The following is a 226226-nucleotide window of genomic DNA, read 5'->3' on the forward strand; positions in this document are numbered from 1 at the left end:
CCGCGGGCGGTGAAGAACGCCGTCGAGCTTCGTGGTTCGGCGGACGCGCATGTGCAGGATGGCGTGGCCATGGTGCGCTTCCTCTCCTGGCTGGATGGCCAGCAGCCCGGGACTGTCAGCGAGATTTCCGCCGTCAAGGCCCTGGAGGCCTGCCGCGCGCGGGTTGGCGAGAGCCTGCAGAACCCGCTGAAGGACATTTCCTTCGACACGATTTCCGGTGCCGGAGAGCATGGCGCCATCATGCATTACCGGGTGACGACCGAGACCGATCGCATGCTGTTGCCGGGCGAACTGTTCCTGATCGATTCCGGCGCGCAATACGTCAACGGAACGACGGACATCACCCGCACGGTTGCCATCGGCAGCGTCCCGGAGGAGCAGAAGCGTTTCTTCACGCTGGTGCTGAAGGGCATGATCGCGATCTCCGTCGCCCGCTTCCCGAAGGGCACGCGCGGCTGCGACCTCGATCCGCTGGCGCGCATTGCGCTCTGGAAGGCGGGCGCGGATTTCGCCCATGGCACGGGCCACGGCGTCGGCTCCTACCTCTCGGTTCATGAGGGGCCGCAGCGGATCGCGCGCCTATCGACGCAGGAATTCCTGCCCGGCATGATCCTCTCCAACGAACCCGGCTATTATCGCCCCGGCTCCTTCGGCATCCGCATCGAGAACCTCGTCTACGTGACCGAGCTTGCGATGATCGAGGGCGGTGACCTGCCGATGATGGGCTTCGAGACGCTGACCTGGTGCCCGCTCGACCGCCGGCTGATCGTGAAGGATCTTCTGACCGCCGAGGAACTGGCCTGGGTCGATGCCTATCATGCGACGGTCTTCAAGAAGCTCTCGCCGCTGATCTCCGAACCCGATGTACAAGGCTGGCTGGAGCGGGCGACGCAGCCGCTCTGAGGCGGTTTCAGGCGAAAGGCAGGTGGCGCAGCAGCAGGGCTGCGCCCCAACCGGCTGCGATCAACAGCAGGCCGGGATGCTTGAGCCCGACCAGAAGGGCAACGATCATCGCGACCTTGACGTCCCAGCCGCCATCGAAGAAGGCGGGTGCGACGAGCGTGGTCAGGACGGCCGCCGGCACGGCGTTGAGCGCCGTTTCCATCCGCGGCGGAATGCGCGACATGCGGGTGACGAGCACGTAACCGGCAATACGGGTGACGTAGGTCGCAAGCCCCGCGGCAAAGATGATGAGCGTGGTGTGCAGATCCATCATGGCTGATCCTCGCTCCTTACCGCATTGGTCGGCGTGTCGCGGTGGAAGAGGATCGCCGCCAGCACGCCCGCCAGCGCGCCGATGCTGACATGCCAGGGCGAGCCGACGGTGTGGGCGGCGAGGATCGAGGCGGCGGCACTGACCGGCACGACCAGCAGGAAGAGCGGCCGTTTGCGGAAACCGAGCACCAGGCCGAGGAAATAGACCGGCAGCAGCACATCCATGCCAAGCGCCGTCGGATCGCCGATCAGGCTGCCGAAAGCCGCGCCCAGCGCCGACGCGGCGACCCAGATGACATAGATGGTGAGCGCCATGCCGAGGTAGAAGCGCGGCTCCAGTTCTCCCTGCTGGTCCACCCGGCGTGCGGATTCGGCAAACTGCGGATCGGTGAGGAAAAACAGGCTGACATAGCGGGTGATCGGCGAGAAATGCCGGATATGCGGGGCAAGGGCTGCCGAATAGAGGATGTGGCGGAAGTTGACGGCAAAGACCGACAGGATGATCAGCCAGGCGGGCACATGGCTGCCGAACATCTGCACGCCGACCAATTGGCTGGCGCCGGCAAAGATGATGCCGCTCATCAGGGTGGCATGAAGGGGTGTCACGCCTCCATCCACAGCCACGGCCCCGAACAGGAGGCCGAACGGGCTGGTCGAAAGGCCGATCACGAGCCCCTTGCGGGCGCCCTTCCAGGATATGGTGTCCAGCATGGGCTGTCCTTGTTCGGTGAACCCGGCTCGTAACGCCGCAGAGATGCGACCACAAGTCAGCAAAGCTGATGGAACGATGAGGGAAATTGAAACGGGCTCTGTCAGTCCGCCAGAATCTCGTCGCTATGGACAATCGCAACGCCTGCCTGACGCATCTCGGCGATCGCCGCCTTCACGCCGTCGGCCGCAATGCCGCGGCTGGCATCCTCGATGAATCGGACTTTTACGTCCGGCAGCATGGCGCGGGCATCCAGCGCCGAAAACTTGACGCAGTAATCGGTGGCAAGGCCGCAGACATCCAGTTCCGTCACCTGCTGGGCGCGCAGATAACCGGCAAGACCGGTGATGGCCGCCTGGTCGTTGTCGCGGAAAGCGGAATAGCTGTCGACGGCGGGGTTCTCGCCCTTCTGCTGGATATAGTCGAAGGCGTTCGTGTTGAGATCGGCGTGGAAGTCTGCGTCCGGCGTGCCCTGCACACAATGATCCGGCCACATCACCTGCGGCTGGCCGGAGAGCGTGCCCATGTCGAAGGGTTTGGCGCCGGCATGCTGCGAGGCGAAGCTGCCGTGATTGGCCGGGTGCCAGTCCTGCGAGGCGGTGATCAGGTCATAGGCGCCGTCCTCGATCAGCCGGTTGATGATCGTCACGATCGTGTCCCCCTCCGGCACCGGCAGGTTGCCGCCCGGGCAAAAACCGTTCTGGACATCGATGATCAGCAGGGCCTTCATGGTTGTCTCCAATTCTCCACTTGAGCACCATGCCAAGCAGGACGCGCGCAATCAAGCCGCCGTTGCCGCTGCGCGTCATCCTCCTCGCATCAGGCAAACTATTCCGGCAATCGCCGGTAACATTGGTAAGGCATGCTTCGAAGTGGAGGGCATGGCGACCTATCTTCGGCTCAGTCCTTTCAGGAGATTTCATCATGGCTTTTGCACAGACTTCGCCCGCCGGGCGGGCGTCGAACCTTCCGCCACTCGGTGCGCCCGGCCTGGTCGCGCTGGTGGTGCTGGTCGTCGGCACACTTTGGCTTGGCGCTGCGTATGGAACCGCGCAAGGCGCGCTCTTCCTCATCGGCGGCGGTCTCGGGATTGCGCTTTATCACGCCGCCTTCGGTTTCACCTCCGCCTGGCGGGTGTTCATCGCCGAGGGCAGGGGGCGCGGCCTGCGCGTCCAGATGCTGCTGCTCGCGCTCGCGGTCATCCTGTTTTTCCCCGCGCTCTCCAGTGGAACGCTGTTCGGCCATGAGGTGCGCGGCAATATCTCTCCGGCCGGTATTGGCGTGATTGCCGGCGCCTTCATGTTCGGCATCGGCATGCAGCTTGGTGGCGGTTGCGCGTCTGGCACGCTGTTTACCGCCGGCGGCGGCAATGCGCGCATGCTGGTGACGCTGTTCTTTTTCATCGTCGGGTCGCTCTTCGGCACGATCCACTTCGACTGGTGGGCAAGCCTGCCATCGCTCAAGCCCGTCTCGCTCTACCAGCCGTTCGGTGCGCTCGGCGGCATTGCGGTCTCGCTCCTCATCTTCGCCGCTATCGCCGCGCTGACCATCTATGTCGAACGCCGCCGGCATGGCAGCCTTGAGCAGGAGGCGCCATCACCCCGTCAGGGCCTGCAGCGCTACCTGCGTGGCCCCTGGCCGCTGGTGGCGGGTGCCATTGCGCTCGTCACCCTCAACTTTCTGACGCTCGCCATTGCCGGCCGCCCCTGGGGTATCACTTCGGCCTTCGCGCTCTGGGGGGCGAAGGGCGCGCAACTCATCGGCATCGACCCGACGCAGTGGGCCTACTGGCAGACGCTGGGCAATGCCAAGGCGCTGGCGGCCAGCGTGTTCGCCGACATCACCTCCGTCATGGATTTCGGCATCATTGCCGGGGCCATGCTGGCGGCGGCGCTGGCGGGGCGGTTCGCACCCTCCTTCGACATTCCGCTACGCTCGGTGCTGGCGGCGGTCGCGGGCGGCCTGCTCCTTGGTTATGGCGCCCGTATTGCCTATGGCTGCAACATCGGCGCCTATTTCTCCGGCATCGCCTCGGGGAGCCTGCACGGTTATCTCTGGGCGGTCGCGGCCTTTGCCGGCAACGTCATCGGCGTGCGTCTGAGGCCCTGGTTCTTCTTCGAACGCAGCGTGCCGCGCCGGGCGGATGGCTGAAAAAGCCCTCAAATTGACAAAAGTGAAGCGAAGCTGCGGCATTTTCGACATCCTGCCGCGGCTTTGCCGCATTCACATTAAAGTTTAGCCCCATCGAACATATATCGCGTGAAAGGGACACACAGGGGCGCTTGTAAACACATTGGTTACCATAATCCGTCATTGTTTCAGCTTGTCAGCACACGAAGCTCGCTCTGTTCAGCGGGCGGTGAAGTGGTGCCGACAGCAGAGTTCCGGTCCGTTCGTGCCGGGTGTTTGTATGACGGGTAAAGGGTAACGCGTATCATGGCATTGGCTTTTGCAGCGGCGCAGGCCGCATCTCCATCCCGCCGCCCATCCGTTTCCCGATCGAAACCCCCGTTGCAGTCCGGGCTCCTCAAGGCGACCGCTGCGCTCGGGTTGACCCTTGCCGTTGGTGGCTGGATGATCGGCGCCCTTGCCACCGTGCAGAGTGTCGCCTCGGTCAAGCCGCACGGATTTTCCTACGACCTGCGTGCATCGCTCGATCTGAAGCCGATCCTGGCACCGATGTCCGCTGAACAGCGGGCGCTGAAGATCGCCAAGTTCTCCCGCCTCTCGACACTGGCCGCGCCGAAGGGCGCGCGCCTGGAGGGGGCACATCTCGCGCATCTCGAAGCCCAGCGCCCGTCGGAAAGCACCGTCAAGGATACGCTGTCGCTCGCCTTCGCCCGTGAGCAGGCGGAAAAGCAATTTGCGGCACTCGCCGAAAAGCGGCCGGCGGATTCCGAAGTGAAGGGCGTGCTGGCCGCCGCCCTGCAGGATACGGTTCTGGTGGCGCCGCCGAGCGAGACCGCCTGGGACGCCAATCCGCCCGGCAATGCCGATGATGGCCAGGTGGAGGTTGCCGACCTGCAGAGCCCGGCGGAACTGGCCGTGGCCGAAGCAACCGGACCCATCGAAGACAACAGCCTGCCCATGGCCGGGCCGCTTCCGGTCGGACGTCCGCCGGCAAACGCACTGGCCATGGCAATCGCCCCGTCTGCCGCAAAACCGGCAGCCCGTGCGCCGGTCGTCGCAGCGGACGAAGACGAGGAAGAGGCGCCGAAGGCGCTCGCCTTCGCCAAGCCGGAAAACCCGATGAAGAGCACGGCACGCTCCGTTCCGTGGCCGGATCAGGGCACCAAGATCGCCGTCTACGACATCACGGCGGGCAAGGTCTACATGCCGAGCGGTGCCGTCCTGGAAGCCCATTCCGGCATCGGCCCGATGCGCGACAACCCGAAATTCACCCATGTGAAGATGCGCGGACCGACACCGCCCGGCACCTATAAGCTGTCGATGCGCGAAAAGCCGTTTCACGGGGTTGCCGCCATCCGCCTGACGCCGACCGATGGCATTGCGCCCCTCGGCCGCACAGGGCTTCTGGCGCATACCTACCTGCTGCGCAGCGCGCCCGGCGATTCGCACGGCTGCGTCGCGTTTGCCCAGTACGACAAGTTCCTGAAGGCCTATCAGCGCGGTGAAGTCACCCACATGATCATCGTGCCGCGGCATGACGGATCGATCCCGATGGCGGCGCTGCGCAAGATCAACCCGCGCGCCAGCACGTCGTCCAACGTCGCGGCAACGCCGGTTTCGTCGGACGGCGACAACCGCCGTACGCTGATGGATTATCTGAAGAACGACGGCTGAGGTGCTGCCTCAGCCGAGCAGGTCCTCGGCGATCCGCAGGAAGATGCGCGAACCGATCTCAATCAGCGCATCCGGGAAGTCATAATCGGGATTGTGCAGGGCCGGGTGGTTTTCGCCGGAGCCTAAAAAGAACATCGCGGATTTCGAGACCGTGCCGAATCGGCCGAAATCCTCCGAGGCGCGAAACGCCTTGCCGTCCTCGAACGGCAATTCTTCCGCCGCGATCGCCCGGCGGATCATGGCGGCGGCCTCCGCATCATTGCGGCAATGGCCGAACTCATCGTGATAACGGAACGTGACGCCGAGGCCATGCGCCTCCGCCGCCTCGCGCGCCAAGCCCTCGGCCTTCTCCTTGAGTGCCGCCATCTGATCGTCGGACACGGTGCGCAAGGTCACCCAGATCTCGCCGTCGCCCGGTGCAATCCCGAAGGCCGCTTCGCCGATCGTGACATGGGTGACGGTCGCGAGCGTCAGGTCGCCGTCGTCGAGTGTACCCTTTGCCAGTGTGGCAAAGGCTGGAATGAGGGCGGCAATCGCGGGGCCGGGCGAAATCCCGGTCTCCGGCATCGAGGCATGCGCCGTCTTGCCGGTCAGACGGATCATCAAGCCGGAGGAGGCACAGTTCGCCGGTCCGTCCTTGATCCAGCTTCTGCCGAGCGCAATGCCCGGCATGTTGTGCCACGCAAAGGAAAAATCCGGCGTCAGCGGCTTGAACTTGGCATCCGCGAGCACGGCCGCCGCGCCCGCGCCGTTTTCCTCCGCCGGCTGGAACAGCAGCACCACGCGGCCGCGTGCCGGACGTTTGCGCTGGAAGGCGAGGGCGAGGGCGCCGAGCGTTGCCATATGCCCGTCATGGCCGCACATATGCCCCTTGCCCGCGATCCGCGACCGATAGGGCAGGTCGGAGATTTCGGCGATGGGCAGCCCATCGAGTTCGGCGCGGAACATGACGGTCGGACCCGGCGCGTGGCCGCTGAACACCGCCGCAACCCCGGTGCCGCCAAGGCCGGTGACGATCATATCCGGCTCTGTCGTCTCCAGGAAACGCACGACCTCCGCCGCCGTCTGATGCTCCTCGCCGGAGACCTCCGGCATCGTGTGGAGATGGCGGCGCCAGGAGGTGAGGTCGGCGAGATCGGAGGCGGTGAGGGTCATCCGACTTTCTCCACAAACCCGTCCAGCACGCGTTTTTGCCCCGCGCGGTCGAAATCGATGGTCAGCTTGTTGCCTTCCACGGTCACCACATTGCCATTGCCGAACTTGATGTGGAACACGCGGTCGCCGACCGCGAACTTCGACGGCTGGTCGGCGACGGACTTGGCGATGAGTTCTCCCTCGATCGTCTTCGTGCGCGGTCCGCTTTCGCCGTAGCCGATGCGCTCCACCGCGTGGCCGGAGCGGCTGCCCCAGTTGTCGCGCGTCGCATCGCTTTTGTTGGCCTGGGCGCGTTTCCAGCCGGGCGTCGAATAGGAATTGGCAAAGGGATCGGCCTTGTCGAAGCGCGATTGGCCGTAACCGCCGCGGCCATAGCCGCCATATCCGCTGTCGGCTTCTGCCACATCGACATGGGCCGGCGGCAGTTCGTCGAGGAAGCGCGAGGGCATGGTGGATTGCCAGAGGCCGTGGATGCGCCGGTTGGAGACGAACCAGATATGGCAGCGGCGTTTGGCGCGTGTGAGGCCGACATAGGCGAGGCGGCGTTCTTCCTCCAGCCCGGAGCGGCCACCTTCGTCGAGCGCCCGCTGGTGCGGAAACAGGCCTTCCTCCCAGCCGGGCAGGAAGACGGTATCGAACTCCAGCCCCTTGGCCGAATGCAGCGTCATGATTGAGACGGCATCCATCTCCTCGTTCTGCTCGGCATCCATGACCAGCGAGACGTGTTCGAGGAAGCCGCGCAGGCTCTCGAAGGCCTCCATCGAGCGGATGAGTTCCTTCAGGTTTTCGAGCCTTCCCGGTGCTTCCGCCGACTTGTCGTTCTTCCACATGTCGGTGTAACCCGACTCGTCGAGGATCTGCTCGGCCAGCTCCGTATGGGGCGTTGTTTCAAGCAGTTCCGACCAGCGCTTGAAACTTTGAATCACGTCGAACAGCGCCTTGCGCGCTTTCGGTTTCAGTTCGTCGGTCTCGATCATGTCGCTGGCAGCCGCCAGCATCGGAATGTCGCGGGCGCGGGCGTAATCATGCAGCGCGCGCACCGTCGTGTCGCCCAGGCCACGCTTCGGCGTGTTGACGATCCGCTCGAAGGCAAGATCGTCCGCCGGCTGGCAGACCATGCGGAAATAGGCCATCGCATCGCGGATTTCGAGTCGCTCGTAGAAGCGCGGGCCGCCGATGACGCGGTAATTCAGGCCAAGCGTGACGAACCGGTCTTCGAATTCGCGCATCTGGAAGGAAGCACGCACCAGGATCGCCATGTCGTTCAGATTGTGCTTCTTGCCGGAGGCATCGCCGCGCTGCAGCTGCTCGATCGTTTCACCGACGGCGCGCGCCTCTTCTTCCGAGTCCCAGGCGGCGTGCACCACCACCTTTTCGTCGTCCGGTTCGGAGCGTTCGGTGAACAGCGTCTTGCCGAGCCGTCCTTCGTTATGGGCGATCAGATGGCCGGCGGCGCCGAGGATGTGTTCGGTGGAGCGGTAGTTGCGCTCCAGCCGGATGACCTTGGCGCCCGGAAAATCCTTTTCGAAGCGCAGGATGTTGTCGACTTCCGCGCCGCGCCAGCCATAGATCGACTGGTCGTCGTCGCCGACGCAGCAGACGTTCTGGGCGACATCCTTCGGCCGCTGGGCAAGCAGCCTCAGCCACATATATTGAGCGGTGTTGGTGTCCTGGTACTCGTCCACCAGGATATAACGGAAGCGCTGGTGGTATTCCTTCAGGATATCCGGGTTGCGGCGGAAAAGATCGATCGGATGCAGCAAAAGGTCGCCGAAATCGCAGGCGTTCAGCGTCTTCAGCCGCGCCTGGTAGGCGGCGTAGAGCTCGCGGCCTTTGCCATTGCCGAAGGCGCGGGCATCGCCCTCCGGAATGTCCTTCGGTGTCAGGCCCTTGTTCTTCCAGCCGTCGATCATGCCGGCAAACTGGCGGGCCGGCCAGCGTTTGTCGTCGAGGCCTTCCGCCTGGATCAGCTGCTTGACGAGGCGGATGACGTCGTCGGTGTCGAGAATGGTGAAATCGGAGCGCAGGCCGGCCAGTTCCGCATGCCGGCGCAGCAGTTTCACGCCGATCGAGTGGAAGGTGCCGAGCCAGGGCATGCCTTCGACCGCACCGCCGACGAGGACGCCGATGCGCTCCTTCATCTCGCGCGCCGCCTTGTTGGTGAAGGTCACGGCCAGGATCTGGCTCGGGAAGGCGCGGCCGGTGGCGAGGATATGGGCGATGCGGGTGGTCAGAACCCGTGTCTTGCCGGTGCCGGCGCCGGCGAGCACCAGAACGGGACCGTCAAGGCTTTCCACCGCTTCGCGCTGTTCCGGGTTGAGGCCGGAGAGATAGTCCGGTGCCCGGTTCTGGTCGCGGGCGGCCATGGCGCGCGCGGCAATGCCAAGGCCGCCGGTGGCCGGCGGTTGCGGGGCAGGGGACTGGCCGGGCTTGTGGCGCGGGGCGTGATCCGGCTCTTCATCGAAGAACGGAATGTCATCGAAACTGTTCGTCATCAGGCCAATCTAATGATTCCGGAAGAACATGGCCATAGAGCATGTTCTGGTTTTATTCCAGCATGCGTCCGCAAGAGGCGCAAAATACGGCAGAACCAGCCGATCAAGCGGCAGGATTAAGGCCGCTAACGATGATTTCACGCCAGCGTGATGGTTTTCAGATTACAATTCGGCAAGGTTGCTCATCCAAGCATTGCCGAACAACCGTAGAGACATGATACTTCGCCCGAAAATTGTTCTCCCCTCGGAGTTGTGAATGCGAATCTGGAAGCAAGTGCTCCTCAGTCTTGCCGTGCTGTTTGCCGGTCTCTGTCTCTGGCTGTTCGTTCGGCCTGATGCGGCATCCACGCTTGTCAGGGTCGGGGTGCCGCAGTCGCTCATTTCGATGATCCAGCCTGGCGCAGGGGAGAGTGCCGGCAATAACCGTTCTGCGCAAAGCGGTGCGGGTCAGGGGGCACAGGGTGCCGGGCAAGGGAACGGCCCGCGGGCCGGTCAGGGAACGGGCCCCGGCAGCGGTGCACCGCGTGGCGCGCTTGTGGTGGTCGAGGCGGCCGATATGGGAACGGTCAACGACCGGCTGGCGGCGATCGGCGACGGCCGGGCGATCCAGACGGTTGTTGTCATGCCGCAGGTCAGCGGTACCATCACCGAAATCAACGTGTCCTCCGGCCAGCGGGTCAAGAAGGGCGACGTGCTGGCCCGGCTCGACAATGACGAGCAACTGATCGAGCGCGACAAGGCGCAGGTGGCATTGCGCAGCGCCCAGGAGAAATCGCAGTCCTACAAGAACCTGCAGAGCGTCCCGCGCCTTGACGTGCTGGACGCGCAGATTGCCGAGGAATCGGCGAAGCTTGCGCTCTCCACTGCTGAACTCAACCTGCGCCGGCGCGATATCGTGGCGCCGATCGATGGTGTCGCCGGCATCGTGGCCGTCAATGTGGGCGACAATGTCACCACGCAGACGAGCGTCGTGACGCTGGATGACCGCTCGAAGATCCTGGTGGACTTCTGGGCGCCGGAGCGGTTCGTTGCGCAGTTGCAGCCCGGCCAGCCGGTTGAGGCGCATGCGGTCAGCCGTCCCGGCGATTCCTGCAACGGCGAGATCGAATCGATCGACAACCGCGTCGATTCGGCCAGCCGCACCATTCGTGTGCGGGCGAAGATCGACAATGCCAAGGACCTGTTACGCGCGGGCATGTCCTTCAACGTTACCATGCGGTTTTCCGGTGAACCCTATCCGGCGGTCGATCCGCTTGCCGTCCAGTGGGACGCGGAAGGCGCCTATGTCTGGAAGGTGGCGAACGAAAAGGCCGAGAAGGTGCGCGTGCGCATCATCCAGCGGAATTCCGACCGGGTCCTCGTCGATGCCGCGCTGAACGCGGACGACATGATCGTGATCGAGGGCCTGCAACGGGTACGCCAGGGCCAGCCGGTGCGGATCCAGGGGGCGCCTGCGCCGAAGGTGGCGGAGGCGGCGCGCACATGAGCGAGAACACCGAGATTTCCACCGACAAAGCCAAGAGCACGTTCACCGCGCTGTTCGTCCGCCGACCGATCCTCGCCGCCGTCATCAACACGCTGCTGGTGGTTGCCGGCCTTGCCGCCTTCGTGGGTGTGGAGGTGCGCGAACTGCCGGATGTGGACCAGCCGGTCATCACCGTGCGCACCACCTATGACGGCGCCTCGCCGCAGACGATCGACCAGGAACTGACGCAGGTCATCGAAGGTGCAGTTGCCCGCGTCAGCGGCCTGAAGGCGCTCTCGTCGGAATCGCAGTTCGGCTCCAGCCGGGTCACGATGGAATTCTCCGACAATGTCGATCTCGCGGAAGCGGCGAACGATGTGCGTGATGCGATCGGCCGTGTGACCGGCCAGCTGCCGGACGATGCCGACGACCCGCGCATCGTCAAGGCGGATTCCGATTCGCAGCCAATCATGCGTGTCGCCGTGACCTCGCAGACCATGTCCATGGACGACCTGACGCAGCTGGTCGATAACGAGATCGTCGACCGGCTGGCGGCCGTCGAAGGGGTGGCGGATGTCGAAACTTACGGCGACCAGGAAAAGATCTTCCGGGTCGATATCAATCAGGCGGCGCTGGCGAGCCGCGGCCTGACGATCGCGGACGTCTCCAGCGCGCTGGCAACGGCAGCGCTGGACGTTCCGGCTGGTTCTCTCACCAGCCGCACGCAGGATATCGTGGTGCGGGCGACGGCAAATTTGTCCACGCCGGAGGATTTCGGCAATGTGCTGGTGAAGGACAATATTCGCCTGCGCGACGTGGCGAACGTCCTGCTTGGCGCCGATGACGGCACGACGACGCTGCGCTCCAACGGCGTCCAGGGCATCGGGCTCGGTATCATCCGCCAGGCGCAGTCGAACACGCTCAACATCTCCACGGGCGTGAAGGCGGTCGTGGATGAGTTGCAGAAGGCGATGCCGGAAGGCACACGCGTCTTCGTCACCAGCGATGACGCCGTCTTCATCCGGGGCGCCCTGCACGAGGTGGAACTGGCACTCGGCCTCTCGGCGCTTATCGTCGTTGTAGTGCTTTATCTCTTCCTGCGCGATTGGCGCGCCACCCTCATTCCGGCGCTCACCATGCCAGTGGCGCTGATCGGCACGCTGACCGCGATCTATCTCGTCGGTTTTTCGATCAATATCCTGACGCTTCTCGCCATCGTGCTGGCGACCGGCCTCGTCGTCGATGATGCCATCGTTGTGCTGGAAAATATCGTGCGGCGGCGCACGGAAGGCATGGGGCCACGGGCGGCGGCGGTGCTTGGCACGCAGGAAGTCTTCTTCGCGGTGCTGGCGACCACGGCGACGCTGGCTGCGGTCTTCATTCCGCTCTCCTTCCTGCCGGGTCAGCTGGGTGGCCTGTTCCGCGAATTCGGCTTCGTGCTGGCCTTCGCGGTGGCGCTCTCCTCGATCACCGCGCTCACGCTCTGCCCGATGCTCGCTTCCCGCATGCTGACGCGGCCGATGAGTGAGCCGAAGGGCCTGCTGCCGTCCTTCGGTGCCCTGTTTGCGCACGTCTATGCCTCCAGCCTGCGCTTTTGCCTGAACGCGCCGCTGGTGGTGATTGCCGGCTCGCTGCTGTTTGCCTTTGCCGCCTTCGTCACCTTCGGCACGATCAAGAGCGAGTTGACGCCGCAGGAAGATCGCTCCGCGGTGCTTTTGCGGTTGAGCGCGCCAGAAGGCGTCAGCCTGGCCTACACGCAGGACCAGTTGAAGCGCATCGAGGAAAATCTGCAGCCGCTCGTGCAGTCCGGTGAGATCCGCAACGTCTTTTCGATCTCCGGCATGGGGGGCTCCACCAATAGCGGCTTCATGGTGCTGACGCTGGCGCCGTGGGAAGAGCGCAGCCGCAGCCAGAATGCCATCGCGAGCGACGTGAATGCAGCGGCTGCCCGTGTGCCGGCGCTGCGCGGTTTTGCGATCCAGACCAACAGTCTGCGCATCCGCGGTGCCGGCAGTGGCCTCCAGGTGGCGCTCGTCGGGGCCGATCACACCCGTCTGACGGATGCCGCGATCAAGCTCGTGCAGGCCATGGAGCAGAGCCCGTCCTTCGAGACGCCGCGTCTCGACAATGAGCCGACGCAGGTGCAGCTGTCAGTGTCGATCGACCGCGAGCGGGCCTCCGATCTGGGGATCGACATCACCGGCCTCTCCACCGCCATGCAGGCGCTTCTCGAAGGCCGCTCGATCGTCGATGTCTTCGTCGATGGCGAGGCGATCCCGGTGAAGCTCACCTCCAGCATGCAGCCGGTCGATGATCCCACGGATCTCGAAAACATCTTCCTGCGCACCGGCGACGGGCGCGTGGTGCCGATGTCGACGATCGCGACGCTGAAGGAAGGGGCTGTTGCGCCGGAACTCAACCGCGAACAGCAGCTGGCCGCCGTGTCGCTCTCCTCCGGCTTGAAAAATGGTGTTCCGCTCGGTCAGGCGCTCGAGGAGGTGATCAAGCTGGCAGAGCCTCTGCTGCCGGAAGGCGCCCGCGTGATGCCGCTCGCGGAAGCAAAGACGCTCGGCGAAAATTCGAACGCCATGGCGATCACCTTCGGTTTTGCGATTGCCATCATCTTCCTCGTTCTCGCCGCCCAGTTCGAAAGCGTGCTGTCCTCGATCATCATCATGACGACGGTGCCGCTCGGCCTTGCCTGCGCCGTCTTCGCCCTGGTGCTGACCGGCTCGACGCTCAACGTCTACAGCCAGATCGGCCTCGTGCTGCTCGTCGGCGTCATGGCGAAGAACGGCATCCTGATCGTCGAATTCGCCAACCAGCTCCGCGACCAGGGGGCAGGGGTGCGTGAGGCAATCGAGCGGGCGTGCCGCCTGCGTCTGAGGCCCGTGATGATGACGATGATCGCCACCATTCTCGGTGGTGTACCGCTGGTTCTCGCCCAGGGTGCCGGCGCGGAAGCCCGTATCGCCCTCGGCTGGGTCATCGTCGGCGGCCTGGGGCTTGCGACGCTGGTGACGCTGTTCATCACACCGGTCGCCTATCTGCTGCTCGCCCGCTTTGCCAAGCCGAACGCGCATGAGGAGCAGCGGCTGCATGACGAGCTGGAACGGGCGCAGAACCGCGCCGCCAACGAGGAGAAGAAGGCGCCGCTCTTGGCGGCGGAGTGAGCGGGTGCCTGGGGCATTGACGGTCAGCTTCACGGTCGTCACTGTCTTTCAAGGCTGAACGCCGGGAGAACAGCATGGGATTGGTCACAATCGGAGTTCCGGAAGAGACGGCTGCGGAGCTTGAGGAGCTATCAAAACGCCTTGAGCGGACGCAGCCGGAAATCATTGCCCTTGCTGTCGCGGAACTGATGGCGCGGGAGCGATCGGATCTGGCGGAAATCGAAGCAGCACTTGCGGAGGCGGACGCCGGCGAATTCGCCAGCGAGGAGGACGTCAGGGCCTTGCTGGCCAAGTATCGCGAACCTCTTTGATGGCGAGCGGCAGGCGCGGTCTTCGCTGGACGAAACGGGCCTTGCGTCGGATTGACGACATCGGCCAGACGATCGCCATCGAGAATCCGTCTGCGTCAGCTATAGTGGTGCAACGCATCATCTCCGTCGTTTACGGGTTGGAAGAGCATCCATTCCGAGGAAGACCGGGCCGAGTGGTTGGAACGCGTGAACTCGTCGTCCCAGGTCTGCCCTACATCATTGCCTATCGGGTCACGGATCAACACATCTCCATTCTCACGGTGCTGCACGCAGCCCGCCGCTGGCCTCGCAGGCTGTAAGCTCCACCCATTCGCGTATGGACAAGCTCCGGCGTCTCGCTTACCAAACGTTGCAGAGACTGTCGGCCCTGGCGGGCCGGATCTGGAGATAGCATTATGGTTATGAGAGACGTGCAACCCGGCCCGCGCAACGAGGAGGGGATTGCCACCGTCCTCGCGATCTTGAAACAGCAGCTGGGAGAGCGTCTGCAGACCGGCCAGGCGTTTCGCGAACAGCATGCCCATACCACCACCTATCTGCCGCGCCAGATTCCGGATGGCGTCGTGTTTGCCGAAAGCGTCGAGGATGTGAAGGCCGTCGTGAAGGCCTGTGCGGCGCATCGGGTGCCCGTCATTCCCTTTGGCACAGGCTCGTCGCTCGAAGGCCAGGTGAACGCGCCATCGGGTGGAATTTCCATCGATTTTTCGCGCATGGACAAGGTGCTCCGGGTCTCGCCGGAGGATCTCGACGTGACGGTTCAGCCGGGTGTGACGCGCGAGGCGCTCAACACCTATCTGCGCGATACCGGCCTGTTCTTCCCGATCGATCCCGGCGCCAATGCCTCGATCGGCGGCATGACGGCAACCCGGGCGTCCGGTACCAATGCCGTGCGCTATGGAACGATGAAGGACAATGTGCTGTCGCTGACGGTGGTGACGGCGGATGGCGAGGAAATCACCACCGGCACGCGGGCGAAAAAATCCTCCGCCGGCTACGATCTCACCCGGCTTTTCGTCGGTTCCGAAGGCACGCTTGGCGTGATCACTTCGATCACCCTCAAGTTGCAGGGCATTCCGGAAAAGATCGGCGGTGGCGTCTGCGCCTTTCCCAGCGTCAAGGCGGCCTGCGACGCGGTGATCATGACCATCCAGATGGGGATCCCCGTCGCCCGCATCGAACTGCTCGATGCCGTGCAGATGAAGGCCTGCAATGCCTATTCCGGCCTTGCCTATGCGGAGAAGCCGACGCTCTTCCTCGAGTTCCACGGTACCGAGGATACGGTGCGCATGCAGTCGGAGCAGTTCGCGATGATCGCGGCCGAATGCGGCGGCGAGGAGTTCCAGTGGACGGGCGATGCCGCCTCGCGCGCAAAACTGTGGAAGGCGCGCCATGACGCCTATTGGGCCGCCCGGGCGCTTGCCCCGCATCTCGGTGCGCTTTCGACGGATGTCTGCGTGCCGATTTCCAGGCTCGCCGATTGCGTGGCCGAAACCCAGGCGGATATCGTCGAAAACAACTTTCTCGCCCCGATCGTCGGCCATGCCGGCGATGGCAACTTCCACCTGCTTTTGCTGTTCGACGAGAAGGACCCGGCGGATATTGCGCGAACGGAAGCCTTCGTGGAGCGTCTCAACCGGCGCGCCCTCTCCATGGATGGCACCTGCACCGGCGAACACGGGATCGGACAGGGCAAGATGAGCTTCCTGGAACAGGAAGCGGGCGGGGCGCTTAGCCTGATGGCGACCATCAAACAGGCGCTCGATCCGCACAATATCTTCAATCCGGGCAAGATCTTGCGCCCGAAGCATGATGGTGTGTGATAGGATCTTGCCGCAGGGAGAGGTCGCATTGAACTCCTCGCCCTGACCCAAGGAGAATGGTGCGGTGCTCGGACGGATATTGCTGGTGATCAGCGGCCTGGTGGTCGTCGCCTTGTTCACGGCCCTGTTGGCGCCCTTTTTCGTGGACTGGTCGAGCTTCCGTCGCGATTTCGAAACCCAGGCGAGCCGTATCCTTGGCAAGAAAGTCACCGTCAACGGCACGGTCGATGCGCGGCTCCTGCCGTTCCCGTCGGTGACGATGACCGATGTACGGGTGGGGCAGGATACAGACGGCACGCCGATTGTGCAGGTCGCCGCCTTTTCCATGGACATGGAACTGGCGCCTTTCCTCTCCGGCGAAGCCCGCATCTTCGACATGCGCCTCGATCGGCCCAAGGCGCGCATCCGTGTGCTGAAGGACGGCAAGCTGGACTGGATGCGCGGCAGCCGGCCCGAACTTCCGGCGCGCAATGTTGTGCTCGAAGACGTGCATGTCACGGGCGCCGAGATCGAATTCATCGACGAAGCCACGGGTCGCACACGCCGGGTGACCGGGCTGACGGCTGAAATGTCGGCGACCTCGCTCGCCGGTCCCTGGCGCGCCGAGGGCAACGCGACGCTGGACGGGTATGAGGCGAAATTTTCGCTGGCGAGCGGCGAGCCCGAAGCCGCAACGGCCAGTGTTCCGCTGCGCATGAAGGTCTGGCCCGATGTCCAGCCGGTCGAAGTGCAACTGGATGGTGCGCTTGCTCTCACCGAGGCAAGGCCCGAATATAAAGGCGACTTCAGCCTTTCCTTCCTCGACCAGCCGATCAACCCGGTCTTGCCGCAGACGACGGAAAAGCCGGTGCCGCCACCGCGCACCAAGGGCAAGTTCGAACTCACCAATGACCGTATCCGCATTGCCGAATACCGGACCGAAATCGGCGGGCTGGACAATCCATACGTGGTGACCGGCGAGGCGACGCTCGATACCGGCGACAAGCCGGAATTCCTGCTGACCGCCGAGGGTCAGCAGGTGGATGTGAATCGGCTGACCGCGGATCTGGTGAAGGGCAAGACGGCGCGCAATCCGCATGTCTCCGGCCAGCAACGGCTGAATGCGCTGATCGCGATCGCCGCGCGCGTTCCCATTCCGCAGGTGCCGGGCAAGGCGACGATCCGCCTGCCCGCGATCGTGGCGGACGGCACGACGATCCGCGACGTGCGGCTGGACATGCGCCCGGCCGGCAAGGGGTGGAAGGTCGAGAATGCCGTGGCGACGCTGCCGGGCCGCACGCAGGTGGAGGTGCAAGGCGCACTGAGGCTGGATGGTGCGGCCTCGTTCACCGGCCGCATGCTGCTTGCTTCCAACCAGCCCTCCGGCCTGTCCGACTGGCTGACCGGCAAGGTGGATCCCGCCATCCGACAATTGAAGGCGGCGGGTTTTTCCGCCACCGTCAACCTCACGCCGACGCTGCAGCGGTTCGACAATCTGGAACTGGCTGTCGGGGCGGCGACCCTGAAGGGCCGGGTGGAACGCGAATCGCCCGCCGAGGCGACGCCGACGCTTTCGATCAATCTGACCGGCGACGAGGTGGATCTCGATGCCTTGCGGGCGCTCGCCTCGCTGATGACCGGCGACGATGCCGGCGAAGACGTGCTCGACCACCGTCTGGCCGCCCAGATCAAGGCCGGCCGTCTCACCGCCTTCGGGATCGCTGCCGAGAAGGTCGAGACGGTGCTGGAACTCGGGGCCGGCAAGCTGTCGCTGCAGAAGCTGACGATCGGCAATGTGGCCGGCGCCAGCATTACGGCCAAGGGCACGGCGGAGGGGTCGTTCCTCTCCTATTCCGGCAGCGGTTCGCTGACTTTCAACGCCTTTGATCCGACGCCGTTCATCACCATGCTGCACCAGAAGCTGCCGCGCCATCCGCTGCTCGACAGGCTGGTGCGCAATGCCGCCTGGTATGCCGATACGAATCTCTCCGCCAATGTCACGCTGCAGGATGGGGCTCTGGCTGCCAGGATCGGTGGCCGCAGCAATGGCAGCGAGGTGAGCGCCGACCTCGACCTGCCGAACCTCTTCGATATCACCGCCGACACGAAGCTGGACCTGACGGCCAAGCTTGCCAACCCGCAGGCGGGCACGCTGCTTGGCCAGATGGGGCTCGATTCGCTGCCCTTTGACGGCGACAGCGACGCGTCGCTCTCGCTCGACCTGCATCAGGATGGCAGCAAGCCGGCACGTCTCAATGTCGCCTATGCGACCGACCGCACCCGTCTCTCTGCGGATGGCACGGCAAACCTGTCGGCCGATGCCTTCGGCCAGGGGCAGTTCGACATGACGTTGAAAAGCGAGGATCTGGAACCGACGCTGCTGACGGCCGGCATCGGCCTGCCGCAGTTCGGGCTCGGCCTGCCGGTGGATCTGTCCGCTTCGCTTGTCCTACAGCCACAGGCGGCGCGCTTCGACGCGATCCGCGGCGCGATCGGCGGCAATGGCGTCAGCGGTCAGGTGACCCTGGATCGGACGGCAAGCCTGACCAAGGCGAGCGGCGAGGTGACGCTTGATCTCGTTGATCTGGGCTGGCTGGGCGAGGCGGTCTACGGACCTCTGACGGACGGAGAAACGGGAGACCTCTCGGACAAATCCTTCGCCCTGCCAATGTTTGCTGGCACCGATCTGGCCTTCACCCTGCATGCCCGCAGCCTGAAGGGTTTCGGCCTTCCGCCGGCGGAGGAGGTTTCCGCGCGACTCATCAGCCGGGCCGGTGGCGTAACGATCGAGGAGGCGAAGGGCCGCTGGCTGGGCGGTCAGATTGCCGGGCGTGTTGCCCTGTCGAACAGCGAGGGAGTCGGCCTGTTCCAGACCCGGCTCAGCGTCGAGAATGCCGATCTGGCGTCGCTTGTCTGGCAATCGCAGGGCAAGCCGGTGGCGACCGGCCGAACCTCCTTCGCATTGGCCGCCGAGGCAACCGCCAAGACACCGGCAGGCCTGCTGGCGGCTGCGAGCGGATCCGGTGCCGTCCACCTGACGGATCTGACGCTCACCCGCCTCAACCCGGACCTGTTGCCGTCGCTGCTGCCGCAGGCCGATGGCATTCAGGGCGAGGTGACCGAGGCGAAGGTTGATCCCCTGCTGGAAGCGCTTGTGCACGAAGGCTCCGCCACGCTCGGCCGCGTCGATATCCCCTTCACCATGACCGGCGGGCAGGTGCGCGCGCAAAACATCACGGCGAAGGCTGGGGAGACGAATCTCGGGGCAGATCTCAGGATCGATCTCGTCGAGGATGCGCTGGAGGCTTCCCTGCAGGTCTCCTATGCGCCTGGCGAGGAAGCGGTTGCCGGTGGTGATGCGGCCTTCAAGCTTCTCTATTCCGGCGCCCTGTCAGCGCCGTCCGAGACGCTGGATGCCGGCGCGATCACCAACTATCTGTCGCTGCGGGCCTTCGAGCGGGAACGGCGGCGTGTCGAGACGCTGCAGGCGAGCGTGCTGGAGAAACAGCGCCTGCGCCGTGAGGTGGCGCTCTACAATTTCGAGGACAATCGGCGCCGCATCCTGCGCGAGAAGGCGGAAGCCGAAGCGAAGGTGAGGGCGGCGGAGGAAGCACGCCTTGCGGCGGAAGCCGAGGCGCGGGCTCGTGCTGCCGAGGAACAGCGCCGTCGCGAGGCGGACAGCATCCCGCAATTGACGGTTCCGCCGACGGGTGACGTGTTCCGCCAGAACGGTTTTGCGCCGGGCGCTGCGCGAGATTGAGCGGTCTGTCCAGCCCTCGTCAGGTCGTGGGCGCCTGCTGCTTCAGCCAAGCAAGAACATACAGCCTCAGCGCCGAGGAGAGGTTGCTGTCTGCCGGGCGGGCGTCGTCGATTTCGGCAATCAGCGCGGCGATGCTCAGCCTGCGGGCGCTGGCGATGGTCTTCAACTCGTCCCAGAAGGCATCTTCGAGCGAAAAGCTCGTGCGATGTCCGTGCAGCGTGGTGGAGTGTTTGCGGATCATCACGGGGCCTGCGACCTGACCAGTGGATATGATCGTTTGAAGTGCCGGCCGGCCGACGGCAGACCTAGCGGTCTGTCTCGTCGGAGGGGCCGGTCCGTTCGAGCCGGCCCTGATCCAGTTGTTTTTCTGCCTTGTCGTTCAGCGCTTTCGTCAGCGTCTTTTCCTGCTTCGTCCGGCCGAAGGTAATGCGGTTCTGCTCCGCCTGACGCTCCTTGTCGGACCGTGCCTTGGCTTTGCGGGCCAGTCGAAGATTGACGATCTCGGCGCTCATCGGAGCCTCGTGTCAGTGCTTCTTGCGGAAGGAATCGAGCGAGACGACGGACCCCGCCTTCTTTTCCTCGTCGGACTTTTCCTCATCCTCGGCGCTGGCTGGCTTGGCGGCGGCGACGGCTTCCACCGGATAGGCGGTGATTTCCGCCGACTGATCGTCTTCCTCGATAAGCGGCACTTCGAATTCGAGTTCGAAATTGACCGATGGGTCATAGAAGCCGCGAATCGCGTTGAACGGGATCGAGAGCCGCTCCGGTGTGTCGGAGAAGGACAGGCCCACTTCGAAATGCGTGTCGTGGATCTTCAGGTCCCAGAACTGGTGCTGGATGACGATCGTCATCTGTTCGGCATATTTCGACTTCAGGTGCGGCGAAATGCGAACACCCGGAGCGCCGGTGAGGAATGTGATGAAGAAATGATGATCACCCGGAAGACGGCCGGTTGCTGCCACTTCGGACAGAACCTTGCGGATAACGCCGCGCAGAGCGTCCTGCGCCAAGATATCGTAACGGATGTGATCCTGCCCCATAGGTGCTTTCTTCCAATCAATTTGCGTGTGTCACAGGCGATTTGTCCGCCCGTTATACGGCAGGTCCCGTCCTCGCGGAAGACCTTGACATATCATCAGGCCATCATAACCAAAATCCGATGAAGGGAGAAGGTGAAGGCTTCTGTTGCCAGGTGCCTTCGGACCCCGCCTCAAGGGGCTAACCAAGAGGACTTAGAGCGGAATTCCCGCACCGCCATTAGGCAGCGAGAGCGTATTCCTTAGCGTTGTTGTCGTTTGCAACTACACTTGTGACCCGATAACGGCGGTATCATGCCGAGCAAAAGTTCGATCTTTACGCCCTTGTCGATCCTATTTCGCCCCCATCAAAAGCCGGTCTGACCCTTTGCAGGAAGACCGACCGGTTTTTGGTGGAGGCGCCGGGTACCGCCCCCGGGTCCAATAGGTTTATTACACCGACCGTTTATTGCCATAGCCGGAGCAAGCCCCGGCACGAGTGATATAAGTCTTTCGCAGGCCGATGAAAAGGGGCAAGCGATGAGATGTTCGGCATTCCGTTTCGGGAGCGGGTTTGGCGCGGCGTCACTGTCTGCGGTCAGAGCCGCTTGCCCGTTGCAATCCCTTGCAGGCTTTTATGGCACGCGCGGGATATGCTGAGGCGGTCGGCCCTGGTGCGGCCTGATCAGAGGGAGACCTCTCCGGAAATGACGCTGCGGCAGTGCCCGCCGAGCCAGATGTCGGCGTCATGCCGGGTGATGAAGAGGCGGGCCGACCGGCCGATCATGGTTCCCTGAGCAGCGACGTAGCGGTGCGGCGCATGGCCAGCTTCGGTCAGCCAGAGGGCAAGCCCGGCGTTCAGGCTGCCGGTCGCGGCGTCCTCGAAGCCGGCGGCGGTAAAGCCGCGCACCTCGAAATCGCAGTCCGTGTCCTCGCCCTTCTCCGATGGCCCGATGATCCCGACCCGCATGCCCTTGAGGCGGGCAAAATCGGGCTTGATGGCCAGCACCTGCGCTCTCGATCGCAGCAGAAATCCCATCCAGCCCGGACCGTTGTCGACCCAGGCCGAATCGACCACATCCGCCGGCGTGAGGCCGGTCCCGGCGAGCGCCTTTGCCCGTAAATCCGGCTCGATCGCCCCGGAGCGGACCAGCGGGGGCCCCTTGAAGGCGAGCCGCTCGCCTTCGCGGCGTACCTCGATCAGGCCGGCGGCACATTGCTGCACCACCCGCTCGCCTGCCGCCTGTCCGCCAGCTTCCAGCCAGGCATGGCACGAGCCGAGCGTCGGGTGGCCGGCAAAGGGCAGTTCCTGCAGCGGCGTGAAGATCCGCACCCGGTAGTCGGCCCCCTCCAGCGTCGGTTTCAGCAGGAAAGTCGTTTCGCTGAGATTCGTCCAGCGGGCAAAAGCGGCCATCTGCTCGTCCGTCAGGCGATCCGCGTCATGCACGACGGCAAGCGCATTGCCGCGCGTCGGACAGGCCGAAAAGACATCGACCTGGGTGAAACGGGTGGACATGGCATTTCCTTCATCTGTCGGCGCGTGGCCCGGCCGCAACCAAGCGGCATCGATTGCATGGGGACGGGGAATTGGAGAGGCTGTCGTTTCCGGGCGCACGCGCCTATATTACGCGGCGAGCAGAATCGGCAGGACCCAATGAAACAGTATCATGATCTTCTTCGCCACGTGATGGAGACTGGCAGCGACCGCGGTGACCGCACGGGTACCGGTACGCGCTCCGTCTTCGGCTATCAGATGCGCTTTGATCTGGCCGAGGGTTTTCCGGTTCTGACGACGAAGAAGCTGCACCTTCGCTCGATCATCCATGAACTCCTTTGGTTCCTGAAGGGCGAAACGAACATCGCCTACCTCAAGGACAACGGCGTTTCGATCTGGGACGAGTGGGCCGACGAAAAGGGCGAACTCGGTCCCGTCTACGGTTACCAGTGGCGCTCCTGGCCGAAGCCGGACGGCGGTCATGTCGACCAGATCGCCAATTTGATCGAGAGCCTGAAGACCAATCCCAATTCGCGCCGGCATATCGTCTCGGCCTGGAACCCGGCGCAGGTGGATGACATGGCGCTGCCGCCCTGCCACTGCCTGTTCCAGTTCTATGTCTCGGACGGAAAGCTCTCCTGCCAGCTCTACCAGCGCTCGGCGGACATCTTTCTCGGCGTACCCTTCAACATCGCCTCCTATGCGCTGTTGACGATGATGGTGGCGCAGGTGACGGGCCTGAAGCCCGGCGATTTCGTCCACACGCTGGGCGATGCGCATATCTATGCCAACCACTTCGAACAGGCCGAACTGCTTCTGACGCGCACGCCAAAAAAGCTGCCGGTGATGGAGATCAATCCCAAGGTCAAGGATATCTTCGGCTTCACCTTCGAGGATTTCTCGCTCGTCGGCTACGAGGCAGACCCGCATATCAAGGCGCCGGTGGCGGTATGAGTTCGGTTCACGTTCCGGTCGTCCTGATTTCCGCCGTGTCGGAGAACAACGTGATCGGCCGCGATGGCGACATGCCGTGGAAGCTCTCGACCGATCTCAAGCGCTTCAAGCAGATGACGCTCGGCAAGCCGGTGATCGTCGGGCGCAAAACGCTCGACAGTTTCGGCGGCAAGCCGCTGCCCGGTCGTCCGCATGTGGTGGTGACGCGTGATCCGTCTCGTGTCGTCGAAGGTTGCCGGATGGCGGCTTCGGTCGATGAGGCCTTGGAGATCGCCCGGCAGATCGCATCGGAGAGCGGGGCGCCCGAGATCTGCGTGATCGGCGGCGGCGAGATCTATGCCCAGGCGATCGGCGGCGCGGATGCGCTCTTGATCACCCATGTCGAGACCGTCATCGACGATGGCGATACCTTCTTCCCTGTGATCGATCCGGACGTCTTCGAGACGGTGGAGGAGGTTGCGGTGCCGGCGGGCGAAAAGGACAGTTTTCCCACCCGTTTCACCAGCTATCGACGCCGGACTGCGGCAAACTGAAACATTTCGTTACCTAACACCGGGAAGTGACGCCATCGCGCGTTGAAAGCGGCCGTGCGCATACCTATAACGGGGCATGACCCGATTGCCGCAGTCGTGACGCGGCGCGTCGAGGGGTGGGAGTAGCTCGAACAAAGAGGTTTTGATGCCCTGGAGCAATCAGAATGGCGGCGGCCCCTGGGGGGGCGGCGGCAATAATCAGGGGCCATGGGGCCAAGGGCCGAATCGCCCGCGCGGTGGCGGTGGCGGCAATGGCGGTGGTGGCAACGGAGGGCCGCCGGATCTCGAGGACATCATTCGCCGCAGCCAGGACCGGCTGCGCGGCGTGGTGCCCGGCGGATTCAACGGCGGCGTCTTCGCGATCATCCTGGTCGTGATCGCCGCATTTTTCGTCTTCCAGTCGATCTACACCGTCCAGCCGGACGAGCGCGGTGTCGAGTTGCGCTTCGGAAAGCCCAAGGACGAGATTTCCGGCCCGGGCCTTCACTTCCATTTCTGGCCGTTTGAAACGGTCGAGATCGTCAAGGTCACGGAACAGCAGATCAACATCGGTGCGCGCGGCAACGCCAATTCCACCGAAGGCCTGATGCTCTCGGGCGACCAGAACATCGTCAACGTGCAGTTCTCGCTTCTGTTCACCGTGACGGATCCACGCGCCTATCTGTTCAACCTCGAAACGCCGAACGCCACGCTGCAGCAGGTCGCCGAAAGCGCCATGCGCGAAGTGGTCGGTCGCCGTCCGGCGCAGGATGTCTTCCGCGACAACCGCGAAGGCATTTCGACCCAGGTGCGCGACATCATCCAGGGCACGATGGATACCTATGGTGCCGGCGTTGCCATCAATGCCGTGCCGATCGAGGATGCAGCGCCGCCGCGTGAAGTGGCCGATGCCTTCGAAGAAGTGCAGCGCGCCGAGCAGGACGAAGACCGCTTCGTCGAGGAAGCCAACCAGTACGCCAACCAGAAGCTCGGTCAGGCCCGTGGTCAGGCGGCCCAGGTTCGCGAAGAAGCCTCCGCTTACAAGGATCGCGTCGTCAATGAGGCGACCGGTGAGGCACAGCGCTTCGTCTCCATCTACGATGCCTACAAGGTCGCGCCCGACGTGACGCGTGAGCGCATCTTCCTGGAAACCATGGAGCAGGTCCTGAAGAATTCCAACAAGATCATCCTTGATGACAAGCAGCAGGGGGTCGTTCCCTACCTGCCGCTCAACGAGATGCTGCGTCAGAACCCTGCGCAGTCCGGTGCGGCAGCGAACCGGGGAGGCAATCCATGAACTCGAACCGTCTCCCCGTTCTCCTGATCGGCCTCGGCCTCGTTCTCTTTCTTGTTTATTCCTCGGTTTTCGTGGTGAACGAGAAGCAGCAGGCGATCGTTCTTCGCTTCGGCCAGATCCAGGACGTCAAGACCGAGCCCGGCCTCTACTTCAAGCTGCCCTTCGCCTTCATGGATGCCGACCGCGTCCAGTATGTCGAAGACCGGGCCCTGCGCCTCGACCTCGACAACATCCGTGTCCAGGTCCGTGGCGGCGCCTTCTATGAAGTCGATGCCTTCGTCGTCTATTCGATCACCGATGCCCGCCGGTTCCGCGAAACGGTCTCGGGTGACCAGGATTCGGCCGAAAGCCGCTTGCGCACCCGTCTCGATGCGGCGCTTCGCCGGGTCTACGGTCTGCGCGATTTCAGCGCAGCACTTTCCGACGAACGGTCCTCGATGATGCAGGAGGTCCGCAACGACCTGCAGGCGGCGGCCGAATCGCTCGGCCTCACCGTTCGTGACGTGCGCATCCGCAGAACCGATCTCACGCGCGAGGTCTCGCAACAGACCTACCAGCGCATGAAGGCGGAACGTCTGGCGGAAGCGGAACTGATCCGCGCCCGCGGTAACGAAGAGGGCCAGCGTCGCCGGGCGATCGCCGACCGCCAGGTGGTCGAGATTGTCTCGGAAGCCCAGCGCGATTCGGAAATCCTGCGAGGCGAGGGCGATGCCGAGCGCAACCGCATCTTCGGCGAGGCCTTCTCGCGCGATCCGGGCTTCTTCGAGTTCTACCGCTCGATGCGGGCCTATGTCGCGGCCCTGTCCAACACGGGAACCACCATGGTTCTGAGCCCCGATTCGCAGTTCTTCCGTTACTTCAACCAGAGTGCGGGTTCGAACGCTGCCGGGGCGACGGCGCCCGCGACACCCGCGGCACCCGCAGCACCGGCGGCCCCCGCCGCGGCGCCCCAGGCAACACAGCCCTGAGGCGACAGAGAACACGGGTGAGGGCGGCGAAAGCCGCCCTTTTCCATTGGAGGCCCCGAAGCTTCGCCTGCGATCTTCTGGGGGTCTCACGAAAAGGTAATTTCCACCGTCTTCATTCCGCCTTATGCTTGTCAAAAGGTGCCGTCTTTTCAACCGAGGATGCCTGATGGTGAACTCCCTTCGATTGTCGTATCGACATTCCCTGGCAACCGTGATGGCGCTGACGCTGCTCGGAAGCACTGCCGCTCCCGCCTTCTCCCAGGGCGCCAAGCCTGCGCCTGCGCCCATTCCTTCAGCGCCATCCTCCATGTCGTCCGGACCGGCGTCCGTGGCCGATCTGGCGGAGGGGCTGCTCGATGCGGTCGTCAACATCTCGACCTCGCAGAGCGTCAAGTCGAATGGCAGCGGGCCAAAGCCCGTGGTTCCGGAAGGGGCGCCCTTCCAGGAATTTTTTGACGATTTCTTCGACGGCGACAACAATCAGCAGGGCAACCGCAAGGTCAATTCGCTGGGCTCCGGCTTCGTCATCGATCCGTCCGGTTACGTGGTGACGAACAACCACGTCATCGAAGGCGCCGATGACATCGAGGTGATCTTCCCGAACGGCAACAAGCTGAAGGCAAAGCTCGTCGGTACCGACACGAAGACTGACCTTTCAGTGCTGAAGGTCGAGCCGAAGGCGCCGCTGAAGGCCGTCAAGTTCGGCGATTCGAAGATCATGCGCATCGGCGACTGGGTCATGGCGATCGGCAACCCGTTCGGGCTTGGCGGTTCAGTGACGGTCGGCATCATTTCGGCGCGCGGCCGTAACATCAATGCCGGACCCTATGACAACTTCATCCAGACGGATGCGGCGATCAACAAGGGCAATTCCGGCGGTCCGCTCTTCAACATGAAGGGCGAGGTGATCGGCATCAACACGGCGATCATCTCGCCGAGCGGTGGTTCGATCGGTATCGGCTTTTCGGTCCCGACGGAGCTTGCGCAGAACATCGTCCAGCAGCTGATCGAGTTCGGCGAAACCCGCCGCGGCTGGCTCGGCGTACGCATCCAGCCGGTCACCGATGATATCTCCGCCAGCCTCGGCATGACGACGGCGCGCGGCGCGCTCGTCTCCGGCGTCATCAAGGGCGGTCCCGTCGATAACGGCGTCATCAAGTCCGGCGACGTGATCCTGACCTTCGACGGCAAGCCGGTGAAGGAAATGCGCGACCTGCCGCTGGCCGTTGCCGAAAGCCCGGTCGGCAAGGAAGTCGATGTCGTCATTCTGCGTGACGGCAAGGAGCAGACCGTCAAGGTAACGCTCGGCCGGCTGGAAGACAGCGCCGATGCGGCGACCGAAGGCGAGGACCCGGCGCTGGCCGAAGGCGATCAGCAGAAGGACCAGACCGAGCAGGATCAGGCCAAGGCCGAAGCACCGGCGGAAACCTTCGGCATGAAGGTGGAAATGCTGAGTGACGAAAAGCACAAGAGCCTCGGCATCGCCGACAGCGTCGAAGGCGTCGTCATCACCGCCGTCACCCCCGGTTCACCCGCCGCAGACAAGGGCCTGAAGGCTGGCGAGGTGATTGTCGAGATCGGCCAGGACTTCATGGAAACGCCCGGCGACGTCGTGGCGCGTTTCGAAGAGCTGAAGGGCGAGGGCCGCCGCAACGCGCATATCATGGTGGCGAACCCGGCAGGCGAATTGCGTTTCGTTGCGCTGCCGCTGGAATAGGCGTCGGATCACTCTCGAAGAGCGGGCCGCTCAGGCCTGCTCTTCGGCCACCTTCGGGTTGACGATGGCATAGGTCACATGCCGTTTCAGGTGCGGATGGGTGTCCGGCACCTTGGGGCTGTCGAAATCCATGTCCGGGCAGGCGAACATGCCGATCCGTTTCATCACGGCAGTCGAGCGATGGTTGGTCTCGACCGCAAATGAGACGACGGCGTCGAGCTTCAGGTCGTTAAATGCATAGGCGAGCAGCGCGTTCGCCGCTTCCGTGACGTAGCCATGACCCCAGAAGCGGGTCGCCAGCCGCCAGCCGATCTCGATCGTTTCCGGCGGGAAGATCCCCGGCATGTTGGCGGGAGCCAGTCCGCAAAAGCCGACGGCCTCACCGAGCGCCTTCACCTCGACGGCATAGAAGCCGAGGCCATCTTCGCGGATCATCGCATTGACGCGATCAAACAGCAGATCCGCCTCTGCGTAGGTGCGGCGGAACGGAAAGAACTCCATCACCTTCGGATCGGCGTTGATCTCGCGAAACAGGTTGCGGTCGGCTTCCGTCCAGCTGCGCAGCCTGAGCCGGTCCGTTTCGAGGATGATGCGGGGTTCCGGCTGTTCGGTCACGGTGTCACGATATCCGTCTTGCGATAGCCCTGGATATAGAGAAGGGCGGTCAGATCGCCATGGTCGATGCGCATTTTTGCCTGTGCCGCCACCGTCGGCTTGGCATGCAGCGCGACACCCGATCCGGCAAGCCCGATCATGCCGAGATCATTGGCGCCGTCGCCGACCGCCATCGCGTCGTCGGGCTGAATGCCGAGGCCGGCTGCAATCTCCTCCAGCGCATCCACCTTGGCCTGCTTGCCGAGGATTGGCTCGGCCACTTCGCCGGTCAGGATGCCGTCCTTTTCGATCAGGATATTGGCGCGGTTCTCATGGAAGCCCAGCATGTCGGCAATCCGGCTGGTGAAGACCGTGAAGCCGCCGGACACGAGAGCGGTGTGAAATCCCTTGGCGCGCATGGTGGCGATCAGCGCCGGGCCGCCGGAGGTCAGCGTGATGCGCTTGGCGATCACTTCGTCGACCACGGTGATCGGCAGACCCTTCAGAAGCGCCACGCGTTCCCGCAGCGCCGGTTCGAAGGCGATCTCGCCGTTCATGGCGCGTGCGGTGATGGCGGAGACCTTCTCCTTCAGACCCACCACGTCGGCCAGTTCATCGATGCATTCCTGGCCGATCATGGTGGAATCCATGTCGGCGATCAAAAGCTTCTTGCGTCGCGTGTCGGCGTCCTGCACCACGAGATCGATCGGCAGGCTGCCGATGACGGCGCGCAGCGTGTCCTCGACGGTCTTCGCATCGGTGCCGTCGCGCAGCGCGATGTCGCAGGCAACGCCATCCGCCAGCCAGTAGAGGCCGGCTGCCCTTGCGGCGTCTGCCGCCTTTTCTCCCAGCTTTCCATCGAGCACGGGGTTTGACGGATGGGCGATGAGCGTGGCAACCAGAGCCATGATGAAAAACCTTCGGACACATTGCGAGGCCATCCTGATAACCGGGCCAACGGCAAGCGGCAAGTCGGCGCTTGCGCTGGAGCTTGCGGATCGGCACGGCGGCGTGGTGGTGAATGCCGACAGCATGCAGGTTTATGACACGCTGCGGGTGCTGACGGCCCGCCCGTCCGACGCGGAGATGGCCGGCATCCCGCACCGGCTCTATGGCCATGTGCCGGCCACCACGTCCTATTCCACCGGGGACTGGCTGCGCGATGTAGCCTTGCTCCTCGGCGAGCTTCGACAGGACGGGCGCCTGCCGGTCTTCGTCGGCGGCACCGGGCTCTACTTCAAGGCGCTCACCGGTGGTTTGTCCGACATGCCGGCGATCCCGGAGGACATTCGCGAGCGTCTGCGCCAGCGATTGATCGAGGAGGGGCCGGCGCTTCTCTATCGCGACCTTGCCGTCCGCGATCCGACGGCCGCCCAGCGCCTGCAGCCCAGTGACGGGCAACGGATCGTACGGGCCCTCGAAGTCATGGAGGCGACCGGCCAATCCATCCTCACCTTCCAGGAACGGCGCGGCCCCATGCTGATCGATCCGGAGCGGGCGGAGAAGATCGTCGTCCTGCCGGACCGGGCGCGTCTGCATCAGCGGATCGACCGACGTTTCGAGATCATGCTGGAGACGGGCGCGATCGCGGAGGTGGCGGCGCTTCAGGCACTTTCACCCGCACCGGAGATGCCGGTGATGAAGGCGATCGGGGTGGCCGAGATTTCTGCGCTTCTGCAGGGCGAGATGAGCCGCGACCAGGTGATCGAGCGGGGTTCGGCGTTGACGCGGCAATATGCCAAGCGGCAGATGACCTGGTTTCGCAACCAGATGGACGAGACCTGGCAGCGCCACGATCCGTTTGCGACGGTGTGACGGGGAGTTCGTCCGTGACGGGTCACTCGACTGGGCCCTGCCTGTCATCCCTCAGTCCTTGTCGTAGAGGCTGCTGAGCGGCTTTTTCAACAGGCTTTCGCGCAACGATCCCCCACGCCGCAAGGACAGTCCGCGGGCAGCTCCGGCCTCATCATGGGACAGGCCCGCCGAGTGAGACGGATCGCGGCGAATGATGCGGCTTTCCGATGGCGGCTGGTAAGGATCCGGCCGTGCGCCCGGCAACATGTCGGGGCGGTAGGGCTCCAGCGCCGGCTCGGCTGCCGCCGCGGCTGGGGGGCGCGCGGTCTCGCCCGTCAGTTCACGCCGCCAGCGCTCGAATTCCACGTCGCCTGCCGGCGCATCGGGCGCCAGGCGCGGCGGCAGGTCACTGCTCGACACGCTCTTCTGGAAGGCCGATATGTCCGGGCCTGACACGGCGCGCATGCGGGCAATGACGGTGCGCAGATCGACATTGTCCGGGGTGATCTCGCTGCCCTTGTCGGACACGCCGTTCGCCTTCGGCAGCAGATCGTCCTCGACGCGGGAGAACTTCATGCGCATCGGCACGCTGATCGCCTCGCCGAAGGCGATTGCCTCGCCATTGCCGATCGACGACAGGAAGCTGATCGTCGACAGCGACGAGTTCGGGATGGCCGAACGGATGATGTCCTGGTCGCTGTCATTGGCAAGCCGCATGGCAAAGACCGTCGAGCATTGCGAGAGAATGGTCTGGTCGAGTTCGCCCGGGCGCTGGGTGATGACGCCGAGCGAGACGCCGTATTTGCGGCCTTCCTTGGCGATGCGGGAGATTGCCTGGCGGGTCGGGAAAAATCCGAGCTCCCGGTCTGCCGGCACATAGCGGTGCGCTTCCTCGCACACCACCAGCATGTGAATTGCGCCCTCGCTCCACAGTGCCAGTTCGAAGGACATGCGGCAGAGGATGGAGGCGACCGAGTTCACCACTTCGGACGGGATTCCCGCCAGCTGGAAGGTGGAGATGGGCCTGTCGCCGCCCGGAATGCGGAAGATATGCGCGATCGTCTCCATGATCGTGTCGTTGATCGTGTTGTTGGAGAACATGAAGTGATAGCGCGGGTCGTTGATCGCCGATGTGATGCGCACCTTGAGGGCGCGCAGCGCCGGCTTTTCCGCGCGCCCTTCCAGGCGTCCGATGCGCTCATCGATGAGCGCCAGCAGATCGGCCATGCGATAGGGAACCGGCGTATCGGCGGTGACGGAGCTTTTTTCGCTGCTGCGCCGCATCAACCCATTGTCGTTGCCGCGGAAGGCGCGCTTGGCCTCGGGGATCACGTCGCGCAGCACGTCGAGTTCTTCGGCAACCGGCGGGCGGCCGCGGAACAGGACTTCGGCAAATTCCTCCAGTCGCATCAGCCAGAAGGGCAGGTCGAGCGTATCGGTATCGATCACGACGGCCTTGTCCGGAAAGGCGGCGGCAAATTCGTTGTGCGGATCCAGAATGAGGACGCGCAGCTTGGGATCGGACTCGATCGCCTTGTGCAGGAGGAGCGAAACGGCGGTGGACTTGCCGACACCGGTCGAACCGACAATGGCAAAATGCTTCGACAGCATGGACGGGATGTGGATCGTCGCGTCGATCGAATCGTCCTGCGTCAGTTTGCCGATAACGCAGGTATCGGATTTTCCCGTGTCGTAGATCCGCATGAGGTCGGCGGAGCGGATGCGGTGGGCAATCGCGCCGAGATGCGGATAGTTGGAGATGCCGCGGGAAAATTCCTCGCGACCGTCCGGCCCGACATGCACTTCGCCGAGCAGTTCGACCTCGATCCGGAATTCGTTGTCGTGGCCTTCCAGCCACTCCTGCGAGCCGGTCGACATGGAGCAGGTCAGCGCCACGACACGGTTGCGTCCGACGCTGATGGAGATCAGCCGGCCGACCGACCAGAGTTCGGTGAGATCCGTTGTGCCGCTTTCCGCGACGGCCGCGATCGTTGCCCGTGCGCCGCCGCAGGCCACCACGCGGCCCAGCATGCGGTTGCGCGGGTGCATGGCATCACGCCGATCCTGCTCGCCGGCCGATAGGGAGTGGTGCAACTCGTGATTACGCAAACTGTCGCCCCTGTCATCGGGCTGGAACTAAAGCACTCAAACGTAACCGAAATTTTTCGATAACGGAGGGACCATAAAGGGTGCGACTTAATAACTTCTTTCCGAGCCACGCTCAGAACGTCCGGTTTTGCGACAGTGCCTGCGGGTATGTCTGCCGAAAGATACGGCACAGCGTGACGTTTTGTTGCGCACTTGCATTGACGTTTCGTAATTTTATGGCTAACAGTTCCCGCCATGATCGTATCGAACGCACTTATCGTGGTGGGAAGGCGCATGGGCAGGACGGAGTAACCGTCCGGCGATAGCCACCCATGCGCAAACCGAAGGCTCCTCAAGGGGCCTTTTTTTATGCCTTCAATCTGGCTACGGCCTCGTGACAATCAGAGCAGACGGACTTTTTGACATGACGGGTACAGACAATCGGATGACTGGGGCGGAAATCGTCCTGAAGGCCCTGAAGGACAACGGGGTCGAGCACATTTTCGGCTATCCGGGCGGCGCCGTGCTGCCGATCTATGACGAGATCTTCCAGCAGGACGACATCCAGCACATTCTCGTCCGTCACGAGCAGGGCGCCGGCCATGCGGCCGAGGGTTATGCCCGCTCCACCGGCAAGGTCGGCGTCATGCTGGTCACCTCCGGACCGGGAGCGACGAATGCCGTCACCCCGCTGCAGGATGCGCTGATGGATTCGATCCCGCTCGTCTGCCTGACCGGTCAGGTTCCGACCTCGCTGATCGGCTCGGATGCCTTCCAGGAATGCGATACCGTCGGCATTACCCGCCCCTGCACCAAGCACAACTGGCTGGTGAAGGACGTCAACGAACTGGCCGCCACCATCCACGAAGCCTTCCGCATCGCGCAGTCGGGCCGTCCGGGCCCGGTCGTTGTCGATATCCCGAAGGACATCCAGTTTGCGACCGGCACCTATACGCCGAAGGCCGATCACGTGGCCCAGAAGAGCTACAAGCCGAAGGTCGAGGGTGACCTGAACGCGGTTCGTGCTGCCGTCGAACTGATGGCCTCGGCACGGCGTCCGGTCCTTTATACCGGCGGCGGCGTCATCAATTCCGGCCCGGAAGCCACGAAGCTCCTGCGCGAACTGGTCGAGCTCACCGATTTCCCGATCACGTCTACGCTGATGGGCCTCGGTGCCTATCCGGCTTCGGGGAAGAACTGGCTCGGCATGCTCGGCATGCACGGTTCCTACGAGGCCAACATGGCGATGCATGACTGCGACGTCATGGTCTGCATCGGCGCGCGCTTCGATGACCGCATCACCGGGCGCCTCAACGCGTTTTCGCCGAATTCGCGCAAGATCCACGTCGATATCGATCCGTCCTCGATCAACAAGAATGTCCGTGTCGATATCCCGATCGTCGGCGATGTCGGCCGGGTTCTGGAGGACATGGTTCGCCTGTGGCGGGCGCTGCCGAAGAAGCCGGAAAAGGCGCAGACGGCGGAATGGCACCAGCAGGTCGATCGCTGGCGGGCGCGCAATTCGTTCGCCTACAAGAACTCCCATGATGTCATCATGCCGCAATATGCGATCCAGCGGCTTTACGAGGCCTCCAAGGGGCGCGAGACCTATGTGACGACCGAAGTCGGCCAGCACCAGATGTGGGCGGCACAGTTCTTCGGCTTCGAGGCCCCGAACCGCTGGCTGACCTCCGGCGGCCTCGGCACCATGGGGTACGGCCTGCCGGCGGCGATCGGCGTGCAGGTCGCCCATCCGGAAGCGCTGGTCATCGACATTGCCGGCGACGCCTCCATCCAGATGTGCATCCAGGAAATGTCCTGCGCCATCCAGTACGGCCTGCCGGTCAAGATCTTCATCCTCAACAACCAGTACATGGGCATGGTGCGCCAGTGGCAGCAGCTGCTGCATGGCAACCGCCTGTCGAACTCCTATACCGAAGCGATGCCGGACTTCGTCAAATTGGCGGAAGCCTATGGCGCAGTCGGCATGTATTGCGACGATCCGAAGGAACTGGACGACAAGATCGCCGAGATGATCGCCGTCAACCGGCCGGTGATCTTCGATTGCCGGGTCGCCAATCTCGCCAACTGCTTCCCGATGATCCCGTCGGGCAAGGCCCACAACGAAATGCTGTTGCCCGACGAGGCGACCGACGAGGTCGTGGCGTCGGCCATCGACGCCAAGGGTCGGCAGCTCGTTTGATCGACGGCAGGGGACAGGGTACGGTGATCCTGTCCCTTGTCCGGTGGAGGTTGGTGCCATGGCCAGAGCAAGAATGAGCGAAGACGGCGCGGTGGTGATCCCGAAGTCGATGCGCGATGCGCACGGCTTGAGACCGGGCAGCGAGTTCGAGCTGATCGACGGCGGGGAAACGATCACCTTGCGTCCGCTGGAGACGGACTGGCTGGCCCCTCCCAATGGGCAGACGCTGACGATGGCGGAGTTTTTGGCGTCCATCCCTAAGTATGACGGTCCGCCGGTCGATCTGTCACCGGAAGCCATTCGTCACGCAATCGATCAGGCCGTCATCGAGGACTGGCAGAGGCTGGAGCGCCAGTGGGATGACGACAAGAACGGTTGATACCAATATCCTTGTGCGCCTGCTGGTGCGTGACGACAGCGAGCAGTGGGCCGCCACGGCAAGGCTTGTGGCGGACCATCGTATCGTTGTCCTGCCAACCGTCCTTCTGGAAACGGCATGGGTCCTTCGAAGCCGGTTCCAGTTTGCGCGTGAGCAGATGGTGGCGCTGTTTCGTCAGATGGCGAGCACGCAGGCCGTTATTCTCGTCGAGCGGGAGAGCGTGCTGAAGGCCCTAGACGCATTTTCAAACGGCATGGACTTTGCCGATGCCATGCATCTCTACCTGATGAACACCGGCGACACCTTCATCACATTCGATCGTGATCTGGTGCGGTTCGCCAACACACATCTCAATTCCGTCAGCGTCGAGCTGGCGCGCTGAACAAGACCATCAGAGGAAACGGACAGACCCATGAATGCACAGCTTCAACCCACCGGTTCGGCCTATTTCATCTCGCCGGAAACCGCGCGCCAGGAACGGCATACGCTCTCGGTTCTGGTGACCAACGAGCCGGGCGTGCTGGCTCGCGTCATCGGCCTGTTTTCCGGCCGCGGCTACAATATCGAAAGCCTGACCGTTTCGGAAACCGAGCATGAGGCGCATCTGTCGCGCATCACGATCGTGACGACCGGAACGCCCACGGTTTTGGAGCAGATCAAGGCGCAGCTCGATCGCATCGTGCCGGTTCACCGGGTCGTGGATCTGACGGTGCGCGCCAACCAGCTCGGCCAGGAACGGCCGATCGAGCGCGAAGTGGCCCTGGTCAAGGTGGCCGGATCGGGCGAAGGCCGTGCCGAGACCCTGCGTCTCGCCGATGCTTTCCATGCGAAAGTGGTGGATGCGACGGTTTCGCATTTCATCTTCGAGATCACCGGCAAGTCGTCGAAGATCGACCAGTTCGTCGCCGTCATGCAGCCGCTCGGGCTGATCGAGGTCTGCCGCACCGGGATTGCCGCGATGAACCGCGGCCCGCAGGGCATGTGATCGCTAATCTGTGATGAACCTTCAGGGGCGGCCGTCGAGCCGCCCTTGTGCGGTCTGATGGTTCAAGGCCGTCTCACAACATCTCCAGCGGCTGCTTGCGTGTCGGCGGCGGGAAGGCGGCGTCGAGGGCTGCCCAGTCCTCATCGCTGATATCGAGATCGATCGCGCCGTGGTTCTCCGTGACCCGTGCCACGCTCGCCGTTTTGGGGATCGCCACCACACCGTCGCGGTCCAGCACGAAGGCCAGCGCCAGCTGCGCCGGCGTCGCCTGATAGGCCTTGGCGATGCGGATAAGCTCGGGATGGCGCAAAATCCGTCCCTGTTCGATCGGGGAATAGGCCATCACGGCCATCCGGCGCGCCTGGCACCACGGCAGGAGATCGAACTCGATGCCGCGGCGCGACAGGTTGAACAGCACCTGGTTGGCGACACAGTGGTCTCCGCCCGGCACCGCCATCAGTTCCTCCATGTCATCGATGTCGAAATTGGAAACGCCCCAGGCGCCGATCTTGCCGGCCCGTTTCAGGTCTTCCATGGCGGCAACCGTGTCTTTCAGCGGGTGCTCGCCGCGCCAGTGCAGGAGATAAAGATCGAGGCGATCGGTGCCGAGCCGCTTCAGGCTTGCCTCGCAGGCCTCCATCGTACCCTGCCGGCTGGCATTCCAAGGATAGACCTTGCTGACCAGGAACACCTCATCCCGCCGCCCGGCGATCGCTTCGCCGGCCACGTCTTCGGAGGCACCGTCGCCGTACATCTCCGCCGTATCGATCAGTGTCATGCCCTGGTCGATCGCCGCCCTCAGCGCGGCCACTTCGTCGCTTCGGCGGGAAGGATCTTCGCCCATCTTCCAGGTGCCGATGCCGAGGGCCGGGATTTCCGGCCCGGAGGTGAGGGTGATGGTAGGCATGTCGTCATGCATGAGATGTCTTTCTCCTCTGGCAGCCATAGACCGAAGATGTGACTTTGCCCGGGATGTGCAAGGCCCGCCGGCGTTCTGCTGCCGATTTGGCTCCGTTTGACCTCAGGACTTTTCCGCCGGTCCCTTGGCCCGCATCTGCGTTTCGTTGATCTTTTTGTACAGCCGGCGCACGCCTTCCTGATCCATGCCCAGCAGCGTCGAGCATTCGCTGGCGCTGCATCCGTGACCGAAATAATTGAGAGCGTTGAGGATAGCGGTGATGTCGGCATCGGTGACTTGCAGGGTGTTTGATCGTGTCATTGTGGCTCCTTGTCGAAAGGGAAGCCGCCCGCGGCGGGGCGGGCGGCAGGGGGTAGATCACTTCAGATCGTCAAAATAGGTCTTGCCGTCATCGGGCCGGAACGCGGTTCCGCAATCCTCCGGCAACGGATTGTAGATGATCACGGTTCCTGTCCGAGCATCCCAGTGCGCGGTGCGGCTGTTGGAAAGACCCCGTGAGACCGTCGGATTGTCAAGGATCTTGGTGAGGAACCCTGCAAAATCATCGGCACTCTCGAGCGTCGGGTCGGGGAAGGCCAACCCGTTGATGATGACGCCGTGGACGAACTCGTCCGAGTGTTTCGTGAAGGCGTGGCCGTGGGCGATCTTCGCGGCGACGTCCGCATGGACGGCTGTATTGGCCGTGCAGGCGTTTTTTGCGTGCACCAGAGCGGGGCTCGCCGCGATCAAGGCAAGTCCGATCAGCCAGCTGGCTGCCAATTGCCGGACCAGTCGGACAAGGTTAAGGGTGATCGTCGTCATGATGTCTGTCTCCTTTGGAGGGTGGGTGAAAACCCCGCGATGCGGGGCAGGACACCGGCACCGCCCTTGCCGGATCAGGATCAGGCCGTTACGGCCATCGGGTCTCTTCGCGCGTGCGGATGATGTTGTCTGGCCCCAGCACGACGGACAGGCTGGGCCGTGCGGCGCTGAATTCGATGCTGTGGCAATGGTCGAGATGGGCGCTGTTCAGCGCCTCTCCCGCCTCATAGTCACCGAAATGGATGCGATACCGATGCAGGGAGATCACGAACGCGGTGCTGACATTGGCGTGGAACGGGGCCGCCATCAGGGCATTGCCGCCGAGCGCGATGCCGTGCTGGACGGGATGATCGAAGCGCGCATTCATTTGACGAATGGTGAGGCTGTCTGATGGCTGGCCAGCACGGGCCGGTCCGAATTTGGGTGCGCCGAACTCGTCGCTCCTGAGGTCGATGGCGTTGTCGCGATCCATATCGGCAGGGACATCCTCGCAAATGGTGAAGCGATGGCGTCCATTGAGTTCGGTCTGCTCGCCCCAGACAAAGCTCGTCGCCCGTTGCCAGCAGAAGGTAACGCGCGTTCCGGGGGCTGCCGCCCGGGTGCGCCAGGCAAGGCTGCGGATCTGCGCGGAGCCTTCGCTTCGGCCGGGGAACTGAAACAGGATGAAATTGCCGTGCATGTGCGAGTGATTGGTGCAGGTCAGGCGGTAGTCCATCATACGATCCTCCGCGGTCTGCCGGCGGTCGGTGGCCGCGCGCTTTGGCGCGGCCACCTTTGCCGGTCAGGAAACCGTGATCATGTTGTCGAGGTTGAGGACGGCATTGCGCGAGGTGCGGGCGCCGCCATAGGTGACTTCCACCGCGTTCGTGACGTCTTCCACGTCCATCACGTCACCGGTCTCGAAATTGCCGAAGATCACCCAGTAGTTCGGATGGGGGGTGAAGACGGCCGTCATGTTCGGCTGGGCCTGGACCGCGAAGGTGCCGGAACCGGCCATGCCGATGCCAACCGACGTTTCGTTCGGCTTGACGTTCGAGAGCTGCTTGATCGTCAGCGAACCGAGCGAGCCGCCGGCGCTGAGGCCGGAGAAGGTCGTCGCGCCGTAATCGTCCTTCTTCAGTTCGATCTGGTTCAGCGCGTTCGGGTCGGCCGGAATGACCTGCGAAGCGGCAAAATTGATGCCGGGTTTCAGGATGCCGGTTTCCGACCAGGTGAAGCTGTAGTCCAGCCCCCAGGTGAAGGTCACCCGCGTGTTGGGCGCCGTCGGACGGGCAAACCAGGCGAGCGAGAAGACATTGCCCGGCATGGTGGAGGGCAGCGGCTTCTGGAAGACGGCGAAGCTGCCGGACAGCTGGGATTCGTTGACGCAGGTGAGCGAATAGGTGGTCATGAGTTTAACCTTTCTGTTGCGGTGGGTCCGCCCTGAGCGCGGTGGGGAGCCGGCGCCTTGCCGGGGGAGGCAAACGGCGCCGGCTCATCCGTCTCCGGCTGGTCGCGGGCGGTGGTTCCAGCGGAGAAGGATCTGCATGCGCGCCGAAAGCTGTCCGGCGCGGAATTCTGGTCGGGCGGCGCGTCTCCGCCGCATGTGGCTGTGTGGTCTTTTGTCTTTTGGAGTGCGCGGCTCTTGCCGAACCGCTGCATCTCGTCTGGACTGGTGTGGAGACTAGCCATGCCGCCCGGCAGCGTCGGCGGACGTGCGTTCCAAAAACTTGCACCAGCGTCCCAAACCGCCCATTCGTTAGGTGTCGCGCAACTGCTCCAGCCAGGTGAGGAGACGGTCCGCCGGGGGAGGCGCGCCTGCACCGCTCTGTCCGCGAGCGGCTGGCCCTTTCGTGCCGGCGCCCTTGCGAAAGGCGCGCGGCGTCGTGCCGTAAGTGGTCTTGAACATCCGGCTGAAATGGGCTTCGTCGGCAAAGCCGGCTGCATAGGCAATCTCGCCGATGCTCCGGTTCAACAGGGTGGGGTCCGAAAGATCGACGAGGGTGCGGCGCAAGCGCCGGCGGCGGATATAGGTCTCCACGCCGCCGGCACTGTCGAACTGGCGAAACAACTGGCTGCGCGACAGCCCAAAGCGCGTCGCGATCTTGGCCGGGACGAGATCCGGGTCGTCGAGATGGTCCTCGATGAAGCGGCGGACGTCGCGGCCGCGCCGCTGCGTATCGCGTCCGGTGGGTTCACCGTCCGCCGCGGCCAGGCAGAAGGCGAGCGGCGTGCGCAGGACTGCCGCCAGAGCGGAGGCTTCCGCGCGGTTGGCATAGGCCGGCATGCGGATCAGCATCTGTGCGAGGTCGATCAGAAAGCGCGCCGCGAGCTTTTCGCCGCGCAGCAGGCGAAGCGTCGATACAGCGGGCGGCGCGACGGAGGCGGGCAGAAACATGCGCGGCAGGATCAGATGGATGGCCTCACCCGGTTCCATGCTGAAGGCGAGTTCCGTGCGCAGGTCGATGATTGCGACATCGCCCGGCCGCAGCAGCCGCGGCTGTGGCCCGCGAAATCCAATCGATCCCTGCAAAGGGATCGTCACCACCAGGTGATCGAGATCATCGAGGTTCAGCCGGATCGGGGTTCGCCGGAACCGGCCCACTAGGCCGGTGGCATGACAGACGAGGAAAAAGCCGAAATGGTGAACGGTGAGGGTGTCTCCCTCCGTCCGGGGAGGGTGAAAGGGATGCGGGCGCCAGTCGAACAGTGTGGAGACGAGCGACTGCCAACCCGCTGCATCTCTGGTGTCCGCACGGGCTCCCACGTCGCCCGCGGCAATCCGGTCCATCGGCTCGGACGCAACAACAGACGCGGTGCTGGTCGGACCGTGTGATCCCACAGATGTCCCCGGAAGAGAAACTTGTGGAGGAATATAATCTTAATAATTTCCGATTGTATAGGATTAAATGCAATCAACCTATGGTGATGTGGGGCGGGGTCGAGGGGAGAAGCATTCCATCTCTCTCGGGCGTGGCTGCAGCTTGACCGGTTGGCCGTTCAGTGCTGTCTAGGTGTGAACAACCGGAGGATTGCGATGAGCGGCCACCACGCCCACGACCATGAGCATGACCACGCGCATGACAACCACTATTCCGACATGCAGGCCCGCGTGCGGGCGCTCGAAACGCTGCTGACCGAAAAGGGGCTGGTGGACCCGGCGGCAATCGATGCGATTGTCGAGACCTATGAAACCAAGGTCGGCCCGCGCAACGGCGCCCGCGTCGTGGCGACTGCCTGGAGCGATCCGGATTTTGCCGACTGGCTGACGCGTGATGCGACCGCGGCGATTGGAAGCCTCGGTTACACCGGCCGCCAGGGCGAGCATATGCGGGCGGTGTTCAATACCCCGGAAACCCACCATCTCGTGGTCTGCACGCTGTGCTCCTGCTATCCCTGGTCCGTGCTGGGCCTGCCGCCGGTCTGGTACAAGGCGCCGGCTTACCGTTCGCGGGCCGTTCTCGATCCGCGCGGCGTGCTCGCGGAGTTCAACCTCTCTCTGCCGGAAACGACGAAGATCCGCGTGTGGGATTCCACCGCAGAACTCCGTTATCTCGTGGTGCCCATGCGCCCGTCGGGGACCGAGGGCTGGACGGTCGAGCAACTGGCCGACCTCGTTACCCGCGACAGCATGATCGGCACCGGTCTTGCCCTTCAGCCGGAGGCAGCGCGATGAACGGTCCGCATGATCTCGGTGGACAGATGGGCTTCGGGCCGGTCGCGCCGGAGCCGCACGAGCCCTATTTCCATGCCGAATGGGAAAAGCGGGCGCTGGGGCTGACCCTCTCCTGCGGTGCCTTCGGGGCCTGGACGATCGATGAAAGCCGGCATGCCCGGGAAAATATTCCGCCTGCGGCTTATCTTTCGGCCAGTTACTACGAGATCTGGATCCGGGCGCTGGAAACGCTGTTGGCCCGCCACGGTTTCGTCACGCCTGATGAACTGAAGACAGGCCGTCTTGAGACGCCGGGCGCTCCACCAAAGCGGGTACTCACGGCGGAAATGGTGGCGGGTGTGCTTTCGCGTGGCGGTCCCTGCGACCGACCAGCCGAGGCGGCGCCAGGCTTCGTGGTGGGCCAGACGGTGCGGACGAAGAACCTCAACCCCGCCACCCATACCCGCCTGCCGCGGTATGCGCGGGCCAAGACGGGGATGATCGAAGCGGTGCAGGGCTCCTTCGTCTTTCCCGACGATAATGCGCATGGTCGCGGCGAAAACCCGCAATGGGTCTATACCGTCGTGTTCGACGGCCCGGAAATATGGGGCGAGGGGAGCGACCCGACGCTCTCGGTCTCGATCGATGCCTGGGAGAGTTATCTTGAGCCAGTGTGACACATCGCCGTCGCTGATCCAGTCGCCCGGCCTTCCACGCTCCGCGGACGGTGCGCCGGTGTTTGCGGAACCCTGGCAGGCGCAGGCGTTTGGCCTGACCGTACATCTGCATGAACAGGGCCTGTTTTCCTGGGGCGAATGGGCGGCGCACCTGTCGCACGAGGTGCACCGGACGGAGCGCGCCGCCGATGGATCGGATTATTTCGAGGCCTGGGTTGCGGCACTCTCCCATCTTCTTGCAGAAAAGGGCGTTGCGGACGAGGCGAGCGTTCTTGCCCTGCAGGAAAGCTGGCAGCGCGCCGCGGAGGCCACGCCGCACGGCCAGCCGATCGAACTGGCCAACGATCCGATGCGCCGGGCCTCACAGCAATCCGGCTGAGAAAAGACCCTCAGGCGAGAGCCTCAGGCAGGAAACTGCCGGTAGGTTTCCTCCGCAACCTGCCGCAACAGGTCACGTGACACTTCGCCGGTGACGGCATAACCGAAGCCGTTGTCGATCCAGTAGAAGGTGTCGACGGGTCCGTTGCCGGCGAACCGGAAACTCGTCTCGCGGTTGGAGTCGTTGCGTCCCACCAGCAGGGTCAGGCGCTGCCCCTTCTGGTCTTCGTACATGAAGAGTGCGCCGGCCTGGCCTTCGACGGGAACCAGTCGGCCACCGACGAGATGGAAGCCGAGGCCGGTCAGGTCCGGCACCTTCAGGTTGGCGCGCGACAGTCGTTTTCCGAGCCAGGCGGCGAGGTGAGCCTCGTCGGCGGCCGCAACTTCGACCGGGTGGCGGACTTCGCTGGCATAAATCAGGTAGGCGGCATGCGCTTCGTTTGGCAGGTCCATCTGCTCGGCCACCAGTTGCAGCTCGGATTGACCGGCAAGCGGCAGATAATGCCCGGCGGCCGTGCCGGCGGCAAACAGGGCAAGACCGGCCGCCACGTTTTTCCAGGAGGGCAGGGCGCTGTTCCGGCGGGTGCCAAGCAGGCGTGCGTCCGCTCCCGTCGTTCTTGCGTAGCCGGCAAAGGTGGCGCGGATGGCCGCACTCTGCGCCTGCCATTCCTCCACACGCGCCTGATCGTCTGGATGAGTGGCCAGCCAGTGATCGACCGCCTCCCTTTGCTGCGGGGAAAGCTGTCCGTCGGCATAGGCGTGCAGGTCGTCTTCGCTCGGTCGGTCGGCGTGCACGGTCATTTCGGTCTCCTCAGCGGAACGATGTTTTCCGCTTTCATGTAGTCGCTCACCTTCTGCCTGGCGCGTGCCAGCCTGGACATTACCGTACCGATCGGCAGGTCGAGAAGCGTTGCTGTTTCGGCATAGGAGCAGCCTTCGACGACCACCAGCATCAGCACGGCGCGCTGTTCGTCCGGAAGGCTGTTGAGAGCGGCTTCCAGCCGCGTCCGCTCCAGGGGATCGGATACCGGATCCTGGGCGGCGACATCCTTGGCCTCCTCGATGTCCACGTTCGGGTGGCGGGTCCTTGAGCGCAGGCCGTTGCGGTGGCGATTGCAGATGATGGTGAGCAGCCAGCTGCGCAGGTTGAGGCCGCGCCATTGGCCACGGCGGCTCAGCGCCGCTTCGATACTGTCCTGCAACAGGTCCTCGCCATCGGCATCCGAGCGGGCAAGGCTGCGCGCAAAGCGCCTGAGCGCCGGAAGGAGGGCCAGCATCTGGCCCTCAAAGCTCTGGTCGTCCGGAAGGTTCATGGCGCGCAGCCTAGCAGAGATTGCGGTGATCGGCCTCAAGGCTTCGCAAGATCCCAGACGCCGTTCACGCCGTCGCCCGTCACGTCGCCGGCCTTGGTGTCCTTGATCCAGAAATAGAGCGGCATGCCATCCTTGGCCCATTGTTTGGAGCCATCCTTGCGGGTGATGACGGAATAGCCGCCTTCCTCCTTGGCGCCTGCGGCCGCCATCAGCGGCGGCCAGTTGGCGGCGCACTTGTCCTCACAGTTGGAAACGCCCTTCATGTCCTTCCTGAAGGTGTAGAGCGTCATGCCGTTGTCCCCGGCCAGCACCTTGCCCTTGGCGGTATCGACGCTTTTGACCGGCGCGCCGGCGGCGAGGGCAGCGGTCGCGGATGCGCAGAGCACGGCCATTGCCGCAAGCCTACGAAGTGATGTCATGTCTTGTCCTCCTGGTTCCTGTCCAAGGCCGTCATGCCCGGACATGGGATAAGACACCGCGTCCCACCGTTTTATTCCGTTGTTTATCGGTTTTTCTGGTTGCCTCTCCGGTTCGAATCCTGCCAAGTCCGCCCATGCAATTTGCTCCACAACAGGATGAGGCCCTCAAGGCCGTTTCGAACTGGCTGAAGGAAGGCCGCACCCCGGTCTTCCGGCTGTTCGGTTATGCCGGAACCGGCAAGACGACGCTTGCCCGGCATTTTGCCGAAAATGTCGATGGCGACGTGCTGTTTGCCGCCTTCACCGGCAAGGCGGCGCAGGTGCTGCGCTCGCGCGGGGCCTCCAATGCCAAGACCATCCATTCGCTGATCTACCGCCCGCGCGGCGAAGAGGCGGTGGAGGACGAAGAGACGGGCAAGACATCCGTCGCGCCGATGTTCTCCATCAACCGGCAGAGCCCGGTCGCCAAGGCGGCGCTGATCGTCATCGACGAGTGCTCGATGGTGGATGAGCAACTCGGCCGCGACCTGATGAGTTTCGGCACGCCGATTCTGGTGCTCGGCGATCCCGGCCAGTTGCCGCCCGTGTCCGGCGGCGGTTTCTTCACCGAACAGGAGCCGGATTACCTGCTGACGGACATCCACCGCCAGGCGCGCGACAATCCGATCATCCAGCTCGCCATGCATGTGCGCGAGGGCAAGGAGATCATGCACGGTGACTACGGGACTGCGCAGGTGATTTCCCGCAACGAGGTCAACCAGTCGCTGGTGCTGGAGGCGGACCAGGTGCTCGTCGGCACCAACAAGACGCGGCGGCGCTACAATCAGCGCCTGCGCGAGCTGAAAGGCTTTTCGCTGCCCTATCCGCAATCGGGCGACAAGCTGGTCTGCCTGCGCAATGATCCGGCCAAGGGTCTGCTCAATGGTTCGCTCTGGCAGGTGATGAGCTCGTCGCGCGAAACCGTCAAACCCGGCATCAACCTGATGATCCGTCCGGAAGATGACGACATGGATCGGGGTGCGGCGAAGATCAAGCTTCTGAAGCAGGCCTTCGAGGAGGAGGGGGAAATCCCCTGGACCACCAAGAAGCGCTATGACGATTTCGACTTCGGTTACGCGCTCACCGTGCACAAGGCGCAAGGCTCGCAGTGGAACAAGGTCGTGCTGTTCGATGAAAGCTGGGCGTTTCGCGACACCCGCGAGCGCTGGCTCTATACCGCCATCACCCGCGCGGCGGAGACGATCACCATCGTCCGGTGACTGGTTCCGCTACCGGCGGAGCGAGGCGACCTGGGTGATCAAGTCACGGTCGCTCTTGCCCGAGGATTGCGCGATGTCGCCCATCGACCGATCCGCGGCGGCTGCCGCAAACCCCTTCTCCTTTAGGACAGTGATCACCTCTTCCTCGGTCCGGCCGACCAGGCTTGCGATCTGCGCGGGTTTGGCGGCCGAAATCAGCTGCAGGATGGCGACCTGCGGCGGAGCGCCCTTCTGGCCGCTGCCGGATCCCAGCGGGATGAAAAAGGCGAGCGACGCCAGAAGCGACAGTCCGAGCGCGATCGCCATCGGCGCGCGCTTGAAATAGGCGGTCATTGGCCGCCAGTTCTTCCATAGGTGCAGCACGAACGGCAGGATCAGCACCATGCTCAGCCATTCGTGGATGCCGTGGAAGGCGCCGGGCCCCCAGTGAAAGAAGAGAGCCACGCCGGAGATCAGCGAGACGAGGAAAAGACCGGTGATCAGCGGTGTCGCGTAGCGGAGAAAGAGGCTTGCCATGAGGTTCTGACTTCAGATTAGAATTGTTCTGAAGAAAACTTACGAGAGCAAAGCTCCGCCGTCACGTTACAAAACGGCAATCGTAGTCTTGCCATAATTCAAGTTTGCCGGACTGTCGCGCTATGATCAGTGGGGCAGAATGCCGATCATCACCGCCTTGGCGGCTGCCTGGAACCGGTTGCTGGCGCCGAGCTTTTCCATCAGGTCGTCTTCCAGCCGCGCCAGCGCCTCCATGTCCATACCGAGCCGTTCGGCGAGGTCCCGTCCGCCGAAACCCTCCGTCATCAGGATGAGGCAACGCCGTTCGAGATCGGAGATGGAGGGGCGATGTTCGACCGGGACGCCCGCCAACACGTCAGTGCGCTCGATCAGGGTGCGGATCTGCTGAATCTGACGGTTGATCGAGGAGAGATCGGCGGTGATTTCCCGTTTGCGGGCCTCCAGCGCCCGTTGAAACAGGCTGTCGGCCTCGTCCTGGGTTCTGACGTCGCTCAGTTCCTCCATCAGGTCCTGGATGGCGGCAAGCGAAATGCCGATTTCGCGGCAGGCGCAGATCACCGCCATGCGGCGGATGTTTTCCGCGTCGTAGACTCGCATGGTGCCGAGCCGCTCCGCCCGGATCAGCCGCTTCTCCTCATAAAAATGCAGCGTGCGATGGGTGACGCCGAAGAGATCGGCCATGTCTGCGATGGGCAGGGGCGCATGGCGCGCCGCATCCGCCCGGGCAAATCGGGGCAGGAACACCATCGCCTCCTGCCGGCTGTCCCATGTGTCGCTGTTTTTGCCGTGAAAGAAATCCGATTGCATCTGCACCTCTCCCCGCATCGTCACCGGATCCAGTTTCCGGTCTTCTCTAGGTGTCCCTCCCTGGGACTGGCGTGATAGCCTTATACTTGTTCTAACGTTAGCAACTTTTAATATAATTGAAACTGCGATTCTATCACCACAAGAATTCATAGAGGCTTCAGCATTTTGCATGCGTCGCGGTGCCGCGTGCCGTTGCCGCACCCTGCCGGTTTGTTCTAGACATTCACGTCATCTGCCGAAGGAACACCGCGATGCCCGCCAAGCTTTCCGTCAATCTGAATGCCGTCGCCATGCTGCGCAATCGCCGCGATCTGCCGTGGCCGAGTGTTGCGCATCTCGGCCGGATCGCGCTTCAAGCGGGCGCCTATGGCCTGACGGTGCATCCGCGCCCCGACCAGCGGCATATCCGGTTTTCCGATCTTCCGGTGCTGCGGGCGCTGATCGACGATGCGTTTCCGCACGCCGAGTTCAACATCGAGGGGTATCCGAGCGAGGATTTCCTGGCGCTGTGCGAACGCACCGAACCGGAACAGGTGACGCTGGTGCCGGACGACCCGTCCCAGGCCACATCGGACCACGGGTTTGATTTTCGCACCCAGGGGGAGATGCTGAAGCCGATCGTGGCGAGGCTGAAGGCGAAGGGCATGCGGGTTTCGCTGTTTGCCGATGGCGATGGCGACGAGGAGGCGGTCAAGCTTGCGAAGGCCACCGGCGCCGACCGCATCGAACTCTATACGGGCCCCTATGGCGGCTGCTTCGATCAGCCGGACAAGGCGAAGGACATACTGGAGCTTTTGGGGCGGACCGCCGATGCGGCAAAGGCCGAAGGCCTTGGCGTCAACGCCGGTCATGATCTGACGGTCGCCAACCTGCCGGCATTGGCCCAGCGCATCCCGCATCTCGCCGAAGTGTCGATCGGGCATGGGCTGACGGCGGATGCGCTGGAATACGGCATGGCCGAGACGGTGCGCCGTTTCCGCCGCGCCTGCGGCGAGACGATCTGACCGGTGGCAACCAAGACGTTCGCCACCGGCCTCTCTTGGCCGATCAGGCGGAGATCAGCCGAGTGCTGATTTGTGCGCGGTGAAGAAGTCCGACACCGACTGCGGTCTGCGGCCGGTCAGCGCCTCGAAATCGCCGGTCACCAGGTTGAAATTGCCGGCGCGGATATTGGCCTCGGTCGAGACAACCAACTTCACGACAAAATCCGGCAGGCCGGCGGAAGAGGCGCCAGCCGCCAATTGCTCGTCATTAATCTGAACGACGGCCAGCGGCTTGCCGGCCGCTGTGGCGATGGCGGATGCGATCTGATCGGCGTTCAGGGCTTCCGGACCCGTCAGCGTCAGCGTGACATCGCCGGCCGGCGGATGAGCAAGGGCGGCGGCTGCCGCTGCGGCGCAATCGTCCCGGGAAATATGTCCCGTCCGTCCGTCGCCGCGGGAGGTAAACCACTGGCCCGTTTCCAGGTTGTGCTTCATGCTCATGAAGTAGTTGTCAAAATACCAGGAATTGCGCAGGATCGTATAAGCAAGACCGCTCGCCTTGATGGCCTCCTCGGTGCCCAGGTGATCCGGAGCAAAGCTGACGAGGGATTTGTCCGGGTTCGGCATGGATGTGTAGAGGATATGCTTGACGCCGGCCTTGACGGCTGCCGCAACGGCAGCCTTGTGCTGAGACAGCCGCTTGCCGGGTACCGCCAGTTCGTCCGTTGAAATCAGGAGCAGGCGGTCGATGCCGGCAAAGGCCTTTTCCAGGCTCGCCGGATCGTCGAAATCGGCGCTGCGCGTCTCGACACCCTTGTCGGCGAGGTCTGTCAGCTTGGCGGGATTGCGGCTGGCGGCGACGATCTGGTCAGCCGCGCCCTTGGAGGCGAGAAGGTTGGCCAGCACGGCGCGGCCCAACTGGCCAGAGGCGCCCGTCACGAGAAGTTTCGTCATCAGTCATGTCCTTCACTGGAGGCTGTCGAACGCAGCCTGGAAACCTGCTCTCAATTTGAGAGTAGCGCTAAATTAAGAATTGACCGGGGGCTGTAAAGAAGGCAGTTTTGCGGGAGATCGTTACCTCAAGGGAACTGCCATGGACCAGCGCACGCCTCCCGAACTGTTGAATGTCGCCTCCTGCGAAAAACAGGACTGGAATGCCGACAATTGCCCGGTGCGCGACGTCATGATCCATATTGCCGGCAAGTGGGCAACGCTTCTGCTTCTCGCGCTGTCGGAAAAGCCCTATCGTTTCGGAGAACTGCGCCGGCTCGTGCCGGACATTTCGCAGCGCATGCTGACGCAGACGTTGCGTGACCTGCAGCGCGACGGTTATGTGGAGCGGACGGTGTTCCCGACCAAGCCACCGAGCGTCGAATACAAGATGACGCCGCTGGGTCATTCGCTGTATGCGCGCCTGGAAGGCGTGATGAAGTGGGCCGCCGCCCACCACCCAGACATCAAGGCGGCGCGCGAAAAATTCGATGCGTCGGAACTCGCCGCCTGACCTGTCGGCTGCTGCTCAGCCCTCGGGTTTCGGCAGCGTCCTGTCGTTCTTGCACTTTGACAGCGGAAGTTGCTTGACCGAGCGGATTTCGGTGATGCGCATCTCCGCCGCATCGGTTTCGACCGACATGCAGGCACAGGCATACCCGTAATATCCATTGGTCTGCACGAACTGTCCGGCCGAAAAATCCGGCATGTTGTCGATGCCGTCGGGTTCGAGGTCCGATCCTTGCGTGAGGATCGTCCAGGAGCCATCCCGATCATCCAGCCAGTAATTGCCCGGCGTCGGGTTTTGCACCCAGCCGCATCGGTTCTCCGCCATGGCGGGGGCTGCCAGAAGCCCGGTGCCGACTGCCACAGCCAGCGCAAGAAATTTCAACTGCATGATGGCCTCCGCCTCCGTTTCTTTCGTCTTCAATAAGATGTTGTTCCGATTCTTTCCAGAACTTCCAATTCCCCTCTTGACGTCTTCAAGCGGCCCGCTTAAACGGATGGAACCGTACCGTACGGTACGCAATACTGGCGTGCGCTGGAGCGCATGGACATGAGTATTGCGGCGATCATGTCCGGTGCCAAGAGGGAGGGTTTTCAACGTGTCCGCCGAACTGTCCGAAATGCCGGAGTTTTCGCCACGCCAGAACGAGGTTCTGGAGCAGGCGCTCAAGCTTCTGGTGGATGGCGGCGAAAAAGCGCTGACGACCTCCGGCCTGGCACGGGCCGCCAATTGTTCGAAGGAAAGCCTCTACAAGTGGTTCGGGGATCGCGACGGTCTGCTGGCCGCCATGATCGCGCATCAGGCGAGCAAGGTGCGCACCTTCGAGCGCGGTTCCGCGCGGCTGACGCCGGATCTCTTGCGCGAGCATCTCGAAACCTTTGGTCGCGATCTTCTGGAGGTGCTGTCGGGCGAGGTCTCGCTGGCGCTCAACCGGCTGGCGGTCGGCCAGGCAAGCCGTGAAGGCTCCAAGCTTGGCCGTCTGCTGATCGAGCACGGCCGGCGCCAGATCGACCGCCGTGCCATCGGCCTGATGGAGGCCGGTCGGCGTGCGGGCCTGTTGCGGTTCCAGGATGCCGATAGCGCCTACCACACACTTTACGGCCTCATCGTCTCGGATCTGCATGTGCGCATGCTGCTGGGCGAGCCGGGGCTGAAGGACAATCAACGCCAGGCGGCGAGGGCGGTCGAAGCCTTCCTCAAGCTGCATGGCGTTTCAACCGATACCGGGGGCGCCCAGCGGGCGTCTGCGGGCAGATAAACCAGACTTATAACAACGCATAGGGAAGGACGAAGTCACATGCGCGTCTATTACGATCAGGATGCCGATCTCAACCTCATCAAGTCGAAGAACGTGGTCATCGTCGGCTACGGTTCCCAGGGCCGCGCACACGCGCTGAACCTGAAGGATTCCGGCGCAAAGAACGTCGCGATCGCGCTGAAGGCCGGTTCGCCGACCATCAAGAAGGCCGAAGCCGATGGCTTCAAGGTCATGACCGTTGCCGAAGCCGCTGCCTGGGCCGACCTTTTGATGATGGCGACCCCGGACGAACTGCAGGCCGACATCTACAAGGCCGATATTGCCGGCAACATCCGCGACGGTGCCGCCATCGCGTTTGCCCACGGCCTCAACGTGCATTTCGGCCTCATCGAGCCGAAGTCGACGGTTGACGTCGTCATGATCGCGCCGAAGGGCCCGGGCCACACCGTGCGCGGCGAATACCAGAAGGGCGGCGGCGTGCCGTGCCTGGTTGCCGTCCACCACAATGCTTCCGGCAACGCGCTGGATCTGGCGCTCTCCTACGCCTGCGGCGTCGGCGGCGGCCGTTCGGGCATCATCGAGACCAACTTCAAGGAAGAGTGCGAAACCGACCTTTTCGGCGAACAGGTCGTTCTGTGCGGCGGTCTCGTCGAGCTGATCCGCGCCGGCTTCGAAACGCTGGTCGAAGGCGGTTACGCACCGGAAATGGCCTATTTCGAGTGCCTGCACGAAGTGAAGCTGATCGTCGACCTGATCTATGAAGGCGGCATCGCCAACATGAACTACTCGATCTCGAACACGGCCGAGTGGGGCGAATACGTGACCGGTCCGCGCATCATCACCGCGGAAACCAAGGCTGAGATGAAGCGCGTTCTGCACGACATCCAGACCGGCAAGTTCACCTCGGACTGGATGCAGGAATACCGTTCGGGTGCAGCCCGCTTCAAGGGCATCCGCCGCATGAACGACAGCCACCAGATCGAGGAAGTCGGCACGAAGCTGCGCGCCATGATGCCCTGGATCGGCAAGAACAAGCTGGTCGACAAGGCCGTCAACTAACGGCCGGTTACGATCCGGGCATGTTTTGCCAGCACGCCTTCGATGGCGTGGGATCGGCGACCGCCGACGGATCGACGAGACAAGGATCAGGAAACGGCGGGGCTTCGGCTCCGCCGTTTCAGTTGTCAGGCACGAGTTTCATCACCGTGAACTGCTGCCGGATTTCGAAGCCAAGACGTTTATAGACCCGGATCGCCCCCATATTGCTGGCATAGGTATGCAGGAGGGGGCGCTCGCCGTGCTTCGACCCTCAATCTGCAACGGATCTCAGAGGGGATGGCCGTTATGCCGGTTTTGCCAGAAAGCCTGGAGAATTTTGATGGTGACCCGCGAGATGAGATCGGCTCGGGTGTCGTCTTCACGCCTCAATGGTCGTGGCGGCTGCGTCTTCCTGCTCGACCCGGTTCCGTCCGAGCTGTTTGGCCCGGTAAAGGGCGGTATCGGCTCGTCTCACCAGGCGCAACGGGGTGTCCGTCGACCCTGGGCCAAGGCTTGAGACGCCGAGGCTGACGGTGATACGGGCGCTCGCTTCCGGCACGGGGATTTCAAGCGTCGACAGCTTTTCCCGGATGGTCTCCGCGAGCGTCAGGGCAGCAGTCGCGTCGGTGCGCGGCAGGATCATGACAAATTCCTCTCCGCCATACCGTGCCACCATATGCCCGGGCGGTAACGGCATGGCACGAAGTGCCGCGCCAATCGCCGCAAGACAGGCATCCCCCGCCTGATGACCATAGGTATCGTTGAACGGCTTGAAATGATCGACGTCGAAGAGGATCACAGAATAGGGCAGCAGTTCGGCGTTCTGCCGCGGGTCATTGGCTTCCATGTACCGGTCGAGTGCGCGACGGTTGAAAAGACCCGTCAGAACATCGGTGAGGGCCGTTTTTTGGAGCCTCTCGTTGGCGAGGCGCAGTTCTTCATTGGTGCGCGCGATTTCCTGCAGGAGGGCGTCCTTTTCCGCTTCGACTTGCAGCTGTCGCAAACGGAAGCGGATCAGGCTTCGCATATGCCCCAACTGGAAGCCGGCAAACAGGATGGCTGCCGGTGCGATGATCCAGTCGCCATGATAAAGACTGACGCCTACTATCTGAACGATCAGAATGCAGGTCTGGCCGATCAGTGGCAAAGGCGCCATAAAAGCGCGGGCCGTGGCAGACTGAATGATGACGCAGGCAATCGTCAGGATCAGGTATCGGTCGCTCGGTGACGTGCCGCGCAAAAGAAGCGTGATCGAGGCGCCCCAGGCGGTGCCGGAGGTGAGGGCCGAGATGATGAAAAAATTCATCCAGAAGGTCGGGTTCTGCCGCTTGGCGCGCCGGTAATACCATTGCCCGCCGGCCCATCGGAACAGAAGGTGAGCATAAGCAACCGTGACGGCCGGTGCGGCATAGCTGCCGCCGCCATTCCAGATCGTAAATGCTGCCGTCAGACAAATGCCCGCCATGGCGATGACGTGCGGCCATATCGAGAAAAGTTCGTCCAGCATCTGCCATTTGAGAGGCCCGGACGCTTCTCCCTTAAAGACGGTCGTCCTCAGTAGGTCAGACCATAATAACTGCATGATTTTTCTGGCGCTTTCCTAGTATGTCGTCAGCTTATACCGCAAGGCTGAATAAAGTCCTAGACAAGGAATCACGAAAGCTTCGGCTTCCCATCGCTCCCGCCGTTCTGCTAAATCGGGCGATGGTCACATGGCATAAAATCTCAATAGGTCAGTATTGCTGACCTGTCGGTGTTTGTGCTAAGGATTCTGCCATAAGATTGAAATAAGAGGAAACACCGGTGCTCGATTGGGATCATATATTTGCGACGCGCTCCTCGCGCATGCGCGCTTCCGAAATCCGCGAACTGCTCAAGCTCCTGGAGCGTCCGGACATCATTTCCTTCGCCGGCGGTATTCCGGACCCCGCGCTGTTTCCGGATGTGGCCTTCAAGGATGCCTATTCCGAGATCTTTTCGGGTTCTCAGGTCAACGCGGCGCTGCAGTATTCGGTCAGTGAAGGGTACAAACCCTTGCGCGAATGGCTGGTTGGCGAAATGGCGAAGATCGGCATTGACTGCAGCGTCGACAACGTCTTCATCACCTCCGGTTCGCAGCAGGCGCTGGATTATCTCGGCAAGCTCTTCCTGTCGCCGAAGGATACCGCGCTCGTCACCTGGCCGACCTATCTCGGCGCGCTGCAGGCCTTCAACGCCTACGAGCCGAACTACGACCAGTTGACACCGAACGGCAATCGCACGCCCGACGCTTACCGCGAAACGGCGGCGAAGAACGGCGGCGCGGTCAAATTCGCCTATCTGTCGGCCGACTTCTGCAACCCGACCGGCGAGACCGTGGACCGCCAGGGCCGTGAGAAGGTGCTGGATCTGGCCGACGAACTCGACATCGCCGTCATCGAGGACGGCGCCTACCAGTCGCTGCGTTACAATGGCGAGCCGATCCCGCCGTTGCTGGCGCTGGAGATCGCCCGAAAGGGCGGCATCGAGAACACCCGCACCATCTATTCCGGCAGCTTCTCCAAGACGTTGGCGCCGGGTCTTCGCGTCGGTTTCGTCGTTGCCAACATGTCGGTCATCCGCAAGCTGGTTCTGATGAAACAGGCCACCGACCTGCATTCCTCGACGATCAACCAGATCGCCATCGCAACGGTGGCCGAGCGGATCTTCGATGCGCAGGTGGCGAAGATCAAGGCCGCCTACAGCGCGCGGCGCGATGCCATGCTTGCGGCCTTGGCAAAGTACATGCCGGCCAGCACCAGCTGGACGAAGCCGGAAGGCGGAATGTTCATCTGGGTGACGCTGCCGGCCGGTCTCGATGGCGCGGAGCTTCTTGCCCGCTCGATCGAAACGGAAAAGGTGGCCTTCGTTCCGGGCCAGGCCTTCTTTGCCGATCGTTCCGGCGCCAACACGCTGCGGCTCTCCTTCTCCTGTGCCAACGAGGCAATGATCGAGGAAGGCATCCAGCGTCTCGGTCGCCTGATCCGCAATGCGGAGGTGAAGGCCGCCTGAGGTCTCACCACTGAGCAGATGGCTTGCCATCGCCAATCTCTTCGCTTTCCCGGCGGGGCTGTGCCATAACAGAGGCATAGCCCCGCCGGCGCTTTCGCCATCCGGTGCGAAGGCAGGAGAACGATCTGATGCAGGGCCTTTCCGACGATACACGCCGCGTGCTGGGTGACATTGCCCGTCAATACGGGGTCAGCGAGGACGCGGCCCTTGCCATGCTGCTTGCAGTTCAGCGCGGGCAGGGCACCATGGCGCAGTTCAATATCGGCGAACTCGGCGGCAGCGGCCAGTGGATGCTGGGCGGCATGACCATGGTCGGCGACATGTTCAATTACGGGCTGAAGAACACGGTGGACGGGCTCTGCAATGCCCTGTCGCAGGCTTTGTCGTCGGGGCGCATCCATCTGCCGAGCGTGGGCGGTGCCGCTTCGGCCTGGTGGCCGCAATGGCTGGGCTCTCCCTCCAGCACCGGCGCGCAAAACGACAGCGCCTATGCGGTGTTTCCGAGCCACCGGCGCCTTGCCATCAAGGACGGCGGCGGCGTGCATCTTTACGACACCGGCGATCATTTCATCTCCGGCGTCGGCCAGCAGCAGGGCTCCAATACCGGGCTCACCTTTTCCAGCCAGTACGGATCGTTCTCGGTGAGCAGCCTGCGACACGTCGATGACGGGGCACCGTCTCCGACACCGGTGGCCGAAGTCGAGGCCGGCGGTTTCCGCAGTGACGGGTCACTTGCGGCAAGTCCGCAACCGGAGATGGCCGACACCGTTTCGATCGAGCCGACGGCCATCCCCGCCATTCAACCCCCGGCCTCTCCCACAGCACCGCCGGCAACTGCGGCGCCGATGGCCGACAGCACGGCAATCCTCGCCCTGATCGAAAAGCTCGCGGCACTGCGCGAGGCCGGCATTCTGACGGATGCGGAGTTTACGGCGAAGAAGACGGAGCTTCTTTCCCGCCTCTGACGCGTGGTGGGAGGGGTTTCTGCTATTCCTGCATTCCAAGATCGACTTTGTCACATCTCTGTTAGGCGGCCATGATTTAGCGGGGGCAACGTTCACGAGGAGTTTGCCCCATGAAGACGCTTCTTTCCGCCCTGACCGCTGTTGTCGCCCTTGGTGCCCTGGCAACGTCTGCCACCGCTGCCGATCTCGTCATCTATACCAGCCAGCCGAACGAGGATGCGCAGGCGACCGTCGATGGTTTCAAGGCCGCCCATCCGGGCATCGATGTCGAGTGGGTGCGTGACGGAACGACGAAGATCATGGCCAAGCTGATGGCCGAGATCGAGGCCGGCAATCCGGTCGCCGACGTGCTCTTGATCGCCGATACCGTGACGCTCGAGCGCCTGAAGCAGGACAAGCGCCTGCTGTCCTACACGTCGCCGGAAGCCAAGGCCTATGACGCCTCGCTCTTCGATGCGGACGGCTATTATTATTCGACCAAGCTGATCACCACCGGCATCATGGTCAACACCCAGGCTTCGATGAAGCCCACCAGCTGGAAGGATCTGGCAAAGCCGGAGGCCAAGGGTCTCGTGACCATGCCGAGCCCGCTGACCTCGGGTGCCGCCCTCATCCATGCCCAGACGCTCACCGCCGATCCGGCGCTCGGCTGGGATTACTACCGGGCGCTCAAGGAGAACGGTGCGACTGCCTCCGGCGGCAACGGTGCGGTGCTGAAGTCGGTCGCCTCGGGCGAAAAGGCCTATGGCGTCGTCGTCGATTACATGCCGATCCGCGAAAAGGCGAAGGGTGCGCCGGTGGAATTCGTCTTCCCGTCGGAAGGTGTCTCCGCCGTCACCGAACCCGTCGCCATCATGGCCGGCACCAAGCACCAGGATGCGGCCAAAAAGTTCGTTGATTACGTGCTCTCCGAAAAGGGCCAGGAGGGTTTCCTGAGGCTCGGTTACATCCCGGCCCGTAACGGCATGCCGGTTCCGGCCGGCTTCCCGGCCCGCGACACGATCAAGCTGATGCCGTTCAATGCCTCGGACGCGCTGAAGAACACCGAGAAGGATCTGAAGACCTTCTCCGAGATCTTCGGTGGCAACGGCTGATTTTTCGCGCGCCATGTCCCGTATTCTGACCTTGGGAAACAGCCAGCCGCGCTGGCTGTTTCCTTTTGTGCTCATTGTCCTGTTCCTCCTCAGCGTGCTGCCGCTTGGCCGGCTGGCCGCAACGGGCATCCTGTCGCTGATGCGCGGCGGCGGAGACGGGCTGCTGTCCGATCCCAGCCTCTGGGCGGCACTGTGGAACACGCTCGCCACCTCGTTTTACGGCATGCTGGTCTCGGTCCTGATCGGCGGAGCCTTCGCGCTGCTGCTGACGTTGTTCGACATCCGCGGCAAATGGATGCTCGGCTTTCTCTTCATGCTGCCGATGATGATCCCGCCGCAGGTGACGGCGCTCTCCTGGGTCGGGCTGACGGGACCCTCCAGCACGCTACTGAAAGCGATTGGAATGGCGCCGCCGCTCGGCAGCCCGCAGCCGCTTTATTCCATTGGCGGGATTGCGCTTCTGCTCGGCGTGCAGAATGCGCCGCTTGTCTACCTGGCGCTCCGGGCCGGGCTTCTGGCGCTGCCACGCGACGGCATCGAGGCGGCCCGCCTCTCCGGCGCCTCGGCGCTGCAGGTGCTCATGCACATCATCCTGCCGCTCGCACTCCCCGGTTTTGCCGCCGGTGCCGCCATGGCCTTCGTCTCGAATGTCGGCAATTTCGGCATTCCGGCGATCCTCGGCATCCCCGCCTCGATCTACACGCTGCCGACGCTGATCTATGCGAAATTCGCCAGTTTCGGCCCCAACACATTCGCGGACATCTCGTTGCTGTCTGGCCTGATCGCGCTCCTCTCCGTCGCCGGGCTTCTGGTGGAGGAGCGGGTGCTGCGCGGCCGCGATTACCGCATCATCGGGCTCTCCGGCCGCACCGCCGTGTTTCAGCTGAAAAGTTGGCGGCTGTTCTGCGAACTCTCCCTTTGGCTTGTGCTGCTGCTGATCCTCGTCCTGCCCTTTGCAGCGCTGGTCGCCAGTTCGCTGGCACCCGCCTATGGCGTGCCGCTCAGCCTGAAGACGGCGACCATCCATGCCTACGAAGAGGTGCTGCTGCGCCAGGCGGTGACGCAGACAGCGTTCCGCAACTCGATTGGGCTGTCGCTTGCCACCGCCTTTGGCCTGCTGCTGGTGACGGTGCTGATGGGCTATCTCGTTGCCCGCAGCGGGCGGCGGCTGGCAGCGCTGATCGGCGCGCTTGCGGATATTCCCTACGCGCTGCCGGGCATCGTGCTGGCGGTCGCCTGCATCCTCCTGTTTGCAGCACCTTTGCCGGTGTTCGGCGTGTCGATCTACGGCACGATCTGGATTCTGCTGTTTGCCTATTGTTCCAGTTTCCTCGCCGTCAGCCTCCGGCCGATCGCCAGCGCCTTCCGCCAGCTCGATCCGTCTCTGGAAGAGGCTGCGCGGCTCTCTGGCGCCGGCTTTTTCCGGCGCATGCGGGACATCCTCTCGCCGCTGATTGCCCCGGCGGCGGGTGCGGCGGTGATCCTCGTCTTTCTCATTGCCTGCAACGAACTGACGGTCTCGGCGCTGCTCTGGTCGGCGGGCACGCAGACGCTTGGCGTTGCGATCTACAATCTCGATGACAGCGGCAGCTTCAACCTCGCTTCCGCGCTTTCGGTGCTGGTGGTGGGGATGGTGGTCGTCATGATGTTTCTTCTGGAACTCCTGGCGAACCGGCTGCCCAAAGGAGTGGTGCCGTGGCGCAGTTGATCCTCAACCACCTGTCGAAGGATTTCGGCACGGGCAAACCGGCCGTCACCGGCGTATCGCTGAAAATCCGCGAGGGTGGCTTTCTGGCGCTGCTCGGCCCGTCCGGCTGCGGCAAGACGACGGTGCTGCGCATGATCGCCGGCTTCGAGCAGCCGAGCGATGGCGAGATCTTTCTTGGCGAATGGCGGCTCGCGGATGTGAATGCCATGGTGCCGCCGGAAAAGCGCAACATGGCGATGGTGTTCCAATCCTATGCGCTCTGGCCGCATATGTCGGTGGCGGAAAACGTCGGCTATCCCTTGAAGGTCCGCGGGCTGTCCCGCGATGCCCGCGACACCAAGATCCGCGCGGCGCTCGAGGCGGTGCGGCTGGACGCCTTTGCCGATCGCCGACCGGCCGATCTCTCCGGCGGACAACGCCAGCGCGTGGCGCTCGCCCGCTGCCTCGTCACCGATCCGGACGTGGTGCTGCTCGACGAGCCGCTCGCCAATCTCGACCGGCATCTGCGCCAGGAAATGGAAGAGACGTTTCGCGAGTTTCACGTCCGCTCGCGTGCCACGATGATCTATGTGACGCATGACCAGGCGGAGGCCATGGCGCTGGCGACTGATGTGGCGGTGATGGCGGAAGGTAAACTTCTGCAGGTCGCCCCGCCGCAGGAGATCTATGCACGACCGGAAGGCCGCATCGTCGGCGGCTTGATCGGGCAGGGGGCGATTCTGTCTCTCCCTTGGCCGGATCAGGCCGGGCGTGAGGCGGACTGGTCGGTGATCCGCGAGATGGTTTCGCCGCAGGCGCTGTTCACCCAGTCTTTTGCCGATGTGCTGGTGCGGCCGCAGGATGTCATCCTTTCCGATGAAGGTCTGGATGCGGCGGTCGAATCCGCCGTCTTCGAGGGCGAACGGTATGCACTGCGTTTGCGACTGGACAACGGCCAGCGGCTGCGCGCCTTCAGTCGGCGTCCGCATGCCGTGGGCGACCGGGTGCGGGCGGTCATTCGCTCTGCTTGGCGGTTGTAAGACGGGATGGGAGCGCTATGCTTCCCCTCCCGACGCCTTGAAAGTCTGCCATGCCGCTTCGCCTCGCCACCTTCAACATCGAAAACCTGATGGCCCGTTTCGATTTCTCCGGCTTCCGCAAGCAATGGCGGCAGGATCGCGTCGTCAAGATGTTCGGCGTCGAGGACCAGGAGCTTTACCGCGATCTCGAACAGGCGCGGCTGATTTCCGAGACGGATGATACACGCCAGCTGTCCGCGCTCGCCATCGCCGAAACGGCAGCCGATATCCTCTGCCTGCAGGAGGTGGACGACATGGCCGCCCTTCAGGCCTTCGAGGAAAACTATCTCTATCGCATGCTGGGCTACGGCTATCGGCAAAAGATCCTCGTGGAAGGTAATGACAGCCGCGGCATCGATGTGGCGGTGATGATGCGCGACCGGACACGCGACGGTTTGCCCATCGAACTCGTCGATGTGCGCAGCCATGCGACGCTGACGTACCAGGATCTCGATCTCTTCACGCCGCAGATCGCGCTCACCAACCAGCCGCAGGACCGGATCTTTCGCCGTGACTGCCTGGAAGTGGATGTGAAGATCGGCGGCAGGCCGCTGACGCTCTACGTCGTGCATTTCAAGTCGATGACCGGCTCGCGCGAGGAGGGTGACGCCCGCATGGCGACCATGCCGGTGCGCGAGGCCGAAGCGCGTGCCGTCCGCCACATCATCGAGCAGCGTTTCGACCGCAACCTGGCGAACCGAAACTTCGTTATCTGCGGCGACATGAACGATTACCAGGAGCGGGTGAAGGTGATCGGTGACCGTCTCGACGGCTACCGGTTCGAGCCCGCGCGCGAAGAGGTGAGTGCGCTCGACATCTTCAGCCGCGACGGTTTTGCCGAGAACATCGTGCGCCGCCGCCCGGAGATGGACCGTTGGACGCTCTATCATGCCCGCGGGCCGCAGGAGCAGCATTTGTGCCAGCTCGATTATCTCTGGCTGTCGCCAGCGCTGTCGCGCGCCAATCCGGACGCGGTGCCGCAGATCATTCGCAACGGCCAGCCCTATCGCACCGTGTTTCCGCCGGACCAGGCGGTCGAGCGGTTTCCCCGCATCGGCTGGGACAGGCCAAAGGCGTCCGACCATTGCCCCGTGGTCGTCTCTCTGGAGATCCAATGATGGAACGACACGCGACCCAGCCGGTGGATAGCAAGGTCTTCGCCATTTCCGGCATCGACATGCGCGTTGAGCCAGGCCGGCATTCCTTCGAGATTGCCGAGGAGGCGGCGATTGCGGAAAACTGGCAGCGGGAACTCGCCGCCAATCCGGCGCTCTACAACGGCGAGATCGTGCTGCAGGAGGAGATAAAGCTGCACGGCGGCGTGGTCGAGGCGCGGGCGAGGATGAGCAATTTCGCGACGCTGTTGTGGTGGCGCAAACAGCCGCAGCCGACAAGCGGGCGGATGCTGGTGGCGAGCGCCGTGCCGATATCCTCCGACGGTGCGGCGATTGTCATTCGGATGGCACCGCACACCGCCAATCCCGGCATGGTCTATTTTGCCGCCGGCTCGCTCGATGGCTCCGATCTCAGGCTTGACGGCACGGTCGATGTTCTGGGCAGCATGGGACGGGAGCTTTTAGAGGAAACCGGCCTGCGTGTGGACGATGCGAGCGCCGATCCCGTTCTCTATGCGGTCTCGGCCGGCGCCCGGTTCTACCTCTTCCGCTTCTACCGCTTTCCTTGGACGGCTGCCGAGATGTGCCGTCGCGTGGAGGCGCATATGGCGGTCGATCCAGACCCGGAAATCAATGCCGTCTATCCGCTGACCAGCGCCGACCTTTCGCTCCATCGGTATGACCGTCTTGCCCGGATCATCCTGCCCTTCTTTTTCGGGGACGAGACGAACAAGGCGGGTTGATGCACGGACCTGTCTCGGGCAGGTTGTCGCGCACGTCTGGGACAGCTGTGCGGAATGCCGCGGCGGGAGGTTTTGTTGGTTCTGCGTTACATGATCTACGATGTCTTTACCGACACCCGGCTTGCCGGCAATCCGCTCGCCGTCGTCTTCGGCGCGGATGCGCTTTCCGATGAGACCATGCAGGCGCTGGCCGGCGAGATGAACCTGTCGGAAACCGTGTTTATCCGGACGGCGCAGAACCCGGCCCATGCGGCGCGCCTCAGGATTTTTACGCCGGCCCGCGAGCTTCCCTTTGCCGGCCATCCGACGGTGGGGGCGGCCATCGCGATTTCCGAACTCAACCACGCGGATCAGCATCCGGATTTCGATATCGTCTGCGTGCTCGAAGAAAATGTCGGCCCGGTCCGCTGCGCGGTCAAGCTGTCGGATACGGGTGCCAGCTTTGCGGAGTTCGACCTGCCGCGCAATCCCGTGCGCACCGATCTCAACCTCGACCGGCAAGGCCTTGCCGATGCGCTCGGCGTCAAGCTGTCCGATCTCGGCTTTGAAAACCATGTGCCGGCCATCTGGAGCGCCGGCGTGCCGTTTCTGATGCTGCCGCTGCACAACCTGGCTGCCGTCGAAGGCGTCGAGTTCGACGTGACCTTGTGGGAAAAGGCGGCGCCGCTGGTCGAGGGCCGGCTTGCCTCCGCCTATGTCTATTGCCGGGGCGGCGTGCACCATGCGGCGAAATTCCATGCCCGGATGTTTTCCCCCGACATGGGGATTGCCGAGGATCCGGCAACGGGGGGAGCGGCTGCAGCACTTGCCGGCGCCATCCACCAGTTCGACGCATTGCCCGACGGGCTCACCCCGATCCTCATCGAACAGGGCGTCGAAATGGGCCGTCCATCCTTCATTCATCTTCACATCGATGTGAAGGATGGAGCGATTTCCAAGGCGCGGATCGGTGGGCAGGCGGTCAAGCTGGCGAGCGGCGAACTCCACCTCTGAAATTTCTGTGATGAGAGGGAACCGGATTTCTGCTCCCCCGTTATAGGGCGCGAGCGGGAGAAGGACGATGCAGCCCATTATCGAGACGAGACGCCGAGTGGTCGGCCAGCCCTGCTGTCTGCGGTCAAAGCCGCTGTCCGCAGTGGTCACGACACGGGATCGATCTTGATGTCGTAGTCCTCAGACGACCGGCGGCCGCATTGAGGGCCGATGCCAGGCCTGCCAGAGCGGGCCTTCGACCATGCCGCCGCACCGGTCAGATCGCCATTCCGTATCACCAGATTGTCGCCGTCTTGTTGGGGCCTATGGCCCGGCCGAATCCGCCGTAGAGGTGATTCGCAAGATGCATTTCATGCAGGAGTACCCACATGATCAGGAGTGAGAAGAGACCGAGCGAGGAGCCGTTGAACTCGGAGGATCTGGCGCGTTGCCAGCAGGTCTTCGAACGGCTCAAGGCCGATATCTGCCTCGACGAGGACCATGAGGAGATCAACCGCCTCGCCGCCATCACCATCGAGCTCTATCGCCAGGGCGTGCGGCGGGAAGACCAGTTGCGCGAGATGGTGGCGGCCGCCCGCGGTCACTAAAGAGTAGCTGCAGCTTTAAGCGAACGCAGGCGCGGCCTTTTTCCGAGGTCGCGCCTTTTTGATTCCCCGATGAAGGTGCGGCAGCGGTAAGACTTGCCGTTTACGTAAACTGCGGTTTATAACGAAGCCCACGAGGCTAGGCGCTTCTCGCGGGCGCCGATCATCATCCTGGGGAGGATTTCATGCCGTTGCCGTCCAGCTTTTCTAACCTGCGCCTGCCCGCCGTTGCCGCGCCGATGTTTCTGGCATCGGGCCCGGATCTGGTGGTCGAGACCTGCCGGTCCGGCCTTGTCGGCACCTTTCCGGCACTGAACCAGCGCACGACCCAGGGCTTTGTCGATTGGCTGGCGGAAATCCGCGATCGGCTCGCCGGCCATGCCAATGCGGCGCCCTACGGGGTCAACCTCATCGTGCACCGTTCCAATCCGCGGATCGAGGCGGATCTGAAGGCGGTGGTGGACAACAAGGTGCCGCTCGTCATTACCTCGCTCGGCGCCGTGCCGGATGTGGTCAACGCGGTGCATTCCTATGGCGGCCTGGTGTTCCACGACGTCATCAGCCGTCGCCATGCGGAAAAAGCGGCCGAGGCGGGTGTCGATGGCATCATCGCGGTCTGCGCCGGCGCCGGCGGCCATGCCGGCACGCTCAGCCCCTTTGCCCTCATTCCGGAAATCCGCTCCTTCTTCGGCGGCACGATCCTGCTGTCCGGCGCGATGAGCACCGGCGCGCAGATTGCCGCGGCCCGGATGATGGGCGCTGATCTCGCCTATCTCGGCACCCGTTTCCTCGTCACGAAGGAAGCGATGGTGAGCGACGACCAGAAGCGCATGACCATGGAGGCGAAGGCCGGTGACATCATCTACACCGATGCGATTTCTGGCGTGAACGCCAATTTCCTGCGCCAGAGCATTGTCGCGGCCGGGCTCAATCCCGCCAATCTCGTCTCGCATGGCCCGATGGACATGGCGAACGAGGCGAAGGCCTGGAAAAATGTCTGGTCGGCCGGGCAGGGCGTTTCGGCGATCGACGACATTCCGGCCGCAGCGGACCTATGCGAGCGGCTGATCGCCGAATACCGGGCCGCGATGAGCCAGGCTCTCTCGGATCCCTTCACGCATTGACCGCACCGGTCTTTCGCCGGCGGTTTTCGCAGTCGCGGAAAAGTGAGGATCAATCTGTCCAGCGGGCCGTTGATGCGCCTTTTTCCGCTGCCCATATCCTTCTTCATGGCAGCAGGAACAGTGGCCGCTCGGCGGTTCGATCTTTTCGGGATCGGCCGCAGCCCGGTTGTCTCGGATGGTCCGCCTGCTGCCCGCCTGTCGAGAAGGAGTTTCTCAGATGAAACGGATTGTTGCTCTTGCCGCTGTGGCTCTTCTGGGTGCCGGAACCATTGCCTTTGCCACCGATCTCTCGCATGCCAGCGAAGGCCGACTGAGTATCCACTCGGTGGGCGATACCGTATCGCAGGTGGATCTGGTGCATGGCGAGCGCGTGGCGGAAACCTATCGTGTTCAGCCGGACCATACGCTGACGCTTGTGGCGCGGACGCCGATCAACGGCTGATGCCGAACGATGCCGATGATTGACTGCGATGATGAGCCCGCCGTTCCGGCGGGTTTGTTGTTTCTGGGAGCAGGGATGATCGGCTTCACGGAAAAGCGGACAGCAAAAAGCCCCCGAAGACGACGCCTGGGGGCTGCATGCCGACTATTTCTGTGCTTCCGGCCCTCATCCGCAAATGGGGGAGCCGTTCTGCGATCCTTAGCGGAAGGAGCGCGACGCGATGTTACGGATGTCGTAACGGGTCAGGCCGATGTCGCTGAGGGCCTGGTTGGAGAGGCTGCTCAGCTCGTTCATCGTGCGGCGATAGCTGATCCAGCTCTTTGCGAGACGAATCGGGTTCATGGGGTGTTTCCTTGGATGTGTTGGCCAACCGATGTCTGATCGGTTGTGATGCGCTCTTATACAGCGTTGCATCCACTGTGTGCACTGCAAAAGGCAGATCGCTGCTATGCAAATGTGCAATGTGATGCCGAAAAAAACATCTATGGCGATAAACTGGGCGTCGCCCGGGGAGGCATCCGAAAAGCGTGCATAAAAAAACGCCCCCCGGCTGGGAGGCGTTTTTGGCCGGGCGACCCGAAGGCCGCGGCAGGTCTGCGTTGGCTCAGAAACCAACGGCCGTGCGGGCAACGCGACGGATGTCACCGCGGCCGATGCCGAGGTCGGTCAGTTCGCGGTCCGACATGCGGCCGAGTTCAGTAACGGTCTGACGATACTTGCGCCAGTTGTTGAGCGAGCGTGCGATGTTCATGGTCGTCTTCCTCTTTGGTGTCTGTCGGAGCGGTCGTTTCCGTCTCTCGATCTCTTGAGGCTCAATATATGTTGCACCGCGCAAATGAACAGCGCCTATCCCGTATGTCACCCATGCGCACAACGCATCGCTGGTTGATGGGTGTTAACCGGTATGGCGAAAAAATGAGCGGCAAGCCTGCGGCGGCGAGGAGAGCGTCGCCGGAGTGTCGAACCATGGGGTGGAGATGAGAGGGCCGTAAAAACAATAACGCTCACCGGGGGAGGAGGTCCGGTGAGCGTCATTTGTGATGACTGGCGATTGGGAGGAGGAGGGTCGCCAGTCTGATCGAGGTCCGCTGGGAGGAGGAGATGCGGTGCCTCGAATATGTGAAGCAGACTTTTCGTCCGCTGTTGTCCCCATCATACATGCGACCGCGAAATTGTGCAGTGCAATGAATTCATGTGAGCCATACGTTACGCGCATGGCTCATCTGTCATGGTTAAAGCCTAGCTGAAGTTTATTAGAAAGTGGTAAATAGCGGCAACTTCCGGCATTCTGTCTGTCGCGCTCTGGAAAACCGTAAAAAGCCGGTGTGTGGAGGCGGAACGGGGCTGAAACTGTCATTTTTTCTTTGCGTGCGGAAAAAACGGTTGTTATAGAGACGCGCGCTCCGGGAGGCCTCTGCGCGAGGTGTTTTTCGACGCGGCTTTGGGGCGCGGGTATGGTGAAATTGGTAGACACGCCAGATTTAGGTTCTGGTGCCGCAAGGCGTGGGAGTTCAAGTCTCTCTACCCGCACCAGTTCCGCGGCAGCTTCTGCCGCAGGTCTGATCCGGCTGGCGGCCTCTCGCCCCAGCGCAAACGAGATTGCATCGAAGCCACGACCGGCGACAGGTTCCGGCGTCGTGCTCATGGAAACCACGGCTGTCTGAGCACCGCCGCATGATATGAAGGTATGACAATGCAGGTTATCGAAACGCTCGCTGAAGGGCTGAAGCGCGAAATCAAGGTCGTAATCCCGGCCAAGGACATGGAACAGCGCATGAACGAGCGCCTGGCGGAAGCCAAGGACAAGGTGCGCATCAATGGTTTCCGTCCGGGCAAGGTGCCGGTTGGTCATCTGAAGAAGATGTACGGCAAGTCGATCATGGCGGAACTCGTCAATGAGATCGTCCGCGACCGTCCGAGCGCGATCCTGTCCGAGCGTGGCGAAAAGTCGGCGACCCAGCCGTCGATCTCGATGACCGAAGACGAAGCCGAAGCGGAAAAGATCCTGTCCGCAGAAGCTGATTTCGAGTTCACGCTGTCCTACGAAGTCATTCCGCCGATCGAGCTGCAGCCGACCTCCGGCATCAAGGTGACGCGCGAAGTTGTTGACGTCTCGGAAGACGAAGTCAACGAACAGATCCTCAAGATCGCCGAAAGCGCCCGCGCCTACGACGCCAAGGACGGCGCTGCCGAAACCGGCGACCGCGTGACGATGAACTACCTCGGCAAGGTCGATGGGGTGGCCTTCGATGGCGGCGCTGCCGAAGATGCCGATCTCGTCATCGGTTCGAACCGCTTCATCCCGGGCTTCGAAGACCAGCTCGTTGGCGTCAAGGCTGGCGACGAAAAGACCATAACGGTCACCTTCCCGTCGGAATATCCGGCTGCGAATCTCGCCGGCAAGGAAGCCACCTTCGACATCACCGTCAAGGAAGTGGCTGCCCCGACCGAGACCGAACTCAACGACGAACTGGCTTCCAAGCTCGGTATCGAATCGCTCGACAAGCTGAAGGAAATCGTTCGCGGCCAGATTCAGGGCCAGTACGGCAACGTTACCCGCCAGAAGGTCAAGCGTCAGATCCTCGACCAGCTGGACGAGATGTACAAGTTCGAAACCCCGGCCGGTCTGGTTGACGCCGAGTTCGACAACATCTGGCGCCAGATCAACACCGACCTGCAGCAGTCGGGCAAGACTTTTGCCGACGAAGACACGACGGAAGAGGAAGCCCGCGAAGAATATCGCAAGCTGGCCGAACGTCGCGTGCGTCTCGGCCTCGTTCTCTCCGAAATCGGCGAGAAGGGCGGCGTGGAAGTGACCGAAGAGGAAATGCAGCGCGCGCTTTACGCCCAGCTGCAGCAGTTCCCGGGTCAGCAGAAGGAAATCCTGGATTTCTTCCGCAACACGCCGGGTGCCGCCGCTTCGCTGCGCGCGCCGATCTTCGAAGAAAAGGTTATCGACAAGCTGCTCTCCGAAATCGACGTGACGGACAAGACCGTCTCGAAGGAAGAGCTGATGGCTGACGACGAAGAGGGTGCCGAAGGCGCCGCCAAGTCGGAAAAGAAGAAGGCCGCCCCGAAGAAGAAGGCTGCCAAGGCTGAGACCGCCGAGGCTGCTGAAGGCGAAGAAGCCGCAGCCCCGAAGAAGAAGGCTGCTCCGAAGAAGAAGGCCGCCGAAGGCGACGCCGAATAATCTTTGGTTGACGAGATTGCGGAAACCCCTGGCAGAAATGCCGGGGGTTTTTGCGTTGCGGAGGTTGAGTGGCAGCGCGTCCGACGTCAACAGCGCGCTGTGTCCGTCGCCCTGCTTCCGATACGCACGCACGCGGGACCTTGGAGTGGGGCCTTCCCGGACGCTCAGAGCACGATAAGGGACGGTTGCGCGGCAACCGTGGAGCGGCCAACCAAAAGCCGCTCTTGACGACGTCTGCGGGATGATATGGCTCGCTATTCGCTATTCGCTATTCGCTATTCGCTATTCGCTATTCGCTATTCGCTATTCGCTATTCGCTCCGGAGAGGAGCTATGCGACCCGGCCTTGCCGGTGGCGGAGCTTGGCGTCCGTTTCGCTGGGCGCCAGTCCTGGAATCGAACGTTCTGTTCCGCGGCCGTCCCGAAGGATTGAGACGGGGCTCACCAACTCTTGCGAGTAGGGGGTCCGCGAGCCCCTAACCGGCATCATGCCGGCTGCGCACAACTATCTCGCGCTCTTGCGCTTCCTCAAGTCCGAGGTGCGCTGAGGCCCGCCAAAGCTGCCTCCACCCTTAAGAAACCGTAAATGCCCGTATCGATCCGGCGCACTGTGTCTTCCATTTCCCAGCCGAAGGCCCAGGCCTCGTAGAGAACGTTACGTTCGTCCTCATGGCGACCCTCGACGTCCGAATCGGCATAGGGGTTGTCCGCGGCTGAAAGGCCAAGGATCCGGGCATTTGACCCACGTTCCTGGCTGTTCAGGAGAGACTCGAAATTCATGCACTTCACCTTCCAAGAGGAGGGCGTAATAAGTGTCCACCTGTCAGGTTACAAGTGTTCAAATGCGGGACGAACGGCTTTTCTCACACCGTCCGCAAGCTGACAAAAGCGAGATGAATCAAATTCTTCCTGCGTTAACGGGAAATGAAAGGAGGCAATGCCGCAGGACGCGCTGCAAAGGTTGGTCCACCCTGGGGTGCCGACGAGGGCCGTGGCTCCAGAACGCACGGAACAATTGCCGTTAAAGGTGAGTTTCTATCGGAAATCAGGATCTTGGCATGCCCCTTTATCATTTCAGCCTGGGCAGCGATGCCGTGGCGACGACCGATGTGGCAGTCGTTGAACTGTCGTCCCCACAGGCCGTTGTGGAGGAAGCGGGACGCATTCTCGCAGATATGGCGCGCGACGAGCTTCGCGGACGCGACCGCGCGTCCGTCTTTCTCATCGTGAAGGACGCTGAAGGGCATCCTGTTTTTGTCTCTAGCTTCTCGTTTGCCTCCGTCTGGCCTGACCCGGCCTCGGAGCCTACCACACGACCGGGCCCGCATCGGAAGGCCGGCGGGCCAGACGTCAGTTCTTCGCGTCGGGACGGTTAAAGGCTCCTGGCCCCACCGGCAGGGCGGGGGCAGGAGCCTTTTTCAGATTTCCGCAAAAGACCAGCTTAACGGCGAGCAGGTTTATTCCGCGTCAAAACGCAGATAGATCGTCGAAAGCGGCGGAAGCGTCAGGATGATCGACTGGTCGCGGCCATGGGCCGGATGCGCCTCGCTCCATGCCTCCACGTTGCCGAGGTTCGATCCGCCATAGACGCCGGCATCGGTGTTGAGGATTTCCCGCCAGCGGCCGGCTTTCGGCACACCGACCCGGTAACCTGGGCGAGGGACGGGCGTCAGGTTGCTGATCGCGAGAATCAGACCCTCGCCATCGGCGGATTTGCGCAGCATGCCGAACACGGAATTGGCGGCATCATCGCCAACCACCCATTCGAAGCCTTCGGGGTGCAGGTCGCCGTACTGGAGCGCGGGTTCCGCGGCATAAAGGCGGTTGAGGTCCGCGATCAGGCGTTGAAGCCCGGCGTGGTCGGGGCGGTCGAGCAGGTCCCAGTGCACGGAGCCATCATGGTTCCATTCCGTGAGCTGACCGATCTCGCCGCCCATGAACATCAGCTTTTTGCCGGGATGGGCCCACATGAAGCCGAAATAGGCACGCAGGTTTGCCATCTTCTGCCAGTGGTCGCCCGGCATCTTGCCGATCAGCGAGCCTTTGCCGTGCACCACCTCGTCGTGGCTGAGCGGCAGCATGAAGCGTTCGGAATAGGCATAGACCATGCCGAAGGTCATCATGCCGTGGTGGTATTGCCGGAACACCGGCTCCTTTTCCATGTAGTGGAGCGTGTCGTGCATCCAGCCCATGTTCCACTTGAAATCGAAACCGAGGCCGCCTTCCTCGACGGGCTTGGTGACACCCGGCCAGGCGGTGGATTCCTCCGCCACCGTGAACGCATGCGGGCAGCGCTGGTGGATGATGCTGTTCAGGTGCTTGAAGAACTCCACCGATTCGAGGTTTTCGCGCCCGCCATACTGGTTGGGAATCCACTCGTCGGCATTGCGGGAATAGTCGCGGTAGAGCATCGAGGCCACCGCATCAACGCGCAAGGCATCGATATGGAAATGCTCCAGCCATTCGAGCGCCGAGGCCAGCAGAAAGCCTTTCACCTCGTTGCGGCCAAGATTGTAGATCAGCGTATTCCAGTCCTTGTGGAAGCCCTCGCGCGGGTCCTCGTGCTCGTAGAGCGCCGTGCCATCGAAGCGGGCGAGACCCCAGACATCCGTCGGGAAGTGTGCCGGCACCCAGTCGAGGATGACGCCGATGCCCGCTGCATGGCAGCGGTCGATGAAATAGGCAAAATCCTCCGGCGTGCCGTAACGGCCGGTCGGCGCAAACAGGCCGAGCGGCTGGTAACCCCAGGAGCCACCGAAGGGGTGCTCCATGATCGGCAGCAGTTCGATGTGGGTAAAGCCAAGTGTCTGCGCATAGGGCACCAGGCGCTGGCTGAGCTCCACCCAGTCGAGCGAGCGGTTGTTCTCCTCGGCGATCCGAAGCCAGGAGCCGAGATGCACCTCGTAGACGGAGATCGCCGCTTCACCGGATCGCCGGTCAGCGCCGCTTCGCATCCATTCGTCATCCGTCCAACGAAACGGCTGGCTGGAGGCAACGATGGAGGCGGTGGCAGGTGCGGCCTCGCTGGCGCGCGCCACCGGATCGGCCTTCTGCGGCAGAACCGTGCCGTTGCGGTCGAGGATCTCGAACTTGTATCGGTCGCCGGGTCCGAGCCGCGGCACGAAAAGTTCCCAGACGCCGGAGGATTGGCGAAGCCGCATGGGGTGGCGCCGTCCGTCCCAGGCATCGAAATCGCCGACGACGGACACGCGTCGCGCATTCGGTGCCCAGACGGAAAACCGCACGCCCGAGACGCCGTCGATCTCCATGGCGCGCGCACCCAGGGTGCGGCCAAGATCATAATGGGTGCCCTGGCCGATCAGATGCAGGTCGAGGTCGCCGAGCAGCGGGCCGAAGGAATAGGGATCCTCCGTCTCCTGCACCGCCTCCGGCCACTGGATGCGCAGACGGTAGCGGCTGCCGCTTTCGACAGCGGCGGCAAACACGCCGCCCGGGTGGATGGCGTGCATCTTGGTATCCACCCGACCCGTGTCGCGGTTGACGATCTCTACCCCCTCGGCTCCGGGCAGGAAGGTGCGGATGATCGTTGCACCCTGCACCGGGTGCGGGCCGAGGATTGAGAACGGGTCGCCGTGGCGGCCTTCGACCAGCGCGTTCAACGCCTCGCGGTCGATGCCGGTGGTCAGTTCGGAGCGTTCGATGTTCATGCGGTCTTCTCCGTCAGCCGGTCCACGATGGCGGCAAAGCCGCCGAGAGGGATGGGTAGCCATTTCGGGCGGTTGCGGGCCTCGTAGCCGATCTCGTAGGCGGCCTTTTCGAGGAGGTAGAGGTCGAGCATGCGGCGGCGGCGGTCCGGATCGACGGCAAGCGTCTCCGATTGATCGACCGCAACGAGATAGCTCTCCAGGAAGGCCCGTTCCGCCTGTTCGGTAAAGCGGCGGATCAGGGTGGTGCGGTCCGGATTTTCCGTTTCCGTCACCGCTTCGTTTTCCAGATCCGCGGTTGCTGCCAGATAGCTCAGCGAGCGGAGGAGGCCGGCCACGTCGCGCAGAGGAATGGTCTTGGCGCGACGTTCCGACAGATCGCGGGCGGGCTCGCCCTCGAAGTCGATGATGAAGGCGTCCGCTTCCGCAACCAGGATCTGGCCAAGGTGGAAGTCGCCGTGATTGCGGATCATCATTGCGCCTTCTGCGGACGTTGCGAGTTCGGCGGCAAGGTCCAACAATTCTTCGCGACGGGCAATGAGCGGCTCGGCCAGTGCGGCCGTCTCCGGATCGAACTCTCCGTTGGCATCGGCCAGGATCGACAGGGCCTTCTCGATCTGGCCGACGGCGCTCAACCGCCATAGTTCGACATTCTCGGCCTTTGCCGGCAGCGGGCGGAAATCCTCGTCGTCGGTGTCCTCCGCCAGCGCCGCGTGCAGTTCGCCCAGCCGTGTACCGATCGTGCCGGCCATAGTGACGAGCGGACGCAGCATGTCGTCGACGGCCTCGTCCTCCGGCTGGGTCAGGCCGATATCGTCCAGTACCCGGCGCAGATTGGTGAGCATCCAGTTCCAGGCGTCGCCCTGGTTGCGGATGGCGCCCTGCACGAGGATGAGGGTGAAGCGCGAACCGTCGGGGGCAATGCGTGCCACCTCGCCCAAGAGCGGGGCGGTGTTCTTGTAACCCACCTTGGTCAGGTAACGGGTCATCTCCACTTCGGGATGCACGCCGGGGAAGATATGACGGATCAGCTTCACCATCGCCAGATCACCGATGATCAGCGAGCTGTTCGACTGTTCTGCGGATAGCCAGCGGACCTCCATGTCGTCGCTCAGCGTCATGCAGTCCAGGTGATCGGAGCCGAGGAATTCGAGGGTGCCGGCGCGGCCGGAAATGACGGAACGTTCGCAAAGCCCGCGGATGACGCCTCGTGCCAGCCCCTCGATGGCAAACCCGTCCGTCAGGAAGCCCACCCGGCGACCCTGACGGATGCGGGCAAGCGCCAGCTGCTGGGCAAGGGCTGAGGGCTGTTGTTCATCCCAGACATGCGTGAGGGGCAGGAGATAGGTCTCGGTATGCCCCTCCAGTTCCGCCTCGAGTTCGCCCAGCATGATGTTGTGGGTAAAGCCCATCGGCGTTGCCGCGACCAGTTTTGCGCTCTTCAGCCGCTCCCCCTTGGAGCCGAACCAGCGGCGTTTGCCGAGATAGGCGGGCAGAACCTCGCGCGACAGCGTGACGGAGAGCCGCGGTTCGTCCACCAGTTCCGTCAGGTCGCGCCGGAAGACGAGCGTGGTGAGGTCCGGCAACTGTTCCGGCGGCTCGGTGCGCCAGGCCGGGCCGTCGGCCTCTGCGACCAGCTGGAACCAATAGAAGGAGAAAGGCGGCAGCGTCAGCAGATAGGTCAGCTGGCCAATCGGCGGGAATGGCGACATGCCGGTCAGCTCGATCGGCACACGACCCTGGAATTCGGACAGATCCAGCTCGACCGCCTGCGGCAGGCGGGAGAGGTTCGCGACACACAAAATGGTGTCGCCCTCATATTCGCGCAGATAGGCAAGGATCTTGCGGTTGCCGGGGGTGAGGAAACGCAGCGACCCGCGACCGAAAGCCGGGTGACGCCCACGCAAGGCCAGCATGCGGCGGGTCCAGTTCAGCAGCGAATGCTGGTCGACGCTCTGCGCCTCGACATTCAGCGCCTCGTAGCCGTAGAGCGGGTCCATCACCGGCGGCAGCACGAGACGGGCAGGGTCGGCGCGCGAAAAGCCGCCATTGCGGTCCGGCGACCATTGCATCGGCGTGCGCACACCGTCGCGGTCGCCGAGATAGATGTTGTCGCCCATGCCGATCTCGTCGCCATAATAGAGGACGGGCGTGCCCGGCATCGAAAGCAGCAGGCCGTTCATCAGTTCGACGCGGCGGCGGTCACGCTCCATCAGTGGCGCGAGGCGCCGGCGGATGCCGAGGTTGATGCGGGCACGGCGGTCGGCGGCGTAGATGTTCCAGAGGTAGTCGCGCTCCTCGTCCGTCACCATTTCCAGCGTCAGTTCGTCGTGGTTGCGCAGAAAAATCGCCCACTGGCAGTTGTCCGGAATTTCCGGCGTCTGGCGCATGATGTCGGTGATCGGAAAGCGGTCTTCCTTGGCGATCGCCATGTACATGCGCGGCATCAGCGGGAAGTGGAAGGCCATGTTGCATTCGTCGCCGTCGCCGAAATATTCGGATGTGTCCTCCGGCCACTGGTTGGCTTCGGCCAGAAGCACCTTGCCCGGGTGGGTCGCATCCAGCGCGGCGCGGATCTTCTTCAGGATGTCGTGCGTCTCGGGCAGGTTCTCGTTGATGGTCCCCTCGCGCTCGACCAGATAGGGGATCGCATCAAGGCGGAAGCCGTCGATGCCGGTCTCTAGCCAGAAGCGCATGACGTTCAGGAGTTCGTCCAGCACCTGCGGATTATCGAAGTTCAGGTCCGGCTGGTGCGAATAGAAGCGGTGCCAGTAATAGGCGCCGGCGACGGGATCCCAGGTCCAGTTCGATTTCTCCGTATCGAGGAAGATGATGCGCGTTTCGGGGAATTTCTGGTCCGTATCCGACCAGACGTAAAAATCCCGCTCCGGCGAGCCGGCCGGCGCATTGCGGGCCCGCTGGAACCAGGGGTGCTGGTCGGAGGTGTGGTTGATGACGAGTTCGATGATCACCCGGATGCCGCGGGCATGGGCGGCGTCCACGAAGGCGCGAAACTCGTCCATCGTGCCGTAGTCCGGGCTGACATTGCCGTAATCGGCAATGTCGTAGCCATCGTCCCGGCGCGGCGAAGGGAAAAACGGCAGCAGCCAGATCGCGGTGGCACCCAGCGAGGCGATGTGATCGATCTTTTCCGTCAGACCGGCAAAGTCGCCAATCCCGTCGCCATTGCTGTCATAGAAGGATTTGACATGCAGCTGATAGATGATCGAATCCTTGTACCAGAGCAGGTTCTGGTCGGTCTGTTGCGTCTGCGCGCTCTGCATCATGTCCATGGTCATCTCCTCCCGTTACCGTACGCGCCAGATGGAAAAGGGCAGGTGCGGCTGAAGCCTCAGCCTCTGCCACTTGCCCGTCGCCACGAAAGTCTGGCCCGTGACGAGGTCTTCCAGGTTAAGCGCGCCATGGTCCGGGAGGTTCCATGACCAGAGCGGTATCTCGACATCGGCCTCCTGCACATGGTGCGGATCGAGGCTGACACCGACGAGCAGGACGTTCTCCCGCCCGGGGCTCGCCTTCTCGTAGAACATGATGTTGTCGTTCCAGGCGATCAGCTGCTTCAGGCCGAGATGCGAATGCAATGCCGGGTTTTCGCGGCGGATGCGGTTCAGCATCGCGATCTCGCCCTTGATGTGGCCGGGGCGGTCATAATCCCAGGCGCGGATCTCGTACTTCTCCGAATCCGCATATTCCTTGCGCTTGGCGTCCGGCCGTCCTTCGCAGAGTTCAAAGCCGTTATAGACGCCCCAGAGGCCGGAGAGGGTGGCGGCGAGTGCTGCCCGGATCAGATAGGCGGAACGCGGGGCGTTCTGCAGGAAATCCGGGTTGATATCGTGCGTGTTGACGAAGAAGTGTGGGCGGAAGAACTCCTTCGGTGCTTCCGTGGTGATCTCGCGCATATAGGTTTCCAGCTCCCACTTCGTGTTGCGCCAGGTGAAGTAGGTGTAGGACTGCGAGAAGCCGACCTTGGCGAGACGGTACATCACCTTCGGCCGCGTAAAGGCTTCCGAGAGGAAGACGACCTCGGGATGGCGGTTGCGGATGTCGGCGATCAGCCATTCCCAGAAGGGCAGGGGTTTTGTGTGCGGATTGTCGACGCGGAAGAGCTTTACTCCGTTATCGACCCACTTCTGCACCACGTCGCGCAGTTCCACCCAGAGCGACGGCACCGCATCCTTGGCGTAGAAATCGACGTTGACGATGTCCTCGTATTTCTTCGGCGGGTTTTCGGCGTAGCGCACCGTGCCATCCGGCCGCCAGTCGAACCAGCCGGGATGATCCTTCAGCCAGGGATGGTCAGGCGAGGCCTGGATGGCGAGATCGAGGGCAATCTCCAGCCCATGCTCTTCGGCTGCTGCGACCAGCCGGCGAAAGTCCTCGAAGGTCCCGAGTTCCGGGTGGATCGCGTCATGGCCGCCATCCTCCGAGCCGATGCCATAGGGGCTGCCCGGATCATTGGGACCCGCGGTCAGCGAATTGTTGCGGCCCTTGCGGTTCGTTTTGCCGATCGGATGGATCGGCGGGAAATAGAGGACGTCGAAGCCCATCTCGCGAATGGCGGGGAGCCGTTGGATCACGTCGTCGAAGGTGCCGTGGCGGTTCGGATCACCGCTCTGCGAGCGGGGGAAGATCTGGTACCAGCTGGCAAAACCCGCCTCCCGCCGCTCGGCATCGAGCGGGATTGCTTGCGAGCGGACGCGGTGTGGGCGTCGGTCGGCCTTTGCCATCAGAGCAAAGGTCTCCGGCGCCAGAAGCATGACAACGCGCTCGCTCTCTGCTGCCTGGTCAAGTTGCGTCAGAAGATCCTGCAGCGCCTCAGCCGTGTAGCCTGACGCGGAGTCAAGGCTTGCGCGGATGAGGTTTACGCCTTCCTGCAATTCGAGCTTAAGGTCGAGCCGCGCCTCGTGCTTCTTCGACAATTCGTAGCGGAAGATCTGGAAGGGATTGCGCCAGGTTTCGACGGCAAACTCGTAGCGCCCCATGCGGCGCGGGGTGAACTCCCCCCGCCAGCGGTCGTTCTCGATCAAGCGCATCGGCACTTCGGTCCAGTCCGCCTCGTCAGCGGCCCGGAAGACCAGGGCGGCGGAGATCGGATCGTGGCCGTCACCGAACACATCGGCTTCGACGGTTACCGTCTCGCCGACGATCCGCTTGACCGGAAAGCGCCCGTCATCGACCGCGGGCGTAATCGCCTCAATGGCAAGCCGGGGGGAGGCAGCCGCCTCCATCACGTCCTCTGCCGGAACCGCGTCGCGGATGGCGGGCGAAGCCGTGCCTTCCAGCAGGCGCAGTTCTCCCGGTTGCAGGCGCAGGGCTGCGGGAATGGTGTCGGACTGCGGCTGGTCTGCTGGCTTCAGCGGCAGAAAGGCGGAAGCTGCCTCGCGCAACGCATTGAGCGGCGCCGGCGCGCTGCGACGCAGGTCGCGGTTGACGACGACAAGGCGCACGCTGCGGGCCCTGCGTCGATCCTCGCTATCGGCCTGCATGAGCGCGAGGGCCGGGCTCTGGGTGCTGGCAATCAGCTGCAGCGGCTTTTGGGAAAACGCGTCAGCGGTGCCTTGCAGCCGCCCATTGGTGGCGCGGATTTCGGCCGACAGGTCAAAGGTCTGGCGTTCGGCAAGGCCGCGCAATCCTTCGCCATCTCCGAAGGTCGGATCCAATGGTGCGGTCGCACCATATTCGAAGCCGATCGGGATCATCAGGCCCTGGCCGAGCGTCGCGGAGAGATGCAATGCCTGACGGGCGCGGCGCATGCGGATCTCGGTGCTGTCCATGCCGTGCGCCAGGCGCCGCGCAAACGGCGCCTCGGGAAAGGTGATCTGAAAGGCGAAACGGCGCTGGATCTCGTATTCCTCCATAAACCAGCGGCTTTCCAGATCCCACCAGGCGAGCGAGGAAAAGCAGCCATGGAAGCCAAGATCGGGCAGGCGACGGCGGAGGTCGAAACTCGTGCCCGGGGTCCAGGCGAGGAAAACGCACGTCGGATTTCGGTCGGTCGCGATCTTGATCAGCTGACGCCAGGTCTCTTCCGGCACCCGATCAAGCCCGAGGCAGCGGAAACCGGCCACTCCGGCCTCGACCATCCGCTCCAGCCGCGGACCCCAGGCTGCCAGCATCCGGTCGGCGGTACCGGCATCTTCGGCCATGACCTGTCGGCTGGATCGGTCGTTGGGGGAGAGACGAGGATCGGCCAGCACGGAAGACGGCGCATCCTCATCGACGGCCTCCCGGTCGAGGACGAGATCGACCATCAGCCGCAGACCGTGCGCCTTTGCCATCTCGCAGAGCCTGCGGAGCCCCGCGTCCACATCTTCGCCCAGGCCATAGGCCGGGTCGAGCCGGTCGGCGTCGCGGGCCACAAACACGCTGCCCCCTGTTGGTCGGGCGACAAGCGGCGCGGTCAAAACCGTATCGAAGCCGAGATCGCTTGCGTGCCGGAACATGCCTTCCCAGGCCGTACCGTCGCCCAGCATCAGCGGGTGGACGTAATAGAGCCTCGGCGCAGGAGACGGGGTCGTGATCCGGGACGGCAGCGGTTCGGCGACATTCATGGGGGATCTTCCTCCTTGACGGGTGTGCCTTGGCCTAACGCCAAGGGGAGGGGCAGGTTCCCGCAGAAGGCCCTGGCGATCGGGGGCGGCCGTCGAAACCTGGCTCAAAGAGGACGATCGACAGCGCCCGTCGGACGCCGCTGCGACGCGGCGGACGGCGGCCTGCGACCTCGTTCAGATGTCGGCGGGCTTCAGTGCAGCTGTGCCTCGTCCACGGCATCCTTGAAGCTGGTGCGGGCATCGTCCGCCGGCTGGCGGCCGTCGAGGGCTGCAAGGCAGGTGCGGTGAGCCTGGGCAAAACTCATCGTCTTGCGCGCCGGCCATTCCCGGTCCATGAAACGGATCGCCTCCAGCGGATTGCGGATCGCACGTCCGCCCGCGCGGACCGGCTTTTGCCATTGTGCCTCGTGCATGTCTTCCTCCCGATCGTGTGCCTGATGATGCAGGCAACTGCCGGGCGACGATAAAGTTCCAGAGCAGGCGCTTGGAGGCGATCTCGGAAAGGCGCGTCTTAGACGTTTACGACCTTGCCGGCATCCGTATCGTCATTGGTCCCATCGTCGCTCTGCACGCGGTTGCGGCCTGAACCCTTGGCACGGTAAAGGGCCGCGTCGGCGGCATTGAACAGCATGTGGGCGGTATCGGGCGTGATCTCGTCCGTGCCGGTGGTCGCCGTACCGATGCTGATGGTGGCGTATCCCCACGGAAGGTTGCGCTCGTGCGGATACCGCAGCGAAGCGATGGTGCGACGGATCTTTTCGGCGGTTGCCCGCGCGGCATCGGCATCGGCCCGTTCGAGGAGGACGGCGAATTCTTCTCCCCCGTAGCGGGCGACGAAATCATCGCGGCGCACGGCGGAACGCGTGGCCGTCGCGACGGCTTTCAGGCAATCGTCCCCGCTCGCATGGCCGTAGGTGTCGTTATAGAGCTTGAAGCGATCCACGTCGATGATGAGGAGCGAGAGAGGTGTGGCGTTGTCGCGCGCCGCCTGCAGGCGCGTCGTCAATGCCGTGTCAAAGGCGCGGCGGTTGGCAAGGCCGGTCAGCGTGTCGGTATTGGCAAGCGCGTCCAGTTCGTCGTGGCGCAACTTGCGCCGCGTCACGTCTCTTGTGATCGCGACGAAGCCGCGCAGTATTCCATGCGCCTCGAGCCGGGTCAGCGTCGTCTCCAGCCAGGCCTCGCTGCCATCCGGTCGAAGGTAGCGGGAGACGACCCGGTTGATCTCGGAGCCGTCACGCTTGAAGTCGACGAATTTTTCGGTGGTCGTAAGGCGGTCCTCGCGCGCGAGGTGATCGAAGACGCGTGTGCCAACCAGATCGACCGGGCGACAGCCCAACACATCGACGGCGGCGGCCGAGACATATTCGCGGACACCGTCAACGCTGAGGCGTTCGATGAGATCGCCGGAGGCATCGGCGAGCAGTTGCAGTTCCTGTTCACGTTGGCGCAACGTCGTCATGCTCGCATGATGGAGTTTTGCCTGCCGGTACCAGCGCAGGCTGGGCGCTACGGCTGCCACCATCAGGGCGATGCCGATGAACCAGCGGTCGCGGCTGTCATACGCCCATTCTTGTGCGATACTGTCCTGCAAAATGCCGAGCGTGATCGAGACCGGTGGGTGGCTCGACGCGAAACTTGCCGTGCGGCGCGATCTGTCATCGAGCGACCAGGCTCGGGTCGTCACAGGGGTGGAAAGCTGGTCCTGCAGATCTGCCTGGACAGGTGGCAAGCTGACCTTTTCCCCGATCCGGTTCGCAAACTCGCTTGTCGCCGCCAGAAGCGTCCCGTCTGTGTGCACCACAACGGCGCTCGCACTGCCGAAGGCGCTCATGTAACGTTCCAACAGCGTATTGAACCGGTCGATCGCGAGATGTGCGACGACCACACCGGCAAACGCTCCGGACGGATCGTTGAGCCGCTTGGTGATGGTGACGATATGTTCGCCGCTCAGGCGACTGACGATCGGCGATCCCAGCAGAGGTTCATCGGATGCAGTGGTCGCGTGATACTGGAAGTAGGCGCGATCGGCAAATGTCCGGTGCATGTCGGCATTGGTGACCGTCGTCGCAATCAGATGTCCATCCTTGCCAATCACGTGGATGTTGCGCAGGTCGGGCGCGTGCTTCGACAATTCCGCGATGATGTGATCGAGCCGCGTGCCCACCTGATCCACACCGCCATAGGCCTTGATTTCACCCGTCAGCCCGAGAAGAACGATATCGGCCATCTCGATGCTATCCACGACATCGTTGCCGATCGAAAGGGCCGCGTGGCGCAGGCCGTTGTCGAGACCCTGCAGATGCGCCGATTTGTTGCTGCTTTCTGCCCACAGCGCAAGCGCCGCCACGGCCAGAATGCCCGCCAGCATGACGAGCAGGGTCGTGAAGGGATTTTTCGGCTCGTTCATTCCTCGGTGGTTCCAGCCTGGCGTGAGGATCGCGAGCGTATCGTGATTGCGTTAGCAACTGCTGAATTTGGGCCTGTTGTTGCCCGGCCAGGCGCCGGGCTGCAATATCACGATAAACGGGCCGTTAAAAACAACTCCGAAAACCCTTTGGCAACCTCCTCGTCCGATGATGCGCTGCATCAGGATGGGACGGTCATGGCACAGGCAACGGCAAGCAAGGGACGGCGCCCGCGGCGCAAGGCAGGACGCAGTCGACAGGCGAGCGGGAAAGGTCGCACCTGGCCCTGGCTATTGGCACTGGTCGCAACGGCGGGCGCAATCGCGGCTTTCGAGCACAAGCAGGAGGTCATGCGCTGGCTTCCAACGGGGGTGCTGCCCTTATCGAAAAGTCAGGCGACAGCGGACAATAGCGCGGCGTCAGCCCGGTCGGACAGTGCCCATACGCTGCCGGTTCATCCGGTCCAGCCTGTGGCGCGTCCAGCGGCCGTTCCGGCAAAACCGGAGCCGGGCGAGATGACCGGCAAGGGCTTTACCGGCACGTTTTATTTCTGCGGCACCTCCGGTCTCGATAACTGCGTCCAGAGCGGAGATCTGTTCTGGTTCCGCAAGCAGGCCATCAACCTTGCCGACGTCGTGGCGCCGGAAACTGAAAAGGCCCGGTGCCAGGCGGAACGCGACAAGGGCTTTGCCGCCAAGGTCAGGCTGCGCGATCTCCTGAATGCCGGCGCCTTCGAGCTCGTCGATTGGCCCAACAGCGACGAAGATCCGCGCGGGCGCAAGCTGCGTGTAGTGATGCGCAACGGCCAGTCGATCGGTGCGCAGTTGATCCGCGAAGGCCTCGTTCACGGCGTGTCGGACATGGGCAAGGGATGGTGCTGAGCAGGGGTGCCGGGTGTCTCGCGCGGGGAATCAACTCGAAGTCTCTGAACCTTGTTTAGAATTTGGGAACCACTTCAGGCGATTGTTGCGAGGAGTTCAGTGATTCGAAGATGTGTGTATCAGGAGAGAGTATGACGCTTGCACATTTCCCAGCCGACAGACGGACGGCAGATATTCGGCGGTGTGCGCAGGCGCTCCTTTCCCTTCACGGAGAAGAGGCAAACCTCTTCTGGCGCCAGGAAATGGCCGGTTTTGCCCGCACGCTGAGCGCCCAGGGCGCTGAGCCTGCCGAAATCTCCCACCAGGCGGCACTGTTCATGAATGCCGTGCAGATGGAACTGCAGCAGCTGTTTGCGGAAGACGATCCGGAAGCGCTGGACGCCTGGGCCTGACAGGCTCAACCACACGCATTTTGCACCACGCGAGCCGTCGCCGAAAGCGACGGCTTTTTCATGCCGTGAAGGCTGATTCGGTCAGGCGGCGAAATCGGGCGGACGGAGGGGGATCTGCTCGGGAAAGAAGGCGGCAACCGCTATCGAAGTTCTGGTAGCCTGAGTATATCTCAGGCTTATCAGCGCCTTGCGATTGTTCTTTTGAGTCACCGGTTAAGTGGTGGGTGATGTAGGGCTCGAACCTACGACCCGCTGATTAAGAGTCAGCTGCTCTACCAACTGAGCTAATCACCCGTCCGTTTGGCTTCCGTTTGTCTCGGCGCCGCCGGTGTGATGGGGCGTATAAAGGGGAAGTTTCGGCTTGTCTAGCGTCCGGACAAAAAAACTTTCGACTGTTTTCGCCGCTCTGCATTGCCGCGCTGCGGAAACCCCTGGAATTAAGGCTTTTGCGGTGCAAAACGGCCTGACAAAAAAATGCGAGACCGGTCGCACCTTTACAGTCTGACCGGCGGCAGCCATCTAGTGACAGCTATTTTTGTCGGGAGGATGAAGGCCGTGAGCATCGAAAGCGATATCGTGCGGATTGGCGAACAGGAAAAGGCCCTCCGCTTCGAGCGGTTTGATCTGGGGGCAGCCTGGTCGGTGGGGCAGCATATCCACGGCGTCGCTGCCGCCGCCGGGCATATCTTGTCGATCGATGTGCAGATCAACGGAATGCAGGCGTTCTTTGCCGCCATGCCTGGCGCGCGGCCTGATTTCGAGCACTGGATTCGCCGCAAGCGGAACATCGCCTTGCGGTTTTTGCGTTCCAGCTACGGTGTCGGCTTGGAGCTTGCCCAGCAGAAGACGACGCTTGAGGAGAAATGGGGGCTGCCCACTGCCGATTACGCCTCGCATGGCGGCAGCGTTCCAATCCTGGTCGAAGGCGTCGGCTGTATCGGTGCGGTCACCGTGTCCGGCCTTCCGCAGAGGGACGACCATAATCTCGTCATCGAGTCACTGGCGGTGCACCGCGGACTCGATCCGCAGAGGCTGAGGCACCCTTAAATCATCCTGCGGCATCGGTTACATGCAAAAAGGGCCGCCGATGGGCAGCCCTTTCCGGTCATTTGTCTGGCGATCCTTTACCGCCTGATCATGCGGGCGACGGCGATGAGGATACAGGCCCCGATAAAGCCGGCAATCAGATAGCCAATCCAGCCGCCAAGCACGATGCCGAAGATACCGAGGATGGCGTTGGCGATGATGGCGCCGACGATGCCGAGGATGACATTCATCAGAATGCCCATGTTGCTTTTCATGAACTGCTCAGCGAGCCAGCCGGCAATACCGCCGATGATGATTGCTGCAATCCAGCCGATACCTGCACTTTCCATAACCTTACTCCCTCTGTTCCAATGTCGGCCAGTCAACGGGTAAAGGGCGGCATTGTTCCCATCGTTGAACCACCGTCATAGTTCTGCCCGGAGTTTTGCGTTGATGAGCCGCCCGGCTGACCGAGGGTTGTCCGGCTTTTCTTTCTCACCGCTTGTCGGTATCTGGTGATGTTCCTCTCGAAGGTCTCTCGTTGTGCGGATCCTATCGTTGCGCTCCTTTCCTGCCGCTGTTGCCGGCCTGCTTCTGCTCTTCATTTCGTCCGTTGCCGTGCCGGGGGTCGGGGCGAGCCTCATCCCATCCGCCAAAGCGCAAACGACACCGGTCGCGCAGCCTGCCAATCCGGAATCTCTCACTGCCCGTGCGAGGGTGCTGGCGGCGGAGGCGCGCAAGAAGCTTGACCTCCTGACGGCGCGGGCCGGGGCGAATAATGTCGAGGATATCCAGCTTGCGGAGGTGAAGGCGGAAGCCGACGATCTGGTCGCCCAGATTTCCAGCTTTCTGAGCGAGACCAAGCAGCGACAGGATCAGATTCAGGCGCGCCTGAAGGAACTCGGCGAGCCGCCAAAGGACGGCCAGCCGGCAGAAGCCGCCGTGGTGACGGAGGAACGAAACCGCCTGACCGCCGAGCGGACGGAAATCACCGCGATCAGCAGCGAGATGGGGCAATTGGCAAGCACTGCCCGTGGCCTGTCCGACAAGATCACCGAGCAGCGCCGCCGACTGTTCTCCGCCACCATCCTGAAACACACCGACCTCTCGCCTGCCGTCTTTTCCGATGCCGCGTCGGCCTTCCTCTCGGAAATCAAAGCTTTCGGCGATACGATGGCGAGCTGGCTGAGCTTTGCCTGGAAGTTCAAGAAGCTGTCTTTGCTCGGCGCGGTCATCCTGTCGATGGGGGCGGCCCTGCTGTTTCTCGCCGGCGGTTACCGCCTGTTCGGCAAGATGGTGACGCGTGACCTCGCGATGGAAAATCCGCCCTACATCACGCGGCTCTCCTTTGCCTTCTGGTCCCTCATCATCCAGACGATGTCGCTGTCGGCCTTCCTGCTTTCCACGTTTTTCTTCCTTGCTAGCTTCAACGTGCTGAGACCGGATATCGCGCCGATCGTCGCCTCCTTCCTCGGCACGATCTGGGTGGTCTTCTTCGTGGCGAGGCTCGCGGGGCTGATCTTTTCGCCGGCCCATCCGCACTGGCGCCTGATCCGGCTGTCGAACCGCGGCGCGCGCCGCCTCTACCGGCTGACGATGCTGATGGCGGTCATCAACAGTCTGGACTACTGGCTGTCGGAAATCAGCGAGGCACTGAATTCACCGGTCGCGCTGACCATCACCAGAAGCGTCGTCGCCACGGTGTTGATCGGGGTGATCCTCATCCTGATGTCGTTCATGAAGCCGGTTCTTGCCGAGGATAAGGACCCGCATGCGCAAGGCAGGCCCTGGCCCAGGGGTTTTCCGTTGTTGCTGCGGCTGGCCGGTGGCGTGCTGATCCTGGCCGTTCTGTCGGGTTATGTGGGGCTTGCTCGTTTCGTCGCCATGCAGATCGTGCTGACAGGCGCCATCGTCGTTACGATGTATATCGGCGTTCTCTCCGGCCGGGCCGTCGGCAAGCAGGGGGCGTTCACCAAGACCGCCGTCGGGCGCTATCTCGCCGGGCGCTACAGGCTCAGCGAGATCGCTCTCGACCAGATCGGCCTTGGGGCCGGCCTCGGCATCTACGCCGTGGCGCTTCTCTTCGGACTTCCACTGATCCTGCTGACCTGGGGCTTCCAGATCCAGGACATCCAGGCCGGGGCTGTCCGGCTGTTCACGCAGATCTCGATCGGCAGCATTTCCATCTCCCTGATCGGCATTCTCGTGGGCATCCTGCTGTTCGTGGCCGGTTACTTCGTCACCCGTTTCGTCCAGAGCTGGATCGATCGAAACGTCATGGCCCGCGGTCATGTCGATACGGGCGTGCGCAACTCCGTCAAGACCGGGATCGGTTACATCGGGGTGGCGGTCGCCGTGATCATCGGCGTATCGGCCGCCGGCATCGACCTGTCCAGCCTGGCGCTCGTGGCAAGCGCGCTCTCGGTCGGCATCGGTTTCGGCCTGCAGAACATCGTCTCGAACTTTGTGTCCGGTCTCATCCTGCTCGTCGAGCGCCCCTTCAAGGTGGGCGACCATGTCGTGACGGGCACGACGGAAGGCATCGTCAAGCGCATCTCGGTGCGCGCGACCGAGATCGAGACGTTCCGCAAGCAGACGATCATCGTGCCGAATTCCGACCTCATCAATGCCTCGGTCGGCAACTGGACGCACAAGAACCGCATGCAGCGGTCGGAAATTCCGGTTGGCGTGAGCTATGGCTCGGATGCGCGAAAGGTCATGGCGATCCTGCTCGATATCGCCATGACGACACCGAATGTGCTGCACAATCCCGAACCGCATGTGGATTTCATTGGCTTCGGCGGCTCGTCGCTCGATTTCGAACTGCGGTTCCACCTGGCCGATATCAGCGAGGGGATTGCGACACGTGCGGCCGTCCGCGTCGAGATCCTGCGCCGCTTTGAGGAAGAGGGCATCGAAATTCCCTATCCGCATCAGGACGTCAATATCACCGGAACCGTGTTTACCGTGCCGGCAAGGGAAAAGGCGCGTGCACCCGTGGAGAACGCCACAAACACCGCCGAGGGAGAGATGAACGCCTGACGTTCGAGGCTGGGTGATGTGCTGCCAAAGTCCGGCGCAAAATCGGCTCCGTCGCGGCAAAGCTTCGCCCATGTCGTAAACAGGCGTTTGGACACTCGACGGGAATTGCATAGTCCGCTCGAATAGAATGTCACCGCCCCGGCACAGGTCTTGGCAGGCGGGTCGTACCAGAGGGGTCGAGAGCGATGAAGACACAGGCGCGGGCAGTGGTGATCGGAGGCGGCGTCGTCGGCGTATCGACGCTCTATCACCTGGCGAAAAAGGGCTGGAGCGATGTCGTCCTGATCGAACGCAAGGAGCTGACCTCCGGTTCGACCTGGCATGCGGCGGGCCTGCTGCCACTGTTCAACCTCTCTTATTCCGTCGGTCAGCTGCACAAGTATTCGGTCCGCTTCTACGAGGAACTGCAGCAAGAGACCGGCATGAATGTCGGTTTCTCGAAAGTCTCCAACATCCGTCTCGCCCGCACCAAGGACCGCTGGGACGAGTACATGTATTATGCGGGTATTGCCGAGACGATCGGCGTCAAGGTCAACATCCTGACGCCGGATGAGGTGAAGGAGATCTGGCCGCTCTGTGAGACGGATGGCCTGCTCGGCGCGATCCAGCATCCGGACGATGGCTACATCCAGCCCGCCGATTTGACCCAGGCGCTCGCCAAGGGTGCGCGCGACCGCGGCGCCACGATCTACCGCAACACCACCGTGACCGGCATCGAGCAACGCGCCGATGGCCAGTGGAAGGTGACGACCGACAAGGGCGAGATCATCGCCGAGCACATCATTTCCTGCACCGGTTCCTTTGCCCGCAAGACCGGCGAGATGGTCGGCATCAATATCCCGGTCATCCCGGTCGAGCACCAGTACATCGTCACCGAGCCGCATCCGGCGATCCAGGAGCGTCGAAAACAGGGCCTGCCGGAAATGGGCGTGCTGCGGGAATCGGATTCGGCCTGGTACATGCGCGAGGAGGCCGGCGGCCTGATCCTTGGCCCTTACGAAGTCGGTGCACCGGTCTGTTATGTCGATGGCCCGTCCGACGAGAGCGAATACGAACTCTTTCAGGAAGAACTCGACCGCCTGATGCCGCATATCGAAACGGCGATCGCCCGCGTGCCGGCCTTCGGAGAAGTCGGCATCAAGAAGGTCTATAACGGCGCGATCGCCTATACGCCGGATGGCAATCCGATCGTCGGTCCGGCGCCGGGGCTTAAAAATTTCTGGCTGAACGAAGGCCATTCCTTCGGCATCACCGCCGCGGGCGGTGCCGGCTGGCAGCTTGCCGAATGGATCGTCGATGGCGAGCCGACCGTCGATCTGATGGGCGTTGATCCGCGGCGCTTCGGCCCCTATGCGACGGAAGGCTACCTCATCGCCAAGAATGAGGAGGCCTATGCCAACGTCTTCACCATGCATTATCCGGATGAGGAGCGGGCCGCGGCGCGTCCGCTGAAGACGACGCCGGTGTATGACCGTCTGAAAAAGCTCGGCGGCGTCTTCGGTTCGGTCTACGGCTGGGAGCGCGCCAACTGGTATGCGCCGGCAGGCTACGAACTGCCGGAGAGCGAAAAGGGCGTCGGCGCCGACGTCATCACCAACCACAATTATGCACCGCCGCTCGAAGACGGGCGCTATGTCGAAAAGTGGTCGTTCCGCCGCTCGAATTACTGGGAGCATGTCGGCAACGAGGTGAAGAACGTCACGGAGAATGTCGGCGTGCTCGACATGTCGCCGTTCGCCAAGATGGAAGTCTCTGGTCCCGGTGCGCGCGAGTGGCTGGAATCGATCTTTGCCAATGCCATCCCGAAGAAGCGCGGCCGCATCGCGCTTGCCCACATCCTGACACCGGCCGGCGGCGTGCGGGCGGAATTCACGATCTACGAATGGGCGCCCGGTCGCTTCTACATGGTCTCGGCCGGTGGTCTCGAGGCACATGACCACGACCTTCTCTGGCGTCTCGCGCCGAAGGACGGCTCCGTCGTGCTGCAGCCGATCACCCAGAAGTATGGCGTGCTGGTTCTGGCCGGGCCGAAGTCCCGCGCGGTGCTGAAGAAGCTCACGCGCACCAGCCTGGAGAACAAGGATTTCCCCTGGCTGACGGGCAAGCAGATCTCGGTCGGCGTCGCCTCCGCCCATGCGCTGCGCGTCAACTTCGTCGGCGAACTGGGCTGGGAATTGCATCACCCGATCGAAATGCAGGCCTATATCTTCGACCAGCTGATGGAGGCCGGCACCGAGTTCGGGATCAAGCCGTTCGGCATCCGGGCCATGGTCTCTATGGCGGTCGAGAAATCCTACCGCAACATGGGCCGCGAATTGTCGATCGAATACAATGCCTACGAGTCCGGTCTCGACCGCTTCGTCAAACCGGAGAAGCCGTTCATTGGCCGTGATGGTCTCGTCGCCTACAAGAACAACGGCCTCAAATGGATCTTCTCAACGCTTGAGGTCAAGGGCACGACAGAGGTCGATGCACGCGGCTCCGAAGCGATCTATGATGCCGGCGGTGCACTGGTCGGCCGGGTCACGAGCGGCGGCTACGGCTGGCGTGTGGGCAAGTCGCTGGCGCTTGCCATGCTGAAGCCTGAGCATGCGGCGATCAGCACAGCGCTGAAGGTGAAGATCCTCGGCACGCTCTATGAGGCGGAAGTCGTCGGTGAGAGCCCGTTCGATCCGGACAATGCGGTGCTCAGAGCCTAAGCAATACTTTATTGACCACGCGATGAAAGCGGTCCGTTTCGGGCCGCTTTTTTCTTGCCAATCCCGATTTCGAACAATTGCGCTTAATGTTTCAGCAAGTCGTGATGTCTAGATTGTGTCGCCAGAGATCACACAAAAGGTTGACCATGACTTATCTGGGCGTATCTGGAATGCAGTATTCTGGCGAACAGTTTCCGGAGGCCCGCATTATTGTCGCGGAAGACTCGAACGTCTTCACGTCGATGATCCGCCAGCGTTTGAAGGAGATCTTCGGGATCGAAGCCGAGATCTGCCGGACCTACGAAGATCTGATGATGGCCAATGAACTGTCGGAGGAGCCGGTGACACTGGCGATCTCCAACATCAACCTTCCCGGTGCCGAAAACGGCGAGGCGCTGGAATATCTGCTCGATCTCAACATCCCGACCGTCGTATTCACCGGCACCTTCCAGGAACACACCCGCGAAAAGCTGCTCGCCAAGGACATCGTCGACTACATCCTCAAGGACAACGTCTTTGCCGTCGAAATGCTGGTCGAATCGGTCTGCCGCTTCCTCACCAACCACCGTCACCACGTGCTGATCGTCGATGACAGCCCGACGGCGCGTGCACTTCTGTCCACCCGTCTCAAGCGCTACAATTTCCGCGTCAGCGTTGCTGAAAGCGGGGCCAAGGCGATCGAGCTTCTGAAGAAGAATGCCGATATCGGCCTCGTCGTGACCGACTACAACATGCCGGACATCGATGGTTTCGAACTCACCCGCCGTATCCGCTCGGTGCGCGGTTCGCACGAACTGCGTGTCATCGGCGTTTCCTCCTCGACGGACCGTCTGCTGTCGGCGCGCTTCCTGAAGGCCGGCGGCAATGACTTCATGCTGCGACCTTTCATTGACGAAGAGTTCTATTGCCGCGTTAACCAGAACCTAGACACTCTGGTGCAGATTAAGTCCATGCAGGCCGCCAACGAGCGTCGTCCTGTTGGAAAGGCCGCGGTGCCGGCGTAAGCGTAGGAAGGAACCGGCATGCCGTATGTTCAGCAGATCGTTGCACCAAAGCGCGATCGAAAGGACGGACCGGTTCTTCTCGTCGAAGATTCCCGCACCTTCGCGTCCATCCTCTCCTATCGCTTTCGGGAGGAAATCGGCCGCAGTGTCGTGCATTGTGCTTCGATGCCGCAGCTTGAAGAGACGCTGAAGCGCGGTGAACAGAATTACCCGATTGCCGTCGTTGACCTGAACCTTCCCGGCTCTCCGCATGGGGAGGTCCTCGACCTCGTCATCCGCTATGGCATTCCGGTTGTCGTCTTTACCGGCAGCTTCGATCTTGGCGCCCGCGAGCGCATCCTGGATCGGCATGTCGTTGATTATGTCATCAAGGACAACGAGCGCGCGTGCGACATGATTGTCGAATCGGTGCGCCGCGCGCTGGCCAATCGTGACGTCCGCGTGCTTCTGGTGCACGAGCCTGGAGAGGCGCGCGATCAGCTTGCCGCGCTGTTGCGGGCACAGCTTCTCACCGTTGTCGAGGTGGCGACAGGCGAGCAGGGCCGTACGCTCATCGAGATCAATCCCGATATCGAACTCGTGCTGATCGGTCAGCATCTGCCGGACATGGATGGTCTGCAGTTCTGCCGGCGCATCCGCCGCAAGCATGGCGACGATCGCCTGCGTGTCATCGGCATCCTGCCGACCGCAGACCGGTTCCTGTCCGTCGGCTTCATCAAGGCGGGCGCCAACGATGTGATCTATCAGCCGTTGCTGGTCGAAGAGGTGCAGTGCCGTGTGGCGCACACCATCGATACGCTGTCGCAGATGAAGCAATTGCGCATCGCCGCAGCGAGCGACTACCTGACCGGCCTGTTCAATCGGCGCTATTTCTACATGATGGGGCCGGACCTTATCGAGAAATGCCTGCAGACCGGCGTTTCCTGTTCCATGGCGCTGATCGACATTGATCATTTCCGCCGCGTCAACGACACCTATGGCAACGATCTCGGCGATGCCATCCTGACCGGGCTTGCGACACGCATGCAGCAGCTGGTGGACATGGACCAGAATCTTGTCGCACGGCTCGGTGGGGAGGAGTTTGCCCTTCTTCTGCACGGCATGGACGGCGCGCGTGCCTCGATCTTCTGCGAGATGCTGCGCCAGGAGCTCGCCAAGCTCCGCTTCGTCGCTGGCGCGCAGGAGGTGTCCGTGACCGTCTCGATCGGCGTGGCCGAGATCGAGGCGCGCGAGACATTCGACAATTATCTCAACGCTGCCGACCAGTTCCTGTTCATGGCGAAGCAGAGCGGCCGCGACCGCGTCTTCTCCGACCACTGGATGCGCGTCATGGGAGAGGCCGGACAATCCCGCCGCCCGCAGCCTTTCGAAACGGGCGGCGACGTTCTTTACCTCACCTGAGCCGTTACACCACGACGCCGGTGCGCGACGGGTTCATCGTCAGTTTCCGTTCCGCGCGTTCCTGCTGCGGCGAGCGGTTATAGACCTCGCGATAGCACTTGGAAAAATGCGAAGCGGAGACGAAGCCGCAGGCGACCGCCACTTCCACCACCGGCATGGAGGATTGCACCAGCAGGTGTCGCGCCCGGTCGAGCCGGATTTCCAGATAGTAGCGTGCCGGGGAGCGGCCCATTTCCTGGCGGAACAGCCGCTCGATCTGGCGCCGCGACAGGCCGACCGCATCGGCAATCTCGACCAGCGATAGCGGCTCGGCCAGGTGGCCTTCCATCAGTTCGATGATCGACAGCACCTTGCCGTTCTGCACACCAAGGCGCGCCCGCAGCGGCAGGCGCTGGCGGTCGTGCGGGTTGCGCACCCGGTCCGTCAACTGCTGCTCGCAGACGCGGTTGACCAGCGTCTCGCCAAAATCCTGGCCGATCAGGTTCAGCATCATGTCGAGCGAGGCGGTGCCGCCGGCGCAGGTGTAGAGATTGGCATCCACCTCGTAGAGATCGGCATAGACCTCCACCTGCGGGAAGGCCTCCGCAAAACCGGGCAGGTTTTCCCAGTGGATCGCGCAGCGCTTGCCGTTCAGCAGTCCTGCCTGGGCCAGCACATGCGCGCCCGTACAGAGGCTGCCGACCGCGACGCCGCGGTTATAGGTCTCGCGCAGGAAGGCATTGACCGACTTGTTGTTGAACTCCTCGACATAGACGCCCGAACAGACCAGCACCATGTTGGGGCGATGTTCGCCACCCAGGTTGCGGCGTTCGTCGGCGAGCGACGAATTGACTTCAATGGCAATGCCGCTCGACGAATAGACCTTTTCGCCATCCGCCGATGCCAGCCGCCAGTCATAGGCGGGGTAACCCAGCATGCGATTAGCGATCCTCAGGGTTTCGACGGCGGCTGCAAACGGCAGCATGGTGAAATGCGGAACGAGAAAAAAGACGAGCGTACGCTTCTTGGCAGGGGGCTTGTTCATCGAGGGTCGGGCTCCGTGGCGGCTCGATATTCCTCGCGTGGAATTGCGGTTTCTCAATGTCCTGTCTGCGACATTTAAGTCGGGATCTGCGCCTGCATACGGAAAGGGATGGGTTTCATTGTCCCCTGTGCGACAACCCGCGCCGCATATTTGCGCATATGACCGGAAGTCGTGCGCCGCTGGGTGCAAAAATAAGGCACGGCATGAAAAAGGCCCCTGTCTCCCTCAGGCGAGACAAGGGCCCATCAGGACACGGTGCCGGCATATCAGTGGAGCTCGCGTGCCGTGGTGTTGCGGGCAGGCCAGCCAATGTCCTTGCGGACATCGAAGGGCAGGCTGGCAATTTCCCGCGCCGTGCGGCGGGAGGCATACTCCCTGCGATGCCTTGCAACGGCCTCGCTTGCCCGGCTCAACTGGGCTTCCAGCCAGATCAGGGCACGGTGGGTGCGTGAGGGGGATCGATGATCGATGATCAGGGTCATTGCGGTTCCTTTCTCTGCTGGTGACCTAAACCAGGATTGCGCCGATCCAGATGATCAATCAAACGAATGGATTTTATATCATCCATCAGACTTGGTGACGTGTCTGGAGGCCCTGAGAAGATGGTTCCTGGTTGACGATCAATCAAACGAAATGATATGGTTCTTATGTTCATTTATTTTGAAAGAGAGCCCGATGAACGCACCCTTCCGCCATGCGCTTCCGTTGCTCGACAACGACGTCCTGAAGACTTTCGTCGCCATTGCCGACACCGGGAACTTTTCGACGGCGGCGGAGGCTGTGCTGCGGACGCCGTCTGCGGTCTCCATGCAGATCAAGAAACTGGAGGACCAGCTGCGCACGACGCTCTTCCTGCGGGATGCCCGCTCGGTGACATTGACGCCGCATGGCGAGATGCTGCTATCCTATGCGCGCCGCATGATCGCACTCTCCAACGAGGCGGTGTCGCGCTTTGTGATGCCGGAATTATCCGGTGTGGTGCGGTTGGGCGCCGCGGACGATATCGCCGAGCGCCTGCTGCCCAGCATTCTTAAGGATTTTTCGGCCAAGTTTCCGGGCATCATGGTGGATGTGACCGTCGATATGAGCATGAAGCTTCGTCGGCGCATGGAGGAGCAGAGGCTCGATCTCGCCCTCGTGAACTATTCCTGTATGTCGCAACTGCCCGTGGGCGAGGTGGTCTATCAGGACCGGCTGGTCTGGGCGGGTGCCAAATGCGGCACGGCGCATCTGCGCGACCCTCTGCCGATCTCGATCTGGGAAGAGGGCTGCATCTGGCGCCAGGCGGCCGTCAACGGGCTCGAGCAGATGAAACGCGCCTACCGGATCGCCTATCTGAGCTCCAACACGATGGCGCAGCGCGCCGCGGTGGTCTCGGATCTGGCGATTGCGCCATTCCCGCGCTCCTACATCACCGATGACATGGTCGTTCTTGGATCGAAGGAAGGTTTGCCCGAACTGATGTCCTTCGATATCCGACTGCTGTCTGCGCCCCAATTGTCGGTGCCGGCGAAGGCGGTGGCCGAACGCATCCGGGATGCCTATGTGGATTACGAGAAGGCAGCCGCCTAAGCTTTCGCGGCTAAGGCGTCCTGCAGCCGGCCTGGCCTTGGGTCGGCTGCAGATCGGATGAACTCATACAACAGCCATCACCACGATGGCGAACAAGGCCGTTACGGATGTGACCACAAAGCCGAAGCGGACGAACATGCGACGGCGGTAATCACTCCCGGTCCAGTCATACTGCATATTGCGGCCTTTCCACCTGCCGCACCCGAGCTCGTCATGAACGGGCCGGTGGTTCCGGCGGACTGTGCATTCCGCCTCGTTTGCTAATATAGGCGGCAAAACCTGCGCGAGACTGGCGCCTGACGGGTTGCAAGTCTCCGTCCTTCGGGCGGATCACCAGATGTTGCGCGACAGGCCGTGGAAGAGATAGGTCCAGACCGGCGGCGGAAAGCGCAGCACGGAGCGGCCGGACGGGCTGTAGGGCTGCGCCGTTCTGTCCAGCACGTTTGACAGAACCTCCACCGTTGCTTGCGTACCTGCCGCCGTCAGCAGCAGCGGATAGGTGGAGATCGTGTCATCCGGCGCGGGCTTCACGCGGATCTCCGCCAGCGTCGCGCCGGTATCGGTGCCGGCATCGACGAGGTGCAGGGTCGCGCCGAAATTCTCCTCTTCGCGTTCCACGCGCGCCCAATAGCCGCCCATCTGGCCGCGATAGGCGGGATTGATCCCGGCATGGAAGTTGACGACGGGGCAGGGGATGGCGGCCAGCGTGGCACGGGTCAGCAGCCGGCAGGAGATCGTCAGGACGATGTCCGGCTGGAGTGCCGCAATCGCGGCATGGGCCTGCGCATCATTCAGGGAGGAGACGCGGGTGACCGGGATGGAGGGATTTTCCTCGCCCGATCCACCGTAGGACGCGAGGATTTCTAAGGTTCTGCGGTTCGCCACACGCTTGCCGAAGCGTGACACGATCATTGTCGCCAGTTGTCCGAGCGCCGTCAGCCAGCCGAGCCGGCGGGCACGCCTTTTCAGGAGTGTCGACTTTGATTCGTATCTTTCCTCGATCACGGCCATGTTGGGGAAATGTCGGGCAAGCGCGTTGATCATGACCTGCGGATTTTGTCCGCCCGCCGTCAGCACCACGAGTTTTGCGTTGGTGTTGTCCTGTCTCATCCGTCCTCGCCAGATCCGTGTGGCAAGTGTCGCCGGTCGCAGGCAATAAGTCGTTAACGAAGGGGAGGGTGTGTTCACATTCGCGTGGGCCGTCGCGTGAACTTTTTCGCTCCTCGAACGTTCCAGTGCCGGAAACATGATTTCCAAGCGGATCTGGCTCAATTCTTCTGGAGTTTACAACATGGTCAAGTCAATCTTCGTCGTCGCAGCGCTCGCCACCACCATGCTTTCGCTGACGTCCTGCGGCAACACGATCCGCGGCATGGGGCAGGACACCGCCAACACGGTGAATGCCACGCAGGATGCCGGCCGCCGTGTCGAGAAGGCCGCCCAGTAACCTTTTCCTCGATCCTGTCCCTGAGGATCATCCATGCCGCCTGCCGCCGCATCTTTGCGGTCGCGGGCGGCATTTCTGTTTGTTCAGACGGGGGCCTTCGGGTAGGCCCGTTCCATGCCGCCGGAGCGAACGAGGCCCTCGCGGAAGGCCTGATAGGCCGGATGCTGGCTTGATTTTGCGGCTTCCATCAGACGGATCTGGATGCGCCCCGGCGCGCTGTTGCCCACCCATTCGCCGGTCTTCTGCAGCTTCAGCGAATTGAGGAAGCGGCTTTCCGATGCGCGGTCGAGGAAGAGGTGCAGTCCGTCGAGCAGGGTATCGTCCGACTTCGGGTTTTCCATCATCAACTGAAGCCAGGACTTGTTGTCGTCGGAGAAACCGTTGAGGGCGTCTGCGACGGATTCGCGGGTTCCGATGGTGGCCATGCTGCTCATGTTCGTCTCGCGTCTTTCTGTCCGCGATCTCCCCGCCTCATATTGAAGCCCTGCCTCCTGCCGTCGCCGCTTTGCGCGAAAGGAGCTGGGTTTGGAGATCACGTGTTGCCATTCCCTGCACAAAGCGCCGCAAGCAGCGCTTCGTGCAGTTTCCAGCCTTTCTCAGATCCGCCTTGTGTCAGCCTTGCCCGGGGGCAAGGCGGCTCATTCTGCCGCGAGGCTTGCCACCTTGTCGTGGTCGGCGGGCGTCACCATCGCCCCGATCAGGCTCTGGAGATCGAGTTGCCCGACCGGCTTTCCCTCGCCGGTGACGATCTGGACGGTGGAAACGCCGGCGGCGGTCATGGCCTTTGCCGCCTCCTCCAGCGTCGTTCCGATAGGAATCGGCATGCCGATCTGGGCGCTCCCCGGCGACGCCGCCGCAAAGGCCGTCATCACCGTCTGGACCTGGATCACCCGGCCTCGATTGACCTCGCGCACGAAGGAGGCGATGTATTCGTCCGCCGGGCTCAGCACGATCTCCTGGCCGCTCCCCTGCTGGATCACCTCGCCATCGCGCAGGATGGCGATCTTGTCGCCGAGCCTCAGGGCTTCGTCGAGATCATGGGTGATGAAGACGACGGTCTTTTTCAGTTCCGCCTGCAGGTCGAGCAGAACCGTCTGCATATCGACGCGGATCAGCGGGTCGAGGGCCGAATAGGCCTCGTCCATCAGAAGGATGTCGGCATCGTTGCTCAGCGCACGGGCAAGCCCGACGCGCTGTTGCATGCCGCCGGACAACTGGTTCGGATAATGGTTCTCGTAGCCGGAGAGCCCCACGCGGTCGATCCAGTGCTGGCCCTTCTTCGTGCTCTCGCTGCGCGGCACGCCCTGGATGTCGAGGCCGTAGACGGTGTTTTCCAGTACGGTCCGGTGCGGCAAAAGCGCGAATTTCTGGAACACCATCGCTGTCTTGTGGCGGCGGAACTCCCGCAATTCCTTCATGCTCATGCGGCAGACGTCAGTGCCGTCATAAAGAACCTCGCCCACCGTCGGCTCGATCAACCGGTTGATGTGGCGGATGAGGGTGGATTTGCCGGAACCGGAGAGGCCCATGACGACGGTGATGCCGCCGGCGGGCATGGAAATGTTGATGTCCTTCAGGCCCAGCACGTGGGCGTGCTTTTCATTGAGTTCGGCCTTGGACATGCCGTCCTTGACCGATTGCACATGCCTTTGCCCGTCCGGCCCGAAAATCTTGTAGAGGCCGCGAATTTCGATGCCGTGGCTAGCCATGCACCACCTCCGTGTGTTTCTGCAGGCGACGGCCAAAGGTCTGGCTGGCGCGGTCGAAGATGATGGCGATCGCCACAAGCGCAAAGCCGTTCATGAAGCCGAAGGTGAAGAACTGGTTGTTGATGGCCTGCAGCGTGTTCTTGCCGAGCCCGCCGACGCCGACCATGGAGGCAACCACGACCATGGCAAGCGACATCATGATCGTCTGGTTGATGCCGGCCATGATGGTGGGGAGCGCCAGCGGCATCTGCACGTTCCACAGTTTCTGCCCCGGCGAGGATCCGAAGGCATCGGCCGCCTCCAGCACGTCGCGGTCCACGAGGCGGATGCCGAGATTGGTGAGCCGGATCATCGGCGGCACCGCATAGATCACCACTGCGATCAGGCCCGGCACCTTGCCGATGCCAAAGATGACGACAACAGGAATGAGATAGACGAAGCTCGGCAGCGTCTGCATCACGTCGAGGATCGGGTTGATCACACCTTGGACGCGGTCGGAGCGCGCCATCACGATGCCGATCGGAATGCCGATCAGGATCGCGATCAGGGTCGAGACCGTCACGATCGCGAGCGTCACCATCGTGTCTTCCCAGAGGCCGATGAGCCCGATCAGCGTCATGCCCAGCGCCGTGCCGATGGTGATCGCGACACTGCGGCTTGCCAGATAGACGATGACCAGCATGACGGCGAGCACGAGGATCCAGGGCGAATTGACGAAGAGACGCTCCAGTGCGTTGAGAAAGATCTGCAGCGGCTGCACCACGGCATCGATGAGGTGGGAATATTCCCGGACGAGGCCGCGAAAACCGTCGTCGATCGTCTTGCGCGCCAGGCGGATATAGGTGTCGCTGACGGCTGGAAAATTGCACAGCGCGTCCGGCAGGATGGAACAGGAGGCCATCAAATTCCCCTTCTTGGTCTTGTCGTCGTGCCGGGTGTCGCCAGCACCGTCAATCGGCGATGCGCTGTTCTGTCAGCGTTCGGCGGTTGCGGTCATTGCGGCGGCAAACGGTGGTTCGGCCCCGCGCCGGGGAGGGCGGGGCCAACGGCGTCCAGGGGACGGATCAGAGCGCGGCCTTGATCTTGTCCGCGACATCCGGTGCAACCCACTTGGTCCACATGTCCGGATAGGTCTTGAGGAAGTGGCGTGCCCCATCCTCGTTCGTGCCCTGGTTGCCATCCATCCAGGCGAGCACCTTGCCGACCGTCTGGTTGTCCCACTGGCGTGTCTTGACATAGTCCATGGCGACGCCGGCCTTTTCGGAGAAGCTCTTTGTCACGACGGTGAAGACATCCGAGACCGGATAGGAATTGACCTTGGGCGAAGGGCAATCGGGGATCGCCGTGCACTTGTCCCATTCGGCCTTTTCGTGCGGTACGCCGAACGAGAGGCGCACCATGTCGTATTTGCCGAGGATCGCGGTCGGAGCCCAATAATAGCCCAGCCAGCCTTTCTTGTTTTCGAAGGCATTGGCGATCGAGCCATCAAGACCGGCGGCGGAGCCGGTATCGACCAGTTCAAAGCCCGCCTTCTTGGCATCGAGTGCGCGGTAGAGATTGGCCGTCGAGACCTGGCAGTTCCAGCCCGACGGGCAGTTGGTGACTGCGCCCTTGGACGCATCTTCGGGGGCAGGGAAAAGTTCCGGATGCTTCAGCGCGTCCTGCACCGTCTTGATGTCGGGATGCGCGTCGGCGAGGAACTTCGGGATCCACCAGCCTTCGACGCCGCCATCGGAGAGAAGCGGTGCGGCCTGGATCAGGCGGCCTTCGGAGATGGCCTGGTCGAGCGCGGTGCGGACCGCGTTGACCCACAGTTCCGGCGCCATGTCCGGCTGACTCTTTTCGTTCATCGAGGTGAAGGTCGGCATGGTGTCACCGGTGACCAGCGTCACATTGCAGCCGTATCCCTTCTCCAGAATGATCTTGTCGACATGGGCCGCCACACCGGCGGAGGCCCAGTTCATTTCGGCGATCGAAACATCACCACAGTCTGCCGCCTCAGCCGAGCCGGCCATGGCGTAAAGACCCGCAACGAGTGCGGTGGAAGCGAGGAGCTTTTTCATTGGTCTTAAGACCTCCCAGTCTTAACTTGACTTCATTTACATCGGGCACACCAGATTCACGAAACAACGAGCCCTGATAGTGTTCGTGCATGACGAACATTACCGGTTGACGGGCCGGTTGAGCCCGGACTCCGTCAAGACCTGTCCGCGTAATCGGCGTCTGCCGGACTTACGCTTTGGTTGTGACAGTGGTTAAAGCCTACGGGTTCCTTGCGGAAAATCAACCTTTTCAGGCGCTTCTTCTATTAGCAGTGCGTGAAGTCCCTTGCGTTTGAAGGGATTTTTTCCTGTGATCTTTTGAGCGTTTGCCCGAATTCTGGGCAAGCTGCGTCCGTGTTTGATGGAGAAGATCAAGCTCGCGTGACTTGTCACCGTCCACGTTTGACAAGCGCTGTTCGAAAAGCGGCGCGGTTGCGCCATCGCAGGCTTTGGCAGCACGCAAAAAAAAATTTGAGACAGGCGAAAAAAGATGCGGGAGCTAACGGCTCGGTAAGAAATGAGCGGGTATCAGTCGTGCGTGGCCAAGCCGCGAAGGCTCCGGATGGGTAGTGCGTCCCGGAGCCATTTTCCCTCTCCCGCTTCCTCGCTGGAGTGGCGCTTCAGAAGAGCTTGCGCGATGGCGCGCCGCGGCTCCTGTCTTTTCAACCGTGATTGCCGATCCGAATGAAACGTAGCCAGTGCCGGCGCGTGTCCAGCTGGCTGAGACGGCTTTCCGTCCGCGGTGCGGGTGCCTTGGAGCCCCAGGCGATGGTGATGCCGTCGCCTGACTTGAAAAGGTAGAGCATGGGTGTTCCTCGCGGCGTGCGTCTGGTCCTTCCAGCGCATCGTTGTTTGCGCCTCGGGGATACGCCTTTCCGGTTGTCTTTGTGCATGGAGACTGCGACGGCCTGCGTCGCAAATAGGATGATGCGATCTCCGTTGCCGTTTCGAACATTGACAGGACGCGGCTCTTCGCGCAGTTTTGACAGACGGGCAACCGGTCGCCATCCCTCTTTCGATGGCGGCAGCGGATAGCAGGGGCTGATAGCCGCATGGGGCGGCGGGTTCCTTACCCTTCGCTGAGCCGGGGCCTGCGTCAATGCGCCATGATCAGCCGGGCGGCGACCTCTTGATCTACGAATTCGCCGCTTTTCATGGACACGCTTTTGCGCAGGCCGGCCCCGCGTTTCCCTTCCCTTTGCAGGTTTCCCCATGACATCCAGTCCATCCGGCCCGTCCGCCCGCAGGATCAGCTTCGTGCTGGGCGGTGCGCGCTCCGGCAAGTCGCGCTTTTCCGAAGATCTGGCCGACAAAACCGGCCTGGAACGTCACTACGTCGCCACCTCGCAGATTTTTGACGAGGAGATGCGGGCTCGGATCGATCGGCATCGGGCGGATCGCGGCGAGGGCTGGGTGACGCATGAGGAACCGGTGCGGCTGGCGGAGGTCCTCGTCGAGGTCGCACAGCCCGACCGTATCGTGCTCGTCGATTGCCTGACGCTCTGGGTAACGAACCTGATGATGGCGGAGGCGGATGTGGACGCTGAGGGCCGGGCGCTTGTCGAGTCCCTCGCGCTGCTGTCCGGTCCGGTGATTTTCGTCTCCAACGAGGTCGGGCTCGGGATCGTGCCGGACAACCGCATGGCCCGCGCCTTCCGCGATCATGCCGGCCGCCTGCACCAGAATCTGGCGGCGGCGGCGGACGAGGTGTTTTTCATCGCCGCCGGACTGCCGCTGAAGATGAAGGGCTGAGGCTCAGAGACCCAGAAAGATCCGGATCGGATGCGCCGGATCCGACAGAAGCTTTGCCGCCATCGCGATGCAGGAGATCACCAGCAGCGGCTTGATGATCTTCGCGCCGCCGCGCATGGCGAGCCTCGAGCCGATCTGCGCCCCGATCAGCTGGCCGACGCCCATCATCAGGCCGAGCTTCCAGAAGATCGCGCCGTTGATGGCAAAGACGCAGAGCGAGCCGAGATTGGAGCCGAGGTTCAAAAGCTTCGTATGGGCGGTTGCCTTCAGCATGCCGAAGCCCGCCAGAAGCACGAAGCTCAGCATGTAGAAGGAGCCGGCGCCGGGGCCGAAGATGCCGTCGTACAGCGCCACCGCCGGCACGGCAAAGGCGGCGAACAGGCCGGTCGTTAGGCGCCGCGTGCGGTCCTCGTCGGAAAGGTTCGGCTTCAGCGCAAAGAACAGCGCGATGCCGACGAGCAGGAAGGGGATGGCGGCGCCGAGAAAGCGGCCCGGCACATGCGAGGCGATGAGCGCGCCGACACCGCCGCCGACAAAGGCGATCAACGCCATCGGCACCTGCTCCTTGAGGTTCACGTGCCCGCGTCTCGCATAGGCGATGGTGGCCGATGCCGCGCCGAAAGGACCCTGCACCTTGTTCGTGGCGAGCGATTCGAGGGGCGGACGACCGGCGAGCAGCAAAGCCGGGATGGTGATCAGTCCGCCGCCGCCGGCAATCGAATCGATGAAGCCGGCGAGGATCGCCACGAGGAACAGGAGCATCAGGATCTGGGGGGCAAGGTCGTGCACGGGGGGCTCGCATGTGGTGAGAAGCGCGCTCTTCTGGCACCGCTCGCCGTCGCTGACAAGCCGTGCGGCCACGACATTCCGCGTCTCTGGTCTAGCGTTACACTTGCGTCTTGGCCACGCGGCGTTATGGTGCGCCGCTTTCCAGATCCCGCAGGACACTTTCCCATGCACAAGGTCATATTCGACACCGATCCCGGCATTGACGATGCCATGGCGCTGCTTTTCCTGCACAAGCACCCGGACATCGATCTCATCGGCGTCACCACCGTCTTCGGCAATGCACCGATCGAGATCACCACGCGCAATGCGCTTTATCTCGGCGAGGCGTGGACTATTCCGGCACCGGTCGCCAAGGGCGCCGGCCAGACCTTTGATCCGGCGCGTGGCGGCAGCTACTGGCCGACCGCCATCCACGGCCATAACGGCATCGGCGACGTGCCGTTGCCGGATAAGGTCGCGCGTGAAGCCGACCTGAGACCGGCCTACCAGTTCATCATCGATACGGTGCGCGCCCATCCGGGCGAGGTGACGCTGATCGCGGTCGGCCGCATGACCAATCTGGCCCTCGTTCTAAAGCACGATCCGGATGTGGCGGCGCTCGTCAAGCAGGTCATCATCATGGGCGGGGCCTTTGACTTGAATGGCAATGTGTCGCCTGCGGCGGAAGCCAATATCCATGGCGATCCGGAAGCGGCGGATCTCGTGTTCACAGCCCCCTGGCGCGTCGTGGTCGTCGGTCTCGATGTGACGATGAAGACGGTGATGACCAGCGGCTATCTGGCCGACATGGTGGCAACGGGAGCGCCGGAAATCCAGCTGCTCTCCGACATCTCGCAGCTCTACATCGATTTCTACAAGACGCGGGTCGGTGACGGCATGGTGGTGCATGACAGCTGCGCCTGCGTCTATCTTGTCCGCCCCGACCTGTTTCAGACCCGCAGCGGCCCGATCCGTGTCGTCTGCGGCGGCATTGCCGATGGCCAGACGATTCAGAAACCGGATGGCCGCACCTTCCCGCCCGGTCCCTGGGACGGGCATCCGAGCCAGCTGATCACCACCGGCGTCGATCCGGACGGGGTTCTTGCCGTCATCCGCGCCGCCCTGGTGGAAGGCCGGGCTCTTTAAGCGGCTTGCCGCTTCCGATTGCCATTGGGCAACAGTAAAGGTGCAAAATTCCGCCCCCGGCGTCGCAGGCCATTGGCATCGAAGCCGGTTTTCCCTATGTGGAACATCAAACGATCAGAATTCAGAGGATTAGAGCGTGACCGCTACCTTCGACAAAGTCGCCGACATCATCGCGGAAACCAGCGAGATCGACCGCGAGACCATCACCCCCGAAAGCCACACGATCGACGATCTGGGCATCGACAGCCTCGACTTCCTCGACATCGTCTTTGCGATCGACAAGGAATTCGGCATCAAGATCCCGCTCGAGCAGTGGACGCAGGAAGTCAACGAAGGCAAGGTTTCGACCGAGGAATACTTCGTTCTGAAGAACCTCTGCGCCAAGATCGACGAGCTGAGGGCAGCCAAGGCCTGATTGGCCCGGCTGACGAAGCCCGATGCTTCTTGAATATTTTCAGATGATCGACCGCGTGGAAGCGGTCGATCTTCAGGCCCGGACACTGTCGGCTCGCTCTGTCGTGCCGTCGAAAAGTCCGGTCTTCGAAGGCCATTTTCCCGGCATGCCGCTGGTGCCCGGCGTTCTCCTCATCGAGACCATGGCGCAGGCGAGCGGCTTTCTGGTGCTCGGCGCGACGAACTTTGCCGCCATGCCCTTCCTGATGTCCGTCGATGGCGCCAAGATGCGCACCTTCGTCGAGCCCGATGCGGTGCTCGACATCGAGGCGTTTCTGGAGCATGAGGGATCGGGTTATGCTGTCACGAAGGCGAAGATCTCGTCGGCGGGCAAAAAGGTCTGTGATGCGCAGCTGAAGCTCCGGACCATGCCCTTCGATCAGGTCCCGCTTGCCGATATCGTTCGCAAGCGTGCCGCCGAAGTCGGCCTTTTGGATGCACTTGCCGCCCGCGCCTGATCGGCCAACGGGACGGGTGAGAAGGATGATCTCGAAATGAGCAGTTCAGACAAGGATGTCGTGATCACCGGAATTGGCATCGTCACGTGCCAGGGTGTCGGCAAGGAGCCGCATGTGGCGCTTCTGACGGGTGCCGCGTCGGCGCGTCCGCCGGTGGAGACGGATCGTTTCAAGCCCTATCCGGTGCACCCGATGCCGGAGATCGACTGGTCGCAGCAGATCGCCAAGCGCGGCGACCAGCGCCAGATGGAAAACTGGCAGCGCCTCGGCGTATTCGCGGCCGGCCTTGCGCTCGATGACGCGGGTCTGAAAGACAATATCGAAGCCTGCGGCACGATGGACATGATCGTTGCGGCCGGCGGCGGCGAGCGCGACATCAAGGTCGATTCGCTCATCGTTGATGAGGCGCTGAAGCGCAACGACCGCGAAATGCTTTTGAACGAAAAGCTGACGACGGAACTGCGCCCGACGCTCTTCCTCGCCCAGCTCTCCAACCTGCTCGCGGGAAACATTTCCATCGTCCACAAGGTCACCGGCTCCTCGCGCACCTTCATGGGCGAAGAGGCGGCGGGCATTTCCGCCGTCGAAACCGCCTATCACCGCATCAAGGCCGGCCAGTCCACCCATTCGCTGGTGGGTGGCGCCTTTGTGGCCGAACGGGCCGATATTATCCTGCTCGTCGAGGGCATCCGTGCCCATGCGACGGGTGACTGGCATCCGCTCTGGTCGCGCGCCATCGAAAACGGCGGCGGCATGATGATGGGCTCGGTCGGCGCCTTCCTCGTCATGGAAAGCCGCACGCATGCAGAGGCCCGCGGTGCGCATATCTATGCGGTGATCGACAAGATCGAAGGCGATCGCGGCAGTCGCGACGACCGTGGTCTCGAAAAGCGTCTCGGACGCCTCAGCGGCCTTGCCGACGATGCAACCCCCGGCGATCTCGTCGTGTTCTCCGGTTCGAGCGGCGTCGTTGATCTCGCAGCCCGCGAACGGGCAGCGCTCGAAGCGGAATTCCCCGGCGCGGCGATCCGCGGTTATGGCGGCATGACCGGCCATGCGATGGAAGCGCAGTTCCCGCTGGGGCTGGCGCTTGCGGCGCTGAGCCTCGACCAGGGCACGGAGGTGCCGGTCTTCGATGCGGATCACGAAAAGCCGATGAGCGGCGGCGCAACCCATGCCGTGGTCACCACCGTCGGTTACCTGCGCGGCGAAGGGCTTGCTGTCCTTTCGAAGAACGGCTGAGGATGACATCATGAGCAATGCTGCTTTCAAGGACCATCTGGGTCGCCCGATCATCGCCGTCACCGGCATGGGCGTCATCACCTCGCTCGGCCAGGGGCTTGCCGACAACTGGGCGGCGCTGACATCCGGCACGTCGGGCATCCACAAGATCACCCGTTTCCCGACAGAAGGCCTTTCCACGCGCATTTCCGGCACCGTGGATTTCATCGAGGTCCCGCATCCGAATTCCGTCGAGCGCTCGTTTGCCATGGCGCGGGAAACCACGACGGAAGCGCTGGCGCAGGCCGGGCTTTCCGGTGATTTCGCCGGTCCGCTGTTCCTGGCCGCTCCGCCGGTTGAGCCGGAATGGAGTGCGCGTTTTGAACTCGCCGACCGCGCACCGCCACCGCAGGCGGAAGCCGATGCCTATGACCGTTTCCTCGCCGCCATGCGCGAGCGCCCCGATCCGGTCTTCCTCGAAGCCGTGCAGTTCGGCTCGATCTCCGAGCGGCTGTCCGATCATTTCGGCACGCGCGGCCTGCCGGTGACGCTGTCGACCGCCTGTGCCTCTGGCGCGACCGCGATCCAGCTTGGCGTCGAAGCGATCCGCCAGGGCCGCACCGACCGGGCGCTGACGGTTGCGACCGACGGGTCCGTCAGCGCCGAAGCGCTCATCCGCTTCTCCCTGCTCTCGGCACTCTCCACCCAGAACGATCCGCCGGAAAAGGCCTCAAAACCCTTCAGCAAGGACCGCGACGGGTTCGTGATTGCCGAAGGCGCCGCCACGCTGGTGCTGGAATCGCTGGAATCGGCGATTGCCCGTGGTGCCAAGGTGCTCGGCATCCTGAAGGGCTGCGGCGAAAAGGCCGACCACTTCCACCGCACGCGCTCCTCGCCGGACGGCGGCCCGGCGATTGCGACGATCCGCGCCGCGCTTGAAGATGCCGGCATGGACGAAAGCGGCATCGGCTACATCAATGCCCACGGCACCTCGACGCCGGAAAACGACAAGATGGAATATGGCGCGATGCTGGCCGTCTTCGGCGACCGGCTGAAGAGCGAGATCCCGTGCTCCTCCAACAAGTCGATGATCGGCCATACGCTGACGGCGGCCGGTGCGGTGGAAGCGGTGTTTTCCATTCAGACCATGCTGACGGGCACGCTGCCGCCGACGATCAACCACGTCAATCCGGATCCTGCGATCGTTCTCGATGTCGTGCCGAACAAAAAGCGTGATCAGCAGGTGACGGCGGTTCTCTCGAACTCGTTCGGCTTCGGCGGACAAAATGCCAGCCTTGTCATGACGGCGGAGCCAGCTTAAACAGCGGCCCACTTCGGCTATTGTGCCCAAACACTCTTTGACGCCTCCGGGCGAAGGGATGAACTCATGCGCGCCTTGCAACTGATCGATGACCGCCGTCTTGAAGCGACCGACATTCCCGAACCGGACGCGCCGGCACCGGGCGAGGTGACGCTTCGGGTGAAGGCGGTCGCGCTCAACCACATCGACGTATGGGGCTGGCGCGGCATGGCGTTCGCCAAGCGCAAGATGCCGCTGACGATCGGCGCGGAAGCCTCCGGCGTGGTCGAGGCGATCGGCCCCGGCGTGTCGAACGTGCTGCCCGGCCAGCTCGTCTCCGTCTACGGCGCCCGCACCTGCGGCCTCTGCAAGCCCTGTCGGGAAGGTCGCGACAACCTGTGCGAACACGTGGCCGGCGTGCACGGTTTCCACCTCGACGGCTTTGCCCAGGAAAAGATCAATATCCCGGCGCGCCAGCTCGTTCCGGCCCCGCCCGGCGTCGATGCGGTCGCGGCTGCGCTCGCACCGGTCACCTTCGGTACCGTCGAGCACATGTTGTTCGACAATGCCAAGCTTGAGCCCGGCGAGACGATCCTGGTGCATGCCGGAGGCTCCGGCATCGGCTCGGCTGCCATCCAGCTCGCCAAGAAGATGGGCTGCACCGTCATCACCACCGTCGGCTCGGATGACAAGATCGAGAAGGCCAAGGCGCTCGGCGCCGATCACGTCATCAACTACCGCACCGACCGTTTCGAGGGCGTGGTGCGCAAGCTGACCAAGAAGAAGGGCGTCGATGTCGTCTTCGAACATGTCGGCAAGGACACCTGGGCCGGTTCGATGCTGTGCCTGAAGCGCGGCGGTCGCCTCGTCACCTGCGGCTCCACCTCCGGTGTTTCCACCGACATGAATCTGATGATGCTGTTCCAGCAGCAGTTGAAGCTGCTCGGCTCCTTCGGCTGCCGCATGGAAAACATGGCGAATGCCATGCAGAAGATGGCGCGCGGCATCGTGCATCCGGTCATCGATACGGAAGTCACCTTCGGCGAGATCGACAAGGCGCTGGAGCGGATGGAAAGCCGCCAGATCTTCGGCAAGATCGTGTTGAGGATGGATTGATCCGTTGAAGATGCTGATTACCCGGATCGTTCTGGCTCTGCGCCACTTCCAGCAATGGCTGGTGGCGCAGGCGGCGTTCGGTTTCCTCAATCTTCTGAAGATCCTGCCCGCCGATCCGGCGATCCGGTTTGCCGACTGGCTGGTGCGCCAGATCGGCCCCAGGACGAGCCGCCACCGGCTGATGCTCGTCAACCTCGCCAATGCCTATCCGGAGAAGAGTGAAGCGGAGCGCGAGGCGATTGCGCTTGCCTCCTGGGGGCATATGGGCCGGCTGGCGGCGGAATATGTCTTCCTCGACCAGTTGTTCGATTTCGACCCGGAATCCACCGAACCCGGTCGCATTGAGGTGGACGGCATTCCGATCTTCCTCGACCTGCGCGACAATCCGCGGCCCTTCATCGTCTTTACCGCCCATACCGGCAATTTCGAACTGCTGCCGGTGGCCGGCAATGCGTTCGGCCTGACGGTGACGGTGATGTTCCGCCCACCGAACAATCCCTACATTGCCGAAAAAGTCTTCTCCTTCCGTGCGGCGCGCATGGGCAAGCTCGTTCCCTCGCATGCCGGCTCCTCCTTCGCGCTGGCGCGCCAGCTGGAAGCGGGCAGGGGCATCGGCGTTCTCGTCGACCAGAAGTTCCAGAAGGGGCTCTCCACCGATTTCTTCGGCCGTCCGGTGCAGACCAATCCGCTGCTCGCCAAGCTGGTCCGCCAGTTCGATTGCGAGGTCTACCCGGCCCGCTGCATCCGCCTGCCGAACAATCGCTACCGGCTGGAGATCGAGCCGAAGATCGACATTCCGCGCAACGAGAAGGGCGCCGTGGACGTGCAGGCGACCGGCCAGCTGCTCAACGACAAGGTGGAAAGCTGGGTGCGCGAGCATCCCGAACAGTGGCTCTGGTACCACGACCGCTGGAACATCAAGCACAGCCTGAAGGGCTGACGAAAAGGCCGGCACATTCCGGGGCGCTGCTTGAGGCGAGAGGTTGCCGCAAGTCTTCTTCTCCCCGCATGCGGGGAGAAGGTGGCCGGCAGGCCGGATGAGGGGCCAACCCACCCATTTTTGCTGTCGTCGCCCCTCACCCCAACCCTCTCCCCGCCAGGCGGGGAGAGGGGGCACGTCGCGCCTGCCTCGGCTGCCTCGATCCTATTTCTGTGCCATTTCCGCTCCCTGCCTCAATCCTCCGCAGCTGCCCCTTCCTCCTCCAGAATCGCCTTCAGGCAGGCGAGGTCCTTGGCGACGTGCGCTGCATCCTGCTCGAACTGCGCCTCCGTCTGCTCGGGCAGGCGGGTGACGAGGAAGATGGCTTCGGCGCCATCGCCGTTCGGCACGATGCGGAAAGCATTGTGCACCTTGAGGCCGGACGGCATGTGCACGACATGGTCGATCACGCCAAAGTCATTGGCCGGGGTAAAGCGCACCCGCACCGTGCCGAGCGGCCCGCCATCGGCCAGCCAATCCTCGCCATCGCGGACGAGGCCGCTGCCGAGGCCGGAGGCCCAGCGGGTCATGTTGTCCGGTTTGGCGGCAAAGGCGTAGACGGCGCGCCAGTCCCGGTTGATCGATAGATGCACGGCTTTCGCCTCCATCGGCGGCATAGTGGTTCCTCCTCGAATGTTCACTGAACGTTCTTTATGGTGCAGACCGCTTGAAAGGCAAGGGTGGCTTGCCCGTCTTTGTCGAACCTCGCCTTCGCCGCCTGCATGGCGGCTATGCGCATGGCATATTTAAACCGTTTCGATTGGTGCTGACCTTGCCGTTCGTCAGTTTGAGTGCCAAAACAGCCACGCAACTGTATTGGAGGCATCCCCCGTGGAACAGGCAGAAATCGGCCTTATCGGTCTTGGCGTTATGGGTTCCAACCTGGCACTCAACATCGCGGAAAAAGGCAACAAGATTGCCGTCTTCAACCGCAGTCCCGAGGCGACACGAAAATTCTATGCCGAGGCCGGCAGCCTGCAGGGCCAGATCATTCCCTGCGAGACGCTGGAAGAATTTACCGCCGCCATCCGCCCGCCGCGACCGATCATCATCATGATCAAGGCCGGTGATCCGGTCGATCAGCAGATGGAACTGCTGAAGCCCCATCTGTCTGCCGGCGACATCATGATCGATGCCGGCAATGCGAATTTCCGCGACACCATGCGCCGCTTCGAGGCGCTGAAGGACAGCCCGCTCACCTTCATCGGCATGGGTGTGTCCGGCGGCGAAGAGGGCGCCCGCCATGGTCCCTCGATCATGGTCGGCGGGACGGAAGAGAGCTGGAAGCGCGTCGAGAAGGTTTTGACCTCGATCTCCGCCAAGTTCAACGGCGATCCTTGCGTCGCCTGGCTCGGCAATGACGGCGCCGGCCATTTCGTCAAGACGATCCACAACGGCATCGAATATGCCGACATGCAGATGATCGCCGAAATCTACGGCATCCTGCGCGACGGGCTGAAACTGTCGGCTGCTGAGATCTCCCAGGTCTTTGGTCGCTGGAACGAGGGGCGCCTCAACTCCTACCTGATCGAGATCACCGAAAAGGTTCTCGCCGCCACCGACCCGGTCACCGGCCAGCCGATGGTGGACGTCATTCTCGACGCCGCCGGCCAGAAGGGCACCGGCAAGTGGTCGGTCATTGAGGCGCAGAATCTGGGCGTTGCCGCAACCGGCATCGAGGCTGCCGTCGCCGGCCGTATCCTCTCGTCGCAGAAGACCGAGCGTGTTGCGGCGGAAAAGATCCTCGGCCTGCCGGACACGGTTGCCTTCCCGGCCACCGATGGCGTCTCCTTCCTGCATGATCTGGAAAACGCGCTGCTGGCCGCGAAGATCGGCGCTTATGCGCAGGGCTTTGCCGTCATGTCGGCCGCCTCCAAGGAATATGGCTGGAACCTGCCGATGCCGACGATCGCAAAAATCTGGCGCGCCGGCTGCATCATCCGCTCGCAGTTCCTCGACGAGATCACCTCGGCCTTCACCAAGGAACCGGATGTGGCGAACCTCATCGTGACGCCGGCCTTCTCGCAGTTCGTCAAGGACACCGATTCGTCGCTCCGCCGCGTCGTCTCGACCGCCGTCATGGCCGGCCTGCCAGTTCCGGCGCTTGCCTCGGCGCTGGCTTATTTCGACAGCTACCGCCGCGGGCGCGGCACGGCGAACCTCATCCAGGCGCAGCGCGATTTCTTCGGCGCCCACGGGTTCGACCGCGTCGATGGCCTCGACAAGCATCATGGCCCCTGGGGCAGCGGCCTCAACGCCTGATCCTAATGAAGTGGGGGCAGGGCGCGGATTCGCGTCCTGCCCTTTTCTTTCCGCTGCGCGCCCTGCTGATCCGCGTGCGGCCGCCGTTCCCTTACCGGGGACGTGCAACACCCAAAGACAATGATGGAGGAGACACACCATGGCCTGGAAACCGTCCGAAGACCGTTATTCCCGGATGAAATATAACCGCTGCGGCCGCTCCGGTTTGAGGCTGCCGGCGCTGTCGCTCGGCCTGTGGCACAATTTCGGCGATGACACCGAGCACCAGCGCAAGCGCGACATCTGCCGCACCGCCTTTGATCTCGGCATCACGCATTTCGACCTCGCGAACAATTACGGCCCGCTGCCGGGGAGCGCCGAAACCGCCTTCGGCGAGATCCTGAAGACCGATTTTGCCGGTTACCGTGACGAACTGATCATTTCGTCCAAGGCCGGCTACAACATGTGGCCGGGCCCTTACGGCGAATGGGGCAGCCGCAAATACCTGATCGCCTCCTGCGACCAGAGCCTGAAGCGCATGGGTCTCGACTATGTCGATATCTTCTATTCGCACCGCTTCGACCCGGATACGCCGCTGGAAGAGACCTGCGGTGCGCTCGACCATATCGTCCGTTCGGGCCGCGCGCTTTATGTCGGCATTTCCTCCTACAATTCGAAGCGCACGCGGGAAGCCGCCGCGATCCTCAAGGATCTCGGCACGCCCTGCCTGATCCACCAGCCGAGCTATTCGATCATCAACCGCTGGGTGGAAGACGATGGCCTCCTCGATACGCTGGACGATCTCGGTATCGGCTCGATCGTCTTCTCGCCGCTCGCCCAGGGCATGCTGACGTCGAAATACCTGGGTGGCATTCCGGAGGACAGCCGTGCTGCGCAGGGCAAGTCGTTACGACCGGCCTTCCTGAACGAGCGCAACATCGAGAACCTGCGGGGCCTGAATGCGATCGCCGAAAAGCGCGGCCAGACGCTGGCGCAGATGGCGATTGCCTGGGTGCTGCGCGGTGGTCGCGTGACCTCTGCCCTGATCGGCGCCAGCCGCCCGGAACAGGTGGTCGATTGCGTCAAGGCGCTGGAGAAGGCGGAGTTCACAGAGGCGGAACTCGCCGAAATCGCCGTCTTTGCCAAGGATGCCGACATCAACCTGTGGGCGGCGTCCGCCGAGCGGGAAGGTCCGTCGCGGTAACACGCTTCCTTTTCCATCTCTTCGGGAGCCCGGCCACGCGCCGGGCTCTTTGCCTCCCGTAAGGTTCAGATGTTCCGGAACTGCTTCAGATTGTCCGGCCAACGAGCTCACTTCATTGCGTATTTGTAATGTGCGGTTCATCTGACATTCAGTCGGAAAATCGCAAGGTTCGGGTGTCAAACACGAGGAGACATCCCGATGAAAGCTTTTCTTTCCCTCCTGACCGCCGCTACCATTCTTGCGGCTCCCATGGCCCAGGCGCAGGATTACCGTGCCCATGACCGCGACCGCCGTGCTCCTGTCGAGCGTAAGGTGGTGATCGAAAAGAAGAAGGTGGTGGTCCATAGAGGACACTGGAAAAAGGGCCAGAAGCTCAGCCGTGCCGAACGGGCACGTTATGCGGAAATCCGCGATTATCGCCGCTACCGCCTGTCCGCACCGCCGCGCGGCTACCACTGGGTGCGGGCCAATAACGAGTTCCTGCTGATCGGCGCCGCCAGCGGACTGATTGCCGGCATCATTGCCGGACGTTGACGGGCGCAAAGGAAGAGCGGGCCGCCGGATCGCTCCGGCGGCCCTTCCGTCTCAGGCAGCCTGTCTGTTCCAGCTCGCAAAGGGATCGGGCAAATCCCTCCAGCGGTCCGGATCAAAGCGGCTGTCTGGCAGGAGACAGATGTCGAGCTGGTTGCGGATCCAGTGTTCGTCCATCGGGTCTGCCCCGATGAAGACGATTTCCTGTCGCCGGTCGCCCCAGACCGGATCGAGATAACGGGCCAGCCCATCGCGGAAGCCGGCATCCTGCGGCCATTGTTCGCGCGGCACCGCATCCCACCAGAGGCCGAGCTTCTGGGTGCGAATGAGTGCGCCGGCCTGCGAGATCTCGCCCACATGGTAGGGCCGCGTCGCCAGCCAGAAGAAGCCTTTTGCGCGGATGACGCCTGGCCAGGACTGATTGATGAAGGTGTGCAGTTTCGCCGGATCGAAGGGACGGCGGGCGCGGTAGACAAACGAGCGAATCCCGTATTCTTCCGTCTCCGGCACATGCTCGTTGAAGCCGTGCAGTTCCTTGAACCACAGCGGATGGGTTTCGGCCTTGGCATGATCGAAAAGCCCGGTGCCCAGAAGATCGCGCGAGGCGACCTGACCGAAATCGGTCTCGATGATCCGTGCATCGGGATTGAGGCCCGCAACGATGGCCCGTGCGGCGGCCCGCTCGTCCGGGGTGGCGGTCGAGATCTTGTTGATGATCACCACATCGGCAAACTCGATCTGCTCCACCAGCAGATCGACGAGCGTGCGGTTGTCACCATCGCCGGCGGTCTCGCCGCGATCGGCCAGAAAGTCGGAGGAGCCATAATCTTTCAGCAGGTTCGCGGCATCCACCACCGTCACCATGGTATCGAGCCTTGCCACATCCGACAGGCTTTCGCCGTTCTCGTCGCGGAATTCGAAGGTGCCGGCGACGGGAAGGGGTTCGGCGATCCCGGTCGATTCGATGAGGAGATAATCGAACCGCTTCTGGTCGGCCAGCGCCCGCACCTCCTTCAACAGGTCGTCGCGCAGCGTGCAGCAGATGCAGCCATTGGTCATTTCCACCAACTGTTCCTGCGTGCGCGACAGTTCGGCCCCGCCATCGCGCACCAGGGCCGCGTCGATGTTCACCTCGCTCATGTCGTTGACGATGACGGCGACGCGCAGGCCGTCGCGATTGGTGAGAATATGGTTGAGAAGCGTGGTCTTGCCGGCCCCGAGGAAGCCGGACAGGACGGTGACGGGAAGTCGCCGATCCATGGGAATGCTCCTTTTGTTATAACATTACAATCTTCAATCCAGAAAAAGGCGGTCTTGGCCGCCTTCTTCGACACGATGGGTCTGTTTAGCTGTCGCGGCCAAGGCAATCCGACAGCGAGGCGGCAATACCGGTCATCAGATCGAAGTAGAGATCCGGGCCGGCCTTCAGTGTCGCGCCTTCCGGATCGAGCACGCCCGATTTTGCCTTGGTGCCTTCCGTTGCGACGTTGATCAGTTTTGGCGTGAACTGCGGTTCGGCGAACACGCAGGTTGCGCCAAGGCTGTTGATCTTCGCCTGGATCTCCTTCAGCCGTTCCGCGCCGGGCGCGGTTTCCGGGCTGACCGTGACCGAGCCGGCAACCGTCACGCCGTAATGATGCTCGAAATACTGATAGGCGTCGTGGAAAACGATGAAGGGCTTGTTTTTCACCGGAGCGATGGTCTTGGCAATGTCGTCGTTCATGGCGTCGATGCGCTTCAGAAGCGCCACGGTGTTCTTCGTGTAGACGGCAACATTCGCGGGATCGGCGGCGACCAACTGCGCCTCGATGGCTTTTGCCATCGCCTTGGCATTTTCCGGGTCAAGCCAGAGGTGGGCATCGAAGCCGCCATGGTCATGATCATGGTGGGCATCCGCTTCGGCGGCATGGTCATGACCTTTGTGGTCGTGATCGTGATCCGAATGGGCTTCCTGCTCCGCGGGTTTTTCCGCCCCGTGATCGTGCCCATGGTCCGCGTGCCCATGATCCGCGTGATCGTGATCATCATCACCATGGTCGTGCGCTTCGAAGGGGCCACCTTCGCGGAAGGGCAGGGTCTCGACGCCCGCCACGTCGCCGAGCGCCACGACGGTCGCTTTGCCGGCGAGCGCATCGAGCGGCTTGTCCAGGAAGGCCTCTAGGTTCGGGCCGATCCAGAACACCACGTCGGCGCCCTCGATGGTGCGCGCATTCGAGGGCTTCATCGTAAACGTGTGCGGGGAGGCGGCGCCGTCGACGATCAGCTTCGGTTCGCCGACGCCTTGCATCACGGCTGCGACCAGCGAATGGATCGGCTTGATCGAGACCACCACGTCCGGTGCGGCCGCGGCGGTTGTGGCTGCCATGGTGCCAGCAGCGAAAAAGGCGGCGGATGCGAAGAGGGCGGTTGCGGTTCGCGTCATGCGCTCGCTCCTTGAATGCTTGTGTTATGTTATTACATAGATTGCGTTACGCTATAACGCGTGTCATAGCAAGAGGGCAATGCCGCCTGAGGTTTTATGAATGTTGATGCATGTTGAACCGCGTGAGGGGCTGCTGGTCTCGCTGAGCCAGGCCGGCGTCATCCGGCAGGGCCGCTGGCTCGTGCGCGGGGTCGATCTGTCGATCGGCCGGGGCGAGATCGTGACCTTGATCGGTCCGAACGGGGCCGGCAAATCCACCACGGCCAAGATGGCGATCGGCGTTCTGGCCGCGGACGAGGGCAAGGTGGAGCGCGCCGCGCGCCTCGTCATCGGTTACGTGCCGCAGAAGCTGGCGATCGACCGCACCATGCCGCTTTCCGTCGAGCGCCTGATGCATTTGACCGGTCGCCTGCAACACACCAAGCTTGAGGCGTCGCTCGACGCTGCCGGCGTGCTTCATCTGCGCCATGCCGAAGTTCAGCATCTCTCGGGTGGCGAATTTCAGCGGGTGCTTCTGGCGCGCGCCATTGCCCGCGATCCCGATCTTCTCGTGCTGGATGAACCGGTGCAGGGCGTCGATTTCGCCGGAGAAAGCGCGCTCTACCAGCTGATCGGTGACATTCGCGACCGCACCGGCTGCGGCGTTTTGATGATCAGCCACGACCTGCACATGGTGATGGCCCGCACCGACACGGTGATCTGCCTCAACGGCCATGTCTGCTGCCGCGGAACGCCCGCTGCCGTCAGCCAGAGCCAGGACTACCAGCGCCTGTTCGGCCAGGCGCCCGCCGGGCTTGCATTTTACGACCATCGCCACGACCATACCCATCTGCCTGATGGTCGCGTGCTGCATTCCGATGGCAGCGTGACGGATCATTGCCATCCCGGTGACGGGCATCACCATGATCATGACGGGCATCCGCACGCCCATGACCATGATGATGGACATGGTGATGATCACGCCGATGGCCATTCGCATACCCACGCCGACGCCCATGCCCACGAGCACCATCACCATCATGAGGCGGAACGGCCGGAACGCGGGGAGGGGCGCCATGTTTGACGACTTCTTCGTCCGCGCCATGGTTGCCGGCGTCGGACTGGCGCTCACCACCGGCCCGCTCGGCTGCCTCGTCGTCTGGCGCCGCATGGCCTATTTCGGCGACACCATGGCGCATTCGGCACTGCTCGGTGTTGCCTTGTCCCTGTTCTTCGAGATCAATCTGCTGGTCAGCGTGTTTGCCGTGGCGGTCGGGGTTTCCCTGCTGCTTCTCCTTCTGCAGAAGCGCCAGGCGCTGTCGGCAGATTCGCTGCTCGGTATCCTGTCGCATTCGACGCTGGCGATCGGGCTTGTGCTCGTCGCCTTCATGTCCTGGGTGCGCATCGATCTCATTGCCTTCCTGTTCGGCGATATTCTCGCAGTCACCACGCAGGACATCCTGCTGATCTGGGGGGGCGGGGCTCTGGTGCTCACGTGCCTTGCCTTCCTCTGGCGCTCGCTGATTGCGTCCACCGTCAGCCATGAACTGGCCGAGGCAGAGGGCCTGAAGCCCGAGCGCGCCCGGCTGATCTTCATGCTCCTGATGGCGCTGGTGATTGCGATTGCCATGAAGATCGTCGGCATCATGCTGATTACCGCGCTGCTGATCATTCCGGCGGCAAGTGCCCGGCGTTTTTCCAGCAGCCCGGAGACGATGGCGGTTCTCTCCTCGCTGATCGGTGCGGTCGCTGTCGTCGGGGGACTGTTCGGCTCGCTCTACGGCGACACGCCCTCCGGTCCCTCGATCGTCGTTGCGGCGCTTGCCCTTTTTGTCGCCAGCCTGCTTGCTCCGGCCCGCCGGACCTTCGCAGGCAGCCCAGCCATTCCGGGAGACCGTCCATGAACACGCCTAACCTGACGAAGAACCAGGCCCTGGTGCTCGACGTGCTGTCGCGTGCGGAGCAGCCGATGAGCGCCTATACGATCCTCGACAAGCTGCGCGACAGCGGCTTCCGGGCGCCGCTGCAGGTCTACCGGGCGCTCGAAAAACTGCTCGACTTCGGCCTCGTGCACCGGCTGGAAAGCCTGAATTCCTTCGTCGCCTGTTCGCACACGCACGAAGCTTGCTGCCAGCATCACCACGGCACGGTTGCGTTTGCCATCTGCGAAAAATGCGGCCAGGTGAGCGAGTTTCACGATCACGCCATCGACGACCGTCTGCGCGGCTGGGCGCAGCAGAAGGGTTTCAAGGCGGAGAAGACGACGATCGAACTGCGCGGTCTGTGCAGCGCCTGCATGGGCGGGTGACGGCCGGATGGTGGTATGGTCGATCGCTCGTCTCAGGCTGCCGTTGCCGTGGTGATCGTGCGGTTTCGGCCACCGTTCTTGGCCTCATAAAGCGCCTTGTCGGCCGCTGCCATGATCGCATCGGCTGAGGGGGATCGCAGGATCGCAAGACCGATGCTGACGGTAACGGGGGCAAGCCCTTCCGGCCAGTCAGCGGCCAATGCCCGGTGGATGCGGTCGGCAACCTTCTGTGCAGCCGTTTCGGTGGCATCGCGCAGCAGGACGGCAAATTCCTCTCCGCCGATCCGGGCCGGCAGGTCGCGCTCGCGGCGCACCTGCAATGCGATCGTTTTCGCCACCTGCTTCAGGCAGGCATCGCCGACCAGATGGCCGTGGGTGTCGTTGTAGCGCTTGAAGTGATCGACGTCGATCAGCAGGAGCGCCAGCATTTCCCCCGTGTCGAGGGAACTCCCGCACGCGGTCCCGAACTGCCGGTCAAACAGGCGGCGATTGGCAATGCCGGTCAAAGGATCCGTCTGCGAAATCGCCGTCAGTTCTTCGTTCACCCGCTCCATGTCGCCCGTGCGAAGCGTCTCCCGCAGGATCATCAGGTACAGGTGGCGCAGCGTGCACTCCAGGCGATAGTTGGCAAGCAGGGTCAGAACGCCGGCCGCGGCCACGAACAGCAGCGCGAGACCGTCTGCCGGTGTCAGCGATGATTCGACGCGTATCCCGAGAAACGCCGTCGTGACGAGCATGATGACAAGCGAGGTGCTGGCTGCAACGGCCGTGCGGAGGTGGAAGACGACGTTCGCCACGACGATCAGCAGACCGATACCGAAGGCCAGTTGCACCGGGGGGGAGCCACGCATCTCGACGAGAATGTTCATGGACAGTCCGATCCAGATCAGCGCGGCGCCGGAGAGCCAGTCCCGGAGCGCGTACGTTGCCAGCCTGCGGCTGAACCAGACAAGATACAGACAGGGAAGCGAGGCGAAGACGACGCGGATCAGCAGAAACTCCCAGAGGTGATCCGGATGCGCGGTATAATCCATAATGATGCCGAGGTTGAAAACAACCAGGCTGATGGCGGTGGCCTTCAGGGACTGGCCTGATTTCAAGTCTGCGGCATACGCTTGATAAGACCGCTCCAAAGGCTGCGGAAAGCGGGAAACGTAACGTTTGGACGCAAGCGCCTGATCGACTTGCGGGGCAACTGCACGCGCAAAAGCAGAATGATCCTGCTGCAAATCAGTCATCAAAATAGACCTGTCCGAACAGAGCGGCAGCAAATGCTTAAATAGTATTGCCTACGAGATATGAATAATCACTTAGTACATCTTATAGGGCGCCGTAACGCAACAGTTTTTCAGATTTCGCGCAGACTGCCAGCGAACCGCTGCCAGTTCTTCACATAATTTTCGGCGGATTGGCGCAGTTTTGCGACACCGTCCTCGTCAATCGTGCGGATCGCCTTGGCCGGAGATCCGACGATCAGCGAATTGTCCGGAAACTCCTTGCCTTCCGTCACCAGGGCATTCGCACCGACGAGGCAGTTTTTGCCGATGCGGGCGCCGTTCAGCACGGTCGCGCCCATGCCGACCAGCGAATTGTCGCCGATGCTGCAGCCGTGGATGATCGCGCCATGGCCGATGGTGCAGCCTTCACCGATCGTCACCGGAAACCCCCAATCCGTGTGGATCACGGTGTTTTCCTGGATGTTGGTGCGCGCACCCAGCGTGATCCACTCGTTGTCGCCGCGGATCGTCACGCCGAACCAGATGCCGACATCCTCGCCGATCTCGACCCGGCCGATCACATGCGCACCCGGCGCCACCCAGAAACGTCCGGCTGCGGGTGTCTTCGGGGCCTGATCGTCGAGTGCATAGAGCGGCATGATGGTTTCCTCCTCGTTCGTCCCGTCAGATGATGGCGACGTCCAGGTCCGCGACGCCCTCGACGCCGCAGCGGATGTGGTCGCCGCGGACGATCGGCCCGACGCCGGCGGGCGTGCCGGTCATGATGATATCACCGGCGGCGAGCGTAAAGAGCTTTGACAGCTCGACCACGATTTCCGGCAGTTTCCAGATCATCTGGGCAAGATCGCCCGACTGCTTGCGTTGACCATTGACGTCGAGCCAGATGGCGCCTGCCTGCGGATGGCCGATCTCGTCTGCGGGACGAAGGGCGGAGACGGGGGCGGAAGCCTCGAAGGCCTTGGCCGCTTCCCAGGATCGACCGGCTTTCTTCAAGCCGTCCTGCAGGTCACGCCGGGTGAAATCGATCCCGACGCCGTAACCCCAGACGCAGTCGAGTGCATCGTCGAGCGCGATATCGCTGCCGCCGGCCTTCAGGGCCATTACCAGTTCCACCTCGAAATGCACATTGGCGGACAGCGGCGGATAGGGAAAACGGCCGTCCGTCACCAGGTTCTGCGGGTTCTTCTGGAAAAAGAAGGGCGGCTCGCGCGAGGGGTCGTGGCCCATCTCGATCGCATGGTCGGCATAATTGCGGCCGACGCAATAGACCCGGCGCACCGGAAACTGCGCATCCGAACCGGACACGGGCAAAAGGACGGGCTGGGGAAGCGGGATGACGGTGGTGGGCAAAGCGGTCACGGAAACCTCGTGCGGCAGGATGATGTGTCAGTCCCTCCTTTCCTATCGGAGGCGCCGGCATTTGTCTCGCCTTTCCTGGTCCGCGCGACGCTCTTGGGGCGGCTCGATTATCCCCGACCGGCAGGCCGGTTCAGGCGCGACTTCAACCCGCCGGCACCGATGATGGTACAGGCGGGTTGAAGTCCGAAGATGGGTGGCAAGGCCGTTCGTCGTGACGGCAGATCAGCCGAACGCGATGTCGCCGATGACGCGAACGCGCACGCGCCGCGCGCCGCCCGGCAGATAGGCGATCGGGATATCCTCGATCTCGAGCGTCTTCAGGCTGTCCTGCGCTGCACCGGAGGAAACGGCGGCATTGCGTGCACCGGTTTCCGCCGCCGCCAGCGCCTCGTCACGGCTCATGCCGGAAAAGACCTGGTCCACTTCGCCCGACACCTGCGCCATGGCCGCCCCCAGTGCATTGGCCACGCCTGCATTTTTTACCCGAACCACCTCGGAAGCGCCGGCAACCTTGTCCGGGATCAGGAAGGCGCCGCCGCCGACGGCAATCAGCGGGACGTCATCGGCCGAGGTTTTCATACGGTCGAAATTGTCCGCGACCATGTCGCCGATCCGGGCAAGGGTGGTGCGCACCAGATCCCGGTCGAGCCCCTTCACACGATCCCGGTCGCCCATCTCGACGATGCCTGCCGCAACCGCGATGTCGGAGGTGGTCAGCGTCGAGCCGCCAAACACCAGGGCCTCGGTGAGGATGCGATAGCCGGCGGACCGCGGGCCGATCTCACCGGTCTGCGGGTTGATGATGGTGCCCCCACCCAAGGCGATCGGCAGGAGATCCGGCATGCGGAACAGCGTCCTTACGCCGCCGATATGCACGATATTGTTCGCCTCGCGCGGGAAACCGCCGACCAGGCAGCCGATATCGGAGGTCGTGCCGCCGACATCCACGACCATGCCATTCTCCATGCCGGTCAGAAAGGCGGCGCCGCGCATGGAATTGGTGGGGCCGGAGGCAAAACTGTGAACCGGATTGGCCGCGGCGACATCCGCGAGCGCCACGGTGCCATCGTTCTGCGTGAGGTAGAAGGGGGCGCCAACGCCGATGTCCGAGAGAGCATCGGCAAAGGCCTGAACCGTGGTCCGGCCCAGCGATTGCAGCGCGGCGTTCAGGATTGCGACGTTTTCCCGCTCCAGAAGACCGATCCGGCCAAGTGTGTGGGAGAGCGTGATCCTGGCGTCCGGAATGACGGACCGCACGATCTCGGCGGCTTTCACCTCACATTCAGTCGTGAGCGGCGAGAAGATGGCCGAGATCGCGATCGAGGTGATGCCGGCATCGCGGATGCGCATCGCCGCGTTGCGGATTTCGTCTGCCTGCATGGGCACCAGCGGACTGCCGTCATATTCATGGCCGCCATGCACCATGAAGATCATCGGATCGACAGCTTCATAAAGGTCGCGCGGCCAGTCGCACATCGGCGGCAGCGAGCGGCCGGTCGGAAGTGCTACACGAATGGCGGCGACACGCTCCAGACGGGCGCGCTCCACCACCGCATTGGTGAAATGCGTCGTGCCGATCATCACCGCATCAACGGAAAGCCCGGTCGATGCCGGCGCGTTGATCACATGCGAAAGGGCAGCCTTGACCCCCGACAGCACATCCTGCGTGGTGGGAACCTTGATCGAGGCGACAATGCGCTCGCCATCCACCAGAACGGCATCCGTGTTCGTGCCGCCAACGTCAATACCGATGCGTTTCATGGAAATACCGATCTGAAGTCAATGTCATAGCCGAAGGCGCGGGGGCCGACGGCGGCAATGCCGGCAGGCGTGGTCAGCAGGCGGGGAGCGGGCAGCGCGACGACCGTCACACGCTGGCCGTACCGAACGGATTCCGTTCCGATCGCGCTGCCGGACACCGTATCGAGAAGGCAGAGCAGGTCGGGGGTCATCGCCACCGCTTCGCCGTCGCGGAAGGCAACGGCCCATTCGTTCTGGAAGGCAAGCTCCATACGTGCGCCGCGATCGCCGTCGATACCCTCAATGACTGTACGGCCGCGCAAAAAGCCGCCGGTCGTCTCCCGCGCCACATCGATCACCTTGCCGCGGAACAACAGCTTGCCGCCTTCGTGGTTGAGAATGGCCTCGACGGGATCGGCGTGCCGGCGGCGGGCATCGAGCACCGCCTTGCCGAGTTCGACCGCCTTGGTCACCGTGTCATGAATGCCCCATTCCTTGACTTCCCGGCCGGTGCGCGGTGCCTTGCAGGTGGCAGCGGTCGAGCCCACTTCCGTGCAGACCTTGCGCGAGATGCGCTCCATCCATTTCCACGAGGCCGCCCGCGTCACGATCACCTCGTTGTCGCGCACATCGACCAGCGACAACGGGAACATCGGCAGGTTGCCTATCGCAAACGAGGTCATCTGCGCTTCCGGATAGGCGCGCCCCATCGCATCGGCATTGACGACGGGACGATTGAGAACGGCGGCTGCCAGGAAGGAGGACAGCGCGTTCGATCCGCCGATCTCCACGCTCATGATGGCGCGGAAACGCTTGCCAAGATAGTCTTCCATGACTTCGACCGCACGGGCGAGATGCACGGGGTCGCCCAGGCGTTCCTGGCCGACCAGCGGTGCCCCCATCTTGGAGACGACGGCGACCATGTCGTCGTCGTCGAGCGCCATCGGATCCATCAGATCGACGCGGGTGCCCTCGGCATAGAGCCGGCGGAGGTTCAGCGTGGAGATGTAAGGATCGCCGCCACCGCCGGTGCCGAGAATCCAGGCGCCGATGGCAAGCGGTTCGATGTTTTCTTCTGCAAATTCCTGAAGCATGTCCGACCTTCGGCAAGGCAAGGAGGGGGTATGCCGGCCCCGGGGTCGGGGCCGGTTTGTCAGCTGGATGCGAAGGCTTAATTCGCCGTGCAATCCCAGGTGAAGTTGGAGAAGTTCAGATCCCAGCTCTGCATGGGAATGAACTTGTAGCCCTGCAGGCAGGCATTGGCCGCATAGCGCCGGTTCGGGGCAACCGCCCAGACATCCGGCTGCAGATCGGCGATCTTCGCCTGCAGGTCCTTGTAGACGGCATTCTGTTCGGCCACGTCGGTGGTGCCGCGCGACTTGTCGATCAGCGCGTCGATCTCCGGATTCTGCAGCCATTCCATGGACATCCAGGTGCCGGATGCCTTGGAGTGGTACTGGTTGTAGAACATCGAATCCGGCGAAGGATAGGTCGGCGAAATGTTGACCTGTGTCGAGGCGGGCGTCGTGTCCGGCTTGGAGGACAGTTCAACGATGCGGTTCCACGGCTCCGGCTTGATGTCGAGCGTGATGCCGATCTGCTCCAGATTGGCCTGCAGAAGCAGTGCCACTTCCGCCTCGAAGGCGAGCGAGGCGACGTAGCTGTTCACCAGCGTGATCTTCTGCCCCGCATATTTCGACTTCGCCAGTTCCTCCTTCGCCTTTTCAAGGTCGAAGGTGCCGGGCTTGATGTCGCCGTTATGCGCGTCCTTGAAGGCCGTCGACAGCGGGCCCTGCATGTCGGTGCCGGGGTAGATGATGTCCTGGATGGTCTTGTAGTCGGTGGCATAGGCGATGGCACGGCGCACATGCACGTCGTCGGTCGGATAGACCTTGGTGTTGAGCTTGATGACGAAGCCGCCGGACGTGCGCGTCTGGATCAGCTTGTAGCCCTTCATCTTGCCGATGGCTTCGTAGGTGTCGTTGCCGAGGCCGTGCGAGGAAAAACCAAGCTCTCCCTTTTCGGCCAGCGCCTTGACGGTCGCATCGTCGCTCGTCTGGACGAAGCGGACCTCGTCGATCGGCGTTCCCTTCGTCCAGCCGAGGAAATAATCGGCGTTGCGGGCGATCACCATGTCGGCGGAGCGGTTGTAGCTGACGAGCTTGTAGGGGCCGGAGCCTGCCGAATGTTCGCCGACATAGGCCTCGCCCCATGTGTCGTCCGGCTTGGCATTGGCGGTGATCAGCGTCTTGTTGAGCGCCATCATCAGCGGTGTCGCGGCGAGGAACGGCGAGAACTGCCGGTCGATCTTGAGGACGAGCGTCTTCTCATCCGGAGCGGTCACGTTTTCCGGCTTCAGCACGCCGACGATCAGGTTGGAGGGGCCCTTGTTGATGCCCAGCAGACGCTGGATGGACCAGACCATGTCGGCAGCCTTGACCGGGGTGCCGTCCTGGAACTTCGCGTCGTCGCGCAGATGGAAGGTGTAGGTCAGCCCGTCGTCCGACACCTCCCAGGACTTTGCCAGATGCGGAACGATCTCGCCGGAGGGGCTGACGGTTGTGAGACCGTCATACATGTTCACGATCGCCATGTAGCCGGTGTAATCCGTGACCTTCGCCGGATCGAGCGAGCTGAAGATCTGCTGGACATTGACGACGGTCGAGATCTTATCGGCGGCGGAGGCTGCCGGAAGACCTGCGCCAAGGGCAACAGCCGTGCCGAGCGCAAGCAAGGCCAGGCGCTTCGAAATCATGCTTCTCATGCTGGAGGTTCTCCTCTTTTATGCGGCGGGAACCGTCCCGCCGGTTGTTTGGGGTTGGGCTCGGAAGGGTCAGGCCGCCTTTGGCAGCGGCGAGAAGGCGATGTCCGGGTAACCGAAGGCGGCCGGCCCCACGACCTCGAGGGCCGCTGGTGAGCGCAGAAGGTCGTGGCAGGGGATGGCGATCACGGCGACGCGCTGGCCGTAACGCAGCATTTCGGTGGTGATCGGATAGCCAGTATCCACATCGAGCAGCACGATGAGATCGGGCACGGTGACCTCGACCACGCCATTGCGGCGGAAGAGGAGGAATTCGTTCTGGATTGCCACACTCGCGGTCTCGCCGGCCCAGCCGTCAAAGCCCGCGAGTTCCAGATCGCCGACCGCAAAGCCCCCGCGCAGATGGCGCTTCAGATCGGTGATCTTACCGTTGAAGATGCGCCGCCCGCCTTCGAGATCGCATACGGCCTGGATCGGATCATCCTGCATCCGGCGCGCGCGGATGACGGCCTCGCCAAGCGCGATCGCATTCGTATAGCTGCGCGGAATGGCGAACTGGTGGACGAAGTGTGCCTGCATGGGGGCCGTGGCCAGCATCGCCCCGCCGCCCTGGGCGACGACGCAGGCGCGTGCCATCCGTTCGTGCCAGACTTCCGAGACCGCATGGCTGAAGATCACCGCATTGCCGTGCAGGTCGCACATGACCGAGGGCGTGGAGCTGTGGCCGTAGATCGAGAAGGTGGTCATCTGCATTTCCGGGAAGGCGCGGCCCATGCCGTCGCAGTCCAGGATCGGCAAACCGCCGAGTGCGGCCGTCACCAGCGGGCTCATGGAATTGGCGCCACCAATCTCCTCGCAGACGATGGCATCGACCGGCATCCGGATCAGTTCTTCCATGGCGCGCAGGCAGCGAAGGCCTTCCCGGCCCTCCCGGATGCGTTCGACACCGACGACGGGCGCACCGATCCCGCCGATCGACATGCAGAGCGCGTCGGGCTCTATGGCATCGGTCGCCAGAAGCTTCATCTCGTGGCCGGCCTTCAGCGCCTCGAGCGCCAGAAGCTTGCCCTGATACGGATTGCCGCCGCCGCCGGTGCCCAGGATCCCGGCGCCAATCTCCAGCGCCTCCAGATCGTCGCGGGTCAGGGTGCGCAGGGCAGCCTCATCGTATTTCAGCTTGCGCGTTTCAGCCATGATAGGCTCCCATCTCTCCAACGACCTTGACGTGAATGCGGGTGGCGTTGCCCGGCAGGTATGCGAGGGGCGTATCCTCCCGCTCGATGACTTCCAGCGTGTCGGAAATGGCGCCGGCGGCGATCGCCTTGTCGCGTGCCTCCGCCTCCGCCTCGGCAAGCGCTGCTTCGCGGGTCCTGCCATCGACGAGGGAAAACACCCGATCCGTTTCTCCACTGACCTGGGCGATCGCGGCGCCCACGGCATTGGCGACCGCAAAATTCTCCGGCCGCACGACCTCAAGGTCGCCGATCCGGTCCGGCATCAGGATCGAGCCGCCGCCGACGGCAATGACCGGCACTGGGGTCGAGGAGATACGGCTGCGCTCCACGCAGGCTTCCAGCATGGCATCGATACGGGCAACCGCTGCCCCCACCAGCGCCGCATCGAGGGTACGGACCAGCGCTCTGTCACCCACGTCCGCTTTGCCGGCTGCAACTGCGATATCGGTTGCCGTGAGGGTCGAGCCACCAAAGCAGAGAGCCTCGCGGCGCACACGGTAGCCGACGGATTTCGGACCGATCGAGATGCCGTTCTCGCCCTTCACCACCAGCGAGCCGCCACCGAGGCCGATGGAAAAGACATCCGGCATGCGGAAGTTCGTCTTCACGCCGCCGATATCGACTGTGGTGGAAGCCTGGCGCGGGAACCCGTGCGAGAGCGAGCCGACGTCGGTGGTCGTGCCGCCGACATCGACCACCACCGCATCCTTGAGACCGGTCAGAAAGGCGGCGCCGCGCATCGAGTTCGTCGGGCCGGAGGCGAAGGTCAGCACCGGAAAGGCACGCACCACGTCTGCGGCCATCAGCGTGCCGTCGTTCTGGGTGATGTAGAAGGGGCAGGTGAGGCCGGCCTGCACCAGCGCCTTCTGGAACGCGGCGACTGTCCGGTCGGCGAGCGACAGCAGGCTGGCATTCATGATGGCGGCACTTTCGCGCGCCAGCAGACCATGGCGGCCGATATCCTTCGACATCACCACCGGCACGCCGGGGCAGTGACGGTGGAGGAGTTCGCGCGTGCGCAGCTCCATCGTGTCATTGATGCCGCTGAAGACGCAGGTGACGGCTGCTGCCTTCAGACCCTTGGCGCGGATTTCGCCGGCGATGCGGACGATCTCGTCCTCATCGAGCGGCGAGAGAATGCGACCATCGAACTCATAGCCGCCCTTCACCTGGTAGCCGTGATTGCCGACGATCTCGCGGATGTCGTCCGGCCAATCGACCATGGGCGGAAGACCGGCACCGGAGGGCAGGCCGAGCCGGATGGCGGCAACTTCATCCATATGGCGCCGCTCGATCACGGCATTGGTGAAATGCGTGGTGCCAATCATCACGGCGGCGATGGCCGTGCGGTCGATGCCGGAGGCGGCAATGACATTTTCCAGCGCCTCGATGACACCCGCCGTCACGTCTTCAGTGGTCGAGGCCTTTACACCGGCCAGAACCGTCTTGTCCTTCAATATGACGGCATCCGTATTGGTGCCGCCGACGTCGATCCCTACGCGATACACGTGAGGCTCCTCTTCCGTCAGTCTGTGGATTTGACGAGGAAGCGCATGCGTTCCTCTTGGGTCACGATGGGCTTCTCGCGCTCTTCCACATCGGAGACGACGGGAATGGCCGCGATGAGGGCCCGGGTATAGGGATGGGCGGGGGCGGCGAACACATCCCGTGTCGCCCCTTCCTCGACGATCTCGCCGCGCAGCATGACGGCGATGCGCGAGCAGAAATTGCGCATCAGCGACAGGTCGTGGCTGATCATCAGATAGGTGAGCCCGAGATCCTCGCGCAGTTGCACCAGAAGCTCGATGACGGTCTTCTGCACCGAGACATCCAGTGCGGCGGTCGGTTCGTCCAGGATCAGGATCTTCGGCTCGGCGGCAAGCGCACGGGCAATCGCCACACGCTGCTTTTGCCCGCCGGACAGTTCGTGCGGGTACTTGCCCAGATAGGACTGCGGCAGGCGCACGAGATCCATCAGTTCGGCCAGTCGTGCCTCACGCGCGCCGGCATCCATGCCGATCGATTTCAAGGGCAGCGTCAGCGTCTGGCGGACGGTGCGCTTCGGATTGAGCGAGGTGCCGGGATTCTGGTAGACGATCTGGGTCAGGCGCCGGCCCTTGGCGGGTGCCGGTGCGTCAATCGCAAGCTCGCCCGAGGTTGGCCGCAGAAGGCCCATGAGCATGCGGGCGACCGTCGTTTTGCCGGAACCGGATTCTCCGGCGAGCCCGAAGATCTCGCCTTCCCGCAGCGTGAGGTTCACATTGCGCACCGCGTGATAGCCGTTGCGGCGGCCATAGACCTTGTTGAGTTCTTGGACGCGGATGATAGGTGCGCGGTCGCTCTGCGGCATGTCGGTGACGCGTGGCCCGTAAAGGGCCGGCACCGCATCGAGGAGCGCGCGGGTGTAAGGCTGGGATGGCTCACTCAGGATCTCGTGGCAAGGGCCGGTCTCGACGATGTCGCCGTGATGCATGACCACCACCCGGTCTGATACCTTGCGCACAACGCCGAGATTGTGGGTGATCATCAGCAGCGCCATGTTTTCTTCGCGCACCAGCGTGTTGATGAGGTTGAGGATCTCGTCCTGCGTGGTGACGTCGAGCGCGGTTCCCGGTTCGTCGGCGATCAGAAGCTTCGGCTGGTGCAGAAGGGCAAGGCCGATCAGCACGCGCTGGCGCATGCCGCCCGAGAGTTCGAACGGATAGGCATTCATCACCCGCTCCGCATCGGCAAGCTGCACACGCCGCAGAACGGCGGCAATGCGGCTTCTCCGTTCGACGCGCGAGGTTGCGACGCCGTTGCGGCGGTCGGCGAAGCGCATCACGTCATCGAGATGCGTGCCCACCCGGAACACCGGATTGAAGGAGGAGAGCGGATCCTGCATGATCAGCGAGAAGGCCGTCCCCTTCAATGCCTCTCGCTCGGCACGCGGCAGGTCCAGCACGTTGCGGCCCTCCACGCGGATCTGGCCCGCTTGTATGTGCGCATTGCGCGGCAGCGTGCCGATGATCGCCTTGGCGGTGACCGACTTTCCCGAGCCGGTTTCCCCGATCAGGGCGACACGCTCGCCGGCGGCGACCGAGAAGCTGACATTGCGCAACACCTGGCGCGTGCGGCCATAGGAGGTGAAATCGACCGAGAGGTTTTCGATGCTGAGAAGGGGATTGTGCATGCTCAGCCCTCCACGTCGAACATGTCGCGCAGGCCGTCGCCCAGCAGGTTGAACCCAAGGGTCACGTAAAGCACCGCAGCACCCGGGCAGAGCACTTCCCACCAGAAATCCGGCATGAACTGCCGCCCGTCGGCCACCATCGAGCCCAGATCCGGTGTCGGGGGTTTCACGCCGAAGCCGAGGAAGCTCAGCGTCGCGCCGAACAGGATGACGAAGGCGGCGTCCAGCGTCGTCTTCACCGAGATGACTGCGACGCAATTGGGCAGGATCTCGCGAAAGAGGATATGCAAGGGACCGGCGCCGGCCAGCCGCGCTGCCTCGATGTAATCTTCGGATGCGATGGATTTCGACACCGAATAGATCAGCCGCGCATGCCAGGTCCACCACAGAAGCGTGATGGCGATCATCGCATTCGTCAGCGTCGGTTCGAGCAGGTTCGATACCGCAAGCGCCATGACGAGCGGCGGCATGGCCAGCATGACGTTGGTCAGTCCGCTGATCAGCCGTTCTGTCCAGCCGCCGAAATAGCCGGCCATCAGGCCAAGCACGGTGCCGACCGGCACGGAGATGCCGAGCACGCCGAGGACGAGCAGCAGCGAGACACGGAGACCGAAGACGGTGCGGGAAAAGATGTCGCGCCCGGCCTTGTCGGTGCCGAACCAGTGGCCGGCATCCGGCGGCAGATGGCGCGCCTTGAAATCGACGACGCTGCCGACATGCTTGGGATAGGGCGTCAGCCACGGTGCAAACACCGCGAGGATGATGACCGACAGCAGGATCAGCGAGCCGATCACGGCCGCCGGATTTCGGCTGAAGCGGTACCACATCATGTAGCCGGCGCTGAGGCCGCGATCGGCCGGGTCCAGGATCTTGATATCGGCCATCAGAGTGCCTCCTTCCGGCGCATGCGCGGATCGATGATCGAGATCAGGACATCGACAACGAGGTTCGCGACGATGAAGAACAGTCCCGCCACCAGCACCACGGCCGTCACCGCATTGAGGTCCTTCTGCAGGATGGCGTTGAGGCCATAGGAGGCGAAGCCGCCCCAGGCGAAGATCATCTCGATGACGAAGGCATTGCCGATCAGCGAGGCGAATTCGAGCCCCATGATCGTCAGCGGCGCGATGGAGGAAAGCTTCAGCAGGTAGCGAAAGATGATGACGCGCTCGGGCACGCCAAAGCTCTGCAGCGTCAGGACATGGTCCTTGCGCTGATTTTCGATCATCGAGGAGCGGGTGATGCGGGTGATCTGGCCGATGCCGGCCATGGACAGCGCAAAGGCGGGCAGCGCGATGTGCTGCAGGGCGCTGCCGACCACGTCGAACCTGCCGGCAAGAAGGCCGTCCAGCAGCAGGAAACCGGTCGGGCCGCCCGGCCAGCCGAGCCCGTGATCCAGACGACCGATGATCGGCCAGCCGCCGGGCATCCGTGCCGCCAGCAACTGCAGAGTGATCGCAAAAAGGAAGCTCGGGATGGTAACCCCCGTCAGCGACAGGATGCGCCCCCCATGGTCCAGCGCGCGGTCCCGGTAATGGGCGGTGATCACACCAAGCGGAATGGCGATGAGGAACATGAAGACGACGGAGACCAGAACAAGCTCCACCGTGGCCGGTACCGTCTGGGCAAGATCGGTCGTGACGGGGCGCTGCGACACCAGCGAGGTGCCGAGATCGCCGTGCAGCGCCTTGCGCACATAATCGAGATACTGCACCAGCACGGGCTGATCGAGCCCCATCTGCAGGCGCAGCGCCTGCACCTGCTCCGGTGTCGCCGCTGGTCCGAGCGCCATGCGGGCCGGGTCTCCCGGGACGACACGCGCCAGCGTGAAAATCATCAGGGACAGCGCGACCATGACCAGCAGGAAGCTGCCGAGCCGCGAGAGGATCGCCGTCAACGGGTGGTGCCGCATCGTCTCAAAAGATCCCTTCACCAGGAAACATCTGACCGTACTGTCTTCTGCAGGTCCGGTCGGGACAAGCGCGGGCTGGTATAGTTTTTTGATCGAGAGGTATAGGTTTCAAAACGAAGATCCCCTATTCCTCTCCCATGCACAGTCTTCTCGATCGGCCCCGTCTCAGTCGTCTTGCTCGCGGTCGCGGCCCGCGTATCCTGCTTCTGTCGTCGGCGGCGGGCGCGGGAAAAAGCGTATTGCTCCAGCAGATGGCGCAGGATGCGGGCGGCAGGGTCTGCACCTCGCTCCATCCCCAGCAGGCGGATCTCGAGGGCGGCTTCCTGTTCTGGGACTTGCCGCGCAAGGCCCGCACGCTGAGGCTGTCCGACGCCCTCATCGAGAGTGCCGACCGGATCGTCATCGCCTGCCGGCCTCAGCAGAAGGTCACGGGGCTGGCGCGGGCGCGTCTGCATGGCGGCTGCCTTGTCCTCTCCGCAGAAGACCTGTCCTTTCACCAGAACGATCTCGAAGCTCTGCCACCGGATGTCGCGAAGGCTGCCATCGAAACCTATGCCGGTTGGCCGGTCTTTCTGCGGCTCGCCGCCTGCGACGAGGATCCTAAGGAAAATCTGGTCGATTATTGCCGCGAAGCGCTGTTCGACCATCTGACGCCAGGCGACATGGCGGCCTTGTCTTTGTGGCTAAAGGCGCCGGACCAATCGGTTCCGGCTGCCGGTGCCGCGCTGCTGCCGCCGCGTCTCCTGGCGGAGCCGGGCCGCTACCCTTTGCTGGTCGAGGCTCTGCGTCGGGCAAGCAGCGAAAGCCTCGCGACCTATGGCAACCCGGCGGCCTTGAAAGACATTGCGTCCACGCTCGAACAGTCCGGGCAGGTGCTTGCTGCCATGAACCTGCTGCTCGATCATGGTCTGGAGGGGCAGGCTGCCGCCATTCTGGAGCGGGCGGATGGCCGCGATCTTATCTATCGCAGCAGCGTTGCGGAGTTTCAGGATACCATCGTGCGGTTTTCGCACGAGATGGTGGCGGAGAACGAGACGATCCTGTTTGCCATCTGCCGGGCGCTGATGAAACAGGGCGAGCTGCATCGCGTGCGCCATCTGCTGTCGAAACACCTGGGGCTCGACTACCTCGACCCCATGAAGGTGCTGGTCAAGGGATCGCGCTTTTCCTTTGCCGCGCGCACCTTCCGCCTCAACCTCATGATTTCGCAGGACCTGACGCCAAGCGATGCGATGTTCGAGCGGCTCGCGGAATTCATGGCGGACTACCCTCCCGGGGAGCACGGGAAATGGGCGTCCTATTACAATGCACTTCTGGAGTTCGAGATCCGCCGCCGGAATTTTCGCGAGGCCGAAGCCGCTGCTGCGCGCGCGTTGATCTATCTGAAAAAGATGGGCGGCCAGCCGCTGTTGGAGTTCTTCATTCATCTCCATCAGAGCGTGCTGCGTCTGATGGGAGGCGACGCGCTGCTGGCCCGCAAGGCGGCTGAGGACGCGCGCGCGCGTCTTGAACAGGTGCCGCATCCGGCAGCCGCGGAATTTCGCATGCTGCGCCTGGCCGAGGCCTGTCTTGACTACGAGGCGGGACGCCACCGGCCCTTGCTGGAATTCGTGCAGACCGAGTTCGAGGACTTCGCCGCCGCTGAAATCTGGCCGAGCCTGATGCAGTTTGCCCTGCATTATGCCTCGCAGGCCCTGATCGACCATTTTCCGATGGGCGTGCGCCCGGGCTTCCTGGACGGGCTCTGGATCCATCTTTCCGACGGTCTGCAGTTTCATGCCATGATGGAAATCCGCACCGCGATCGCCTACCAGAACGCCGGGCGCTGGCGGGAGGCGGCGGCCGCTCTCTCCGCCATCCGCATGCCGCTCGGCAAACACTGGATCGAAAGTGCCGTTGACGACCTGTCACGCCTCAACCGACGCGACGAGATTGCCTATGTCATGGCCTGGCTTCGCGAAGCGGTGCATCTCTGGTCACCTCGCCCTTATCTTGCGCGCCAGCTGGAAGCGCTGATGGCCAATCCGAAAGTCACCCATCGCGAGCGGGTCGCCCTGGCAATCTGGCTGAGCTATGCATCCCATCAGCGTCGCGAAACGGTCCTTGCTCGCAGCCACCTGCTGTCGGCGCTGGAAAGTGCCAATCGACTCGGCTGCCACGGGGTTCTGTCGGAAGAGCGGATGTTTCTCTCGCCGCTTCTGGAAAACAAGCTGCTGAGGGGGTTTGTCGAGAAATCCGTGAGTGTCCGGCGTTCGCTGTCCATCTTCAGCTCTTCGCTGAATTCGCCGCATGCACGCGCACTGAAGGGTGGGTTATCCCAACGGGAGGCGCAGATGCTGCAACTGGCCGCGGCCGGACTGTCCAACAAGCAGATTGCCGCGACGCTGCACATTTCCGAGGTCACCGTGAAATACCATCTCGGGAACCTCTATCGCAAACTTGGCTGCCGTCGCCGGTCGGAAGCCTTGAGCGCTGCAACGGCGCTTGGCTGGATCAGCTAGGCCGCCCATTGCGTGACCATGCGATACGGTCGTGCTGCAGGCAAACCCCATTGCAAAGCCGGCATCAAACTATTCCGTTTTTAGCATGTCGATCCGGCGTTGCCTGAAGTACCGTGTCAGCAACTTGGATCGAGAGTGAATTCAATGAAGCATGACGGTCGTGCGCGTGCGCGCGCTCTTGGTCTGTCCGTCGGACATCACGCAACCGGTGCGCTGAATGCGATCACCGATGTCGATGGTGTCGCCGTGGGTCATGTCACCTGCGCCGATGGCGACCGGACACGAACGGGCGCAACCGCCATCTTGGCCCATACCGGCAATCTGTTTCAGGACAAGGTGCCCGCCGCACTGGCTGTTTTCAACGGCTTCGGCAAGTTCGCCGGCTCGACGCAGATTGACGAGCTGGGCGAAATGGAAACGCCGATCCTGCTGACCAATACACTGGGCGTCGGTCGTGCGATCGAAGCCATCAATCGCCATACCCTGGCGCAGGCCGGCAATGAGCGCGTCGTCTCCGTCAACGCGGTTGTCGGAGAGACCAACGACTCGCGGCTCAATGATATTCGTGCGGCGCGTCCGACGGTGGATGAAATGCTCGACGTCTTGGCCGCCGCCCAACCGGGTCCGGTGGAGGAAGGCGCAGTCGGTGCCGGAACCGGCACGGTCGCTTTCGGCCTGAAAGGCGGTATCGGCACCAGTTCGCGGATCGTACCTGTGGCCGGGGTCCGTTACACGGTCGGCGTTCTCGTCCAATCGAATTACGGTGGCAGGCTGATCGTGGACGGCCGATCCTATGCGGCGGAAGGCCATGACAAGGATGGTTCGATCGTCATGATCGTTGCCACCGATGCACCGCTCTGCTCACGCAACCTCAAGCGGCTCGCGGAGCGTTGTTTTGGCGGTCTCGCGCGCACGGGCGCAGCGCTGAGCAACGGCTCGGGCGACTACGCGCTCACCTTTTCGACGGCCGAGGAGGTGCGTCGCACGCCGGAGCGCCGCAAGGCGGTGGCGCACTATCCGGTTTTATCCAACGACGTCGTCTCCCCGCTCTTTGAAGCGGTGATCGAGGCGAGCGAGGAGGCCATTCTCAATTCGCTGACCATGGCGACGACCACTCATGGCTACAATGCCGCAACCGGCAAGCCTTCCATCATTCAAGCCATTTCCCTCGACGCACTCAAGCGTCTCTGACTATGAGAACCGGAGTTCCCATGCCTGCCGCAACACGCCGCATCGTCTATCTCAATGGTGTCTTCCTGCCCGAGCACGAGGCCCACATCTCGATCTTCGATCGCGGTTTCCTCTTCGGCGATGGGATCTACGAGGTGACGGCGGTTCTTGATGGCAAGCTGATCGACAGTCCGCTGCACATGGCGCGTCTGGAGCGCAGCGTGCGGGAGATCGGCGGCACGCTGCCCATCTCGACCGACGAGATCGTCGCGATCGAAAAGCGGCTCGTCGCCGAAAACGCGCTGACCGAAGGCATGATCTACCTCCAATACACACGCGGGGCCGAGGATCGCAATTTCCTCTATTCGGAAGACCTCGCGCCCACACTTCTCCTCTTTACCCAGGCAAAGACGCTGGAACATGTGGCGGCTGTCGAAAAGGGCCTGAAGGTCAAGATCGTCCCGGACCAGCGGTGGGAGCGCCGCGACATCAAAACCGTCTGTCTTCTGCCGCAGGTTCTCGCAAAACGCATCGCCAAGGCAGAGGGCTGCGACGAGGCCTGGATGGTCGAGGATGGGTATGTGACCGAGGGGGCATCCTCGACGGCCTATATCATCACCCATGACGACAAGATCGTCACGCGCGCCAACAGTCACACGACGCTGCCCGGCTGCACGCGGCTTGCGGTTTTGGATCTTGCCCGCGAGCAGGGCCTGACGATCGAGGAGCGCCCGTTCTCGGTGGACGAAGCCATGTCGGCCCGGGAAGCCTGCCTCACCAGCGCCTCGAACTTCATCGTGCCGATCACCTCGATCGACGGCAAGCCCGTCGGCGACGGCAAGGTCGGCCCGATGTTCAAGCGTTTGCGGACACTCTACATGGAGAATGCCCGGCGCACCGCCGTTTGAGAAAACTTAGCCGGACGTCAGGACACTCCAGGTGCGCTTGACGATCGGTCGGCGGTTTTCCCGCGAACGATAGAGCCGGATCTCGACATTGATATCCCAGTCCGGCTCTGCAGCCCTCACCAGCCGGCCATCGGCGAGTTCGGCGGCAACCAGGCTTTCCGGTATCCAGGATAACCCCCAACCGGCCATCACCATGCCCTTCAGGCCGACCGACATGCTGCCGACGTGAACGCGGTTTTCCGCCGGCAGCCGATCGGCCATCGCGCCGGCAATCAACTGGCCGAAGAACGAGATCTTCTGATAGCTGACATGGGCGAAATCCGGCGCGATCCGGTGCAGGGGCTGCCCGCCTGCATCCGGGGCGCTGACCGGGATGATGGTTTCCGCGCCCAGCCGATGATGTTCGAACTGCGGCCCGAGCAGCATCGGCACATGCGGGTTCTGATAGGTCAGCAGAAAATCGGAATCGCCGTCGATGAGGGAGTTGAGATTTTCCTCCATGCTGCCGGAATCGGGTCGCATGTGCGAAACGATCGGCCCCAGCCTGGCATTGAGGTCGTTGAGCCAGTCCGGAAAGAAGGTGAAGGACAGCGTGTGGAGGGCCGTGAACGTAACGGTCCGGGCGTTATCGCCTTCCTCGTGCTGAAGATTGCGGCGCGCCTGATAAAGACCCTGCAGGGTCTGCTCGGCGATCGGCACGAAGCGTGCGCCGGCATCCGTCAGTCGCGACGGATAGGTCGCACGATCGATCAGGCTGGTGCCGACCCAGGCTTCCAGCTGCCGGATGCGGCGGCTGAAAGCCGACTGGGTGACATGCCGCTCCTCGGCAGCCTTGGAAAAGTTGAGCGTCTGGGCAAGCGCCAGGAAATCTTCAAGCCATTTGACTTCCACACCAAACCCCACTGAAAAACGGATAGACGTTTTCCCTTGGTCCGATTGGTCTTAAAATGCAATCAACCAGCGCGGCCATACTCGATCATTCGTGCACGCGACAGCACGAGTTCAAGGCGATTGTCCGACAGGAGATGCAGGCACACCCGCTTCGTCCAGGGGCCGTCCTTCAGCGTGAAGAGGAAGCGGCCGCCGCCGAGCGCTGTGAGCGGCATGCGGTGACGGACCGGACCGACACCCATGACCACGGCCCCGCCATCGATCTCGAAACACGCGCCTTCGTCCGATTGCCAGTGACCTTCCAGAGAAGCGGGTACGCCGGCATCGACAGCCGGCAGGAGGCGGCGCGCGGCGTGACCGATCTCGCCGACAATGGCAGGTCCGTCCATCGTCAGCCGCATGGGGGAGGAGGCGGAAAAGGTCGAAACGGCGTCGCCGTCCTCCTGATAGACGGTCTCGTCGGCATCGAGCCAGGTCACCGTGGAGCCCTTGACGTCCAGCCAGAAGGGTCCCGTCTCGGTGACATAGAGACCATCCCAGAGCGCCGCCGACGCGACGGGCAGGGACAGGTCGAGCAGCGCGGCCATGGCCTCCTGGGCGATCTTGTTGCCGTTGGTGTCTTCCCGGTTCGACACGATGACGAAACCGCTCCTGCTGACGCGATCAAGCAGGAAATAGCTCTTGTAGCCGGGATGCGAGCCGCCATGGCTGGTGAATTCGCGGCCGCCGAGGATCGTGCGGCGAAGCCCGAGACCATAGCCGCTTTCACGACCGTCGGCGAGCGCACGGGGTGCGGCGAGACGATCGAGCGTTCCGGCAAACGGGGGCGTGTCGGAGAGCAGCAGGCGCAGCCAGTTCGCAAGGCTCGTCGCGCTGCCGGTCATGCTGCCGGAGGCGGATATATGCAGGCCTGCGGCAGAGAGCTGCCATTTCTCACCGTCATGCCAGTATCCCGGCACGAGACCCGCAACGGCATCATTCCAGGCATCCGGCGCATCGAGGACGATCGTCTCGTCGCCGACAGAGCGGATGAAGTCGCGGAAAAACAGGCCCTTCCGTTCAAGCGCCGCTTCGACCAGCCGATAACCGGTGTTCGAATAGGAAATCTCGGTGCCTGCCTCGTAGTTGAGGCGCGTCTGGCGGGCGAGGAATTCCAGCAAGGGGCCAGCCTTGGTTTCGGTATAGACGGATAGCCCGAGGAGCGACAGGCATTCGCGCGTGTCGGGAAGCCCGCCGCTCATGTCAAGGGCGCGTCCTACCGTGACGCTCGCCAAGGGTTCCTGAAGCTCGGGCAGATGCGCGCCAAGCCTGTCGTCGAGGGTGATCGCGTCGGGGTGCGACAGCACCATCGCTGAGAAGGCATGTTTGGTGACGGAGGCATATCGCACCACCGTCCCGGCGGTAAACGGAGCCATGGTCGAGAGACTTTCGACACCGCCGGCTTCGGCGAAACGGATGCCGCTTTCATCGAACCCGATCACGGCTCCGCCGGGCTGGTCAGCACCCCATCCGACTGCGAAATTCCTTGCTACGGCTTGCGCCGCTTCCCAATGGGCCGTGATCGACATGCACTTCTCCAATAATCCCCGAAAACCGGACCCGGCTCCGCCAGAACCTGAAAAGGTCAGGCCGGTTCTTCGAGTTCGACGCTGAGGCTTCTGAGTTCGCGTGTGTGCGCGTGCTGCACGTTTCCAAGACGCAGATCGTCCGCCGTCACCTGTTCGACCATGTGGCCATCGATCATGACGCCGACATGCGAGCAGAGATGTGCAATGACGCTCAGATTGTGGCTGACCATCACATAGGTCAGGTTCCGCTCGACCCTGAGATCGGCGAGCAGATTGAGGATCTCCGCCTGCACGGAAACGTCCAGCGCGCTGGTCGGCTCGTCCAGGAGCAGCACCTGCGGCTCGGCAATCAAGGCGCGGGCAATCGCCACGCGCTGCCGCTGCCCGCCGGAGAGCTGGTGCGGAAAACGGAAACGGGCCGATTGCGGCAGCGCCACCGCGGACAGAACCTTCGCGATGCGCGCGTCGATATCGGTCATGCCATGCACCAACGGCAGTTCCGACAGGATGCGGTCGATGGTCTGCCGCGGATGCAGCGAACCGTAAGGGTCCTGGAACACCATCTGCACCTTGCGGAAAAACGCCGGAGGACGTCTCAGCGGCGCGTCTTCACCGGCAAAAACGATGCGTCCGGACCAGTGGTTGATGAGCCCGGCCATGGCGCGCAGCACGGTCGATTTGCCCGACCCGCTTTCGCCGACGATGCCGAAGCTGGCTCCCTCGGCCACCTGGAAGGAGACGCCCTTGACGACCTCCTTGTCCCCGAAACTGATGCGCAGATTATCGATCTCAATGGTCATGTCAGCCACTCCGGATCACGGGTGAGCACAGGCAGGCGGTCCTTCGGATGGAGGAGCGACGGCATGCAGTTCAACAGCCCCCGCGTATAGGGATGCTGCGCCGAGAGGAGTTCGGATGCTTTCAACTCCTCCATCACGCGCCCGGCATACATGACGGCAACGCGATCACAGAAATGCGACACAAGCGGAAGATCGTGGCTGATGAGCAGCAGGCCCATGCCCCGTTCCGACACCAGCTCCTCGATCAGCCGCAGGATTTCCGCCTGGACGGTGGCATCGAGTGCGCTGGTGGGTTCGTCCGCGATCAGCAGTTCCGGGTCCGGTGCGAGCATCATGGCGATCATGACGCGCTGGCCCATGCCGCCGGACACCTCGTGCGGATAGGAGGCCGCCACCTTCTTCGGATCGCGGATCTTCACCTGTTCCAGCAGCATGACCGCCGCGTCCGCCGCCTGCCGCTTGCTGCCGCCCTTGTGGGTGCGCCAGGCTTCCGCCACCTGGCTGCCGATGGTCTTGACCGGGTTCAGCGAATATTTCGGATCCTGCAGAATGAAGCCCGCCCGCTTTCCTCGGATCTGGCGCATCTGCCGCTCGCTGGCGGACATGATGTCGATGCCGTCGAAGGTCAGTGTGTCCGCCTGGATTCGCGTCTGCTTCGGCAGGAGTTTCATCAGGGCACGCGCGGTGAGGCTCTTGCCCGAGCCGCTTTCACCGACGATGCCGAGCTTTTCGGTGCCGAGCGTCAGGGACACGCCCTTCACCGCCGGCGTGAAGCCGGTGCGGCTCTCGAAGCCGATATGGAGATTCTGGATGTCGACAAGCACCGGTTCAGTTCCCCTTCGGATCAAGGACGTCGCGCATGGCGTCGCCGAGGAAGTTGAAGGCAAGCGAAACGAGCAGGATCGCAATGGCCGGGATCATCGGTACCCACCATTGCTCAAACATGAAGCGCTTGGCGGTGGCGATCATCGCTCCCCATTCCGGCGAGGGCGGTTGCGCGCCCATGCCGAGAAAGCCGAGCGAGGCCGCGGTGATGATGATCGAGCTCATGTCGAGCGTGACGCGGACGATGAGGCTCGGCGTGCAGAGCGGCGCAATATGGCGGAAGATGATCCGCCAGGACGATGCGCCGGTGAGCCGGTAGGCGGCAATGAAGTCGCTGCCGCGCACGGTCAGCGTCTCGGCACGCGCCATGCGGGCATAGGGCGGCCATGCGGTCAGCGCGATCGCAAGAACGGCGCTTTCGACGCCGGGCTTCAGTGCCGCGACGAAGGCGAGGGCCAGAACGAGGCGCGGAAAGGCCAGGAAGATATCGGTGAGGCGCATCAACACCGTATCGACGATCCCGCCGAAATAGCCGGCGATGCAGCCGATGGCGAGCCCAAGCGGTGCGACGAGGACGACGACGGCGATGACCATGCCGAGCGTGACACGGGCACCATAGAGGATGCGGCTATAGACATCGCGGCCCAGTTCGTCGGTACCCAGCCAATGCGCGGCGTTCGGTATCGCAAGCCGGTTGCCGAGTTCCTGCGTGGCGGGATCGTGGGTGGCCAGCAGGGGCGCGAAGATCGCCATCAGCACGAAGAGGACGATGATGGTCAGACCGATCATGCCGAGGGGATTGCCCTTGAGGTTCAGCCACGCGCGGTAGCGGTTGCCCCATGTCGCCTGACGGCGCGAGGAGGGCGTTTCGCTGAGCGCCCAGGTACGGAAAGCGGACGCCATTATTGCACCCTTGGATCGAGCAGACGGTACAGAATGTCCGCAAACAGGTTGAGCCCGACATAGATCAGGCCGACGAGAAGGGTCGAGCCGATGACGGGGTTCATGTCGGCGTTCATTAGCGATGTCGTCAGATACTGGCCGATGCCCGGCCACGAGAAGACCGTTTCCGTCACGACCGCGCCTTCGAGCAGGCCGGCATAGGTGAGCGCCAGCACCGTGATCAACTGGACGGCGACGGTCGGAAACGCATGGCTCCAGACGACCTTCAGGCCGGAAAGCCCCTTAGCGCGCGCGGTGATGACATATTCGCCCTTCAGCGCATCGATCATGAAGGCGCGCGTCATGCGGGCGATATAGGCCATGGAAAAATAGGCAAGAATGATGACCGGCTGGGCCATGTGCGCCAACGCATCCCAGAAGGCATCGAGATCACCGGCGAGCAGCGTATCGACCGACATCAGACCGGTGACCGTCGGGATCATGCCATCATAGATGATGTCCTGCCGGCCCGGACCGGGGGCGATGCCGAGGGCCGAATAGAAGATGAGCAGCGAGATCATCGACAGCATGAACACAGGCACGGAATGGCCCGCCAGGCACAGGACGCGGATCGCCTGATCGGTGAACGAGCCTTGGCGCACGGCGGCCCAGACCCCGAGCGGAATCCCGACGAGCGTGGCGAGCAACAGGGCTGCAGTGGCCAGTTCGAACGTCGCGGGGAAGAAGCGGGCGATATCGGTCGCGACCGGGTTCTTCGTCAGAACCGACATGCCGAAATCGCCGTGCACAAGCTGGTTGAGATAATGCAGGAACTGCACCGGAATGGGCTGGTCGAGCCCCATCTCGGCGCGCACGCGCAGGATGACATCCTCCGGCGCATTGTCGCCGACGGCGGCAATGACCGGATCGACCGGCATGACCCGGCCGATCAGGAAGGTGAGGACCGTGAGGCCGAACAGCGTCAGGACGACGCTGCTCAGCATTGCGGAGAAGGACTTAAGACGGTTCTTCAAGCCTTTTTGGTCTCCAGGTAGGTATTGCCTTCGGACAGGACGCCCAGGCGGACACCCTCCACACCGGTGCGGCAGGCCGCGGTCCTCGTGGTCTGGAACATCACGGCGAACGGGCTGTTCTCCATGAACTCGCGCTGCAGCTCTTCGTAAAGAGCGATGCGCTTGGCCGGATCCTTCTCGTCGCGGGCGGCTTCCGCCTTGGCGGTCAGAGCGTCGTCCTTGAAAGAGGAGCGCCAAGCGAAGGGCTTCTTCTTGGCGTCGGCCGAGTTGTCCTTGTTGATGCAGAAGACTTCCGCATTGGAGTTCGGGTCAAAATAGTCCGTTCCCCAGGCCGACAGCGCCATCTCGTGCTGGCGACCGCGCATCTTGGTGAGGACCTGCCGGTTTTCCGCCGATTGCAGCTTCACCCGGATGCCGATTTCGCCGAGATTGGCCTGGATCGCCTGAGCGAGGTCGGGATAAGGCTGGGCTGAATAATGATCGAGCGTGATGTCGAACCCGTCTGCGAGACCGGCTTCGGCCATCAGCGCCTTTGCCTTTTCGACGTCGCGCTTGTACGGGATATCCTTCACCGTGCCCGGGAAGCCCAAAGGCTCCATGCTCTGGTGCACGACGTGGCTGAGCGGAACGATATTCTTCTGCATGCCGTCGTAGTCGAGCGCCCATTTGACGGCCTTCCAGACCTGCGGCTTGGCGAGGTTGGCATTGGTCTGGTTCAGCGAGATCAGCACCAAGGACGCGATCTGCTTGCGGACAAGCGTGATGTCCTTGTCGCTCTGCGCCGCCTTCAACTGTTCGGAGGTCAGGTCGCGAGCAATATCGACATCCCCCTTCTGCAGCATCAGAAGCTGGGAGGAGGGGTCGACCACGTGCCTGACGATGACGCGCTTCAGGTTGCCCTTGTAGGGACCATGCGGATTGAGCTGCAGCGAAATGCTTTCGGAGGCCTTCCAGGCCTGCAGCATGAACGGGCCGGAGCCGGCGCTGTTCTTCTGCAGCCAGGCATTGCCGAGGTCGCCGTTGACCTCGTTCGCCAGAACCACCTTCTTCTCGACGATCGCGCCGATGTTGGCCGACAGGCAGAACAGCAGGAAGGAGATCGAGGTCGGATTTTCGGTCGCCAGCGTGACGGTCTTCGCATCCTTGGCGACGATCAGGGATTCGACATTGTCTGCCGTGAAGCCGAACTGGTTGATGATGAAGGCCGGGCTCTTGTTCATCTTGATGGCGCGCTGCAGCGAGAACGCAACGTCCTCAGCCGTGACATCCGCACCGGAGGAGAACTTCTGGTCGGCAAGCTTGAAGGTGAAAACCTTGCTTTCCGCATCGGCTTCCCAGGACGCTGCAACGACGGGGATGACCTGGTCGGGATTGTCGTTATTGGCGCGCACCAGCTTCTGGTACATGTTGCTGATCATCTCGCCGCCAACGGCCTCAAAACCCTCGTGCGGATCGAGGCTCGTCATGTTGTCGAGCTGCTGGGCAACGACCAGGATATCCTTCGGCGTGGCCGCGAAGGCGGTGTCCGCCAGTTCAAGATACGACAGGAAGGGCAGGGCAGCACTGCCGATCAGAAAATTGCGTCTGGATACCATTGTTAAATTCCCCTTGAACGACCAGATGTTCACAATCCCGGAGATCCACCGGGTTTTTGCCAAAAAATGATGCAAGGCTCATATCAGGCGTCATTTCAGGCGACCAATTCCATTTTTCGCACGGGTTATGCGCGGATTGCATTTGCGACCGATGCGGCGGCTCCCTACTAACGGGGACCGATCTCGCGCCCACACTGGATGTTTGACGATATGCTCACCACCCCCATTCCCGTCTTCGATGGCCATAATGATGTTCTTCTGCGTCTGAGACGCGGTGGTGGAGAGGATCCGGTCAAGCGTTTTCTCGAAGGGGAGGAAGCCGGACACATCGACCTGCCACGCGCGAAGGCGGGCGGTCTCGCCGGCGGTCTCTGCGCCATCTACATTCCCTCGCCAAGCATGACCAAGGATGCCAATGGCGATTTCCCGACGCCCACCCAGGCCGACGCGCTGAACGAGACGCTCGCCATGGCGCGCTTGCTGTTTGACATCGAAGCGCGCTCGCAAGGTGCGGTCACCATCTGCCGCAGCGCCGCCGACATCCGCCGATCAATCGAGGCCGGCAGTTTCGCCGCCGTCGTCCATATCGAGGGTGCTGAAGCGGTCGCCGCCGATCTCGACGCGCTCTATGTTCTCCACCAGGCCGGCCTTCGCACGCTTGGCCCGGTCTGGAGCCGCCCGAACGCGTTCGCCTATGGCGTTCCCTTCCGCTATCCATCCTCGCCGGACATCGGCCCCGGCCTGACGGATGCGGGCAGGGATCTCATCCGCGCCTGCAACGAGCTGAAGATCATGGTCGACCTGTCGCACATGAACGATGCCGGCTTCTGGGACATCGCCAAGATCTCGCAGGCGCCTCTCGTTGCGTCCCACTCGAATGTCCATGCGCTGTGTCCGCACAGCCGCAACCTGACCGATCGCCAGCTCGATTCCATCAAGGACACCGGCGGCCTGGTCGGCATCAATTTCGGTGTCCTCTTCCTGCGCGATGACGGGGTCAAAGACGCAGCGACCAGTCTCGACCTCCTTGTGCGCCACGTGGCCTATGTCGCTGACCGGATCGGTATCGATCGCGTGGCGCTCGGCTCGGATTTCGACGGGACGACGATCCCGGCCGAGATGAAGGATGCCGCCGGCCTGCCGCGTCTGGTTGAAGCCCTTCGCCGTCACGGCTTCAGCGATGCGGAGCTGACAAAGATCACTCATGAGAATTGGGTTTCTGTTCTGGAGCGCACCTGGGGCGCGTGATCGCCAGACCTCTTGTTCCGGAGCGTCACGGATCACAGGCTTTCTAGGGGAAGGTCGAGCCCCGCGGTGCCCTTTAACGGCAGACCGAGGCCCCTCGTCGGAGAGGCCTCGGCATAGCAAGCAGACGTTTGTCAGCAACTCTGAGCGGTCGAGTAACCGCCTTTCATCAGGCAAGGTCGCTCACCTTAAGCCGGCCGCTCCTCGCCCGCATTCGGTCGCCAGGTGATCAGCTTCTTTTCCGCGACGTCGAGGATCAGGTCGATGACGAGAACGAAGACGGCCAGGATGATGATGCCGGCGAAGACGCCAACCGCATCGAAATTGCCTTCCGAGCGTGCGATCAGATAGCCAAGACCGGCGGATGCGCCGAGGTATTCGCCGATGATGGCGCCGACCACTGCAAAGCCGACCGAGGTGCGCAACGACGACAGGATCCAGCTGGCAGCAGCAGGGAAATAGACGTGACGCAGCAGGTCGGAGCGCTTGGCACCAAGAATGCGGGTGTTCGACAGAACGACCGGATTGACTTCGCGGACGCCCTGCATCGCGTTGAAGAAGGTGACAAAGAAGACCAGCGTGACCGCAAGTGCCACCTTCGACCAGAGGCCAAGACCCAGCCAAAGCACGAAAATGGGCGCCAGGACAACACGCGGAATGGCGTTGACCGCCTTGATGAACGGATCAAGCACGCGGGCCACCACCGGGCTGAGGCCAAGCCAGACACCCGCGCCGACACCCAGACCCGTGCCGATGAGATAACCGAGGACCGTCTCGCTCAGCGTGATGCCGACATGCTTGTAGAAGCCGGCATCGGCGACCCAGTCAATCACCTGGCGCACGATGTCGAAGGGCGCTGGGAAGAAGAAGCGATCGATCGCGCCCGTCGATACGCCGAGCTGCCATCCGCCAAGGAGGACCACGAGCAGCACGACCTGAATGATGCGAATGTTAATGGCTTGCATAGCTCTTCTCCACTTCGCCGCGCAGGGAGGCCCAGATGTCACGGTACAGGGTCATGAATTTCGGATCGAGTTTGATTTCCGCGACATTGCGGGGGCGATCCAGATCGACGGGGAAGCTCTCGATGACGCGGCTCTTCGGGCCGGCGGCGAGAACAACGACGCGGTCGCCGAGCGCGATGGCTTCCTCGAGATCGTGCGTGATCATCACGACCGCGCGGCGGTCTTCCTGCCAGAGCCTCAGGAGTTCGTTCTGCATCAGGTGCCTGGTGTGGATGTCCAGCGCCGAGAACGGTTCGTCCATCAGGATGACCTTCGGTTCGGTGATGAGAGCCTGCGCCATCTGGACGCGCTTGCGCTGACCGCCAGACAACATGTGTGGAAAGCGGTTCTCGAACCCCTTCAGGCCAACTTTTTCAAGCCAGGCGAGAACCTTCACCCGCCGTTCCGCTTCCGGCACGCCGCGAAACATCAGGCCCAACTCGACATTCTGGTAGGCCGTTTTCCACGGCAGAAGAGCATCCTGCTGGAAAAGGTAGCCGATATTGTTCTGCACTCCGTTGACGATCGTCCCGTCGATGGCGACCTGGCCCTTTGCCGGCTTGAGCAGGCCCGCAATGGCGTTGAGGATCGTCGATTTGCCGCAACCGGTCGGTCCGACGATGGAGAGAAACTCTCCATCGCCGACATTGAGGTTGACGTCTTGGACGGCGACGAACGAACCGAACGCCATAGTCACGCCGTCAATGGCAACCATCGGCCGGGGATCAGATGCTGCCACAGGGTGTAACTTTCTCACTGGCAAAGACATGGGGATGGTCCTCAGTTTGCGCTCTTCGAAGCCGCTGCTTCAACGAATTTGTTGGTGTAGGTGGTGTTGAGGTCGATCGTCGCCTTGGCGACGGATTCATTGAAGCTCTTCAGCACGGCGAGCGGGGTTTCGAGGTTGGCCGGCTCGAACTTGCCGTCTTCGGAGAAGATCGCCTTCGCCGCCTGGACAGCCTTGATGTAAGTCTGCTTGTCGCCCGACACGAAGTCGTCCGGAAGCTTCGCGACGATTTCTTCTGCAGAATGGGCCTTGATCCAGTGCAGCGCCTTGACGGTCGCGTTGGTGACCTTCTGGATGATTTCGGGGTTTTTCTCGATGTAGTCCTGCGTGGCGTAGAGAACCGAGGTCGGGTAGATGCCGCCGTAGACATCCTTGGCGCCCTGGTCGCTGCGGGCATCGATGAGGATCTTGCCGAGGCCACGCTCGACGACGATCGTGGCCGCCGGATCGTAGTTGACGAGGAGGTCGATCTTGCCCTGCTGCAGCGCTGCCACGGCCGCCGCGCCAGAACCGACGCCGATGATCGAGACGTCGTTATCGCTGAGCTCGTGTTCCTTCAAATAGTACCGGATGAAGAAGTCGGATGACGAACCCGGAGAGGTGATGCCGACCTTCTTGCCCTTGATGGTTTCCGGCTTGGCAGGGTCGAAGTCGGTGTCGTTCTTGCCGGCCAGCACGAGGCCCGAATTGCGGGCCATCATCACGAAGCCGATGACATGCTTGTTCTGCGACTGCATCTGGATCGTGTGGTCGTAGAAGCCGACGGCGACATCCGTCGAACCGGCGACGAGGGCCTGGAGGACCTTGGAACCGCCCTGTGCGAAGTTCTCCGTCGTGACGTCCAGTCCTTCGTCCTTGTAGTAGCCAAGGCTGGCGGCAACGGGGAAGGGCAGGTTGTTGAGGTTGTAGGATCCGACACTCATTCTGACGGATTCGGCGTTCGCGGATGCGGCAAGGGCGCACAGGGCGGCGGTTGCGAGCAGGGTCTTAAGCATCAGGGTCTCCTCCCGGTTTATGCTGTGATGTGGTGTGAGTATTGCTTTGGCTACGCAGCGTCTTCAATCGCTGCGAGGGGTTTTGCGAAGGCATAGCCTTCAAAAAGTCGTCGCGCCGTCCGGACGAGACCGGCCGCGATGGCGCCGTTGCGCATTTCGAGCTGCACGTCCAGGCGACCTGCGGGGTGCTCGATGCCGATCTCGGCGGGGAGCGAAGGCCGGCCCGCCAGGTCGTAGGCGACGGTTCCTTCGGTCACCGCTGCCGTTGCAACGCCGACGGCGCCGGTTGTCGCGAGGGCAGGATGGCATTCGTTCGGCATGAAATAGCGCACGGACAGGGTGCTGCCCTTGCGTGCCGGTGACAGAAGGACCGGCTTCGGGATGACCATGTCGCTCACGTCGCCCATGCCCATGCGCTCGCCGGCCTTGATGCGGATGGCCGTCATGCGGGCGATCAGGTCGCGGTTGTCTGTCAGCGATTGAGGGTCCTCGTAGCCCGTCAGTCCGACATCCGCAGCGCGCATCAGCACCATGGGTATGGCGCAGTCGATAGCCGTCACCTCGATGCCGTCGATCACGTCAACCGGTTTTCCCGTCGGCAGCAGCTTGCCGGTCTTCGCGCCGGCTGCATCCACAAAGGTGAGGGCGATCGGGGCGGCAAGCCCCGGCACGCCGTCGATCGAGGAATCGCCGAGATAGATCACGTCCCTGCCGCTCGTCGGCACCTTGGCCTCGATCAGCTTGCCGGTGTTGACGTTATGGATGCGGACGAGCGTGTTTCGGCCCTTCGCCTCGATCAGGCCGGCCTCGATGGCAAACGGACCGACGGCTGCCAGCATGTTGCCGCAGTTGGGCGAATAATCGACGTACTGGCGGTCCGTCCGGACCTGCGCAAAGAGATAATCGACGTCGGCGCCTTTGATCGTGGACGGGCCGATGATCGCCACTTTTGAGGTGACGGGATTGCCGCCACCGATTCCGTCGATCTGCAGCGGGTGCCCGGAGCCCATGATGGACAACAGGGCGGCGTCACGCTGCGCCTGATCACGCGGAAGGTCGGATGCCAGGAAAAACGGCCCGCGGGACGTTCCGCCGCGCATCAGCACACAGGGGATCCTCAGGAGATCATTCATTTTCGCCTCAATTTTGCACGGGATGGATCAATCCATCGCGTTGTTGCAGTATGGGCAACAAAGGCGTATCTGTTAAATGCAATTTTCGGGAGTTTTATTGCGCAATGAGCATCAATTGCGAAATTCTGGATCTCCGGGCGTTTCAATCGGTGGTGGAATTCGGAAGCTTCCATCGAGCAGCGGAAGCGCTTCACATTTCCCAGCCCGCGCTGACGCGGCGCATTCAGAAGCTCGAGCAGTCGATTGGAGCGCCGCTTCTGGAACGCACGACGCGCCATGTCGCCCCCACCGCGATGGGCCAGGAGGTGATGCCGCTCGTGCGGCGGATGCTGGAGGAGTTCGACGGCTCGCTGTTTGCCGTCCGCGATGGCGCGCAGCGCCGCGGATTGATCACCATGGCTTGCGTGCCGACGGCGGCCTTCTACTTCCTGCCCACCGTCATCAAGACGTTTAGCGAGCAATATCCGCATATTCGCTTGCGCATCCGCGACCTGACCGCCAATGAAGGCCTGCAGGCGGTGGCACGGGGCGAGGTGGAATTCGGCATCAATCTGATGGGCAATTCGGACCCGGATCTGTCATTCGAACCTCTGATCGATGACCCATTCGTGCTGGCCATGCGCAAGGATCATCCGCTGGCGCAGTACGAGACGATCGAGTGGGGCCAGCTCGAACCCTATCCTTTGGTGGTCGTGGATCGGTCGAGCGGGAACCGGACGCTGCTCGACGGCGCGCTCGCGCGACACAATCTGAAATTGAATTGGTTCTACGAGGTGACGCACCTCAACACGTCGCTGGGGCTGGTGGAAGCAGGGCTGGGGATTTCGGTGCTGCCCCGGCTTGCGACGCCACAGGAGGAACACCCCTTTCTCATTGCCAAGCCGATCGTCAATCCGGTCGTCTCACGAACGATCGGCATTGTTCAGCGTCGCAGCAGCGCCCTGTCGCCCGCAGCAGAGAAATTCGTCAAACTGCTGCTGAAAGTCTGGAAGACGCCATAAGACGGGACGTCATCGTGTGCGGCCGTCTTCTGCCGCCAGCAGTGTCTGCATCAGGCGTGCAACAGGAGGATTTCGCCCACGGGACTTCGTTTGATCGGCTTTCCAGATTGGCATCCCGCTTTGCCGAACGACGTCCAGGACCTGGAATGACAGCAACTTTTCCTGTCACCGCACGAAATGGATGTGCGGTTTTCCATCATAGGGGGAGGGAGACACATGCGCGTCCACAGAGAACACGTCGTTGAGCAGTTCGCGGGTCAGAACATCGTCAGGGGTGCCCGACGCAACGACCTTTCCTGCCTGCAGAACGAGCAGGCGATCACAAAACATTGCCGCATGGTTCAGGTCATGCAGCGCGATGATGCTGGTGATCCGAAGGTCCGAGACGAGCCGCAAAAGGCTGATCTGATGATGAACGTCGAGATGGTTGGTCGGCTCGTCGAGAATGAGTTCCTTCGGGGATTGGGCAAGCGCGCGGGCCAAGTGGGCGCGCTGCTTTTCTCCCCCTGACAAGCTCTGCCAGGCGTCGTTCCGCTTGGCAGTCAGTTCCGTTCGATCAAGAGCATAGTTGACCGCAGCATCGTCCTCGGTGGTCCACCCGGAAAACATGGACCGATGCGGAAAACGGCCAAGCTTGACGACATCTACGACCTTGAGATGCGCATTGGTGGTCGCGTGCTGTTCGATGAACGCGACACGCTGTGCAATCGTTCGCCGGCGCACCCGGCTGATGTCTTGTCCATCGAGGGTGATCTGCCCCGCATGGGGTCGCTTCAGCCCTGCCAGCAGCCGCAGCAGCGAGGTCTTTCCAGATCCATTCGGCCCGAGCAGTCCCAGCATTTCGCCAGGCTTGGCGGTCAGACACACCTCCTCGAGGATTGTCTTCGAGCCGACCTTCCAGCCAAGATTTTCCGCCCGTATGCTCATGATGTGCGCTGAAGTTTGTAAAGGATGATGGAGAAGAAGGGAACGCCGACCAATGCGGTGACAACCCCGATGGGCAGTACCTGCTGTGGGATCAGCGTGCGCGAGGCGATATCCGCCAGCACCATGAACACCGCGCCGACAACCGCGCATGCGGGCAGGAGGCGCGCGTGGAGGGGGCCCACCACGAAGCGGGTGGCGTGTGGAACGACAAGCCCGACGAAGCCGATGGTGCCGACCATGCTCACGATCGTCGCGGTCATGATGGCAGTCAGGGCAAACAGAATGACCCGCGCTCGACCGACATCGACCCCAAGGGATGAGGCCGCCTCATCGCCGAAGGCGAAGGCGTCAAGCACGCGCGAATAGAAGAGACAGACGATCAACCCGAGGCCGACGATCACGGACACGAGCCCAAACTCCGGCCAGCGAACGCCGCCAAAGCTGCCGAGCAGCCAGAACATCACATCGCGCGCCTGCTGAGCATTGCCGGACGTGGTGACGATATAGGAGGTCGCCGCGTTGAACAGTTGCGATGTCGCAACGCCGGCGAGGATCGTTCTGTCGGCGCCGCCGCGTGCACCGCTGGACAGAAGCGCCACCAACAGAAACGCTGCGAATGCCCCGGCGAAAGCGCCGGCCGAAAGAGACACCGCGCCCGCACCAATTCCCAGGATGACGACCGCAACGGCCCCGGTCGATGCGCCGGCTGAAATGCCGAGCACGTAGGGTTCTGCCAAAGGGTTCCGCAGCAGCGCCTGCATGATCGCCCCGCACAGGGCAAGGCCAGCGCCGCAAAAGACCGCGACCAGTGCACGGCTCAGCCGGTACTCCCAGATCACGGTTTCGTGGATGCGGTTGAGCTGAACATCCGTCCAGCCCAGCTTGTTGGTGATCGCGGTATAGGTTGTTGACAACGGGATCGGCATGTCACCGATCCCCACGCTGATGGCAACGACCAGCGAGATGGCGACAAGCGAGACGAACGCGATGCCTGCAATGGCAGCAACGCGTCGTGATGGCCGGCTTGACGTCCCGCGGAAGGTGACGGCCGTCACTTCAGGCCAAGCCTTTTCAGCTGTTCGGCCACCTGTTCGGCGCCGTAGATCGTTCGCACCGTCGGATTCATGGCCTGGCCGTCCATGACCACGATTGCCTTGTTCTTGACCGCGGGCATCTGCATCGTCGCGGGATCCGTGGTCAGGAACTTGATCTTGGCCTCCGACTTGTCGAGGTCCCATCGGTTGCGGTCGACCTGCGCGACGACAATGACATCGGGATTGCTGGCGATGATGCTTTCCCAGCCGATGGCGGGAGCCTCGGCCTCGGAGGAGATGGCGTTCGTTCCACCCAGCACATCGGCGATAAAGCCGGACGCAGTGTACTTACCGCCCACATACGCATCGGCAGACGGAGAGGGGCTGGAAAACCAGAAAACGTAGGAGAGCTTCTTTCCGTCCTTGGGCGCCTCGGCGCGCAACGCCGCCTCCCGCTTCTTCAGGTCGGCAATCAAGGCGTCGCCCCGGTCGCGGACATCGAAGATCTCGGCGAGTTCATCGATTTCCTGGTAAAGGGTGTCCATGTTCCAGAGCTTCGATCTGTCGCCGTAGCCAAACTTGTCCTTGGCCTGGCCTTCGGCGACGCACGTGCTCGGGGAGATGTAGCTTGGTACGCCAACCTTCTCGAAGTCCTCGCGCTTGGCAACCTTGCTCGAGGGGCCAAGCAGGCTTGGCAGCGCGGCTGCGACGAAATCCGGGTTCTGTGCCAGAATGGCTTCGAAGGTCGGGAATTCAACCGTCAGAACTTTGACTTTCGCATTGGCTTCGGCGAGTTGCGGAAGCACCTTGTTCGGCCAGAAGGCGGTGCCCGCCATCCGGTCTTCGAGCCCGAGGAGCAGCATGATCTCCGCGCTGTTCTGGCCAAGGCCGATGGCGCGCTCCGGCGCCTTGTCAAACGTCACTTTCGCGCCGCAGTTCTCGATGGTCAGCGGATATGTCGTCGAGGCCGCCAGGGCCGGCATGGCGAGCAGGCCGGTGATTGCGCTCATACCTGCCCGTACAACTAACCTGTTGATCATTACGTTCGTCCTTGTTTCCACTGTCCACCAGAGATGCGCTTCCTGTAATCATCATCGGCATGGAAAACAAGACTGTTTATGTCACCTTTCGTCGCAAATGAGAGGGGCGATGTTGCCTCTGATGCGATGACCTTCGCTGACACGGCAGATCGCAGCGTCAAGCGGAAGCCATCGCCGACAGGAGCCATTAAGTCCGTCAAGGCAATGGTCGGCATCCAGGCTCACGGGGTGACGCACCGGCCTCTGTCTCAGGCTTTGCGGCCCGTGCGGCTAGGCCCGACGATACTTTTCGATGAAGGCGTCGATCGTAAGCCCGCGGATGTCGGGAAGTGCGTGGCTCAGCGCCTCGTGTGACCAGTCCCACCAGGCGATTGCCAACAGGGCTTCGGCCTCAGCCTCGGTGAAGCGCCGCTTGATGAACTTGGCCGGAACGCCGCCGACGATGGTGTAGGGTTCGACATCCCTGGAGACGACCGCGCCGGCGCCGATCACCGCCCCCGTGCCGATCGTCACGCCGGCGAGCACCGTGACGCCATGGCCGATCCACACATCGTGGCCGATGGTCACCCAGTGATCCTTGCGCCATTGGAAGAAGTCGGCGTCATCCTCGCCCAGACCATACTGCTGGGCGCGGTAGGTGAAATGGTGCTGGCTGGCGCGCCAGGTGGCGTGATTGCCCGGATTGATCCGCGCGCCTTCGGCGATCGAGCAGAACTTGCCGATCGTCGACCAGACGACATTGCCGCCCTTGACGATATAGGAATAGTCGCCGAACTGGCTGTCGCGCATCGTCACATGCGCCTGGATCTCCGTCCAGCGGCCGAGATCGCAACCGATGACGCTGGCGGTTTCATGGATGGTCGGCTCTTCGCGGAGCATCTTCATCGTGTGGTCCCCATGGTGCCGATGAAACGGGTGCGGATGACGGCGGACAGGGCATCGATCACGTAGACCATCACGATGATCAAAAGGATGATCGACCAGGCCTCGTCCCAGCGGTAGGCGCCGATGCGGTCGGAGAGCAGGAAGCCGATGCCGCCGGCGCCGACGATGCCGAGAATGGTGCCGGAGCGAACGTTGGATTCGAAATTGTAGAGCGTGATCGACAGAAGCACCGGCATGACCTGCGGCATCATGGCGAAACGGATCGCCTGCAGGCGAGAGCCGCCGGATGCGACCACCCCTTCCACCGGCTTGTTGGAAATGTTCTCGATGGCTTCGGCGTAGAGTTTCGCCAGCACGCCGACCTCGCTGACGGCAATCGCCATGACACCGGCGAGTGGCCCGAGCCCGAAGGCGCGGATGAAGACCAGCGCCAGGATCAGCGTTTCGAAGGCGCGGATGATATCGAAGCCGCGGCGCACGCCGAACCGCAGCAGCGCCAACCGGTTGATCGTCTTGGCGCCCAGGAAGGACTGCGGGAAGGCTGCGATGGCACCGAGGACGGTGCCGAGGAAAGCCATGGAAAGCGTCTCGCCCAAGCCCTCCAGGATCGCGGCGATTTCGTCCCATTCGGTCCAGACATGCGGCGGCAACATGAAGGACAGCACGCGGCCCAGTCGTGCCAGTCCGTTGACGATGCGCTCCGGCGAAAAGCCGAAGTCGTAGAGGCACCAGGCAAACAGCGCGGCAAAGCAAGCGAACAGCGCCCATCGGCGCAGCCGAACGGCGAGCGGTTGGCGGAATGCCTGCGGCATCCTTTGACGCCAGTCGGCAATTTCAATGGGAGAGATCGTGGTCTGCATCGTCAGGTCCTTTCCAGGCCGATCAGCCTGTGGCGCAGCTTTTCCGAGCCCCAGTCGATGACGAAGACCGAAACGAAGATGATGATGAAGAGCGCCGAGAGATCGGTGTATTCCTGCAGCGAGACGGCTGTGCGCAGTTCTTGGCCAAGACCGCCGGCGCCGACATAGCCGATGATCGAGGAGGAGCGCACATTGATCTCGAAGCGCAGCAGCGTGTAGCTGATGATGTTCGGCAGCACTTGTGGCACCGCGCCATAGCGGATCTGGTCCGCCCAACTGCCCCCGGAAGACTTGACGCCCTCCAGCGGCCGCATGTCGAGGTTCTCGTTGGCCTCCGAATACAGCTTGCCGAGCGAGCCGCAGGTGTGAAGCGCAATGGCCAGCACTCCGGCCATCGGGCCGACCCCGAAACAGAAAACGAAGATCAGCGCGAAGACGAGTTCCGGAACGGTCCGGGCAATCTCGAGACAGCGCCGGGTGATCGTCAGCACCCAGCGGTTGGGCGACAGGTTGCGCGAGGCCGGAAACGACAGCAGGAAGCCGCCCGCAACACCGAGCACCGTCGCCATGAAGGCGATGAGAACCGTCTCCAGCAGCAGCCAGGTCCAGATCTTCCAGCGCCAGAACCAGGTCGCAAGGTCACTGCCGAGCGTCCCCCAGGATAGAGCTGGAATGGTCTTGGCCAGATATTCCCCCAGACGCGGCAGGCCGGCGAGCAGGATCCAGCGTTCGGCGCGCGAGCCATCCGCAGCGGTGACCTGTGTCACCTTGAAGAAGTTGGCGAAATCGGCCGTCATCAGGAAAAGTGTGACAAACACCATCGCCACCAGCGCGATCCGCAGTCGTGCGCGATTGCGGTGGGCGGCAAACGCGCGTTCAAAATCAGCGATGGCGGATGACGTCGGAGGATCGGCAAAAGCGGCTGTCATGGCTGCGGTGTCCCAGGAAAAAGGAGAGGGCAGGCGCATCGCACCTGCCCTTGGGTCTGGTCAGCTCTTGCGCTGGGCCTTCAGCCAGGCGCGCATGTCGACGATCCACTGGTACCGGTCGTGGTTGACATCGACATAGCCCTTGGCGGTGGAGCTTTCCGCGCCGCTCATTTCCTTGAAGGCCGCCGGATCGGCGGTCGGCACGTTCTTCACGGCGTCCTTCATGGCGCTGATCAGTTCCGGCGGCAGGTTCTTGCGCGCGGTGAAGGGGCCGGAGGTGATTTCGGGCGATTTCCAGATCCAGCAGATTTCGCCGGCCTTGATCATGCCCTTGGAGACCATGCGCTGCGGAATGCCGCTCTTTTCGTTGTTGATATAGGTCGCGGCGGCATCGAACTGGCCGTTCACCACGCCCTGCACGCCTGCCTCATGACTGCCAGAGAAGGGGATGGCGGAGAAGTAGGTCGCGGGCTCAAAGCCCTGCTTCACCAGGTTATAGTTCGGAACCGCGTAGCCGCTGGTGGAATCCGGATCGGCAAAGGCCAGAACCTTGCCCTTCAGGTCTTCGATCTTCTTGTAGGGGCTGTCGCAGCGCACGGCGACAATCGAATAGTAACCGGTCGAACCGTCTTCCTGCTGGGCCGTCAACAGCGGTTCGACGCCGCCCTTGGTTTCGGTATAGGCCGCGGCATAGGCGGACGAACCGAGGAAGGCGAATTCGATCTGGTTTGCGGCCAGCGCCTGGATGACGCCGTCATAGCTGCCGGCAGTGAAGATCTCGACATCGACGCCGAGCGTGCGCTTCAGATAATCCTTGAACGGCTGATAGCGGGCGAGACGGTCCTTTTCGTTCTCGGCCGAAGTAATGCCGAAACGAACGACCTTGTAGTCGGTCTTCCAGTCGGCGGCCATCGCGGGGACGGATACGAGGGCGAGAAGCGCGGTCGCGGCAAGAAATCGCATGGGTTTCTCCTTTGGGCTGAAGGGTCAGGCGTGAACCGCCGGGCGGATCGCCGTCGACGTCACGGATTCATTGAATTCACTGAGATCGTCGCTGCCATAGATGTCGCGCACGACATCGCCGGTGAGCTGGTGGGCGCCGCCGTCGAAGATGACGCGACCGGCGCGCATGCCGATGATGCGGTCGCAATAGGCCCGCGCCGTATCCAGCGTGTGCAGGTTGACGAGTACGGTGATGCCGTCCTCGTTGTTGATCGACCGCAGCGCATCCATGACGCGGGTTGCATTGCCGGGGTCGAGGCTGGCGATCGGTTCGTCGGCCAGGAGAATGCGAGGGTTCTGGACGAGCGCGCGGGCAATCGCCACACGTTGCTGCTGCCCGCCGGAGAGCGTGCCGGCCTTTTGGAGCGCCTGGGGCGCGAGGTCCAGGCGATCCAGCGCCCGGATCGCCAGCGCCCGCTCCGCATCGGTGAAGCGCATGGCCATCGAGCTCGCAAAGCCATGCGCGGCAAGCCGGCCGACCAGCACGTTGGTCAGGACATCCAGGCGGTCGATGAGGTTGAACTGCTGAAAGATCATCGCGCACTGGCGCCGCCACTCACGCAACGACCGCCCCTTCAGCGCCGTGATCTCCTGGCCCCCGAAGGTGATGCGGCCATCGGTCGGTTCGACCAGCCGGTTCACCAGCCTCAGCAGGGTGGATTTGCCCGCACCGGAGCGGCCGATGATCCCGACGAATTCGCCGGGACCGATGTCGAGGCTGACGCCGTCCACCGCGCGGGTGGATCCGAAGCTGCGGCCAAGGCCGCTTAAGGTGAGATTGTGCTTTTCCATGGGGCCAATCCTGGCCCTCGTCTGTGACACGCCGATATCATTCGAATGAATTTATTCTTGCGGTTTTGTGACGCGGCAATGACGCAGATTAGCCCGGCTCTGCCGAGGGTCCGAGGGTGCATTCGTGGGCAATCAACGGCCAAAAACAGAAAGGCCGGCAGCTCTCGCCACCGGCCCGACAATGAAGGATGAGGGATGCTCACGCCGCGCGGCGGCGGGTGATCGATCCATCGGAATAGATCTTGCCGCCGTTGCGGAGCGTCGCGCGGACATGGCCGATCCCGCTGTCGTCGGCGATGACGAAATCCGCCTGCTTGCCGAGCGCGATCTCGCCGCGATCGGAAAGGCCGAGTGCCTTTGCGGGGTTGTGCGTCGCAAGGCGTGTCGCACCCGCCAGGCCCAACGGATCGGTTTTGGCCAGTTCCAGGATCGCCGGCAGGATGGCGGACGGATGATAGTCCGACGCGAGAATGTCGAGCACACCCTCGGCATGGGCTTCCCGCGCGGAAAGATTGCCGGAATAGGACTGGCCGCGAAGCGCATTCGGCGCGCCCATGGCCGTCGCAAGCCCGCGGTTTCTTGCTTCCTGTGCGGCTTCGAGCGTCACCGGAAACTCGCTGATCGCGGCGCCGAGATCCTGCATCAGCGCTACCTTTGCCGGCGTGTCATCGTCATGGCTCGCGAGCGCCACGCCGTGCGCACGGCAGGTGGCGGAAATTGCATTCAGCGTCTGCGCCATGATCTCGGCCGGCTGGCTGCGTTCCTCGATGCGCTTGGCGACCGACTGTGCAGCCTCGTCACGGCTCAGGCCCCTTTCGCGCACCATCTTGTCGACATGCCGCTCGATATCGCGGTACTGCCCCTGGCCCGGCGTATGGTCCGTCAGCGAGATCAGGTCCACCGCCCCTTCGGCGATGAGCGCCTCGATGACGCTGAGCGCCTTTGGAAAGGTGATCTCGAAGCGGGCGTGGACGCGGTGATCGACGAGCAATTGTGGTCCCATGGATTTCAGCGCCCGGATGATGGCGCTGGTGTGCTCGTAGCTGCGCAGATGGCCATAGGTGGAAGAGGGGCTGAAGGACACGGCCGCGTAGGCCGTCGTGATGCCGGCCACGGCCAGCCGCCGGTCGAGGTCGCGCAGGCCGAGTTCGAGCGGCATCGGCACGTTCGGCCGCGGTTCCACCTCGCGCTCCACCATGTCGCCGTGCATATCGACGAAACCGGGCAGCAGCAGAAGACCGTCGCCCGAGAGTTCGGCACCCACCACCGGCGTATCGGCAATCTCCGCGATTGTGCCGGCTTCGATCCGGACGGAGCCGCGCTCGATGACGCGGTCTGGCAATACGACGCGAAAATCAGAAATCCACATGGCCGTCTATCTCCTCGGCTTTCAGTTCGATGTCGCGGTCGACGAGGCCTGCCACGTCGCCGGGGTGATGGAAGACGCCGATCATGGCAACGCCTTGTTCCTTGAGGCTTTCCAGCCGGCGCACAAGGGCGGCGCGGGCATGGACGTCGAGCGAAGCGGTCGGCTCATCCAGCAGCAGCAGGCGTTGCGGCAGGATCAAGGCCCGCGCCAGATTGACCTTCTGCTGCTCACCGCCGGAAAAGGTGGTGGGGTAGGCGCGCCAGAGATCGCGCTTGACGCCGAATTCCTCCAGCCAGCGGCGGGCCTCGACTAGTGCATCCGCATGCGAAACACCTGCTTGGCGCAGCGGTTCCGCAACGATCTCTTCTGCCGCCACCCGTGGGCGGGCAATCAGGAACTGTGTGACGAAGCCGATCTCCCGACGTCGGAGCAGGGCGATATCCACATCGGCGGCGCGGGCGAGATCGATCCGGCCCTCTGCCGTATGGTACCAGACATGGCCGGCCCGCGGCAGGTAGCTGCGATATAGCGTGCGCAGCAGCGTCGATTTGCCGACGCCGTTTGCCCCTTTGAGGAGCAGGAATTCCCCTGCATGGAGCGTGAAGCCGATGCCGGAAAAGGCATGCAGGCGCTGCTCCAGATGGTGCATGTGAAAGGTCTTGGCGAGACCTTCGACGTGAAGAACGGGCTGCATCACAACCTCACAGTTTCGCGTGGACGAGTTGCTGGGTATAGGCATGCTGCGGATCCTGAAAAATCTGGTCGACCAGCCCTTCCTCCACCACCAGACCGCGGCGCATGACCATAACCCGGTCCGCCATCGTTCGTATGACGCCGAGATCGTGGCTGACGATCACCATGGTGATCGCCCGGTCGCGCTGCAGCCGTTTCAGGGTGTCGAGCACCAGCGCCTGGACGCTGACGTCGAGACCCGTCGTCGGCTCGTCGAGCAGCAACAGTGCCGGCTCCAGCGCAATCGCCTTGGCAAGCTGCACACGCTGCTGCATGCCGCCGGACAATTCCGTAGGCCTTGCGTCCATCCGGGCAAGCGGGAATTCCGAGGCATCAAGAGCGTCACGCGCCCTTTCCCTCAGTGCCTCGAAACTGCGCTCGCCGGCAATCAGCAGCCGTTCGGCCACATTGCCGGAACTCGTGTGGTTCATCAGCAGGCCGAGATGCGGGTTCTGGTAGACGATGCCGATCCGGCGGGCGCAGAGCATGCGGCGTTCGAAACGGTCGAGATCAAAGAGGTTGCCGCCGAGCCCGGGAAGATCGAGCCTGTAGTCGCCGGCATCCGGGCTATCTTCCAGGTTCATCATTCTGAGCAGCGTGGATTTTCCCGAACCGCTTTCGCCGACGATGCCGAGCACCTCGCCCGGATAGACCCTGGCCGCGACATCCTGCAGTGCCACGACGTCGCCGTAGCGTTTGCTGATGCCGGTCATCGAGAGAAGCGGCGGTGTCGTCATCAATTGCGGCGGCAGTTGCTGCAGGGCGGCCGCCGTGATGTGTGTCTGCTGGAGCGTCATGGGGTGAGTGTCCCGTTCTTGTACCAGGTATCGCCGATGGCCACCGTCTCGCCTTCGCTGCGGCGGATTGCCTTGACGCCGAACTGGCTGTCGGAGAGTTCATGCGTCGAAGTTCCGTCGTCCTGCGGGATCTCGTTCATGAAGTATCCCGTCACGCCGGAGCGGTGGCAGCTGAGGCCGGCATGGTCTTCCACCTTGTAGGGCACGTCGGAGAAGACCAGCGGCTCCACGCGGGTGAAGGGGGGCACGGCGAACAGCCGCTTCTCGCGTCCGGCGGAGAGAAAGGTCAGGTGCCGCGCCATGTGGAGCTTCGGCACGTCCCAGCGCGGGATCGGCGAGGGTGTCATCACATGCCGGCCATTGACCAGCGCCGGATAGGCGGCGCCCTGCATGATGCGGCCCGAGCGGACGATCTGTTCGTACAGCGTCAGCCACAGCCGGCTGTAGTCGGCATCCGCGTGCATTTCCCGGGCGATCGACATGTTGGGCTCGACCGGGCGCAGCGGTTCCGGATTGGGAACCTGCAGCACCAGGATCTGGTCATCCTTCAGCGTCTCCTCCGGAATGCGGTGTCGGCTCTGGAGAATGGAGGCCTCCAGCGTATCCATGGTTTCCGAGGCGCCGGAGACACGCGACAGGAAACGGCGGATGGAGGCGGCATTCACGCCGTCATCGGCACCCTGGTCGATGACCTTGATCGAGGCGGATGGCTTGATCAAGGTCAGGGTGACCTGCAATCCGCCGGTTCCCCAGCCGCGGGCAATCGGCACTTCGCGGCTGGCATAGGGCATCTGGCAGCCGGGAACGGCAATGGCCTTCAGCATCTTGCGACGCATCTCGCGCTTGGCGGACGCATCAAGGAAACCGTAGCTGAAGGCTTCCCAGGGTTTGGTGAGGGACGAGAGGCTCATGCCGGTTCCTCCTGGCGCTGGAGCACGGCAGGTGCTGCCGGTGCGGCCTGCTTGGCTTTTGCGTCCCGCAGCGCGTCCAACGAGGACTGGAAGGTCACGTAATGCGGCAACTTGAAGTGGATGCAGAAGCCGGAGGCCTCGACGGGTTCGGTGTGGTAGAGGAAGAACTCTTCGTTGACAGCTGAGTTCTTCGGTGCCCCCGGCGCGTTGAGATCGAGCGTTGCGCCGGCAATCACCTTCACCTCGTTCCAGCCGAGCGTGGCGCAGAAGCCGAGGTCGAGCTTGCCGGACTTGCCCTTGTTGGTGACTTCAGCCTGGGAAACTTTGACACGACCGCCGGAGAAAATCGTTCCACGCGGGTGGCGCACCTTGAGCTCCGCCTCGGCAAGACGCAATTCGTTGACGGTCGGATGGGCGTTGCCATACCCGCGCATCGCCGAATAACCGAGCGCCAGCACGCCGCCGGTATCGGCACGCGCGAGGCTTTGCAGCGTGTGCGCCCGTTTGGCGGGGAAGAGCAGCGGTTCGCGTGTCAGGTCCGGAATGTCGTCCGGGGCAACGGGCGCGGCAGGAACATCGGCTACCAGTCCGACGGACTTCTGCCAGGCAGCAAGTGACGGCTGACGGGCCGGCGCGGGGCGGGCCGCCGGTTCCACCGGGGTTGGAACGAATGGCTGGCCCTCCAGCACGCCGGTTGCCAGCAGGCGGTGCGAATAGTCAAGCGTGGGCCCCAGGATCTGTCCGCCCGGAATATCCTTGAAGGCGGCGGAGATGCGCCGCACCGTGAACAGGTCCTCCTGTCTCACCGGCTCCGCGATCGCAAGGCGCGGCTGGGTGGTGCGCCAGGCGCGCAGCAGAAGGACGGCTTCGTAGAGGTCGCCACCGGACTGCGCCAGCGCCAGCGCCGCCAGATCCGGCTCATACAGCGAGGCTTCGCCCATCACCCGGTCGATCAGCCAGGGCAGCGACTGGCGGATCGCCGTCACGCGCTGTGCGTCGATCTCGCCGAGATCGGCCCGGTAAAGCCTCTCGGACTGGTCTATGGCGCGTTCGCCGCCACGGGTTGCCACATAGGCCATCACAGCACCTCAATCATTGTGGATCGCGGCAGGCCGAGCACTTGGTCGCCGTCGATCAGGAAGAGTTCGAAGCCGGTCGGATACAGGCAGCGGTCGCTCCGGATCGCCCAGACATCGTCCGGGATGCCTCCGATCCGGATCTCCACTTTGCCGTCGATGCCGGGACCCGACAGGCGAAGACCGCGACCGTGGCCAATCGTGGCTGAGGCAAAAACGGTTGCCCCTTCGTCCGGATACAGGTGGGAGCCTGTCGGCACATCGTCGAGAGCGGCAAGGCCGGCAGGTGTATCGAGCGCGAGGAAGGCGTGATCTGCCTGCGCCGCCGATGCGAGGCAGGCGCCGGTTGCGGCGATCCTTTCGGCAAGACCGGCATCGCTCGCAAAAACCCGGCATTCCCGGTCCACAAGGGCTTCTGCAACGGCAAAAGGATCGTTTTCCGGCAGCTGCCGGATGGTGCCTGGCCGCGCGAGCGCCCACATCAGCGCGTCATAGGTGGCGTTTGCGCGTGTCTCTGCGGCATTGCGAACCGGCACGACAGGGGCCGAGCGTTGGTTGAGGCTTTGGGTCACGATCAGAAGGTCTCCATCTCGACGCGCGTCGCCTCGACGGCACGCAGACGCTCTTCGTCTGCTGCCCGAATGCGCGTGGCTTGCGTCGCAATGAAATGGCCGAGACGCTCTTCGTCCGTTCCCGCCATCGCGGCGGCGTCGATCACGGCCATGGCCATGGCGCGCTCGAGATCGCGGCCGATCACCATGCCGTAGCCTTCGATCGGCCTATCCTTCAGGCGGATATGCGCTTCTGCGACAAGCACCTCACCCAGATGAAAATCGGTGGAGGCAACGGTGTCGCGCAGGGGGAGCATGACGAGGCCGGTGCGGCTTTGAACCACCTCGATCTCGCCGAGGAGGGGAAGCACACCCTCTGCAAAACCCTTCAGCAGGCCATCATCGGCCCGCGCCAGAGTATTCAAGAGATGGGCATGGGGAGGCATTCCGGCGCTGATGACGCCGGTCATTTCATCACTCATCGTTCGTCCTTTCGCGGGCCGACCCTAGCCTTGGGAGGAGGGGGAGGGATCGGGGTCGTCGAGGGTATCAATACTGAACTGCACGCGGTCTCCGGCCCAGACGGCTTCCGAATAGCCGATTGCCCGCCCGTCGGCGGTCACGTCGGTCTTGGTCAGCACCATGACGGGATGATCGACATGCTGGCTGAGCAGTCGCGCCTCGTCCGGTTCCGGCCGCCGCGTGAAGATGGTCGTGCGTTTGCGGAAATAGTCCGTGATGCCGTGGTCGCGGTAGATTTCGGTGACGGAGGTGCCCGTTGCGCGCCGGGCGCCGAGATCCGGAAAGAGTGCCGCTTCGTGGAAGGCCATGCCGAGATTGATCGGCACGCCATCGGCAAAACTGCGGCGCAGGATGCGGTGAACGAGCGTTTCTTCGGCGAGGCCAAGCGCCTGCGCCACCCGTGCCGGGGCCGGGATGATTTTCGCCGAGAGATGCTCGCCGGTCGGCGCTATGCCCTGCTCCAGAAGGTTTTGCCGAAACCGCGTGCGCCGCCCGATCTGGTAGGTGATGAGCGGCGCGGCCTCGACAAAGGTGCCGCGGCCCTGTTCGACCCTGAGCTTGCCCTCGACCGCCAGCGCCGAAACCGCGCGCCGCACCGAGTGGCGCCCTGCGCCGAATGCGGCGCAGAGTTCCGGCTCCGTCGGCAGGCGCGCGCCGGGCGCAAGCTTGCCCGAGGCGATATCGCCGGCGAGGCGGTCTCTGATGATCTGCCAACTGTCTCTTTGCATGCACGTCGTCCGATTCATTCGAATGAATCTGGAATAGCGCAATCGTATGACGTGGCGATGACGCCCTCGGAAAAGGGGACAGCGCAGGAGAGTGGCATTCTGCCGATGCACGCGCACCCAAAGGGTGAACCCTAAGAGGCCATCACGCGTCGGTTGGCAAGACGGCGCGACGAGCTGGGGCTGACGGGATTGCTAGCCGTCTTCCTTCACGAAGCGGGCGATATCGGCATGGGTGCCGAACCAGACATCGTCATGATCCTGGATATGGCGGATCAGCTCTTCGAGGATGAAGATCCGCGAGCGGTAGCCGGTCACATGCGGGTGCATGGTGAGCAGAAAGAGGCCGCCCTCCTTGTAGGCGCGGTCGAATTCCCGCTTGAAGATGTCGAGCACGGCGGGGGGCGGCGTATAGGGCCGGTGGGCGGTGAACCGGTTCATGTTGAAATAGACCGCATCGTCGCGGATCCATTCCACCGGCAATTCCACCATGCCGGTCGGTTCGCCATCCTCGACAAGCTCGTAAGGGTCGTCGTCGGCCATCAGCGAGCTGTCGTAAAGCAGGCCGAGTTCGCGCTCGATCTGCAGCGTCACCGGTGAAAAATCCCAGGACGGGGTTCGCATGCCGACGGCGCGCACGCCGGTGATCTTTTCCAGCGTGTCGGCAGCGCGCAGATGCAGTTCGCGCTCCTTTTCGGGCGGCACCTTGGTATTGACCTCGTGGATCCAGCCATGCAGGCCGATCTCATGGCCCTCGGCGATCACCTGTCGTTGTTCATCCGGGTAGAGCAGCGCGGCAACGGCGGGCACGAAGAAGGTGGCCGGAACCTGTGCCGCACGAAGCGTTTCGAGGATGCGCGGCACGCCGACCCGGTTGCCATACTGCCCTTGCGACAGGCGGCCGATGGATTCGCCGCCGTCGCGCAGTTCATTGGTCTCGTGATCGCTGTCAAAGGAAAGGGCGACAGCGCAGCGGGCGCCGCCTTTCCAGACCTTCGGTTTCAGCGAGCGTCCGGCGCGCACTTTGTCGACCTTGCCGCGCCACGTTGCTTCGTCCCATTGCCAGGGTTCCATTGCCACTCGTCCTTCCGGGTTATTCTGCAGCCATCGGCAGCACGGGAACGGCTGCCAGCAGGCGCTTGGTGTAGTCGTGCTGCGGATCGGCATAGATTGCGCCAGCCTCGCCTTCCTCGACGATCCGCCCGCGATACATGATGGCGACGCGATCGCAGAGGTGACGCACGACCGACAGGTCATGGCTGATGAAGATCAGCGACAGGTCGAGCTCCGATCGCAACCGGATGAGCAGGTTGATGATCTGCGCCTGGATCGACACGTCAAGGGACGCGACCGGCTCGTCGCAGACAACGACATCCGGCTGCATGGCAAGCGCGCGGGCAATGGCGATGCGCTGTCTCTGCCCGCCGGAAAACTGATGCGGGAAGCGGTTGGCGAAGGCCGGATCAAGGCCGACCGCCGCCAGCCAGTCCGCCACATAGCGCCCGGCTTCGGACCGCGTGACAAGCTTGTGGGCAAGCGGTCCCTCCGCCACGATGTCGCCGATGCGCATGCGGCCGTTGAGAGAGGCAAAGGGATCCTGGAAGATCGTCTGAACGCGGGTGGTGATCTTCGCAGGGCTGCGGCCGCTGCTCATCACGGGTTGCCCGTTGAGACGAACGGTGCCGGCGCTCGGAACGGTGATGCCGGCCGCCATGCGTCCAAGCGTCGATTTGCCGGAGCCGGATTCGCCGACCAGACCCAACACCTCGCCGCGCTTCAAGACAAGACTGACGCCATCGACCGCCTGCACGCCTGTCACCGGCTGCGCGAGGCCCGACTTGATCGCCAGCCGGCGCACGATGCCGGCAGGTTTTTCGAACCGCTTCACCGCCTGATCGATCACCAGATAGGGGCTCCCCAGCGGCGGCAGATTGGCGGTCGCGGCCTTTCGCGGCGGTGGTGCCGCATCGGCGATCCCGCTGCCGCGCAGGAGCAGCTGCCCGGGCTTCGCCCGCGAGGGCAGCGCGTCCAGCAGCGCGCGCGTGTAGTCGTGCTGCGGTCGGGTCAGTACCCCGAGTGCCGGACCGATCTCGACGATCTTGCCCGTCTTCATCACCGCAACGCGATCGGCAATCGACGAGACGATGGCGAGGTCATGGCTGATCCAGATCAGCGCCGTACCGAGTTCGGCGACCAGTTCCTTCATCTCGGCAAGGATTTCCGCCTGGATCGAGACGTCAAGCGCGGTGGTCGGCTCGTCGCAGATGATCAGTTTCGGGCGGTGCAGAAGGGCGATCGCAATCGCCACACGCTGGCGCATGCCACCGGAGAACTGGTGGGGGAAGAAATCCACCTTGCGCTCCGGTTCCGAGATGCGGACCTGTGCCAGCGCCTGGATCGCGCGCTCGCGCGCATCCGCCGCACTGATGGTCTCATGCGCTTCGAGCGCCAGCTTGATCTGGGTGCCGATGCTGAGAACCGGGTTCAGCGTCATCATCGGGTCCTGGAACACCATGGAGATGGTCTTGCCCCGAATGGCGCGCAGCTCATGCGCGGGCAGGCCGATCAGTTCGCGCCCTTCCAGCTTGACCGAGCCTTCGACGATGCGGCCCGGTTCGTCGATCAGGCCGATGATCGAGAAACCGGTGATCGATTTGCCCGATCCGGACTCTCCGACGAGCCCCAGAACCTCGCCCGGCGCGAGGGAAAAGGAAACGCCATCGACGGCCTTGATCTGTCCGCGGCCGGTTGGAAACCAGGTGGCGAGATTGGTGACGTCCAGCAAGGGGGGCGTGGTGGTGTTTGGCTGAGTGTCGGTCATCGGCGGAGCCTCGGATTGAGCTGGTCGCGGATCTGGTCCCCCACAAGGTTGAGGGACACGATGAACAGGATCAGCGCCAGGCCGGGATAGATGGAGATCCAGTAGCGGCCGGAAAGGAGATACTGGAAGCCGTTGGAGATCAGCATGCCGAGCGAGGGTTCTGTGGGCGGCAGGCCGACGCCGAGGAAGGAGAGGGTGGCTTCCAGCGAAATCGCGCTTGCGACCTGGACCGTCGCCACCACGATCAGCGGCGGCAGGGAGTTGGGCAGGATGTGTTTCACCACGACGCGCAAAGGCGACAGGGGGATGGACAGTGCCGCCTCGACATAGTCCTTCTGCCGCTCCGCGGAGGCTGCGCCGTGGGCGGTGCGGGCGAAATAGGCGTACTGCGCGAAAATCAGCGCCATGATCAGCTGGTAGCGGCCCTGTCCCAGAAGTGCGGCAATGACGAAGGCGAGAAGGATTGCCGGGAAGGACAGCTGCAGGTCGACAATGCGCATCACGAGGCTCTCGTAGCGCCCGCCGATATAGGCGGCCGAGCAGCCGACCATCGCACCAATCACGAAGGCAATACCGCCGGCGATGACGCCCATCTGCAGCGAGATCCGCAGGCCGTAGATGATCGCCGAGAGCAGGTCGCGCCCTTGAGAATCGGTGCCGAGCCAATGGGTATAGCCGCCGGTTCCGACATAGCCCGGCGCCCGGCGTGCATCGCGCAGCACGAGGCTGCCAATGTCGTAAGGGTCCTGCGGCGTGACGAATGGCGCGATCAAGGCGACGAGAACGATGAGAAAGACGATGATCGCCGCACCGGTCGCGACCTTGTTGCGGGTGTATTCTTCGAGGAAACGGCCAAACAGAGTGTCGCGCATGTCAGGCACGTCCCTTTCTGAGGCGCGGATCGAGCAGCGCATAGGTGAGATCGACCACGAGGTTGATGACGATGAACAGCAGGGCGACAAGCATCAGGTAGGCCACCATGACCGGTCGATCGAGCGAGGTGATGCTGTCGATGATCAGCTTGCCGAGCCCCGGCCAGGAAAAGATCGTCTCGGTGACGACGGCAAAGGCGAGCGTCGAGCCCAGTTCCAGCCCGAAGACGGTGACAAGCGGGATCGAGATCAGGCGAAGCACATGGCGGCTGAGAACCGTGAACTCGGACAGACCGGCGGCGCGGGCGAATTTTACCGTGTCGCTCAGCATCAGTTCGCGGGTACCGGCCCGGGCGAGCCGGATCATCAGCGAGAACTTGAACAGAGCGAGGTTGAGAGCCGGCAGGACGAGATGCCTCAAGCCATCGCCGGTCAGGAAGGAGAACTCGACGCCGAACAGGCTGACCGTTTCACCCCGCCCGCCGGCCGGCATGATGCCGAACTGCACGGCAAAGACCATGATCAGCATCAGGCCGAACCAGAAGGTGGGCACCGAGAAGCCGAGGATGGAGATCGCCATGATGGCGCGCGAGACCGGGTTGTACGGCTTGTAGCCGGCATACATGCCGATCGGAATGCCGACCAGACTTGCAAAGATGACCGCTGCCAGCGTCAGTTCGAGCGTGGCGGGCAGCCGGGACAGGATCAGTTCGCTGACCGGCATGTTGTAGACGAGCGATCGACCGAAATCGCCTTCGAAGACACGTCCGACAAACGAAAAATACTGCCGCCATAAAGGCTGATCGAGGCCATACTGGGCGATGACGGCCGCCCGGATGTCCTGGGTCGCGTCAGGCGAAATCAGCACGTCGATGGGATTTCCCACCGCATAGACGCCTGTGAAGACCAGCGCCGACATGGCAAAGACAACGATGGCGGCCTGCCACAGGCGCTGCAAGATAAAACCGAACAATGGATCCCCGTCCTCATGACTCGTCCCGTCTTGCGCGGGCTTGGTTTGGCATTGGATGTGTCTGGATGAAGCTAGTGCCAGTCGCCTTTCAGAAGATCCCGGGTCTCTGCGACCGCGACCTCCCAGAGCGCCAGCATGTCTTCGTCGGGACGCTGGTAGAGGCCGTGGTAGTTGCCATCCCCCAGCATCTCGCGTTTGCGTGCCGCATCGATGCGTGCAAGGCGGGCATAGTCCACCTGCGGCCTCGCGCCGGACGGCTGACGTGGGTCATTCGTGCGCGTCCAGGGGAAGTTTTCCATCCATGAGGCGTGCGAGGCCGCCGGATCGATGGCCTGAACCTTTGCCAGTGTCCGCGGCGCCCGCCACCAGTCATGGAATTTCACCGAACTGTCCGGATGGGCGTTCAGCCATTCGGAAATCACCGCCGTTGCCGGCGTGTTCCCGCCGTGACCGTTGACGATCAGGATCCGGCGAAAGCCCGATCGGTGGATGCTGTCCATCAGGTCGCGAATGATGCCGATATAGCTCGCGAGCGACAGCGTCAGCGTGCCCGGGAAGGTCGCAAAGGAGGATGCCAGTCCATAGGGCAGGACCGGAAACACCGGAATGCCGAGCGGTTCGGCGGCATCCACGGACACCTTTTCGGCGAGGATCATGTCGGTCGCGAGGCTGAGATAGGCGTGCTGCTCGACGCTGCCGATCGGAAGAATGCAGCGGTCGTCCTTCGCGGCGCGCTCTTCAACCTGCATCCAGTTCATCTCGGCAATCTTCATGCGCAACTCCTGTCCTCATTCGCGCAGCGTCCATCATTTTCTTCGCAAGCGCACAAAAATTAGGCCCTGAACGGCTCTGCACCGGTCAGTGATGCAGTCCCATACGGAACTAAAAAAAGAGATTGACAGGCAATTATCTGACGGTCAAGTTCCATACGGTACAAAAAAGAGACGAGGCAGGCGAAGACATGACGGTGCAGCTGGAACAGGCGTCGCTCGAAACGCTTCTTCGTCAGGGTGGAAAAACCTTGTCAACGGGAGAGCCGGTCGATGCGCTGGTCGGCGTGAAGCTGTGGGAAAACCCATGCTGGCTGTCGTTTCGCATCAACTTCCTCGCCCTGCAGTTCAACGTGCCGATCTATCGCTGGACGGAAAAGGAGTTCGGTCTGCCGCGACCGGAGTTCGTCGTGCTCTACTCGCTCGGGCTGGCCGACGGGCTGACGGCCAGTGCGATCTGCATGTCCTCGGGCTTTCCCAAGAACACCATCAGCCGGGCCATCCAGAAGCTGATCGACAAGGACATCATTCGCCGCGAAGTCGATCCGGCGGATCTGCGCAGCTTCGTCCTCTATATCACGGACGAGGGCCGTCGCATCGTTGATGCCGCCATGCAGCCGATGGTCGAGCGCGAAAGAACCATGCTCTCCGCCCTGACGCCGGCGGAAATGCTGATGCTCTCCGAGCTTCTGGCAAAAGTCGTCGTGAATTCACCTGTCTCGCCACCAATGATAAACATAGAGGAGAACGAAGAATGAGCATTCACAAGGTGTTGCGCACCGTAGCATTGGCTTCTGTCTTGCTGGGCGGTGTATCGTCGGCGGCGCTTGCCGCGGACCTGACTGTCGGAGTGAGAGCCGGTCCGCTGTCGGTCGATCCGCACTTCACGGCCGCCGGCACCCATGCCGAAGCCATGAAGCATATCTACGATTCGCTCGTGAAATCCGGCAACAATCTCGAGCTGGAGCCGGGGCTTGCGACCAGCTGGACGGCCATCGATGCGACGACCTGGGAATTCAAGCTGCGCCAGGGCGTCAAGTTCCATGACGGTTCGGATTTCACCGCGGAAGACGTGAAGTTCTCCATCGAACGGATTCCGGCCGTGACGGGCCCCAACCCGACGACGATCTATGTCCGTCGCGTGCGTGGCATCGAGATCGTCGATCCCTACACGATCCGCATCAAGACAGACGGTCCCGCACCGACCCTGCCCAACGACTTCATTCGCCTGTTCGTGGTGTCGCACACTGCCGCCAAGGACTTTTCCGCCAGCGCCGACAAGGCTGCGGAAGGCTTCAACTCGGGCAAGGCTGCGATCGGTACCGGTCCGTACAAGTTCGTGTCCTGGACGCCGAAGGAGCAGCTGGTCGTCGAGAAGTTCGACGGCTACTGGGGCGAGAAGGAGCCCTGGGACAAGGTGATCCGCAAGGAAATCCCCAATGATGCAGCCCGCGTCGCCCAGCTGAAGGCCGGGCAGGTCGATCTGATCGCCCGTATTCCGTCGTCGGACGTGCCGACGCTCGAACAGGACAGCAAGCTTTCCATCGTTCGCCAGGAGAGCGTCTACCTCTTCAACATCGCGTTTGATTTCCGCGACAAGCCCCCGCAGGTGAGTGCCAAGGATGGCTCGCCGCTGCCCAAGAACCCCTTCCAGGACGCCAAGGTCCGCGAAGCCTTCGATCTCGCGATCGATCGGGAAGCCCTGACCGAGATTGCCATGGAAGGCATGGGCGCCGTCCAGTCGCAGCTTGTCACGCCGAACATCTTCGGCTGGAACCCGGCCGTGAAGCCGACGAAGGCCGATCCTGCCAAGGCCAAGGCATTGCTGGCCGAGGCCGGCTATCCGAACGGCTTCAAGGTGACCTTCTCATTCACCAATGATCGCCTGCCGGGCGACAAGGATGTCGGCACGACGATCGCACAGATGCTGACGGCAATCGGCATCCAGGTGGAAGCGAACGCCCAGCCGGGCGCCGTCTTCTTCCCGGCCAACACGCGTGGCGACTATTCCATGACCATGTCCGGCTGGGGCACGCTGACGGGCGAGGCGAACTACACGCTGTCATCGCTGACGCATTCGAACGATCCGGCGAAGAAGCTCGGGGCCTTCAACCTGCGTGGCTATGTGAACCCGACGATGGACAAGCTGATCGAGGACGCTGCCGTCGAGATGGACACGGCAAAGCGCGAAAAGCTCCTGATGGATGCCAATGCTCTCGTTTCGACCGATCGCCCCTATCTGGCGATTGCCTCCACCATTACCGCCTGGGGCATGAAGAAGAACATCACCATCGTTCCGCGCTCGGACGAGGACACGCTGGCGATGAACATCCGCCCGGCGAAATAGGCATAGCCTTCAATGAAACGACTGGCCGGGCGCCTTGCCCGGCCTTTTCTGCTTTTACTGACGAAATTCAATCGGGAGATACGGATGGGAACTCTTGCTCTGGCCATTCATGGCGGCTGCGGCGTGATGGCAAAGCTCGACCTCAGCGAGGAGGAGTGGGCGGCTGCGCGGGTCGATCTGGGACGTGCGCTGAAGGCCGGCTGGCATGTGCTGACCGCGGGCGGTTCAGCGCTCGACGCGGTCGAAGCGGCGGTGGTCGTCATGGAGGACAGCCCGCACTTCAACGCCGGCTACGGCGCTGCGCTCAACACGGAAGGGCGGCACGAGCTTGATGCGTCGATCATGGATGGCAGGACGCTGGAGGCTGGTGCTGTGACCCTCGTGCAGCGTATCCGCAACCCGGTGAAGGCCGCGCGCAAGGTCATGGAGCATGGCGACGCGGTTCTCCTCGGCGGGCCCGCAGCGGATGCCTTTGCCGCACAGGCCGGGCTCGCCATGGTCGAGCCTGACTACTTTACCACCGAACGGCGGACAAAGGCGCTGGCCGCGATGAAGGCGCATGCGGCGGCGGGCACCGCCGCAAAGGCAAGCGAAGCGGAAAAGCACGGCACCGTGGGGGCGGTGGCGCTCGACGGGCAGGGGCACCTTGCGGCCGCCACCTCCACCGGTGGCTACAACAACAAGCCGGATGGCCGCATCGGCGATACGCCGATCATCGGCGCGGGCACCTATGCGCGGGATGGCGCCTGCGCCGTCTCGGGAACGGGCAAGGGCGAATATTTCATGCGCTATGCCGTCGGTCACGAGATCGCCAGCCGCGTCGCTTATCTCGGCGAAAGCCTGGAGGTTGCGGCCGCCAAGGTGGTCCAGCAGGACCTGAAGCAACACGCGATCGGCGCAGGCCTCGTCGCCGTCGGAGCCGACGGATCGATCACCGCACCCTACAATACCGACGGCATGTTCCGTGGCTGGGTGACGCCCGAGGGCGAGTTCTATGTCGGCACCCATTCGGAGGTCTTCCGGATCCAGCCCGACTGACGGCTTCGGATATCTACACCGAGGTCACCGGGTTCGGGCGGCCTCGGTGGTTTCATTTGCCGCCATCGACGCTGATGATCTGGCCGGAGATCCAGCTTGCGTGTTCGCTCGCGAAGAACATCACCATGGCGGCGATGTCCTCGGCGCTGCCGAGGCGCTTCAGCGCAATGTTGTTCAACAGCCGCTGTTGTCCGTCTTCGCCCATCGCCTCCCACTGCCGTTCCGTCGCGGGGTTGGATCGCACGAAGCCCGGAGCCACGTTGTTGACGGTGATGTTCCAGGGCCCGAGTTCATGGGCGAGCTGGCGGGTGAGGCCGATCTGGCCCGCCTTGGCGCTGGCATAGGACTGGATGCCGGTGAGCGAGATGCCAAGCCCTGCGCCGCTGGAGATGTTGATGATGCGGCCGGACCGTTTCGTCTTCATGGCAGGCGCAACGGCCTGCGCCATGAAGAAAGCCCCTGACAGGTTGACGTCGAGAATGGCCTGCCAGTCACTCTCGCTGATCTCCTCGATCGGGCGTCCGATCTGGCCGCGCACGCCACCGGCATTGTTGACGAGAATATCGACGGCGCCGAAGGAGGGGACCAGGGCCTGGACCTCGGCACGATTGCCGACATCGAGATAATGGGCGCTGGCATGCGCGCCGCAGAGCGCAATCGTCGCTTCGAGCCCGGCTTCGTTCACGTCGCATGCGTGGACGCGGGCGCCCCGGCTTGCAAATCCGTGGGCGATCGCCCGCCCGAAGCCGTGTGCCGCCCCGGTCACCACGACGATCTTTTCCTCGAACGAAATGTTCATGCGCCGGCCTTTCCGAGCTCTTCCAGGTTTGCCAGATCGAGCGGACGCCGCCCCTCTTCGATCTCGTGGATCATCTCGACCAGCCTTGCCACCATAGGGGTCGGAACCCTGGAATCCTGACCGATCGACACAACGGGCAGCACTTGGGCATCCACTTCCGTCTTGCGCTTGCGCACCGCCAGATCTCGCCAGATGCCGGAATGGGATTTCAGCGAGCGACGGTTATGCGCGACCATGTCGTCAAAGGAACGATCGGTCTGCTGTTGCTGCGCAAGCGGGCCGAAGGCGGACGGATCAAAGCCGTCAAAGGCTTCCGTCTTGATGTTGTTGATGGCCGCGACGGTTGCGACTTCCAGGGCAAGCTTTCGCAGGATCGGACGCGCGGTCGGATTGTCGAGTACGTCGGCAATGCTGTCATTGGTGAGTGCCGTGCCGAACAGCAGCGCGCCATAGATCATCTTGCCCCAGAGGAAGCCCCAGATGTTGTTGGTGATCAACGCCTTCGGCTCGAACTGCTTGAGGAGCGCGTAGATCTCCTCGGCGCGGTCGCTGAAGCGCCCGTCCAGTTCGCCGATGACGACCGCTCCGTGGCCGCTATAGTGGACGAGGCCCGGCTCCAGATAATCGGCGCCGAAATTGACGAAGCAGCCGATCGTACGCTGTTCGCCGACGATGCGCGCGATGACCTGCTCGTTCAGCCCGTTCTGGGCCGAGACGACGTAACCATCCGATGCGAGATGCACGACGAGCGCCTGCGTTGCCGCTTCGGTGTGATGCGCCTTCACGCAGAGGTAGATCCGCTCGTATTGCCCTTCCAGTTCGCTCGGCAGGCAGGCTTTCGCCTGGAATGTGCCCTCGAAAATAGGCCCGGCAATGCGCAGGCCCTCGGCGTTGATGGCATCCACGTGATCCTTTGCGGTATCGACGAACAGGACATCCTCACCGGACTGCAGGAAGGATGCCCCCAGTGTGCCGCCGATGGCGCCGGCTCCCCAGATGACGATCGGCTGGCTCATCGCATGTTTTCCTTCAGTGAGAGATTGGTCTGTGTCGGATGGGATTGGTGGGGCGAAAACCCGGCGGCGTCATCGATCTCGTTTGCCGGTCTCGTTGGCGCATCGTTGGGGGAGGCGAGCGCGGGTGCGATGATCCGTTCGATGTCCGCAATATCCGGCGCGTGGCGGTATTCGATCCTCGGCATGTCCGGTGCAACCTCAGCCAGAATGCTCTCGGCGCCTGTCGCAAACACCAGTACCGTTGCCTGGGAGACCGTGGTCATCAGGCTCGGATTGTCGATTGTTTCCGCAAAGACCTCGGCGACGTGCGGTGCAAAACGCATGACGCCGCTTTTCAGGATTGGCAGGAATTCGGGAAAGCGCGACACGGCTGCAATGCGGGCCAGCGAATCCAGCGCGGCGAGGGCCTGGCGTGTCTCCTGCGACGGGGTAAACCGGATCGAGACCACGCGGGTCTGCGGCAGGAGCGCTTCGACCTGTTGCTGTCGGCTCATGATCGTCACGGCGAGATCCGCAGTGGCCGCCCGCGCCCTCAGGGCCGCGTCGTTCTCCAGGGTGGCAATCGTCAGCGGTTCAACGGTCACCCCCGGCCCCAACCGGTCGGCGATGAAGCCGGCGTAGCTCCCCGTCGCTTCCGCAAACAGGCCGATCATCAGGATGTGCTGCTGCCGGCTGGTCGGCTCGGGACTGCGGGAACTGCGCGCACTCACCAGCGCCATCAGGTCGGCCTTGCGCATGCCAATCTTTCGGCTCTGATCGAGGAGGGCGTCGATCTGCCGGTAAAGCTCGGACATGTCGCCCGTAGGCTGAGTCGGGGTCGGCTGTCGGTTGCTCACGAAGGTGCCGGCACCAGGCCGCGTCTCGACGAGGCCGGCGGCCTTCAGTGCGTTATAGACCTGAGCCACCGTCATCGGCGCGACGCCCAGCCGGTCTGCCAGGTCGCGCACCGAGGGCAGTGTCTCGCCGGGTGCGAGGTCGCCGCAGCTGATGCCGTATTCGATCAGGCCGTGAAGCTGGCTGCGCAGGGACACCGGCAATGTTCGGTCGAGGACGAGTTTCATAGCGTTCGCGTGCGGGTGTTCTATCCGAGTAATACACTTATTCCATTACGCTGCAGTTTCGTCAATTTGGGCAGTGGCGAATTAATTGACATCGATCAGCGGGCGTGGAAACGTAATATGTGAATAGGACAGTGTGCCTGCCTTCAGGAGAAGCCAGTGATCTGACGGACAGGAAATTGTCGAGGCGGTCACGATACCGGGCACCGTGCCGGGCACGGTCAACAGGATAGGTCGATCATGGGTTTCCACGCATTCGAAGAGCAGGTCGCAAGGCTCAATGATGTCCTGTGTGCCGTAAACCTCCTGACCTGGGACAGCCGGACCATGATGCCTCCGGGCGGGTTGGAGGCGCGCAGCAAGCAGATCGCCACGCTGGTTGGAATTGCACGCGACATGGCGACGGGTGATGCCTTGCAGCGTTCGATCGAGGATGCGAGAGCCGAACTGGCCGGGGCCGGTCCTGGCGATCGGCGTCTTGCAAGCGTGGAGCAGGCCGCCGCGGCGACGGCCGTTCTGGCACGGATACCTGCTTCGCTTGTCCGCGCGTCGGCGGAGCTGAAAACGGTGGCGCAGGGCGCCTGGACCGCGGCGCGGGCGGCCGATGATTTTGCCGCCTTCGCGCCCTATCTGGAGCGGACACTCGAGATGCAGCGTGAGATCGCTGCGGCCATCGGTTACGCCGATCATCCGTATGATGCGCTGATCGGCACCTACGAGCCGGGGATGACCTGGGCACGGCTGCGCACCCTTTATGGCGATCTGAAAACCGCGCTCATCCCGCTTTTGGAACGCGCGAGACAGGCGGATGTCCGCCAGGATATTCTTCAGCGCGCCTTTCCGGTTGAGCGACAGCGGGCGTTTTCAAGCCGGATTGCCTCGCGCTTCGGTTATGACTTCGACCGTGGTCGGCTTGATGATGCCGTGCACCCCTTCGAGATTTCCTTCACGAGTTCCGACGTGCGCATCACCGGCCGGTTCCGCGAGACATGGCTGCCGGGCGGCTTGTTCGCGGTCTGGCATGAGGCCGGCCATGGCATGTACGAGCAGGGCGTGTCGCCGTCCCTCTCACGCTCCACCTTCACCACCGACTTCATCAACCTTTATGCCGTGGGCGGCGCGAGCTTTGGGGTCCACGAATCTCAGTCGCGGCTGTGGGAAAACCGCGTCGGACGCTCGCGGCAGTTCTGGGATCTGCATTTTTCGGCGCTGCAGGCAGAGTTTCCCGAGCAGTTGTCCGACGTGACGACGGACGCGTTCTGGCGTGCGGTCAATGCGGCGCAGCCGGGCCTGATCCGCGTCGAGGCGGACGAACTGACCTATGACCTGCACATCATGCTGCGCTCACAGATCGAGGCGGACATGGTCGCGGGCGCGATCCGCGTCGCGGACCTGCCGGCGATCTGGCGTGATCACATGAAGGCGTCCCTTGGCCTCGACGTGCCGAGCGACCGACTGGGTGTTCTGCAGGACGTTCACTGGTCATCCGGCATGATCGGATCCTTCCCGACCTACACGCTCGGCAACATCATGTCCTCGCAGTTCTATGCGGCCGCATGCCGGGAGCCTGGTGTGACAAAGGGACTGGAGACCGGCGACTACCTGCCGCTGAAAACCTGGCTGACCGACAATGTCCATCGCTTCGGACGGTCGAAATCCGCCACCCAGTTGCTGGTCGATGCGACCGGCTCGGATCTCTCCATCGATCCCTATGTCAGCGACCTTTCGCGCAAGGTGGATGATCTGGTGGCGTAAATCAATACGATCGACCAAACGGCAAAAATGCGCTCCCTGGACGCAGCGCTTTGGGTGCGCGGGAATGGCCAATGCCTATGATCGTGCCATGTGGAGAGGCTGCGGCCCAAGTGTTATGATCGCCGACCTGCATCATGCCGTGCGACACGCATTTTCTGGCAGGCATATATTTGTATCTTAAATTTGAAATTTTCTTGCAAACTGTACCGAAGCAGCTAGGGAGTGCCGCGATATATCGGTATAACTGATCAGTGGCTGAACGGCAGGGAGGCGGTACGAAGATGAACAACAGTGTACGATGGTCTGACTTTTTGCCGGATAAGGGTAACCCGAATGGCGCCGGCCAGCCCAAGGCTCTCGCCGCCTATAATTTCATCCGTCACGCCATCATCACCATGCGCATGTCGCCGGGTGCCGCAATCAGCGAGAAGGAAACCTGTGCACAACTCGGTGTGTCGCGCACGCCGATGCGCGAGGCCGTGCTGCGGCTGGCGCAGGAAGGCTTGGTCACGGTGGTGCCGAGCGGCGGCACCTTCGTCAACAGTATTTCCCTGCGCGGCGTGATCGAGGGACACCTCATTCGCTCCAGCCTGGAGTTGCGGATGGTGCGGCTTGCTGCGCGCGCCTACGATCCGGTCCACGATCGTGATTTCGATCTTCTGATGTACCTGCAGGCCGATGCGGCCAAGCGGCAGGACTACGATCATTTTCTCGCTGTCGACAATGATTTTCACCGTCTCATCTGCCGCATGGGGGGATTTCCGGACATCTGGCAGACCATTCATAACGCGACGGGCCAGCTCGACAGAGTGAGGCGCACCGCCATTCCGCGGTCGGGTTATTTTGATGAGGTCGAGCAGGAGCATCGCGCTATCTATGAGGCGATCAGAGTGGGAGATGCGAACCATGCTCACGATCTCCTGCGCCAGCATCTCGATGATATCGCGGCCGTCGTGGAATATGTCATTGCCGACCAGCCGGGCCTGATCGTGCAGGAACCGGGCTTCGACCTGTCTAAGCTGGATCTGATGCTGGCGCCCGCGTCTCAGTAACCACTGTCTCGGCTACCGGTATTCAACGGATCCCTGCCGGTCAGAACCCGCGTGGCATTCTCGAAGATCTGTACCACCACTTCGTGCACGCTGGGCATGGAGGCGATATGCGGCGTTTTGAAGATCTTCGGATGGCTCCATAACGGACTGTCTTGTGGAAGCGGTTCCTGCAGGAAAACGTCCAGCACCGCACCGCGCAAATGTCCGCTCTCGATCGCAGCCAGTAGGTCGGCTTCCATCAAATGCTCGCCGCGGCCCATGTTGATGACGGCGGCACCCCGCGGCAGGGAGGCGAAGAGGTCCGCATTCAGGATGCCGCGCGTCGCATCCGTCAGAGGAAGAAGGCAGATCAGCGCGTCGCAGCCGGACAGGAAGTCAGGCAGTTGATCGTCGCCGTGAAAACTGGCAATGCCGGCTTCCTGCTTGGGTGAGCGTGCCCAGGCGCGTACATTGTAATCGAGAGCATGCAGGCGACGTCCCACCGTGCGTCCGATCGCACCAAAGCCCAAAATGCCGACTGTGTAGTCCCTTGCGGCGATCTGTTCGGGGCGTTCCCACAGCCTGAGGGCTGCATTTTGCAGATGCAGATCCATCATCCGGTGAAACAGTAGGACGGACCATATCGCATATTCCGCCATGCCGAGCGCATGTTGACTGTCGACAACACGGCATACCGGAACGCGGGGCAGATGCGGATCGGCAAAGATGTTGTCCAGGCCGGCGGCAATGCTGTGGATGAGCTTCAGGTTCGGCATGGTCGCCAGCAGGCCGTGCGGAGGGTTCCAGGCCACGGCCACATCGGCGGCATCGAAACCGTCTTCCGGATAAAGGCTGAGATGGACATTCAGACCGCTCGTCTCGAACGCGTTCTTCAAGAAGTTGAGATCAAGCGTGCTGCTGACCAGCGCGATGTGAGGGGGCTTGGCCTCCAAAACAGTCGTCAATGTCATTCTTGGCAGGGCCTTTCCTGATTGGCTGCTTTTCCGTGGCGGCGGTTCCTGATGAAGCCGCGTGACGTTTTTTTGTGCGGCCGCTCACCCAGTCCAAGCTTTATGCAAAAAATCATGGGCCTTGCTTGACAGCCGCGTGTGGCAAGAGTCAAGATGATGTATCGATATATCGGTATATTGTTTGTGCCGGTGTCATCGCAAAGAGAAGTCTGCACGCACACGAAAATCCATAAGGGGAACATCATGCGACGACTGCTTACTGCATCCCTAGCCTTGCTTTCGACAACGACAGCCGCCTTTGCTGAGGCCGTTCCCGGCGGCAAGCTGAACCTGATCGTTCAGCCGGAGCCTCCGAGTATCATGATCGGCACCACCACGAACGGCCCGGCGCTGCTCGTCGGCGGCAATATCTATGAGGGGTTGCTGCGCTACGACGAGACCCTGAAGCCGATGCCGTCGCTCGCCAAGTCGTGGACGGTTTCTGACGATGGCCTGATCTACACTTTTCAGTTGCAGGAAGGCGTGAAATGGCATGACGGCAAGCCGATGACCTCGGCGGACGTGCTGTTTTCCGCCAATGACTACCTCTTGAAGATGCAGCCGCGTCATCGCAACCTGATGAGCCACGTCGAAAGCGTCACCGCGCCGGACGACAAGACGGTGGTGTTCAAGCTGAAGGAACCCTTCGAAGCCTTCATGCGCGGGTTGTCGTTCTACACCATGCCGATCATCCCGAAACACATCTACGAAGGCACCGACTACGCCACCAATCCGGCCAATGACAAGCCGATCGGAACCGGTCCGTTCAAGTTCGACGAATGGAAGCGCGGCAGCTACATCCATCTCGTCAAGAACCCGGACTACTATGTGAATGGCAAGCCCTATCTGGATGAACTCTATTACCAGGTCATCCCGGACGGCGCCTCGCGCTCCGTCGCATTCGAGACCGGCAAGGTCGATATTCTTCCGGGCGGTTCGGTGGAAAACTTCGACATTCCGCGGCTGAAGGATCTGCCCAATACCTGCACGACGGAAAAGGGCTGGGAATATTTCGCACCGCTCTCCTGGCTGTGGCTCAACAATCGCAAGGCGCCAATGGACAATGTGAAGTTCCGCCAGGCGGTGATGTATGCACTGGATCGCGAATTCGCCAAGGACGTCTTGTGGAACGGCTATGGCAAGGTGGCAACCGGCGCCCTGTCGTCAAAGCTTCCCTTCTACAAGGATGTCGATCCGCATTATCCCCATGATCCCGCCAAGGCCAAGGCGCTTCTGAAAGAAATGGGCTATGACGGCAAGGCGTTGAAGCTCCTGCCGCTGCCTTATGGTGAAACCTGGCAGCGCTGGGCGGAAGCCGTTAAGCAGAATCTCGAAGAGGTCGGCATCCCGATCGAGATCGAATCGGCCGATGTTGCCGGCTGGAACCAGCGCACGTCCAACTGGGACTATGACATCGCCTTCACCTATCTCTACCAGAATGGCGACCCGGCCATCGGCGTCGATCGCAACTACAAGACGTCGCAGATTGCCAAGGGCAATCCGTTCAACAATGTCGAGGGCTATTCCAACCCTGAACTCGACAAGCTGTTCGACGAGGCTGCTGTCGCCTATCCGGCGACGAAACGCCAGGAACTTTATGACAAGGCACAGAAGACGCTGCAGCAAGACGTTCCGGTTGCCTGGCTGCTCGAACTCGGCTTCCCGACGGTCTACAACTGCAAGGTTCAGGACATCGTGACGACCGCCTCCGGCCTGCCGGAATCCATGCGTGACGCCTGGATCAAGAAATAAGCTGTTTCCAGGCGGGGATCCGTCCCCGCCTGCCTTGTTTTGAGATCTGAGACATCGGGTTGGAGTCCTGCCATGCTGAGATTCATCTCGGGGCGGCTGCTGAAAGCAGTCGTCATCCTGATCTGCATCACCGTGCTCAATTTTTTCCTGATCCATGCGGCGCCGGGCGATCCGGCCGCCGTGATGGCAGGGGAGGCCGGCGATGCAGACCCTGCCTTTCTGCAACAGCTGAGAGAACGCTTCGGCCTCGACCAGCCCCTCTATGTCCAGTTGTGGATCTACGTTTCCTCTGTCGTCCAGCTCGATCTCGGCTATTCCTATCGCCAGCAGTTGCCGGTGCTGCAACTGATCGGGGAACGCCTGCCAGCGACACTGTTGCTGTCGCTCTCGGCCTTTGTCATCTCGCTGGGTCTTGGCGTGACGGCGGGTGCACTTGCCTCAGCCCGGCAGGGAAAATGGGCAGACACCATCATCTCCCTGGTTGCGCTGATCTTCTACGCAACGCCATTGTTCTGGTTGGCGTTGATGGGCGTGCTTTTGTTTTCCGTGCAACTCGGCTGGCTGCCGGGCTTCGGTTACGAAACGGTCGGGGCCAACTATACCGGCCTCGGCCGCTCCCTCGATATCCTCCTGCATCTCATCTTGCCGGCCATGACGCTCGGTTTGTTCTTCATGGCGGTCTATGCCCGCATGACCCGCGCTGCCATGCTGGAAGTCGGCAAGCTTGATTTCGTCAAGACGGCCAAGGCCAAGGGCTTGCGCTCCGGTCTGATCCAGCGCCGCCATGTGCTGCGCAATGCGTTGCTGCCGGTCGTAACACTGGCCGGTCTGCAGGCGGGGCAACTCGTCGGCGGTGCTGTGCTGATCGAGACCGTCTTTGCCTGGCCGGGCATCGGCCGATTGATGTTCGATGCCCTGTCGCAGCGTGACTACAATCTGCTGCTCGGCGTCTTCGTCGTCTCGGCCGCCATGGTCCTGTTCTTCAACCTCATTACCGACGTGCTCTACCGCCTCGTCGATCCGCGCATCAGGGTGGCGTCATGAAGGATTTCTGGAAACGCTTTTCGCGGAACCGCGGCGCGGTGATCGGGCTCGTCATCCTGCTGCTCGTGGTCGTTCTGTCCGTCATTGCACCCTTCGTGTTCACCAAGTCGCCCTGGGCCATGGTGCAGCGGCCGTTCATTCCACCCTTCACCATGGATGCCTTCGTGCTCGGCACCGATCCGATGGGCCGTGACCTTGCAGCGGGCCTTGCCCATGGCGCACGGGTGTCTCTGTTGGTCGGCCTGGTCTCGACGGTAGTGTCGCTTCTCATCGGCATCCCGATTGGTGCGATTGCCGGCTATTTCGGCGGCTGGGTGGACGATGTGCTGATGCGCTTCACCGAATTCTTCCAAAGCGTACCAAGTTTCGCGCTGGCGGTGGTTCTGGTGGCAATCTTCCAACCCAGTATCTACTCCATCATCCTATCGATCGCTGTGGTCTCCTGGCCGCCCGTCGCGCGCCTGCTGCGCGGCGAGGTGATGTCGCTTCGCTCGCGGGAATTCGTCGAGGCCGCCGTCCTCTCGGGCCAGACGCATGCGACGATCATTTGGCGGCAGATCCTGCCCAACACGCTATCACCGATCATCGTTCTGGCGTCGATGATGGTGGCGGCGGCGATCCTGATCGAAAGCTCGCTGTCCTTCCTTGGTCTCGGCGACCGCAACATCATGTCCTGGGGTTACATCATCGGCGCGGGCCGCACCGTCATTCGCCAGGCCTGGTGGGTCAGCTTCTTCCCCGGCCTTGCGATCCTGTTGACCGTGCTGGCGCTCAATCTCGTCGGAGAAGGGCTGAACGATGCCCTCAACCCGCGCCTTGCGCGCAAGGGACGGTAATCATGGCAGACACGCTCGCAACACATCTCGCCATGCCAGACGAAAGCGTCGCTCCCGCCGTCATCCATCCGGGCGCGTTGAAAGAGGAGGGGCGCGGAAAGCCGGTCGTCTTCATCGACAAGCTCAGCATCGCGCTGCCCGACGGTGCCGACCGGGCCTTCGCCGTGGATCGTGTGAGCTTCAAGCTCTTTCCCGGTGAAATGCTGTGTGTGGTCGGGGAAAGCGGCTCGGGCAAGTCGATGTCAGCCAATGCGCTGATGGGGCTTTTGCCCGATACAGTGCGGATAGCGCAAGGCCGTATCCTGCTGCATGGCGATGACCTTGTGACGATGCCGCCGGAAGCACTTTACGCCATTCGGGGGCGCCGTGTGGCGATGGTTTTCCAGGAGCCGATGTCGGCGCTCAACCCGCTGATGAAGGTGCAGGCACAGATCGAGGAAGTGTTCGAAGCGCATGGCCTTCTGACCCCACGCGAGCGCAGGCAAAAGGCCCTTTCTCTCCTCACCGAAGTCGGCCTGCCGGATCCGGCGCGGGCGGCTGAAAGCTATCCGTTCCAGCTCTCCGGTGGTCAGCGCCAGCGCGTGATGATTGCCATGGCGCTGGCACTCGAGCCGGAAGTGCTGGTCGCCGACGAACCGACGACCGCGCTCGACGTGACGACGCAGGCACAGATCCTCCAACTCATCGCAAACCTGCAGAAGCAGCGCAACATGGCGGTGATGTTCATTACCCATGATTTCGGGGTCGTGGCCGAGATTGCCGATTACGTGACGGTGATGCAGTTCGGCCGGATCGTGGAGCAGGGAACCGCAGAGGAGGTATTGTTCTCGCCGCAGCATCCCTACACGAAGAAGTTGATTGCTGCGATCCCGCGCCCTGGCGACAGGGCGGCAAAGGTTGAGACACGTGCGCCCCTGCTTGCGGTGGAGAAGCTTTGCAAAACCTATCACATGGGCGGCGGGCTTTTCTCTAAGGCGCGAGATGTCCACGCCGTGAAGGATGTTTCCTTCACTTTGGGGCGTGGCGAGACGCTCGGCATCGTCGGTGAAAGTGGTTCGGGCAAGTCCTCGGTCGGGCGCTGCCTCGTGCGGCTGCAGGATCCCACCAGCGGTCGTGTGCTGCTGGGCGGTCAGGACATGGCGCATCTGAAGGGGGCGGCGCTTCGGGCCATGCGCCGGCGCATGCAGATGATCTTCCAGGACCCCTATTCGTCACTTAATCCGCGTGAGAAAGTGGGGCGCATCATTGCCTCTGGCCCGATCGCGTATGGGGAGGACACGAAAAAGGCGCTCGTACGCGCCGCCGAGCTGATGGACATGGTGGGGCTCGATCCACGCGCGACCGACCGCTTCCCGCATGAGTTTTCCGGCGGTCAGCGGCAGCGCATCGGGATCGCCCGGGCCTTGGCGCTTGAACCGGAGATCATCATTGCCGACGAGGCAGTCTCCGCGCTCGATGTATCGATCCAGGCCCAGGTTCTCGAACTCCTGGGGCAGCTGAAAAAGGATCTCAACCTTTCCCTCGTCTTCATCACGCACGATCTTCGCGTCGCCGCCAAGATCTGCGACCGGGTGATGGTGATGCAGAAGGGCGAGGTCGTCGAACTCGGGACGGGGAGCGAGATCTTCGAGACCCCCCGGCACCCTTATACGCAGAGCCTGATCGAGGCCATTCCCGGTCGGGCAAAGGAAGCGCTGATGACGGCCTGAGGCCGTCCGAAGTCACCCATCATTAGGGGCCGTGACACGCCCGAACCGCTCAATGGAGAAAACCCGATGACGATCATGCCGAATTCGATGGAAGGCCGCGACATGGCCTATCAGATGCACCCGAACGTGAACCTACGCAAATACGAGAAGTCGGGCGGTCTGGTGATCGAGAGCGGTGACGGAATCTACGTGTTTGACAGTCACGGCAAGCGCTATATCGAGGGTATGGCCGGCCTGTGGTCGGTGGCGCTCGGCTTCGGCGAAAAGCGGCTGGCGGAGGTTGCCAAGGCGCAGATGGAGAAGCTGCCTTACTATCACACCTTCTCCTACAAGACCCATGGCCCCTCGATCGATCTGGCCGAGATGCTGATCAAAATCGCGCCGGTGCCGATGTCGAAGGTGCACTTCACCTCCTCCGGTTCGGAGGCCAACGATCTTGCCGTCAAGATGGTCTGGTACCGCTCCAATGCGCTGGGCAAGAAGGACAAGAAGAAGATCATCAGCCGCATCAAGGGCTATCATGGCGTGACCATCGCATCCGGATCGCTGACCGGCCTGCCGCGCAACCACGAAAGCTTCGACCTGCCGCTCGACCGGATGCTGCATACATCCTGCCCGTCCTACGTCCATTTCGGTCTTGAGGGCGAAAACGAAGCGGACTTCACCAAGCGCATCCTTCAGGACCTCGAGGATCTGATCCTCAAGGAAGGTCCGGACACGATCGCTGCGTTCTGGGGGGAGCCCGTCATTGGTGCGGGTGGTGTTCTCGTGCCCCCGGACGGCTATTGGGCAGGCGTTCAGGAGATCCTGAAGAAATACGACATCCTGCTGGTGGCCGACGAGGTCATCTGCGGCTTCGGTCGCACCGGCAAGATGTTCGCCTGTGAGACGCTTGGCATTGCGCCGGATGTGCTCGTCGTGTCGAAGCAGATCTCGTCGTCCTACATGCCGCTGTCCGCGATCCTGATGAACGACCGATTCTACCAGCCGATAGCCGATGAGTCGGACCGGATCGGCGTGTTCGGCCATGGTTACACGGCCTCCGGCCATCCCGTCGCCACTGCGGTCGGGCTGGAGAACCTGAAGATCATTGAGGAGCGTGATCTCGTCGGCAATGTCGCGAGGCTGGAAGCACAGTTCCTCGCCGGTCTGGAGGAACTGGCGAAGCATCCGCTGTCGCATTCCTCGCGCGGCATCGGTCTGCTCGGCGCGCTCGAGATCAAGCCCTTCGCCGATGGCAAGGCTGGTGATGCGGCAGCCGCCGTGTCCGCCGCCTGCGAGGAGGAAGGCCTGATCGTGCGCAACATCGCCGAGGCCATCTGCTTCTGCCCGCCGATGATCATCACGGCCGAGCAGATCGACGACATGTTTGGCGCTGTCCGCCGCGCGCTCGACAAGGTCCAGGCTGCGCGCGCCTAACAATTTCGGGGAATGACGAGATGAGCATGATGGAAAAGACGGACCTCGGCGAGATGACCGCAGCGGAACTCTCCGCGCTGTTTGCCTCGGGCAAGGCGTCGCCGGTCGAAGCGGCCAAGGCGTCGCTTGCGCGGATCGAGGAGTTCAATCCCAGCGTCAACGCCTTTGCCTATGTGGTGCCGGAACTGGCGCTCGCCGAGGCAGAGGCCTCCGAGGCGCGCTGGAAGAAGGGCGAACCGCTGTCGCCCATCGACGGTGCACCGACGACGATCAAGGAACTGACGCCGGTTAAGGGCATCCCGTGGCGACGCGGTTCGGCGCTGGGTGCCACCACCCCGTCGGACAAGGAGTTCCTGATCATGGAACGCCTGCGGGCGGCGGGCCTCACCATTCTCGGTACCACGACATCGCCCGAGTTCGGCTGGAAGGGTGTCACGCATGGTCCGGCCTTTGGCAATACGCTGAACCCGTGGCGCACCGACCGGGCATCCGGCGGCTCGTCCGGCGGGGCGGCTGTTGCGGCAGCCCTCAACATGGGCGTGCTGCACGAGGGTTCCGACGGCGCAGGCTCGATCCGGATTCCGGCGTCCTTCTCCGGCACGTTCGGGATCAAGCCCACCTATGGCTGGATACCGTCCGACACGCCGACGGCGCTCTTCGAACTGGCCCATCGCGGTCCGCTCACCCGCACCGTCGAGGACGCCACCCTGTTCATGAACGCTACGACCGGGCCGACGCCGAAGGCGATGTACGGCTATTGCCCGACACCGGTGCCGGATTGGCACAAGGCGATCGGCGGTCTGAGCGTCGAGGGCCTGAAGATCGGCTATAGCCGCAATCTCGGTTATGCCAAGGTTCAGCCGGATGTTGCCGCCGCTGTCGAGCGCGCCGCTGCACGGCTTGCCGAAATGGGGGCGATCATCGAAGAGGTCGATCCGGGCTTTTCCAATCCGCAGGATGCCTTGCTCGCCCTCTGGTACGCGGCGGAGGCTCGTACGGTCGAGATGGTCAATCCGACGGACGAGCAGAAGAGGCTGATGGATCCCGGCCTGATCCGCATCTACGAGAAGGGCAAGACCTATTCGGCGATCGATTATGTCTTGGCCGAACAGGTGCGCGCCGATCTCAAGGTGACGATGGCGCTGTTCCACGAAAAATATGATGCCCTGATGCTGCCGACCATGCCGGTGACGGCGATCGAGGCGGGCGTCGATTTTCCGGGCGGCATCGAGGGCAAGGACTGGTCCGACTGGTCGCCCTTCACCTATCCGTTCAACATGACGGGGCAGCCGGCGGTATCCGTTCCCTGCGGCTTCGATGCCGGCGGCCTGCCGATCGGTCTGCAATTCGTCGGGCCGCGTTATCGTGACGATATCGTGCTCAAACTGGCAGCCGCCTATCAGGCCGCCTACCCGGAAGAGGTTCTCGGCGCGCCGCGGATCGTCTGAACTGAGACTGGATGCGGAGGCTTGTCGCTTTCGCATCCCCATCATCAAAAGCAGTATCGGGATGGAAGATATGGCCGTAATGGCAAGCCAAGCGGTGGCTAACGGGCTTGGCGCAGAGCTAAAGACAGGTGTGACGGCCGTGCCGCCTGACCAGGCCGAGCGGATCGCACGGGAAAAGTACGGTCTCATCGGCAAGGCAGAATGGCTGTGGGGAGAGAAGGACAGCAATTACCGGCTGACGCTCGACGACGGCACGCAGTATCTCTTCAAGGTACTCAACCCGGCGGAGCCGCCGGCGATGACAAGCATGCACAGCAAGGCGCTTCTGCATGTGGAGGCCGCAGATCCCGGCATTCCGGTCCAGAGGATCATCCGCACATTGGATGGCGAGGCGGACTTCCGCATGACCGACGACAACGGCGGGACGCGCGGTGTGCGCATGGTCACCTTTGTTCCCGGTGTGGCGCAGAAATCGCAGCCGCAGTCGGCGCTCCAGCGCCGTCGCGTCGGGGTGCTGTTGGGACGTCTGCAGAAGGCACTGGAAGGATTTTCTCACGAGGCGGCCAGTCATCGCATCACCTGGGACATGAAACATGCTGCAGGCATCCGCGACCTCTTCGGAGCTTTTGGCGATGCGGCCCAGCGTGCGCGGCTCGAACGCGGCATGGACGATTTCGAGCGTCTGATCTTGCCGCGCATGGCGGACCTGCCGGCGCAGGTCATTCACAATGATTTCAATATGGAAAACATCCTCGTCAGCGCGGAGGATCCGGACACGATCAGTGGCATCATCGATTTCGGCGACATGGTTCATGCTCCGCTTCTGTTCGACGTTGCCGTGGCGGCTGCCTACCAGATGGGGGACGCGGAGCATCCGGTCGAGGCGATGTGCGATTTTCTGCGCGGTTACCGCACGGAAAAGACGCTGTCCGACGAAGAGATCTCGCTTCTTTATCCGGCAATCGTCACGCGCATGCTGATGCGGCTTGCGATACCAGAATGGCGCAGCACGCTATTTCCGGATCACCGGGCACTCTACACCCGCAACAGCCCGACGGTCTGGGCGCAGTTCGCCCGACTCGATGCCATATCGAGAGATGAGGCAATGGCGCGCCTGGCGGCTGCTTGCCGCAGATAACATTCGATCAGGAAACGACCATGAACAAGCCAGCCACCACGATGATCAACGGCTTCGACGCCGCGCGTCTCGGCAGCCTACCAGAGCGAGAGCGTTCGATGATCGAGCGGCGCCAGGCGATGCTTGGACCCTCCTACCGTCTATTTTACGAGAACCCGCTGCATCTGGTGCGAGGCGAAGGCGTCTGGCTCTACGATCCGGACGGCAATGCTTATCTCGATGCCTATAACAACGTGCCCTCGGTCGGCCATTGCCATCCGCGTGTCGTGGCGGCGATGGCGGAGCAGGCGGCAGTGCTGAACACCCACACACGCTATCTCGATGAAAAGATCCTCGATTATTCCGAAAAGCTGCTGGCAACCTTTCCAGATCAATTGAACCGGGTGATGTATTGCTGCACCGGCAGCGAGGCGGTGGATCTCGCAATCCGGCTCGCCTGCTATTATACGGGCGGAACCGGCATCATCATCACCGAGAACGCCTATCACGGTACCACAAGCGTCACCGCGTCGCTCTCGCCGTCGCTCGGGCCGAACATGCCGCTCGGTATGCACGTCATCACCGTGCCGGCACCGGATGCCTATCGTGCCGAGGGCAGAGACGTCGCTGAGGCCTTCGCCGAGGAGGTGTCCAAGGCGATCGCCTTCATGGTGCGTCGTGGCATCAAACCCGCCGCCTTCATTGCCGATAGCATTTTTTCGACCGATGGCATTTTCTCCGAGCCGGCCGGCTTTTTGAAGCAGACCCTGGAAGTCGTGCATCAGGCCGGTGCGCTCTATATCGCCGACGAAGTGCAGCCGGGTTTCGGCCGCACGGGATCGCATATGTGGGGCTTCATGCGCCACGGCATCGTTCCGGATATTGCCGTGATGGGCAAGCCGATGGGCAATGGCCTGCCGATTGCCGCTGCGGTGATGAAGGACGAGGTGCAGGACCGTTTCGGTCGAGATATCCGCTATTTCAACACCTTCGGCGCGAACCACGTGTCGATTGCCGCCGCCAGTGCCGTGCTCGACGTCATCCGCGACGAGGACCTGATGCGCAATGCGGCATTGACCGGTGCTTATATGCTGGAGGGTATGCACAAGCTGCAGCAGTCATTCGACGCGATCGGTAACGTGCGCGGTGCAGGCCTCTTCCTCGGCCTCGAATTCGTCAAGGACCGTGAAAGCCGCGCGCCCGACGGAGCGCTGTCGCTTGCCGTCGTCAACCGCATGCGCGAGCGACGCGTGCTGATCAGCGCCGCCGGCATTCACGGCAACACGTTGAAGATCCGCCCGCCGCTGCCGTTCGGCAAACAGCATGCCGACATCTTCCTGGAGACACTCGAAGAGGTGCTGCACGAGGCGACCTGATCTCACCCGCCACCGCCTATCCGTATCGCCAAAGGACAAGACGCATGACTGCTTTGCCCAAGATTGACGCTAACCGCCTGTGGGTCGATATCATGACCATGGGCGCGATCGGCGAAACGCCGGGCGGCGGCAGCTTTCGTCCGGCGCTGTCCGATGCGGATCGCGAGGCACGGAACCTGTTTCGCCATTGGGCACACGAGGCGGGGCTGACCGTCACCGTCGATGCGATCGGCAACATGTTCGCACGGCGGGAAGGGAGCGACCCATCTTTGCCGCCGCTGATGATCGGCAGCCATCTCGACACGCAGATGCCGGGCGGCAAGTTCGACGGTGTCCTGGGCGTGCTCGCCGGGATCGCCACGGTTCGCGCCTTGAACGAAGCCAACGTCACGACGAAGCGGGCAATCGAGATCGCGAACTTCACCAATGAGGAGGGCGCACGTTTCCAGCCAGGCGTCATGGGCTCGGGTGTGTTCGCCGGGCTTCTGCCTCTCGACCAGGCCTTGAAGTGCCGGGACGATGCCGGAACGGTGCTGGGCGATGAACTGGCGCGCATCGGTTATGCGGGGTCGTTGCCGGTCGGCGGTCGCCCTGTGCACACCTATCTCGAACTGCATATCGAGCAGGGACCGGAACTGGAGAAGGCGGGCGCAATGATTGCTGCTGTCTCCAACAGTTCCTGGGGATGCAGCGGCTTCATCGATATCCATGGCGAGAACGGTCACTCGCAGACGGCAGCCATGTCAAAGCGCAGAAATTCACTCGTGGCCGCCGCCAGGCTCATCCTTGAAATCGAGGCGATTGGTGCGGATAACGAACCGGAGGGGATGGTCAGCGCGACGGTGATCCGCAACTGGCCGAACAACCGCGTCAACATTCCGCATCTCAGCAAGCTCTCTTATGTGGCTGTCCATACGACGGAAGAGGGTCGTGCGAGGATCATCGAGCGCATCGAAGCTGCAAGCCAGCGGATTGCCGAGGAGACCGGGCTCACCATTGATGCGACGACCTCCCACTATCGCCAGCGCGTCGATCTTTCTCCGGAACTGTCGGGCCAGGTGATGCAGGTTGCCAGTCAGCTCGGTTACGCGTCTATGCTCCTGCCGACACTGACCTCGCATGATGCCTTGTCGATGCACCACCTTTGCCAGACGGCAATCATCTTCGTGCCCTGCCGGGACGGCATTTCCCATAGCGAAAAGGAATGGTGCGACCCGGAACAGGTGACGGCGGGTGCAAGGGTTCTTCTCGATATGGCCGTGATGATCGCCAATGACAGCTGATGGCACCATACAACTCGGCTCTGGCACTGGCCGACCAAGACCGTCTCCTCACGCCGCCTGCGCTGCACCCGACACTTTCTCGCCGAAACTGGTGAAGAACTGTGCCGCCAGTTTCTTGGCGGTGGAGTCGATGAGGCGGGCGCCGAGTTGGGCGATCTTGCCGCCGACGTCGGCTTTGACCGTGTAGGTCAACAGGGTGGTTCCGTCGGCTTGCGCGGTCAGCGTCACGTCGGCGCCGCCTTTGGCGAAGCCAACCATGCCGCCCTTGCCTTCGCCCGAGATCGTGTAGGACGTGGGCGGATTGAGATTGGAAAGCTGCACCGCGCCTTCGAAGCGCGCTTTCACCGGACCGATCTTCAATACGACCGTTGCGGTCATCTCTGTGTCGGAGCTCTTCTCCAGCGCCTCGCAGCCCGGAATGCACGCCCGCAGGATGTCTGGATCGTTCAGCCCTTGCCAGACCGTATCGACGGGTGCTGCGATGATTTCGCTGCCGTTCATATCCATGTCTATTCCTTCCGTTTAGCGTTCTGTGTGTGACTGTCGAGTTCCGCCCGCTGGCGCGCGCGCCTGACCGCGACGATTTCAGCGAGAATGGAGAGCGCAATCTCGTCCGGGGCGATGGCGCCGATGTCGAGCCCGGCGGGCGCCTTGATCTTGCTGAGCCGCCGGGCTTCTTCGTCGCTGATCGCAGGTTCCGCCTGACGGATCGCCTCTGTCAGGGTTGCAAATTTCCGGCGGCTGCCGACGAAGCCGCAATATTCCGCCTCGCATCCGAGCGCCGTTTCCAGCGCCGCACGGTCTCCCCGGCCTTGCGTTGACACCACGATATAGCGTTTGCCCTGCTCAAGCCCGGGCAGCGAAAAGCCGTCGGTCACGCGGTCGGCGTCCGGAACGGACGTCAGGTCGGCGCGCGGCACCGCCAGATCGACGTGATAGCCGAACTGGCGACCAAGGGCTGCGAGCGCCAGTGCCACAGGGCTTGCGCCGAGGATGACCAGAGCCGGCTTCGGCAGCACCGGCTCGATGAAGATGTCCATCGTGCCCTGGCTGGGGCAGCCATTGACGAAAAAGGTTGCGCCGTCGCGCTCCTCACCGCCCTTCAGGCCCTGATGCGTGAGCAGATCCTCGGGCTGGATGGACACGAGGCGCGGCTGGCCATCGGCCAGCGCCTGTCGCGCCGCTCTCAGCACCGCGGCGCGGGCGCAGCCGCCGCCGATCCAGCCGGCGACGATGGTCCCGTCCGGGCGGATCACCCCCTTGGCACCCGCCTTGGCCGCGGTGACGGAAACGGTGCGCACCACGGTCGCGACCGCGAAACTCTCCTCGGCGGCCCTCAATTTCGACATGATATCCAAGACATCGACGTGTACGGTCATTGTTTTAACCTCACAGGCGGGCGAGATAGGGTTCGAGGTCTGCGAGAGAGGCCAGCGTATGGGCCGGCGCGTGCAGCTGGACGTAAGGCAACGCGGCGCGAATGCCGGCGGCGCGGGGCTCATATCCATCCCAACCCAGCATCGGATTGAGCCAAACAATGCGGCGGCAGCGGCGTGCCAGTGCTGCCATCTCCTGCCCGAGCGCTGCGGCGTCGCCGGTCTCGTAGCCATCGGATACGATCATCACGCAGGTGCGGGAATGGATGACGCGGGACGCATGCCAGCGGTTAAAGGCGCCCAGGCTTTCGGCGATGCGCGTGCCGCCGCCCGCGCCGCGTGCCATCAGGCCGAGGCGATCAAGCGCGCGGGCGGGGTCGCGTTCGCGCATCGCCGAAGAGACATGGGCGAGGCGGGTGTCGAACAGAAAGGCTTCGGCCTCGCGGAACTCGTCGAGCATGCCATGAATAAAGCGCAGGAAGACGCCGGTGTAGGCCTGCATGGATGCCGATGCATCCAGCAACACCACAAGCCGGAGCGGCTTGGTCTTGCGCCGGCGCCAGACGAGATCGATCGGCGCCCCGCCATGGCTGATATTGGCGTGAATGGTGCCGCGGAGATCGAGCCGCCGGCCCTTGGCTCGCATCTCGTCGCGCCGCGTCAGCCGCGTGCGCATCACCCGGGCGAGGCGGGCGGCGATGGCATGGGCGCGGGCGATGTCATCGGGGTCTGAGAGTTTGCGAAAATCGGTGCGGTCGAGCGTCTCGATCGCCGACGCGCCCTCCATGCGACCGGTTGCGCCACCCTCGGCTTCGGTTTCGCTCACGGCTGGCACCTGATCGGCACCGCCCGCCTGCGAGGTGCTGGCAGCGCGGTCGGCGAGCGATTTCATGGCCGGATTGGCCTCGGGGCCAGCGCTCGACGAAACCAGGCTTCGGCGTTTGACGCGCTTGCCGAGCCAGAAGGCATCGAAGAGACCGTCGAAACGTTGCCACTCCTCGCGCTTGCTGGTCAGCAGATGCTTGAGCGCGGAGCGGAGTTGCGCCGGTGCGGAGCTGAAGCCGTTCGCCATCAACAGTGCCGCATCTTGCGCCTCTTTGAGGCCGATCGCGAAGGCGTTGTCGCGCAGGGTGGCGAGGAAGGCTGCGAGACGTTCGGCGAGCAGTCGATTGACGTGATCGGATTCGTCTGGCGTGAGGGGCGTTCCGCAGCAGGTCATGCGACCCTCCCGAGCAGACGCGTGGTCACTTCAGCCGTGATCCGAGACCGGTCCTCGCGGGTTTTGAGCAGACACATCAGCGTCTCATGGACAATCTCCGGATTGTCGCCGAGGGTCTCGACGCCAAGGCCGGTCAGCGCGACAGCCCAATCCAGCGTTTCGGCGACGCCTGGAACCTTGCGCAGATCCTCCTTGCGGATCGCTTCGACCATCCGGGCGATGGCAAGCGCCAGTGACGCTCCGGCGGAGTTCACCCGGGCGAGGATGATCCGCGCCTCGCGATCAACGTCGGGATAATCGACATAATGATAGAGACAGCGGCGGCGAAGGGCATCGGAAAGTTCGCGCGTTCCGTTGGATGTCAGCACGACGAGGGGGATCGACGTGGCCCGGATCGTGCCGAGTTCGGGGATTGTCACCTGATAATCGGACAGCAGTTCGAGGAGAAAGGCTTCGAATTCCTCGTCTGCGCGGTCAATCTCGTCGATCAGCAGCACCGGCGGCGAGGGCATGCGGATGGCCTTCAGCAGCGGCCGCTCCAAGAGGTACTTTTCGGAGAACACGTCGTCGGCAAGCGCATCGGCATCGCGGCCGCGACCGGCCTCAATCGCCAGTAACTGACGCTGATAGTTCCATTCATACAGCGCTGCAGCCTGATCCAGACCTTCATAGCATTGCAGCCGAATGAGTTTCGCACCGTGAACCTCGGCGAGTGCAGTCGCCACCGACGTCTTGCCGACGCCGGCCTCGCCTTCGAGCAGCAGCGGCCGGTCCAGCATCCGCATCAGTTGGATGGCGGTGGTCAGGTCGGTGTCGGGGATATAGCCCGCGGCGACGAGGCGAGAGGCGATGTCTGAGCGGCTGAGAGGAGTCATGGCGCGCGCCTTCCAGAGGCAAGCGGTACCGTACGCTCTTTGCCGCCAGCCATCTCCCCGCATGAGGCGAAGATGGCCGGTAGGGCAGAGCGGGGACACCCAAGGAGGAACGTGCAACGAGCAGGCACGACCCTGGCCTCCCTATGCCGCCACGCCAAGATCGCGCGCGGCCTTCCAGTTGCGCCAGTGATCATGCGGCATCTGGATATGGGTTGCGCCGAGGAAGGAAAAGGCGTCGTTGACGGCGTTCGAGAAGGCCGGTACGCCGCCGACATTCGGGCTTTCGCCGACGCCCTTCGCGCCGATCGGATGATGCGGCGAGGGCGTGACGGTGAAATCCGTTTCCCAATGCGGGGTTTCGACGGCGGTGGGAATGAAGAAGTCCATGAAGGAGCCGCCCATCACATTGCCCATCTCGTCGTAGCGGATCTCCTGGCCCATGGCGATGGCGAAGGCTTCCGTGAGGCCGCCATGCACCTGACCCTCGATGATCATCGGGTTGATGCGCGTGCCACAGTCATCGAGTGCATAGAAGCGCCTGACCTTGTAAACACCGGTGTCGACATCAATGTCCATTACGCAGAAGTAGGCGCCGAAAGGATAGGTCATGTTGGGCGGATCGTAATAGCTGACCGCCTCCAGCCCCGGCTCCATGCCGGGCGGCACGGAATTATAGGCTGCCCAGCAGATTTCCTTCATCGACCTGAATTTTTCCGGCAGACCTTTCACCCGGAAGCCGTCGATGTCGAATTCGAGATCGTCCTCATGCACTTCGAGCAGATAGGCGGCGATCATCTGCGCCTTGGCCTTGATCTTGCGGGCCGCCATGGCGATGGCCGCGCCGGCTACTGGCGTGGAACGGGAGCCATAGGTGCCGAGCCCGTAGGGTGCGGTGTCGGTGTTGCCTTCCTCGACCATGATGTCGTCGGCGGGAATGCCGATCTCGGTGGCGATGATCTGCGCCCAGGTCGTTTCATGGCCCTGGCCCTGACTCTTGGTGCCCATGCGGGCGATGCCGGCGCCGGTTGGATGTAAGCGGATCTCGCAGCTGTCGAACATCGCAATGCCGAGAATATCGCAATTCTTCGACGGACCAGCGCCGACGATTTCGGTGAAGAAGGAGACGCCGATGCCCATGATTTCACGCGTTTCGCCGCGCTTGAAGGCCTCGCGCTTTTCTGCCTGTTCGCGTCGCAGTCCGGCGTAGTCGATCGTTTCCATCGCCTTGGCCATGGCGGTATGATAGTCGCCCGAGTCATATTCCCAGCCGAGCGCAGAATGGTAGGGGAATTGCTCGGGCCTGATGAAGTTCTTCATCCTGAGCTCGGCTGGGTCCATGCCGAGTTTCTGTGCGAGAATGTCCATGCCGCGCTCTATGCAATAGGCGGCTTCCGTGACGCGGAAGGAACAGCGATAGGCGACGCCGCCCGGCGCCTTGTTGGTGTAGACGCCATCGACGGCGAGATGTGCCACCGGGAAGTCATAGGAACCCGTGACGATGTTGAAAAAGCCGGCCGGCCATTTGGACGGGTCGGCGCAGGCATCAAAGGCTCCGTGATCGGCAAGGACATGCACGCGAAGCGCCGTTACTTTGCCCTCCTTGGTGGCGGCGATCTCCGTAGTCATGTGGTAGTCGCGGGCAAAGGATGTGGTGGTGAGGTTTTCCATCCGGTCCTCGACCCATTTTACCGGCTTGCCGGTCACGATGGTGGCGACCGCTGCGCAGATATAACCGGGATAGGCGCCGACCTTGTTGCCGAAGCCGCCGCCGATATCCGGGGCGATGACATGGATCTTGTGTTCCGGGATCTTGGAAATCAGCGCGACGACGGTGCGGATCACATGCGGCGCCTGGAACGTGCCCCAGATGGTCAGCTCGCCCTTGATCTTGTCGAAGGAGCAGACGCACTGGCACGTTTCGAGCGGCGAGGGATGGGTGCGGTGATAGGAAATCATCTCTTTCACTGTCACATCCGCCTTGCGGAAGGCGGCGTCGGTCAGATCCTTGTCGCCAACCGCCCATTCGAAGATGTGGTTGTGATGCTTACGGGGGCCGTGTGCGCCCACGGTCTTGCCGGCGAGATCCTCGCGCAGCACGATGGCATCGTCCGCCATGGCCTGGAAGGGATCGACCAGCACGTCGAGCGGCTCATAGTCCACTTCGACCGCAGCGATACCGTCATCGGCGGCATAGCGGTCGGTGGCAACGACGAAGGCGACTTCCTGGTTCTGGAACAACACCTTGCCGTCGGCCAACACCATCTGCACGTCGCCGGCGAGCGTCGGCATCCAGGCGAGGTTGACTGTCTTCAGCGTCTCGGCGGTCAGCACCGCCAGCACGCCCGGCACTTTCAGCGCCGCTTCGGTATTGATCGACTTGATGCGGGCGTGCGCATGCGGCGAGCGGACAAAATCGCCGTGCAGCATGCCGGGCAGCTTCACATCATCAACATAATTCCCCTTGCCCTGGGTGAAGCGGACGTCTTCGACCCGCTTGCGTTTGCAGCCCATGCCTTCAAGACGGGCTTCGCGCTGTTCGCGTGTTGGTGTCAGGTCGTTCATTCCGCAGCCTCCTGGAAATCGGCGCCGTTCAGCTTGGCGGCCGCGTATTGGATCGCTTTGACGATGTTCTGATAGCCGGTGCAGCGACAGAGATTGCCGGCGATGCCGAAGCGGATTTCTTCCTCCGTCGGGTTCGGATTTTCCTGCAGCAACCGATGGGCGCGCATGATCATGCCCGGCGTGCAATAGCCGCATTGCAGGCCATGCATCATGCGGAAGCCTTCCTGCAGCGCCGAGAGCGTTCCGTCGGGATTCGCCATGCCCTCGATCGTGGTGATGTCTGCGCCATTGGCCTGCACGGCAAAAACGGTGCAGCTCTTGACCGAGCGTCCGTCGATGTCGACGGTGCAGGCGCCGCAGTGCGATGTTTCGCAGCCGATATGGGCGCCTGTGAGCGACAGTGTCTCACGGATGAAATGGATGAGAAGCATGCGCGGCTCCGCCAGTCCCTCGACCTCGGCGCCATTGACTGTCATCCTGATATGCGTCTTCGCCATCTTGCTCTCCTCAGGCTGCGCGAGCGGCGGCGCGCTTGATCGCGCGGGCGACCATGATGCCGCCGACATGGATCTTGTATTCGGCCGGGCCGCGACCATCGGCCGCCGGTGCCATGATCGACCGGGCGAGGTCTACGGCGTAGGCGATCGATGTCTCATCAAGGCGGGTGCCGATCAGCGAGGCCGCGGCATCGTCGGCCAGAAGCGGTGTATTGGCGAGATTGGTAAGGCCGATCGCGCAGGACGCGACCTTGTCGCGCTCCATCGTCAGCACCACGGCGGCGGCGGCAGTGGCGTAGTCGCCCACCTTCCGTTTCAGCTTTTCGTAGGCGTAGCCATGGCCATGCGTCTTCGACGGGATTGACACCGAAGTCAGGATCTCGCCCGGTTCGAGTGCGGTAAAATAGGCAGCCTCGTAGAAGTCGCGGGCAAAGACGTCACGGGCCCCGTTCGGACCTTCGAGCTGGTACGTGGCTCCGAGCGTCACCATCAGCGCCGGCATGTCGTTGCCGGGATCGCCATTGGCGACATTGCCACCGATCGTGCCGCAGTAGCGCACCTGCGGATCAGCGATCAGCTTGGCCGCTTCATGCAGGATCGGCAACGATTGCGCGATGTCAGCAGATTGCAAAAGGTCGTGCTGGGTCGTCATGGCACCAATGACGATCTCGCCATCGACATAACGGACACCCTTCAGTGCCTCGATCCCGTCCAGATCGATAAGGTGTTCCGGCGAGGCCATGCGCAGCTTCATCATGGGGATGAGGCTGTGGCCGCCTGCAAGTGGTCGCGCCTCCTCGCCGAGGTCGGCCAATAGCTTGATCGCATCCGCCACGCTTGACGGGCGATGATAGTCGAAAGAACCCGGGATCATCTTCTCCTCCAGATGATGGGCACGCCGCGCTCCCGACGCGGGTGTTGGAGGAGCCTGTGGCGCATCCCTGTTTTCAGCAAGACAGACGGGGCACCGACATCACGAACCGCGGCTTTTCGCACGAACGGCGGTGAGCGACGCACCAACTGCGTCAGTCTCTTTTACCTATCTGCAGATCTGGATTAGACGGCGCTGCTGCGGGTTAGTCCCAGCCGCGCTTTGACCTCCGCGACCCGTGCGCGGCTCACCGGCGCCTGATGCGGATTGGCTCCGTCGAGCTCCACGACGGCAGCGTCGCCTTCCTTGCGCACCAGCGTCACATGCGGCAGGGCGACGATGTGGCTGCGATGCACGCGAATGAAAATGGTGGGGTCGAGCGCTGCCTCTGCCCCCGAGATCGACCAGCCGCACATGCGTTCGCGGTGGCCGTCGTGTACCCAGGTGTAATGCGCGTCCGCCCTTATCGACCGCACGTCACCCACCGGGATGAATTGTGTCGCTCCGCCGCTCTCCACCGGAATGCGCTCAATCCTGCCGGGTTGCGGCTGCATAGGTGACGCTTCGCGCTCCATCGCACGAGGCACGGCAATTTCGGCCCCTTCGGTAGAGTTCAGTGCGGGCGGACTGTCGGCGCGGCCCCATTGGTCGGGCAGCAGAAACAGCAGGAAACCCGCCGTGACAAGAAAACAGAGACAGGCGACGACGAGCGAGACCAATTGCGAAGACATCTGCAAACTCGCCGCCATCATTGCCATGTCATGGCCTGCGCTGGCGGGGACCACGTGCATGCCCCACATGGCCGTGTAATGCATGCCCGATACGGCAAGCCCGAAGGCGACGGCCGAGATGGCCAACCGTAGGCCTACTTGCGGATCAAGAAAAATACGCAGCGCGCCATAGGCCGTGGCAATCGCGATCACCACCGACAGCAGCACTTTCCAGGGATCATGCTCGATGGTGAAAGGGCCCGCCAGCCCATGGATGCCGACATAATGCATCGAACAAATGCCGACGCCGAGCAGAAGCGCTGCAAGTGCGGTACCCAACGTCCCGGGCCGACTGCCGACGACGAAAAAGATCGACATCCCGACCACCAGCGCACAAATCAGAAATGAGACAATGGTGGGCAGGACGAGGTAGGCGGTATCGGCGGGCAAGGGGGCCGCCAGCATGCCGATGAAGTGCATCGTCCAGATGCCGGTCGACAAAACGACGGTCGCCCCCACCAGAAGTGCGCGGCGTTGCAGATCGGTCTTGCCCAGGATGCGACCCGCGAGCCCAAGACCGGTATACCCGCCCAGAACCGCGATCGCGAGGGAAAGCGCCACGAGATAGAGATTGTGGCCTGAAAGCATAGAACGTTTCGCGCCCGACCTCCCCGTCGCGCGCTTCCTCCCGCTGAGAAGGATACAAGCGAACACGCGCAACAGGCAAGTTTGACTACCGGTTGAACCCTGTCGCTGATACGATCAATCGAATAAATGGCCTCAACGATAGAGAGACAGCCTTGAGCGCCGCCATCCGGGGCAAAGGCTCGCTGCTCGTCGGTAACCCCGGCTGCCTCGGCGATGTCGTTGGCCCCGGTCCGCGTGCTGAAATCCAGGCCGCAGCCGCAGGGCGGCTGTCAAAGGTCTCGGTCTCGTGATAAGTCACGCCATCCTGCCTCCATGCTTCAATCGGCGGACATAGCCCCGAACCAGAGGAAGCGAGACGATGAAGAAAGCGCCGTAAGTGACTGTTGAAAAACAAAACATCAAACATCTCAATGCTCCCGTTTTTGCCGTCGCACCGATGATCGACTGGACGGATCGGCATTGTCGGTATTTTCACCGGCAGCTGTCGGGGCGGGCGGTGCTGTTTACCGAGATGGTGGTGGCGGATGCGATCATCCATGGGCCGCGCGCGCGGCTTCTGGGGCATGATGCGGCGGAGCATCCGGTCGTGCTGCAGCTGGGCGGGTCGGATCCGGCAAAGCTTGCCGAGGCGGTGCGGATTGCGGCAGAGTTTGCCTATGACGAGATCAACCTGAATGTCGGCTGTCCGTCGGACCGGGTGCAGAGCGGCACGTTCGGCGCTTGCCTGATGAAGACGCCGGCGCTGGTGGCGGAGTGCGTTTCGGCGATGAAACGGGTGACGGCGCTGCCGGTCACCGTCAAATGCCGCATCGGGGTGGATGATCAGCAGCCGGAGCAGGTGCTGCCGGAGTTCCTGGCACGGGTGATCGACGCCGGCAGCGACGCGGTCTGGATCCATGCGCGAAAAGCCTGGCTGCAGGGGCTGTCGCCGAAGGAAAACCGGGAAATCCCGCCGCTCGATTACGCGCTCGTCCATGCGATGAAGCGGGAATTTTCGGGCACCTTCATCGGCATCAATGGCGGAATTGCCGATCTCGACGCGGCGGTGGCGCAGCTTTCGCATGTGGATGGGGTGATGCTGGGGCGCGCCGCCTATCAGAATGCCGGGTTGCTCACTGGCGTCGATGCGGCGATCTATGGCGAAAAACCCCTCCCTGATCCCTCCCCGCAGGAGGGAGGGACACCCTCGTTCGACTGGCTCATGCTGCGCGACACGATGATGGCCTATGCGGAGCGGGTGATGGCGGGCGGCGGGCGGCTGCACCATGTCACGCGCCACATGGTCGGCCTGTTCCAGGGTTTTGCCGGCGCCCGGCGCTATCGGCAGATCCTGTCCTCGGAGGCGACGAAAGCGGGCGTCGGGCCGGCGCTGATCGCAGAAGCCTTTGCCGCGGTCGATCTCGCCGCCGGGCCGAAAGCGGCGGCGGGCGGGGCGGCGGCGGACGCGGCCCGGCTGGCGGGCTGAACCGCTTCCCGGCTGGCGTGCTGAGCGCCTTGCGGCCCCCGTCAGGCGGCGGCGCGGCTGACCAGGCGTGCCTGCACCTCGTCGACGCTGCCGCGCACATAGATGGAGACCGGTTTGCCGGAGCCGCCCATCACCGCCAGCGCGATGATCGAGACCTCGGCCTCGTAGACGGTGACATAGAGCACCTGGGCCGGGTTGACGTAGACGGGCTGGTTGTGCGTGTTGATAAAGCCGATCATCGTATTCCTGCAGTTTCAACTATGCTTGCAAACACCCGTTCTGGCATGGCCGGGTTGACGGGGGTTTAACGCACGGCGTTTTTGTGTCGCTTCGGATTCGGCTTGCGCATCGACGGCAAGGGCGAGGCAATGCCGGCGCTCGCGAGCGCACGCCGCAACCGGCGCCAGCGGGATTTCGGAAACATGCGGAGAATGAGGGTAACGGCCATGGCGACCGCGTGGGGATCGGCCGCCTGCAGCGGATCGATCGACTGGCCTTTGAGGAGATGGTCCGTAATGACGGATTGCAGGTCGTCGTTCGCGACGATGTGGTCGAGGACGGCGCGGGGCGCGCGCCTGTGACAGGGATAGTCCGCCGCCTGCGGTCCGCTGCCGGTGCAGCGGCGATGGCGGCGGCAGGATCGTTGCCCGCAGGCCAGCGCCGGGGCCGCCAGGGCCTCCATCGTCCGGCGCATGACGAACTGGAAATCGATATCCGTGTCAATCTTCTCGCGCGTCATCCGTCATCCCTCCGCCGGCTGTTGCGCAGCCGCTCCCGTTCACGCGACCCTTCGGCCCGTGGCGTGATCCTCGTTTGTTTCTCCATCTCCCTTCGGAGATGGCATCGGCCGGGGCGCTGAAAGCTGCCTCGTAAGGTATTTTATATGTGGCACCTCTCAGCGCCCCGTTCGGCATTTTTATCCGCCGGTTTGGTCCCTCTGACTGGATGGATGGACGGGTGACGTTTGCCATCGCCGTTCCCGGCGTCATTCCTCATCGGACGACGCGGGCGGACAACGGGCGATGCGCCCTTCGACCTCCATCCCCTTGTGTGCCACATGAGGCACGTCCGGCGCGCTGCGCTGGGAACTCTGGAGACGGTGCGCTGACGTCCGACGCGCACTGCCTCCACCCGGTCGCCGGAGGGGGACCCTGTTGGCGGACTCAGGTCATGAGGCTTTGCGTCTTTTCCCCATGACCCGAACCGGCCCCGCATCGCCGGCACGCCTGCCGGTGTATCCGCTGCGGGACGAGGGGATTGTAGGCATGGGTGTTGGGGGTGGGGATGAACTTTTTTGTCGTCATCCTCGGGCTTGACCCGAGGATCTGCAGAAAATCGTTTTGGAACAGTGGGTTGTCGGTCTGATGGCGAGCGCGTTGGGGTGGCGCACCCCCCTCTGTCCTGCCCGCGTTCGTCGCTGCAATCGATTCACTGGATCGATTGCTTCGCTTCGCGAACCGCTCCTCACCCCACCACACGGGGTGAGATCGGCAGAGTGGTTGGGCGCTCGGTCTATAGAGAGGTCGGGGCGGTGTCTTCGATTGCGACGGTCATGGGGCGGGAAAGCGGCGCCGCGATGCGATCTCCCCACCTGTGGGGGAGATGCCCGGCAGGGCAGAGGGGGGCTGACGGGGGAAGCGGATCTACACAACGGAAGCGAAGGAGTAATCGAATAGGCGTTAAAGCGTGTCGCGCCAAACCAGATTCGGTATTCCGGTTTGTTTGGATTTATGATTCATTTGCCCATGGAAGGAGAAGCGCCATGGGTAAGCCGCATCCGATAGAGTTGCGTGAGCGTGTCGTTGCGTTTGTGAACGAAGGCAATAGCAATCGGGAAGCCGCCCGGCATTTCCGGGTTTCGCCCCGGTTCGTCAACAACATGATGATCCTGCATCGTTCCTCTGGTTCTCTTCGCCCCGCCAGACAGGGCCATCCGCCTGGCAGTAAACTTTCGCCTCATGGGGAATGGATCAGAGAACGCGTTGCTCTGCATGGCGAAGTGACCCTGGACGAACTGTGTCTCGAACTGGCCGAGCGCGGCATCGACGTCCACCGCGCCACCGTCGGGCGGTTTCTACACCAGCTTGGGCTCAGCAATAAAAAAAAGCCTCAAGGCAAGCGAGCAGCGCAGACCGGAGATCGCCAAGGCGCGTGACCTTTGGATCAACCGCCGAAAGCGGTTCTTCAACAAGGCGTTGTCCCGTCTCATCTTTATCGATGAGACGTCCACGAATACCCGTCTGACAAAGCGCACCGGATGGTGTGCCAAAGGCAGCCGCTTTGCGGCTTACGCTCCCTTCGGCCACTGGAAGACGCAGACATTCATCGCCGGACTGCGCTGCCATGGCCTGACCGCGCCGTGGATCGTCGAGGGGCCCATGAACGGCCGCATCTTCGAAACATGGATCGAAACACAGCTTGCGCCGACACTGTCGCCCGGCGATGTTGTCATCCTCGACAATGTCGGCTTCCACAAAAGCGAGAAAGCCGAGCAGCTGGTCAAGGCGAAGGGCGCCTGGCTGCTCTTCCTGCCGCCCTATTCACCGGACCTGAACCCCATCGAAATGGCGTTCTCAAAGCTCAAGGCGCTCTTACGAAAGCGAGCCGCCAGAAGCTTCGATGCGATTGCCCAAGCCCTCGGCGACATCATCAGCCTCTTCTCCGTCACTGAATGCAGAAACTTTTTCCGCGCAGCAGGATATGAGGCAGAATAAATGCGACACGCTTTAGTCTCAAGCGCCCTCAGCGACGTGCATAGCTCGCTTAATTGCGTATCATCGCTGTTGAACTAGCCAAATCAACCCACTGTTGAAGTTTTCGATTGGGGGGTGCGCTCAGGTAGAGTTATCTTAACGATGTTCAACTTAACATCTATCTGTTCAACTGTCGCGAATATGGATGGAAATGGCTAATTTAGAAGACGTCTACCGCTTGTCCGGGGTTCCTACGGTTACGTTCGTTCACCCGGAGAAATATAACGAAATCAAAGTTTCGGTCAGGACGCCCGGGAGATGCTTGGTCCTCGAAGGTCCTTCAGGCATCGGAAAAACCACAACTGTGACGAAGGTTCTTTCGGAGTTGGGGCTGGATCAGGTTGTCTTATCTCTGAGCGCACGAAAACCTGATGATGTCGAGTTGATTGCTGAGCTACCTAGGTCCTGTTGACAAAGTGGATTCCCAAATCAGCGGAAGCATGATTCAAGACTGCTTTTTAGGAGGCAGCTTTGGCTCGTGGCGACCTGACGGATATGGAGTGGCGGATCATTGAGGGTCTGTTACCCACCGAACGTGGTAGGAAATCCCGGCCCTCGCACGATAATCGACGATACCTGAACGGTATGCTGCATGTTCTTCGGGTCGGCTGCCCCTGGCGCGATATGCATGAGCGCTACGGAAAGTGGAACTCGGTCTATGTACGCTTTCGCCGTTGGGCCGAACAGGGCGTGTGGGACGCTCTTCTTGAGACCTTGGTCGAACTTGGGCTAACGGATGACTGGCAGCACATGATCGACAGCACCACGGTTCGCGGCCATTCGCAGGCTGCGGGCGCTAAAGGGGGACTTATCAGGAGGCTTTTGGTCGATCACGCGGCGGCTTTACGACGAAAATCCACGCCCGAGCAGACGGTCAGGGACGCCCTCTTGGCTTCATCCTGACGGGCGGAGAGGTTTCGGACTACAACGCCGTTCCGGACCTGCTGGCGATACCGGTCGGCAAACCGAGGCTGTTCCTTGCCGATAAAGGCTATGACGGCGATTTCCTGCGTGAAGAACTCCTGATCCACGGGATCAGGCCCGTCATTCCGCCGAAGGCCAACCGGAAGAACCCGCCTGCCTGCGACTTCCGGGCATACAAGGATCGAAACCGCATAGAGCGGATGTTCAACCGCCTCAAGCAGTTCCGTCGCATCGCGACCCGATACGACAAGACCCGAAAATCCTTCGCAGCATTCCTTGCCCTGGCCGCCGCAAAGATATGGCTGCCATACTTTGTCAACAGAACCTAGTATGTCAGACATCGGAACGGTGATAGTTGACGACTTCCATAGGTTGAATGACGACTTAAAGTCTCATCTTTCCGATTTTATGAAGGTTTTAGCCGATACTGAAAATAGTAAGTCTAAGCTCATATTGATCGGCATCAATAAGGCAGGAAACCAGCTCGTAAAATTCGCGCATGACCTTGGATTGAGGCTTGATGTTTTTCGACTTGAGGCGAATCCAGATGAGCTTCTAATGGAGGTGATACGTAAAGGCGAGCTTGAGCTTAATGTCCGCATAGCTGATCCTAAAGAATTGGCTAGGCGTTCCCAAGGAAGTTTTCAACTTGTTCAGCTGCTTTGCCACAAAATGTGCATTTTGGACAAGATCACGGAAACGGTAGCTGGAGCTTCGCCTTACGCCATAAAGACTTCTTTGAATGTCGCCATTGAGGACGTCATGACGGACCTGAATAGACAGTTCAAAGATGCCGCGATAGCTTTTGCTCGCGGGTCCAAGCTACGGCGAGAGGGGCGAGCTCCATATTTGCACATTTTAAGATGGCTGTCCGAGTCTGACGATTGGTCGCTAGACTTGTCTGATGCAATGATCGCGTATCCGAGAATGAAGGGAAGTATTAGCCAGGTCATAGACAAGGGATGGCTTCGTGTTCTAATTGACGATCCCGAAAAAAGAGATCTTCTTACACCATATTTTCACTTCGAGCAGTCTACAACTGTCCTCAGCGTGGAAGATCCGAAGCTAATATTTTATCTTAGGAATATAATCTGGAGAGTTTTCACGAGGCAGGTTGGTTATAAGGCAGATTACTTCGATTCCCGCTTTGATTTCGCCCTATCATTCGCTGGATCAGATCGTCATCTAGCGAAGAAAATATTTGATAAGTTGAGCGATAATGAGGTTTCTTGTTTTTATGATGAAGATGAGCAGCATAGAATAATATCACAGAATGTAGAAGATTATTTGGCTCCAATATACAGAAGTGAGGCAAAATACGTCGTGGCTCTTCTCTCTTCAAGCTACCCGACGCGGATCTGGACGAAGTTTGAGAGTGAACATTTCAAAGAACGATTTGGGAAAAATGAAGTGATACCAATTCGTTTTTCTGATGTGTCTGTTGGATATTTTTCAGAAGACTCTAAGTATGGAGGTATTCCTTACGACCCTGCTGGTGACTTGGAATCTCAAGCTTCCTACATAGTCGAGATTCTCTGCAAACGCCTTGTGGAGGATCGCTCGATAAGTAAAGACGCTGAAATCGCCGAGTCAATTTCGACGTAGCTATGTGTTGCGCTTCCCTGCAATTCCAAATTCAATGCAAAATGTTGCTATCGATCTGAAACGGGATCATGCCCCTCATCCGCCCTGCCGGGCACCTTCTCCCCAAGGGGAGAAGGGACTCGTGGTTACCGTCCCGGTCGGCCCGTCTTGCCCTTGGTGCGGCCCTTGCGCTTGACCTCGGCCGGGTCCTCGTAGGAGCCGATGCCGGTTTTGCCGCGCACGAGCGGGCGGGGGTCGTCGCGGGATTGCCCCTCATCCGCCCTTCGGGCCCCTTCTCCCCCACGGGCAGAAGGGGAAACCGGCTTTTCCGGCAGTTTTCCCGGCATCGGTTTTTCCGTGCGGCCGACGGTCATTTCGTCCAGCGTGTTCTTGCGGAACAAGGGTTTGGCCGTGTCGGTGCCGGGTCCCATGTCGTCGAGCGAGGGTTTGGCGAAGTAGGAGGCCTGCGGCTGCCCCTCATCCGCCCTGCCGGGCACCTTCTCCCCGCCGGCGGGGAGAAGGGTCGAGGAGGCGCCCTCTCGGTCCCCCTCGCCCCGCTTGCGGGGAGAGGGTTGGGGTGAGGGGCCATTGCTGCCGGCTTGCGCCAGCGACGGATCCAGCGACTGGCGGGTGGCTTCGGCGCTGCGGCGGACGCCCTCCTGGGCTTTGGTTTCCTCGCGGGCGATCGGATCGTCCATGCTGGCCAGTTCCACGGCCTTCAGGCGCTTGATCTCGTCGCGCAGGCGGGCGGCCTTTTCGAAATCCAGGTCGGCGGCGGCGTCGCGCATGCTCTTTTCCAGCGCGTTGAGGTGGCTCTGCAGGTTGTTGCCGACGAGGTGGCCGCCATCGGCAAAGCCCTTGCCGGCGGTGCCGGAGATATCGGCGCGGACGTGGTCGCGTTCGTAGACCGAGTCAAGGATGTCGGAAATGCGGGCTTTCACCGATTCCGGCGTGATGCCGTGTTCGGTGTTGTAGGCCATCTGCTTTTCGCGGCGCCGCGCGGTTTCCTCCATCGCCCGTTTCATCGAGCCGGTGATGTTGTCGGCATAGAGGATGACCTTGCCATCGACATTGCGCGCAGCACGGCCGATGGTCTGAATGAGCGAGGTTTCGGAACGGAGGAAACCTTCCTTGTCGGCATCGAGGATGGCGACGAAACCGCATTCGGGAATGTCGAGGCCCTCGCGCAGCAGGTTGATGCCGACCAGCACGTCAAAGGCGCCGAGGCGCAGGTCGCGGATGATCTCGATGCGCTCCAGCGTATCGATGTCGGAATGCATGTAGCGCACGCGCACGCCCTGTTCGTGCAGGTATTCGGTGAGATCCTCTGCCATGCGTTTGGTGAGCACGGTGCAAAGGGTGCGGTAGCCCTTCTGGGCCGTCTCGCGGATTTCGCCCAAAACGTCGTCCACCTGGGTGCGGGCGGAGCGGACTTCGACCGGCGGGTCGATGAGGCCGGTCGGGCGGATGACCTGTTCGGCAAAGACGCCGCCGGACTGGTCGAGTTCCCAGGCGCCGGGCGTGGCGGAGACGGCAATGGTCGGCGGCCGCATGGCGTCCCATTCCTCGAAGCGTAAGGGGCGGTTGTCCATGCAGGAGGGCAGGCGGAAGCCGTATTCGGCGAGCGTCGCCTTGCGGCGGAAGTCGCCGCGATACATGCCGCCGATCTGGGAGACGGAGACGTGGCTCTCGTCGATGAAGAGCAGCGCGTTGTCGGGGATGTATTCGAACAGCGTCGGCGGCGGTTCACCGGGGCGGCGGCCGGTGAGATAGCGCGAATAGTTCTCGATGCCGGCGCAGGAGCCGGTCGCCTCCATCATCTCGATGTCGTAGCGGGTGCGCTGCTCCAGGCGCTGGGCTTCGAGCAGGCGGCCGCCCTTTTCGAGTTCCGCAAGCCTGAACTTCAGCTCTTCCTTGATCTGCTTGATGGCGCCGTTCAGCGTGGGCCGCGGCGTGACATAGTGCGAATTGGCGTAGATTTTGACTGATTTCAGGTCGCCGGTCTTGTGGCCGGTCAGCGGGTCGAATTCGGTGATGCTGTCGATCTCGTCGCCGAACAGCGAGATGCGCCAGGCGGCATCCTCAAGGTGCGCCGGGAAGAGTTCGATCGTGTCACCGCGGACCCGGAACGAGCCGCGGACGAAGTTGATGTCCTGGCGCTTGTACTGCTGGGCGACGAGATCGGCGAGCAATTGCCGCTGGTCGATGCGGTCGCCGACCGACATCTGGAAGGTCATGGCGGTGTAGGTTTCCACCGAGCCGATACCATAAATGCAGGAGACGGAGGCGACGATGATGCAGTCGTCGCGTTCCAGGATGGCGCGGGTCGCCGCGTGGCGCATGCGGTCGATCTGCTCGTTGATCGAGCTTTCCTTCTCGATATAGGTGTCCGAGCGGGGCACATAGGCCTCCGGCTGGTAGTAATCGTAGTAGGAGACGAAATATTCCACCGCATTGTCGGGGAAGAAGTTCTTGAACTCCGAATAGAGCTGGGCGGCGAGCGTCTTGTTCGGCGCGAGGATGACAGCGGGGCGCTGGGTCGCCTCGATCACTTTGGCCATGGTGAAGGTTTTGCCAGAACCGGTGACGCCGAGCAGCACCTGGGAGCGCTCGCCGGAGTTCAGGCCGTCGACGAGATCGGCGATCGCCGTCGGTTGGTCGCCGGCGGGCTGGTAATCGGAGACCATGCGGATCGGGATGCCGCCCTCGGATTTTTCCGGCCGGGCGGGGCGATGCGGCGTCCACAGCTTGCCGTCCTTGAACAGCGGATTGCCGCTCTCGATCAGTTTCGCCAGCGCATCGACGGTGGCGGTGACGGCGCCGGGGGCGAGCGACTGAGCCTCTTCCAGCGAGACATCCATGCCGGCGACCGGATTGAGGCCGGCGGCGGCGCGCGTCTTCGGATCGGAGGAGGCGCCGATGGAGACGCCGCGGGAGGTTTTGGAGGCGGTGGTGTTCTTGGCTGTTTGCTTTGCGCTCACGGCCGCACCGCCCTTCGGGCTGGCCTCCGCGCCGGGCGCCGGACGACCGGCGGCGGCCGCTTGGCCGCTGCGCTTCGCTCTGGCTGCCTGCTCCTTCGCTCTGGCCGCTTCCTCGTCTTTGGCCTCGCGGATCGCCTGTTCGCGGGCGGCGATCTCGATCTTCTTGCGGTGCTTGCCGGCCTTGGAGGCGATCTCGCGCTGGGTTTCGACGGAGGAGGCTTCCGCCTCCGCCTCCAGCTGTTTCACCCAGTCGGCGACGGAGCCGGAAAGGGGGGCGCCCTCGAACGAGGACTGCGGAGCCTCCTCGAAACCGGAGGGCTTGGACGGGGATGTTTTCGGCGCTTTCGACATGGCCGGAATATGGAGGGAGTCCGGCGGAAATGGAAGGGTGCGCCGAAACAAATTGGGAACAGAGCCGGCATCCAGTGACGGATTGTTGAACGCTGCGGTGCAGCATCGGCTCTGGCCAAGCCCGGTTTCGACGCTAGGTGAGGGGCGGTCTGAAACGGAGTGACCCGGACCGATGTTATCGCTTGAAAAGCGGCAGGCGCTGAAAATGAGTACGCCGCGCACCATGCTGTCCCTGCACCATACGGAAAACTGCCGGGTGCTGCCGAACCGCAGCGAGCTGCTGCACCGCCTGCCGCATGGCGGGGTGGCGGCGGAAATCGGCGTCGCGTTTGGCGACTATACGGCCGAGATCCTCGCCCATAACCGGCCGGCTACGCTGCATCTCATCGACGCCTGGGACCTCAGCCGCTACAACGAGGGCTATGAGCGGGTGACCAGCCGGTTCGCCGACGCAATCGACGCCGGGCAGGTGCAGCTGCATGTGGGCGGTTCGACCGAAAGACTGGCCGACTTCGCGGATGACACGTTCGACTGGGTGTATATCGACACCGACCATTCCTATGCCAACAGCTGGAACGAGCTGGTGCTGTGCGATGCGAAGGTGAAGCGCAACGGGCGGATCTGCGGCCATGATTTCTGCAGCGGCAATGTGGTGAAGCCGGTCGTCTACGGCGTGGTGCAGGCGGTCAACCGGTTCTGCGTCGAGTATGGCTGGCAGTTCGAATTCCTGACGCTCGAACCGGGCACGCATTTTTCCTATGGGCTGAAGCGGCTGTAGGGCAGGCGGTGGCTGTCAGCCCGTCAGGCGCGTGCGCGTCTTTTTCTCCTGCCGTTCGGCGACCCAGCCGGCAATCCGCTCAAACGGCATCGGCCGGGCGAACAGATACCCCTGGCCGAGCGCGCAGCCGAGCGTGCGCAAGGCTTCGGCATCGGCTTCCGTCTCCACCCCTTCGGCCAGCATCTCCATCGACAAGGCGTCGCCCAGGCGAATGAGGGCGGAGACGATGGCCTGGTTGCGTTGCGAACTGGCGATGTGGGTAATGATGCCGCGGTCGATCTTCAGCCGGTCGACCTTCAGATCGATCAGCCGGGTGAGCGAGGAGTGCCCAGCGCCGAAATCATCGACGGCGAGCGCGAAGCCCGATTGTTCGAGGCGCTTCAGCTGTTCGCCGGCGATCACCGTGTCGAGCAGCGCCTCCTCGGTGATCTCCACCTCCAGCAGTTTTGGATCGATGGCGTGGCGGGCGACGGTGGCATCCAGCAGGTCGGCGACCGAATAGAGGGCGAATTCCCGCGGCGAGACGTTGACGGCAACGGTTGCTTCCGGCAGGCCAAGGCCAGGCAGGTCGAGCAGCAGACGGCAGCTGGCATCGGCGATTGCGGCCGTCAGCCGCTCCGATTGATGCACCGCATGCGCGGCCGCCACGATTTCCGGCGGTGCGATGAAACCGAGCGTCGGGTGGTGCCAGCGCACGAGCGCCTCGAAGCCGGTGACGCGCTGGGTGTCGAGGCTGACCTGCGGCTGGAACCATGCTTCCACCTGGCCGCGTTCGATCGCCGGCAGCACGTCCGCCTCGATCTGCCGCTGGCGTTCGGCGGCGGCGCGCAGCTTCGGGTCGAACTTGCGCCAGCGGCCGCGGCCCTGATCCTTCGAGCGGTAGAGGGCCATGTCGGCAGAGACGAACAGCTCGTCGGCGCTGGCCGCATGGTCGGGATAGATCGCCAGTCCGACGGAGGTGCCGACCATGCAGGTCTGGCCGTTCAGCACGAAGGGCTTGCGGCCCTGCCGGAGCACCGCCTCGGCCATCCGCGGTCCTTCCGCTGCCGGATCGCGGCCCGAGACGATGATGGCAAATTCGTCGCCGCCGAGGCGGGCAACCATCGCGTGATCGGTCGGCAGATGGTTACGCAGGCGGTTGGCGAATTCCGTGAGCAGTTCGTCGCCGATCTTGTGCCCCATCGTGTCGTTGACATGCTTGAAGCGGTCGAGATCGATGACCAGCAGGCTGAGCTTCTGGCCGTTCTTCGCGGCCTGCTGGATGCCGTCGCAAAGGGCCGTGTTGAAGGCGGCCCGGTTTGCCAGCCCAGTCAACGGATCGCAATTGGCGAGAAGTTCCAGCCGAGCATTGGCGTCCAGAATATCGCTGTTGGCCGCCTGCAGCGATTCCGTCATGGCGGTTGCCTCCAGCTTGCGATGGATGCTTTCGACGAAGATCGATTCGCTCGTCACGGCGCTGCGCAGCAGGATGACCGTCAGGGCCACCACGTTGAAGGCGAGAATCAGGCTGACCATGTCTTCCTGCAGGGCCAGTGACGTGGCAACCGAGAGGTGGCAGGGAAGGGAGAAGGCAAGCCCGTTCCAGCGGAAGCCGACGCCCATCATCACCGCGCCGGTCGAAACCCCGAGGATCATCAGGTACAGACCGCCATCGATGCCGTAGGCGCTGAAATCGTCGAGGATGAACGGTAAAGACGCCCAGACGAGACCGCTGCCGCCCGCCCCGAGAGAGATCAGCATCAGCGCCCATGTCGGTCGGGTCTCGGCCTGCTTCGTCCACAAAAGGGCGTATCGGCTCACCGAGCGGACAAGCAGCATCGCCACTGCCGCGCACAGCCACCAGATCGCTGTCGTGTCGCTGGGAGCGCGCATCAGGGCCAGGGCAAAGGCGGAAAGCGAAACGATGAAGTTCGTGGCCAGGGTGGACGGGAGGCGGTGAAGCAGGGTGGCCGCCTGGATGCGACGAACCTGGTCCTCATGCACGGTATCGATCGCGTACCTCCCCGGGGCAAGCCGCCCTTCTGCCTCGATTTGGCGCAATCATCACAGACTGTTGATAAAACACCCTTAATAGGTGCATTACAGTTTGACAGGACTTTGTATTTGGAGCGGTGGCGCCCCTGATATGCCAGCCCGATCTTGCCCCCCAACGGATGGATGCGAGAGCGTTTATCAGGGCGCGGTCGGAAAATGGCCGTATTCCCTGCGTTGTAACGCGTCGGAATGACCGATGGTCCCCCGTTTCGCGGCGGTACCCGTTGAGAGCAAAGAGGAGCCTTTGTCCGGATGACTGCTTCGTTTGCGACGGTGGCGGCCAGGCGCTACGGTTATGGGCTTCGGCCGGGCGAGACGCCGCCAGGAGATATTGAGGCGCTGATGCGCCAGCTCGAACGCGGGGCTGCCACCAGACTGGCGTTTCCGCGAGAAGGCGTGACCGGACGCCGGGAGACGGCCGCACGGCTGGTGGCCGTGCGCACCGTCGAGGCGAAGGCCGCCGAGCAGGGACGGCCCAACACGGCGCTTCGGCAGGACAGCGAACGCGAGGCGGAGCGGATTTTCGTGCGTGATGCGCTTGCAAGGCTGTTGCAGGCGGTACAATCCGAAAACGGTTTCCATGAGCGGCTCGCCTCCTTCTGGATCGATCATTTCCAGATCGACGCCCGGGTGAGCTATGAGACCAACCTGCTGATGGGGTCTTACGAGGTCGAGGTCATCCGGCCGAATCTGGGTGGATACTTCCGGGACCTGCTGACGGCGGCCGCCCTGCATCCGGCCATGCTGATCGCCTTCGACCAGACGCGGTCCGCGAGCCCGCAATCGCAAGCGGGCGCGCTGCCGGGTGCCGAACTGCGCGATCAACTGGCCCGCCACATCCTGGTCGAGCAGACCACCGGCGGCATCGGCGTTTCCGAAGAGGATGTGCGCGGTGCGGCGCTGATCCTGGCCGGTGTCGGTGTCGATCCCGCGACCCTGGCATATGCCTATGTGCCGGCACAGGCCGATCGCGTCGCGCAGACGGTTCTCGGAAAAGTCTACGGCGCGCAAGGCCGAAAGCCGGACGATTGCCGGACGATGCTCGAGGATCTCGCCGAGCGGCCGGAGACTGTCGATCACCTCTGCCGCAAGCTTGCCGCCCATTTCGTCGGCGGGCAGAGAGCCGGTGAGGTTGCGGATGCGATGAAAGCCGCCTGGACGGCGAGTGGCGGTCGGCTGGCGACTGTTTACCGCGCCATGCTGGAGCACCCCGTTGCGTTTTCACCGGAACCGCAGGTTCTGCAGCGGCCATTCGACATGGTGGTTTCGGCGCTGCGCGCCTTCGGTCTTTCGGCCCGGCAATTGAACGACATCGCGATGCAGGCGAGCGGCGTGGCAATCGAAAGTTCGGCGGAGCCGGAACCGACAGTCGGAACGCGCCTCGCTTCGGGTGTTGCAGCACAATTGACGCTGGAGGGCCTGCGCCGCATGGGGCAGCCGATCTGGCAGCCGCCCATGCTCGCCGGCGACCCGGCCGAAGAGGCGGCGTGGTTGACCGGGCCGCTGCTGCAGGAACGCATTGCCTGGGCGCGGCTGGCCACACGGGTTCTGCCGATCCCGCCTGACCCGGAACGCCTGATGCAGGCGGTCCTGGCCGATGCCGTGCACGATGATCTTGCGCGACTGGTCCGCGAGGCGCCGAGCCGGTCGCAGGCGATGACGATGATTTTGGCTTCGCCCGCGTTCAACCGGAGATGACGATGGCCCTGACCATGACCCGGCGTGTCTTTCTGGGCGCCGCCGCCACGACGCTGCCTCTGATCTCCCGGCCGCTGTTTGCCGCGGTGCCGGGTGACAACCGGCTTGTCGTTCTCCTGCTTCGGGGCGGCATGGATGGTCTGAGCCTGGTTCAGCCGCTGGAGGATCCGAGCCTTGAAGCATTGCGCCCGGACCTGGCGCTGACCCTGGGCGACGGCCTGATGGATCTGGATGTTGCCTTCGGCCTGCATCCGGCGGCGCGGCCGCTTCTGTCCCTCTGGCAGGCGAGGGAACTTGCCTTCGTCCACGCGACCGCCTCACCCTATCGCAGTGCCACGCCGCAGCATTTCGAGGCGCAGGATATGCTGGAGGCGGGCGAGGCGCGCGGCAGCACGCTGCCGACGGGATGGCTGAACCGCGCGCTCTCCTCCATTCCCCGCGCCGGTGCGCGCAAGGCGGATAATCTCGACGGCCTGCAGGGTCTTCTGCTGACCGGGCCGAATGACGGCATGGTCACCAGCCATCCGCAGATACCGCCGCTCGGCGTCGACGAGATCGCCCTTCTCGCGCAGCTCTACCGTTCCGATCCCGGCTTTCAGGAGGCGTTGCGCGACGTTCGTCCGGCGCAGCAAACGGATGACTGGGTTGCCGGGGTGATGGGGATGGTCGCGGAGCGACTGAGCGCGGATGCGCGCCTGGCAAGCCTCTCGCTGCCGGGCTTCGATACCCATGCCGACCAGGCGGTGCTGCTGCCGACGCCGATCAGCCAGCTGTCCACGGCGATCGTGGCACTGCGGAGCGCGCTGGCGCCGGCCGTCTGGGCCTCGACCGTCGTGCTGGCGATCACCGAGTTCGGCCGCACGGTGGCACAAAACGCCGGCGGCGGGACGGATCATGGAACGGCCAGCGTGGCGCTGGTGGCCGGCGGCACGATTGCCGGCGGCCGTATTCTCGGGAACTGGCCCGGTCTTTCGCCCGATCAGCTCTATGCCGGGCGTGACCTGATGCCGACCAGTGACGTGCGGGCGCTCGCCGCGGCCCTGCTGCACCGCCAGTTCGACATCAGTCTCACCAATCTCGGCACGCGGGTCTTTCCCGGGCTGGATCTGGGGGCAGGCTCCGATTTTCTCAGTCTCTAGGACCGGTCAATCGAGCGGCACCTGCGCCGGCTTGCCCTCGGCATCCAGGGCAACCATGATGAAGGTTCCCTCGGTCACCTTCTCCTTGTTGCCGATGCGCGAGCGGTTGACCCAGGCCTCGACCTGCAGGGTGAGCGAGGTGCGGCCGATGCGCGTCAGTTGCGTATAGATGCTGAGCGTGTCCCCGATCTTCACCGGGCGCTGGAAGGCCATTTCCTTGACCGCCGCGGTGACGACGCGACAGCGGGCGCGTTCGCCGGCGCGGATGCCGGCCGCCAGGTCCATCTGCGCCATCACCCAGCCGCCGAAGATATCGCCGGCCGGATTGGCGTCTCCCGGCATCGCCAGGGTTCTGAGCGTCAGTTCACCTTCGGGCATGTCATGGGTCGTCGTCATGGGATCTCTGAACTCAAGATGCGTTGCAAAACAACGCAACTGTATTGCTGCGTTGCGGTGATGGCAATGGCAACGGTCATTGAAGGCGGAGCACCGGCAAACGGAGAATGTATCGGCATTTACCAGTCCTAAAGATTGTAATGGTTATTTCCATAAGTATTAACGATCTGGGGGAGTACTTATGAACAACCTGCGACTTTCCGCACGCCTCTACTTTCTGGTTGCGCTGGCTGTCATCATTCTCGCCGGCGCCATGACGCTCAGTCTTTCACAAAGCTACGAAGCGCTTGAGAAGGAACGGAAATCCGCTCTCGCCTTCATGAACGCGAACGCGCTCAGCGTGCTGAAAATGTATCATGAACAGGAGAAATCCGGGTTGCTGAGCCGCGAGCAGGCGCAGGAGGCGGCCAAGAAGGTCATCGCCACGATGCGCTATGACAATGGCAGCGGTTACTTCTGGATCAACGACATGCATCCCAAGATGGTGATGCATCCGATCAAGCCGGAGCTGAACGGCACGGATCTCACCCAGAACAAGGATCCGAACGGCAAGTTTCTCTTTGTCGAGTTTGTCAACACCGTGAAGAAGAGCGGCCAGGGGTTCGTCGATTACGACTGGCCGAAGCCGGGCGCCGAGCAGCCGGTGGAGAAGTATTCGCACGTGGCCGGCTTCGAGCCATGGGGCTGGGTGGTCGGCACCGGCGTCTATGTGGACGACCTGGCAGCGATGTTCTGGCAGAAGGCGATGCGCTTCGCCGTCATCTCCAGCGTCGGCCTGCTGATCCTGACGGGCGTTGCCTTCCTGATCGTCAAGAGCGTGACCCGCCCGGTTGCGCAGCTGCGTGCCGCGCTGCAGCGCATGGCGGCCGGCGATGCCAATGTGGAGATCGCCAGCGCCGACGCGAAGGACGAGCTGGGCGATATCGCCCGTTCGGTGATCGTCTTGCGGGATGCCGTCAATGAACGTGCGCAATTGCAGGCGCGTGACGCCGAGCAGCAGCGCGCTATCGCCAGTGACCGCGAGCGTACGGCGCAGGAGGTGCAGAGCAACGCCGCCCGCCAGGAAGAGGTGATGCACGACCTCGGCCAGGCGCTGGAGGAACTGGCGCGCGGCAATCTTTCGGTGACGCTCGGCGATCTCGGTCACGACTATGCCAAGGTGCGCGACGACTTCAACCGCGCGGTCAGCTCGCTGCGCAAGACGATCACGGCGCTCTCCGAGACCGGCCATGTGGTGAACGACAGTGCCGCCGATATTTCGAGCGCGACCGGCAACCTGTCGCGCCGGACCGAACAGCAGGCGGCAGCGCTTGAGCAGACGGCTGCGGCGCTCGAGGAGATCACCGCGACCGTGAAGACCGCCTCCGAGCGGGCGGCGGAAGCGCGCTCCATGGTGGCCGAGACGAAACAGAGCGCCGGCCGGTCCGGCGAGATCGTCGGCCAGGCGATCAATGCCATGGGCCGGATCGAGGAATCCTCCAGCCGGATCAGCCAGATCATCGGCGTGATCGACGAGATCGCCTTCCAGACCAACCTTCTGGCGCTGAATGCCGGTGTGGAAGCGGCGCGCGCCGGCGAGGCGGGGCGTGGCTTTGCGGTCGTGGCGCAGGAGGTGCGCGAACTTGCCCAGCGCTCCGCCAATGCGGCCAAGGAGATCAAGTCGCTGATCCAGAATTCGACCACCGAGGTGGAGGCCGGCGTGTCGCTGGTGCGCACCACGGGCGAGGCGCTGGTCGAAATCGTGACGCTGGTCGAGCGGGTGAATGCGCAGGTGGAGGGTATTGCCACCGCGTCGCGCGAACAGGCAACCGGCCTGCAGGAGATCAACTCCTCCGTCAACCACATGGACCAGATGACACAGCAGAACGCCGCGATGGTGGAAGAGACCACCGCCGCCAGCCAGACGCTGGCCGAACAGAGCCGTCAGTTGCAGGCGCTGCTCTCTGGCTTCCAGCTGGGGCAGGGCGGTTTCTCTGCCGCCGCAAGAGCGGCCTGAGGCGGCAGTTCTTCCAGCCTCAGTGAATTCCGGAGCCCGCCGTGCCGCACGGCGGGCTTTTTGTCGTCTCCTTGATCCGCCGCAAGGCGCGCTGTGCCTTTGCCTGCCACTCCGATGGAGAGGCAGACCTGCGGCGACGGGAGACGGGTATGACGAAGATCGTGATCATCCAGGGCCATCCGGATCCGGGTGGCGACCATCTGTGCCATGCGCTGGCGGGCGCCTATGGGGCGGGGGCGGAGGAGGCGGGGCATTCCGTCACCCGCATCGAGCTTGCGCAACTGAGGATCGACTTCCTGCGCAGCCAGGCGGAGCAGGAAGAGGGGATACCGAACGACGACATTCTCGACGCCCAGGAAAAGATCCGCGCGGCGGAGCATCTGGTCTTTGTCTATCCGCTCTGGCTCGGCGGCATGCCAGCGCTGCTCAAGGCCTTTCTGGAGCAGGCGGCGCGGCCGGGTTTTGCCTATGATCCGGGCAAGGGACCGTTCGGCGGCAAGCTTCTCTCGGGACGTTCGGCGCGGGTGATCATCACCATGGGCATGCCCGCCTGGTGGTACCGCCTCGTTTACCGGGCGGCGAGCCTTCAGGCGTTCAGGATCGGTATTTTGAACTTCGTCGGCATCCGTCCGGTCCACGCGACATTGATCGGCCTGGTGGGTGATACATCCTTCGATGCCGATCAATGGCTGATGCGGGTGGCGAAACTCGGCACCGACGCCGCGTGACGGATCACCGAACGGCCGGGACATTGCCCTGAAAAGACCGCGATTTGGAAAGTCTTCGTTTACCCTGTCCGCCTACAATCTGACGGTGTGGCATTTTTGCACGCCGGGATTGGGCAGATTGTATGGCGTATGCTTTATTCGCAAGGCGGGCGGCGGCCTTCCTGATGATATCCTCGCTCGTGGCGAGTTGTACGGCTGACGGACTGGTTCCGCCGGCGTCGATCGACCGCGGCACGCGGGTTTCCGCCATTCGCCCGCAGCAGCCGATCGAGGCGGCGCCACCATATGCCGTCGAACCGCAGCCGTTGCCGCCGCAGTCTTCTCCCATGACCGCTCCGGTCGCGTCAAAACCGATAATCGACAGCGACGAAGCGCTGGCGCTGACTGAGCCGCATCTGCAGGCGCCCGCCTATCAGCAGCCGCGGGTGATGGGCGCGCCGCCCGCCAGTCTCGGCACGCTCACCTATTCCGCCAACGGCGTGAACATCGATTCCGAACTCGGTGTCGGCGAGGCGGCGTCGCCGCGGGTCGTCGGGCTGGCGGAGGAGCAGAATGCCGATATCGCGGAGGGCGCGAGCAGCCAGCCGGTGGTGGACGGCATCGGCACGGACAATCCGCGCGCCGTCGGCCGGCGTTCGGCAAGCCCCGCACCGCAGCCGATCTCGGCGCCAGTCTCGGTGCCGCCGAAGCGGACCGGCCAGGCGCAGCGGATCGATACGCCCGCACAGCCGCCACGCTGGGGGGACCAGTCGCTGGTGACGCCGCCGAGCAAGCCGCAGACGCAGGAGGTGGCGATGCTGATGCCGAAGAAGCCCAGCACCGATGCGCCGCTGATGAGCCCGCGCTTCGACGAACCGATGCCGGCCTCCGAAGTCGCCTGCCGGCGGGAGTTGAAGCGGATGGGCGTGATCTTCACCGACAAACCGCGGATTTATGACGGGCCGAGCTGCGGGATTGACTATCCCGTTTCGCTGACCGGCCTCTCCGGCAATATTTCCGTCAAACCGGCGGTCACCTTGAACTGCGAAACCACGCTCGCATTTGCCAAGTGGGTGAAGAACGAACTGGCACCGTCTGCCCGCGCCCGCTACCTGACCGGGATCGGCTCGATCCAGCCGATGGGTGGCTATTCCTGCCGGCGGATGAATAACAGCCGCCAGCGCTACAATCCCATGTCGGAACATGCGCGGGGCAATGCGATCGACATCGGCCGCTTCACGCTGAAGAACGGCCACGAGATCGACGTGCGCCAGAAGGGCTTCTTCGCCTTCCGCGAAAAGGGTCTGCTGAAGGCGGTGCGCACCGACAGCTGCAAATATTTCAACACGGTGCTGGGGCCGGGCAGCAATCCGGAACACTGGAACCATTTCCATTTCGATCTGCGCGACCGGGCATCCGGCAACCGCTACTGCGACTGAGATTTTGCGGCATGACGGTTCGTCCGTCAGCCGGTCGCAGTTTCGACACAGACTGAGGCAGGGATGATGGTTCCCGCATCCCCGCCACGCCTGCCGATTCTCCAGCACTCTTCCCGTCGTGCCTGACGAAACTCTTCCAACCTGAAAGGACCTTTCCTCATGAGCCTGATCACCGTCGGTGTGCTGTATGGCGGCCAGTCGGCCGAACACGACGTGTCGCTGATGTCGGCGGCGAATGTGATGAAGGCGATGGATCGCGCCCGTTACCGCGTGGTGCCGATCGCGATCGGTCGTGACGGGATCTGGTGGCTGAATGCGGATGCTTCGGACGGACCGGTACCGCAGCCGGGTGCCGGCGTGCAGGTGGCGCTCATGCCGGGCGGCAAGGGCCGCCTGGTCGCGGTCGAGCCAACTGCTCAGCCCGACCTGCCGAAGCTCGATGTTCTGTTTCCCGTCCTGCATGGCCGCTATGGCGAGGATGGCACGGTGCAGGGCTATGCCGAGATGGCAGGCCTGCCCTATGCCGGCTGCGGCATCCTGGGTTCTGCGGCGGCAATGGACAAGGACGTCGCCAAACGGCTGCTCAGCGAAGCGGGCGTGCCGGTGGCCCGCTCCGTCTGCCTCGATGCACCCGATGCCCTGGATGCCGATGCGCTGGAGCGGCATTTCGGTTACCCGTTCTTTGTCAAACCCGCGCGACAGGGGTCTTCCTTCGGTGTGTCGCGCGTCGATGGCGCGCAGGCGGTGCGACCGGCGCTGACCAAAGCCTTCGAGTTCGACGACAAGGTTCTGGTGGAGGAGTTTCTGCCCGGCCGCGAGATCGAATGTGCGGTGCTGCAGCATGCCGATGGCCGGCTGACCATTTCGCCGCCCGGCGAGATCGTCACGGCGAAATCACACGACTTCTACAATTACGAAGCCAAGTATTTCGACCCGGACGGCGCCAAGATCATCATCCCGGCCGAGGTGGACGCAGACATGGTGGAACGGGCCAAAGCGATGGCGGACAAGGCGTTCCGGGCGCTCGCCTGCGAGGGGATCGCGCGCGTCGATTTCTTTCTGCTGGACGACGGCCGCCTCTATCTCAACGAGGTCAACACCATGCCCGGCTGCACCAATCGCTCGATGTATCCGCTGGCGCTTGCCGAATGTGGGGTGAGCTATTCCGGCTGGATCGATGTCGCGATCGAGTTCGGGTTGAAGCGGGGCTGATTGGCCTCGTGCGGCGGCGTCAGACCCAGCCACGGTTCCAGCGCTTCGAAGGTGCGGTCCATGGCCTGTTCGGCGATAAAGGGCAGCGGCAGGTGGCCGAAGTAAAGCGACAGCTGCTGCTCGGCCACGGCTTCGCTCTTTCCCGCAAGCGCTGCGAGATAGAGCGCGCTCGCAAGCCCCGAGCGATCGGCGCCGGCATTGCAGTGAATGAGGAGAGGCTTCGGTGCGTCGCGCATCAGGTCGATGAGCTGCTCGGCTTCCGCGCGGGTCAGTTCCTTGCGGGCGCTGATGCCGAAATCGATGTGGACGATGCCGAGGTCTCGCGCGGTGGCGACTTCCTTGTCGTACCAGTCACGGCCTTCGTTGCGTCCACGCAAATTGATGATCGAGCGGATCTTCTGGTGTTCGGCATAGCTGCGCAGCCGGGCCGGCGTCGGCTGGTTGGAGCGGTAGACTTCACCCGCGATGACCGGCGAAAAATTGCCCGAGAGCTGCAGATAGCCGAGATAGGTGCCGATGACGCCGAGTGTCAGCAGGCCTGCCAGCAGCAGCCGCAGAAAAAGCGACACGAGAGGCTTGTAGTCGATCGGGCTTTCGCCGGTTCGGTGCAGTGTTCTGGTGGCCATGCGACGGCTTTCGGCAGTAATTTTCAGGTCCGCTTGCCGTTCTATGGGCACCGTTCCTGACAGACACCTGAACGTTGACCGTCGCCGCGTCCGTTGTCGGGTGCCGCGGCGACGGTGTGGTCTCAGACGTCAGGCAAGGTCGCTGCCGGAGGCGGCCCGCTTGCGTCCGGTGATCATTGCGGCCACCAGGTTTTCCCGGTGACGGCGGCTGGCATGAATGACGCCCAGCACATGCAAGGGCACGGCGACGAGGAAGATATTGGCAAGCGCCTCATGGGTTTCCTCCACCCATTCCACGCCCCAATAGGCATCCGTCGTCTGCAGCCAGCCGGTGAATGCGACGGCTGCGGTGAGCAGGATCAACAGGACGACCATGGCGGCGCCGAGTGGATTGTGCCCGAGGTACCGCGCCTCCCGGTGTTTCAGCGTGTCGCGTGCGTAGTGCCATGTCCGGCGCGGCGAACGGACGAACTGCGTGAACCGCGCATAGCGGCTGCCGCCGAGGCCCAGCACGAGGCGCAGGGCAATCAGGCCGCCGGCGACATAACCTGCAAATTCATGCAGGTTCTGCAGGTCGTCGGCGGTGAGCCACGCCGTGACGATGGCCGTGGCGAGCCCCCAGTGAAAGACCCGGACGAGCGGGTCCCAGACCCTGACCGTCTCCATCAGTCGCTGCTCTTGGCGTTGACGGCTTCGAAGGTCTTCGGGTTGAAATAGGCTTCGACCTTCTTGCCCTTGCCATCGATGGCATAGGCTTCGTAGCAGCCCTCCTCCGTCTTGATGGAGCGGACCTTCCAGCCTTCGCCTTCGAGCTTGGTCTTCAGCGCCTCGCGGGGCTGCCAGTCATTGGTCGGCACGGTGCATTTGTCCGAGGCAAGGGCGGCGGAGCCGAAGGCGACGGTGGCGGTGAGAGCTGCAATGAGAATACGCATGGTTGACGTCCTTTCCGTTGTGGATGACGTGCAGCCTCTGCGGAAAAGCTGACGCGGTGCTGAACGCTTTTGCGAGGTGAAACTTATGAAATTTGCGCGACGCCCGAGTGGCGTGAGACTTGCGCCGGCTTCAGCGGACTGTCAGCTTTCCCCGGCAGAGATGCCGTTTTGGAATCGGTCGAGGAGAACCTGTCGGTGCGAGTCTTGCTGGTCGAGGATGACGAGCTTCTGGGGGATGCCGTGCGCACGCACGTGGCGCGCCAGAGCCATGCGGTGGACTGGGCGGAGGATTGCGCGGCGGCGGAGGCGTGCCTGGATGCCAGCCGCTACGACCTCATCCTGCTCGACCTGCGCCTGCCCGACGGGCGCGGTCTCGACATCCTGAAGCGCCTGCGGGCGAGGCGCGACGTGACGCCGGTGATCATCCTGACGGCGCATGACCAGGTCTCGGACCGGATTGCCGGGCTGAATGCCGGTGCTGACGACTATCTGGTGAAGCCGGTCGATCTGAACGAGCTGGAGGCCCGCATTCACGCCGTTTCCCGTCGTTACCATGTGCAGGCCCTGCCGGAGGTGGCGGTCGGTCGGCTGCGGGTCTTACCCTCCGAGCGGCGGGTGATCGGCCCGGATGGCCAGGACATCGGCCTGTCCTCGCGCGAATGGGCGGTTCTGGAGCGGCTTGTGGCCCGGCGCCAGGCGATCCTCTCCAAGGCGCAGCTGGAGGATGCGCTCTACGAGTTCGGCGCGGAGGTGGAGAGCAATACGGTCGAGGTTTATGTCAGCCGGCTGAGGCGCAAGCTCGGCAAGGAAGTGATCGAGACCGTGCGCGGCCTGGGCTACAGGATTGCCGGCGATGCGTGAAAAGACCTTCAGCCTGTCGCGCCGGCTCATCCTGTCGCTGTCCGTCCTGCTCGTGGTCTTCTGGGCGCTTGCAACCGCCCTTGCCATCCATGTGATGCGCGAGGAGTTCAACGAGGTGTTCGACAGCGCCTTGCAGGAGACGACGGAACGGCTGGTGCCGCTGGTGGTGGACGACCTGTTTCACCGCGATGGCAGCAGCGAGCCGGTGCGTCTGCAGGACTTTCGCTCCGACGACAATGACGGCCAGCTGAGTTATCAGGTGCGCGATGCCGGCGGACGCGTGCTGCTGCATTCCCACAATGCGCCCGCAACCCCCTTTTCCGCGCCGCTGGTGCCGGGCTTCTGGAGCGACGATGGGCACCGGATCTTCACGGCGGCGACCGTGAGCGGCAGCCTGTTCGTGCAGATGGCGGACTCGCTCGACCACCGGGCCGAAGCCAATTTCGGCGGGGCGCTGTCGCTGATCCTGCCGGTCCTTCTGCTTCTGCCGCTCGGCATGCTGGCCGTGCTGTGGGTGGTGCGCCGGGCGATGGCTCCGGTCGAGCGGCTGCTGTCGGCGATTGCCGAGCGCGACGGCTCGAACCTGTCGGATATCCGCCTGCCGGACCTGCCGCGCGAACTGGCCCCCATCCCGGCCTCCATCAACCGGCTTTTGGAGCGGCTGCACGGGGCGCTGGTGGCGGAGCGCGAGCTGGCGGCAAACAGCGCCCATGAATTGCGCACGCCGGTCGCCGGGGCCCTGGCGCAGACGGAGCTTCTCGTCAGCGAACTGGCCGGCACGCCCGCCCAGGCGCGGGCGGGGCAGGTGCTGAAGGGTCTGCGCCGGCTCTCCGTGATGCTGGAAAAGCTGCTGCAGCTTGCCCGCGCCGAAGCGGGCATCGGCATGGCGGACCAGCCCATCGATCTCGGCGGCCTGTTCGATCTGGTGCTGGCCGATTTCCGGCGCTCAAACTCCACATTCGACGTGGCGGTGGAGCGTGGTGCCTCCGGTGTGCCGATCATGCGTTCCATCGATCCCGACGCGTTTGGAATCGTCTTCAAGAACCTGCTGGAGAACGCATTGCGGTACAGCCTGCCGAATCATCCGGTGTCGGTTGCGCTTTCCGCCGACGGATGCGTTTCGGTGAGCAATGTCACCCATCCGCTTGCCGAGCCCGATGTGGACATGCTGCGCCAGCGGTTTCGCCGGGGCACGTCCAGTGCGCCCGGATCCGGCCTTGGTCTTGCCATTGTCGATCAGCTGATGCTGCAGATGGGCGGGCGCCTGCTGCTGAAGACCCATCACGGCGCGGACGGGGTGACGCTGTTCGAGGCCACCCTGGATTTCTCCGCCCGATAGGCGCAGGCCGGACTCCGGTCTGACACAGCTTGACCCTCGCCAACCGGCGATGGCGTGCCTATATAGGGCGCTTCCTGCCCTTTCCTTGCGCATTCCGGGGAACCATGTCCTCCATCGTATCCATCCAGAACCTGACGAAGACGTATGCCAACGGATTTCAGGCGCTGAAGGGCGTCGATCTTGAGATCCGTGCCGGCGAAATCCTGGCCCTGCTGGGGCCGAACGGCGCCGGCAAGACGACGCTGATTTCCATCGTCTGCGGGCTCGCCATGCCATCCGCCGGGACGGTGCTGGTCGGCGGACATGATGTGGTCATGGATTTCCGCGCCACCCGTAAGCTGATCGGCCTCGTGCCGCAGGAACTCACGACCGACCAGTTCGAAACGGTGTGGAATACCGTCACCTTTTCGCGCGGGTTGCATGGCGAAAAGCGCAATCCGGCGCTGATCGAACAGATCCTCAAGGACCTGTCGCTGTGGGAGAAAAAGGACAACAAGCTGCGCGAACTCTCCGGCGGCATGAAGCGCCGTGTGCTGATTGCCAAAGCCCTGGCGCATGAGCCGCGTATCCTTTTCCTGGATGAACCGACGGCGGGGGTCGATGTGGAACTGCGCCGCGGCATGTGGGCGGCGATCGACCGGCTGCGGGAAACCGGCGTCACCGTGATCCTCACCACCCACTACATCGAGGAAGCCGAGGAAATGGCCGATCGCATCGGCGTCATCCGCTCCGGCGAACTGCTTCTTGTCGAGGAGAAGCGGGCGCTGATGCAGAAGCTCGGCCGCAAGGCGCTGCATCTGGAGTTGAAAACACCGATTTCCGCTCTGCCGCCCACGCTGGAGACGCTCGGCGTGACGCTGTCCGCCGAAGGCCGCGAACTGTTGCACGAATATGGCAATGGCGCGGGCGAGGGGCGGATTGGCCAGGTTCTGGCCGCCGTGGAAGCCGCCGGACTGGTCATTTCCGACGTATCAACGCGGCAAAGCTCGCTGGAAGACATTTTCGTTTCGCTGGTGGAGACGCGCTGATGAACATCGAGGCGATCAAATCGATCTATCATTTCGAGATGGCGCGCATGGGCCGGACCCTGCTGCAGAGCGTGATCTCGCCGGTCATCACCACATCGCTCTACTTCGTCGTGTTCGGTACGGCGATCGGTTCGCGCATCAACGAGGTGGGTGGTGTCTCCTACGGCGCCTTCATCACGCCCGGCCTGATCATGCTGACACTTCTGTCGCAATGCATCAGCAACGGCGCGATCGGCATCTATTTCCCGAAGTTCACCGGCACGATCTACGAGCTTTTGTCGTCGCCCGTCTCGATGCTGGAGATCGTCATCGGTTATGTCGGGGCGGCCGCCACCAAGGGGTTGCTGATCGGACTGATCATTCTCGCGACCGCCTCCTTCTTTGTCGATCTTACGATCCAGCATCCGGTTCTGATGCTGATGTTCATGGTGCTGACGGCGGTGACCTTTTCGATGCTCGGTTTCATCATCGGCATCTGGGCAGACAATTTCGAGCAGTTGAACCTTGTGCCGATGCTGGTGGTGCCGCCCTTGACCTTCCTCGGCGGCAGTTTCTATTCGATCGACATGCTGCCGCCCTTCTGGGCGGCCGTCAGCCATCTCAATCCGGTGCTCTACCTCGTCTCCGGCTTCCGCTGGAGTTTTTACGGCATTTCGGATGTCAATCCGGTTATCAGTCTGGTGATGATCGCGGTGTTCCTGGCCGCTGGCATGGCGACGCTCTCCTGGATTTTCCGCACCGGCTACCGGCTGCGGAAATAGGACGGGGCGCGACCCCGTCCCATTTCGTCATGCGTTACCTTGCAGGATCGGTCCTGGCGACCGACTGGCGGTTGCCCATCAGCATCACGACGGCAGCCAGCGCGCTTGACGTTGCGGCAAAGGTCATCACGCCCACCGGGCCGCTGGCATCGACCAACAGGCCGCCGATGACGGCGCCGCTCGAGATCGCGATCTGGAAGGTCGTCAGCATCAGGGCGCCTGCGCTTTCCACCTCGTCGGAGGCGATGCGGGTGATCCGGTTCTGCACGCTGACCGGAAAGATGCCGAAACCGAACCCCCAGAGCGCAACGCCGGCAATCGCGAGCGCCGGCAGGCTGCTGGCACTCGCAACCGTTGCCATGGCGAGCGCAATGACGAGCGCGGCGATCGCCACCGTGCCGGCATTGCTGCGGGCCGACAGGGCGCCGCCGGCGAGATTGCCGAAGAAACCGGCGATCCCGAAGGCGAGCAGCACGAGGGAGACCGTCGCGACATCGAGATGGATCACGTCATCGAGATAGGTGCGGATGAAGGTGAAGCCGGCGAAATGGGCGGCGACCGCAAGAATGATGACGAAAAAGACGGTGCGCAGGCTGCGCCGGTTCAACAGCCGGCCCATGGTGGCAAACGAGGCGTGGCCGGCGGGCGGCATGGCCGGCATGGTCGTGACCTGCATCAGGAAAACCACGACGCCGAGTGCCGCGGTCAGGTAAAAGGCGAAACGCCAGCCGAGCGTCGCACCGATCCAGGCCCCAAGCGGCGCGGCGCAGACGGTCGCCAGCGAGACACCGGCCATGATGATCGACATGGCGCGGGGAAGATCCCTGCTGTCGGCAAGGCGCATGGCGAAGGCGGCCGAGAGCGCCCAGAAACCGCCGAGCGCCACGCCGAGC

Annotated in this window: 210 protein-coding genes, 2 tRNA genes and 1 other RNA gene (2 of these 213 running past the window's edge); 99 read left to right on the forward strand and 114 right to left on the reverse strand. The window is 62.8% G+C overall.

Going from position 1 to position 226226, the window contains the following annotated elements; translation table 11 throughout:
• On the forward strand, positions 1-903 hold the final stretch of the coding sequence (locus tag G6N78_RS12270; RefSeq protein WP_165218749.1) for an aminopeptidase P family protein. 927 nt of this gene lie to the left of the window's left edge; the window shows 903 of its 1830 coding nt (coding positions 928-1830); the start codon falls outside the window, past its left edge; its stop codon occupies positions 901-903.
• A 7-nt stretch (positions 904-910) separates the two neighbouring features.
• Here G6N78_RS12270 and G6N78_RS12275 read toward each other — a convergent pair whose 3' ends face one another.
• The 3 genes from G6N78_RS12275 to pncA form a co-directional block, all read right to left on the reverse strand.
• Positions 911-1216 carry an AzlD family protein gene (locus tag G6N78_RS12275; protein ID WP_165218751.1) on the reverse strand — a complete coding sequence of 102 codons (306 nt, stop codon included), beginning with the start codon at positions 1214-1216 and terminating at the stop codon, positions 911-913.
• Complete coding sequence (locus G6N78_RS12280; RefSeq protein ID WP_165218753.1) at positions 1213-1926, reverse strand: AzlC family ABC transporter permease; 714 nt, start codon at positions 1924-1926, stop codon at positions 1213-1215. The genes G6N78_RS12275 and G6N78_RS12280 overlap by 4 nt, the downstream gene beginning before the upstream one ends.
• Positions 1927-2027: 101 nt before the next feature.
• Positions 2028-2654, reverse strand: a complete 627-nt coding sequence (gene pncA, locus G6N78_RS12285) for a bifunctional nicotinamidase/pyrazinamidase (protein WP_165218755.1) — start codon at positions 2652-2654, stop codon at positions 2028-2030.
• A gap of 194 nt (positions 2655-2848) precedes the next feature.
• Between pncA and G6N78_RS12290 the strand changes: the two genes are divergently transcribed.
• Both G6N78_RS12290 and G6N78_RS12295 read left to right on the forward strand, forming a co-directional pair.
• The gene (locus G6N78_RS12290) at positions 2849-4075 is read left to right on the forward strand and encodes a YeeE/YedE family protein (protein WP_165218757.1); all 1227 of its coding nucleotides are present in this window, start codon (positions 2849-2851) and stop codon (positions 4073-4075) included.
• A 360-nt stretch (positions 4076-4435) separates the two neighbouring features.
• The gene (locus G6N78_RS12295) at positions 4436-5728 is read left to right on the forward strand and encodes a DUF2778 domain-containing protein (RefSeq protein ID WP_165218759.1); all 1293 of its coding nucleotides are present in this window, start codon (positions 4436-4438) and stop codon (positions 5726-5728) included.
• 9 nt (positions 5729-5737) lie between these two features.
• Here G6N78_RS12295 and G6N78_RS12300 read toward each other — a convergent pair whose 3' ends face one another.
• Positions 5738-6883 (reverse strand): amidohydrolase, encoded by a 1146-nt coding sequence (locus G6N78_RS12300; protein ID WP_165218761.1) that lies wholly within the window; start codon positions 6881-6883, stop codon positions 5738-5740.
• Positions 6880-9378, reverse strand: coding sequence for an ATP-dependent helicase (locus G6N78_RS12305; RefSeq protein ID WP_165218763.1), 2499 nt, complete (start codon positions 9376-9378; stop codon positions 6880-6882). Before G6N78_RS12305 ends, G6N78_RS12300 begins: the two co-directional genes overlap by 4 nt.
• A gap of 256 nt (positions 9379-9634) precedes the next feature.
• On the opposite strand from G6N78_RS12305, the gene G6N78_RS12310 reads away from it, so the two are divergent.
• From G6N78_RS12310 to G6N78_RS12335, 6 genes are all read left to right on the forward strand, one after another.
• Positions 9635-10864, forward strand: a complete 1230-nt coding sequence (locus G6N78_RS12310; RefSeq protein WP_165218765.1) for an efflux RND transporter periplasmic adaptor subunit — start codon at positions 9635-9637, stop codon at positions 10862-10864.
• Positions 10861-14016, forward strand: a complete 3156-nt coding sequence (locus G6N78_RS12315; protein WP_165218767.1) for an efflux RND transporter permease subunit — start codon at positions 10861-10863, stop codon at positions 14014-14016. Before G6N78_RS12310 ends, G6N78_RS12315 begins: the two co-directional genes overlap by 4 nt.
• A gap of 74 nt (positions 14017-14090) precedes the next feature.
• Positions 14091-14327, forward strand: a complete 237-nt coding sequence (locus G6N78_RS12320; protein ID WP_165218769.1) for a ribbon-helix-helix protein, CopG family — start codon at positions 14091-14093, stop codon at positions 14325-14327.
• The gene (locus tag G6N78_RS12325; RefSeq protein WP_165218771.1) at positions 14327-14626 is read left to right on the forward strand and encodes a type II toxin-antitoxin system RelE/ParE family toxin; all 300 of its coding nucleotides are present in this window, start codon (positions 14327-14329) and stop codon (positions 14624-14626) included. Before G6N78_RS12320 ends, G6N78_RS12325 begins: the two co-directional genes overlap by 1 nt.
• Before the next feature lie 96 nt (positions 14627-14722).
• Positions 14723-16147, forward strand: coding sequence for an FAD-binding oxidoreductase (locus tag G6N78_RS12330; RefSeq protein WP_165218773.1), 1425 nt, complete (start codon positions 14723-14725; stop codon positions 16145-16147).
• 64 nt (positions 16148-16211) lie between these two features.
• A complete protein-coding gene (locus G6N78_RS12335) occupies positions 16212-19886 on the forward strand; it encodes an AsmA family protein (RefSeq protein WP_165218775.1) in 3675 nt (1224 codons plus the stop codon).
• A 19-nt stretch (positions 19887-19905) separates the two neighbouring features.
• On the opposite strand, the gene G6N78_RS12340 is transcribed toward G6N78_RS12335, so the two are convergent.
• The 5 genes from G6N78_RS12340 to G6N78_RS12360 all read right to left on the reverse strand — a co-directional run bounded on the left by G6N78_RS12340 (position 19906) and on the right by G6N78_RS12360 (position 22418).
• On the reverse strand, positions 19906-20127 hold the full coding sequence (locus G6N78_RS12340) for a ribbon-helix-helix domain-containing protein (RefSeq protein WP_165218777.1): 222 nt from the start codon (positions 20125-20127) through the stop codon (positions 19906-19908).
• A gap of 64 nt (positions 20128-20191) precedes the next feature.
• A complete protein-coding gene (locus G6N78_RS12345) occupies positions 20192-20398 on the reverse strand; it encodes a DUF4169 family protein (RefSeq protein WP_165218779.1) in 207 nt (68 codons plus the stop codon).
• A 12-nt stretch (positions 20399-20410) separates the two neighbouring features.
• Complete coding sequence (locus G6N78_RS12350; RefSeq protein WP_165218781.1) at positions 20411-20926, reverse strand: SspB family protein; 516 nt, start codon at positions 20924-20926, stop codon at positions 20411-20413.
• A 131-nt stretch (positions 20927-21057) separates the two neighbouring features.
• Positions 21058-21436: a transfer-messenger RNA gene (gene ssrA, locus G6N78_RS12355) on the reverse strand.
• A 151-nt stretch (positions 21437-21587) separates the two neighbouring features.
• Positions 21588-22418, reverse strand: coding sequence for a PhzF family phenazine biosynthesis protein (locus G6N78_RS12360; protein WP_165218783.1), 831 nt, complete (start codon positions 22416-22418; stop codon positions 21588-21590).
• A 138-nt stretch (positions 22419-22556) separates the two neighbouring features.
• Here G6N78_RS12360 and G6N78_RS12365 point away from each other — a divergent pair, with 138 nt between their 5' ends.
• From G6N78_RS12365 to G6N78_RS12385, 5 genes are all read left to right on the forward strand, one after another.
• On the forward strand, positions 22557-23351 hold the full coding sequence (locus G6N78_RS12365; RefSeq protein WP_165218785.1) for a thymidylate synthase: 795 nt from the start codon (positions 22557-22559) through the stop codon (positions 23349-23351).
• Positions 23348-23884 carry a dihydrofolate reductase gene (locus G6N78_RS12370; protein ID WP_165218787.1) on the forward strand — a complete coding sequence of 179 codons (537 nt, stop codon included), beginning with the start codon at positions 23348-23350 and terminating at the stop codon, positions 23882-23884. Before G6N78_RS12365 ends, G6N78_RS12370 begins: the two co-directional genes overlap by 4 nt.
• A 145-nt stretch (positions 23885-24029) precedes the next feature.
• Entirely contained in the window at positions 24030-25160 is a 1131-nt protein-coding gene (gene hflK, locus G6N78_RS12375) for an FtsH protease activity modulator HflK (protein ID WP_165218789.1), read from the forward strand.
• Positions 25157-26128 (forward strand): protease modulator HflC, encoded by a 972-nt coding sequence (hflC, locus tag G6N78_RS12380; RefSeq protein ID WP_165218791.1) that lies wholly within the window; start codon positions 25157-25159, stop codon positions 26126-26128. The genes hflK and hflC overlap by 4 nt, the downstream gene beginning before the upstream one ends.
• 166 nt (positions 26129-26294) lie before the next feature.
• Positions 26295-27845, forward strand: coding sequence for a Do family serine endopeptidase (locus G6N78_RS12385; RefSeq protein WP_165218793.1), 1551 nt, complete (start codon positions 26295-26297; stop codon positions 27843-27845).
• A 30-nt stretch (positions 27846-27875) separates the two neighbouring features.
• Here the strand turns inward: G6N78_RS12385 and G6N78_RS12390 are convergent, their stop codons facing one another.
• Positions 27876-28460 (reverse strand): GNAT family N-acetyltransferase, encoded by a 585-nt coding sequence (locus G6N78_RS12390; RefSeq protein ID WP_234905790.1) that lies wholly within the window; start codon positions 28458-28460, stop codon positions 27876-27878.
• The gene (gene serB, locus G6N78_RS12395; RefSeq protein ID WP_165218795.1) at positions 28457-29347 is read right to left on the reverse strand and encodes a phosphoserine phosphatase SerB; all 891 of its coding nucleotides are present in this window, start codon (positions 29345-29347) and stop codon (positions 28457-28459) included. Before serB ends, G6N78_RS12390 begins: the two co-directional genes overlap by 4 nt.
• Position 29348: 1 nt before the next feature.
• On the opposite strand from serB, the gene miaA reads away from it, so the two are divergent.
• The gene (gene miaA, locus G6N78_RS12400) at positions 29349-30254 is read left to right on the forward strand and encodes a tRNA (adenosine(37)-N6)-dimethylallyltransferase MiaA (protein ID WP_165221703.1); all 906 of its coding nucleotides are present in this window, start codon (positions 29349-29351) and stop codon (positions 30252-30254) included.
• Between the two features lie 51 nt (positions 30255-30305).
• Here miaA and G6N78_RS12405 read toward each other — a convergent pair whose 3' ends face one another.
• On the reverse strand, positions 30306-32282 hold the full coding sequence (locus G6N78_RS12405; RefSeq protein WP_370691418.1) for an ATP-binding protein: 1977 nt from the start codon (positions 32280-32282) through the stop codon (positions 30306-30308).
• 484 nt (positions 32283-32766) lie between these two features.
• Between G6N78_RS12405 and G6N78_RS12410 the strand changes: the two genes are divergently transcribed.
• From G6N78_RS12410 to ilvN, 4 genes are read left to right on the forward strand one after another with little or no spacing between them, the layout of a single operon-like run.
• Positions 32767-34524 carry an acetolactate synthase 3 large subunit gene (locus G6N78_RS12410; protein ID WP_165221706.1) on the forward strand — a complete coding sequence of 586 codons (1758 nt, stop codon included), beginning with the start codon at positions 32767-32769 and terminating at the stop codon, positions 34522-34524.
• A 58-nt stretch (positions 34525-34582) separates the two neighbouring features.
• The gene (locus G6N78_RS12415) at positions 34583-34903 is read left to right on the forward strand and encodes an AbrB/MazE/SpoVT family DNA-binding domain-containing protein (protein WP_165218799.1); all 321 of its coding nucleotides are present in this window, start codon (positions 34583-34585) and stop codon (positions 34901-34903) included.
• Positions 34884-35285, forward strand: coding sequence for a type II toxin-antitoxin system VapC family toxin (locus G6N78_RS12420; protein ID WP_165218801.1), 402 nt, complete (start codon positions 34884-34886; stop codon positions 35283-35285). Before G6N78_RS12415 ends, G6N78_RS12420 begins: the two co-directional genes overlap by 20 nt.
• A gap of 30 nt (positions 35286-35315) precedes the next feature.
• Positions 35316-35888 carry an acetolactate synthase small subunit gene (ilvN, locus tag G6N78_RS12425; RefSeq protein ID WP_165218811.1) on the forward strand — a complete coding sequence of 191 codons (573 nt, stop codon included), beginning with the start codon at positions 35316-35318 and terminating at the stop codon, positions 35886-35888.
• A gap of 73 nt (positions 35889-35961) precedes the next feature.
• On the opposite strand, the gene G6N78_RS12430 is transcribed toward ilvN, so the two are convergent.
• From G6N78_RS12430 to G6N78_RS12455, 6 genes are all read right to left on the reverse strand, one after another.
• Positions 35962-36807: an aldo/keto reductase gene (locus G6N78_RS12430; protein ID WP_165218813.1), complete on the reverse strand. Its 846-nt coding sequence runs from the start codon at positions 36805-36807 to the stop codon at positions 35962-35964.
• 102 nt (positions 36808-36909) lie between these two features.
• The gene (locus tag G6N78_RS12435; protein WP_165218815.1) at positions 36910-37107 is read right to left on the reverse strand and encodes a hypothetical protein; all 198 of its coding nucleotides are present in this window, start codon (positions 37105-37107) and stop codon (positions 36910-36912) included.
• A 57-nt stretch (positions 37108-37164) separates the two neighbouring features.
• On the reverse strand, positions 37165-37608 hold the full coding sequence (locus G6N78_RS12440; RefSeq protein ID WP_165218817.1) for a hypothetical protein: 444 nt from the start codon (positions 37606-37608) through the stop codon (positions 37165-37167).
• 88 nt (positions 37609-37696) lie between these two features.
• Positions 37697-38326 carry a RhiA family protein gene (locus G6N78_RS12445; protein WP_165218819.1) on the reverse strand — a complete coding sequence of 210 codons (630 nt, stop codon included), beginning with the start codon at positions 38324-38326 and terminating at the stop codon, positions 37697-37699.
• A 63-nt stretch (positions 38327-38389) separates the two neighbouring features.
• The gene (locus G6N78_RS12450; protein ID WP_165218821.1) at positions 38390-38998 is read right to left on the reverse strand and encodes a RhiA family protein; all 609 of its coding nucleotides are present in this window, start codon (positions 38996-38998) and stop codon (positions 38390-38392) included.
• Positions 38999-39346: 348 nt separating this feature from the next.
• Positions 39347-40429, reverse strand: coding sequence for a helix-turn-helix domain-containing protein (locus G6N78_RS12455; protein WP_165218823.1), 1083 nt, complete (start codon positions 40427-40429; stop codon positions 39347-39349).
• Positions 40430-40624: 195 nt separating this feature from the next.
• On the opposite strand from G6N78_RS12455, the gene nthA reads away from it, so the two are divergent.
• The 3 genes from nthA to G6N78_RS12470 are packed head-to-tail and all read left to right on the forward strand — an operon-like array spanning position 40625 to position 42298.
• On the forward strand, positions 40625-41263 hold the full coding sequence (nthA, locus tag G6N78_RS12460; RefSeq protein ID WP_165218825.1) for a nitrile hydratase subunit alpha: 639 nt from the start codon (positions 40625-40627) through the stop codon (positions 41261-41263).
• Positions 41260-41919 carry a nitrile hydratase subunit beta gene (gene nthB / locus G6N78_RS12465; RefSeq protein ID WP_165218827.1) on the forward strand — a complete coding sequence of 220 codons (660 nt, stop codon included), beginning with the start codon at positions 41260-41262 and terminating at the stop codon, positions 41917-41919. Before nthA ends, nthB begins: the two co-directional genes overlap by 4 nt.
• On the forward strand, positions 41906-42298 hold the full coding sequence (locus G6N78_RS12470; protein ID WP_165218829.1) for a nitrile hydratase accessory protein: 393 nt from the start codon (positions 41906-41908) through the stop codon (positions 42296-42298). The genes nthB and G6N78_RS12470 overlap by 14 nt, the downstream gene beginning before the upstream one ends.
• Positions 42299-42321: 23 nt before the next feature.
• Here the strand turns inward: G6N78_RS12470 and G6N78_RS12475 are convergent, their stop codons facing one another.
• The 3 genes from G6N78_RS12475 to G6N78_RS12485 are packed head-to-tail and all read right to left on the reverse strand — an operon-like array spanning position 42322 to position 44029.
• Positions 42322-43098, reverse strand: a complete 777-nt coding sequence (locus G6N78_RS12475; RefSeq protein ID WP_165218831.1) for an anti-sigma factor family protein — start codon at positions 43096-43098, stop codon at positions 42322-42324.
• Entirely contained in the window at positions 43095-43610 is a 516-nt protein-coding gene (locus G6N78_RS12480; protein WP_165218833.1) for an RNA polymerase sigma factor, read from the reverse strand. Before G6N78_RS12480 ends, G6N78_RS12475 begins: the two co-directional genes overlap by 4 nt.
• Positions 43611-43645: 35 nt before the next feature.
• The gene (locus tag G6N78_RS12485) at positions 43646-44029 is read right to left on the reverse strand and encodes a COG4315 family predicted lipoprotein (protein ID WP_165218835.1); all 384 of its coding nucleotides are present in this window, start codon (positions 44027-44029) and stop codon (positions 43646-43648) included.
• A gap of 134 nt (positions 44030-44163) precedes the next feature.
• Here G6N78_RS12485 and G6N78_RS12490 point away from each other — a divergent pair, with 134 nt between their 5' ends.
• Positions 44164-45288, forward strand: coding sequence for an ATP-dependent DNA helicase (locus tag G6N78_RS12490; RefSeq protein ID WP_165218837.1), 1125 nt, complete (start codon positions 44164-44166; stop codon positions 45286-45288).
• A 9-nt stretch (positions 45289-45297) separates the two neighbouring features.
• Here G6N78_RS12490 and G6N78_RS12495 read toward each other — a convergent pair whose 3' ends face one another.
• Positions 45298-45804, reverse strand: a complete 507-nt coding sequence (locus G6N78_RS12495) for a DUF4405 domain-containing protein (protein ID WP_165218839.1) — start codon at positions 45802-45804, stop codon at positions 45298-45300.
• 126 nt (positions 45805-45930) lie between these two features.
• Positions 45931-46611 (reverse strand): MerR family transcriptional regulator, encoded by a 681-nt coding sequence (locus tag G6N78_RS12500; protein ID WP_165218841.1) that lies wholly within the window; start codon positions 46609-46611, stop codon positions 45931-45933.
• A gap of 251 nt (positions 46612-46862) precedes the next feature.
• On the opposite strand from G6N78_RS12500, the gene G6N78_RS12505 reads away from it, so the two are divergent.
• Complete coding sequence (locus tag G6N78_RS12505) at positions 46863-47615, forward strand: pyridoxine 5'-phosphate synthase (protein WP_165218843.1); 753 nt, start codon at positions 46863-46865, stop codon at positions 47613-47615.
• 54 nt (positions 47616-47669) lie between these two features.
• On the opposite strand, the gene G6N78_RS12510 is transcribed toward G6N78_RS12505, so the two are convergent.
• Positions 47670-48551 carry an SDR family oxidoreductase gene (locus G6N78_RS12510; RefSeq protein WP_165221709.1) on the reverse strand — a complete coding sequence of 294 codons (882 nt, stop codon included), beginning with the start codon at positions 48549-48551 and terminating at the stop codon, positions 47670-47672.
• A gap of 136 nt (positions 48552-48687) precedes the next feature.
• Here G6N78_RS12510 and G6N78_RS12515 point away from each other — a divergent pair, with 136 nt between their 5' ends.
• Positions 48688-49098, forward strand: coding sequence for a winged helix-turn-helix transcriptional regulator (locus tag G6N78_RS12515; protein WP_165218845.1), 411 nt, complete (start codon positions 48688-48690; stop codon positions 49096-49098).
• A 15-nt stretch (positions 49099-49113) separates the two neighbouring features.
• Here G6N78_RS12515 and G6N78_RS12520 read toward each other — a convergent pair whose 3' ends face one another.
• Positions 49114-49482, reverse strand: coding sequence for a DUF4087 domain-containing protein (locus tag G6N78_RS12520; protein ID WP_165218847.1), 369 nt, complete (start codon positions 49480-49482; stop codon positions 49114-49116).
• A 229-nt stretch (positions 49483-49711) separates the two neighbouring features.
• Here G6N78_RS12520 and G6N78_RS12525 point away from each other — a divergent pair, with 229 nt between their 5' ends.
• Entirely contained in the window at positions 49712-50350 is a 639-nt protein-coding gene (locus G6N78_RS12525; protein ID WP_206531651.1) for a TetR/AcrR family transcriptional regulator C-terminal domain-containing protein, read from the forward strand.
• A gap of 39 nt (positions 50351-50389) precedes the next feature.
• Positions 50390-51409 carry a ketol-acid reductoisomerase gene (ilvC, locus tag G6N78_RS12530; RefSeq protein ID WP_165218851.1) on the forward strand — a complete coding sequence of 340 codons (1020 nt, stop codon included), beginning with the start codon at positions 50390-50392 and terminating at the stop codon, positions 51407-51409.
• Positions 51410-51527: 118 nt separating this feature from the next.
• On the opposite strand, the gene G6N78_RS26045 is transcribed toward ilvC, so the two are convergent.
• Together G6N78_RS26045 and G6N78_RS12540 are read right to left on the reverse strand one after the other, a co-directional pair.
• The gene (locus G6N78_RS26045; protein ID WP_370691521.1) at positions 51528-51611 is read right to left on the reverse strand and encodes a hypothetical protein; all 84 of its coding nucleotides are present in this window, start codon (positions 51609-51611) and stop codon (positions 51528-51530) included.
• Between the two features lie 156 nt (positions 51612-51767).
• A complete protein-coding gene (locus tag G6N78_RS12540) occupies positions 51768-52895 on the reverse strand; it encodes a GGDEF domain-containing protein (protein WP_165218853.1) in 1128 nt (375 codons plus the stop codon).
• A gap of 296 nt (positions 52896-53191) precedes the next feature.
• On the opposite strand from G6N78_RS12540, the gene G6N78_RS12545 reads away from it, so the two are divergent.
• The 11 genes from G6N78_RS12545 to G6N78_RS12595 all read left to right on the forward strand — a co-directional run bounded on the left by G6N78_RS12545 (position 53192) and on the right by G6N78_RS12595 (position 64244).
• Complete coding sequence (locus G6N78_RS12545; protein ID WP_165218855.1) at positions 53192-54418, forward strand: aminotransferase-like domain-containing protein; 1227 nt, start codon at positions 53192-53194, stop codon at positions 54416-54418.
• 128 nt (positions 54419-54546) lie between these two features.
• A complete protein-coding gene (locus tag G6N78_RS12550; protein ID WP_165218857.1) occupies positions 54547-55383 on the forward strand; it encodes an SHOCT domain-containing protein in 837 nt (278 codons plus the stop codon).
• Between the two features lie 110 nt (positions 55384-55493).
• Positions 55494-56477 carry an ABC transporter substrate-binding protein gene (locus G6N78_RS12555; protein ID WP_165218859.1) on the forward strand — a complete coding sequence of 328 codons (984 nt, stop codon included), beginning with the start codon at positions 55494-55496 and terminating at the stop codon, positions 56475-56477.
• 13 nt (positions 56478-56490) lie between these two features.
• On the forward strand, positions 56491-58185 hold the full coding sequence (locus G6N78_RS12560; RefSeq protein WP_165221715.1) for an ABC transporter permease: 1695 nt from the start codon (positions 56491-56493) through the stop codon (positions 58183-58185).
• Positions 58173-59204, forward strand: a complete 1032-nt coding sequence (locus tag G6N78_RS12565; RefSeq protein WP_165218861.1) for an ABC transporter ATP-binding protein — start codon at positions 58173-58175, stop codon at positions 59202-59204. Before G6N78_RS12560 ends, G6N78_RS12565 begins: the two co-directional genes overlap by 13 nt.
• Before the next feature lie 50 nt (positions 59205-59254).
• Positions 59255-60361, forward strand: a complete 1107-nt coding sequence (locus tag G6N78_RS12570) for an endonuclease/exonuclease/phosphatase family protein (RefSeq protein ID WP_165218863.1) — start codon at positions 59255-59257, stop codon at positions 60359-60361.
• On the forward strand, positions 60358-61101 hold the full coding sequence (locus G6N78_RS12575) for an NUDIX hydrolase (protein WP_165218864.1): 744 nt from the start codon (positions 60358-60360) through the stop codon (positions 61099-61101). The genes G6N78_RS12570 and G6N78_RS12575 overlap by 4 nt, the downstream gene beginning before the upstream one ends.
• Before the next feature lie 75 nt (positions 61102-61176).
• On the forward strand, positions 61177-62094 hold the full coding sequence (locus tag G6N78_RS12580) for a PhzF family phenazine biosynthesis protein (protein ID WP_165218866.1): 918 nt from the start codon (positions 61177-61179) through the stop codon (positions 62092-62094).
• 368 nt (positions 62095-62462) lie between these two features.
• Positions 62463-62681, forward strand: coding sequence for a hypothetical protein (locus G6N78_RS12585; protein WP_165218868.1), 219 nt, complete (start codon positions 62463-62465; stop codon positions 62679-62681).
• 182 nt (positions 62682-62863) lie between these two features.
• Positions 62864-63802: an NAD(P)H-dependent flavin oxidoreductase gene (locus G6N78_RS12590; protein WP_165218870.1), complete on the forward strand. Its 939-nt coding sequence runs from the start codon at positions 62864-62866 to the stop codon at positions 63800-63802.
• Positions 63803-64019: 217 nt separating this feature from the next.
• Positions 64020-64244 (forward strand): hypothetical protein, encoded by a 225-nt coding sequence (locus G6N78_RS12595; protein WP_165218872.1) that lies wholly within the window; start codon positions 64020-64022, stop codon positions 64242-64244.
• 198 nt (positions 64245-64442) lie between these two features.
• Here G6N78_RS12595 and G6N78_RS12600 read toward each other — a convergent pair whose 3' ends face one another.
• Positions 64443-64586, reverse strand: a complete 144-nt coding sequence (locus G6N78_RS12600; RefSeq protein ID WP_165218874.1) for a DUF1127 domain-containing protein — start codon at positions 64584-64586, stop codon at positions 64443-64445.
• A gap of 262 nt (positions 64587-64848) precedes the next feature.
• A complete protein-coding gene (locus tag G6N78_RS12605) occupies positions 64849-64995 on the reverse strand; it encodes a DUF1127 domain-containing protein (RefSeq protein WP_165218876.1) in 147 nt (48 codons plus the stop codon).
• A 697-nt stretch (positions 64996-65692) separates the two neighbouring features.
• Here G6N78_RS12605 and G6N78_RS12610 point away from each other — a divergent pair.
• Both G6N78_RS12610 and tig read left to right on the forward strand, forming a co-directional pair.
• A tRNA-Leu gene (locus tag G6N78_RS12610) sits at positions 65693-65777 on the forward strand.
• A gap of 160 nt (positions 65778-65937) precedes the next feature.
• Complete coding sequence (gene tig, locus G6N78_RS12615; protein ID WP_165221718.1) at positions 65938-67434, forward strand: trigger factor; 1497 nt, start codon at positions 65938-65940, stop codon at positions 67432-67434.
• 527 nt (positions 67435-67961) lie between these two features.
• Here the strand turns inward: tig and G6N78_RS12620 are convergent.
• Positions 67962-68213 carry a CrpP-related protein gene (locus tag G6N78_RS12620; protein WP_206531570.1) on the reverse strand — a complete coding sequence of 84 codons (252 nt, stop codon included), beginning with the start codon at positions 68211-68213 and terminating at the stop codon, positions 67962-67964.
• A gap of 278 nt (positions 68214-68491) precedes the next feature.
• Between G6N78_RS12620 and G6N78_RS26110 the strand changes: the two genes are divergently transcribed.
• Entirely contained in the window at positions 68492-68809 is a 318-nt protein-coding gene (locus tag G6N78_RS26110) for a DUF6894 family protein (RefSeq protein ID WP_441397893.1), read from the forward strand.
• A gap of 81 nt (positions 68810-68890) precedes the next feature.
• Here the strand turns inward: G6N78_RS26110 and glgB are convergent, their stop codons facing one another.
• From glgB to G6N78_RS12645, 5 genes are all read right to left on the reverse strand, one after another.
• The gene (gene glgB / locus G6N78_RS12625) at positions 68891-71101 is read right to left on the reverse strand and encodes a 1,4-alpha-glucan branching protein GlgB (RefSeq protein ID WP_165218878.1); all 2211 of its coding nucleotides are present in this window, start codon (positions 71099-71101) and stop codon (positions 68891-68893) included.
• Positions 71098-74382, reverse strand: coding sequence for a maltose alpha-D-glucosyltransferase (gene treS, locus G6N78_RS12630; protein ID WP_165221721.1), 3285 nt, complete (start codon positions 74380-74382; stop codon positions 71098-71100). Before treS ends, glgB begins: the two co-directional genes overlap by 4 nt.
• Before the next feature lie 24 nt (positions 74383-74406).
• Positions 74407-77667 (reverse strand): alpha-1,4-glucan--maltose-1-phosphate maltosyltransferase, encoded by a 3261-nt coding sequence (locus tag G6N78_RS12635; RefSeq protein WP_165218880.1) that lies wholly within the window; start codon positions 77665-77667, stop codon positions 74407-74409.
• A 191-nt stretch (positions 77668-77858) separates the two neighbouring features.
• Positions 77859-78080: a DUF982 domain-containing protein gene (locus G6N78_RS12640; protein WP_165218882.1), complete on the reverse strand. Its 222-nt coding sequence runs from the start codon at positions 78078-78080 to the stop codon at positions 77859-77861.
• Positions 78081-78178: 98 nt separating this feature from the next.
• The gene (locus G6N78_RS12645; protein ID WP_165218888.1) at positions 78179-80074 is read right to left on the reverse strand and encodes a sensor domain-containing diguanylate cyclase; all 1896 of its coding nucleotides are present in this window, start codon (positions 80072-80074) and stop codon (positions 78179-78181) included.
• Positions 80075-80269: 195 nt separating this feature from the next.
• Here G6N78_RS12645 and G6N78_RS12650 point away from each other — a divergent pair, with 195 nt between their 5' ends.
• Entirely contained in the window at positions 80270-80953 is a 684-nt protein-coding gene (locus G6N78_RS12650) for a thermonuclease family protein (protein WP_165218889.1), read from the forward strand.
• 131 nt (positions 80954-81084) lie between these two features.
• Positions 81085-81345 carry a DUF6074 family protein gene (locus G6N78_RS12655; RefSeq protein ID WP_165218890.1) on the forward strand — a complete coding sequence of 87 codons (261 nt, stop codon included), beginning with the start codon at positions 81085-81087 and terminating at the stop codon, positions 81343-81345.
• Between the two features lie 218 nt (positions 81346-81563).
• On the opposite strand, the gene G6N78_RS12660 is transcribed toward G6N78_RS12655, so the two are convergent.
• Positions 81564-81639, reverse strand: a tRNA-Lys gene (locus G6N78_RS12660).
• 261 nt (positions 81640-81900) lie between these two features.
• On the opposite strand from G6N78_RS12660, the gene G6N78_RS12665 reads away from it, so the two are divergent.
• Positions 81901-82392, forward strand: coding sequence for a heme-degrading domain-containing protein (locus tag G6N78_RS12665; protein WP_165218892.1), 492 nt, complete (start codon positions 81901-81903; stop codon positions 82390-82392).
• Positions 82393-82469: 77 nt separating this feature from the next.
• Here the strand turns inward: G6N78_RS12665 and G6N78_RS12670 are convergent, their stop codons facing one another.
• Positions 82470-82721 carry a GlsB/YeaQ/YmgE family stress response membrane protein gene (locus tag G6N78_RS12670; RefSeq protein ID WP_165218894.1) on the reverse strand — a complete coding sequence of 84 codons (252 nt, stop codon included), beginning with the start codon at positions 82719-82721 and terminating at the stop codon, positions 82470-82472.
• A 208-nt stretch (positions 82722-82929) separates the two neighbouring features.
• Between G6N78_RS12670 and G6N78_RS12675 the strand changes: the two genes are divergently transcribed.
• The 4 genes from G6N78_RS12675 to G6N78_RS12690 all read left to right on the forward strand — a co-directional run bounded on the left by G6N78_RS12675 (position 82930) and on the right by G6N78_RS12690 (position 90517).
• Positions 82930-85413 (forward strand): mechanosensitive ion channel family protein, encoded by a 2484-nt coding sequence (locus G6N78_RS12675; RefSeq protein WP_234905791.1) that lies wholly within the window; start codon positions 82930-82932, stop codon positions 85411-85413.
• A 185-nt stretch (positions 85414-85598) separates the two neighbouring features.
• A complete protein-coding gene (locus G6N78_RS12680; protein ID WP_165218898.1) occupies positions 85599-88112 on the forward strand; it encodes a GcvT family protein in 2514 nt (837 codons plus the stop codon).
• A 146-nt stretch (positions 88113-88258) separates the two neighbouring features.
• The gene (locus tag G6N78_RS12685) at positions 88259-89116 is read left to right on the forward strand and encodes a response regulator (RefSeq protein ID WP_165218900.1); all 858 of its coding nucleotides are present in this window, start codon (positions 88259-88261) and stop codon (positions 89114-89116) included.
• An 18-nt stretch (positions 89117-89134) separates the two neighbouring features.
• A complete protein-coding gene (locus G6N78_RS12690) occupies positions 89135-90517 on the forward strand; it encodes a diguanylate cyclase (RefSeq protein WP_165218902.1) in 1383 nt (460 codons plus the stop codon).
• Between the two features lie 4 nt (positions 90518-90521).
• Here G6N78_RS12690 and G6N78_RS26050 read toward each other — a convergent pair whose 3' ends face one another.
• Positions 90522-91541: a GlxA family transcriptional regulator gene (locus tag G6N78_RS26050; RefSeq protein WP_165218904.1), complete on the reverse strand. Its 1020-nt coding sequence runs from the start codon at positions 91539-91541 to the stop codon at positions 90522-90524.
• 266 nt (positions 91542-91807) lie between these two features.
• The gene (locus G6N78_RS12700) at positions 91808-92023 is read right to left on the reverse strand and encodes a hypothetical protein (protein WP_165214239.1); all 216 of its coding nucleotides are present in this window, start codon (positions 92021-92023) and stop codon (positions 91808-91810) included.
• A 151-nt stretch (positions 92024-92174) separates the two neighbouring features.
• On the opposite strand from G6N78_RS12700, the gene G6N78_RS12705 reads away from it, so the two are divergent.
• Positions 92175-93113 (forward strand): LysR family transcriptional regulator, encoded by a 939-nt coding sequence (locus G6N78_RS12705; protein ID WP_370691419.1) that lies wholly within the window; start codon positions 92175-92177, stop codon positions 93111-93113.
• A 330-nt stretch (positions 93114-93443) separates the two neighbouring features.
• Here G6N78_RS12705 and G6N78_RS12710 read toward each other — a convergent pair whose 3' ends face one another.
• Positions 93444-94223: a formyl transferase gene (locus G6N78_RS12710; protein ID WP_165218908.1), complete on the reverse strand. Its 780-nt coding sequence runs from the start codon at positions 94221-94223 to the stop codon at positions 93444-93446.
• Between the two features lie 223 nt (positions 94224-94446).
• Here G6N78_RS12710 and G6N78_RS12715 point away from each other — a divergent pair, with 223 nt between their 5' ends.
• On the forward strand, positions 94447-94560 hold the full coding sequence (locus G6N78_RS12715; RefSeq protein ID WP_234905959.1) for an entericidin domain-containing protein: 114 nt from the start codon (positions 94447-94449) through the stop codon (positions 94558-94560).
• Positions 94561-94643: 83 nt separating this feature from the next.
• Here G6N78_RS12715 and G6N78_RS12720 read toward each other — a convergent pair whose 3' ends face one another.
• The 5 genes from G6N78_RS12720 to G6N78_RS12740 all read right to left on the reverse strand — a co-directional run bounded on the left by G6N78_RS12720 (position 94644) and on the right by G6N78_RS12740 (position 99117).
• A complete protein-coding gene (locus G6N78_RS12720; RefSeq protein ID WP_165218914.1) occupies positions 94644-94994 on the reverse strand; it encodes a hypothetical protein in 351 nt (116 codons plus the stop codon).
• A gap of 204 nt (positions 94995-95198) precedes the next feature.
• Entirely contained in the window at positions 95199-96269 is a 1071-nt protein-coding gene (locus G6N78_RS12725) for a quaternary amine ABC transporter ATP-binding protein (RefSeq protein ID WP_165218917.1), read from the reverse strand.
• Positions 96262-97170 (reverse strand): ABC transporter permease, encoded by a 909-nt coding sequence (locus G6N78_RS12730; RefSeq protein ID WP_165218920.1) that lies wholly within the window; start codon positions 97168-97170, stop codon positions 96262-96264. The genes G6N78_RS12725 and G6N78_RS12730 overlap by 8 nt, the downstream gene beginning before the upstream one ends.
• A gap of 163 nt (positions 97171-97333) precedes the next feature.
• On the reverse strand, positions 97334-98332 hold the full coding sequence (locus G6N78_RS12735) for an ABC transporter substrate-binding protein (protein WP_165218923.1): 999 nt from the start codon (positions 98330-98332) through the stop codon (positions 97334-97336).
• A gap of 641 nt (positions 98333-98973) precedes the next feature.
• Positions 98974-99117: a hypothetical protein gene (locus tag G6N78_RS12740; RefSeq protein WP_165218926.1), complete on the reverse strand. Its 144-nt coding sequence runs from the start codon at positions 99115-99117 to the stop codon at positions 98974-98976.
• Between the two features lie 406 nt (positions 99118-99523).
• Between G6N78_RS12740 and cobU the strand changes: the two genes are divergently transcribed.
• A complete protein-coding gene (cobU, locus tag G6N78_RS12745) occupies positions 99524-100063 on the forward strand; it encodes a bifunctional adenosylcobinamide kinase/adenosylcobinamide-phosphate guanylyltransferase (protein WP_165218929.1) in 540 nt (179 codons plus the stop codon).
• A 3-nt stretch (positions 100064-100066) separates the two neighbouring features.
• Here the strand turns inward: cobU and G6N78_RS12750 are convergent, their stop codons facing one another.
• Complete coding sequence (locus G6N78_RS12750; protein WP_234905960.1) at positions 100067-100852, reverse strand: TSUP family transporter; 786 nt, start codon at positions 100850-100852, stop codon at positions 100067-100069.
• 165 nt (positions 100853-101017) lie between these two features.
• Between G6N78_RS12750 and G6N78_RS12755 the strand changes: the two genes are divergently transcribed.
• From G6N78_RS12755 to G6N78_RS12785, 7 genes are all read left to right on the forward strand, one after another.
• On the forward strand, positions 101018-101977 hold the full coding sequence (locus G6N78_RS12755; RefSeq protein WP_165218932.1) for a nucleoside hydrolase: 960 nt from the start codon (positions 101018-101020) through the stop codon (positions 101975-101977).
• 136 nt (positions 101978-102113) lie between these two features.
• On the forward strand, positions 102114-102392 hold the full coding sequence (locus G6N78_RS12760; RefSeq protein WP_046797252.1) for an acyl carrier protein: 279 nt from the start codon (positions 102114-102116) through the stop codon (positions 102390-102392).
• Positions 102393-102414: 22 nt separating this feature from the next.
• Entirely contained in the window at positions 102415-102888 is a 474-nt protein-coding gene (locus tag G6N78_RS12765) for a 3-hydroxyacyl-ACP dehydratase FabZ family protein (RefSeq protein WP_165218935.1), read from the forward strand.
• A gap of 36 nt (positions 102889-102924) precedes the next feature.
• Complete coding sequence (locus G6N78_RS12770) at positions 102925-104130, forward strand: beta-ketoacyl-ACP synthase (protein ID WP_165218938.1); 1206 nt, start codon at positions 102925-102927, stop codon at positions 104128-104130.
• 10 nt (positions 104131-104140) lie between these two features.
• Positions 104141-105430 carry a beta-ketoacyl-ACP synthase gene (locus tag G6N78_RS12775; RefSeq protein WP_165218941.1) on the forward strand — a complete coding sequence of 430 codons (1290 nt, stop codon included), beginning with the start codon at positions 104141-104143 and terminating at the stop codon, positions 105428-105430.
• Positions 105431-105496: 66 nt separating this feature from the next.
• Positions 105497-106525 (forward strand): zinc-binding dehydrogenase, encoded by a 1029-nt coding sequence (locus tag G6N78_RS12780; protein ID WP_165218944.1) that lies wholly within the window; start codon positions 105497-105499, stop codon positions 106523-106525.
• A 4-nt stretch (positions 106526-106529) separates the two neighbouring features.
• Positions 106530-107465 (forward strand): lipid A biosynthesis lauroyl acyltransferase, encoded by a 936-nt coding sequence (locus tag G6N78_RS12785; protein ID WP_165218947.1) that lies wholly within the window; start codon positions 106530-106532, stop codon positions 107463-107465.
• Between the two features lie 233 nt (positions 107466-107698).
• Here G6N78_RS12785 and G6N78_RS12790 read toward each other — a convergent pair whose 3' ends face one another.
• Positions 107699-108121, reverse strand: a complete 423-nt coding sequence (locus G6N78_RS12790) for an SRPBCC family protein (RefSeq protein WP_165218950.1) — start codon at positions 108119-108121, stop codon at positions 107699-107701.
• A gap of 214 nt (positions 108122-108335) precedes the next feature.
• Between G6N78_RS12790 and gnd the strand changes: the two genes are divergently transcribed.
• From gnd to G6N78_RS12805, 3 genes are all read left to right on the forward strand, one after another.
• Positions 108336-109766: an NADP-dependent phosphogluconate dehydrogenase gene (gene gnd / locus G6N78_RS12795; protein ID WP_165218953.1), complete on the forward strand. Its 1431-nt coding sequence runs from the start codon at positions 108336-108338 to the stop codon at positions 109764-109766.
• Positions 109767-109905: 139 nt separating this feature from the next.
• On the forward strand, positions 109906-110949 hold the full coding sequence (gene mgrA, locus G6N78_RS12800; RefSeq protein ID WP_165218956.1) for an L-glyceraldehyde 3-phosphate reductase: 1044 nt from the start codon (positions 109906-109908) through the stop codon (positions 110947-110949).
• 198 nt (positions 110950-111147) lie between these two features.
• On the forward strand, positions 111148-111483 hold the full coding sequence (locus G6N78_RS12805; protein WP_165218958.1) for an RcnB family protein: 336 nt from the start codon (positions 111148-111150) through the stop codon (positions 111481-111483).
• A 51-nt stretch (positions 111484-111534) separates the two neighbouring features.
• Here the strand turns inward: G6N78_RS12805 and G6N78_RS12810 are convergent, their stop codons facing one another.
• Both G6N78_RS12810 and G6N78_RS12815 read right to left on the reverse strand, forming a co-directional pair.
• Positions 111535-112740, reverse strand: coding sequence for a GTP-binding protein (locus G6N78_RS12810; protein WP_165218960.1), 1206 nt, complete (start codon positions 112738-112740; stop codon positions 111535-111537).
• A gap of 85 nt (positions 112741-112825) precedes the next feature.
• The gene (locus tag G6N78_RS12815) at positions 112826-113902 is read right to left on the reverse strand and encodes a zinc ABC transporter substrate-binding protein (protein WP_165218962.1); all 1077 of its coding nucleotides are present in this window, start codon (positions 113900-113902) and stop codon (positions 112826-112828) included.
• Positions 113903-114002: 100 nt separating this feature from the next.
• Between G6N78_RS12815 and G6N78_RS12820 the strand changes: the two genes are divergently transcribed.
• From G6N78_RS12820 to G6N78_RS12830, 3 genes are read left to right on the forward strand one after another with little or no spacing between them, the layout of a single operon-like run.
• Entirely contained in the window at positions 114003-114965 is a 963-nt protein-coding gene (locus tag G6N78_RS12820) for an ATP-binding cassette domain-containing protein (protein WP_165218964.1), read from the forward strand.
• Entirely contained in the window at positions 114958-115785 is an 828-nt protein-coding gene (locus G6N78_RS12825) for an iron chelate uptake ABC transporter family permease subunit (RefSeq protein ID WP_165218966.1), read from the forward strand. The genes G6N78_RS12820 and G6N78_RS12825 overlap by 8 nt, the downstream gene beginning before the upstream one ends.
• Positions 115782-116189, forward strand: a complete 408-nt coding sequence (locus tag G6N78_RS12830) for a Fur family transcriptional regulator (RefSeq protein ID WP_165218968.1) — start codon at positions 115782-115784, stop codon at positions 116187-116189. Before G6N78_RS12825 ends, G6N78_RS12830 begins: the two co-directional genes overlap by 4 nt.
• A 32-nt stretch (positions 116190-116221) precedes the next feature.
• On the opposite strand, the gene G6N78_RS12835 is transcribed toward G6N78_RS12830, so the two are convergent.
• The 11 genes from G6N78_RS12835 to G6N78_RS12885 form a co-directional block, all read right to left on the reverse strand.
• On the reverse strand, positions 116222-117427 hold the full coding sequence (locus G6N78_RS12835) for a GGDEF domain-containing protein (RefSeq protein WP_165218970.1): 1206 nt from the start codon (positions 117425-117427) through the stop codon (positions 116222-116224).
• A 110-nt stretch (positions 117428-117537) separates the two neighbouring features.
• Complete coding sequence (locus tag G6N78_RS12840; RefSeq protein ID WP_165218972.1) at positions 117538-118065, reverse strand: gamma carbonic anhydrase family protein; 528 nt, start codon at positions 118063-118065, stop codon at positions 117538-117540.
• A gap of 25 nt (positions 118066-118090) precedes the next feature.
• Positions 118091-118777 carry a fumarylacetoacetate hydrolase family protein gene (locus G6N78_RS12845; RefSeq protein ID WP_165221727.1) on the reverse strand — a complete coding sequence of 229 codons (687 nt, stop codon included), beginning with the start codon at positions 118775-118777 and terminating at the stop codon, positions 118091-118093.
• Positions 118778-119008: 231 nt separating this feature from the next.
• Positions 119009-120547, reverse strand: coding sequence for a hydantoinase/oxoprolinase N-terminal domain-containing protein (locus tag G6N78_RS12850; RefSeq protein ID WP_165218974.1), 1539 nt, complete (start codon positions 120545-120547; stop codon positions 119009-119011).
• On the reverse strand, positions 120544-121620 hold the full coding sequence (locus G6N78_RS12855) for an S-methyl thiohydantoin desulfurase family protein (RefSeq protein WP_165218976.1): 1077 nt from the start codon (positions 121618-121620) through the stop codon (positions 120544-120546). The genes G6N78_RS12850 and G6N78_RS12855 overlap by 4 nt, the downstream gene beginning before the upstream one ends.
• A 77-nt stretch (positions 121621-121697) precedes the next feature.
• Positions 121698-123290 carry an ABC transporter substrate-binding protein gene (locus tag G6N78_RS12860; protein WP_165218978.1) on the reverse strand — a complete coding sequence of 531 codons (1593 nt, stop codon included), beginning with the start codon at positions 123288-123290 and terminating at the stop codon, positions 121698-121700.
• Between the two features lie 69 nt (positions 123291-123359).
• Positions 123360-124481 carry an S-methyl thiohydantoin desulfurase family protein gene (locus G6N78_RS12865; protein ID WP_165218980.1) on the reverse strand — a complete coding sequence of 374 codons (1122 nt, stop codon included), beginning with the start codon at positions 124479-124481 and terminating at the stop codon, positions 123360-123362.
• A complete protein-coding gene (locus tag G6N78_RS12870) occupies positions 124474-126030 on the reverse strand; it encodes a hydantoinase/oxoprolinase N-terminal domain-containing protein (RefSeq protein WP_165218982.1) in 1557 nt (518 codons plus the stop codon). Before G6N78_RS12870 ends, G6N78_RS12865 begins: the two co-directional genes overlap by 8 nt.
• Before the next feature lie 17 nt (positions 126031-126047).
• Positions 126048-127694: a nickel ABC transporter ATP-binding protein NikE gene (gene nikE / locus G6N78_RS12875; RefSeq protein WP_165218984.1), complete on the reverse strand. Its 1647-nt coding sequence runs from the start codon at positions 127692-127694 to the stop codon at positions 126048-126050.
• 2 nt (positions 127695-127696) lie between these two features.
• Complete coding sequence (locus tag G6N78_RS12880) at positions 127697-128578, reverse strand: ABC transporter permease (protein ID WP_165218986.1); 882 nt, start codon at positions 128576-128578, stop codon at positions 127697-127699.
• The gene (locus tag G6N78_RS12885; protein ID WP_165221730.1) at positions 128578-129606 is read right to left on the reverse strand and encodes an ABC transporter permease; all 1029 of its coding nucleotides are present in this window, start codon (positions 129604-129606) and stop codon (positions 128578-128580) included. The genes G6N78_RS12880 and G6N78_RS12885 overlap by 1 nt, the downstream gene beginning before the upstream one ends.
• Before the next feature lie 137 nt (positions 129607-129743).
• Between G6N78_RS12885 and G6N78_RS12890 the strand changes: the two genes are divergently transcribed.
• The 3 genes from G6N78_RS12890 (at position 129744) to G6N78_RS12900 (ending at position 134185) form a co-directional block, all read left to right on the forward strand.
• On the forward strand, positions 129744-132107 hold the full coding sequence (locus G6N78_RS12890; protein ID WP_165218988.1) for a helix-turn-helix transcriptional regulator: 2364 nt from the start codon (positions 129744-129746) through the stop codon (positions 132105-132107).
• 144 nt (positions 132108-132251) lie between these two features.
• Complete coding sequence (locus G6N78_RS12895) at positions 132252-133298, forward strand: P1 family peptidase (protein WP_165218990.1); 1047 nt, start codon at positions 132252-132254, stop codon at positions 133296-133298.
• Between the two features lie 20 nt (positions 133299-133318).
• Positions 133319-134185: a D-amino-acid transaminase gene (locus G6N78_RS12900; protein ID WP_165218992.1), complete on the forward strand. Its 867-nt coding sequence runs from the start codon at positions 133319-133321 to the stop codon at positions 134183-134185.
• Positions 134186-134191: 6 nt separating this feature from the next.
• Here the strand turns inward: G6N78_RS12900 and G6N78_RS12905 are convergent, their stop codons facing one another.
• The 7 genes from G6N78_RS12905 to G6N78_RS12935 form a co-directional block, all read right to left on the reverse strand.
• Positions 134192-135076, reverse strand: a complete 885-nt coding sequence (locus G6N78_RS12905) for a LysR family transcriptional regulator (protein ID WP_165218993.1) — start codon at positions 135074-135076, stop codon at positions 134192-134194.
• 62 nt (positions 135077-135138) lie between these two features.
• The gene (locus tag G6N78_RS12910) at positions 135139-136644 is read right to left on the reverse strand and encodes a serine hydrolase domain-containing protein (RefSeq protein WP_165218994.1); all 1506 of its coding nucleotides are present in this window, start codon (positions 136642-136644) and stop codon (positions 135139-135141) included.
• 56 nt (positions 136645-136700) lie between these two features.
• Positions 136701-137444: an ABC transporter ATP-binding protein gene (locus G6N78_RS12915; RefSeq protein ID WP_165218996.1), complete on the reverse strand. Its 744-nt coding sequence runs from the start codon at positions 137442-137444 to the stop codon at positions 136701-136703.
• Positions 137441-138268 (reverse strand): ABC transporter ATP-binding protein, encoded by an 828-nt coding sequence (locus G6N78_RS12920; RefSeq protein WP_165218998.1) that lies wholly within the window; start codon positions 138266-138268, stop codon positions 137441-137443. Before G6N78_RS12920 ends, G6N78_RS12915 begins: the two co-directional genes overlap by 4 nt.
• A gap of 4 nt (positions 138269-138272) precedes the next feature.
• Positions 138273-139175, reverse strand: a complete 903-nt coding sequence (locus tag G6N78_RS12925) for an ABC transporter permease (RefSeq protein ID WP_206531653.1) — start codon at positions 139173-139175, stop codon at positions 138273-138275.
• Entirely contained in the window at positions 139172-140185 is a 1014-nt protein-coding gene (locus G6N78_RS12930) for an ABC transporter permease (RefSeq protein ID WP_165219002.1), read from the reverse strand. The genes G6N78_RS12925 and G6N78_RS12930 overlap by 4 nt, the downstream gene beginning before the upstream one ends.
• Entirely contained in the window at positions 140182-141780 is a 1599-nt protein-coding gene (locus tag G6N78_RS12935) for an ABC transporter substrate-binding protein (RefSeq protein WP_165219004.1), read from the reverse strand. The genes G6N78_RS12930 and G6N78_RS12935 overlap by 4 nt, the downstream gene beginning before the upstream one ends.
• 210 nt (positions 141781-141990) lie before the next feature.
• Between G6N78_RS12935 and G6N78_RS12940 the strand changes: the two genes are divergently transcribed.
• A complete protein-coding gene (locus G6N78_RS12940; protein ID WP_165219006.1) occupies positions 141991-143028 on the forward strand; it encodes a dipeptidase in 1038 nt (345 codons plus the stop codon).
• Between the two features lie 185 nt (positions 143029-143213).
• On the opposite strand, the gene G6N78_RS12945 is transcribed toward G6N78_RS12940, so the two are convergent.
• The 4 genes from G6N78_RS12945 to G6N78_RS12960 form a co-directional block, all read right to left on the reverse strand.
• A complete protein-coding gene (locus tag G6N78_RS12945; RefSeq protein WP_165219008.1) occupies positions 143214-143990 on the reverse strand; it encodes an ABC transporter permease in 777 nt (258 codons plus the stop codon).
• A complete protein-coding gene (locus G6N78_RS12950; RefSeq protein WP_165219010.1) occupies positions 143977-144744 on the reverse strand; it encodes an ABC transporter ATP-binding protein in 768 nt (255 codons plus the stop codon). Before G6N78_RS12950 ends, G6N78_RS12945 begins: the two co-directional genes overlap by 14 nt.
• A 65-nt stretch (positions 144745-144809) precedes the next feature.
• Entirely contained in the window at positions 144810-145811 is a 1002-nt protein-coding gene (locus G6N78_RS12955) for an ABC transporter substrate-binding protein (RefSeq protein WP_165219012.1), read from the reverse strand.
• Positions 145812-145861: 50 nt separating this feature from the next.
• The gene (locus G6N78_RS12960; protein ID WP_165219014.1) at positions 145862-146944 is read right to left on the reverse strand and encodes a 4-oxalomesaconate tautomerase; all 1083 of its coding nucleotides are present in this window, start codon (positions 146942-146944) and stop codon (positions 145862-145864) included.
• Positions 146945-147048: 104 nt separating this feature from the next.
• Here G6N78_RS12960 and G6N78_RS12965 point away from each other — a divergent pair, with 104 nt between their 5' ends.
• Positions 147049-147945: a LysR family transcriptional regulator gene (locus G6N78_RS12965; protein WP_165219016.1), complete on the forward strand. Its 897-nt coding sequence runs from the start codon at positions 147049-147051 to the stop codon at positions 147943-147945.
• Positions 147946-148110: 165 nt separating this feature from the next.
• On the opposite strand, the gene G6N78_RS12970 is transcribed toward G6N78_RS12965, so the two are convergent.
• The 21 genes from G6N78_RS12970 to G6N78_RS13070 all read right to left on the reverse strand — a co-directional run bounded on the left by G6N78_RS12970 (position 148111) and on the right by G6N78_RS13070 (position 167536).
• Positions 148111-148872 (reverse strand): ABC transporter ATP-binding protein, encoded by a 762-nt coding sequence (locus G6N78_RS12970; RefSeq protein ID WP_165219018.1) that lies wholly within the window; start codon positions 148870-148872, stop codon positions 148111-148113.
• Complete coding sequence (locus G6N78_RS12975) at positions 148869-149870, reverse strand: FecCD family ABC transporter permease (protein ID WP_234905962.1); 1002 nt, start codon at positions 149868-149870, stop codon at positions 148869-148871. The genes G6N78_RS12970 and G6N78_RS12975 overlap by 4 nt, the downstream gene beginning before the upstream one ends.
• A gap of 53 nt (positions 149871-149923) precedes the next feature.
• Positions 149924-150916 (reverse strand): ABC transporter substrate-binding protein, encoded by a 993-nt coding sequence (locus tag G6N78_RS12980; protein ID WP_502710549.1) that lies wholly within the window; start codon positions 150914-150916, stop codon positions 149924-149926.
• A gap of 300 nt (positions 150917-151216) precedes the next feature.
• Entirely contained in the window at positions 151217-151831 is a 615-nt protein-coding gene (locus G6N78_RS12985; protein WP_165219022.1) for a DapH/DapD/GlmU-related protein, read from the reverse strand.
• A complete protein-coding gene (gene phnE, locus G6N78_RS12990; protein WP_165219024.1) occupies positions 151828-152691 on the reverse strand; it encodes a phosphonate ABC transporter, permease protein PhnE in 864 nt (287 codons plus the stop codon). Before phnE (G6N78_RS12990) ends, G6N78_RS12985 begins: the two co-directional genes overlap by 4 nt.
• Before the next feature lie 2 nt (positions 152692-152693).
• Positions 152694-153620 (reverse strand): phosphonate ABC transporter, permease protein PhnE, encoded by a 927-nt coding sequence (phnE, locus tag G6N78_RS12995; RefSeq protein WP_165219034.1) that lies wholly within the window; start codon positions 153618-153620, stop codon positions 152694-152696.
• Positions 153621-153680: 60 nt separating this feature from the next.
• Positions 153681-154583: a phosphonate ABC transporter substrate-binding protein gene (gene phnD, locus G6N78_RS13000; RefSeq protein WP_165219036.1), complete on the reverse strand. Its 903-nt coding sequence runs from the start codon at positions 154581-154583 to the stop codon at positions 153681-153683.
• A gap of 24 nt (positions 154584-154607) precedes the next feature.
• Positions 154608-155414: a phosphonate ABC transporter ATP-binding protein gene (gene phnC, locus G6N78_RS13005; protein WP_165219038.1), complete on the reverse strand. Its 807-nt coding sequence runs from the start codon at positions 155412-155414 to the stop codon at positions 154608-154610.
• A gap of 199 nt (positions 155415-155613) precedes the next feature.
• Positions 155614-156783, reverse strand: a complete 1170-nt coding sequence (locus tag G6N78_RS13010) for an alpha-D-ribose 1-methylphosphonate 5-triphosphate diphosphatase (RefSeq protein ID WP_165219040.1) — start codon at positions 156781-156783, stop codon at positions 155614-155616.
• Complete coding sequence (locus tag G6N78_RS13015) at positions 156770-157477, reverse strand: phosphonate C-P lyase system protein PhnL (RefSeq protein WP_165219042.1); 708 nt, start codon at positions 157475-157477, stop codon at positions 156770-156772. Before G6N78_RS13015 ends, G6N78_RS13010 begins: the two co-directional genes overlap by 14 nt.
• A gap of 7 nt (positions 157478-157484) precedes the next feature.
• Entirely contained in the window at positions 157485-158312 is an 828-nt protein-coding gene (locus G6N78_RS13020; protein ID WP_165219044.1) for an ATP-binding cassette domain-containing protein, read from the reverse strand.
• Positions 158309-159223: an alpha-D-ribose 1-methylphosphonate 5-phosphate C-P-lyase PhnJ gene (locus tag G6N78_RS13025; RefSeq protein WP_165219046.1), complete on the reverse strand. Its 915-nt coding sequence runs from the start codon at positions 159221-159223 to the stop codon at positions 158309-158311. The genes G6N78_RS13020 and G6N78_RS13025 overlap by 4 nt, the downstream gene beginning before the upstream one ends.
• Positions 159220-160302 (reverse strand): carbon-phosphorus lyase complex subunit PhnI, encoded by a 1083-nt coding sequence (locus tag G6N78_RS13030; RefSeq protein ID WP_165219048.1) that lies wholly within the window; start codon positions 160300-160302, stop codon positions 159220-159222. Before G6N78_RS13030 ends, G6N78_RS13025 begins: the two co-directional genes overlap by 4 nt.
• Positions 160302-160871 (reverse strand): phosphonate C-P lyase system protein PhnH, encoded by a 570-nt coding sequence (phnH, locus tag G6N78_RS13035; RefSeq protein WP_234905792.1) that lies wholly within the window; start codon positions 160869-160871, stop codon positions 160302-160304. The genes G6N78_RS13030 and phnH overlap by 1 nt, the downstream gene beginning before the upstream one ends.
• Before the next feature lie 2 nt (positions 160872-160873).
• The gene (locus tag G6N78_RS13040; RefSeq protein WP_234905793.1) at positions 160874-161332 is read right to left on the reverse strand and encodes a phosphonate C-P lyase system protein PhnG; all 459 of its coding nucleotides are present in this window, start codon (positions 161330-161332) and stop codon (positions 160874-160876) included.
• A 24-nt stretch (positions 161333-161356) separates the two neighbouring features.
• Positions 161357-162100: a phosphonate metabolism transcriptional regulator PhnF gene (phnF, locus tag G6N78_RS13045; protein ID WP_165219050.1), complete on the reverse strand. Its 744-nt coding sequence runs from the start codon at positions 162098-162100 to the stop codon at positions 161357-161359.
• 192 nt (positions 162101-162292) lie between these two features.
• Positions 162293-163171, reverse strand: a complete 879-nt coding sequence (locus tag G6N78_RS13050) for a polysaccharide deacetylase family protein (protein ID WP_165219052.1) — start codon at positions 163169-163171, stop codon at positions 162293-162295.
• A gap of 19 nt (positions 163172-163190) precedes the next feature.
• Positions 163191-164918: a dipeptide ABC transporter ATP-binding protein gene (locus G6N78_RS13055; protein ID WP_165219054.1), complete on the reverse strand. Its 1728-nt coding sequence runs from the start codon at positions 164916-164918 to the stop codon at positions 163191-163193.
• On the reverse strand, positions 164915-165790 hold the full coding sequence (locus G6N78_RS13060) for an ABC transporter permease (RefSeq protein WP_165219056.1): 876 nt from the start codon (positions 165788-165790) through the stop codon (positions 164915-164917). Before G6N78_RS13060 ends, G6N78_RS13055 begins: the two co-directional genes overlap by 4 nt.
• A 1-nt stretch (position 165791) precedes the next feature.
• A complete protein-coding gene (locus G6N78_RS13065) occupies positions 165792-166709 on the reverse strand; it encodes an ABC transporter permease (protein ID WP_370691522.1) in 918 nt (305 codons plus the stop codon).
• A 125-nt stretch (positions 166710-166834) separates the two neighbouring features.
• Positions 166835-167536, reverse strand: a complete 702-nt coding sequence (locus tag G6N78_RS13070) for a creatininase family protein (protein WP_165219060.1) — start codon at positions 167534-167536, stop codon at positions 166835-166837.
• 122 nt (positions 167537-167658) lie between these two features.
• On the opposite strand from G6N78_RS13070, the gene G6N78_RS13075 reads away from it, so the two are divergent.
• From G6N78_RS13075 to G6N78_RS13085, 3 genes are all read left to right on the forward strand, one after another.
• On the forward strand, positions 167659-168291 hold the full coding sequence (locus G6N78_RS13075) for a MarR family winged helix-turn-helix transcriptional regulator (protein WP_234905794.1): 633 nt from the start codon (positions 167659-167661) through the stop codon (positions 168289-168291).
• Entirely contained in the window at positions 168288-169880 is a 1593-nt protein-coding gene (locus tag G6N78_RS13080) for an ABC transporter substrate-binding protein (RefSeq protein WP_165219062.1), read from the forward strand. The genes G6N78_RS13075 and G6N78_RS13080 overlap by 4 nt, the downstream gene beginning before the upstream one ends.
• A gap of 84 nt (positions 169881-169964) precedes the next feature.
• Complete coding sequence (locus tag G6N78_RS13085; RefSeq protein ID WP_165219064.1) at positions 169965-170918, forward strand: isoaspartyl peptidase/L-asparaginase family protein; 954 nt, start codon at positions 169965-169967, stop codon at positions 170916-170918.
• Positions 170919-170970: 52 nt separating this feature from the next.
• On the opposite strand, the gene G6N78_RS13090 is transcribed toward G6N78_RS13085, so the two are convergent.
• From G6N78_RS13090 to G6N78_RS13100, 3 genes are read right to left on the reverse strand one after another with little or no spacing between them, the layout of a single operon-like run.
• Positions 170971-171717 carry an SDR family NAD(P)-dependent oxidoreductase gene (locus tag G6N78_RS13090; protein ID WP_165219066.1) on the reverse strand — a complete coding sequence of 249 codons (747 nt, stop codon included), beginning with the start codon at positions 171715-171717 and terminating at the stop codon, positions 170971-170973.
• Positions 171714-172733: a ketopantoate reductase family protein gene (locus G6N78_RS13095; protein WP_165219068.1), complete on the reverse strand. Its 1020-nt coding sequence runs from the start codon at positions 172731-172733 to the stop codon at positions 171714-171716. Before G6N78_RS13095 ends, G6N78_RS13090 begins: the two co-directional genes overlap by 4 nt.
• A complete protein-coding gene (locus tag G6N78_RS13100; protein WP_165219070.1) occupies positions 172730-173794 on the reverse strand; it encodes a GntR family transcriptional regulator in 1065 nt (354 codons plus the stop codon). The genes G6N78_RS13095 and G6N78_RS13100 overlap by 4 nt, the downstream gene beginning before the upstream one ends.
• A 237-nt stretch (positions 173795-174031) precedes the next feature.
• On the opposite strand from G6N78_RS13100, the gene G6N78_RS13105 reads away from it, so the two are divergent.
• Positions 174032-175546 carry a carboxypeptidase M32 gene (locus G6N78_RS13105; RefSeq protein WP_165219072.1) on the forward strand — a complete coding sequence of 505 codons (1515 nt, stop codon included), beginning with the start codon at positions 174032-174034 and terminating at the stop codon, positions 175544-175546.
• A gap of 281 nt (positions 175547-175827) precedes the next feature.
• Positions 175828-176598 carry a GntR family transcriptional regulator gene (locus G6N78_RS13110; RefSeq protein WP_165219074.1) on the forward strand — a complete coding sequence of 257 codons (771 nt, stop codon included), beginning with the start codon at positions 175828-175830 and terminating at the stop codon, positions 176596-176598.
• On the opposite strand, the gene G6N78_RS13115 is transcribed toward G6N78_RS13110, so the two are convergent.
• Positions 176592-177548, reverse strand: coding sequence for a 2-hydroxyacid dehydrogenase (locus G6N78_RS13115; RefSeq protein ID WP_165219076.1), 957 nt, complete (start codon positions 177546-177548; stop codon positions 176592-176594). The genes G6N78_RS13110 and G6N78_RS13115 overlap by 7 nt on opposite strands.
• A 243-nt stretch (positions 177549-177791) precedes the next feature.
• Between G6N78_RS13115 and G6N78_RS13120 the strand changes: the two genes are divergently transcribed.
• The 9 genes from G6N78_RS13120 (at position 177792) to G6N78_RS13160 (ending at position 189571) form a co-directional block, all read left to right on the forward strand.
• Positions 177792-179339, forward strand: a complete 1548-nt coding sequence (locus G6N78_RS13120; protein ID WP_165219078.1) for an ABC transporter substrate-binding protein — start codon at positions 177792-177794, stop codon at positions 179337-179339.
• Positions 179340-179411: 72 nt separating this feature from the next.
• Positions 179412-180383 carry an ABC transporter permease gene (locus G6N78_RS13125; RefSeq protein ID WP_165219080.1) on the forward strand — a complete coding sequence of 324 codons (972 nt, stop codon included), beginning with the start codon at positions 179412-179414 and terminating at the stop codon, positions 180381-180383.
• Positions 180380-181219, forward strand: a complete 840-nt coding sequence (locus G6N78_RS13130) for an ABC transporter permease (RefSeq protein ID WP_165219082.1) — start codon at positions 180380-180382, stop codon at positions 181217-181219. Before G6N78_RS13125 ends, G6N78_RS13130 begins: the two co-directional genes overlap by 4 nt.
• A 2-nt stretch (positions 181220-181221) precedes the next feature.
• Positions 181222-182928, forward strand: a complete 1707-nt coding sequence (locus G6N78_RS13135) for an ABC transporter ATP-binding protein (RefSeq protein WP_234905795.1) — start codon at positions 181222-181224, stop codon at positions 182926-182928.
• A gap of 66 nt (positions 182929-182994) precedes the next feature.
• Positions 182995-184347, forward strand: a complete 1353-nt coding sequence (locus G6N78_RS13140; protein ID WP_165219084.1) for an aspartate aminotransferase family protein — start codon at positions 182995-182997, stop codon at positions 184345-184347.
• A 20-nt stretch (positions 184348-184367) separates the two neighbouring features.
• A complete protein-coding gene (locus tag G6N78_RS13145; RefSeq protein WP_165219086.1) occupies positions 184368-185795 on the forward strand; it encodes an amidase in 1428 nt (475 codons plus the stop codon).
• A 79-nt stretch (positions 185796-185874) separates the two neighbouring features.
• Entirely contained in the window at positions 185875-186933 is a 1059-nt protein-coding gene (locus tag G6N78_RS13150; protein WP_165219088.1) for a phosphotransferase, read from the forward strand.
• A gap of 20 nt (positions 186934-186953) precedes the next feature.
• A complete protein-coding gene (locus tag G6N78_RS13155; protein WP_234905796.1) occupies positions 186954-188288 on the forward strand; it encodes an aspartate aminotransferase family protein in 1335 nt (444 codons plus the stop codon).
• 44 nt (positions 188289-188332) lie between these two features.
• A complete protein-coding gene (locus tag G6N78_RS13160; RefSeq protein WP_165219090.1) occupies positions 188333-189571 on the forward strand; it encodes a M20 family metallo-hydrolase in 1239 nt (412 codons plus the stop codon).
• Between the two features lie 48 nt (positions 189572-189619).
• On the opposite strand, the gene G6N78_RS13165 is transcribed toward G6N78_RS13160, so the two are convergent.
• The 8 genes from G6N78_RS13165 to G6N78_RS13200 form a co-directional block, all read right to left on the reverse strand.
• Positions 189620-190078 carry an SRPBCC family protein gene (locus tag G6N78_RS13165; protein ID WP_370691424.1) on the reverse strand — a complete coding sequence of 153 codons (459 nt, stop codon included), beginning with the start codon at positions 190076-190078 and terminating at the stop codon, positions 189620-189622.
• 2 nt (positions 190079-190080) lie between these two features.
• Positions 190081-190950 carry an XdhC family protein gene (locus G6N78_RS13170; RefSeq protein ID WP_165219092.1) on the reverse strand — a complete coding sequence of 290 codons (870 nt, stop codon included), beginning with the start codon at positions 190948-190950 and terminating at the stop codon, positions 190081-190083.
• Positions 190951-190960: 10 nt separating this feature from the next.
• Complete coding sequence (locus G6N78_RS13175) at positions 190961-192166, reverse strand: vWA domain-containing protein (RefSeq protein ID WP_165219094.1); 1206 nt, start codon at positions 192164-192166, stop codon at positions 190961-190963.
• Positions 192163-193041 carry an AAA family ATPase gene (locus G6N78_RS13180; RefSeq protein ID WP_165219096.1) on the reverse strand — a complete coding sequence of 293 codons (879 nt, stop codon included), beginning with the start codon at positions 193039-193041 and terminating at the stop codon, positions 192163-192165. The genes G6N78_RS13175 and G6N78_RS13180 overlap by 4 nt, the downstream gene beginning before the upstream one ends.
• A gap of 141 nt (positions 193042-193182) precedes the next feature.
• Positions 193183-195603, reverse strand: coding sequence for an aerobic carbon-monoxide dehydrogenase large subunit (locus G6N78_RS13185; protein WP_165219098.1), 2421 nt, complete (start codon positions 195601-195603; stop codon positions 193183-193185).
• A complete protein-coding gene (locus G6N78_RS13190) occupies positions 195600-196100 on the reverse strand; it encodes a (2Fe-2S)-binding protein (protein WP_165219100.1) in 501 nt (166 codons plus the stop codon). The genes G6N78_RS13185 and G6N78_RS13190 overlap by 4 nt, the downstream gene beginning before the upstream one ends.
• Before the next feature lie 10 nt (positions 196101-196110).
• Positions 196111-196974: an FAD binding domain-containing protein gene (locus G6N78_RS13195; protein ID WP_165219102.1), complete on the reverse strand. Its 864-nt coding sequence runs from the start codon at positions 196972-196974 to the stop codon at positions 196111-196113.
• Positions 196975-197156: 182 nt separating this feature from the next.
• Complete coding sequence (locus G6N78_RS13200; RefSeq protein ID WP_165219104.1) at positions 197157-198329, reverse strand: MHYT domain-containing protein; 1173 nt, start codon at positions 198327-198329, stop codon at positions 197157-197159.
• Between the two features lie 152 nt (positions 198330-198481).
• On the opposite strand from G6N78_RS13200, the gene G6N78_RS13205 reads away from it, so the two are divergent.
• Both G6N78_RS13205 and dusA read left to right on the forward strand, forming a co-directional pair.
• A complete protein-coding gene (locus G6N78_RS13205; RefSeq protein ID WP_165219106.1) occupies positions 198482-198619 on the forward strand; it encodes a hypothetical protein in 138 nt (45 codons plus the stop codon).
• Positions 198620-198765: 146 nt separating this feature from the next.
• Entirely contained in the window at positions 198766-199794 is a 1029-nt protein-coding gene (gene dusA / locus G6N78_RS13210) for a tRNA dihydrouridine(20/20a) synthase DusA (protein ID WP_234905963.1), read from the forward strand.
• A gap of 41 nt (positions 199795-199835) precedes the next feature.
• Here dusA and G6N78_RS13215 read toward each other — a convergent pair whose 3' ends face one another.
• Both G6N78_RS13215 and G6N78_RS13220 read right to left on the reverse strand, forming a co-directional pair.
• Positions 199836-200033: a hypothetical protein gene (locus tag G6N78_RS13215; RefSeq protein ID WP_165219110.1), complete on the reverse strand. Its 198-nt coding sequence runs from the start codon at positions 200031-200033 to the stop codon at positions 199836-199838.
• A 65-nt stretch (positions 200034-200098) separates the two neighbouring features.
• Positions 200099-200533: a hypothetical protein gene (locus G6N78_RS13220; protein WP_165219112.1), complete on the reverse strand. Its 435-nt coding sequence runs from the start codon at positions 200531-200533 to the stop codon at positions 200099-200101.
• A 1023-nt stretch (positions 200534-201556) separates the two neighbouring features.
• On the opposite strand from G6N78_RS13220, the gene G6N78_RS13225 reads away from it, so the two are divergent.
• The 3 genes from G6N78_RS13225 to G6N78_RS13235 all read left to right on the forward strand — a co-directional run bounded on the left by G6N78_RS13225 (position 201557) and on the right by G6N78_RS13235 (position 205076).
• A protein-coding gene (locus tag G6N78_RS13225; RefSeq protein WP_165221754.1) for an IS630 family transposase occupies positions 201557-202508 on the forward strand; the annotation gives its coding sequence in 2 pieces (ribosomal slippage) (positions 201557-201889 and positions 201891-202508; 951 coding nt in all).
• A gap of 510 nt (positions 202509-203018) precedes the next feature.
• Positions 203019-203800, forward strand: a protein-coding gene (locus G6N78_RS13230) for an IS5 family transposase (protein ID WP_234905797.1) whose coding sequence is annotated in 2 segments (ribosomal slippage) — positions 203019-203349 and positions 203349-203800 — 783 coding nt in all. Because the reading frame shifts where the segments join, the coding sequence is not laid out codon by codon here.
• Position 203801: 1 nt separating this feature from the next.
• Positions 203802-205076 (forward strand): TIR domain-containing protein, encoded by a 1275-nt coding sequence (locus G6N78_RS13235; RefSeq protein WP_165219114.1) that lies wholly within the window; start codon positions 203802-203804, stop codon positions 205074-205076.
• Positions 205077-205201: 125 nt separating this feature from the next.
• On the opposite strand, the gene uvrB is transcribed toward G6N78_RS13235, so the two are convergent.
• Complete coding sequence (gene uvrB, locus G6N78_RS13240) at positions 205202-208387, reverse strand: excinuclease ABC subunit UvrB (protein WP_165219116.1); 3186 nt, start codon at positions 208385-208387, stop codon at positions 205202-205204.
• Positions 208388-208559: 172 nt separating this feature from the next.
• Here uvrB and G6N78_RS13245 point away from each other — a divergent pair, with 172 nt between their 5' ends.
• The gene (locus tag G6N78_RS13245) at positions 208560-209165 is read left to right on the forward strand and encodes a class I SAM-dependent methyltransferase (RefSeq protein WP_165219118.1); all 606 of its coding nucleotides are present in this window, start codon (positions 208560-208562) and stop codon (positions 209163-209165) included.
• Between the two features lie 15 nt (positions 209166-209180).
• Here the strand turns inward: G6N78_RS13245 and G6N78_RS13250 are convergent, their stop codons facing one another.
• Complete coding sequence (locus G6N78_RS13250) at positions 209181-211148, reverse strand: putative bifunctional diguanylate cyclase/phosphodiesterase (protein ID WP_165219120.1); 1968 nt, start codon at positions 211146-211148, stop codon at positions 209181-209183.
• A gap of 303 nt (positions 211149-211451) precedes the next feature.
• Here G6N78_RS13250 and G6N78_RS13255 point away from each other — a divergent pair, with 303 nt between their 5' ends.
• Together G6N78_RS13255 and G6N78_RS13260 are read left to right on the forward strand one after the other, a co-directional pair.
• Entirely contained in the window at positions 211452-212897 is a 1446-nt protein-coding gene (locus G6N78_RS13255) for a DUF1800 family protein (protein WP_165219122.1), read from the forward strand.
• Positions 212894-214036 carry a DUF1501 domain-containing protein gene (locus tag G6N78_RS13260; protein ID WP_165219124.1) on the forward strand — a complete coding sequence of 381 codons (1143 nt, stop codon included), beginning with the start codon at positions 212894-212896 and terminating at the stop codon, positions 214034-214036. Before G6N78_RS13255 ends, G6N78_RS13260 begins: the two co-directional genes overlap by 4 nt.
• A gap of 6 nt (positions 214037-214042) precedes the next feature.
• Here the strand turns inward: G6N78_RS13260 and G6N78_RS13265 are convergent, their stop codons facing one another.
• Entirely contained in the window at positions 214043-214432 is a 390-nt protein-coding gene (locus G6N78_RS13265) for an acyl-CoA thioesterase (protein WP_234905798.1), read from the reverse strand.
• Positions 214433-214613: 181 nt separating this feature from the next.
• Between G6N78_RS13265 and G6N78_RS13270 the strand changes: the two genes are divergently transcribed.
• The 4 genes from G6N78_RS13270 to G6N78_RS13285 all read left to right on the forward strand — a co-directional run bounded on the left by G6N78_RS13270 (position 214614) and on the right by G6N78_RS13285 (position 219786).
• Positions 214614-216428 carry a methyl-accepting chemotaxis protein gene (locus G6N78_RS13270; protein WP_165219126.1) on the forward strand — a complete coding sequence of 605 codons (1815 nt, stop codon included), beginning with the start codon at positions 214614-214616 and terminating at the stop codon, positions 216426-216428.
• A gap of 149 nt (positions 216429-216577) precedes the next feature.
• A complete protein-coding gene (locus G6N78_RS13275) occupies positions 216578-217156 on the forward strand; it encodes an NAD(P)H-dependent oxidoreductase (protein WP_165219128.1) in 579 nt (192 codons plus the stop codon).
• Between the two features lie 122 nt (positions 217157-217278).
• Positions 217279-218574: an extensin-like domain-containing protein gene (locus G6N78_RS13280; RefSeq protein WP_165219130.1), complete on the forward strand. Its 1296-nt coding sequence runs from the start codon at positions 217279-217281 to the stop codon at positions 218572-218574.
• Positions 218575-218733: 159 nt separating this feature from the next.
• Positions 218734-219786: a D-alanine--D-alanine ligase family protein gene (locus G6N78_RS13285; protein WP_165219132.1), complete on the forward strand. Its 1053-nt coding sequence runs from the start codon at positions 218734-218736 to the stop codon at positions 219784-219786.
• On the opposite strand, the gene G6N78_RS13290 is transcribed toward G6N78_RS13285, so the two are convergent.
• From G6N78_RS13290 to G6N78_RS13300, 3 genes are all read right to left on the reverse strand, one after another.
• Entirely contained in the window at positions 219735-220412 is a 678-nt protein-coding gene (locus tag G6N78_RS13290; RefSeq protein ID WP_165219134.1) for a tyrosine-protein phosphatase, read from the reverse strand. The two genes, G6N78_RS13285 and G6N78_RS13290, sit on opposite strands and share 52 nt — an antisense overlap.
• Before the next feature lie 129 nt (positions 220413-220541).
• A complete protein-coding gene (locus G6N78_RS13295) occupies positions 220542-221078 on the reverse strand; it encodes a cytochrome b/b6 domain-containing protein (RefSeq protein ID WP_165219136.1) in 537 nt (178 codons plus the stop codon).
• Positions 221078-221344, reverse strand: a complete 267-nt coding sequence (locus tag G6N78_RS13300; RefSeq protein WP_165219138.1) for a PepSY domain-containing protein — start codon at positions 221342-221344, stop codon at positions 221078-221080. Before G6N78_RS13300 ends, G6N78_RS13295 begins: the two co-directional genes overlap by 1 nt.
• A gap of 195 nt (positions 221345-221539) precedes the next feature.
• Between G6N78_RS13300 and G6N78_RS13305 the strand changes: the two genes are divergently transcribed.
• The 4 genes from G6N78_RS13305 to G6N78_RS13320 all read left to right on the forward strand — a co-directional run bounded on the left by G6N78_RS13305 (position 221540) and on the right by G6N78_RS13320 (position 225333).
• Entirely contained in the window at positions 221540-222205 is a 666-nt protein-coding gene (locus G6N78_RS13305) for a response regulator transcription factor (protein WP_165219140.1), read from the forward strand.
• On the forward strand, positions 222198-223544 hold the full coding sequence (locus tag G6N78_RS13310; RefSeq protein WP_165219142.1) for a sensor histidine kinase: 1347 nt from the start codon (positions 222198-222200) through the stop codon (positions 223542-223544). The genes G6N78_RS13305 and G6N78_RS13310 overlap by 8 nt, the downstream gene beginning before the upstream one ends.
• A gap of 104 nt (positions 223545-223648) precedes the next feature.
• Complete coding sequence (locus tag G6N78_RS13315) at positions 223649-224572, forward strand: ABC transporter ATP-binding protein (protein WP_165219144.1); 924 nt, start codon at positions 223649-223651, stop codon at positions 224570-224572.
• Positions 224572-225333, forward strand: coding sequence for an ABC transporter permease (locus G6N78_RS13320; RefSeq protein WP_165219146.1), 762 nt, complete (start codon positions 224572-224574; stop codon positions 225331-225333). Before G6N78_RS13315 ends, G6N78_RS13320 begins: the two co-directional genes overlap by 1 nt.
• A 34-nt stretch (positions 225334-225367) precedes the next feature.
• On the opposite strand, the gene G6N78_RS13325 is transcribed toward G6N78_RS13320, so the two are convergent.
• Positions 225368-226226: the 3' portion of an MFS transporter gene (locus G6N78_RS13325; RefSeq protein WP_165219148.1), read on the reverse strand. 353 nt of this gene lie beyond the right edge of the window; only the last 859 of its 1212 coding nucleotides appear in the window; its start codon lies beyond the right edge, outside the window — the gene reads right to left on this strand; it ends in the stop codon at positions 225368-225370.

The sequence above is a fragment of the Allorhizobium pseudoryzae genome (genome assembly GCF_011046245.1).
Lineage (GTDB): Bacteria > Pseudomonadota > Alphaproteobacteria > Rhizobiales > Rhizobiaceae > Neorhizobium > Neorhizobium pseudoryzae.

What these genes read in the sequence shown, in the direction of transcription:
- G6N78_RS12275 (WP_165218751.1), bottom strand. Translation starts at nt 1,216, where the DNA reads ATGATGGATCTGCACACCACGCTCATCATCTTTGCCGCGGGGCTTGCG.
- G6N78_RS12280 (WP_165218753.1), bottom strand. Translation starts at nt 1,926, where the DNA reads ATGCTGGACACCATATCCTGGAAGGGCGCCCGCAAGGGGCTCGTGATC.
- pncA (WP_165218755.1), bottom strand. Translation starts at nt 2,654, where the DNA reads ATGAAGGCCCTGCTGATCATCGATGTCCAGAACGGTTTTTGCCCGGGC.
- G6N78_RS12290 (WP_165218757.1), top strand. Translation starts at nt 2,849, where the DNA reads ATGGCTTTTGCACAGACTTCGCCCGCCGGGCGGGCGTCGAACCTTCCG.
- G6N78_RS12300 (WP_165218761.1), bottom strand. Translation starts at nt 6,883, where the DNA reads ATGACCCTCACCGCCTCCGATCTCGCCGACCTCACCTCCTGGCGCCGC.
- G6N78_RS12305 (WP_165218763.1), bottom strand. Translation starts at nt 9,378, where the DNA reads ATGACGAACAGTTTCGATGACATTCCGTTCTTCGATGAAGAGCCGGAT.
- G6N78_RS12310 (WP_165218765.1), top strand. Translation starts at nt 9,635, where the DNA reads ATGCGAATCTGGAAGCAAGTGCTCCTCAGTCTTGCCGTGCTGTTTGCC.
- G6N78_RS12315 (WP_165218767.1), top strand. Translation starts at nt 10,861, where the DNA reads ATGAGCGAGAACACCGAGATTTCCACCGACAAAGCCAAGAGCACGTTC.
- G6N78_RS12320 (WP_165218769.1), top strand. Translation starts at nt 14,091, where the DNA reads ATGGGATTGGTCACAATCGGAGTTCCGGAAGAGACGGCTGCGGAGCTT.
- G6N78_RS12325 (WP_165218771.1), top strand. Translation starts at nt 14,327, where the DNA reads ATGGCGAGCGGCAGGCGCGGTCTTCGCTGGACGAAACGGGCCTTGCGT.
- G6N78_RS12330 (WP_165218773.1), top strand. Translation starts at nt 14,723, where the DNA reads ATGGTTATGAGAGACGTGCAACCCGGCCCGCGCAACGAGGAGGGGATT.
- G6N78_RS12340 (WP_165218777.1), bottom strand. Translation starts at nt 20,127, where the DNA reads ATGATCCGCAAACACTCCACCACGCTGCACGGACATCGCACGAGCTTT.
- G6N78_RS12345 (WP_165218779.1), bottom strand. Translation starts at nt 20,398, where the DNA reads ATGAGCGCCGAGATCGTCAATCTTCGACTGGCCCGCAAAGCCAAGGCA.
- G6N78_RS12350 (WP_165218781.1), bottom strand. Translation starts at nt 20,926, where the DNA reads ATGGGGCAGGATCACATCCGTTACGATATCTTGGCGCAGGACGCTCTG.
- G6N78_RS12360 (WP_165218783.1), bottom strand. Translation starts at nt 22,418, where the DNA reads ATGTCCACCCGTTTCACCCAGGTCGATGTCTTTTCGGCCTGTCCGACG.
- G6N78_RS12365 (WP_165218785.1), top strand. Translation starts at nt 22,557, where the DNA reads ATGAAACAGTATCATGATCTTCTTCGCCACGTGATGGAGACTGGCAGC.
- G6N78_RS12370 (WP_165218787.1), top strand. Translation starts at nt 23,348, where the DNA reads ATGAGTTCGGTTCACGTTCCGGTCGTCCTGATTTCCGCCGTGTCGGAG.
- hflK (WP_165218789.1), top strand. Translation starts at nt 24,030, where the DNA reads ATGCCCTGGAGCAATCAGAATGGCGGCGGCCCCTGGGGGGGCGGCGGC.
- hflC (WP_165218791.1), top strand. Translation starts at nt 25,157, where the DNA reads ATGAACTCGAACCGTCTCCCCGTTCTCCTGATCGGCCTCGGCCTCGTT.
- G6N78_RS12385 (WP_165218793.1), top strand. Translation starts at nt 26,295, where the DNA reads ATGGTGAACTCCCTTCGATTGTCGTATCGACATTCCCTGGCAACCGTG.
- serB (WP_165218795.1), bottom strand. Translation starts at nt 29,347, where the DNA reads ATGGCTCTGGTTGCCACGCTCATCGCCCATCCGTCAAACCCCGTGCTC.
- miaA (WP_165221703.1), top strand. Translation starts at nt 29,349, where the DNA reads ATGAAAAACCTTCGGACACATTGCGAGGCCATCCTGATAACCGGGCCA.
- G6N78_RS12405 (WP_370691418.1), bottom strand. Translation starts at nt 32,282, where the DNA reads ATGCACCCGCGCAACCGCATGCTGGGCCGCGTGGTGGCCTGCGGCGGC.
- G6N78_RS12410 (WP_165221706.1), top strand. Translation starts at nt 32,767, where the DNA reads ATGACTGGGGCGGAAATCGTCCTGAAGGCCCTGAAGGACAACGGGGTC.
- G6N78_RS12415 (WP_165218799.1), top strand. Translation starts at nt 34,583, where the DNA reads ATGGCCAGAGCAAGAATGAGCGAAGACGGCGCGGTGGTGATCCCGAAG.
- G6N78_RS12420 (WP_165218801.1), top strand. Translation starts at nt 34,884, where the DNA reads ATGACGACAAGAACGGTTGATACCAATATCCTTGTGCGCCTGCTGGTG.
- ilvN (WP_165218811.1), top strand. Translation starts at nt 35,316, where the DNA reads ATGAATGCACAGCTTCAACCCACCGGTTCGGCCTATTTCATCTCGCCG.
- G6N78_RS12430 (WP_165218813.1), bottom strand. Translation starts at nt 36,807, where the DNA reads ATGCATGACGACATGCCTACCATCACCCTCACCTCCGGGCCGGAAATC.
- G6N78_RS12435 (WP_165218815.1), bottom strand. Translation starts at nt 37,107, where the DNA reads ATGACACGATCAAACACCCTGCAAGTCACCGATGCCGACATCACCGCT.
- G6N78_RS12440 (WP_165218817.1), bottom strand. Translation starts at nt 37,608, where the DNA reads ATGACGACGATCACCCTTAACCTTGTCCGACTGGTCCGGCAATTGGCA.
- G6N78_RS12445 (WP_165218819.1), bottom strand. Translation starts at nt 38,326, where the DNA reads ATGATGGACTACCGCCTGACCTGCACCAATCACTCGCACATGCACGGC.
- G6N78_RS12450 (WP_165218821.1), bottom strand. Translation starts at nt 38,998, where the DNA reads ATGACCACCTATTCGCTCACCTGCGTCAACGAATCCCAGCTGTCCGGC.
- nthA (WP_165218825.1), top strand. Translation starts at nt 40,625, where the DNA reads ATGAGCGGCCACCACGCCCACGACCATGAGCATGACCACGCGCATGAC.
- nthB (WP_165218827.1), top strand. Translation starts at nt 41,260, where the DNA reads ATGAACGGTCCGCATGATCTCGGTGGACAGATGGGCTTCGGGCCGGTC.
- G6N78_RS12475 (WP_165218831.1), bottom strand. Translation starts at nt 43,098, where the DNA reads ATGACCGTGCACGCCGACCGACCGAGCGAAGACGACCTGCACGCCTAT.
- G6N78_RS12480 (WP_165218833.1), bottom strand. Translation starts at nt 43,610, where the DNA reads ATGAACCTTCCGGACGACCAGAGCTTTGAGGGCCAGATGCTGGCCCTC.
- G6N78_RS12485 (WP_165218835.1), bottom strand. Translation starts at nt 44,029, where the DNA reads ATGACATCACTTCGTAGGCTTGCGGCAATGGCCGTGCTCTGCGCATCC.
- G6N78_RS12490 (WP_165218837.1), top strand. Translation starts at nt 44,164, where the DNA reads ATGCAATTTGCTCCACAACAGGATGAGGCCCTCAAGGCCGTTTCGAAC.
- G6N78_RS12495 (WP_165218839.1), bottom strand. Translation starts at nt 45,804, where the DNA reads ATGGCAAGCCTCTTTCTCCGCTACGCGACACCGCTGATCACCGGTCTT.
- G6N78_RS12500 (WP_165218841.1), bottom strand. Translation starts at nt 46,611, where the DNA reads ATGCAATCGGATTTCTTTCACGGCAAAAACAGCGACACATGGGACAGC.
- G6N78_RS12505 (WP_165218843.1), top strand. Translation starts at nt 46,863, where the DNA reads ATGCCCGCCAAGCTTTCCGTCAATCTGAATGCCGTCGCCATGCTGCGC.
- G6N78_RS12515 (WP_165218845.1), top strand. Translation starts at nt 48,688, where the DNA reads ATGGACCAGCGCACGCCTCCCGAACTGTTGAATGTCGCCTCCTGCGAA.
- G6N78_RS12520 (WP_165218847.1), bottom strand. Translation starts at nt 49,482, where the DNA reads ATGCAGTTGAAATTTCTTGCGCTGGCTGTGGCAGTCGGCACCGGGCTT.
- G6N78_RS12525 (WP_206531651.1), top strand. Translation starts at nt 49,712, where the DNA reads ATGCCGGAGTTTTCGCCACGCCAGAACGAGGTTCTGGAGCAGGCGCTC.
- ilvC (WP_165218851.1), top strand. Translation starts at nt 50,390, where the DNA reads ATGCGCGTCTATTACGATCAGGATGCCGATCTCAACCTCATCAAGTCG.
- G6N78_RS26045 (WP_370691521.1), bottom strand. Translation starts at nt 51,611, where the DNA reads ATGGGGGCGATCCGGGTCTATAAACGTCTTGGCTTCGAAATCCGGCAG.
- G6N78_RS12540 (WP_165218853.1), bottom strand. Translation starts at nt 52,895, where the DNA reads ATGCTGGACGAACTTTTCTCGATATGGCCGCACGTCATCGCCATGGCG.
- G6N78_RS12550 (WP_165218857.1), top strand. Translation starts at nt 54,547, where the DNA reads ATGCAGGGCCTTTCCGACGATACACGCCGCGTGCTGGGTGACATTGCC.
- G6N78_RS12555 (WP_165218859.1), top strand. Translation starts at nt 55,494, where the DNA reads ATGAAGACGCTTCTTTCCGCCCTGACCGCTGTTGTCGCCCTTGGTGCC.
- G6N78_RS12560 (WP_165221715.1), top strand. Translation starts at nt 56,491, where the DNA reads ATGTCCCGTATTCTGACCTTGGGAAACAGCCAGCCGCGCTGGCTGTTT.
- G6N78_RS12570 (WP_165218863.1), top strand. Translation starts at nt 59,255, where the DNA reads ATGCCGCTTCGCCTCGCCACCTTCAACATCGAAAACCTGATGGCCCGT.
- G6N78_RS12575 (WP_165218864.1), top strand. Translation starts at nt 60,358, where the DNA reads ATGATGGAACGACACGCGACCCAGCCGGTGGATAGCAAGGTCTTCGCC.
- G6N78_RS12585 (WP_165218868.1), top strand. Translation starts at nt 62,463, where the DNA reads ATGATCAGGAGTGAGAAGAGACCGAGCGAGGAGCCGTTGAACTCGGAG.
- G6N78_RS12590 (WP_165218870.1), top strand. Translation starts at nt 62,864, where the DNA reads ATGCCGTTGCCGTCCAGCTTTTCTAACCTGCGCCTGCCCGCCGTTGCC.
- G6N78_RS12595 (WP_165218872.1), top strand. Translation starts at nt 64,020, where the DNA reads ATGAAACGGATTGTTGCTCTTGCCGCTGTGGCTCTTCTGGGTGCCGGA.
- G6N78_RS12600 (WP_165218874.1), bottom strand. Translation starts at nt 64,586, where the DNA reads ATGAACCCGATTCGTCTCGCAAAGAGCTGGATCAGCTATCGCCGCACG.
- G6N78_RS12605 (WP_165218876.1), bottom strand. Translation starts at nt 64,995, where the DNA reads ATGAACATCGCACGCTCGCTCAACAACTGGCGCAAGTATCGTCAGACC.
- tig (WP_165221718.1), top strand. Translation starts at nt 65,938, where the DNA reads ATGCAGGTTATCGAAACGCTCGCTGAAGGGCTGAAGCGCGAAATCAAG.
- G6N78_RS12620 (WP_206531570.1), bottom strand. Translation starts at nt 68,213, where the DNA reads ATGAATTTCGAGTCTCTCCTGAACAGCCAGGAACGTGGGTCAAATGCC.
- G6N78_RS26110 (WP_441397893.1), top strand. Translation starts at nt 68,492, where the DNA reads ATGCCCCTTTATCATTTCAGCCTGGGCAGCGATGCCGTGGCGACGACC.
- glgB (WP_165218878.1), bottom strand. Translation starts at nt 71,101, where the DNA reads ATGAACATCGAACGCTCCGAACTGACCACCGGCATCGACCGCGAGGCG.
- treS (WP_165221721.1), bottom strand. Translation starts at nt 74,382, where the DNA reads ATGCAGAGCGCGCAGACGCAACAGACCGACCAGAACCTGCTCTGGTAC.
- G6N78_RS12635 (WP_165218880.1), bottom strand. Translation starts at nt 77,667, where the DNA reads ATGAATGTCGCCGAACCGCTGCCGTCCCGGATCACGACCCCGTCTCCT.
- G6N78_RS12640 (WP_165218882.1), bottom strand. Translation starts at nt 78,080, where the DNA reads ATGCACGAGGCACAATGGCAAAAGCCGGTCCGCGCGGGCGGACGTGCG.
- G6N78_RS12645 (WP_165218888.1), bottom strand. Translation starts at nt 80,074, where the DNA reads ATGAACGAGCCGAAAAATCCCTTCACGACCCTGCTCGTCATGCTGGCG.
- G6N78_RS12650 (WP_165218889.1), top strand. Translation starts at nt 80,270, where the DNA reads ATGGCACAGGCAACGGCAAGCAAGGGACGGCGCCCGCGGCGCAAGGCA.
- G6N78_RS12655 (WP_165218890.1), top strand. Translation starts at nt 81,085, where the DNA reads ATGACGCTTGCACATTTCCCAGCCGACAGACGGACGGCAGATATTCGG.
- G6N78_RS12670 (WP_165218894.1), bottom strand. Translation starts at nt 82,721, where the DNA reads ATGGAAAGTGCAGGTATCGGCTGGATTGCAGCAATCATCATCGGCGGT.
- G6N78_RS12680 (WP_165218898.1), top strand. Translation starts at nt 85,599, where the DNA reads ATGAAGACACAGGCGCGGGCAGTGGTGATCGGAGGCGGCGTCGTCGGC.
- G6N78_RS12685 (WP_165218900.1), top strand. Translation starts at nt 88,259, where the DNA reads ATGACTTATCTGGGCGTATCTGGAATGCAGTATTCTGGCGAACAGTTT.
- G6N78_RS12690 (WP_165218902.1), top strand. Translation starts at nt 89,135, where the DNA reads ATGCCGTATGTTCAGCAGATCGTTGCACCAAAGCGCGATCGAAAGGAC.
- G6N78_RS26050 (WP_165218904.1), bottom strand. Translation starts at nt 91,541, where the DNA reads ATGAACAAGCCCCCTGCCAAGAAGCGTACGCTCGTCTTTTTTCTCGTT.
- G6N78_RS12700 (WP_165214239.1), bottom strand. Translation starts at nt 92,023, where the DNA reads ATGACCCTGATCATCGATCATCGATCCCCCTCACGCACCCACCGTGCC.
- G6N78_RS12705 (WP_370691419.1), top strand. Translation starts at nt 92,175, where the DNA reads ATGATATGGTTCTTATGTTCATTTATTTTGAAAGAGAGCCCGATGAAC.
- G6N78_RS12710 (WP_165218908.1), bottom strand. Translation starts at nt 94,223, where the DNA reads ATGAGACAGGACAACACCAACGCAAAACTCGTGGTGCTGACGGCGGGC.
- G6N78_RS12715 (WP_234905959.1), top strand. Translation starts at nt 94,447, where the DNA reads ATGCTTTCGCTGACGTCCTGCGGCAACACGATCCGCGGCATGGGGCAG.
- G6N78_RS12720 (WP_165218914.1), bottom strand. Translation starts at nt 94,994, where the DNA reads ATGAGCAGCATGGCCACCATCGGAACCCGCGAATCCGTCGCAGACGCC.
- G6N78_RS12725 (WP_165218917.1), bottom strand. Translation starts at nt 96,269, where the DNA reads ATGGCTAGCCACGGCATCGAAATTCGCGGCCTCTACAAGATTTTCGGG.
- G6N78_RS12730 (WP_165218920.1), bottom strand. Translation starts at nt 97,170, where the DNA reads ATGGCCTCCTGTTCCATCCTGCCGGACGCGCTGTGCAATTTTCCAGCC.
- G6N78_RS12735 (WP_165218923.1), bottom strand. Translation starts at nt 98,332, where the DNA reads ATGAAAAAGCTCCTCGCTTCCACCGCACTCGTTGCGGGTCTTTACGCC.
- G6N78_RS12740 (WP_165218926.1), bottom strand. Translation starts at nt 99,117, where the DNA reads ATGCTCTACCTTTTCAAGTCAGGCGACGGCATCACCATCGCCTGGGGC.
- cobU (WP_165218929.1), top strand. Translation starts at nt 99,524, where the DNA reads ATGACATCCAGTCCATCCGGCCCGTCCGCCCGCAGGATCAGCTTCGTG.
- G6N78_RS12755 (WP_165218932.1), top strand. Translation starts at nt 101,018, where the DNA reads ATGCACAAGGTCATATTCGACACCGATCCCGGCATTGACGATGCCATG.
- G6N78_RS12765 (WP_165218935.1), top strand. Translation starts at nt 102,415, where the DNA reads ATGCTTCTTGAATATTTTCAGATGATCGACCGCGTGGAAGCGGTCGAT.
- G6N78_RS12770 (WP_165218938.1), top strand. Translation starts at nt 102,925, where the DNA reads ATGAGCAGTTCAGACAAGGATGTCGTGATCACCGGAATTGGCATCGTC.
- G6N78_RS12775 (WP_165218941.1), top strand. Translation starts at nt 104,141, where the DNA reads ATGAGCAATGCTGCTTTCAAGGACCATCTGGGTCGCCCGATCATCGCC.
- G6N78_RS12780 (WP_165218944.1), top strand. Translation starts at nt 105,497, where the DNA reads ATGCGCGCCTTGCAACTGATCGATGACCGCCGTCTTGAAGCGACCGAC.
- G6N78_RS12790 (WP_165218950.1), bottom strand. Translation starts at nt 108,121, where the DNA reads ATGCCGCCGATGGAGGCGAAAGCCGTGCATCTATCGATCAACCGGGAC.
- mgrA (WP_165218956.1), top strand. Translation starts at nt 109,906, where the DNA reads ATGGCCTGGAAACCGTCCGAAGACCGTTATTCCCGGATGAAATATAAC.
- G6N78_RS12805 (WP_165218958.1), top strand. Translation starts at nt 111,148, where the DNA reads ATGAAAGCTTTTCTTTCCCTCCTGACCGCCGCTACCATTCTTGCGGCT.
- G6N78_RS12810 (WP_165218960.1), bottom strand. Translation starts at nt 112,740, where the DNA reads ATGGATCGGCGACTTCCCGTCACCGTCCTGTCCGGCTTCCTCGGGGCC.
- G6N78_RS12815 (WP_165218962.1), bottom strand. Translation starts at nt 113,902, where the DNA reads ATGACGCGAACCGCAACCGCCCTCTTCGCATCCGCCGCCTTTTTCGCT.
- G6N78_RS12820 (WP_165218964.1), top strand. Translation starts at nt 114,003, where the DNA reads ATGTTGATGCATGTTGAACCGCGTGAGGGGCTGCTGGTCTCGCTGAGC.
- G6N78_RS12825 (WP_165218966.1), top strand. Translation starts at nt 114,958, where the DNA reads ATGTTTGACGACTTCTTCGTCCGCGCCATGGTTGCCGGCGTCGGACTG.
- G6N78_RS12830 (WP_165218968.1), top strand. Translation starts at nt 115,782, where the DNA reads ATGAACACGCCTAACCTGACGAAGAACCAGGCCCTGGTGCTCGACGTG.
- G6N78_RS12835 (WP_165218970.1), bottom strand. Translation starts at nt 117,427, where the DNA reads ATGACTGATTTGCAGCAGGATCATTCTGCTTTTGCGCGTGCAGTTGCC.
- G6N78_RS12840 (WP_165218972.1), bottom strand. Translation starts at nt 118,065, where the DNA reads ATGCCGCTCTATGCACTCGACGATCAGGCCCCGAAGACACCCGCAGCC.
- G6N78_RS12850 (WP_165218974.1), bottom strand. Translation starts at nt 120,547, where the DNA reads ATGAAACGCATCGGTATTGACGTTGGCGGCACGAACACGGATGCCGTT.
- G6N78_RS12855 (WP_165218976.1), bottom strand. Translation starts at nt 121,620, where the DNA reads ATGCTTCAGGAATTTGCAGAAGAAAACATCGAACCGCTTGCCATCGGC.
- G6N78_RS12860 (WP_165218978.1), bottom strand. Translation starts at nt 123,290, where the DNA reads ATGAGAAGCATGATTTCGAAGCGCCTGGCCTTGCTTGCGCTCGGCACG.
- G6N78_RS12865 (WP_165218980.1), bottom strand. Translation starts at nt 124,481, where the DNA reads ATGGCTGAAACGCGCAAGCTGAAATACGATGAGGCTGCCCTGCGCACC.
- nikE (WP_165218984.1), bottom strand. Translation starts at nt 127,694, where the DNA reads ATGCACAATCCCCTTCTCAGCATCGAAAACCTCTCGGTCGATTTCACC.
- G6N78_RS12880 (WP_165218986.1), bottom strand. Translation starts at nt 128,578, where the DNA reads ATGGCCGATATCAAGATCCTGGACCCGGCCGATCGCGGCCTCAGCGCC.
- G6N78_RS12885 (WP_165221730.1), bottom strand. Translation starts at nt 129,606, where the DNA reads ATGCGGCACCACCCGTTGACGGCGATCCTCTCGCGGCTCGGCAGCTTC.
- G6N78_RS12890 (WP_165218988.1), top strand. Translation starts at nt 129,744, where the DNA reads ATGCACAGTCTTCTCGATCGGCCCCGTCTCAGTCGTCTTGCTCGCGGT.
- G6N78_RS12895 (WP_165218990.1), top strand. Translation starts at nt 132,252, where the DNA reads ATGAAGCATGACGGTCGTGCGCGTGCGCGCGCTCTTGGTCTGTCCGTC.
- G6N78_RS12900 (WP_165218992.1), top strand. Translation starts at nt 133,319, where the DNA reads ATGCCTGCCGCAACACGCCGCATCGTCTATCTCAATGGTGTCTTCCTG.
- G6N78_RS12910 (WP_165218994.1), bottom strand. Translation starts at nt 136,644, where the DNA reads ATGTCGATCACGGCCCATTGGGAAGCGGCGCAAGCCGTAGCAAGGAAT.
- G6N78_RS12915 (WP_165218996.1), bottom strand. Translation starts at nt 137,444, where the DNA reads ATGACCATTGAGATCGATAATCTGCGCATCAGTTTCGGGGACAAGGAG.
- G6N78_RS12935 (WP_165219004.1), bottom strand. Translation starts at nt 141,780, where the DNA reads ATGGTATCCAGACGCAATTTTCTGATCGGCAGTGCTGCCCTGCCCTTC.
- G6N78_RS12940 (WP_165219006.1), top strand. Translation starts at nt 141,991, where the DNA reads ATGCTCACCACCCCCATTCCCGTCTTCGATGGCCATAATGATGTTCTT.
- G6N78_RS12945 (WP_165219008.1), bottom strand. Translation starts at nt 143,990, where the DNA reads ATGCAAGCCATTAACATTCGCATCATTCAGGTCGTGCTGCTCGTGGTC.
- G6N78_RS12950 (WP_165219010.1), bottom strand. Translation starts at nt 144,744, where the DNA reads ATGGTTGCCATTGACGGCGTGACTATGGCGTTCGGTTCGTTCGTCGCC.
- G6N78_RS12955 (WP_165219012.1), bottom strand. Translation starts at nt 145,811, where the DNA reads ATGCTTAAGACCCTGCTCGCAACCGCCGCCCTGTGCGCCCTTGCCGCA.
- G6N78_RS12960 (WP_165219014.1), bottom strand. Translation starts at nt 146,944, where the DNA reads ATGAATGATCTCCTGAGGATCCCCTGTGTGCTGATGCGCGGCGGAACG.
- G6N78_RS12965 (WP_165219016.1), top strand. Translation starts at nt 147,049, where the DNA reads ATGAGCATCAATTGCGAAATTCTGGATCTCCGGGCGTTTCAATCGGTG.
- G6N78_RS12970 (WP_165219018.1), bottom strand. Translation starts at nt 148,872, where the DNA reads ATGAGCATACGGGCGGAAAATCTTGGCTGGAAGGTCGGCTCGAAGACA.
- G6N78_RS12980 (WP_502710549.1), bottom strand. Translation starts at nt 150,916, where the DNA reads ATGAGCGCAATCACCGGCCTGCTCGCCATGCCGGCCCTGGCGGCCTCG.
- G6N78_RS12985 (WP_165219022.1), bottom strand. Translation starts at nt 151,831, where the DNA reads ATGAAGATGCTCCGCGAAGAGCCGACCATCCATGAAACCGCCAGCGTC.
- phnE (WP_165219024.1), bottom strand. Translation starts at nt 152,691, where the DNA reads ATGCAGACCACGATCTCTCCCATTGAAATTGCCGACTGGCGTCAAAGG.
- phnE (WP_165219034.1), bottom strand. Translation starts at nt 153,620, where the DNA reads ATGACAGCCGCTTTTGCCGATCCTCCGACGTCATCCGCCATCGCTGAT.
- phnD (WP_165219036.1), bottom strand. Translation starts at nt 154,583, where the DNA reads ATGCGATTTCTTGCCGCGACCGCGCTTCTCGCCCTCGTATCCGTCCCC.
- phnC (WP_165219038.1), bottom strand. Translation starts at nt 155,414, where the DNA reads ATGGAAAAGCACAATCTCACCTTAAGCGGCCTTGGCCGCAGCTTCGGA.
- G6N78_RS13010 (WP_165219040.1), bottom strand. Translation starts at nt 156,783, where the DNA reads ATGTGGATTTCTGATTTTCGCGTCGTATTGCCAGACCGCGTCATCGAG.
- G6N78_RS13015 (WP_165219042.1), bottom strand. Translation starts at nt 157,477, where the DNA reads ATGCAGCCCGTTCTTCACGTCGAAGGTCTCGCCAAGACCTTTCACATG.
- G6N78_RS13020 (WP_165219044.1), bottom strand. Translation starts at nt 158,312, where the DNA reads ATGACGCTCCAGCAGACACACATCACGGCGGCCGCCCTGCAGCAACTG.
- G6N78_RS13025 (WP_165219046.1), bottom strand. Translation starts at nt 159,223, where the DNA reads ATGAGCCTCTCGTCCCTCACCAAACCCTGGGAAGCCTTCAGCTACGGT.
- G6N78_RS13030 (WP_165219048.1), bottom strand. Translation starts at nt 160,302, where the DNA reads ATGGCCTATGTGGCAACCCGTGGCGGCGAACGCGCCATAGACCAGTCC.
- G6N78_RS13040 (WP_234905793.1), bottom strand. Translation starts at nt 161,332, where the DNA reads ATGAGTGATGAAATGACCGGCGTCATCAGCGCCGGAATGCCTCCCCAT.
- phnF (WP_165219050.1), bottom strand. Translation starts at nt 162,100, where the DNA reads ATGCAAAGAGACAGTTGGCAGATCATCAGAGACCGCCTCGCCGGCGAT.
- G6N78_RS13050 (WP_165219052.1), bottom strand. Translation starts at nt 163,171, where the DNA reads ATGGAACCCTGGCAATGGGACGAAGCAACGTGGCGCGGCAAGGTCGAC.
- G6N78_RS13055 (WP_165219054.1), bottom strand. Translation starts at nt 164,918, where the DNA reads ATGACCGACACTCAGCCAAACACCACCACGCCCCCCTTGCTGGACGTC.
- G6N78_RS13060 (WP_165219056.1), bottom strand. Translation starts at nt 165,790, where the DNA reads ATGCGCGACACTCTGTTTGGCCGTTTCCTCGAAGAATACACCCGCAAC.
- G6N78_RS13065 (WP_370691522.1), bottom strand. Translation starts at nt 166,709, where the DNA reads ATGTCGGCGCTGGTCTTCACAGGCGTCTATGCGGTGGGAAATCCCATC.
- G6N78_RS13070 (WP_165219060.1), bottom strand. Translation starts at nt 167,536, where the DNA reads ATGAAGATTGCCGAGATGAACTGGATGCAGGTTGAAGAGCGCGCCGCG.
- G6N78_RS13080 (WP_165219062.1), top strand. Translation starts at nt 168,288, where the DNA reads ATGAGCATTCACAAGGTGTTGCGCACCGTAGCATTGGCTTCTGTCTTG.
- G6N78_RS13085 (WP_165219064.1), top strand. Translation starts at nt 169,965, where the DNA reads ATGGGAACTCTTGCTCTGGCCATTCATGGCGGCTGCGGCGTGATGGCA.
- G6N78_RS13090 (WP_165219066.1), bottom strand. Translation starts at nt 171,717, where the DNA reads ATGAACATTTCGTTCGAGGAAAAGATCGTCGTGGTGACCGGGGCGGCA.
- G6N78_RS13095 (WP_165219068.1), bottom strand. Translation starts at nt 172,733, where the DNA reads ATGAGCCAGCCGATCGTCATCTGGGGAGCCGGCGCCATCGGCGGCACA.
- G6N78_RS13100 (WP_165219070.1), bottom strand. Translation starts at nt 173,794, where the DNA reads ATGAAACTCGTCCTCGACCGAACATTGCCGGTGTCCCTGCGCAGCCAG.
- G6N78_RS13105 (WP_165219072.1), top strand. Translation starts at nt 174,032, where the DNA reads ATGGGTTTCCACGCATTCGAAGAGCAGGTCGCAAGGCTCAATGATGTC.
- G6N78_RS13110 (WP_165219074.1), top strand. Translation starts at nt 175,828, where the DNA reads ATGAACAACAGTGTACGATGGTCTGACTTTTTGCCGGATAAGGGTAAC.
- G6N78_RS13115 (WP_165219076.1), bottom strand. Translation starts at nt 177,548, where the DNA reads ATGACATTGACGACTGTTTTGGAGGCCAAGCCCCCTCACATCGCGCTG.
- G6N78_RS13120 (WP_165219078.1), top strand. Translation starts at nt 177,792, where the DNA reads ATGCGACGACTGCTTACTGCATCCCTAGCCTTGCTTTCGACAACGACA.
- G6N78_RS13125 (WP_165219080.1), top strand. Translation starts at nt 179,412, where the DNA reads ATGCTGAGATTCATCTCGGGGCGGCTGCTGAAAGCAGTCGTCATCCTG.
- G6N78_RS13130 (WP_165219082.1), top strand. Translation starts at nt 180,380, where the DNA reads ATGAAGGATTTCTGGAAACGCTTTTCGCGGAACCGCGGCGCGGTGATC.
- G6N78_RS13135 (WP_234905795.1), top strand. Translation starts at nt 181,222, where the DNA reads ATGGCAGACACGCTCGCAACACATCTCGCCATGCCAGACGAAAGCGTC.
- G6N78_RS13140 (WP_165219084.1), top strand. Translation starts at nt 182,995, where the DNA reads ATGACGATCATGCCGAATTCGATGGAAGGCCGCGACATGGCCTATCAG.
- G6N78_RS13145 (WP_165219086.1), top strand. Translation starts at nt 184,368, where the DNA reads ATGAGCATGATGGAAAAGACGGACCTCGGCGAGATGACCGCAGCGGAA.
- G6N78_RS13150 (WP_165219088.1), top strand. Translation starts at nt 185,875, where the DNA reads ATGGCAAGCCAAGCGGTGGCTAACGGGCTTGGCGCAGAGCTAAAGACA.
- G6N78_RS13155 (WP_234905796.1), top strand. Translation starts at nt 186,954, where the DNA reads ATGAACAAGCCAGCCACCACGATGATCAACGGCTTCGACGCCGCGCGT.
- G6N78_RS13160 (WP_165219090.1), top strand. Translation starts at nt 188,333, where the DNA reads ATGACTGCTTTGCCCAAGATTGACGCTAACCGCCTGTGGGTCGATATC.
- G6N78_RS13165 (WP_370691424.1), bottom strand. Translation starts at nt 190,078, where the DNA reads ATGGATATGAACGGCAGCGAAATCATCGCAGCACCCGTCGATACGGTC.
- G6N78_RS13170 (WP_165219092.1), bottom strand. Translation starts at nt 190,950, where the DNA reads ATGACCGTACACGTCGATGTCTTGGATATCATGTCGAAATTGAGGGCC.
- G6N78_RS13175 (WP_165219094.1), bottom strand. Translation starts at nt 192,166, where the DNA reads ATGACCTGCTGCGGAACGCCCCTCACGCCAGACGAATCCGATCACGTC.
- G6N78_RS13180 (WP_165219096.1), bottom strand. Translation starts at nt 193,041, where the DNA reads ATGACTCCTCTCAGCCGCTCAGACATCGCCTCTCGCCTCGTCGCCGCG.
- G6N78_RS13185 (WP_165219098.1), bottom strand. Translation starts at nt 195,603, where the DNA reads ATGAACGACCTGACACCAACACGCGAACAGCGCGAAGCCCGTCTTGAA.
- G6N78_RS13190 (WP_165219100.1), bottom strand. Translation starts at nt 196,100, where the DNA reads ATGGCGAAGACGCATATCAGGATGACAGTCAATGGCGCCGAGGTCGAG.
- G6N78_RS13195 (WP_165219102.1), bottom strand. Translation starts at nt 196,974, where the DNA reads ATGATCCCGGGTTCTTTCGACTATCATCGCCCGTCAAGCGTGGCGGAT.
- G6N78_RS13200 (WP_165219104.1), bottom strand. Translation starts at nt 198,329, where the DNA reads ATGCTTTCAGGCCACAATCTCTATCTCGTGGCGCTTTCCCTCGCGATC.
- dusA (WP_234905963.1), top strand. Translation starts at nt 198,766, where the DNA reads ATGATCGACTGGACGGATCGGCATTGTCGGTATTTTCACCGGCAGCTG.
- G6N78_RS13215 (WP_165219110.1), bottom strand. Translation starts at nt 200,033, where the DNA reads ATGATCGGCTTTATCAACACGCACAACCAGCCCGTCTACGTCAACCCG.
- G6N78_RS13220 (WP_165219112.1), bottom strand. Translation starts at nt 200,533, where the DNA reads ATGACGCGCGAGAAGATTGACACGGATATCGATTTCCAGTTCGTCATG.
- G6N78_RS13235 (WP_165219114.1), top strand. Translation starts at nt 203,802, where the DNA reads ATGTCAGACATCGGAACGGTGATAGTTGACGACTTCCATAGGTTGAAT.
- uvrB (WP_165219116.1), bottom strand. Translation starts at nt 208,387, where the DNA reads ATGTCGAAAGCGCCGAAAACATCCCCGTCCAAGCCCTCCGGTTTCGAG.
- G6N78_RS13245 (WP_165219118.1), top strand. Translation starts at nt 208,560, where the DNA reads ATGTTATCGCTTGAAAAGCGGCAGGCGCTGAAAATGAGTACGCCGCGC.
- G6N78_RS13255 (WP_165219122.1), top strand. Translation starts at nt 211,452, where the DNA reads ATGACTGCTTCGTTTGCGACGGTGGCGGCCAGGCGCTACGGTTATGGG.
- G6N78_RS13260 (WP_165219124.1), top strand. Translation starts at nt 212,894, where the DNA reads ATGACGATGGCCCTGACCATGACCCGGCGTGTCTTTCTGGGCGCCGCC.
- G6N78_RS13265 (WP_234905798.1), bottom strand. Translation starts at nt 214,432, where the DNA reads ATGACGACGACCCATGACATGCCCGAAGGTGAACTGACGCTCAGAACC.
- G6N78_RS13270 (WP_165219126.1), top strand. Translation starts at nt 214,614, where the DNA reads ATGAACAACCTGCGACTTTCCGCACGCCTCTACTTTCTGGTTGCGCTG.
- G6N78_RS13275 (WP_165219128.1), top strand. Translation starts at nt 216,578, where the DNA reads ATGACGAAGATCGTGATCATCCAGGGCCATCCGGATCCGGGTGGCGAC.
- G6N78_RS13280 (WP_165219130.1), top strand. Translation starts at nt 217,279, where the DNA reads ATGGCGTATGCTTTATTCGCAAGGCGGGCGGCGGCCTTCCTGATGATA.
- G6N78_RS13285 (WP_165219132.1), top strand. Translation starts at nt 218,734, where the DNA reads ATGAGCCTGATCACCGTCGGTGTGCTGTATGGCGGCCAGTCGGCCGAA.
- G6N78_RS13290 (WP_165219134.1), bottom strand. Translation starts at nt 220,412, where the DNA reads ATGGCCACCAGAACACTGCACCGAACCGGCGAAAGCCCGATCGACTAC.
- G6N78_RS13295 (WP_165219136.1), bottom strand. Translation starts at nt 221,078, where the DNA reads ATGGAGACGGTCAGGGTCTGGGACCCGCTCGTCCGGGTCTTTCACTGG.
- G6N78_RS13300 (WP_165219138.1), bottom strand. Translation starts at nt 221,344, where the DNA reads ATGCGTATTCTCATTGCAGCTCTCACCGCCACCGTCGCCTTCGGCTCC.
- G6N78_RS13310 (WP_165219142.1), top strand. Translation starts at nt 222,198, where the DNA reads ATGCGTGAAAAGACCTTCAGCCTGTCGCGCCGGCTCATCCTGTCGCTG.
- G6N78_RS13315 (WP_165219144.1), top strand. Translation starts at nt 223,649, where the DNA reads ATGTCCTCCATCGTATCCATCCAGAACCTGACGAAGACGTATGCCAAC.
- G6N78_RS13320 (WP_165219146.1), top strand. Translation starts at nt 224,572, where the DNA reads ATGAACATCGAGGCGATCAAATCGATCTATCATTTCGAGATGGCGCGC.